Annotated in this window: 202 protein-coding genes, 3 pseudogenes, 1 riboswitch and 1 other annotated feature (1 of these 207 running past the window's edge); of the genes and pseudogenes, 69 read left to right on the plus strand and 136 right to left on the minus strand. The window is 53.5% G+C overall.

What is annotated here, in order from left to right; translation table 11 throughout:
* Positions 1-82: 82 nt before the first annotated feature.
* From P0X86_RS30860 to P0X86_RS30890, 7 genes and pseudogenes are all read right to left on the minus strand, one after another.
* Positions 83-1,435: a sensor histidine kinase gene (locus tag P0X86_RS30860; RefSeq protein ID WP_096775816.1), complete on the minus strand. Its 1,353-nt coding sequence runs from the start codon at positions 1,433-1,435 to the stop codon at positions 83-85.
* Positions 1,432-2,130 carry a response regulator transcription factor gene (locus tag P0X86_RS30865; RefSeq protein WP_277747253.1) on the minus strand — a complete coding sequence of 233 codons (699 nt, stop codon included), beginning with the start codon at positions 2,128-2,130 and terminating at the stop codon, positions 1,432-1,434. Before P0X86_RS30865 ends, P0X86_RS30860 begins: the two co-directional genes overlap by 4 nt.
* 34 nt (positions 2,131-2,164) lie before the next feature.
* A complete protein-coding gene (locus P0X86_RS30870; protein ID WP_009590348.1) occupies positions 2,165-2,803 on the minus strand; it encodes a ThuA domain-containing protein in 639 nt (212 codons plus the stop codon).
* Positions 2,804-2,911: 108 nt separating this feature from the next.
* Positions 2,912-3,727: a uroporphyrinogen-III synthase gene (locus P0X86_RS30875; RefSeq protein WP_096775814.1), complete on the minus strand. Its 816-nt coding sequence runs from the start codon at positions 3,725-3,727 to the stop codon at positions 2,912-2,914.
* 332 nt (positions 3,728-4,059) lie between these two features.
* A pseudogene (locus P0X86_RS30880) lies at positions 4,060-5,520 on the minus strand (catalase).
* Positions 5,521-5,706: 186 nt separating this feature from the next.
* The gene (locus P0X86_RS30885; protein ID WP_009590363.1) at positions 5,707-6,525 is read right to left on the minus strand and encodes a winged helix-turn-helix domain-containing protein; all 819 of its coding nucleotides are present in this window, start codon (positions 6,523-6,525) and stop codon (positions 5,707-5,709) included.
* Positions 6,501-6,896 (minus strand): Fur family transcriptional regulator, encoded by a 396-nt coding sequence (locus tag P0X86_RS30890; protein ID WP_009590342.1) that lies wholly within the window; start codon positions 6,894-6,896, stop codon positions 6,501-6,503. The genes P0X86_RS30885 and P0X86_RS30890 overlap by 25 nt, the downstream gene beginning before the upstream one ends.
* 198 nt (positions 6,897-7,094) lie before the next feature.
* Between P0X86_RS30890 and P0X86_RS30895 the strand changes: the two genes are divergently transcribed.
* The 4 genes from P0X86_RS30895 (at position 7,095) to P0X86_RS30910 (ending at position 11,236) form a co-directional block, all read left to right on the plus strand.
* Positions 7,095-8,105 (plus strand): D-alanyl-D-alanine carboxypeptidase family protein, encoded by a 1,011-nt coding sequence (locus P0X86_RS30895; RefSeq protein WP_015737808.1) that lies wholly within the window; start codon positions 7,095-7,097, stop codon positions 8,103-8,105.
* A gap of 119 nt (positions 8,106-8,224) precedes the next feature.
* Positions 8,225-8,920 (plus strand): response regulator transcription factor, encoded by a 696-nt coding sequence (locus P0X86_RS30900; protein ID WP_096775812.1) that lies wholly within the window; start codon positions 8,225-8,227, stop codon positions 8,918-8,920.
* The gene (locus P0X86_RS30905; protein WP_277747254.1) at positions 8,913-10,010 is read left to right on the plus strand and encodes a sensor histidine kinase; all 1,098 of its coding nucleotides are present in this window, start codon (positions 8,913-8,915) and stop codon (positions 10,008-10,010) included. Before P0X86_RS30900 ends, P0X86_RS30905 begins: the two co-directional genes overlap by 8 nt.
* Positions 10,011-10,123: 113 nt before the next feature.
* Entirely contained in the window at positions 10,124-11,236 is a 1,113-nt protein-coding gene (locus tag P0X86_RS30910; protein WP_213580699.1) for a diguanylate cyclase, read from the plus strand.
* On the opposite strand, the gene P0X86_RS30915 is transcribed toward P0X86_RS30910, so the two are convergent.
* The 4 genes from P0X86_RS30915 to P0X86_RS30930 form a co-directional block, all read right to left on the minus strand.
* On the minus strand, positions 11,233-12,183 hold the full coding sequence (locus tag P0X86_RS30915) for an aldo/keto reductase family protein (RefSeq protein ID WP_192570359.1): 951 nt from the start codon (positions 12,181-12,183) through the stop codon (positions 11,233-11,235). The genes P0X86_RS30910 and P0X86_RS30915 overlap by 4 nt on opposite strands.
* 79 nt (positions 12,184-12,262) lie before the next feature.
* Positions 12,263-13,372: a Ger(x)C family spore germination protein gene (locus tag P0X86_RS30920; RefSeq protein ID WP_192570358.1), complete on the minus strand. Its 1,110-nt coding sequence runs from the start codon at positions 13,370-13,372 to the stop codon at positions 12,263-12,265.
* Positions 13,369-14,478: a GerAB/ArcD/ProY family transporter gene (locus P0X86_RS30925; protein WP_277747255.1), complete on the minus strand. Its 1,110-nt coding sequence runs from the start codon at positions 14,476-14,478 to the stop codon at positions 13,369-13,371. Before P0X86_RS30925 ends, P0X86_RS30920 begins: the two co-directional genes overlap by 4 nt.
* A complete protein-coding gene (locus tag P0X86_RS30930) occupies positions 14,471-15,832 on the minus strand; it encodes a spore germination protein (protein ID WP_277747256.1) in 1,362 nt (453 codons plus the stop codon). Before P0X86_RS30930 ends, P0X86_RS30925 begins: the two co-directional genes overlap by 8 nt.
* Before the next feature lie 215 nt (positions 15,833-16,047).
* Between P0X86_RS30930 and P0X86_RS30935 the strand changes: the two genes are divergently transcribed.
* Positions 16,048-17,601 (plus strand): FAD-dependent oxidoreductase, encoded by a 1,554-nt coding sequence (locus P0X86_RS30935; protein WP_192570355.1) that lies wholly within the window; start codon positions 16,048-16,050, stop codon positions 17,599-17,601.
* A gap of 210 nt (positions 17,602-17,811) precedes the next feature.
* On the opposite strand, the gene P0X86_RS30940 is transcribed toward P0X86_RS30935, so the two are convergent.
* The 7 genes from P0X86_RS30940 to P0X86_RS30970 form a co-directional block, all read right to left on the minus strand.
* A complete protein-coding gene (locus P0X86_RS30940; protein ID WP_090909828.1) occupies positions 17,812-18,264 on the minus strand; it encodes a hypothetical protein in 453 nt (150 codons plus the stop codon).
* An 89-nt stretch (positions 18,265-18,353) separates the two neighbouring features.
* Positions 18,354-19,247, minus strand: a complete 894-nt coding sequence (locus P0X86_RS30945; protein ID WP_277747257.1) for a diacylglycerol/lipid kinase family protein — start codon at positions 19,245-19,247, stop codon at positions 18,354-18,356.
* Between the two features lie 134 nt (positions 19,248-19,381).
* Positions 19,382-21,256 carry an ABC transporter ATP-binding protein gene (locus P0X86_RS30950; protein ID WP_277747258.1) on the minus strand — a complete coding sequence of 625 codons (1,875 nt, stop codon included), beginning with the start codon at positions 21,254-21,256 and terminating at the stop codon, positions 19,382-19,384.
* Complete coding sequence (locus P0X86_RS30955) at positions 21,253-22,980, minus strand: ABC transporter ATP-binding protein (RefSeq protein ID WP_277747259.1); 1,728 nt, start codon at positions 22,978-22,980, stop codon at positions 21,253-21,255. Before P0X86_RS30955 ends, P0X86_RS30950 begins: the two co-directional genes overlap by 4 nt.
* Before the next feature lie 11 nt (positions 22,981-22,991).
* On the minus strand, positions 22,992-23,552 hold the full coding sequence (locus P0X86_RS30960; protein WP_213580705.1) for a MarR family winged helix-turn-helix transcriptional regulator: 561 nt from the start codon (positions 23,550-23,552) through the stop codon (positions 22,992-22,994).
* 122 nt (positions 23,553-23,674) lie between these two features.
* Entirely contained in the window at positions 23,675-24,787 is a 1,113-nt protein-coding gene (rsgA, locus tag P0X86_RS30965; RefSeq protein WP_277747260.1) for a ribosome small subunit-dependent GTPase A, read from the minus strand.
* 405 nt (positions 24,788-25,192) lie between these two features.
* The gene (locus tag P0X86_RS30970) at positions 25,193-27,481 is read right to left on the minus strand and encodes an ATP-dependent DNA helicase (RefSeq protein ID WP_277747261.1); all 2,289 of its coding nucleotides are present in this window, start codon (positions 27,479-27,481) and stop codon (positions 25,193-25,195) included.
* On the opposite strand from P0X86_RS30970, the gene P0X86_RS30975 reads away from it, so the two are divergent.
* Positions 27,480-27,620, plus strand: coding sequence for a hypothetical protein (locus P0X86_RS30975; RefSeq protein ID WP_192570350.1), 141 nt, complete (start codon positions 27,480-27,482; stop codon positions 27,618-27,620). The genes P0X86_RS30970 and P0X86_RS30975 overlap by 2 nt on opposite strands.
* A 17-nt stretch (positions 27,621-27,637) precedes the next feature.
* Here P0X86_RS30975 and pdaA read toward each other — a convergent pair whose 3' ends face one another.
* From pdaA to cidR, 4 genes are all read right to left on the minus strand, one after another.
* Entirely contained in the window at positions 27,638-28,432 is a 795-nt protein-coding gene (gene pdaA / locus P0X86_RS30980) for a delta-lactam-biosynthetic de-N-acetylase (RefSeq protein ID WP_096775799.1), read from the minus strand.
* A 146-nt stretch (positions 28,433-28,578) separates the two neighbouring features.
* A complete protein-coding gene (locus P0X86_RS30985; protein ID WP_277747262.1) occupies positions 28,579-29,622 on the minus strand; it encodes an oxidoreductase in 1,044 nt (347 codons plus the stop codon).
* A gap of 197 nt (positions 29,623-29,819) precedes the next feature.
* Positions 29,820-31,442: a catalase gene (locus P0X86_RS30990; RefSeq protein WP_481858206.1), complete on the minus strand. Its 1,623-nt coding sequence runs from the start codon at positions 31,440-31,442 to the stop codon at positions 29,820-29,822.
* A gap of 108 nt (positions 31,443-31,550) precedes the next feature.
* A complete protein-coding gene (cidR, locus tag P0X86_RS30995; protein ID WP_009590398.1) occupies positions 31,551-32,441 on the minus strand; it encodes a cidABC operon transcriptional activator CidR in 891 nt (296 codons plus the stop codon).
* A 128-nt stretch (positions 32,442-32,569) separates the two neighbouring features.
* Between cidR and P0X86_RS31000 the strand changes: the two genes are divergently transcribed.
* From P0X86_RS31000 to P0X86_RS31025, 6 genes are all read left to right on the plus strand, one after another.
* Positions 32,570-32,941, plus strand: coding sequence for a CidA/LrgA family protein (locus tag P0X86_RS31000; RefSeq protein ID WP_009590362.1), 372 nt, complete (start codon positions 32,570-32,572; stop codon positions 32,939-32,941).
* Entirely contained in the window at positions 32,938-33,627 is a 690-nt protein-coding gene (locus P0X86_RS31005; RefSeq protein ID WP_009590333.1) for a CidB/LrgB family autolysis modulator, read from the plus strand. The genes P0X86_RS31000 and P0X86_RS31005 overlap by 4 nt, the downstream gene beginning before the upstream one ends.
* Positions 33,628-33,895: 268 nt before the next feature.
* Positions 33,896-35,755, plus strand: a complete 1,860-nt coding sequence (locus P0X86_RS31010) for an LTA synthase family protein (RefSeq protein ID WP_277747263.1) — start codon at positions 33,896-33,898, stop codon at positions 35,753-35,755.
* A 686-nt stretch (positions 35,756-36,441) separates the two neighbouring features.
* On the plus strand, positions 36,442-37,794 hold the full coding sequence (locus tag P0X86_RS31015) for a hemolysin family protein (RefSeq protein ID WP_096775792.1): 1,353 nt from the start codon (positions 36,442-36,444) through the stop codon (positions 37,792-37,794).
* 151 nt (positions 37,795-37,945) lie between these two features.
* Positions 37,946-39,535 (plus strand): PTS sugar transporter, encoded by a 1,590-nt coding sequence (locus tag P0X86_RS31020; RefSeq protein WP_096775791.1) that lies wholly within the window; start codon positions 37,946-37,948, stop codon positions 39,533-39,535.
* Between the two features lie 346 nt (positions 39,536-39,881).
* Positions 39,882-40,439, plus strand: coding sequence for a hypothetical protein (locus P0X86_RS31025; protein WP_213580710.1), 558 nt, complete (start codon positions 39,882-39,884; stop codon positions 40,437-40,439).
* A 111-nt stretch (positions 40,440-40,550) separates the two neighbouring features.
* On the opposite strand, the gene P0X86_RS31030 is transcribed toward P0X86_RS31025, so the two are convergent.
* The 13 genes and pseudogenes from P0X86_RS31030 to P0X86_RS31090 all read right to left on the minus strand — a co-directional run bounded on the left by P0X86_RS31030 (position 40,551) and on the right by P0X86_RS31090 (position 58,738).
* Positions 40,551-41,591 (minus strand): hypothetical protein, encoded by a 1,041-nt coding sequence (locus P0X86_RS31030; RefSeq protein ID WP_213580711.1) that lies wholly within the window; start codon positions 41,589-41,591, stop codon positions 40,551-40,553.
* Positions 41,592-41,860: 269 nt separating this feature from the next.
* Positions 41,861-43,249 carry a class II fumarate hydratase gene (gene fumC / locus P0X86_RS31035; protein ID WP_192570340.1) on the minus strand — a complete coding sequence of 463 codons (1,389 nt, stop codon included), beginning with the start codon at positions 43,247-43,249 and terminating at the stop codon, positions 41,861-41,863.
* A gap of 308 nt (positions 43,250-43,557) precedes the next feature.
* Positions 43,558-44,583 (minus strand): DUF2332 domain-containing protein, encoded by a 1,026-nt coding sequence (locus P0X86_RS31040; RefSeq protein ID WP_277747264.1) that lies wholly within the window; start codon positions 44,581-44,583, stop codon positions 43,558-43,560.
* Between the two features lie 182 nt (positions 44,584-44,765).
* The gene (gene cydC / locus P0X86_RS31045; RefSeq protein ID WP_277747265.1) at positions 44,766-46,562 is read right to left on the minus strand and encodes a thiol reductant ABC exporter subunit CydC; all 1,797 of its coding nucleotides are present in this window, start codon (positions 46,560-46,562) and stop codon (positions 44,766-44,768) included.
* Entirely contained in the window at positions 46,559-48,439 is a 1,881-nt protein-coding gene (gene cydD / locus P0X86_RS31050; protein ID WP_277747266.1) for a thiol reductant ABC exporter subunit CydD, read from the minus strand. The genes cydC and cydD overlap by 4 nt, the downstream gene beginning before the upstream one ends.
* Positions 48,439-49,455, minus strand: coding sequence for a cytochrome d ubiquinol oxidase subunit II (gene cydB, locus P0X86_RS31055; RefSeq protein ID WP_277747267.1), 1,017 nt, complete (start codon positions 49,453-49,455; stop codon positions 48,439-48,441). Before cydB ends, cydD begins: the two co-directional genes overlap by 1 nt.
* Positions 49,442-50,845, minus strand: a complete 1,404-nt coding sequence (locus P0X86_RS31060) for a cytochrome ubiquinol oxidase subunit I (RefSeq protein ID WP_009590394.1) — start codon at positions 50,843-50,845, stop codon at positions 49,442-49,444. Before P0X86_RS31060 ends, cydB begins: the two co-directional genes overlap by 14 nt.
* A gap of 287 nt (positions 50,846-51,132) precedes the next feature.
* Complete coding sequence (gene ade, locus P0X86_RS31065; protein ID WP_277747268.1) at positions 51,133-52,935, minus strand: adenine deaminase; 1,803 nt, start codon at positions 52,933-52,935, stop codon at positions 51,133-51,135.
* A 350-nt stretch (positions 52,936-53,285) separates the two neighbouring features.
* Positions 53,286-53,387, minus strand: a riboswitch (purine riboswitch).
* 106 nt (positions 53,388-53,493) lie between these two features.
* Positions 53,494-54,071, minus strand: a pseudogene (locus tag P0X86_RS31070) (NAD(P)H-dependent oxidoreductase).
* Positions 54,072-54,131: 60 nt separating this feature from the next.
* Entirely contained in the window at positions 54,132-54,722 is a 591-nt protein-coding gene (locus P0X86_RS31075) for a TetR/AcrR family transcriptional regulator (RefSeq protein ID WP_277749107.1), read from the minus strand.
* A gap of 158 nt (positions 54,723-54,880) precedes the next feature.
* Positions 54,881-56,125 (minus strand): MFS transporter, encoded by a 1,245-nt coding sequence (locus P0X86_RS31080; RefSeq protein ID WP_277747269.1) that lies wholly within the window; start codon positions 56,123-56,125, stop codon positions 54,881-54,883.
* Between the two features lie 124 nt (positions 56,126-56,249).
* The gene (locus P0X86_RS31085; RefSeq protein ID WP_096775782.1) at positions 56,250-58,022 is read right to left on the minus strand and encodes a sensor histidine kinase; all 1,773 of its coding nucleotides are present in this window, start codon (positions 58,020-58,022) and stop codon (positions 56,250-56,252) included.
* Positions 58,019-58,738, minus strand: a complete 720-nt coding sequence (locus tag P0X86_RS31090) for a response regulator transcription factor (protein ID WP_277747270.1) — start codon at positions 58,736-58,738, stop codon at positions 58,019-58,021. Before P0X86_RS31090 ends, P0X86_RS31085 begins: the two co-directional genes overlap by 4 nt.
* Positions 58,739-58,879: 141 nt before the next feature.
* Here P0X86_RS31090 and P0X86_RS31095 point away from each other — a divergent pair, with 141 nt between their 5' ends.
* Complete coding sequence (locus P0X86_RS31095) at positions 58,880-60,109, plus strand: DUF418 domain-containing protein (RefSeq protein WP_192570331.1); 1,230 nt, start codon at positions 58,880-58,882, stop codon at positions 60,107-60,109.
* Positions 60,110-60,256: 147 nt separating this feature from the next.
* Positions 60,257-60,562: an antibiotic biosynthesis monooxygenase gene (locus P0X86_RS31100; RefSeq protein WP_036659302.1), complete on the plus strand. Its 306-nt coding sequence runs from the start codon at positions 60,257-60,259 to the stop codon at positions 60,560-60,562.
* A gap of 165 nt (positions 60,563-60,727) precedes the next feature.
* Here P0X86_RS31100 and P0X86_RS31105 read toward each other — a convergent pair whose 3' ends face one another.
* Positions 60,728-61,186, minus strand: a complete 459-nt coding sequence (locus tag P0X86_RS31105) for a hypothetical protein (RefSeq protein ID WP_015737850.1) — start codon at positions 61,184-61,186, stop codon at positions 60,728-60,730.
* 140 nt (positions 61,187-61,326) lie between these two features.
* Between P0X86_RS31105 and P0X86_RS31110 the strand changes: the two genes are divergently transcribed.
* Entirely contained in the window at positions 61,327-61,458 is a 132-nt protein-coding gene (locus tag P0X86_RS31110) for a DUF4023 domain-containing protein (RefSeq protein ID WP_009590359.1), read from the plus strand.
* Between the two features lie 97 nt (positions 61,459-61,555).
* Here the strand turns inward: P0X86_RS31110 and P0X86_RS31115 are convergent, their stop codons facing one another.
* The 5 genes from P0X86_RS31115 to P0X86_RS31135 form a co-directional block, all read right to left on the minus strand.
* Positions 61,556-61,897, minus strand: coding sequence for a DUF1801 domain-containing protein (locus tag P0X86_RS31115; RefSeq protein WP_119850991.1), 342 nt, complete (start codon positions 61,895-61,897; stop codon positions 61,556-61,558).
* Positions 61,898-61,984: 87 nt separating this feature from the next.
* Positions 61,985-62,383 carry a VOC family protein gene (locus P0X86_RS31120; RefSeq protein ID WP_277747271.1) on the minus strand — a complete coding sequence of 133 codons (399 nt, stop codon included), beginning with the start codon at positions 62,381-62,383 and terminating at the stop codon, positions 61,985-61,987.
* Between the two features lie 124 nt (positions 62,384-62,507).
* The gene (locus P0X86_RS31125; protein ID WP_277747272.1) at positions 62,508-63,770 is read right to left on the minus strand and encodes an RNA polymerase sigma factor; all 1,263 of its coding nucleotides are present in this window, start codon (positions 63,768-63,770) and stop codon (positions 62,508-62,510) included.
* Positions 63,770-64,201, minus strand: a complete 432-nt coding sequence (locus P0X86_RS31130) for a YciI family protein (protein WP_145039404.1) — start codon at positions 64,199-64,201, stop codon at positions 63,770-63,772. Before P0X86_RS31130 ends, P0X86_RS31125 begins: the two co-directional genes overlap by 1 nt.
* Before the next feature lie 262 nt (positions 64,202-64,463).
* Complete coding sequence (locus tag P0X86_RS31135; RefSeq protein WP_192570330.1) at positions 64,464-65,021, minus strand: CGNR zinc finger domain-containing protein; 558 nt, start codon at positions 65,019-65,021, stop codon at positions 64,464-64,466.
* Between the two features lie 191 nt (positions 65,022-65,212).
* On the opposite strand from P0X86_RS31135, the gene P0X86_RS31140 reads away from it, so the two are divergent.
* Both P0X86_RS31140 and P0X86_RS31145 read left to right on the plus strand, forming a co-directional pair.
* Entirely contained in the window at positions 65,213-66,382 is a 1,170-nt protein-coding gene (locus P0X86_RS31140) for an epoxide hydrolase family protein (RefSeq protein WP_277747273.1), read from the plus strand.
* A gap of 83 nt (positions 66,383-66,465) precedes the next feature.
* Positions 66,466-67,020 (plus strand): P-loop NTPase family protein, encoded by a 555-nt coding sequence (locus tag P0X86_RS31145; protein WP_277747274.1) that lies wholly within the window; start codon positions 66,466-66,468, stop codon positions 67,018-67,020.
* A gap of 17 nt (positions 67,021-67,037) precedes the next feature.
* Here P0X86_RS31145 and cysK read toward each other — a convergent pair whose 3' ends face one another.
* A complete protein-coding gene (cysK, locus tag P0X86_RS31150) occupies positions 67,038-67,952 on the minus strand; it encodes a cysteine synthase A (protein WP_277747275.1) in 915 nt (304 codons plus the stop codon).
* A 364-nt stretch (positions 67,953-68,316) separates the two neighbouring features.
* On the opposite strand from cysK, the gene P0X86_RS31155 reads away from it, so the two are divergent.
* The 7 genes from P0X86_RS31155 (at position 68,317) to P0X86_RS31185 (ending at position 76,940) form a co-directional block, all read left to right on the plus strand.
* The gene (locus P0X86_RS31155; RefSeq protein WP_277747276.1) at positions 68,317-69,177 is read left to right on the plus strand and encodes a lipoate--protein ligase family protein; all 861 of its coding nucleotides are present in this window, start codon (positions 68,317-68,319) and stop codon (positions 69,175-69,177) included.
* A 102-nt stretch (positions 69,178-69,279) separates the two neighbouring features.
* The gene (locus tag P0X86_RS31160; RefSeq protein WP_277747277.1) at positions 69,280-69,537 is read left to right on the plus strand and encodes an HNH endonuclease; all 258 of its coding nucleotides are present in this window, start codon (positions 69,280-69,282) and stop codon (positions 69,535-69,537) included.
* 123 nt (positions 69,538-69,660) lie between these two features.
* Entirely contained in the window at positions 69,661-71,286 is a 1,626-nt protein-coding gene (locus P0X86_RS31165) for a PhoX family protein (RefSeq protein ID WP_192572732.1), read from the plus strand.
* 24 nt (positions 71,287-71,310) lie between these two features.
* Positions 71,311-71,532 carry a twin-arginine translocase TatA/TatE family subunit gene (tatA, locus tag P0X86_RS31170; protein WP_096775768.1) on the plus strand — a complete coding sequence of 74 codons (222 nt, stop codon included), beginning with the start codon at positions 71,311-71,313 and terminating at the stop codon, positions 71,530-71,532.
* The gene (gene tatC, locus P0X86_RS31175; protein WP_277749108.1) at positions 71,489-72,262 is read left to right on the plus strand and encodes a twin-arginine translocase subunit TatC; all 774 of its coding nucleotides are present in this window, start codon (positions 71,489-71,491) and stop codon (positions 72,260-72,262) included. The genes tatA and tatC overlap by 44 nt, the downstream gene beginning before the upstream one ends.
* Before the next feature lie 363 nt (positions 72,263-72,625).
* On the plus strand, positions 72,626-74,203 hold the full coding sequence (locus tag P0X86_RS31180) for an amidase (RefSeq protein ID WP_277747278.1): 1,578 nt from the start codon (positions 72,626-72,628) through the stop codon (positions 74,201-74,203).
* 439 nt (positions 74,204-74,642) lie between these two features.
* The gene (locus P0X86_RS31185; protein ID WP_277747279.1) at positions 74,643-76,940 is read left to right on the plus strand and encodes a helix-turn-helix domain-containing protein; all 2,298 of its coding nucleotides are present in this window, start codon (positions 74,643-74,645) and stop codon (positions 76,938-76,940) included.
* A gap of 108 nt (positions 76,941-77,048) precedes the next feature.
* Here the strand turns inward: P0X86_RS31185 and P0X86_RS31190 are convergent.
* From P0X86_RS31190 to P0X86_RS31225, 8 genes and pseudogenes are all read right to left on the minus strand, one after another.
* Positions 77,049-78,096 (minus strand): annotated as a pseudogene (locus P0X86_RS31190) (glycoside hydrolase family 18 protein).
* 21 nt (positions 78,097-78,117) lie between these two features.
* A complete protein-coding gene (locus tag P0X86_RS31195; protein WP_192570322.1) occupies positions 78,118-80,736 on the minus strand; it encodes a transglutaminase domain-containing protein in 2,619 nt (872 codons plus the stop codon).
* Positions 80,737-80,743: 7 nt separating this feature from the next.
* Positions 80,744-81,769: a carbohydrate-binding family 9-like protein gene (locus P0X86_RS31200; RefSeq protein ID WP_277747280.1), complete on the minus strand. Its 1,026-nt coding sequence runs from the start codon at positions 81,767-81,769 to the stop codon at positions 80,744-80,746.
* Positions 81,770-81,834: 65 nt separating this feature from the next.
* Positions 81,835-83,121: an alpha-L-fucosidase gene (locus tag P0X86_RS31205; RefSeq protein ID WP_015737869.1), complete on the minus strand. Its 1,287-nt coding sequence runs from the start codon at positions 83,119-83,121 to the stop codon at positions 81,835-81,837.
* A gap of 63 nt (positions 83,122-83,184) precedes the next feature.
* Positions 83,185-84,570 (minus strand): alpha-L-fucosidase, encoded by a 1,386-nt coding sequence (locus P0X86_RS31210; RefSeq protein WP_096775762.1) that lies wholly within the window; start codon positions 84,568-84,570, stop codon positions 83,185-83,187.
* Positions 84,571-84,714: 144 nt separating this feature from the next.
* On the minus strand, positions 84,715-86,325 hold the full coding sequence (locus P0X86_RS31215) for an extracellular solute-binding protein (RefSeq protein WP_015737871.1): 1,611 nt from the start codon (positions 86,323-86,325) through the stop codon (positions 84,715-84,717).
* A gap of 43 nt (positions 86,326-86,368) precedes the next feature.
* A complete protein-coding gene (locus P0X86_RS31220) occupies positions 86,369-87,277 on the minus strand; it encodes a carbohydrate ABC transporter permease (protein ID WP_096775761.1) in 909 nt (302 codons plus the stop codon).
* A gap of 15 nt (positions 87,278-87,292) precedes the next feature.
* Positions 87,293-88,264, minus strand: a complete 972-nt coding sequence (locus tag P0X86_RS31225; protein ID WP_071218755.1) for an ABC transporter permease — start codon at positions 88,262-88,264, stop codon at positions 87,293-87,295.
* Between the two features lie 423 nt (positions 88,265-88,687).
* Between P0X86_RS31225 and P0X86_RS31230 the strand changes: the two genes are divergently transcribed.
* Complete coding sequence (locus tag P0X86_RS31230) at positions 88,688-89,722, plus strand: glycoside hydrolase family 18 protein (RefSeq protein WP_277747281.1); 1,035 nt, start codon at positions 88,688-88,690, stop codon at positions 89,720-89,722.
* Positions 89,723-90,117: 395 nt separating this feature from the next.
* On the opposite strand, the gene P0X86_RS31235 is transcribed toward P0X86_RS31230, so the two are convergent.
* Together P0X86_RS31235 and P0X86_RS31240 are read right to left on the minus strand one after the other, a co-directional pair.
* Positions 90,118-90,336 (minus strand): DUF378 domain-containing protein, encoded by a 219-nt coding sequence (locus tag P0X86_RS31235; protein ID WP_009593023.1) that lies wholly within the window; start codon positions 90,334-90,336, stop codon positions 90,118-90,120.
* 168 nt (positions 90,337-90,504) lie between these two features.
* Positions 90,505-91,401, minus strand: coding sequence for a LysR family transcriptional regulator (locus tag P0X86_RS31240; protein WP_192570319.1), 897 nt, complete (start codon positions 91,399-91,401; stop codon positions 90,505-90,507).
* A gap of 157 nt (positions 91,402-91,558) precedes the next feature.
* Here P0X86_RS31240 and P0X86_RS31245 point away from each other — a divergent pair, with 157 nt between their 5' ends.
* Positions 91,559-92,602, plus strand: a complete 1,044-nt coding sequence (locus P0X86_RS31245) for a YeiH family protein (protein WP_277747282.1) — start codon at positions 91,559-91,561, stop codon at positions 92,600-92,602.
* Between the two features lie 293 nt (positions 92,603-92,895).
* Positions 92,896-94,365, plus strand: coding sequence for an alpha-amylase (locus P0X86_RS31250; protein WP_277747283.1), 1,470 nt, complete (start codon positions 92,896-92,898; stop codon positions 94,363-94,365).
* Between the two features lie 134 nt (positions 94,366-94,499).
* Here the strand turns inward: P0X86_RS31250 and P0X86_RS31255 are convergent, their stop codons facing one another.
* Together P0X86_RS31255 and P0X86_RS31260 are read right to left on the minus strand one after the other, a co-directional pair.
* Entirely contained in the window at positions 94,500-95,399 is a 900-nt protein-coding gene (locus tag P0X86_RS31255; protein ID WP_192570316.1) for an ABC transporter permease subunit, read from the minus strand.
* 19 nt (positions 95,400-95,418) lie between these two features.
* Complete coding sequence (locus P0X86_RS31260; protein ID WP_009593013.1) at positions 95,419-96,327, minus strand: ABC transporter permease subunit; 909 nt, start codon at positions 96,325-96,327, stop codon at positions 95,419-95,421.
* 264 nt (positions 96,328-96,591) lie between these two features.
* Between P0X86_RS31260 and P0X86_RS31265 the strand changes: the two genes are divergently transcribed.
* The gene (locus tag P0X86_RS31265; RefSeq protein WP_277747285.1) at positions 96,592-97,068 is read left to right on the plus strand and encodes a glutathione peroxidase; all 477 of its coding nucleotides are present in this window, start codon (positions 96,592-96,594) and stop codon (positions 97,066-97,068) included.
* Between the two features lie 180 nt (positions 97,069-97,248).
* On the opposite strand, the gene P0X86_RS31270 is transcribed toward P0X86_RS31265, so the two are convergent.
* A complete protein-coding gene (locus P0X86_RS31270) occupies positions 97,249-99,225 on the minus strand; it encodes a glycoside hydrolase family 127 protein (protein WP_277747286.1) in 1,977 nt (658 codons plus the stop codon).
* Between the two features lie 139 nt (positions 99,226-99,364).
* Between P0X86_RS31270 and P0X86_RS31275 the strand changes: the two genes are divergently transcribed.
* Complete coding sequence (locus tag P0X86_RS31275) at positions 99,365-100,189, plus strand: helix-turn-helix transcriptional regulator (RefSeq protein ID WP_015737880.1); 825 nt, start codon at positions 99,365-99,367, stop codon at positions 100,187-100,189.
* A 185-nt stretch (positions 100,190-100,374) separates the two neighbouring features.
* Here the strand turns inward: P0X86_RS31275 and P0X86_RS31280 are convergent, their stop codons facing one another.
* The 4 genes from P0X86_RS31280 to P0X86_RS31295 form a co-directional block, all read right to left on the minus strand.
* Entirely contained in the window at positions 100,375-100,776 is a 402-nt protein-coding gene (locus P0X86_RS31280; RefSeq protein WP_009593028.1) for a VOC family protein, read from the minus strand.
* 29 nt (positions 100,777-100,805) lie between these two features.
* The gene (locus tag P0X86_RS31285) at positions 100,806-101,303 is read right to left on the minus strand and encodes an SRPBCC family protein (RefSeq protein ID WP_015737883.1); all 498 of its coding nucleotides are present in this window, start codon (positions 101,301-101,303) and stop codon (positions 100,806-100,808) included.
* Positions 101,304-101,401: 98 nt separating this feature from the next.
* Positions 101,402-101,746 carry an ArsR/SmtB family transcription factor gene (locus tag P0X86_RS31290; protein ID WP_015737884.1) on the minus strand — a complete coding sequence of 115 codons (345 nt, stop codon included), beginning with the start codon at positions 101,744-101,746 and terminating at the stop codon, positions 101,402-101,404.
* 147 nt (positions 101,747-101,893) lie between these two features.
* Entirely contained in the window at positions 101,894-102,634 is a 741-nt protein-coding gene (locus tag P0X86_RS31295) for an HAD family hydrolase (protein WP_192570312.1), read from the minus strand.
* Positions 102,635-102,853: 219 nt separating this feature from the next.
* Here P0X86_RS31295 and P0X86_RS31300 point away from each other — a divergent pair, with 219 nt between their 5' ends.
* Complete coding sequence (locus tag P0X86_RS31300; RefSeq protein ID WP_213580730.1) at positions 102,854-103,735, plus strand: class I SAM-dependent methyltransferase; 882 nt, start codon at positions 102,854-102,856, stop codon at positions 103,733-103,735.
* Between the two features lie 129 nt (positions 103,736-103,864).
* Here P0X86_RS31300 and P0X86_RS31305 read toward each other — a convergent pair whose 3' ends face one another.
* The 11 genes from P0X86_RS31305 to P0X86_RS31355 all read right to left on the minus strand — a co-directional run bounded on the left by P0X86_RS31305 (position 103,865) and on the right by P0X86_RS31355 (position 115,694).
* Positions 103,865-104,899, minus strand: coding sequence for a CdaR family transcriptional regulator (locus P0X86_RS31305; RefSeq protein WP_213580731.1), 1,035 nt, complete (start codon positions 104,897-104,899; stop codon positions 103,865-103,867).
* Positions 104,900-105,082: 183 nt separating this feature from the next.
* Entirely contained in the window at positions 105,083-106,231 is a 1,149-nt protein-coding gene (locus P0X86_RS31310; RefSeq protein WP_277747287.1) for a glycerate kinase family protein, read from the minus strand.
* A 29-nt stretch (positions 106,232-106,260) separates the two neighbouring features.
* Positions 106,261-106,431, minus strand: coding sequence for a hypothetical protein (locus P0X86_RS31315; protein ID WP_267132923.1), 171 nt, complete (start codon positions 106,429-106,431; stop codon positions 106,261-106,263).
* Between the two features lie 208 nt (positions 106,432-106,639).
* A complete protein-coding gene (locus P0X86_RS31320; RefSeq protein ID WP_277747288.1) occupies positions 106,640-108,178 on the minus strand; it encodes a solute symporter family protein in 1,539 nt (512 codons plus the stop codon).
* Between the two features lie 136 nt (positions 108,179-108,314).
* Positions 108,315-109,826: a solute symporter family protein gene (locus tag P0X86_RS31325; protein WP_009593011.1), complete on the minus strand. Its 1,512-nt coding sequence runs from the start codon at positions 109,824-109,826 to the stop codon at positions 108,315-108,317.
* A 6-nt stretch (positions 109,827-109,832) separates the two neighbouring features.
* Positions 109,833-110,132 carry a DUF485 domain-containing protein gene (locus P0X86_RS31330; RefSeq protein WP_009593006.1) on the minus strand — a complete coding sequence of 100 codons (300 nt, stop codon included), beginning with the start codon at positions 110,130-110,132 and terminating at the stop codon, positions 109,833-109,835.
* Positions 110,133-110,327: 195 nt separating this feature from the next.
* Positions 110,328-111,122: a LytR/AlgR family response regulator transcription factor gene (locus P0X86_RS31335; RefSeq protein WP_081746233.1), complete on the minus strand. Its 795-nt coding sequence runs from the start codon at positions 111,120-111,122 to the stop codon at positions 110,328-110,330.
* On the minus strand, positions 111,109-112,875 hold the full coding sequence (locus P0X86_RS31340; RefSeq protein WP_277747289.1) for a LytS/YhcK type 5TM receptor domain-containing protein: 1,767 nt from the start codon (positions 112,873-112,875) through the stop codon (positions 111,109-111,111). Before P0X86_RS31340 ends, P0X86_RS31335 begins: the two co-directional genes overlap by 14 nt.
* A gap of 412 nt (positions 112,876-113,287) precedes the next feature.
* Positions 113,288-113,734 (minus strand): threonine/serine exporter family protein, encoded by a 447-nt coding sequence (locus P0X86_RS31345; RefSeq protein WP_277747290.1) that lies wholly within the window; start codon positions 113,732-113,734, stop codon positions 113,288-113,290.
* 23 nt (positions 113,735-113,757) lie between these two features.
* Positions 113,758-114,513, minus strand: a complete 756-nt coding sequence (locus tag P0X86_RS31350) for a threonine/serine exporter family protein (RefSeq protein ID WP_277747291.1) — start codon at positions 114,511-114,513, stop codon at positions 113,758-113,760.
* Between the two features lie 197 nt (positions 114,514-114,710).
* Entirely contained in the window at positions 114,711-115,694 is a 984-nt protein-coding gene (locus tag P0X86_RS31355) for an aldo/keto reductase (protein ID WP_192570306.1), read from the minus strand.
* 221 nt (positions 115,695-115,915) lie between these two features.
* Here P0X86_RS31355 and P0X86_RS31360 point away from each other — a divergent pair, with 221 nt between their 5' ends.
* The 5 genes from P0X86_RS31360 (at position 115,916) to P0X86_RS31380 (ending at position 121,277) form a co-directional block, all read left to right on the plus strand.
* A complete protein-coding gene (locus tag P0X86_RS31360; protein WP_096775746.1) occupies positions 115,916-116,440 on the plus strand; it encodes a PadR family transcriptional regulator in 525 nt (174 codons plus the stop codon).
* A gap of 87 nt (positions 116,441-116,527) precedes the next feature.
* A complete protein-coding gene (locus tag P0X86_RS31365) occupies positions 116,528-117,253 on the plus strand; it encodes an ABC transporter ATP-binding protein (protein WP_277747292.1) in 726 nt (241 codons plus the stop codon).
* A 24-nt stretch (positions 117,254-117,277) separates the two neighbouring features.
* A complete protein-coding gene (locus tag P0X86_RS31370; RefSeq protein WP_277747293.1) occupies positions 117,278-118,048 on the plus strand; it encodes an ABC transporter permease in 771 nt (256 codons plus the stop codon).
* 330 nt (positions 118,049-118,378) lie between these two features.
* On the plus strand, positions 118,379-119,680 hold the full coding sequence (serS, locus tag P0X86_RS31375) for a serine--tRNA ligase (RefSeq protein ID WP_192570303.1): 1,302 nt from the start codon (positions 118,379-118,381) through the stop codon (positions 119,678-119,680).
* A gap of 559 nt (positions 119,681-120,239) precedes the next feature.
* A complete protein-coding gene (locus P0X86_RS31380) occupies positions 120,240-121,277 on the plus strand; it encodes an LLM class flavin-dependent oxidoreductase (protein ID WP_036659353.1) in 1,038 nt (345 codons plus the stop codon).
* Positions 121,278-121,349: 72 nt separating this feature from the next.
* On the opposite strand, the gene P0X86_RS31385 is transcribed toward P0X86_RS31380, so the two are convergent.
* The 15 genes from P0X86_RS31385 to uxaC all read right to left on the minus strand — a co-directional run bounded on the left by P0X86_RS31385 (position 121,350) and on the right by uxaC (position 140,491).
* Entirely contained in the window at positions 121,350-122,108 is a 759-nt protein-coding gene (locus P0X86_RS31385; RefSeq protein WP_192570302.1) for an SDR family NAD(P)-dependent oxidoreductase, read from the minus strand.
* Positions 122,109-122,214: 106 nt separating this feature from the next.
* Complete coding sequence (locus P0X86_RS31390) at positions 122,215-122,967, minus strand: SDR family NAD(P)-dependent oxidoreductase (protein ID WP_036659355.1); 753 nt, start codon at positions 122,965-122,967, stop codon at positions 122,215-122,217.
* Positions 122,968-122,984: 17 nt separating this feature from the next.
* Entirely contained in the window at positions 122,985-123,416 is a 432-nt protein-coding gene (locus P0X86_RS31395) for a MarR family winged helix-turn-helix transcriptional regulator (RefSeq protein WP_009592716.1), read from the minus strand.
* A 469-nt stretch (positions 123,417-123,885) separates the two neighbouring features.
* Positions 123,886-124,527, minus strand: a complete 642-nt coding sequence (locus P0X86_RS31400) for a nitrite reductase (protein ID WP_277747294.1) — start codon at positions 124,525-124,527, stop codon at positions 123,886-123,888.
* Positions 124,528-124,614: 87 nt separating this feature from the next.
* Complete coding sequence (locus P0X86_RS31405; protein ID WP_277747295.1) at positions 124,615-127,047, minus strand: heavy metal translocating P-type ATPase; 2,433 nt, start codon at positions 127,045-127,047, stop codon at positions 124,615-124,617.
* A 36-nt stretch (positions 127,048-127,083) separates the two neighbouring features.
* Positions 127,084-127,284: a cation transporter gene (locus tag P0X86_RS31410; RefSeq protein WP_009592700.1), complete on the minus strand. Its 201-nt coding sequence runs from the start codon at positions 127,282-127,284 to the stop codon at positions 127,084-127,086.
* A 285-nt stretch (positions 127,285-127,569) separates the two neighbouring features.
* Positions 127,570-127,893, minus strand: a complete 324-nt coding sequence (locus P0X86_RS31415) for a metal-sensitive transcriptional regulator (RefSeq protein ID WP_096775736.1) — start codon at positions 127,891-127,893, stop codon at positions 127,570-127,572.
* A 245-nt stretch (positions 127,894-128,138) separates the two neighbouring features.
* The gene (locus P0X86_RS31420; RefSeq protein WP_277747296.1) at positions 128,139-130,217 is read right to left on the minus strand and encodes an alpha-glucuronidase family glycosyl hydrolase; all 2,079 of its coding nucleotides are present in this window, start codon (positions 130,215-130,217) and stop codon (positions 128,139-128,141) included.
* 193 nt (positions 130,218-130,410) lie between these two features.
* Positions 130,411-131,427, minus strand: coding sequence for an endo-1,4-beta-xylanase (locus P0X86_RS31425; RefSeq protein WP_277747297.1), 1,017 nt, complete (start codon positions 131,425-131,427; stop codon positions 130,411-130,413).
* A gap of 162 nt (positions 131,428-131,589) precedes the next feature.
* Entirely contained in the window at positions 131,590-132,525 is a 936-nt protein-coding gene (locus P0X86_RS31430) for a carbohydrate ABC transporter permease (RefSeq protein ID WP_036659372.1), read from the minus strand.
* A 52-nt stretch (positions 132,526-132,577) separates the two neighbouring features.
* Complete coding sequence (locus P0X86_RS31435; protein ID WP_015737912.1) at positions 132,578-133,618, minus strand: ABC transporter permease; 1,041 nt, start codon at positions 133,616-133,618, stop codon at positions 132,578-132,580.
* Positions 133,619-133,709: 91 nt separating this feature from the next.
* On the minus strand, positions 133,710-135,395 hold the full coding sequence (locus P0X86_RS31440; protein WP_277747298.1) for an ABC transporter substrate-binding protein: 1,686 nt from the start codon (positions 135,393-135,395) through the stop codon (positions 133,710-133,712).
* A gap of 239 nt (positions 135,396-135,634) precedes the next feature.
* Positions 135,635-137,377, minus strand: a complete 1,743-nt coding sequence (locus P0X86_RS31445; protein ID WP_277747299.1) for a sensor histidine kinase — start codon at positions 137,375-137,377, stop codon at positions 135,635-135,637.
* Entirely contained in the window at positions 137,374-138,975 is a 1,602-nt protein-coding gene (locus tag P0X86_RS31450; RefSeq protein ID WP_277747300.1) for a response regulator transcription factor, read from the minus strand. Before P0X86_RS31450 ends, P0X86_RS31445 begins: the two co-directional genes overlap by 4 nt.
* Positions 138,976-139,087: 112 nt before the next feature.
* On the minus strand, positions 139,088-140,491 hold the full coding sequence (uxaC, locus tag P0X86_RS31455) for a glucuronate isomerase (RefSeq protein WP_277747301.1): 1,404 nt from the start codon (positions 140,489-140,491) through the stop codon (positions 139,088-139,090).
* 87 nt (positions 140,492-140,578) lie between these two features.
* On the opposite strand from uxaC, the gene P0X86_RS31460 reads away from it, so the two are divergent.
* From P0X86_RS31460 to P0X86_RS31470, 3 genes are all read left to right on the plus strand, one after another.
* Positions 140,579-141,256, plus strand: coding sequence for a GntR family transcriptional regulator (locus tag P0X86_RS31460; RefSeq protein ID WP_277747302.1), 678 nt, complete (start codon positions 140,579-140,581; stop codon positions 141,254-141,256).
* 115 nt (positions 141,257-141,371) lie between these two features.
* On the plus strand, positions 141,372-142,469 hold the full coding sequence (gene uxuA, locus P0X86_RS31465) for a mannonate dehydratase (RefSeq protein ID WP_015737917.1): 1,098 nt from the start codon (positions 141,372-141,374) through the stop codon (positions 142,467-142,469).
* The gene (locus P0X86_RS31470) at positions 142,466-143,401 is read left to right on the plus strand and encodes an SDR family oxidoreductase (protein ID WP_277747303.1); all 936 of its coding nucleotides are present in this window, start codon (positions 142,466-142,468) and stop codon (positions 143,399-143,401) included. Before uxuA ends, P0X86_RS31470 begins: the two co-directional genes overlap by 4 nt.
* Before the next feature lie 183 nt (positions 143,402-143,584).
* Here P0X86_RS31470 and P0X86_RS31475 read toward each other — a convergent pair whose 3' ends face one another.
* The 6 genes from P0X86_RS31475 to P0X86_RS31500 all read right to left on the minus strand — a co-directional run bounded on the left by P0X86_RS31475 (position 143,585) and on the right by P0X86_RS31500 (position 150,649).
* The gene (locus P0X86_RS31475) at positions 143,585-144,457 is read right to left on the minus strand and encodes an RNA polymerase sigma-70 factor (RefSeq protein ID WP_213580748.1); all 873 of its coding nucleotides are present in this window, start codon (positions 144,455-144,457) and stop codon (positions 143,585-143,587) included.
* Complete coding sequence (locus tag P0X86_RS31480; RefSeq protein ID WP_277747304.1) at positions 144,435-145,733, minus strand: phytoene desaturase family protein; 1,299 nt, start codon at positions 145,731-145,733, stop codon at positions 144,435-144,437. Before P0X86_RS31480 ends, P0X86_RS31475 begins: the two co-directional genes overlap by 23 nt.
* A 236-nt stretch (positions 145,734-145,969) precedes the next feature.
* Positions 145,970-147,286, minus strand: a complete 1,317-nt coding sequence (locus tag P0X86_RS31485) for a 6-phospho-beta-glucosidase (RefSeq protein WP_145039463.1) — start codon at positions 147,284-147,286, stop codon at positions 145,970-145,972.
* Positions 147,287-147,361: 75 nt separating this feature from the next.
* Complete coding sequence (locus tag P0X86_RS31490; protein WP_213580749.1) at positions 147,362-148,345, minus strand: N-acetylglucosamine kinase; 984 nt, start codon at positions 148,343-148,345, stop codon at positions 147,362-147,364.
* Between the two features lie 109 nt (positions 148,346-148,454).
* Complete coding sequence (locus P0X86_RS31495; protein WP_096775722.1) at positions 148,455-149,351, minus strand: AraC family transcriptional regulator; 897 nt, start codon at positions 149,349-149,351, stop codon at positions 148,455-148,457.
* Between the two features lie 221 nt (positions 149,352-149,572).
* Positions 149,573-150,649 (minus strand): branched-chain amino acid aminotransferase, encoded by a 1,077-nt coding sequence (locus P0X86_RS31500; RefSeq protein WP_015737922.1) that lies wholly within the window; start codon positions 150,647-150,649, stop codon positions 149,573-149,575.
* A 123-nt stretch (positions 150,650-150,772) separates the two neighbouring features.
* Between P0X86_RS31500 and P0X86_RS31505 the strand changes: the two genes are divergently transcribed.
* Positions 150,773-151,663 (plus strand): LysR family transcriptional regulator, encoded by an 891-nt coding sequence (locus P0X86_RS31505; protein ID WP_015737923.1) that lies wholly within the window; start codon positions 150,773-150,775, stop codon positions 151,661-151,663.
* 61 nt (positions 151,664-151,724) lie between these two features.
* Here P0X86_RS31505 and P0X86_RS31510 read toward each other — a convergent pair whose 3' ends face one another.
* The 9 genes from P0X86_RS31510 to rlmN form a co-directional block, all read right to left on the minus strand.
* The gene (locus P0X86_RS31510) at positions 151,725-152,543 is read right to left on the minus strand and encodes a GNAT family N-acetyltransferase (protein WP_277747305.1); all 819 of its coding nucleotides are present in this window, start codon (positions 152,541-152,543) and stop codon (positions 151,725-151,727) included.
* A 3-nt stretch (positions 152,544-152,546) separates the two neighbouring features.
* A complete protein-coding gene (locus P0X86_RS31515; protein ID WP_277747306.1) occupies positions 152,547-152,741 on the minus strand; it encodes a hypothetical protein in 195 nt (64 codons plus the stop codon).
* Between the two features lie 252 nt (positions 152,742-152,993).
* A complete protein-coding gene (locus tag P0X86_RS31520; RefSeq protein WP_277747307.1) occupies positions 152,994-153,530 on the minus strand; it encodes a GNAT family N-acetyltransferase in 537 nt (178 codons plus the stop codon).
* Between the two features lie 297 nt (positions 153,531-153,827).
* Positions 153,828-154,769 carry a macrolide 2'-phosphotransferase MphI gene (gene mphI / locus P0X86_RS31525; protein WP_277747308.1) on the minus strand — a complete coding sequence of 314 codons (942 nt, stop codon included), beginning with the start codon at positions 154,767-154,769 and terminating at the stop codon, positions 153,828-153,830.
* Positions 154,770-155,276: 507 nt separating this feature from the next.
* Positions 155,277-155,570: a DUF6509 family protein gene (locus P0X86_RS31530; protein ID WP_192570286.1), complete on the minus strand. Its 294-nt coding sequence runs from the start codon at positions 155,568-155,570 to the stop codon at positions 155,277-155,279.
* A gap of 242 nt (positions 155,571-155,812) precedes the next feature.
* Positions 155,813-156,652, minus strand: coding sequence for an IS3 family transposase (locus P0X86_RS31535; RefSeq protein WP_277746116.1), 840 nt, complete (start codon positions 156,650-156,652; stop codon positions 155,813-155,815).
* Positions 156,649-156,963, minus strand: coding sequence for a helix-turn-helix domain-containing protein (locus P0X86_RS31540; protein WP_277746115.1), 315 nt, complete (start codon positions 156,961-156,963; stop codon positions 156,649-156,651). The genes P0X86_RS31535 and P0X86_RS31540 overlap by 4 nt, the downstream gene beginning before the upstream one ends.
* A gap of 142 nt (positions 156,964-157,105) precedes the next feature.
* Positions 157,106-157,576, minus strand: coding sequence for a hypothetical protein (locus P0X86_RS31545; RefSeq protein ID WP_015737927.1), 471 nt, complete (start codon positions 157,574-157,576; stop codon positions 157,106-157,108).
* 149 nt (positions 157,577-157,725) lie between these two features.
* Positions 157,726-158,787 carry a dual-specificity RNA methyltransferase RlmN gene (gene rlmN / locus P0X86_RS31550; protein WP_015737928.1) on the minus strand — a complete coding sequence of 354 codons (1,062 nt, stop codon included), beginning with the start codon at positions 158,785-158,787 and terminating at the stop codon, positions 157,726-157,728.
* Positions 158,788-159,099: 312 nt separating this feature from the next.
* Here rlmN and P0X86_RS31555 point away from each other — a divergent pair, with 312 nt between their 5' ends.
* Both P0X86_RS31555 and P0X86_RS31560 read left to right on the plus strand, forming a co-directional pair.
* Complete coding sequence (locus P0X86_RS31555) at positions 159,100-160,581, plus strand: NAD(P)/FAD-dependent oxidoreductase (RefSeq protein WP_277747309.1); 1,482 nt, start codon at positions 159,100-159,102, stop codon at positions 160,579-160,581.
* Positions 160,582-160,640: 59 nt separating this feature from the next.
* Complete coding sequence (locus tag P0X86_RS31560) at positions 160,641-161,246, plus strand: TetR/AcrR family transcriptional regulator (protein ID WP_277747310.1); 606 nt, start codon at positions 160,641-160,643, stop codon at positions 161,244-161,246.
* A 90-nt stretch (positions 161,247-161,336) separates the two neighbouring features.
* Here P0X86_RS31560 and P0X86_RS31565 read toward each other — a convergent pair whose 3' ends face one another.
* The gene (locus P0X86_RS31565) at positions 161,337-162,296 is read right to left on the minus strand and encodes a metallophosphoesterase family protein (RefSeq protein ID WP_277747311.1); all 960 of its coding nucleotides are present in this window, start codon (positions 162,294-162,296) and stop codon (positions 161,337-161,339) included.
* Positions 162,297-162,488: 192 nt separating this feature from the next.
* Here P0X86_RS31565 and P0X86_RS31570 point away from each other — a divergent pair, with 192 nt between their 5' ends.
* Genes P0X86_RS31570 through P0X86_RS31580 form a run of 3 tightly spaced genes read left to right on the plus strand, consistent with a single transcriptional unit; the run spans position 162,489 to position 164,975 of the window.
* Positions 162,489-163,259: a DeoR/GlpR family DNA-binding transcription regulator gene (locus P0X86_RS31570; RefSeq protein WP_277747312.1), complete on the plus strand. Its 771-nt coding sequence runs from the start codon at positions 162,489-162,491 to the stop codon at positions 163,257-163,259.
* Between the two features lie 3 nt (positions 163,260-163,262).
* A complete protein-coding gene (locus tag P0X86_RS31575) occupies positions 163,263-164,114 on the plus strand; it encodes a DMT family transporter (protein WP_277747313.1) in 852 nt (283 codons plus the stop codon).
* Positions 164,115-164,171: 57 nt separating this feature from the next.
* Positions 164,172-164,975, plus strand: coding sequence for an alkaline phosphatase family protein (locus tag P0X86_RS31580; protein WP_213580756.1), 804 nt, complete (start codon positions 164,172-164,174; stop codon positions 164,973-164,975).
* Between the two features lie 21 nt (positions 164,976-164,996).
* Here the strand turns inward: P0X86_RS31580 and P0X86_RS31585 are convergent, their stop codons facing one another.
* Together P0X86_RS31585 and P0X86_RS31590 are read right to left on the minus strand one after the other, a co-directional pair.
* A complete protein-coding gene (locus P0X86_RS31585; protein ID WP_277747314.1) occupies positions 164,997-165,527 on the minus strand; it encodes a cysteine hydrolase family protein in 531 nt (176 codons plus the stop codon).
* Between the two features lie 205 nt (positions 165,528-165,732).
* Complete coding sequence (locus P0X86_RS31590; protein ID WP_213580758.1) at positions 165,733-166,212, minus strand: MarR family winged helix-turn-helix transcriptional regulator; 480 nt, start codon at positions 166,210-166,212, stop codon at positions 165,733-165,735.
* Between the two features lie 496 nt (positions 166,213-166,708).
* On the opposite strand from P0X86_RS31590, the gene P0X86_RS31595 reads away from it, so the two are divergent.
* From P0X86_RS31595 to P0X86_RS31615, 5 genes are all read left to right on the plus strand, one after another.
* Positions 166,709-167,803 carry a GntR family transcriptional regulator gene (locus tag P0X86_RS31595; RefSeq protein ID WP_277747315.1) on the plus strand — a complete coding sequence of 365 codons (1,095 nt, stop codon included), beginning with the start codon at positions 166,709-166,711 and terminating at the stop codon, positions 167,801-167,803.
* 35 nt (positions 167,804-167,838) lie between these two features.
* Positions 167,839-170,031 (plus strand): GH92 family glycosyl hydrolase, encoded by a 2,193-nt coding sequence (locus P0X86_RS31600; RefSeq protein WP_277747316.1) that lies wholly within the window; start codon positions 167,839-167,841, stop codon positions 170,029-170,031.
* A gap of 231 nt (positions 170,032-170,262) precedes the next feature.
* Positions 170,263-171,930 (plus strand): spore germination protein, encoded by a 1,668-nt coding sequence (locus P0X86_RS31605; protein WP_213580761.1) that lies wholly within the window; start codon positions 170,263-170,265, stop codon positions 171,928-171,930.
* Positions 171,931-171,960: 30 nt separating this feature from the next.
* Positions 171,961-173,079, plus strand: a complete 1,119-nt coding sequence (locus P0X86_RS31610) for a spore germination protein (protein WP_277747317.1) — start codon at positions 171,961-171,963, stop codon at positions 173,077-173,079.
* Complete coding sequence (locus P0X86_RS31615; protein WP_277747318.1) at positions 173,066-174,271, plus strand: Ger(x)C family spore germination protein; 1,206 nt, start codon at positions 173,066-173,068, stop codon at positions 174,269-174,271. Before P0X86_RS31610 ends, P0X86_RS31615 begins: the two co-directional genes overlap by 14 nt.
* 41 nt (positions 174,272-174,312) lie before the next feature.
* Here P0X86_RS31615 and P0X86_RS31620 read toward each other — a convergent pair whose 3' ends face one another.
* On the minus strand, positions 174,313-175,728 hold the full coding sequence (locus P0X86_RS31620; protein WP_015737942.1) for a hypothetical protein: 1,416 nt from the start codon (positions 175,726-175,728) through the stop codon (positions 174,313-174,315).
* A 166-nt stretch (positions 175,729-175,894) separates the two neighbouring features.
* On the opposite strand from P0X86_RS31620, the gene P0X86_RS31625 reads away from it, so the two are divergent.
* The 5 genes from P0X86_RS31625 (at position 175,895) to P0X86_RS31645 (ending at position 181,558) form a co-directional block, all read left to right on the plus strand.
* Positions 175,895-176,596: a response regulator transcription factor gene (locus tag P0X86_RS31625; protein WP_277747319.1), complete on the plus strand. Its 702-nt coding sequence runs from the start codon at positions 175,895-175,897 to the stop codon at positions 176,594-176,596.
* Positions 176,593-177,600 carry a sensor histidine kinase gene (locus P0X86_RS31630; RefSeq protein ID WP_277747320.1) on the plus strand — a complete coding sequence of 336 codons (1,008 nt, stop codon included), beginning with the start codon at positions 176,593-176,595 and terminating at the stop codon, positions 177,598-177,600. The genes P0X86_RS31625 and P0X86_RS31630 overlap by 4 nt, the downstream gene beginning before the upstream one ends.
* 193 nt (positions 177,601-177,793) lie before the next feature.
* Positions 177,794-178,564 carry an ABC transporter ATP-binding protein gene (locus P0X86_RS31635; protein WP_277747321.1) on the plus strand — a complete coding sequence of 257 codons (771 nt, stop codon included), beginning with the start codon at positions 177,794-177,796 and terminating at the stop codon, positions 178,562-178,564.
* A complete protein-coding gene (locus P0X86_RS31640; RefSeq protein ID WP_119850904.1) occupies positions 178,539-180,470 on the plus strand; it encodes an FtsX-like permease family protein in 1,932 nt (643 codons plus the stop codon). The genes P0X86_RS31635 and P0X86_RS31640 overlap by 26 nt, the downstream gene beginning before the upstream one ends.
* A 2-nt stretch (positions 180,471-180,472) precedes the next feature.
* Positions 180,473-181,558: a DUF418 domain-containing protein gene (locus P0X86_RS31645; RefSeq protein WP_277747322.1), complete on the plus strand. Its 1,086-nt coding sequence runs from the start codon at positions 180,473-180,475 to the stop codon at positions 181,556-181,558.
* Positions 181,559-181,691: 133 nt separating this feature from the next.
* On the opposite strand, the gene P0X86_RS31650 is transcribed toward P0X86_RS31645, so the two are convergent.
* Positions 181,692-183,047, minus strand: coding sequence for an aminotransferase-like domain-containing protein (locus P0X86_RS31650; protein ID WP_119850902.1), 1,356 nt, complete (start codon positions 183,045-183,047; stop codon positions 181,692-181,694).
* 130 nt (positions 183,048-183,177) lie between these two features.
* Between P0X86_RS31650 and P0X86_RS31655 the strand changes: the two genes are divergently transcribed.
* Both P0X86_RS31655 and P0X86_RS31660 read left to right on the plus strand, forming a co-directional pair.
* Entirely contained in the window at positions 183,178-184,434 is a 1,257-nt protein-coding gene (locus tag P0X86_RS31655) for an MFS transporter (protein ID WP_277747323.1), read from the plus strand.
* 13 nt (positions 184,435-184,447) lie between these two features.
* Positions 184,448-185,053 (plus strand): DJ-1/PfpI family protein, encoded by a 606-nt coding sequence (locus tag P0X86_RS31660; protein ID WP_119850900.1) that lies wholly within the window; start codon positions 184,448-184,450, stop codon positions 185,051-185,053.
* A 71-nt stretch (positions 185,054-185,124) separates the two neighbouring features.
* On the opposite strand, the gene P0X86_RS31665 is transcribed toward P0X86_RS31660, so the two are convergent.
* Both P0X86_RS31665 and P0X86_RS31670 read right to left on the minus strand, forming a co-directional pair.
* Positions 185,125-185,931 carry a phosphotransferase family protein gene (locus P0X86_RS31665; protein WP_277747324.1) on the minus strand — a complete coding sequence of 269 codons (807 nt, stop codon included), beginning with the start codon at positions 185,929-185,931 and terminating at the stop codon, positions 185,125-185,127.
* A 25-nt stretch (positions 185,932-185,956) separates the two neighbouring features.
* Positions 185,957-186,412, minus strand: a complete 456-nt coding sequence (locus P0X86_RS31670) for an SgcJ/EcaC family oxidoreductase (RefSeq protein WP_277747325.1) — start codon at positions 186,410-186,412, stop codon at positions 185,957-185,959.
* A gap of 229 nt (positions 186,413-186,641) precedes the next feature.
* On the opposite strand from P0X86_RS31670, the gene P0X86_RS31675 reads away from it, so the two are divergent.
* Positions 186,642-187,472: a MerR family transcriptional regulator gene (locus P0X86_RS31675; protein ID WP_277747326.1), complete on the plus strand. Its 831-nt coding sequence runs from the start codon at positions 186,642-186,644 to the stop codon at positions 187,470-187,472.
* A gap of 184 nt (positions 187,473-187,656) precedes the next feature.
* The gene (locus P0X86_RS31680; RefSeq protein WP_277747327.1) at positions 187,657-188,421 is read left to right on the plus strand and encodes an SDR family oxidoreductase; all 765 of its coding nucleotides are present in this window, start codon (positions 187,657-187,659) and stop codon (positions 188,419-188,421) included.
* Positions 188,422-188,539: 118 nt separating this feature from the next.
* Here P0X86_RS31680 and P0X86_RS31685 read toward each other — a convergent pair whose 3' ends face one another.
* Together P0X86_RS31685 and P0X86_RS31690 are read right to left on the minus strand one after the other, a co-directional pair.
* Positions 188,540-190,120 carry a sigma-70 family RNA polymerase sigma factor gene (locus P0X86_RS31685; RefSeq protein WP_481858223.1) on the minus strand — a complete coding sequence of 527 codons (1,581 nt, stop codon included), beginning with the start codon at positions 190,118-190,120 and terminating at the stop codon, positions 188,540-188,542.
* A 64-nt stretch (positions 190,121-190,184) separates the two neighbouring features.
* The gene (locus P0X86_RS31690; protein WP_277747329.1) at positions 190,185-191,156 is read right to left on the minus strand and encodes a hypothetical protein; all 972 of its coding nucleotides are present in this window, start codon (positions 191,154-191,156) and stop codon (positions 190,185-190,187) included.
* Positions 191,157-191,276: 120 nt separating this feature from the next.
* Positions 191,277-191,553 (plus strand) — a binding site (T-box leader).
* 51 nt (positions 191,554-191,604) lie between these two features.
* Here P0X86_RS31690 and trpS point away from each other — a divergent pair.
* The gene (gene trpS, locus P0X86_RS31695) at positions 191,605-192,588 is read left to right on the plus strand and encodes a tryptophan--tRNA ligase (RefSeq protein WP_119850894.1); all 984 of its coding nucleotides are present in this window, start codon (positions 191,605-191,607) and stop codon (positions 192,586-192,588) included.
* Positions 192,589-192,796: 208 nt separating this feature from the next.
* On the opposite strand, the gene P0X86_RS31700 is transcribed toward trpS, so the two are convergent.
* The 9 genes from P0X86_RS31700 to P0X86_RS31740 all read right to left on the minus strand — a co-directional run bounded on the left by P0X86_RS31700 (position 192,797) and on the right by P0X86_RS31740 (position 203,358).
* Positions 192,797-194,278 carry a cellulase family glycosylhydrolase gene (locus P0X86_RS31700; protein ID WP_277747330.1) on the minus strand — a complete coding sequence of 494 codons (1,482 nt, stop codon included), beginning with the start codon at positions 194,276-194,278 and terminating at the stop codon, positions 192,797-192,799.
* A gap of 13 nt (positions 194,279-194,291) precedes the next feature.
* Positions 194,292-195,116, minus strand: a complete 825-nt coding sequence (locus tag P0X86_RS31705; protein ID WP_277747331.1) for a MerR family DNA-binding transcriptional regulator — start codon at positions 195,114-195,116, stop codon at positions 194,292-194,294.
* A gap of 4 nt (positions 195,117-195,120) precedes the next feature.
* Positions 195,121-196,524: an MFS transporter gene (locus P0X86_RS31710; RefSeq protein ID WP_277747332.1), complete on the minus strand. Its 1,404-nt coding sequence runs from the start codon at positions 196,522-196,524 to the stop codon at positions 195,121-195,123.
* A 232-nt stretch (positions 196,525-196,756) separates the two neighbouring features.
* On the minus strand, positions 196,757-197,908 hold the full coding sequence (locus P0X86_RS31715; RefSeq protein WP_277747333.1) for an ABC transporter permease: 1,152 nt from the start codon (positions 197,906-197,908) through the stop codon (positions 196,757-196,759).
* Positions 197,908-199,026, minus strand: coding sequence for an ABC transporter permease (locus tag P0X86_RS31720; protein WP_277747334.1), 1,119 nt, complete (start codon positions 199,024-199,026; stop codon positions 197,908-197,910). Before P0X86_RS31720 ends, P0X86_RS31715 begins: the two co-directional genes overlap by 1 nt.
* Before the next feature lie 29 nt (positions 199,027-199,055).
* The gene (locus tag P0X86_RS31725; protein WP_277747335.1) at positions 199,056-199,991 is read right to left on the minus strand and encodes an ABC transporter ATP-binding protein; all 936 of its coding nucleotides are present in this window, start codon (positions 199,989-199,991) and stop codon (positions 199,056-199,058) included.
* 208 nt (positions 199,992-200,199) lie between these two features.
* Complete coding sequence (locus P0X86_RS31730; RefSeq protein WP_277747336.1) at positions 200,200-201,324, minus strand: sensor histidine kinase; 1,125 nt, start codon at positions 201,322-201,324, stop codon at positions 200,200-200,202.
* Positions 201,321-201,974, minus strand: coding sequence for a response regulator (locus P0X86_RS31735; protein WP_213580776.1), 654 nt, complete (start codon positions 201,972-201,974; stop codon positions 201,321-201,323). Before P0X86_RS31735 ends, P0X86_RS31730 begins: the two co-directional genes overlap by 4 nt.
* A 205-nt stretch (positions 201,975-202,179) precedes the next feature.
* On the minus strand, positions 202,180-203,358 hold the full coding sequence (locus P0X86_RS31740; RefSeq protein ID WP_213580777.1) for a YhgE/Pip domain-containing protein: 1,179 nt from the start codon (positions 203,356-203,358) through the stop codon (positions 202,180-202,182).
* A gap of 168 nt (positions 203,359-203,526) precedes the next feature.
* Between P0X86_RS31740 and P0X86_RS31745 the strand changes: the two genes are divergently transcribed.
* Positions 203,527-204,138, plus strand: coding sequence for a TetR/AcrR family transcriptional regulator (locus tag P0X86_RS31745; RefSeq protein ID WP_096775684.1), 612 nt, complete (start codon positions 203,527-203,529; stop codon positions 204,136-204,138).
* Between the two features lie 77 nt (positions 204,139-204,215).
* On the opposite strand, the gene P0X86_RS31750 is transcribed toward P0X86_RS31745, so the two are convergent.
* Entirely contained in the window at positions 204,216-205,265 is a 1,050-nt protein-coding gene (locus P0X86_RS31750; protein ID WP_096775683.1) for an NAD(P)/FAD-dependent oxidoreductase, read from the minus strand.
* 324 nt (positions 205,266-205,589) lie between these two features.
* Between P0X86_RS31750 and P0X86_RS31755 the strand changes: the two genes are divergently transcribed.
* The gene (locus tag P0X86_RS31755; RefSeq protein ID WP_277749109.1) at positions 205,590-206,465 is read left to right on the plus strand and encodes an ABC transporter ATP-binding protein; all 876 of its coding nucleotides are present in this window, start codon (positions 205,590-205,592) and stop codon (positions 206,463-206,465) included.
* A gap of 336 nt (positions 206,466-206,801) precedes the next feature.
* Here the strand turns inward: P0X86_RS31755 and P0X86_RS31760 are convergent, their stop codons facing one another.
* Complete coding sequence (locus tag P0X86_RS31760; RefSeq protein ID WP_096775681.1) at positions 206,802-208,352, minus strand: BCCT family transporter; 1,551 nt, start codon at positions 208,350-208,352, stop codon at positions 206,802-206,804.
* 125 nt (positions 208,353-208,477) lie between these two features.
* Positions 208,478-208,819 (minus strand): winged helix-turn-helix transcriptional regulator, encoded by a 342-nt coding sequence (locus P0X86_RS31765; RefSeq protein ID WP_096775680.1) that lies wholly within the window; start codon positions 208,817-208,819, stop codon positions 208,478-208,480.
* 168 nt (positions 208,820-208,987) lie between these two features.
* Here P0X86_RS31765 and P0X86_RS31770 point away from each other — a divergent pair, with 168 nt between their 5' ends.
* Complete coding sequence (locus P0X86_RS31770; protein ID WP_277747337.1) at positions 208,988-209,347, plus strand: YybH family protein; 360 nt, start codon at positions 208,988-208,990, stop codon at positions 209,345-209,347.
* Positions 209,348-209,432: 85 nt separating this feature from the next.
* Here P0X86_RS31770 and P0X86_RS31775 read toward each other — a convergent pair whose 3' ends face one another.
* From P0X86_RS31775 to P0X86_RS31795, 5 genes are all read right to left on the minus strand, one after another.
* Positions 209,433-210,410 carry a ring-cleaving dioxygenase gene (locus P0X86_RS31775; RefSeq protein WP_090909696.1) on the minus strand — a complete coding sequence of 326 codons (978 nt, stop codon included), beginning with the start codon at positions 210,408-210,410 and terminating at the stop codon, positions 209,433-209,435.
* 208 nt (positions 210,411-210,618) lie between these two features.
* A complete protein-coding gene (gene def, locus P0X86_RS31780; protein ID WP_096775678.1) occupies positions 210,619-211,137 on the minus strand; it encodes a peptide deformylase in 519 nt (172 codons plus the stop codon).
* Positions 211,138-211,141: 4 nt separating this feature from the next.
* Positions 211,142-211,384 carry a helix-turn-helix domain-containing protein gene (locus tag P0X86_RS31785; RefSeq protein WP_036659432.1) on the minus strand — a complete coding sequence of 81 codons (243 nt, stop codon included), beginning with the start codon at positions 211,382-211,384 and terminating at the stop codon, positions 211,142-211,144.
* Positions 211,385-211,536: 152 nt separating this feature from the next.
* Positions 211,537-212,481: a DMT family transporter gene (locus tag P0X86_RS31790; RefSeq protein WP_176502503.1), complete on the minus strand. Its 945-nt coding sequence runs from the start codon at positions 212,479-212,481 to the stop codon at positions 211,537-211,539.
* A gap of 276 nt (positions 212,482-212,757) precedes the next feature.
* A complete protein-coding gene (locus tag P0X86_RS31795; protein ID WP_277747338.1) occupies positions 212,758-214,269 on the minus strand; it encodes a copper amine oxidase N-terminal domain-containing protein in 1,512 nt (503 codons plus the stop codon).
* A 223-nt stretch (positions 214,270-214,492) separates the two neighbouring features.
* Here P0X86_RS31795 and P0X86_RS31800 point away from each other — a divergent pair, with 223 nt between their 5' ends.
* The 4 genes from P0X86_RS31800 (at position 214,493) to P0X86_RS31815 (ending at position 218,983) form a co-directional block, all read left to right on the plus strand.
* Complete coding sequence (locus P0X86_RS31800) at positions 214,493-215,182, plus strand: response regulator transcription factor (protein ID WP_277747339.1); 690 nt, start codon at positions 214,493-214,495, stop codon at positions 215,180-215,182.
* On the plus strand, positions 215,179-216,183 hold the full coding sequence (locus P0X86_RS31805; protein WP_277747340.1) for a sensor histidine kinase: 1,005 nt from the start codon (positions 215,179-215,181) through the stop codon (positions 216,181-216,183). The genes P0X86_RS31800 and P0X86_RS31805 overlap by 4 nt, the downstream gene beginning before the upstream one ends.
* 99 nt (positions 216,184-216,282) lie before the next feature.
* Positions 216,283-217,044: an ABC transporter ATP-binding protein gene (locus P0X86_RS31810; RefSeq protein ID WP_009591195.1), complete on the plus strand. Its 762-nt coding sequence runs from the start codon at positions 216,283-216,285 to the stop codon at positions 217,042-217,044.
* The gene (locus P0X86_RS31815; RefSeq protein ID WP_277747341.1) at positions 217,034-218,983 is read left to right on the plus strand and encodes an FtsX-like permease family protein; all 1,950 of its coding nucleotides are present in this window, start codon (positions 217,034-217,036) and stop codon (positions 218,981-218,983) included. Before P0X86_RS31810 ends, P0X86_RS31815 begins: the two co-directional genes overlap by 11 nt.
* A gap of 80 nt (positions 218,984-219,063) precedes the next feature.
* On the opposite strand, the gene P0X86_RS31820 is transcribed toward P0X86_RS31815, so the two are convergent.
* From P0X86_RS31820 to P0X86_RS31855, 8 genes are all read right to left on the minus strand, one after another.
* Positions 219,064-219,549 (minus strand): DinB family protein, encoded by a 486-nt coding sequence (locus P0X86_RS31820; RefSeq protein ID WP_277747342.1) that lies wholly within the window; start codon positions 219,547-219,549, stop codon positions 219,064-219,066.
* 138 nt (positions 219,550-219,687) lie between these two features.
* Positions 219,688-220,089: a hypothetical protein gene (locus tag P0X86_RS31825; protein WP_277747343.1), complete on the minus strand. Its 402-nt coding sequence runs from the start codon at positions 220,087-220,089 to the stop codon at positions 219,688-219,690.
* A gap of 120 nt (positions 220,090-220,209) precedes the next feature.
* Complete coding sequence (locus tag P0X86_RS31830) at positions 220,210-221,442, minus strand: MFS transporter (RefSeq protein WP_277747344.1); 1,233 nt, start codon at positions 221,440-221,442, stop codon at positions 220,210-220,212.
* Complete coding sequence (locus P0X86_RS31835; protein ID WP_192570246.1) at positions 221,435-221,863, minus strand: MarR family winged helix-turn-helix transcriptional regulator; 429 nt, start codon at positions 221,861-221,863, stop codon at positions 221,435-221,437. Before P0X86_RS31835 ends, P0X86_RS31830 begins: the two co-directional genes overlap by 8 nt.
* A gap of 306 nt (positions 221,864-222,169) precedes the next feature.
* Positions 222,170-223,504 carry a D-arabinono-1,4-lactone oxidase gene (locus tag P0X86_RS31840; protein ID WP_277747345.1) on the minus strand — a complete coding sequence of 445 codons (1,335 nt, stop codon included), beginning with the start codon at positions 223,502-223,504 and terminating at the stop codon, positions 222,170-222,172.
* The gene (locus P0X86_RS31845; RefSeq protein ID WP_277747346.1) at positions 223,501-224,688 is read right to left on the minus strand and encodes an amino acid deaminase/aldolase; all 1,188 of its coding nucleotides are present in this window, start codon (positions 224,686-224,688) and stop codon (positions 223,501-223,503) included. Before P0X86_RS31845 ends, P0X86_RS31840 begins: the two co-directional genes overlap by 4 nt.
* A 137-nt stretch (positions 224,689-224,825) precedes the next feature.
* Entirely contained in the window at positions 224,826-226,094 is a 1,269-nt protein-coding gene (locus P0X86_RS31850) for a BclA C-terminal domain-containing protein (protein WP_277747347.1), read from the minus strand.
* A 230-nt stretch (positions 226,095-226,324) separates the two neighbouring features.
* Entirely contained in the window at positions 226,325-227,098 is a 774-nt protein-coding gene (locus tag P0X86_RS31855; RefSeq protein WP_277747348.1) for an HAD-IIB family hydrolase, read from the minus strand.
* A gap of 102 nt (positions 227,099-227,200) precedes the next feature.
* Here P0X86_RS31855 and P0X86_RS31860 point away from each other — a divergent pair, with 102 nt between their 5' ends.
* The 3 genes from P0X86_RS31860 (at position 227,201) to P0X86_RS31870 (ending at position 229,169) form a co-directional block, all read left to right on the plus strand.
* The gene (locus tag P0X86_RS31860) at positions 227,201-227,899 is read left to right on the plus strand and encodes a Crp/Fnr family transcriptional regulator (RefSeq protein WP_277747349.1); all 699 of its coding nucleotides are present in this window, start codon (positions 227,201-227,203) and stop codon (positions 227,897-227,899) included.
* Between the two features lie 80 nt (positions 227,900-227,979).
* On the plus strand, positions 227,980-228,468 hold the full coding sequence (locus P0X86_RS31865) for an RNA polymerase sigma factor (RefSeq protein ID WP_096775667.1): 489 nt from the start codon (positions 227,980-227,982) through the stop codon (positions 228,466-228,468).
* Positions 228,465-229,169 (plus strand): zf-HC2 domain-containing protein, encoded by a 705-nt coding sequence (locus P0X86_RS31870; RefSeq protein WP_277747350.1) that lies wholly within the window; start codon positions 228,465-228,467, stop codon positions 229,167-229,169. The genes P0X86_RS31865 and P0X86_RS31870 overlap by 4 nt, the downstream gene beginning before the upstream one ends.
* 63 nt (positions 229,170-229,232) lie before the next feature.
* Here P0X86_RS31870 and P0X86_RS31875 read toward each other — a convergent pair whose 3' ends face one another.
* Both P0X86_RS31875 and P0X86_RS31880 read right to left on the minus strand, forming a co-directional pair.
* A complete protein-coding gene (locus P0X86_RS31875; RefSeq protein WP_249732906.1) occupies positions 229,233-229,664 on the minus strand; it encodes a hypothetical protein in 432 nt (143 codons plus the stop codon).
* Between the two features lie 101 nt (positions 229,665-229,765).
* Positions 229,766-230,686 carry the 3' portion of an LLM class flavin-dependent oxidoreductase gene (locus P0X86_RS31880; RefSeq protein ID WP_277747351.1) on the minus strand. It continues 141 nt past the right edge of the window, so only the last 921 of its 1,062 coding nucleotides appear in the window; the start codon falls outside the window, past its right edge; it ends in the stop codon at positions 229,766-229,768.

The following is a 230,686-nucleotide window of genomic DNA, read 5'->3' on the forward strand; positions in this document are numbered from 1 at the left end:
CACCTCGCAACCCATTCGGTCTATACCGTCAGTATAGCGCAGCATGGTTAGAATTCGATGAGAAAACGTGGGCTGCTGACGTTTATTTCGATTCTTGGAGCCGAATGGTGGCCGTTGTGCCCACGCCGGGCAGGCTTTCCAGCTCCAGCTCAGCAGAGATGGCCTCCGCGATATCCTTGGCCAAGGACAATCCAAGGCCGGCTCCCCCGCCCCGGCGGGTACGAGCTTCGTCCACCCGGTAGAAACGGTCGAAGACGTGCTCCAGCTCCTCTTTGGCAATGCCGATTCCGCGGTCGATGACCCGGATATATACCTCCGACGGCTTTCTGCCCAACTGGATGACGATATGTTCGTCACTGTATTTGCGTGCATTATCCAGCAGAATGAACAAGAGCTGCTTGAGCCTGCGGCTGTCCGTCCAGCCCAGAACCTCGCCGTCGGCTTCAACCTCGACCGTGCGGTTATAGGCATCGCGAAATGCGCGAGCGGAAGACTCCGATAATGCTGCGAGATCCACCTGCTCCATCTCGACCTGCCATTGGTCCTGGTTGCGGGCAAGCAGCAGCAGCTGCTCCGTCATCTCCTTCATCCGGATCGCTTCCGAATGGATCGCATCGACGGACTCCATGAACAGCTCCGGCCGATCCAGGCCTCGCCGCTTCAACAAACTGGCGTAACTCTCGATGATGGTGAGCGGTGTTTTTAACTCATGGGAAGCGTTGGACACGAATTGTTCCTGCCTCGCATGGTTGCTCTCCAGCAGCGTGATCATGTCATTGAAGGCAGCCCCCATCTCCACCAGCTCATCCTTGGATGTTTCCTTCAGCTCGATCCGACGGAACCGTCCGCTCTGCCGAATCTCCCGCATCGTACGGATTAAGGCCGTAATCGGCTGCACGATTAAACGCCCCAATATCCGCGTCGAAATGATGACCGGAACCAAAGCGATCGCGGTTACGGCCACCAGCACAATGCGCAGCACCTGCAGCGTCTCCATCGTAGCGGCAAGGCTGCGGGAAATTTGGATGTTGTATACCGCCCCGTCGCTCCAAATGACAGGCAGGGACACCAGCACATAACGCATTCCTTCATATCGGATCTGCTCGACCTGCTTATTGGCGTTATAAGGCAGCTTCAGCTCATCCATATCCTCGCCGGAGGAGGTCACGTAAGGAGACTTGGCCTTGCTGTCAGCCGGGACGAATTGAATCTTTCCGTCAGCCGGGACATAACTTCGCAGCAGATCGTCAATGGGAATGGTCGCGGCAGAATGCGCAATGCTTCTGACGATGCTTCCCGCCTCGGCTTCCGCCTGCTCCAGCTGGCTGTCCACCGTCATTTTGCTGAACACGTAATACACGGATAAATTCATGACAATCAGGATGGCGGCCATCAGCACCGACGAATAGAGATGGATTTTGCTGCTCAGCTTCATAGGGTTTCTTTCAGCACGTAGCCGACGCCGCGAACGGTGTGGATGAGCTCTTGCGTGCCGTCATGATCGATTTTCTTGCGGACGTAACGTATGTATACATCAACGACGTTGGTATCGCCGTAATAATCGTACCCCCACACGGCAGCAAGAATCTGCTCGCGGTTCAGCACCTGCCGCTTGTTCTTCAGCAAATAGACGAGCAAGTCAAATTCACGCGGCGTCAGATCGATCCTTCTGCTGTCGCGAATCACTTCCCGCGTGCCTTCATTCAATTTCAAATCCGCGGCCGTAAGCCACTCCCCAGCCGGTTCTTCTTCCGGATGAGGCTTTCCCTGAAGCCGTAATGCAGCACGAATCCGCGCCAGCAGCTCTTCGATCTGAAACGGCTTCGTAATATAATCATTGGCTCCAAGATCCAGCCCCGATACCTTATCTTCAACGGAGCTCTTCGCCGTAAGCAGCAGCACGGCCGTATGGGAATCATGGGCACGAATCCGCCGCAGCAGCTCAATGCCGCTCATACCCGGAAGCATGACATCCAGCAGAATGAGATCCACCTCCTGGCTGCGGTATGCCTCAAGCGCATCCAGCCCGTTATCCGCCTTGATGACCTGGTATCCTTCACTCTCCAGCTCGATTTCAAGCAAACGGGATATTTTCGCTTCATCCTCAACAATTAGTATCTTCCCGCTCACGCGCGTCCCTCCTGCCCGATCATTTCGAAATGCCTTAACCCGGAACGCGCGCCGCCCACTTGGCCGCTTGCGTAATCATTAAACGCAGCTGAGGCTGGAGAAAGGACGGTTCATGATGGCCCGGCATCAAGAAGACCACGCGTCCAATGCCATACGTATGGCACCAGGCGGCAGGCCACTGCTTGCCTTCGTACTCATAATGCAGCAGCACGGTTTTTTCCGTGAACGGACTGAATACGAACCGGTAAGGCTCCTCGTCCAGCACAAACGGCTCAACGCCCTCCGTAATATCGTGATCGGTCTCCCCCGGAACGAAATACAGCTTCTCCATCGGCGGGTGCCCGTCAAAACGGGCGCCAATCAGCTGCGCCAGCTCATAACGGTTTGCCAAGGTAACGCCATTATGAATCACGAGCAAGCCGCCGCCTCCGCTAACGTAGGACAGCAGGCCTGCGGTCTGCCGCGGCGAAACCCGCTCGTCCCACAAGTCGCTATAGGCGATGCACAGCTCGTAAGGGTAGAGATTGCTTTCATGAAGCATTTTATGGTTTTCCGTGCACTGCACGGTGAACATGTCGTTCAGCAGATGCGTGATCTGTTTGTCTATGCCTTGCAGCGGATGAAACTTCGGGTGCGTGTAGCTGCCGAGCAGCAATGCTTTTCTCTTATCCATCGGTCATCCTCCTATTTACTACTCAATATTTCACATGAACCTGAGGAACATGCATCGACGTGCTGGAATGGATCCAAATCCTTAGCTTCGTTACGTTATATCATGACATTATTCTTGATTTTGAGCAAAATAACGGCCAAGCGTCACCATCATGCTGCCCATTCGCTCTTCCTCGGGAACCACCATGCGTTCAATGCCTTCCTCGCGGAGTCCCTGAGCCGTCACCTTGCCGACAGCCGCCGCCACGACCGGTCCGCGGAACGCCTCCAGCACGGCTTCCAGCTTGCCATGGGCACGAGCATAATCCGCAAGAAAACGAAACTGTGGCGCACTTGTAAAAGCAACCGCATGAACCTTGCCGCCAACGATTTCGTCAACGAGCAGGGAAATATCCTCCTCCAGCGGCGGAATGTGCTTATAAGGCAGAATCTGCTGCACCTCCGCTCCCCGTTGCTGAAGCCAATCGACCAGCTTAGGCGCAGACTCGCCATGCAGCTGCAGAATGACGCGTTGACCCGACAAGTCATGCGGCGCAAGCGACCGGATCAGTCCGGACGTGCTGCCGTCATCGTCTCTGACGACCGGTGCCAAACCGCGTTTTTTCAGAGCATTCGCGGTCTTGTACCCTCTTGCCGCAATCGAGGTGTCTTGAAGCGTTTCATTCAATGTATCCAACAGGCCCATCTGCTCGGCCGTATCGTAAATGGCCTCCAGGCCGATTCCCGTCGTAAAGATCGCCCACGGCGCAGGCGCCTCGAGCCAAGCTTCGATGGAACGCCGGAGCACTTCATCATCCAAAAATACCGTCCCCTGCGCCGGGCGAAGCACCGCCGTGCCTCCCATCTTCTCCACCAGCTTGGCCATGTCCGCCGCTTTGCGCGGGCCTGCCAAGGCTACAACCCGATCTTTCATATGCTGTGCCATGATATATGCCTCACTCTCTTAAATTCTAGCTTATGCAACCTTCATGCCGTATAGCCTCTAGCAGCTGACTCCAGTATAAAGGCCATGATCCCATAGATAAAGCCACTAAGGTCTTATTCTTCCAAAAAGCCCCCTTTCCTGCCGCATGCAAAAAAGCAGCAAAGGAATAGGCGTTCCTCTGCTGCTCCACTTATATATTTCAGTGGATGAAAAAAAGAGGCACCCATTTATGCGGGTACCTCTTTTGGCCGGCGACCATGGATCGCCGTCTATATAAAGGCCTGCCATCCTGCACAGCGGAAACAGGATGGCGGGCTCTTATATGTTTGGTATTACTTCGGCTGACCGGCCGGGATGAATCCGCTCAGGTCTACGCCAAGCCCTGCGGCAAGTCTTGCGCCATATTCGGCGTCTGCACGGTAAAAATTGCATACGGCACGGAGCTGGATGTCGGATTTGACCTGGCTCAGGTCGTCAACCAGATTGCGGAGCAGATGATCCTTCTGCTACTCCGTAAACGAACGGTACAATTCGCCGGCTTGGGTGAAGTCATCCGTTTTCTCGATGCGCTGGCGAACGACATGACCGCTCAGCGGAGCTTCGCTCTCATTCACGGACGGATCTTCCACAGGGCCCGTTGTATAGCTGTTCGGTTCATAGTTCACCGGCGACGGATCTTGATTCACGTTCATCAAGCCGTCGCGTTGATGATTGCGCACAGGGGCATACGGGCAGTTGATCGGGATCTGCAAATAATTGGCGCCCAGACGATGACGCTGCGTATCCGGGTAAGAGAATAACCGGCCCTGCAGCAATTTATCCTCGGACGGCTCAATGCCGGGCACCAATGCGCTTGGGGAGAAAGCCGCCTGCTCCACCTCGGCGAAGAAATTCTGCGGGTTACGGTTCAGGGTCATCGTACCCACGGTTATGAACGGGAAGCGATCCTCCGGCCAAGTCTTGGTCGGATCCAGGGGATCAAAGGACAAATCATCCATTTCTTCCGGAGACATCAGCTGCACCTGCAGGCGCCATTTCGGGAAATTCCCGTTAGCGATGTGTTCGCGAAGATCACGGGTGGCATGATTGAAGTCCTTGCCCTGCACCGCTCCCACTTCGTCTGCATTCAGCGTGTTGATGCCTTGCACGGATTCCCATTTGTATTTAATGTAGGTCACTTTGCCTTCGCTGTTCACCCACTTGAACGCATGGACGCTGAATCCGTCCAACTCGCGATAGTTCGCCGGCGTGCCATGATCCGAGAACAGCCAGGTCATCATATGGGTGGATTCCGGAGACAGCGTCATGAAATCCCAATACCGGCCTGGCTCTTGAATGTTGCTTTCCGGCGAAGGCTTCAAGGAATGCACCATATCGGGAAATTTGATCGCATCCCGAATGAAGAAGACCGGGAGATGATTGCCTACAATGTCATAGTTCCCTTCCTCCGTATAGAACTTCACGGCGAATCCGCGCGGATCGCGTGCCGTTTCGGGCGACCCCGTTCCATGGATAACCGTGGAGAACCGGACGAACACGGGGGTTTCCTGACCGATTTCCTGCAGGAATGCCGCTTTGGTGTACGGCTTCATGTCATGCTCGACCACAAATACGCCGTGGGCACCTGCTCCGCGTGCATGAACGACGCGCTCCGGAATCCGTTCACGGTCGAAGTGGGCGATTTTTTCGATCAGATGATAATCCTCAAGCAGTGTCGGCCCGCGGCGGCCCGCCGTTTTGGAATTTTGGTTATCTCCTACGGGAGCACCTTGGTTGGTTGTCAATCTATCCATCTATGAACCCTCCATCATTTCTATAATTGATTTTAGACTGAATCTAAATTTATGAAGTGATTGTATCATCGGAGGTTCGCTCGGATCATGATTGTCGCGTGAGCGTTATGTGACCCTTCCATGAGCCTTATATGAAGTTCGGATGAATCATTGCGACAATCGCGAATGAACAAAAAAAGGAGGGGATTAATCCGCCAGGCGGTATCCCACTCCTCTAACCGTTGCGATATAGCGCGGGGCACCCGCGTTGTCGTTCAGCTTCTTGCGCAAGCTTTTGATGTGGACATCCACCACGTTGCTGCCGCCCATAAAATCGGTATCCCAAATTTTGCACATCAGGTCCTCACGCGTGCATACGGCCCCTTCGCTGTCCAGCAGCAGCATCAGCAGATGATACTCCGTCTTGGTCAAGTGAATCGGGGTGCTGCCCCGGTGGATGGTCATTTTATCCCGGTCGATCGATAAATCTTTATAGATCAGTCCCCGCATGACCTCTTCTCCACCCGACAAACCCGCTGCCGGGGAGAACAAGCGAATCGTCCGCTGCACCTGATACATCATCGTATCTTTGGAACGGGCCGGCCATACCATCAGCTCTTCATCCAACAGGCTTGATCCTGCATTGCTCATGAGCTCCTCGCCTACAAGATACAGGATCGGAATCGTGGTATGTTCCGGCAGCAGAAGCTCCTTCTCCTTGTTGAACGCCGCCATATTCCGGCAGCCCGTCATGTCGGCGATAATCAGTCCCGTGTTCAGGGCGGACTGCAGTCGCGGTTCCCATTTACGGAACATCATGACCTCGAAGCAGTTCTCCGTCAAGGTTATGAACATTTCGTTCACGCGCCCCGGAGAACGGCTGATCAATGCGGCCCGCAGCGTGGTGGGACAAGCATCTCCAATCGCCATCGGCGTCGTGGGACGCACATACAGATTGCCGGATTGGAAATCCGGAAAAGCATAGACTTTCCCGAGCTCCGTCATTTCTTCCGTTTGATTTGACATTCTGGACACACCCCCCCGAATACGACGTGAGCATGATGGATAACGTAGTTGGTTTCACCGGCTACCGTAGCAGCCCAATCCTCTGGCACCTCCGTCATGACCTCGTCCACTTTGCCGCAGACTTCACAAATAATATGCTGGTGCTCGTCGGTACGGGCATCGTATCGGCTCGCGCTCTCGCCCAGCTTCAATTCCCGGATCAGCTGTTTATCCGTCAAGTAACGCAGGGAATTATAAACGGTCCCGTACGCGAGATTATATCCTTTCTCCACCAGCCGGTTCATGATATCCGCAGCAGTCGGATGATCATGCGATTCCCGAAGGACATCGTACACCGCTTGGCGTTGCGTCGTCAGATTCAAAGATTTCAAGGTATTCACCCTTTTAATTTATTTTTAGATCAAGTATAAATCTTATTCGTTTCAAGGTCAACATCCCGCGCCAAAAACGCTGCTGGTAATCTTTAAGATTTCTTTAGATTCAATTAAAAATTACTTTAGTTTGTCTGGCTAGACTTAGAACATACATAAATGAGACGCATAACCAGTCAAAGGAGACGATAAAGCGCCATGGAATCCATAACCAAGCATCCCCGCAAGGCACCTCCAGCCCCTGAAACATCCCGGCAGCAAACCGGCACGCTTCGGCATCAACGTGCGAACCGCCGCAAGGGACGCGCGAAATTAAGCCTGTTGCTGCTGCTGTTCGGCGTCATTCTGATAGCCGTGTTCATAGCGAGGGTATTTATACCCCCTCCCATCAAAGCGAGCTCGGCCATCCTGATTCATGCGGATACGGGCCGCGTGCTCTATGCGATGCATGCCGATCTCCCCCTTCCTCCCGCAAGCATGTCCAAGATGATGACCGAGCTGCTGGTGCTGGATGCTGTTCGTTCCGGGCAGCATGCCTGGGACGAGAACGTACCGGTCAGCCGATATGCCGCAGAGGTACCCGGTTCGGCCATCGGCATGCATGAAGGCGAACGTTACACGCTGAAGCAGCTGTTCGAAGCACTCATCATCCATTCGGCCAATGATGCGGCCGTTGCTATTGCGGAGCACCTCGGCGGGTCGGAGGCCCGATTCGTGGAGACCATGAATGCCCGGGCGAAGGAAATCGGCCTCTCTGACCGCACCGTATTCGCCAACGCTTCCGGTTTGCCTGCGGCCGACCTGGTTCCTTTTGCCGAGGCGGCCTCCGAAGGGGACACCGTCATGACGGCCCGGGACTCGGCCATGCTCGCCAGATGGCTGGTGAACAAACACCCGGATCTGCTTGAGGTAACCAGCCAGCGGGATTTGCCCGTCCCGCAGAAGGAACTCTCCCTGCACACCACGAATCTCATGCTGCCCGGCGAGCCGCATGCTTACCAAGGCAATGACGGCTTTAAGACCGGGTATACGGCCTCGGCCGGTTATTGCTTCACGGGAACCGCGTCACGGGGCGGAAACCGGCTGATTTCCGTCGTGATGGGAACCGGGGACGCCGATCAGCGGTTTACGGAAACCCGGAAGCTGATGGATTACGGATTCGATCGCCAAGGCATCCTTTCGAATCTCGTATCCGGCCTTTTTAAATAGCTATTGTGCAAGTACTCCCTAGTTTTTGAAGGCAAAGCTGCACTTTATGCGGTTGATTTAGGGTACACTGTTCCTAAAGGAATCATAGTTTTCATGGGAGATGTACGGGAGGATATCGAATGAGAAGCGTATTAATCGTAGATGACGATAAAGAAATATCCGGGCTGATCTCCATTTATCTGGAGAATGAGGGATACCGCGTAATCCAAGCCCACGACGGGGAAGAAGCCCTGCAGGCCATGACCTCGAACAACGGAATGATAGATCTCGTGATTCTGGACGTCATGATGCCCAAGCTGAACGGGATCGACACCTGCCGCAGAATCCGGGAAACCTCGTCCATTCCCATTCTGATGCTGAGCGCGAAGAGCGAGGATATGGATAAAATACTGGGGCTCATGACAGGCGCGGATGATTATATGATTAAACCGTTCAATCCGCTGGAACTGACGACACGGGTCAAAACGCTGCTGCGGCGCTCCACCCAGTACAACGTGGACCTTCACCAGGGGGACAGCGACCGGATCCGGATCGACGGGCTCGACATTAACCGGACAACGCATGAAGTAACGGCCAATGGCCGTGCGATCTCCCTGACGGCCAGGGAATTCGAGATTTTGTACTTGCTTGCCCGTCAGCCGGGGAGAATCTTTAGCGCCGAGGATATCTTCCAGCAGGTCTGGAAGGAAAAATATTACGTCTCCAACAATACGGTCATGGTTCATATCAGCAACCTGAGGGACAAGCTCGAGAAGGAACTCGGTTATAAACTCATCCAAACGGTATGGGGCGTCGGGTACAAAATCCATGCGTAAGCTGCAGTGGAAGATTATCACGCTGTTCTTCGCCAGCGGTGCCTTGACCTTGTCCATATTGTTCATCGCACAGCAGATCATGCGATTGATCGGCCGGGAGTATTGGAAGGAGCCCTGGGTAGACACCCTTTTCAGAGTGGAACGCACGCTGTCGAGTTTCTTCGGCTTTCCGGTCGTCCCGACGATCATCGGCATCGTGCTGTTTATCTGCATGGTGCTTCTCTTAAGTCAAGGCACCATTCGCCAAATCAATCAATTGATGCAGGGGACGCAGCGTTTGGCGAGGGGCGAGTTGGACCAGGCGATCATCGTAAGCTCGAACGACGAGCTGGGCCAGATGGCCGTGCAAATCAATCAAATGGCCCAGCAGCTCAAGCTGTCGCTGGCAGAGGAGCTGATGGCGGTCCAGTCCAAAAACGAGCTTATCAGCAACGTATCGCATGATCTGCGCACCCCGCTCACCTCCATCATCGGGTACTTGCGGCTGGTCAACGAAGACCATTACAAGGATGAGGTCGAACTCCGCTATTACACCGATATCGCCTACGATAAATCGCTGCGTCTGGGCGGCCTCGTGAATGATTTGTTTGAGTACACCCGGATGGGGTATTCCCCGATTAACCGTGTGGACATCAATTTGGTTGAGCTGCTTGCCCAATTGTCCGTGGACTTTTCATTGACCGGGCAGCATGAAGGAGTACAGGTCGTGTTTACGCCTGCCGTGGAGAAAATCATGATCTCATCGGACGGGGATAAGCTGATGCGCACCTTCGAGAATCTGCTGTCCAATGCGGTAAGGCACGGACGGGAGGCCGGGCGTGTGGATTTAAAAGTATCGCAGGATCCCAAGTTTGCCATCGTGCAGGTGATCAACTACGGTCCTCCGATTCCCCAGCATGCCATCCCCCACTTGTTCGAGCGGTTTTACCGGGCAGATGAATCGCGGACCGATCAAACCGGCGGCTCGGGGCTTGGCCTGGCCATCGTAAAAACCATCGTCGATGCCCATCATGGCACGATCCAGGTGACCAGTACGACAGAGTTGACGATGTTCGAGGTTCGCCTACCCTTGCAGGTCCCAGAAAATTAACAGAAATTACGTTTATCATTCGACATACAATTCCATTTTCCGATAAAATAGGGGTGAATGTCTTCATCGCTCTGTCGTTCCTACCGCAGGGTACGTGAAAGGAATGATCCCCTATGACTAATATACTATTTACCAATTTTTGTATATTTGTAACGTTCTTATACTTATCCGGACTGCTGTCCCAAAAATATGTCGCAGGTGTCGTGGTGCCCTCCTTCACCGTCAAGATCAACGCCGGGCTGCTCTTTGGCATCTATGGGATCATTTTAATGTACTACTCGTTCCCCATCGACCCGCGGTTTTTTGCTGATTTGCGGCATCTGGCCATTATGGTGATCGCGACCTACCTGGGATGGCTTCCGTCCTTGATTGCCGGCATGCTGATTGCACTTGGACGGCTGATCCTGTTCGGCATGTCCGCTTCCTCGGCTATTGCAGGTGCGGGCATGCTGCTGATCAGCGTCGTCTGCGGGATCCTCTCCCGCACCCATTGGAATCGTCTGAGCAAAATGCTGCTAATGAGCCTATCCAGCATGTTGGTCATCTTGTTCATTATGTGGATGAACATCCCGAACCATCAAAAGGTGTTTACCGTCTTCACGCAACAGCTCGTCATATCGGTGCTGGCCACGGTGGTCATCTACATGCTGACCGAGTATATCAACACCTCGAATAAACTGTTCCTGCAGATGAAAAAGAACGCGGAAACGGATTACCTGACCAGCCTGCACAATTTGCGCCAGTTCGAGCAGCTGTTGTCGGAACGCTTCCTCGAAGCCCAGCATTTCAGCGAGCGGCTGGGTGTCCTGGTCGTGGACATCGATCATTTCAAACAAATAAACGACACCTACGGCCATGCGGCCGGAGATGTCGTTTTGCAGCAGCTCAGCAAAGTGCTGAGGGATCATTCCCGTTCTTTTGACGAGGTATCCCGCAACGGCGGGGAGGAATTCTCGGTACTGGTCCCGGAAGCCACCATCGACGAGACGGCCGCGATCGCGGAACGAATCCGAGCCGCGGTAGAGGACCACGTCTTCACCCTTGAAGACGGAGCCAAGATTCGAATCACCGTGTCCATCGGCGCTGCCGTGCATCCCGATACGATCCGGTCCAAAAATGCCAAGGAGCTGCTCCAGCAAGCGGACCGCGAGCTGTACCGCGCCAAGGAAAGCGGGCGCAACCGCGTATGCTCCGCACCCGAAATCAATGACCTGATCCTCTCCTAATTCCGATCCGCCTTCAGGATGTCCTCGATGACAGCCAGCGTATCCGAGGACAATTTCATACCGGAAGCCTTCACGTTCTCTTCCACCTGTTCCGGACGGCTGGCGCCCACCAGCGCGCTGGCTACGTTGTTCTGGCGCAGAATCCAGGCCAAGGCCAATTGGCCGACGGTCATGTCCAGCTCGCTTGCGACAAGGCCCAGCGCCTGCACCTTCTGTATGCGATCTTCGTTTATTTTGAGCCGGTCTGCTCCAATCTTCGACGCGCGGCTGTTCTCCGGCACGTCCTGCTTCGAGGCGTACTTGCCGGTCAGAAGCCCTTGAGCGAGCGGGGAGTATACGACTTGTCCAATCCCCTTCTTCTCGCCAAGCGGGATAATCTCCTCCTCGATCTTGCGCTCGAACATGTTATACAGCGGCTGATTCACCACGATGCGGTCCAGTAAATACCGGTCCGCAACAGCCAAGGCCGCTTCCATCTGGGCCGCCGTCCACATGCTGACGCCGACATAGAGCACCTTGCCTTGCCGGACAAGATCATCCAGCGCGCGAAGCGTCTCCTCAAGCGGCGTTTCCTCATGATATCGATGGCAGTAGTAGATGTCGATGTAATCGGTGCCCAGCCGCTTCAGGCTGGCATCGCACTGCTCTTTGATATGCTTGCGGGACAGTCCCTGATCATTCGGTCCGTCTCCCATCTTGCCGAACACCTTTGTGGCCAGCACATAGGATTCCCTCGGAAATGCCCTTAACGTCTCGCCCACGACGACTTCGGCCGCTCCTTGAGCATAAACGTTCGCCGTATCGAAAAAATTGACGCCGAGTCCATAGGCAGTCTGAATCGACTTGACCGCATTTTCCCGTTCCACGTATCCCCCGTAGGTCAGCCAGCTCCCGAGGCTGATATCGCTAACCTTCAGTCCGCTTCCGCCCAATCTTCTGAATTCCATATGTGAAACCTCCTTCATACAAGATAGATGCTTATCCTTATTGTAACATCTTCCTGTACGATAAACAGATATCCCCCGCCTAGCGTTTGTAGCCGGTAGACTTTATTTTCACCTTGACCGATACATTAAACTTGGCATTCGGATAAATGGCAGCCCATTCCTCCATCTCCGTCCGGTTGTTCCAATGCGTGCCGCCATACCGGAGGCCGAAACCCAGCGGATCCAGTCCTGTTTTTTGAATTTTCTCCAAAAAGCTTTTGACCGCTTGGGATAATTCCTTGTTGAATTGCGCTTCGATGTTGTCCAGATCCCTCGGATCCAGCTGCGCGGGATCCTCTTTCTCCTCCAATATCGCCGTGATCCTTATCTTATAATCAATCGTTCCTTCCCCTCGTTTATCCGTTACGATCTTGTATCTGGCCCGGGTTCTGTCCGTGTTCACTTCAAGCAATTTGCCGCCAATCTTCGTTCCGAAATTCGTGCTTAAATTCCGGAGGTCCAGCAGATTGTACAGCCTGGTTTCATCCGGGGTCAGGATGTACTTCACTTTGTTCTTGTCCATCAAGGCTACTTTATCGATATTCAGAACCTTGTCTTCGGTCGTTTCCACGACGGGCATAACCGGGTCCTCCCCCTCCTCCAACATTCGGCGGCTCAGATCGAAGGAATAGGTCTTCGAGATAAAAGGGGATTCGGTGCCTTCCTCGCTGAGCGCCAGAAATATGGCGTTCCCGGCGATCCGCTCCGTAGGAGGCTCCGCTTTCAATACGGCTTCTGCGGTAGGAACGGCAACAGCCGGATACATGAGCAGCTGCATGTCCCGTCTCCGAACGGTCCAATCCTGAATTTTGCTGATATCTGTTCGCGCGAAAGCCTCGCCGTACATCACACCCTTGCAATGTCCGAAGTCGAGCTCCTTATCCACCTTGGATTTGACCTCCCGGATCGCCTCCGCAATGCTTGTCGATTCCTCCGTAATGAGCAGGGATTTTTTGTCCCCGGTCTTCGGATCGCCCGAAGGAATGGCGATTTTGAAGCTGAAACGGTGCATTTCGGGATTTTTCTCCGAGACATCGATCCCTATGGATACTACGAATAGCCTGAGATCGATATCCCGAAATTCGCAGCCCGACAGAAACAAAAAAGAGCAGCACATGACACAGAGCAGCCCTCGTTTCAGGCCATTCATGCTCTCTTCCTCCTTTTCTTCCATACCGCATAGATTAACATGGCAAGCAGCAGGAACTCGCCCCCAAACCGGACGTCCAGGAATACGATCGCCATATCGTTCAATATGTATTGATTCACAATTAACGACGTTCCGAAGGTAATAAGGGAAAAGAGCACCAGGACCCACCATTCGACTTTTCGCTTTTTATCTATCGATTTGCCCTGAACCCCCGATAAACCGAAGCCCCCCAGGATCAATTCCTTGCCAACATGCCAGTGTATGATGGAATTCACGAGGGAAAGGCACATATATGCCACGTAGAAGACATAAATCATCCGTTCAACGATGAAATAACGGATCCGCAGTGCGTCTATCGTCGATAAGGCCGGATACACGTGTCCTCCGGCTCCTGCGGCTCCCAATATCCCGATGGGCGCGAACATCGAAACGAGAAGGGTCAGTATGCTGACTACCACGATCGCCCAAATATGGCGGACTCTGAATCGGTGAAAGATCCGGTTGAATACCACCATGTTCACGTATCCCGTAAAAATATAGGTTGCTGCCGCAACCGTCCCGTAATTAGGCAAATTCCAGGCATGGGTAATGATCTGCCTCACGGCATCCCAGCTGAAATACGGATTGCTGAAGACGCGCCATGACATATAGGCAATCAGAGGAACGGTGATGTACAAAATCATCTCCAACCCGTAAAGAATCGATTCGGAATCGAGCCTGGCGCTAAGCGCCACAACCACCAGAAATCCCATCAGAACGATATAGGGAGACACGTCCGGACTGATGTAACGGTTGGTAATATCCACGAAGCTGGTCAAGGTAATGACGCTGGAGAAATACCACGCAAGTCCGTATAACACAAGCAGGATGCCGGATATCCCTTTCGGCATCACCGATTGGAAAATCTCCGGCAGCCCTTGCCCCGGAAATTTCTGAATCAGTTTTACGAAGCCGAACATAATCAGGGTCCCGATCGGGATGGATACGAGGATCGACATCAGCGCTCCGTCAAAGCGATCCGTAATCAAGATGCGGGGGACATAATTAATCAGGTTGATGGTTGCGTTGAGCAGGAAGAGGTAATAAAAATATTTGTTTCTAACCACTTCGCTGGTCTCCTTTCTTGTTCCAATCCACGGCAAACATCTTCAAGTAAGGTTTGCCGAAGGACCGTAGGCTCGTGAGGTACATGATCATGGCCACCACACCCAACACGATGCCAACCAAGCCGAAGAAGGTGGCAAGCACGATGAAGAGATACTTCGTAACGCGGATGCCGGAGCTCATCATCGTGATCGGGATGACGAAATTCGTTATGGCAACCGCGGACACCAGAATGATCATGATGTTGCTGACCAGTCCGGCCTCCGTAGCGGCGGTTCCCAGAATGAGACCCCCGACCGTGGTCGCGGTCTGGCCAATCGCTTTGGGCAGCCGAACGCTGGCCTCCGTCAGAAATTCCATCGCGAGCAGCATAAAGATCACTTCGAAGAAGGACGGGTACGGCACCGTGGCCCGGCTTCCTGCAATGAGAAGCGTAACTTGCATCCTCAATATCTCCGGGTTATAGGAGGTGAATGCCACGTAAAAACTTGGCATCAGCACGGTTACAAACAAGGCGATATACCGAATGGCCTTGAGAAACCAGCCGATCGGGGGAAGCTGGATTTTATCGTCCATCGCGGTAAAGAAATCATTGAATATGGCCGGCAGCAGAAGGGCATACCCCGTTGAATCCATTAATACCGCAATCTTTCCTTGCGATATATTCAATACGGTCCGGTCAGGGCGCTCGGTCAGCATCAGCGTAGGATACAACCGAAATCTGGGGTGCATCGTGTGTCTCTCGATTTCGGATGCCGACTGCACAATATCCGCTTTGAGTTCGGACAATCGCTTTTTAAGCTCCTGCAGTACCGCTTCTTCTACTTTGAGCGCATCGTACATAATGATGATCCGGGTCTGCGATATTTTGCCGACGGTCATGAATTCCGTCTTCAAATCGGTGGTTTGGTATCGATGGCGAACCAGGTTCAGGTTCACCTCGATATTCTCCGTAAACGAATCGCCGGGTCCCTGAATGACGTTCTCCGTACTGGCAGGTTGGATGGAACCGGCATTAACCAAGACGGCGTCAAAAAGAAGCACGGTGTCCTGTATGAATATGGCAACGCAGCCCCTCAGTATATTGCGGAGCAATTCCTGTTCATCTTTCGGCTCCATGCTCGATGGAAAGGAGCGGATGAATTGCTCGTATAAGTCCAAGGAATTTAGCTCATAAAAGCGGTTAATCAAATTATCGTTGATCATGACAGGATCGCACATGCTCTTTAAATAGACCAGCAGCGCGTGTTCACCCTCGTTCTTCAGCTCGCGCTGCTCGATATCACCGATGCGGTTAAGCTGCTCCTTCAGGCAGTTCTTGGCTTGGTCCGCGTTCAAATACTGTTCGCTGGTCATGATACCATCCCCCATTTTCTTATATTTCCGTGAACTCCCGCTTGTCTCCCTAGGTTCTGCATAAATGTCCCAAAATATTTACAATCCTCCAGAAAACTTCAGGAAGCTTCTTTCCATCCAAATGGCATAGTTTCTAATCATTCCCATGTGGTGATAATGAAGACAAGAGAATGAGTTTATGGGTGATCCCCATAGTAACCAAGGAGGAATCGTGAATGAACCCATCCAATTCATCGCATCAGGAACTGCCGCAATTTCCGGAGTCGCTGTGGGTAGCTACAACTGAACTGCCTACCTTTCCCCGCTTGGCCGAAGATATCGAGACGGATGTGGCGGTAGTCGGGGCCGGCATAACCGGCATCACGACCGCTTATCTGCTGGCCAAGGCAGGTAAAGATGTCGTGCTGATCGAGGCAGGGCAAATCCTGAACGGGACCACCGGCCATACAACAGCCAAAGTCACGGCCCAGCACGGGCTGATTTATCATGAATTCCTGAATCATTTCGGGGATGAGAAGACAAGGCTCTATTACGAAGGGAATCGGGAAGCGATTGAATTCATTAGGGACATTGTTGGCGGCGACGAGGAGAAGTTTGGGCTAAAGCTGGAGGATGCCTATATTTACGCTCAAACGGAAGACAAATACCTCTCCAAGCTGGAGGACGAAATCAAAGCCTACGAGAAGCTCGGCATCCCGGGAGAATGGCAGGAAAGCCTTCCTCTGCCTATGCCCGTCCGTGGAGCGATCAAGATGCCGGGGCAATATCAGTTCCATCCCCTGCAATATCTTAAGCATCTGACGGAACAATTCCTGAAGCTCGGTGGACGAATCTATGAGAATACGACCATGGATGAAAAAGTCGAAACCGACGGACCGATCACGCTGCTCACCAAACGGGGCGGCCACCGGATTACTTGCAACCACGCCGTATCCGCGTCTCATTTTCCGTTCTATGACGGGAAAGGACTGTACTTCACGCGGCTGCATGTGGAACGTTCCTATGCGGTTGCCGTCAAACCCGAAACCGCTTATCCAGGCGGGATGTTCCTGAGCGTGGATCAGCCGACCCGTTCCCTGCGGTCGGCTACCTATAACGGCGAGGAGCTGGTTATCGTCGGCGGCGAGAACCATCCGACGGGACGCAGCATCTGTACCCATCAGCATTACGAAAACCTGGAGCTTTTTGCAGGAAATCTGTTGGGCGCTTCCGCCATTCCTTATCGCTGGTCGACCCAGGACCTGATCACGCTGGACAACATGCCTTATATCGGGCCGATCACGTCCAATCAGGACCGGATCTTTGTCGCGACAGGCTTCCGGAAATGGGGGATGACAACGGGAACATTGGCCGCGAAGATCATTTGCGATCAAATACTGGAGAAAGATAACCGTTATGCCGACGTCTTTAACCCGTCCCGCTTCAAGGCAGACCCGAGCATCAAAACATTCGTCGCGCAAAATGCCATGGTTGCGAAGGATTTCGTTGCCGGCAAGTTCGAAATGTCCCACGCCGATATTACTGAACTGAAGCCAGGCGAAGGCGCCGTCGTCCGCCATAACGGGCAGCGTGCCGGGGCCTATAAGGATGATCAAGGAAACCTCTATCTTGTGGATACCACCTGTACCCATCTCGGCTGCGAGGTGGAATGGAACGAGGGCGAACGTTCATGGGATTGCCCTTGCCACGGATCACGCTTCCGCCATAACGGCGAGGTGCTGGAAGGACCGGCTATTGAGCCGTTGAAGCAATTGGACCCGGAGAGCTAATAATCCCAGCCCACCGCGCCTTAAGAGGACCCTAAACCAAAAAGAAGTGAAGCCACCGGGCTTCACTTCTTTTTTATACATCACTTGCGAGATTAGCAGCACCTACGAGATTCGGACGGCAAATCTCTGCAGATTTATTCTTTCATTCAAAAAGGCACCCTGACGGGTGCCTGTGTCTTGATATGGCGAAGATGCTCTTTGCACGACAGCCTATGCGATTTCCGGCGCCAGCTCCTCGCGGTATGCCGCAAGCGACTGATCCACGATGACCTGTATGAAATCGGGATCGATATCCTGGATCCAAGGCATGGCGTTATTCCAAGCATTTTCCTCGATTTGAAGCGCGAGCTGCCTCTGATCCCATTCATCCACCGTTTGATCCATCCGGTCGCACAGCTCTGTCAGGGTCATGTCCATTGAATGGCCCAGCTCATGTGCGAATACCACCGCAAAATAGGCATGGAACGGCTCAAGCGTGCCAAACAGCTGCAAGCACTGCTGGCGTATGACTTCGGTATACATCGTCACGCTGTGCGAATGCATCACATATTTTCCGCCGATTAACCGGCCCCCTGGAAAATACGCCTCCATCTCCACGGTGACACTGCTGCCCGACCGACGTAGAAGCTCTTGCGTAATTCGGTTCAGTTCGGACTTATTCAATAATGATCATGGCTCCCTTTAAAGATATAAACATAAACATCATTATAAAAGAACCATATGAAATTGCAATATCAAATATGCCTGCCGGCTTACTCCGAGCCTGTCAAAAACCTTAAGCGGCGTGGCTTGACGGATACGGCCGCAGGCGTCTCCATATATATCTCCCCGTCCGTGTCGGCCTTCATGGGCCCATCCGTTATCAGCTTGATCGAAGCGGCCCTCACATACGAGATGCTCTCGTTGGCAGGCTTCCACTCCCCTTCGATTTTACGGCTTAGCAGCTCTTTTAACAGGGGGAGTCCGGCTTCGCGAATGATGAGCACATCCAGCAAACCGTCCGTCAACGAATCGAATGTAAAAGGCAGCGGGCGGGTTCCCAAGTATCGTCCATTCGATATGTAAATCATAATCGCTTCTCCTTCACTGGAATGGCCGTCATATTCCATCCTGTAGGAGAACGGCTCGGCCGATCGCACGGTTTGCAGCATGCTGATGAAATAACTGAGCCTGCCAAGCGCTCCTTTCAGATCCGGGTTGATGTTCTCGGAAGTGGCCGTTATGAGCCCGACGCCAAAAAAATTCGTAAACACCCTGTCATGCGCCATGCCGATATCCAATGCGCGGACTTGTCCCTTCATTAATGCTCGAGCTGCCGATGTCAGCTCGACCGGCAGATTCATGGAGCGGGCAAAGTCGTTGCAGGTCCCCACGGGCAGAATTCCGATAAGGGGCGGTTGTTCCAGAGTTGCAATGCCGTTCACGCACTCATTGACCGACCCGTCTCCTCCCATAACCAGGATGAGCTCATACGCCTCCCCCTGCTCCCTGCACACGGCTTCCCCTTCTCCCGGCGCCGAGGTCTGAAACAATACCAGCTCCTTGATGCCTTCCGCCAGTATCGGGATGACAGCCGCAAGCTGCTGCAGGGTCTCCTGCTGACCCGCACTGCGGTTATACACCAACAAAGCCCGATGATACATCATTCCCGCCTCCCTCTGATCCGTGCCTGATTGGCTTGCTTCTATTATTACCCTTTGTTATGAAGCGGTTAATCAACAAAAAAGAAGACCCGCTTCGCAATCGAAGGGGTCTTCTTGTCATAGCTTTCCTTGCCTCGTTATCCGGCTTCATGCTGATCACTGAATTGGCTGTTATACAGGTCGGCGTAGAAGCCGCCTTGGGACAACAGCTCTTCGTGGGTTCCCTGCTCGATGATGCTGCCCTTGTTCATGACCAGAATCAGGTCGGCATCCCGGATCGTGGACAACCGATGGGCAATGACAAAGCTGGTCCGGTCCTTCATCAGCTCATTCATCGCTTTCTGGATATAAAGCTCCGTCCGCGTATCCACGCTGCTGGTGGCCTCATCAAGGATGAGAATCGACGGGTTGGCGAGAATGGCCCGCGCAATCGTCAGAAGCTGTTTCTGCCCTTGCGATATATTGGAGGCTTCCTCGTTCAGAACGGTATCGTAGCCCTCCGGAAGCGTCCGGATGAAATGATCCGCATGAGCCGCTTCAGCCGCCCGGATGATCTCTTGTTCCGTGGCGCCTTCCCGTCCGTATCCGATATTATCCCGGATCGTCCCGTTAAAGAGCCAGGTATCCTGCAGCACCATTCCGAACAGGCTGCGCAGTTCACTGCGCCGAAGAGCCGTAATATCCGTGCCGTCTATCGTAATTTTGCCCTGATTCAGCTCATAGAACCGCATCAGCAGATTAATGAGCGTGGTCTTCCCTGCACCGGTCGGACCGACAATCGCGACCGTTTGGCCGTGCTTCACGTCCACATTCATATTTTCGATGAGAAGCTGGTCCGCTTTATAGCCGAAGCTCACGTTCTCGAAGGTCACGTCGCCAAGCGGCTGCTTAAGCTCGGCAGGAGCGGTATGCTCTGACACCTCTTCTTCCTCGTCCAGCACTTCGAACACGCGCTCTGCCGAGGCTACGGTGGATTGAATGACGTTTGCGATGTTCGCAAGCTGAGTAATCGGCTGCGTAAATTGGCGCGAATATTGAATGAAGGCCTGAATATCCCCGATCTCGATCGCCCGGCGGGTAACCAAAACACCGCCGACGACGCTGACGATCACATATCCGATATTGCCGACAAAACTCATGAGCGGCATGATGGTGCCCGATATAAACTGGGCTTTCCAACCGGCATCATAGAGTTTGTCGTTAACCTCGTCGAATTGCTCCATGGACTGCCGTTCACGGCCGAAAGCCTTCACTACTTTATGACCGGTGTACATTTCCTCCACATGTCCGTTCAGCTGACCCAGATGCTTCTGTTGGGCCACGAAATGCTTCTGCGAGCGCTTGGCAACCATGATGGTCACCACCACGCTGAGCGGGAGGGTCAGAATAACCACCAACGTCAGCAGCGGGCTGATCGTGAGCATCATGACGATGACGCCGACCAGCGTGACCACGGACGTAATCATCTGCGTTAAGCTTTGCTGAAGCGTGCTGCTGATATTGTCCATATCATTGGTCACCCGGCTCAGCGTTTCCCCATGCGTGCGGGCGTCGAAATATTTAAGCGGCAGGCGGCCGAGTTTGTTGTACACATCCTTGCGCAAATCATATACGGTTCGCTGAGCCACGCCGGCCATGACATACTGCTGGATGTACGCAAACAGCGAGCTTAAGAGATATAGTCCTGCTAGCCAGAGCATGATCGTCCGAATGGCGTCAAAATCGATCCCGGCACCTGGCACGCCTTGCATCTTAGCCATGAAGCCTTTGAACAGGATCGTGGTGGCATCCCCCAATATTTTCGGGCTCACGATGCTGAATATCGTACTGAGGATAGCTGCGATCAAGACGATCAGCAGCTTGCCGGTATGCGGCTTGAGATATCGCGTTAACCTGCGAAACGTGCCTTTGAAGTCCTTGGCTTTCTCCCCTGGCATCCCGGGCCCGTGCGGGCCGCCGCCAAAGGGACCGCCCGGTCCTCGAGGATGTCCTCCCCGTTTCTTCTCACTCATGCGATCTCCTCCTCTGACAGCTGCGAGGTGACGATTTCGCGGTACACATCGCTGGAAGCCATGAGCTCCTCATGCGTGCCGATGCCGGCAATGCGTCCCTCGTCCAGCACGATAATCCGGTCGGCGTCCATGACGGTGCTGACCCGCTGAGCAACGATCAAAACGGTGGCCTCCGTCGTTTCCTCGCGAAGCGCTGCGCGAAGATTGGCGTCCGTCTTGAAATCCAGCGCCGAGAAGCTGTCGTCAAACACATAAATCTCGGGTCTGCGAACCAGCGCCCTTGCAATCGAGAGCCGCTGCTTCTGGCCCCCGGATACGTTGCTGCCGCCCTGCGAAATCTCGGCATCGTACTCGCCTTCCATGGAGGAAATGAAATCGGCGGCCTGGGCAACCTTCGCTGCATGCCGGATCTCCTCGTCCGTGGCATCCTCTTTGCCGTAGCGGATATTCTCCGCAATGGTCCCGGTGAAGAGCAGCGCCTTCTGCGGCACGAATCCGATCCGGTTCCGCAGATCCTCCTGCATCATGTCGCGGATATCAGTTCCGTTGACGAGAATCCGGCCCGACGTCACGTCATAGAAACGCGGGATCAAGCTGATCAGCGTGGATTTGCCCGAGCCGGTTCCGCCGATGATCGCCGTGACTTCGCCCGGCCCGGCATGGAAAGAGATATCGGATATGGCGGGCTCCTCCGCGCCGGGATAATAGAAGGTCACATCCTGAAATTCGATCGATCCCTGCAACACGCCGGCATTGCGCGGCTGTTCTGGATCGTGGATCTCAGGCATCATGTTCAATACTTCATTGATCCGGACCGCCGATGCCTGGGCGCGCGGAATCATGACAAACATGACGGATAGCATGATCAGCGAGAACATGATCATCATCGCGTATTGGAGAAACGCCATGAGGTCGCCGACCTTCATATGCTCGGCATCTATGCGGTGGGCTCCGAACCAGACGATCGCCAGCGTGGCAAAGTTCATGACCAGCATCATGACGGGCATCATCGCCCCCATGATTTTATTGACTTTGATCGAAGTGGCCGTCAGGTCCTCGTTCGCGTCGTTAAAGCGGACCGTCTCATGGTCCATCCGGTTAAAGGAACGGATGACCCGGATTCCGGTCAGATTCTCCCGCAGCACCCGGCTCAGCGTATCGATCTTCACCTGAATCGCTTTGAAGAGCGGAATGCCTTTTTTGGCGATCAGGAAAATAGCAAGTGCCAGAACCGGCAGGACAATCAACAGCACCGTTGTCAGTCCGGGATCTCTCGACACGGCCATCACGATGCCCCCGATACACATCATCGGCGCAATCGCCATCATGCGAAGGATCATGATCGTAACCTGCTGCACCTGCGTAATGTCGTTCGTTGTACGGGTAATCAGCGAGGCCGCGCCGATCTTGTCGAACTCCTGCAGCGTAAAATTCTCGACATGGGAGAACACGCGCCCGCGAAGAATCTTCCCGAATCCGGTAGCCGATTTGGATGCGAGATAACTCGCGGCTATAGAGCAAATCATGCCCCCCGCCGCAACCAGCAGCATAAAGCCGCCCACGCGCCAAATATAAGGGACGTCTCCCTTCACGATGCCGATATCCACGATGTCCGCCATCAAGGTAGGCAAGTACAGATCAGACAAACACTGGAAAAATGTAAACAGCAGGACCAAAATGACCGCTGTCCGGTACGGTTTCATATAGTGAAACAGCTTTAACAAATCCCCCACCCCTACTCGTTGTCTGAAGTCGTTTCGTTCGATTTGCGTTTTTGTTCATGAAAATGATATACCTTCGTCAGCAGCTCCGTCAGTTTGACGCTGTCCTCTTCCCCGAGGAAATCCACCAGCTCGTTAAAGCTGTTCTTGACGTTCTGATAGGTTTGCTGGACAACGCGGTTCCCTTCCTCCGTCAGCTGCACGCGGACCGCTCGCCGATCCTGGGCATCCATCACCCGCTCCACCAGCCCCTTGCTCTCCAGTGCATTAATGAATTGCGTGATCGTCGGCGACGTAACATTCATCATGCTGCTGATCTCGGACACTTTCATGCCGGGACCATCGGGCTCGATATGATGTTTAAGTCCCATCAGAACGCGAATCTCACCGGGTGTATACCCTGAAATCAAGTGCTGATCCCACTCCTGCTTGTGGAACATGCGTATGCTGTACAAGAGCCTGCCGGCAACGCTGTCCTCCCGCCTGCCCCCCTTCATGCATGGTCCTTCCCGCGAATGTTGGTCCTCGTTGCCGTTCATTTCTTTATGTAAATCTGGATGTTGATCCTCTGCCATGGTCCACCTCTTTTCGGCAACAGCTCGAATAAATTGATAGATTGCCAATTTATTTGGTTACCTAACTATATACCCGAGAGATGACCGAAGTCAAATCGACTCCGGCCTTCCCTTAACATCCATTATTCATCATCGTACAGCAGCTGCTGATATGCCCCTTTGCGGCCTCGGTCGCCCTTGCGCGTCGACTTGCCCGAGCTCTTGTTCTGGCGGCGGTTGCTTACCCTCTCTTTGCGGGCGATATGGGCCAGCTCCCGCTCCGTCTTCTTGTAATTCGCATATCGCTTTGCATCCAGCGTTCCGTCCTGAAGCGCTTCCCGGACCGCACAGCCGGCCTCCGTTTCATGACGGCAATCATGGAACCGGCACTGCTGCGCCAGCGCGGAAATATCCGCGAAGGTCGCCTCGAAGCCTTCTTCCGAATCCCACAGCTGCAGCTCCCGCATGCCCGGCGTATCCACCATGATCGCGCCTCCCGGCAGCACGAAAAGCTCCCGGTGCGTCGTGGTGTGCCGTCCTCTTGCGTCCTCTTCGCGTATCCCTTGAACCCGCTGCATTTCCTGGCCGGACAGCCAGTTCAGCAGCGTCGATTTGCCGGCACCGGAGGTACCCGTTATGGCGACCGTTTTCCCTTGCACCAGATACTCTCCAAGCTGCTCCTTCCCTTGATCCATCAGGGAGCTTACCGCATGGACCGGCACGCCCGGAGCAACCGCCTCTACCTCCGCGACGTACGCTTCCGGCGATTCGCATAGGTCCGCCTTGGTGAGCAGCACGACCGGTGCGGCACCGCTCTCCCAGACCGCAATCAGATAGCGTTCAATCCGGCGAACATTAAAATCCTTGTTGAGCGCGTTAATGATAAACACGGTATCCATGTTGGCCGCAATGATCTGCTCATCCGGCACGCTTCCTGCCTCCCTGCGCGTGACGGCGGATTGGCGGGGCAGCAGATGATGAATGACGGCACGGGATTCGCCCTGCAGCGGCTCCACCATGACCCAATCTCCGACTGCGGGAAAGTCGCTTTTGCTGCCCGCTTCGTATTCATACTTGCCTGTGACAATGGCCGTATGTTCACCCTCTTGGGTGATAATGCGGTACTGCTTCGAGAATTGGGCCGTAATGCGGGCCGGAACCAGCGCCTTGTCCTGCTTCGGGATCTGAGCGGCCATCAAACGCCAATGTTCATTCCATCCATAGGCTTGCAACGTTGTCATGTCTTGTTTCGTCAAATTCGTGATATCCCCTTATCGTTGTTGGATTGGTTGTTAACAAATGATCAAACACAAAAAAACCGCAGATTTGTATCCGCGGCTGATCTGAGACTATGCAGGAAGAAGGCATCGATCCTCGGCGGCCAAACCGCCAAAGATCATACCGGAGCCTTGCATAGACACAAAAAACCCGCAGGATACCAAGCACGGTCTCCTGCGGGTTCTTAGGTACGGAGATGAAGACATGTTAAACCCAATGCCTTACACCCCGGTTACCATTAGAATTTCCCGTCCAAAGAGACCAACGTCAATGCGACACATCCACTATGCATCATAACCATTTGACATCAGCCTCCTTCAGCTTAATTAATATATCCGTATTATAGGGTTCGTATTTCCAGGTGTCAACATCCCATGAAAAAATTAGATGCGCCTGTAATGCCTCCACTCCTCGGGCAGCAGCATCCCGTACTGTCGATTCAGAAAGCGGTCATCGACGAGCGTCAGCGTCCCGCTGTCCTGCTCCGATCGGATTAAGCGCCCTCCGGCCTGCAGCACTTTGTTCATGCCGGGGTACACGTAGGCGTAATCGTATCCCCTCTTGCCGGTACGATCAAAATAATCCTTGATGATATCATTCTCGAAGGAAAGCTGCGGCAATCCTACGCCGATGACCACCACGCTCGAAAGCCGTTCTCCCTTCAAATCGATGCCTTCGGAGAAAATACCGCCCATCACGGCAAAGCCGATCAGCGGATCTTCCGCATCCGCCTGGAATGCATTCAGGAACGCCTCCCGCTCCTCCTCGCTCATTCCATGCCCCTGGAGCAAGGTACGGGCTTCCGGATTCATTCTGGCAAACGCCTCATGAATATCCTGCATGTAGGGATAGGACGGCAGGAAGATCAAGGTATTCACCGGTTTTTCCTGAACCAGGGCACTCAGCATCCGAACGATGGCCTCGCTATTGCGCTCCCGATCCTTGAAGCGCGTCGATAAAGGCAAAATCCGAACATCCAATTGCTCGGAAGAGAAGGGCGAGGGGATCGAGAGGCTGTAATCCTCTTCCTCGGCTCCGAGCATGTCGCGGTAATATCCGAGCGGCATGAGCGTTGCCGAGAAGAATACGCTGGAGCGGTAGTTTTTACCCGCCTGCTGGAGCAAATAAGAGGGGTCCAGGCAAAACAGCTTGAGAAACACCTCGCTCCCGCTCATCTCCGCATACGTGACAAAGCGGTCGTCATACAGCTTGGAGATGCGCAGATACCCCTGCACGGCAAAATAACATTCCAAAAGCGCATCGGCCTCATCCCCGCTCTTGCCGGTCATCAGTTCGGCCTCTGCCTGGAGCGAGAAATCCTCCAGCAGCTCGACCATCATCTCCGGCTGCTGGGACCCGACGATCCGCTCTTCCTCCTCGCTGACCTTGCGCAGCACCTTAAAGCGGTTATTCACCCGCTTCGCCGTGTTGTAAAGCCCGGGATTGCTCTCTTTGTACGCCCTTTGCAGCTCCAGGAACGCGGACTTATTCAGCTCGGCCGAGAACATCCCCCGCGCCCGGTCGACCAGGTTGTGCGCCTCGTCAATGAGCAGCACGCTGCGCTTCTTCACGTCCTCCGGCATCCGCTTGAAGGAGACGCGCGGGTCGAACACGTAGTTGTAATCGCAGATGACGGCATCGGCGGCGTACGCGGCATCCAGAGAGAATTCAAACGGGCACACCGTATGCTTGCGGGCATACGCTTCAACGACGGGCCTCGTGATCAACGTTTCATTCGAGAGCAAATCCAGTATGGCGTCATTAATCCGGTCATAGTAGCCCTCCGAGAACGCGCAGCCCATCTGGCTGCAGCCTTCCGCTTCGCTGAAACAGATCTTGTCCTTCGCCGTCAGCGTGACCGTATGCATGCAGAGCCCTTGACGCTCCATGCGCGCCATGGCTTCCTCCGCGGTGGTTCGGGTAATCGTCTTGGCCGTCAGGTAAAAAATCCGGGATAGCAGACCCTCGCCGATCGCTTTGACCGAAGGAAACAGCGTGGATATGGTTTTGCCGATGCCCGTAGGGGCTTTGGCAAACAATCTTCGTCCTTCCCCGATGCTTTTATACACGGCTCCGGCCAGCTTCCGCTGTCCCTCGCGGTAGGCGGGAAACGGAAACTTCAGTTCGCGGATGCTCCGGTCCCTCCGCTCGCCATGCTCCCGCAGCAGGTTGGCGTAAGGCGCGTAGGCCGCCACAACCTCGAGCACAAAGGATTCCAGCTGAGCGAAGTTCCATTCCTGCACGAACTGCTTCCGCTCTCCGCTCGGTACCTGGAAGTAGGTCAGTCTCACGGCCATCGTCGGAATCTCATGCAACCTCGCGTACATATAGGCATACATTTTGGCCTGAGCCCAATGAACCGGGTACGTGTGCTCCGTAATCTCGCCCAAATCGCCGGAGGTCGACTTGATCTCGTCGATCATGATCCGCTCGTCCTCTTGAATCAGGCCGTCGCAGCGACCTTCCACCACAAACAGCAGATCCTCGTAAGGAATCTCCGCTTCAAGCTGAACTTCCTTCTGATCGTTCTCGCCATAGTCGCGCTGTACCTGTTGATGTGCACGGGTCCCCTCGGTCAGGGACGTCGCCGTGCGAAAACCGGAGGTAATGCTGCCGCTGCGAAAGACATATTCCACCAGCGGCCTGACGGATATTTGGATAGTATGAGGCATGATGGTCTCCTTCGTTCATGTTCTATATGAAGGGTATTATACCAAACATTCGTTCCGGAAAGCGAAGCATCCGCGGGCATTCGATAACAAAAAAAGCGTGCAGACGGCCTCCTGGCAGGATGGCGTCTGCACGCTGTAAGCATATGCGGCATATGCTTACGGGGATTTCTTTTGCATCTGATCGAGGCTCTTGAACTCGTAGCCCCGGTTCCTTGCTTCGTCAATGATCCGTCCCAGCGCCTCCGTGTTGTCCTTGGAGATGGAGTGCAGCAGGATTACGGCGCCGGGGTGGAGCTGCGCGGTCACTTTATCGTAAGCATACTGCGCGCCGCGCTGGGACTTCACGTCCCAATCCATATACGCGAGCGACCAGAAGACATTGGTGTACCCCAGCTGCTTGCTGGTCGCCAGGGACCGCTCATCGAAGATGCCGCGGGGCGTGCGCAAATATTTCATGTCCGGCTGGCCGGTGATGCGCATAACCTCCTTCTTCACCCGTTCCAGCTCCTCGGTCAGCTTCTCTGCCGAGATCGTGGTCACGTCCGGGTGATTCCAGGAATGGTTGCCGATAATATGGCCTTCCGCCGTCATCCGTTTCAGCAGATCTTCCTGTGTCTTTACATAATGTCCGGTCACGAAAAAGGTGGCAGGCACCTTCTTCTCTTTAAGCGTATCCAGAATACGGGAGGTATACCCGTTCTCATACCCGTTATCAAACGTAAGATAAAGCTCCTTTTGCTCGGCATCGCCCATGAAGACCGCATCGTATTTTTGCAGAAGCTCCTTGAAGCCCTCCTCATTGATCGAGGGCAGCTGGCCGTTGACGCTTTTCTTAAATCCAAAGTGAAACGGACCGCTTCCGCCTGCCAAAGCAGCTCCGGAGATGGACAGCGTCACCGCCAGGCTCACAAGAAGCATAAGGGCCGGCCGAAGGATACCACGTTTCTTCATATCCGTTCTCTCTCCTTCATTGTTGTGATATGGATCGACTCCCCTGATGAAAGACGTACCAAGGGTGGCATCACCTAATATCCCACAAATCGGAGCAAACTATGTGTCAATCCAGGACAGTCCTGTTTTCGGATGCGGCCGCATGTTTACGTGATCTTGATCAACCGGCCCTTCTGATGGCTCTGCAGGGCATACTCGATCATCCGAATGACATTGCGGGCTTCTTCAGGCTGGACAGGCAGCGAACCGCCTTTAAGGATTGCTTCGGCCAATCCCTGGTAAAAAGCTTGATAGCGTCCCGGCAGCGTCTCAATCTCCCCTTGCACCGCCAGCCCGCTCAGCTCGGTAGCCAGCTCCCCGTATTGGTCCGGCTGGTCTTCGCCCCAGCCCGCATCCCCGGGATGCATGCCCTGCTTCAGCTGGCCTTCCTGCGGATCCGTTCCATATTTCAGGAAGCTTCCCTTATCGCCATGCAGCTCGAATTTCGGCCCTGCCTGCCGTACCAGCGAACCGGAATGCAGAATGACGCGAAACGTCTTATAACCCAGCACCAAATGAAAATAATCGTGGGCTTTGGACCCTTTGCGCTCCGTTCTCAAGTCCGCCCAGAGCGTCTCCGGCAGGCCGAACAGGAACAGCGCCTGATCGATCAAATGCGAACCTAAGTCATACAAGATCCCGGATCCGGCAATCCCTTGCTCCCTCCACCGCTCCGACTGAACTTCCGGACGGTAGCGGCTGAACTGCGACTGATAGATGGAAAGCTTGCCTAAGGCTCCCGTCTCCAGCAGATTGCGGACGGTCAGAAAATCATTGTCCCAGCGGCGGTTGTGGTACACCGTCAGCAGCACGCCCTTCTGCTTGGCCAGATCAATCAGCTCGTCCGCTTCGGCGGATGTTACGGTAAACGGCTTCTCGACGACCACATGCTTTCCGGCCTCGATGGCTAACCGGGTATATTCATAATGCGTTGCATTCGGACTCGTAATGATGACAACATCGATATCCGGAATGGACAAGAGCTCATCCACGCTGTCGACAACGGCCGTATCGGGCATATCCTGGTGGACCTTGTCCGGATCCGATGATACAACCGTGTGCACCTTGTAATCCGGCACGCTTCTAAGGATAGGTGCATGAAACACCGACCCGGACAGGCCGTAGCCGATGATCCCCGCTTGTATTGCCATAACGCAAGCCTCCTCTTCCCATGGTTCTATGTTGATTCGATATGTATCGCTTGGTTTCCTTGCAACATCTTAACATTCCGCAAATATTTTACAACCTTATAAGGGAAAGCCGCCTGCACGTCATTCTTGTGCAGGCGGCTTCGCTATTTCGGAGCTATCCTCGTTTGCGGGACGGCCTCTCTAAGGCCGGCAAAGGATTAATAAGGGTCTGCCTCGTGGCCCATACGGTTTGCATCCTCAACAGCCTGCTCCCGGACGGTCTCGTTCGAGCCCTTCCTTGCCTGCTCGAGTCCTTCCCGCACGCGGCGCCCATAGTCCTCGTCCGCATTCGTGAAATATTCCACCATCTTGTCTTGAATCCGGATATCGCATTGGATCAGCGCGCCCACGAGGTTGTTGATCAGGTCGTTTCGCTCCCAATCCTCAAACGCTCGGTACGTATCCCCGGCCTGCTTGAAATCCAGCGTGCGATCCAGCTTCTGCCGCACGAGGTTGGCATCGTAATGCGGCTGATGCGGCTTCGCCGTCTGCGATGCTTCCACCAGCCCATCCGTCATGGACGGCTCGTAATCCACATGCGGGCTTTGACCAGGCGCCTTATCCACGAAAAAGGACATCTGCCCGCCCCGCTGATTGGTAGCGACCCGTTTCTTCGGCGCATTGATCGGCAGCTGCAGGTAGTTCGTTCCTACGCGGTGCCGCTGGGTATCCGAGTAGGAGAAGGTACGCCCCTGCAGCAGCTTGTCGTCCGAGAAATCAAGCCCGTCAACCAGCACGCCCGTGCCGAAGGCCGCCTGCTCCACTTCATTGTAGTAGTTCTCCGGATTTTTGTTCAGCACCATTTTGCCTACCTTCAGGAACGGGAATTGATCCTCCGGCCACAGCTTCGTCGGATCCAGCGGATCGAATTCCAACTCGGGATGCTCGTCGTCGCTCATAATCTGCACGCACAGCTCCCACTCCGGGTAATCCCCGCGTTCAATGGCTTCGTACAGATCCTGCGTCGCATGGCTGTCATTCATGCCCTGAATCTTGTTCGCTTCTTCCTGCGTAAGATTCTTAATCCCCTGTTTGAGCGGCTCCCAATGATATTTGATGAGCACGCCGGTGCCTTCTGCATTGACCCATTTATATGTATTCACACCGGAGCCCTGCATTTGGCGGTAGTTGGCCGGGATGCCCCAAGGGGAATACACAAACGTGATCATATGCGTCGCTTCCGGGGAACGGGAGACGAAATCGAACATCCCTACGGGACCCGGAACGTTGGATACCGGATCCGGCTTGAACGCATGGACCATATCCGGGAATTTGAGCGGATCGCGGATAAAGAATATTTTCAGGTTGTTGCCGACCAGATCCCAGTTGCCTTCCTCGGTGTAGAATTTCACGGCGAACCCGCGCGGATCCCGAAGCGTTTCAGGCGAGCCGGAACCGTGGATCACGGTCGAGAAGCGGACAAATACCGGCGTGCGCTTGCCTTCAACCTGGAACAGCTTGGCCCGGGTATACTTCGAAACCGGCTCGTCGCCTACTTTTCCATAGGCTTCGAAATATCCATGCGCTCCGGCACCTCTGGCATGCACGACGCGCTCCGGAATGCGTTCGCGGTCAAAATGCGTGATTTTCTCCAAAAAATGATAGTTCTCCAGGGTCATCGGCCCCCGATTCCCGACCGTTCGCACATTCTGATTATCCGAAATCGGATGTCCCTGCCGGTTGGTCAGCGTATCCTCCCGCTCCGTCTCGCCCCAATTCTCGGCGTATCCTGCCCGTTCTTGGTTTATTCCATTATTAGTATCATGATCTTGGCCACTCACGAATGTCACTCCTCCTTGGTTATAAAGCTTGTAAATGGGTTCTCTTTACTATGGATATTATGTCCAAGGCGTGAAAATGTATGAAATGGCCTTCAATTTATAACAAACTTACTCATGCTCGCCCAGCAGGGAACGCGTAAAGCTGATCCATTCCCTGACGGCAAAGGACAGGTAGCGGTCTTTCCTCCAGATCATCCCGAGCTGCCACGGGATCGATGGATTGTCCAGCGGCAGTATCGTCACGCGCGAAGAATCGATCTCTTTGCATATCGTTTCGGGAAGCAGCGCGATCCCCAAATTGGCGGCAACCATGCCGCTGATGAGATCCCACTGCGAGCTTTCGTAGACCACCCGCGGCTCGAAGCCGGCGCTGACGCACTCGCGGATAATCCGGTCATGGAGCGTAAAGTCCTCGCGGAACAACACAAACGCCTCGTCAGCAAGCTCACTCAGGTGTACATGCTCCCTTCCGGCCAACCGATGGGACGGATGCAGAAGCAGATTCAGCTTCTCTTTCACGAAGGAATAGTAATGGAATACGTCTTCATTGACAGGCAGCACGGCGACGCCGATGTCCGTCTGGCCGCTCTCCACGTCCGCCTCCACCTTCTTAGCGCCGTCCTCGATCAGCTGAATCGTAATCTTCGGATATTCCCGGTGGAACTGCCCGATGACTTCGGGAAAAAAGCTTGAGCCCACCATGGGCGGAAGCCCGATGCGCAGATGGCCGCGCTTCAGGTTCATGAGATCTTCCAGCTCGGCCGATACCCGCTGGAAGGATTCCACCATCTGCTGGGCCTGCTGGTACATGATTTGGCCGGCGTCGGTCAGCTCAATCCGTTTGCCCTGACGATAGAACAAGGTGACGCCCCACTCGTCTTCCATGTTGCGAATCGTTTTGCTGATCGTCGGCTGCGTAATGTAAAGCTTCTCTGCGGCCTTGGTGAAGCTCTGGTTCCTCGCTACCTCAAGAAAATACTCCAGGTGCCGTATGTCCATTCCCGATGCTCCTTTCACTTTTTGGCTATGTATAGATAAATGGAATACTTATCATTCGATATATGCATTTTACCTATGAAAATTATCGTTGTAAAATTTCAATACCAATGAAAATAAGGAGGCCGGTCATGGTCAACATGTTGAAAGGAACGCTTCAAGTGGCCGGATTCATGCTTCTTTCCTTAGGGATGGATCAACTGGCCGCCTGGCTGAATATAGGAATTCCGGGCAGCATTCTCGGAATCGTTGTTGTGTTTATCCTTCTCGAAACCAAGATCCTCCGTCTGGAGTGGATCGAGCTCGGCGCCAATTGGCTTCTCGCCGAACTGCTGCTGTTCTTTATCCCCGCCGCGGTCGGGATCATGAAATATTTCCCGATGCTGGAAGCCGAAGGGCTCCAGATTCTGGCCGTCGTTTTGTTCAGCACCGTCATCGTGATGGTAAGCTCTGGGCTGACGGCCGGCTTCATCTCATCCAGAAAGGGGCGTAAAACGCCATGAACATCCTGCTGACCGTCATTCTCGGCCTACTGTTAACGATCGGGATTTACGGGGGGGCCAAAAGGCTGTATCGCCGCCTGCCGAAGGTTTATTTATCGCCGCTCCTGATCACGCCGGTGCTGATTGTTGTGATATTGACACAAACGGGCGTATCCTATGAATCATACAATGAAGGTGCGCAGTGGATCAGCAAGCTGCTCGGACCGGCGACGATCGCTTTTGCCGTGCCGCTGTACAAGAACTTCCAAACCTTGAAGAAACACGCGGCCGAGATTATGCTCAGCGTGCTGACGGGATCGGTGCTGGCCATGTTATCTTCCGCGTTTCTCGCAAAGTGGATGCACCTGAACAGCTCTCTGGCTACCAGCCTGGTGCCGCGCTCCATTACGACGCCTATCGCCATGAACGTATCCGAGGTGATCGGGGGCGTGCCGAACATGACCGCCGTCTTCGTCATTATGACCGGGATTCTCGGGTCCATGATCGGACCTGCCGTCATGCGGATCTTCCGAATCCGGGGCGATATCGCGAGAGGGGTTCTGTTTGGGACCAGCGCCCACGGAACCGGCACCTCCAAAGCATTCGAATTCAGTTCCCTCTCGGGAACCATATCCAGCATTTCGATGATCGTCGCCGCGCTCTTCACCCTCGGAACCGCACCGCTGATCATGTCCTTTCTTTATTAATATTTGCTAAAACTCTGACAAAACCGGCGACGACCGGTTTTTTCGTTGTCTTTTTGTGTTGTTATAGGAAACTTTGGGACTTACTTTAACTCTTTGACAACCTCCTCCGAAGAGGTCATAATAAATTCTGTTCATTAGTTTTGTTAAATAAATGGTATACGGAACGTAAATCTACAGTAAGAATAACGTCTATGTATCCTTAAAAAACGAATAGCCGCCGAAGTTTTGCGAACAGGTCTGTGGCGGCCCTGAAAGGTAGGCGATACAGGTGTTCTCCACCTCGCGGTTTCGGTTAACGATTACGAAGCCATTTATATTTTTCTCTGTTATTATGCTGCTCAAAAGCTACCTGGCCTGGACGGTCATTTTTGATGATGTCATGCCATGGAAACCGCTGATTACGGAAATTCCTTTTATCTGGCTTGTGTTCAGCTTGATCGAATGGTTTGCCTCCAAGCGAAAGCTGACGGCCTATATGAGCGTTAACCTGCTGCTGACCGCCATCTTCTTTGCAGCCATTATGTATTATAAATATTACGGTGTCATCGTTACCTATCACGCGTTAGAGCAGGTGAACCAGGTAACCGCGGTAAGCAACAGCGTATTCTCCTTGATGGACCCTTACTATCTGCTGATCTTCACGGATATCATTGTGATGTTTGTTCTGTTGTGGCGCAGCGACCGCGTTAAAAATTGGAAGACTCGGCATGCAAAAAAAGAAAAACGCAAGATCATCCCGATTGTTTTTGTTGTCTCTTTAATGCTGTGCCTGTTCCAGATCATGCCGAACCGCGCAAGCATGAACGAAATCGTGAAGGCCCAGGAAATGGGGATTCTGAACTACGAGGCCTATACGATTTTCCAACAGGAGAATAAAGAGCTCGTGGATGCCAAAACCATTACCCAGGATAAAGTCAACGCATTGAAAGGTCTGGAAGCGTCCGATAAAGAGGCTCTGCTTACAGGTGTCGCCAAAGGAAAGAATCTGATCATCATCCAGATGGAGTCCTTCCAGAAGTTCTTGGTCGACCTCAAGATTGACGGCAAGGAAATTACGCCTAACATTAACAAGCTGGCCCGCGAGAGCAATTACTTTCCGAACTTCTACCAGAACGTCGGTCAAGGCAATACCTCGGATGCCGAGTTTGTTGTGAATACTTCCTTCTACATCCCGCCGCGGGGTGCGGCTACGCAGCATTATGCGGACAGGGTTCTGCCAAGCCTGCCGAGACTGCTGCAAGGGGAAGGATATGATACCGCAACCTTCCACACCAACGTCGTGGAGTTCTGGAACCGCGGGGAGCTGTACAAGGCGCTCGGTTTCAACCGTTATTACGATAAAGCGTTCTTCGGGGAAGACGATAAGCTGTTCTTCGGCGCCTCGGATGACGCTCTGTACTCCAAAACGGCCGCCGAGCTGAAGAAAATGAACGATGCCGGTAAACCTTTCTATACCCAGGTCATTTCCATGTCGGCTCACCATCCGTTCACGATTCCTGAGGATAAATATCGGATGACCCTGCCGGAGCGATATGAAGGCACCTTTGTCGGCGACTACATCCGTTCCCAGAATTATGCCGATGACGCGCTCGGCAAATTCATCGAGCAGCTGAAGAAAGACGGCGTATGGGATAACAGCTTGATTGTTCTCTACGGCGATCATCTTGGACTGCCGATTTACTCCCTGGACCACAAGGATAAAGAACTGATGCACGAAATTTACGGCCGCGAATATACCTCCGGAGATATGATCAACATTCCGCTTATCATCCATGGCGAGGGAATTCAGCCTGAAGTGAAGGAGCAGGTCGGCGGACAAATCGACCTCTTGCCGACGGTGTCCAACCTGCTTGGCGTATCGATCGACAATCAGCTTCATTTCGGCCAGGATCTGCTGAACCACACCGATAATAATTTGCTGCCGGAGCGGTATTATCTGCCTTCGGGTACGTTCATCAACAATACGACCCTGTACATTCCGGGCATCGGCTTTGAGGACGGAACCAAGCATCCGCTTCCGAATTCGGACGTGAAGAAGACCCAGGCTACCAAGGAAGAATTCGAACGCTCGCTCCAGCTGCTTCATCTGTCCGACAGTTATATCAGACAGCTGCCATACCATAAATAGGCCCTTGCTGCATGGGACAACTCTCCGGAATTCTTGGAGAGTTGTCTTTTTTTGTATGCCTGGCGATCATCAAAAACCCTTGATATATAAGGATTTATATAGCCGAGTGCGACTGTTATTTGACATAGTGGCTTACTTTTTCTTATGATTAATAGCAATATACCTTGTTTTGAAGACCGCGTTCGTGGTGAAATTACGTACAACTACTCAAATCACTTCATATTCATACGCTGACAATTAAGCCATATATTTTTTAGAGCAAATCGATTACGAATTGTAGGAGTGACGATCCGACTTGGACCCCATACGAAGGATAAACAGAATTATATGTTCCACACTTGGCTTACTGCTGATTGCTTCCGTTTGTAATGTCCCCCTAGTGGACATCACCGATTCCGCTGCGGCGACGCAGGGGATGGAAGCGTCTGAAGGCACTCTTCCAGCGCCGACGCCGGTACCCAAAAGTCCGGAGCCCGTTCGGTTGATGCTGGAGTCGAAACGCCATGTGTCTCTGCTTTCCTTGCATAACGTTACATGCAACACGGATACCGATATGTTTTTGCTCCTCAAGCACATGCTGCTAGAACCTTTGAAGTTTCGATCGAATTATGTTGACAGCCATGCATAGTAAACGTTGGTTATTAAAAAACTAATTCAGATCAGATAACAAAAAGGATGTGTTTTGTTTGGACGACAATATAGGCTTGAATTTATTCCTAGTCGCTGTACTTATCGCAGCTACCGCTTTTTTCGTTATGACGGAATTTGCTATCATAAGACTTCGTCCCAGCCGGGTAGACCAATTGGTGATGGAAGGGCGCAAAGGCGCTCTTGCCGTTAAAAAGGTAACTTCGAATCTCGACGGATATCTGTCCGCGTGTCAGCTCGGGATTACCATCACGGCGCTCGGTCTCGGTTGGCTCGGGGAACCGACCATCGAGAAGATTCTGCACCCGGTGTTTGACAGCCTTGCCATTCCTGCGGCAATCGCATCGCTGATTTCATTCCTGCTTGCATTTATTATCATGACTTACATTCACGTCGTTATCGGTGAACTTGCACCGAAAACGATCGCTATCAATAAAGCTGAAGCCGTGTCGTTCCTCTGCGCGACGCCGATCATATGGTTCAACCGGATTATGTACCCGTTCATCTGGCTCTTGAACGGATCGGCCAATAAAATCGTTCGCCTGTTCGGCATGCATCCGGCAAGTGAACATGAAGAGGCTCACTCGGAAGAAGAACTCCGCATGATTCTCAGCGACAGCTATGAGAGCGGAAAGATTAACCAAGCCGAATACGGTTATGTAAGCCGAATTTTTGCTTTTGACGATATGCTTGCCAAAGAGATTATGGTACCTCGTACCGACATGATCTGTCTGTATGTTGACAAGCCGCTTGCCGCCAACCTGCAGATTATCAAGCGCGAGCAGTACACCCGGTTCCCGGTTGTCCGCGGAGACAAGGATCAGATCGTCGGCATGGTGAACACCAAACAGTTCTTCCTGGAGTTCGATGACAATTCCAATATCGACTTGACCAAGCTGATTCATCCGGCCATGACGGTATCCGAAGCGATCCCGATCAAGAAGCTGCTTCGAAAAATGCAGCAGGAAGGCACGCATATGGCCATCCTGATCGACGAATACGGCGGTACGTCCGGCATGATCACCATCGAGGATATTTTGGAGGAGATCGTCGGCGAAATCCGCGACGAATTCGACGAGGATGAAGAGCGCGAGCTGACCCAGCCTGAGCCGAACCGCATCATCGCAGACGGCAAGGTATCCATTAACCGGATCAACGACCTGCTTCATACGGACCTGAGCACCGATGACCTGGATACGATCGGCGGCTGGCTGTACGGTCATAACTCCGAACTCGCCAAAGGCGATACGTGGAGGTACAATGACCTGACGTTCACCGTCATCGAGAAGAAGACCCACCGCTATACGAAGCTGCAAATCGTCAAAGAAACGCCTGAAGAAGCGGCGGAGGAAGCCTCTGCCGTTGCAGCGGCCAGCGAAAGCAACGAATAGACAACTAGATGACTAAGCCGCCATGCAGCCCTTACCGGGTATGCATGGCGGCTTTTGATTTGGCAGGATCGCATTTTAACACTTTAACAAGTTATAACTCTGCTGTAATATAGAAATTATCTTATTTCTAACGTATTGGGGGCAGCAAGTCATGAATCGTCAAATCGCCATCATCGGAAGCAGCGGCGGCAATCTGTACAATCTCGGCGGCAAAGACCCGCGCAAACTGCTGGATGAGATATTGATGCAGCTCGATAGCGCCGGCCTGTCCTGCGGGGCCCTGCAGTTTATCGCCGCCCAGGTCTCCATGGACGCAGCCAAGGATACGACGCCCGCGGCTCTTTACAGCTGGAGCTCTTCCCAAGGAGAGCCCATCATTGTCGCTGAAGGCACCCTTCAGCAGGTCAATCAGGCGGCCGAGCGGTTGGACCGGGAGATTGCCGAGCAGATTGAACTCGGCGAAATTGACGGCATCATCGTCATGAGCGCCGACCCGGAGGGCAGCAACCGGCATGCCATTGAGGCCGCTGCCAAATTCCGCCTGCCGGTGACCGGTACGGGCGGAACCTCCATGGCCATCATCCAAACCAAAGGCGCGCATGTCATTGCGGCTTCGGGCACAACCGGAACCACCAACAGAACGCGCGCGGTCACCTTTGTCACTTCCCTCAGCAAGCATTGGCGGCTTACGTACCGGCCGGTCATCGGGAATGCGTCCGCAAATATCCATGCGGCGTCCGGCAGCTCATCTCCATGGCGAAGAATCAATATTCGGGGCATCATGATGGCGTCCCTCCCCGGTTTCATCGGCATGGCCCTGATCCTGGCGGTCAGCAAAATCCCGGGGTTATCTTCGTTGACCGAAGTGTTTGACCTGCTGATTAAGGCGCTGCCGGTCATCGTTGCGGTCATTGCGGCCAAACAGGTCTCCGAGTTGGACGAGGTGTCCATCGTGGCGGGCATCGTGGCAGGCGTTCTGTCCGTTGAAGGAGGCATTATCGGCGGCATCATCGGCGGGATCGGCGCAGGCATTATCGTCCATTACATATTCCGCCAATGCGTGGAGTGGCGTTTCCCCGCTACGACGGTCAACATTGTTGCCGGCGGCGTGTCGGGACTGATTGCCGGTTTGCTGGTCTACTTCCTCATTGCGCCGATTGCGCTGAGCGCAGGGCAAGGCATCCGCTTCCTGATCGAGACCCTTGTCTCCTGGAGCCCCGCCATGGCTGGATTGATTGCCGGCCTGCTGATCTGGCCCGCCATCATCGGCGGCGTCTATCATGCGGCCATCCTGCCGATTGTGCTGCTGGAGATGGAAACAACCAGCAACAGCTTCCTCGGCGCGGTCGATATGGTCGGCTTGGTGATGGTATCCGCAGGCATCACGCTAGCCAATATTATCGCTCCGCGGGATAAGGGAGAAGCCGCCGTCGCAGCCCCCGGATTCGCCATCAACATGGGGTTTGGCACCTTCGTTGAGGCCGCCTATCCGTTCATGTTTTCGAACAAGCTTGTATTTGCCGGAGCGATTGCCTCGGCTGGACTTGGCGGCATGCTCGTCGGTTTGTTCGGGGTCCGGGGGACGGCCTATGTGCCCTCCTTCATCGGGCCCATTACATCGAATAACACGATGGGCTTCCTGATCTCGATGGCGGCCAGCCTGCTCTGTTCGTTCCTGATCACCTTCTTCGTTAACAAGCTGTCCGGTTACCGGGATGCCCGGAATACCGTGAGCATGTAATGCGAGGCCGGTTCCACCTATGCATAGGTGCTTCTCCATGACATAAGAAGCCCCTCAATAAAAGGACGGATCAAGCGCATCAGCTTGGTCCGTCCTTTTATCATGCATGCTCTCTGCCTCCCCCATCGGCTTCCCCATAATGGCGCAATACCGGATCCTAGTGGTGCTGGATTCCTTGCTGACAGCTGCGGGCTAGCCTGAATCAAGGTTCCTAAAGAGCTTACATTCGCAGGCTTGTCCTTATTTTCTTACGAAAACGGGCTAACCAATGGATCGGAAAAAGAGTCTATATAGTAGATAGGCTCCCCATTCGGCTGCCTACACCCATTCGGTATGCAAGGAGGTTATGACGATCGAGAAATTCAGAAGGATATCGCTCTTCGCGCTGACCAGCGTCCTGTTAGCCGCTTCCCTCATCTGGCAGGGCGAGCAAGCAGCCGCTAACGAAGCGGAAGGCTATTACGTAAACGTCGGCGGCACCCATATAAAGGACGTCCATGTTCGCAAAGGCAAGGCGTACGTTCCGCTCAAATCCTTAGCCGATGCAATGGGATACGAAATCTCGTATACGATGCAGGAGGAGCTGGGCAACTTTCATCAATATGACCTGAAAGCGGCAAGCGGTCCCCCAGTATCGGTATGGGGAAACGACAGCTGGGGATATACGATCGTACGGCGGGCTACGCAAGAGATGAGCGTGAACGATATCGACATTTATAAACCGGCGAGGCTGTGTGCCGAAGAATCGGACCACTGCAAGCTGGACAAGAGCAAGTACGACGGTCCCCTGTTCATAAAGAGCACCCTCTACGTCCCTGTCCGCGACATGGCCAAGGCCTTGAACTTAAAGCTGACCATGACGAAGACGCCGAAAGGACGCAGCATCCAGCTGTCCCTGCATTAACGAAGGCTCCCTTCACATGTTGGATCATGATTCATCAGCAAGAAGCCAGGCGGAGTTATCCACTCCGCCTGGCTTCTGAATCTAGAATCAATTTATACTCCAGCAAAATCCTCATTCCAGCCCTTTGATCTCGATGTCATCCGCGGACGTAATGTCCGAAATGTCGAACACCCTGAAGCTGTAGGTACTGGTTTTCCCCTTCATATAATCGATATCCTGCTCCACCTTCTTCACGCTCTCCGGCGTCTTCAAATCCGCAGCGTAATAATCGATGGTAAGATCCGTCTCCCCCGGCACCGTCACCGAAGGCAGCCGCCGAATCAGCTCCAGCACCCGTTCCTTCTCCTGCGCCAGATTATCCGCCGTCAAATCCGCGAATACGATCAGTCTTATGTTCTGGCTGACATCGCCATCGGCGTTATTCGCCAGTTGGCTATAATCACGCTCTACCGTGTCGCTACCTGCGAAGACAAACGCCTCCCCAAACGCCTGGTCCGGATAAAGCTCATCCAGCAGAGGTTTCAGCCGGTCCCTCAGCTGCTGTCCCCAGAGCCGGTTCAGGTAGGTATCATTGGATATGACGGGAGGGCTGGCTTCATTGCTGCTCAGCGTAAATTCAAGCTCTGGCGCCTGCTCCGGGTGGGCCGTAAGATTATACGAGCCTATGGCCCAGGTATAATCCACATCCGTGACCTTAAAGGGTTCGTTGTACTTCTGTTCCAGATAGGACTCCGCCGCTTCCTGAACCTCGCGTTTCTCTGCAGCCGTCTTCATGAACGGGGCGGATCCCCAGGTGTACCCGGCGTAAATCGACCCTGCGAACAGGGCCAGTCCGATGATCGTCCGCACGACGATTTTCCAAGGGGAGGCGAGCTGACGCCGCCGCTTCTCGTCGAACATCGGTTTCCTGGGCGATCGGTAGCTGAAGTAGATGACCGGTATGATCAAACCTATAATATGAAGCCCAATAGCTAGCGGACCGATAATCAAGCCCAAGTATCCCAGTGTCATGAAAAAAATAAACAAAGCCGCTCCCTGCAGCGCCATGAGCAGCATTCCGCCTATGATCATGCCCGGCGTCCCGATATAAAACATCCCGAGCCCGGTGCATATCAGAGAGAGCAGCGTAGCCATCCATTGATGTTTCTTCAAGTTATCATCCGTCCTTCTTACGTTTGTTTGTGAAGTATTGTCAGATGCTGTCACCATATTATAACCGCTGCGAAGCCGGAGATAAACGATCGAAGCACTTTTGCATCAGACGAGCGGCGTTCCGTGATGTTTTTCTTGCGATGATCGAATGCGTTCAGCCCGGCGGGTAACTTCTTCTAATCAACCATAAAAGCCCACATCACCGTGGTGAAATGGGCTCTTGGTTCAACGGGAAACCTGCCTTGAAATAAAGCTCAAAAAAAACTCTCCTATTCCTTCGGGTGTATCATTTCTTCCGGACGGACGATCCGGTCAAAATCCTCTCCGCTAAGCAGACCGCTTGCCAGCGCCGCTTCACGAAGCGTTGTCCCTTCTTGATGCGCACGTTTCGCGATGGCGGCGGCATTCTCGTATCCGATATGCGGATTCAGCGCCGTCACCAGCATTAGCGACCGCTCCATGTTCGCGCGGATCACGTCAAGATTGGCTTCGATGCCGATGGCGCAATTCTGGTCGAACGAATCCATGGCATCCGACAGCAGACGCACGGACTGCAGGAAATTATAAATGATGACCGGCTTGAAGACGTTCAGCTCAAAATTGCCCTGGCTTGCCGCAAAACCGATCGTGGCATCGTTGCCCATCACTTGGCAGACCACCATCGTCAGCGCTTCGCTCTGGGTTGGATTTACTTTCCCCGGCATGATGGAGCTTCCCGGTTCGTTGGCAGGGATCGTGAGCTCGCCGATGCCGGAACGGGGACCGCTTGCCAGCCAGCGAACATCGTTGGCGATCTTCATCAGATCGGCAGCCAGTGCCTTCAGCGCCCCATGGGCAAATACGATCTCGTCATGGCTGGTCAGCGAATGGAACTTGTTGCTGGCGGACGCGTAGCTTTTTCCGATCTGCAGGCTGATTTCGGCCGCCGTCATTTCTCCGAATTTCGGATGCGCGTTAATGCCGGTACCCACGGCGGTGCCGCCAATAGCCAGCTCGCGCAGCGGTTCTACGGCCGAAGCCAGCATCAATTCGCACTTCTCCAGCATCCGGTGCCAGCCGCTGATTTCCTGTCCGAGCGTCAGCGGCGTTGCATCCTGAAGGTGCGTACGGCCGATTTTGATCAGGTCCTTATATTCATCGCTTTTCTTCTCGAACGTTTTCTTCAAGCGGCGGAGCGCAGGCATCACTTGATCTTCCATGGCCACGACCGCAGCCATGTGCATCGCCGTCGGAAACGTATCGTTGGAGCTTTGGGATTTGTTGACGTCATCGTTGGGATGAACGCGCAGCGTGCTGTCTTTTCGCTCGAGCAGCTGATTGGCCCGATTCGCAATGACTTCGTTCACGTTCATGTTGGACTGCGTGCCGCTGCCGGTCTGCCAAACCACCAGCGGAAAATGCTCATCCCACTTGCCGTCCACGATCTCGTCGGCCGCGGTTGTGATCGCATCCACCTTATCTGCATCCAGCTTGCCGAGCTTGCCGTTGACGATGGCCGCGCTCTTCTTCAATATCGCGAACGCCCGAATGATCTCCTTCGGCATCGTTTCGGTTCCTATCCGGAAATTCTCGGAACTGCGCTGTGTCTGCGCTGCCCATAACTTATCCGCAGGCACTTTAATCTCACCCAGGGTATCCTTCTCAATACGATAATCCATCCCAACTTCCTCCTTTGGTCTCCTTGAATGCTGCCATGCCCTGAACGAGAGCCCTTCCACCGTGGAAGAGCCCGATCCTCGGGTTCAATCGCATAGCATAAAGCGCTTTATATTCCATCTCTCCTATTATGACACAGACTTGCCCAATAAAAAAATATACGCGATGAAGGCTGCGGCTGTTGTTCTCTAAGTCTCAGCCCGGCTGCCTTCCGGGCTCGCGGTCGTTTACGGGCATATGACTTGTAACGAACGGCGGTCACCGTTCCGTTCGCCGTCCTTATTCAGGCTGAGTCAATCATCTCCCGGCCTTATAACAGCCACTCGAACCAGCGCGCATGCCCATCCGTGCGTGCCGCCGTAAACTTGCTCGGCACGCCCCCGAGGATATACTCGGCATGCAGATTCTCATCCTGCATATTGTTGTAGACGTGCACAATATCGCGCTTGCTTCCAATCTCGCTCAGATGCCGCAGCAATTTTTGCTTGGACGCCTCCGAAATCTGGTTGGCCACATGCGTATGAAACACGCAGATCACGGCCTCTTCCGGAATCTCCTTCACGATGTCAGGCAGCAGCTCCGTCCCATCCCCCTCCCGGAAACGTACGTCTGACTGCTGCTTCAACGCTTCCGCCGCATGCTCCAGCATGGACACCCGATCGTGATTGCCCGGCCAAATCAAAGCTCGCAGCCATAAGAAATGCTCCGGGTTCCGTACGTCATTCACATGCAGATCGATCCCCATCCGGTAAACAACCGGCGGACTGGAGGCCAGCAGGAACGGTTTGCGGTTTCCCCTGATCTCCGATGTAATGTGCACCTTCGATTCCGTAAGGCCGTAACTCGCCGTGTCTCCATAGGAATAACTGTATTGATCCCACAGCAGCTGCAATCCGGCACTCGTTCCAAGCTCCACTAGGGCAAGCGGCTTCCGGACCTTGTCATAAATGGAGCAGAACACCGGATACAGGTACGCGCAGCGACGGACCTCGTTCGTCTGTACCCGTTTGCGCTTCAGGATTCCGATAATGGCTGCTTCATGCTCCAGCACGAATGCCCGGAAATGGGGATAACAGGAGGCCATCTCCTTCGGGTGCTCCGCAAGGCCGGGGTAATACGCCCTCAGCTCCGGACCCTCGCCCTGAAGCAGCAAGTATTGAACCGCTCCGAACAGCATATTGGGCACGGGCTGGCCGGACGGAACCAACGCAGCGACTTGCAGCACCTCTTCATCATCGGCAATATGCCGGGCCAAATACTCATAAAACACGCTGGAACCCGGACATTCCCGCTCGGCAAAATGACGAAATACGTTCACCAACCGTTTCGAATCCACCCTATACCACACCCCTAACGTTGTAATGAACCCTTGATCCTGCTTAAGACTAATGTTACATCTTTCCAGAAGCCGCGTGGATTCCGATCTTTTATCGGACTCATAAGAAAAAAGAAGGCAACAAAAAGAAGAACCCGCCTCCTGAAAGGCCGGTTCTTCTGCTGGCAAATCGCCTCGGCTGTCTATACCGCCGGACGATCCAAACGGTACAAGTTCCGATACCGCGGATATCGCTCCATCAGCTCATCGTGGGTGCCCCGCATAACGATTCGACCGTTTTCCATGAAGAGAATCTCATCCATGCGCTCCACGCCGACCAGATGATGCGTCACCCAAATCAAGGTGCGGTCCTGCAGGCTGGCGAACATGGTGGACAGCAGTTCCCGCTCGGTTTTGGGATCCAGCCCGACCGTGGGCTCATCCAGAATGACAACGGGCGTCTTCTGCAGCAGGATTCGGGCCAAGGCCACGCGCTGGCGCTCTCCTCCGGAGAAACGCTGCCCGGCTTCCTGCATGCGGGTGCCAAGTCCTTCCGGAAGGGAGGCTACCAACGGTTCAAGCCGTGCCATGGCGGCGGCGTCCCGGATTTCAGCCTCCGTGGCGTCCGGGGAGCCAAGCCGAATATTGTTCGCAAGCGTTGTGTCGAACAAGTGCGGACTCTGGTTCAATACCGAAATGACGGAAGAAATCTCATCGCCGAAACGCGCTGACTCCACGCCGCCTAGGGTAAGGCTTCCTCCGGATGGCGCCAGCACGCCCTGGATCAGCTGCAGCAGGGTCGATTTGCCGGCACCGGAGCGCCCGATGACGGCTACCTTGGCGCCGGGAGCAATATCCAGCGACACATCGGTTAATGCAGACGCCTCCCTGTCCACGCCGGATGGTTCCAGCCCCGATGGGCCGTCTGCCCCCTGATCATAGCGGAAGCTGACGCCGTCCGCCTTCACATGAACGCCGCGGCTTATGACGGATTCCACCTCTGCCTTATCCAGCATCTGCGGCAGGTCCTGCCGCCCTTCGGAGGCATCCGCGCTTTCAATCGCCCGGAGCCTTGCAACCGATTGGCCGTACTGCGGAATCCGCTCAACGGCTTCGGATACCGGCAGAAATGCATCCATTAACGGGAACACAACCAGCACAAAAGCCGCGATCAGCGTAACGTCGATGGCACCGTCCGCATACTGTCGTCCCGACCAATACACCACCGAGACCACCGTCACGGCAACCACGCCTTGACCGATAAAGGCGCGCAAGCGCGACCAGCGCTTAAGCGAACGGTCGGTCCGGTCCACCTCGGCTTCATCCGCCTCGTAACCGGTCAGGAATTCCGTCTGCCGGCCGCTGACGTACCATTCATGAATGCCCAGGACCGCGTCGGTCAGCTTCCGGTAGAGGTGGCTGCGGGCCTGTTTCACTTCCCGATTCTTCCGTTTGGTGAGCAGCAGCGAGATCAGCGGCAGCACCAGAACCAGCACCGCTATATACAGTGCGAGCAGAAGGGCGAATGCCGGATCAAACAGACCGACGGCCAGAATGACCCCGGCATATAACACAAGCGCAACTATCGATGGGAAGACCGTTCGGATGTAAACGTCCTGCAAATACTCGATGTCATCGGAGAGCACCCCCAGCAGATCCCCGGTGCGATACCGGGAAGATAAACGGAGGGCTTGCGGTTCCAGAATGCGGTACAGCCGAAGCCTCATGCGGGACAGGATGCGAAGAATCGTATCATGCCCCACCAGGCGCTCCACGTAATGGATCACCGCCCGGCCGATGCCGAAGGTGCGAACCCCTACGGTCGGCACGTACACCATCAGGATGTTTTCCGGACGCAGGGCGGATTTGGAGATCAAATAACCGGATGTGAACATGAGCATCCCGGCAAACATAATGGTGAGCACGCCCAGCGTGACAATGAGCAGAAAACGCCAGAAATTTGCCGTTACATAGGGTCGAAACCACGATTCCTGCTTCATTGTACTCCCTCCATCTGCGATGTCATCAGTCCGTAATAGACGCCCTGTCGTGCCATAAGCTCCTCATGGATTCCCGTTTCCGCAACGCGCCCCTGGTGCAGGACGATGATATAATCCATATCCTGCATCCAGTGAAGCCTGTGCGTCGCCAGAAATACCCACTTGTCTTGAAAAAGGGACAGCATCGTCTCCTTCAGCTCATACTCCGTCTCAATATCCAGATGCGCCGTCGGCTCATCCAGCAGCAGAACCTGCCGGCCGCCAAGCAGCGCCCTGGCCAAAGCCACGCGTTGTGCCTGGCCGCCGCTTAAAGCGCGTCCGCCGCCGCCGATCATCTCCGCAAGGCCGCCCGGCAAGCTTTTTACCAGCTCCGACAGACCGGCCGCCTTTACCGCCGCTTCCACTTGAGCTCTGGACGCCTCCGGCGCATAAAAGCGCACGTTCTCCTCCAAGGTTGCCCCGAACAAATACGGCTGCTGCGGCATATAGGTGACCTCCGACCGCCACTCGCGTCGGTTCGATTCTTCCAGCATCATGCCGTTCAGCGCCATCGCTCCGGATGTTGGCGCCATGAAGCCGCCTAACAGCTCGATCAGCGTGGATTTGCCGGCTCCGCTCTCCCCGACGATGCCGATCTTGCGTCGTCCCGGTATTCGGAAGGTGACCTCCTCCAATGAAGCGGGCCCTTGTTCTTCGTGTCTGAGGCCGATACCGGAGAGCTCCAGTACGCTGTCCTTTTCCCAACGGAATGATGACTGCGGCCTGCGGCTGGGACCCGAGAAATTATTTTGAATTTTAAATGTTAGGCCCGTTGAGGTTCGTTCCATCGTTTCTGCCGCCGGGGTTTCAAGCGCTCTCGTTGGCTCGAATGGACCCGCGCCGTTAGCCGAACCCTCCTCAGCAACAGGACTTGAGCTACCGCCCGAATGCCCCTTCCGGGCTTCTCGGATGATGGATTGCATCGCTTCCCCTGCCTGCTTGCCGTCCAGCGTGGCGTGGAAGTCCGCTCCAACCATGCGCACCGGCAGGAAATACTCCGGTGCCAGGATCAGGATGAGCAGCGCGGGCAGCAGCTCCAGGCTGCCGTTAATGAGGCGCAGGCCCAGGTTTACCGCAACCGACGCCACGGACAGCATCGTAAAGAAATCCAGCGCAAAAGAGGACAGAAACGCCACGCGCAGCGTCCGCATGGTAGCTGCACGATACCCCTCGCTGACCTGCTGTATGCTCGCGCCGTGCTTGCGGCTCTGTCCCAGAAACTTCAGGGTGGTCAGCCCTCTCAGCGAATCCACGAAATGATTGGATAGCATCCGGTAGGAATCCAGCTGCCGTTCGGTCTGCTTTCTCGCGGCAAGGCCCACGAGGATGAGAAACACGATCAGGATCGGCATGGTCACCAGCAGAATGATGCCCGAGATCCGGTCCGTCATGAATACGTACAGCCATACCAGCGCCGGGGTAATGCCCGCCCCCATCATGCGAGGTATGGTCAGCTCCGCATATTTGCGGAACTTGCCGATGCCCTCCAGCACAAGCGTAACCACATTGCCTGTTCCTTCCGACCGGACAAAGGACGGCCCGTTCCGAAACAGCTCCTCCAGCAGCTGCTTTCTCAGGCTCGTGCCCGTCTCCTCGGCAAAGCGCTGCGCGATTCCTTGCTGCACGACCGAGATCCCGTGGCGCGCCAGAAAGGCAAGCAGGAACAAGGCAATGGTCTCCCCCTGCTCCTGCAGCGTTGATCCCGCAAACAGGGCGGATACGGCTTCCGCCAGCCATTTGGCTTGCAGAAGGATGGCCATGCTCTGTGCCAGGGTACATACGGCGACAAGGAAGAATACCGTCTTGGCGCCTTTGTATCCCAGCAGATCTTTTCCCATCAGTACTCCAGATGCTCCTTCTCATGTACCCGTTTGTGGAAAACGAAGTAACTCCAAATTTGATAGCCCAAAACAAACGGCAGCAGCGATACGGCCACAATCGTCATAATCTTGAGGGAATACGGTCCGGAGGCCGCATTATAAATGGTCAGGTCAAATGCAGCGTTGATGGAGCTGACCATCACGCGCGGGAACAAGCCCACGAACACGGACGTTACCAAGAGTGCGATGACCGCGCCGGTCATCCCGAAAGCCCAGCCGTCCCGCTTGACGTTCATGAAATATCCGCCCAGCAGGAATGCAAGCAGGGCCAGCACCAGCAGCACGGTTAACGCCACGCCGCGCTTCTCGAAGATATCGGTCATGAAATACGTCATCACCCCGAATGCCACGAACAGGGCCGTGACAGGAATCAGAAGTCTCCGGGCCATGCGGCGCGCCCGTTCCTGGAGATCCCCCAGCGTGCGCAGCGTCGTGAACATCAAGCCATGGAGCAGGCAGAGCATCACCATCGTCAACCCGCCGACCACGGTATAGAGATTCACGACATCGAAGAATCCGGCATGCAGCTGCATCTCTTCGTTAATCGGGAGCCCCTGGATCAGGCAGGCAAACACAACGCCGAGCAGGAATGGCGGAAGCACGCTTCCGGTGAAGATCGCTCCGTCCCACACCCTTTTCCAGCGGACATCGCCCACCTTGCCGCGGAATTCAAATGCCACGCCGCGCCCGATCAAGGCCAGCAGAAGAAAGACAAGCGGAATGTAGAACCCGCTGAACAGCGTGGCATACCAGTTCGGGAAGGCCGCGAACATCGCGCCGCCCGCCGTCAGCAGCCAAACCTCGTTGGCGTCCCAGAACGGGCCGATCGAGTTGATCAGCACCCGGCGCTGGGTATCGTTTTTGGCCAGCAGCTGCGTGGACATCCCGACTCCGAAATCGAAGCCCTCCAGGAAGAAGAACCCGATAAACAATACGGCGACGAGCACAAACCACAGTTCGTTAAGAGACAGCATTGTAGTCCTCCTTATTAAACGGATCGCTTGCGTGGTGATCGTCTTCCTCCGCCGCATACGGTCCTTTCTTAATGACTTTGATGAACAGATAGGCCATCACGGCTGCCAGCACCGCATAAATGGCGGTAAACATGATGAGCGAGAACAGGATCGAGCCTGCGCTTACGTTCGGCGAAACGCTGTTCTCCGTGGTGATCAGCCCGAATACCGTCCAAGGCTGGCGTCCGATCTCCGTCATGATCCATCCCGATGTGTTGGCGATGAACGGCAGGGAAATGCCGAACAGCATCAGTCTGAGGAACCATTTGCCGGCCTTCTCGACTTTTTTGCGCAGCATCAGCCACGCGCCGTACAATCCCAGCAGAATCATGACGCTGCCGGCAGCCACCATAATCCGGAAGCTCCAGAAGGTGGTGCGGACCGGCGGAATATAGTCTCCAGGACCGTATTCCTGCTCGTATTGGGCTTGCAGCTCCTTCATTCCGATGACTTCGCCGGAAAATTTGCTGTAGGACAAAAAGCTGAGCAAATACGGGATTTTGAACTCCATCGTATTCTCCTGCTTATCCGGATCGATGGCGGCGATGACCGTCCAAGGCGCGGGATCGTCGCTCGTTTCCCACAAGCTCTCGGCGGCGGCCATCTTCATCGGCTGCGTATCCACCAGATACTGCGCTTGCTGGTGGCCGAATACCGCAACCAGAATGGAGGTGATGAGACCCACCACGATGGCGATGTGGAATGATTTTTTGAAGAAATCCAAATCCTGCTTCTTCAGCAGCTTATACGCGCTTACCCCCGCTACCAGGAAAGCCCCGGTTGCCAGCGCACCGAAGATCGTGTGCGGGAATTCTACCAGCAGCTGACCGTTCGTGATCAGCGCGAAGAAATCATTCATCTCCGCCCGTCCATTGTTGATCTCAAAACCGACCGGACGCTGCATGAAAGAGTTCGCTGCCAGGATCCAGAAGGCGGACATCAGGGTGCCGAAGGACACCAGCCAGATGCTGAGCAGATGGACCTTCTTGGATAACCGGTCCCACCCGAATATCCACAGCCCGATAAACGTCGATTCAAGGAAAAACGCCAGCAGGGCTTCGATCGCAAGCGGTGCGCCGAACACGTCCCCGACAAAGCGCGAGTAATCCGACCAGTTCATCCCGAACTGGAATTCCTGCAGAATCCCTGTCACAACCCCGACCGCAAAGTTGATCAGGAACAGCTTTCCCCAGAACTTGGCCATTTTCTTGTAGACTTCCTGGCCCTTGACAACATACATCGTCTCCATGATGGCGATCAGAAACGCCAATCCGATGGATAACGGTACGAAAATAAAGTGAAAAATGGTTGTCGATGCGAATTGGATTCGCGCCAGCATAACCGGATCCATAAAAGATACCCCTTCCTTTAGCTCACGTGATCACTTCAAATTTGATTCTTTTTGTATTGTCGCAGACCGCGTCCTAAAGGATTGTGATAAACATCACAATATAATGGCCGAAATAGGTGAAAAAGTTATCAATTTGTGACGAAAATCACTAAGTAGGCAATGGATTATGTGAGGATTATCCATGGGAGCGTGGCTTGCGGCATCCACTCACAGGCTAAGCCCAGTATTTACGCACCAAAAAAGCAGGTTAGCCATGTAGGCCAACCTGCTTTAATGTATGTGCCACCTTATTGTACCGGACCGATCTCCGTCTCGATGAGCTTGAATTCCGTCACGTCCGCAATCCCGCGATTGGTAATGCGGATCTCCGGAATGACCGGAAGCGCAATGAGCGAGAACGTCATGAACGGCGCATGGATGGAGCAGCCGAGCTGTTTCCACGCTTCCTCCAGGGCAGCGACTTCCTCGGCTACGACCTCGACCGGACGGTCCGCCAGCAAGCCCGCAATCGGCATCGCCACCTTCGCCAGCACCTGGCCGTTCTGCACCACGATCATGCCGCCTCCGCACGCTGCCAGCTCGTTCGCCGCAAGCGCCATATCCTCGTCGTTCGTGCCCATCACGAGCAGGTTGTGGCTATCGTGCGCCACCGTGGAAGCAACCGCGCCGGACTGTAGTCCGAAGCCGCTCGCAAAGCCGAGCGAGATCTGCCCGGTTGCGCCGTGGCGCTCGATGCATGCCAGCTGAACCACGTCTTGGCCCAGGTCCGGCTGGATGACGCCCTGCTCCACGGCGAGCACCGCGGTCATTTTGGCGGTACGGGCACTGTTCTCGATGACGCGCACCACGTTCACTTCCGTACGCGCCGCATCGAACTTGCAGCGCAGCAAAAAGTCGGCGGCGGTAAGCGAACGCTGCAGCCGAACCGATTGAAAGGCCTTTTCCGGATACGAATACGCCGGGAACGCCTTCACGAGACGGCCGTTCTCCGCGACCACTTCGCCGTCCGTGATCACCACCGAAGGCACCATGCTCTTCAGATCGTCAATGAGCAAAATATCAGCCGTTTTGCCCGGTGAAATGCTGCCGAGCTCCATATCCATGCCGAAATATCGAGCCACGTTGATCGTGCCCATCTGGATCGCAGTAACCGGGTCCACGCCCTCCTCCATGGCGCGGCGGACCACATGGTTCATATGGCCGAGCCGCAGCAGCGTCTGCGGATACACATCATCCGTGACCAAGGAGATATTGTCGGTACGTACCTTGTCCTCCGTTACCACCTTAATCACTTCCTTCACATCCTGCCAAGCCGAACCTTCGCGGATCATCAGATGCATACCGAGGCGAACCTTTTCCAAAGCCTGCTCTCTCGTTACCGTCTCATGATCGGAGCTGACGCCGGTTGCCAGATAGGCTTGTAGCATCCGGTCGTCCTCGGCCGGAAAATGCCCCGTCACCGTCTTGCCCGCACGCAGCGTGGCTTCGATCTCTCCGCTCATGGTCGGATCGCCGTATACGACGCCCGGGAAGTTCATCACTTCGCCAAGCCCCGCGACGCCGGGCCAGGTCAGCCCTTCCTCGATATCGGCTACGCCCAGCTGCGCCCCGGCATCCTCCAGATCGAACGTCGCCGGTACGCAGGAAGGAATGGTGGTGAACACCTTCATCGGCAGCTGCTGCCCTTCCTCGTGCATCCAGCGCACGCCCTCCATGCCGAACACGTTGGCGATCTCATGGGGATCCATATAAACCCCGGTCGTTCCCGTAACGATGGCCGCTTTGGCAAACTCCGTTACGGTCAGCATCGTGCTCTCCACATGCATATGGCCGTCCAGCAGACCCGGCGAGATGAAGCGCCCATTCGCTTCGATCACCTGCGTCCCCTCTCCGATCGTATGATCGGCGCTGCCGATATAAGCGATGCGCCCGCACGCCATCGCCACGTCTATCCGTTCCTGAAGCTCGCCCGTAAACACATTGACCAGCGTGCCGTTTTTGATGACCAGATCGGCTGGCTCTTGTCCTAAAGCAACCTTCCCCAGCTGCCGGCTGACCTCGTATCGTTTCTGTCTCTGGATTGAACTCATGATGATTGCACGCTCCCCTTTTTTTAGATATCAGAAAGTATAAACTCGGAAGCTTGTGACTTCCTAATCTCGCAATAAATACTTCTTCTTACTGCGGTCGTCGGTAGACGTTTTTCTTATAATGAATCGGTAAAAGCACAAAATCGATCTTGCGTAACACGCCAAACAACCCGGACAGCGTATCTGCCCGGGTTGCCTGCAACTATATCCATTGAGGAAGAGAAGTCCGCGCGGCAGCCATGCATTGCTAATAGTCTGCACATCACCCCATCCGTTAAAACGTGCTTAGATCCCATTTCAGGCGATCTTGCAGCCCGGCTTCGATGTTTATGCAAAGCCGGGCTTGGGGAGCGGATTCTCAACCTTCATGTAGTCAAGTCATTTACGGTAACCTGGTAGAAACGCCTGGGCCCTATTCCCCGGCATATACATCAAGATTTGATTTTGAACCATGACCCATTCAATTCTTTGGTCGTTTCATTTGTTGTATGAATTATAATCCTCCTGCCCGAGAAGTCAAGCCATTGGAAGGAACTGCACATCGCCCCTACTACCCGATCACGCCAATTTCCGTCCCATTCTCTGCACGCGCTCGAGCCATTGTCTTCTTGCCGTCTCGGGCATTTTGCGGAGCTGGGTAATGTTCGTGGCACGGACGGTGCCCACGCCGCAGAACTTCAGAATGGAATGCTTCATCATCTGATGTCCCGGCTGTCCGAGATAGAACCGGTAGTAAACGTACGGCGAATCCATCGTGACGATCAGACGGGCCGTCTTCCCTTTGAGCAGCTGCTCCGGCAAAGGCGAGTTCCGGCGGTACTTAAAGGCGAATCCCGGCAGAAAAACCCTGTCGATGAACCCTTTGAGCAGCGCAGGCATGCCGCCCCACCAATTCGGATACACAAACACCAGATGGTCCGCCCAGGCAATCAGCTCCTGTGCTTCTTGCAGATCGGGTTCGAGCGGTTGCTTGCCCTTATAGCCGCCGGACAGGTTCAGGTCAAACTCCATCTCCGCAAGCACCAGCTTCCGCACCTCCGCTCCGGATTCGCCCGCCCCCTTGCATAGGCCTCCGCCAGGTGACGGCCATAGCTGTTTTCAATGGGATTGCCTTGGATGATTAAAACCTTTTTCATATGCATCCTCCCTCTAATTATTTGGTTAACAATCACTAACCTGATGGCAAAAAGAAAAGGTCACGCCTGACCTTTTCCCAAACCGGTTAATGCCAATAAATGCGCCGTTACTTCAGGTGCCAGCGGAGACAGCGGTTCTTCCAGCTCCCCCTGCATCGTGGATATCGCAAGCTGACTGAATGCACCGATGATCAGAACAGCCGTTAACCGTGTATTCTGCGGCGGAATATCCCGCTGCAGCACCGCTTGCTCGAGCAGCTCCTCCAAAGCATCAAGCGGTTGGCGTCCCCTGCTCTTGACTACCTCGGTAAACAGCTCGTGATGCTGAGACAATAGCAGCAAGCCGTATTTATCCTCGTCATACGATTCCAGTACGCGGGTTACGAGAGCCGATAGCCTCTCATAGAACGGGCCGGGCCGGGTAGCATATTCATCCACCAAGCGCGTATAACTGCCGCAATATTCGTCGAACGCCTCCGCGGCAACGGCATCCTTATTCGTAAAATGCTTATAAATCGCCGCATCCGTCACGCCTGCCGCCGCGCCGATCTCCTTCACCGATACGCCGTCCACGCCCTTCTCGGCAAAGAGCTTCATGGCTGCCTGCAAAATTTCCTTCTTCTTGCTGTCGAAATGAGGTTTCTTTTTCATGCTCATATCATAAGTGAACACTAACCAAATTGCAATAAGAGGCACAAAAAAAGGCCCCCCCCCAAGACTTAGGGCGCCTCTCTTCGTACGTACTCTTTACGTTTCGTATATATCGCTAAAGACGCATGCCAGTCTTGGGCTCGGCCCTCCTGTCCAAGCTAAACCCCCGCTTTGATGGGAGCGGCCTTTACCTTGTTGCTGTACAGCAGCATGAGCGGAATGCTGATGACAAATGCGCCGGCCACAAGCAGGAACGGTATTCTCGGATCGATGCCGTACGCCCAGCCGCCAATGATGCCGGAAGGCGAAATGACGATGAGGATGAGCACCTGGAGCAGCGCGAATATTTTGGCGCGGTTCTCGTCGTCGATGGCATTGGCCACCGCCGTCTCCAGATACGGATACGTCATCATCGTGCCGAATGCGGCAATGACGGTGCTCAGGCTCAGCACCAGCAGATCTCCTTGCGGTGCAAACACCAGCATGACATTGGACAATACCGAGATGACAAAGCCCCATACCATCGTCCGGTGCACGTGCCGCTCCCCGATCCGGGGCATGATCCACCGCATGAATATCAGCATAATGACGGAGGAGAACGCCGGAAAAACGGAGATCAGGCCGCTGCCCAAATGCAAATATTCCACCATGAAGATGGAGACGTAGGTTGTCTTCACCGTCATCTGAAAATTAAACAGGATATAAACGCCGAAGATCATCAGCAGCAGCGGATTTCCCAGCATGCTCTTCATCACTTGGACATAGTCGGACATCCCTTCACGCAGGCCCATCGCCTTCGTTTCCTTCATTTTGCGGTACCCGATCTCCGTCTCCCTCGTCGCATAATGGCGCCCGATGAACTGGATCGTCATCAGGAGGCAGGCAAGGACGAACATGATGCGCACCCCGGGCACAAGCGAGAAATGATACACCAGAAGACCGCCGAGCGGCGCAAACAATCCGCCGACGACGCTAATCAGCTGCAGCAGCGTAAAGACATAGGTACGCTCCTTCGGCGCCGTATCCTCCACCAGCAAACAGTAAAAGGCGGTATGCGGCACCTTCTGAAAGCCGTTGATGACGGCGGCGATCACAAAAAACCAGAAGTTCTGGGAGACTGCCCAGAGCAGCGTGGCCACGCTCCAGCTCAGCACGTCGAAGTAAAGGAGCGCTTTTTTTCGGCCCAAACGGTCCGTTAAATACCCGCTGAGAAACGAGGACAACACCTGCACAAGCAGACCGATCGAGGTAATCCAGCCGATCCCCGTCTCGGTTACCCCCAGTTGGTACATGTAGATGGAGGTGTACGTCGTGAACATGCTGTAAGGGATTAGAAACAGAGGCTCGTAAACGAGACAGCCCCGCGCATTGCCGGTCAATTGCCGAAACGAAGTTGAACCCATAATATCCTCCGGACATGAAATATAATCGTTGCCTAGCCATTATAGCGCACCCGGGGCGGGAGCAGGATAGGAAAGTTGCAGGATTTTTGAAGCGATTCCGAATATGCGGATCCAAGCAGCAGGGCTACTCCTTCCCGCGCGTACTTGCCCCCTCGCCTTCTTGTGCGGTGGCCTCAGGCAAAAATACGGTAATGGTGGTTCCCCTGCCCAATTCCGACCAGACGCTTACCCGCCCCCTATGCGCTTCGACGATCGCCTTCGCGATGCTCATCCCGAGTCCCGAGCCGTCCATGCTCTCTTCGGTATTCGTTCCCCGGTAGTAACGCTCGAACAGGTTGCAACGGGTTTCTTCGTCCATCCCCACGCCTTGATCCGCAACCACGATCGCCGCGCCGCCGGGACGACTCTCCACCCGGACCTCGACGTTAACCCCATCCGGATTATGCTTCACGGCATTCGTGATCAGGTTATCCATCAACCGCTGCAGCCACTTGGCATTGCCGTCGACGGGCAGCGCCTCTTCGCCGCCGATATAGTTGAAATTCGCATCCAGCGTGGCATCATTGACGTATTTCAGCACGCAGCGGCGCACCAGCTCATTCAGGTCAAGCCGGGTCCGCTCCTGAGGGCGGATTTCGCTTCTCAGACGGAAGACGAGCGAGAAATCGTTGATCAGCTCCAGCATGTAGTCGCCTTTTTCCCGAATTACGGTTCCCATCTCCCGCAATTCCTCCTGGCTCCAATCCTGCGGTGCATTCTCAAGCATATAGCCGTACCCTTGAATGGAAGACAAAGGTGTACGCAAATCATGCGATATCCCGGACATCCATTCTTCCCGATTTCGATCCAGCCGCTCCCGTTCCCGTTCGGTTTCGGCCAGCTGCTCCGCCATCCTATAAAAGGAATGGATCACTTCCTTGTACAGCCTGTAACGCGTGCGGAGCTTCCCGTTCTTGCGGAAGACCCGCTTCCGGTCCTTCGGCGTCAGCACTTCCTCGTACGCTCCCCTGCCCATCCGCTCGAACCATCCGGTAAACAGCAGCAGCGGACGGCTGTACCGGTATCCATGCCATATCGCCACCCCAAGCGACAGCACAAGCACGCAGATCATCGTCCACAGCGCCACGCGGATCAGCTCGTTCATCATTGGCCGCTTCTGCTGCGACCCGTCCTGAGGCGTGTGATATACCCAGGTGTTGCCGCTGTCCGCATCGCGGTAAACTGCGATATGCGTGGAATACGTGCCCGGCTGCTCCTGCATGGTGATGATCTCTAGCGGGTGGTAGCTCGCCTTATTATCGGAACCCGTCCCAATCGCTTGGACAACGCGCCCGTCCCGATCAATCACATGCAAATAACCGCCTAGATCGGCCAATTCGCGTCCCAGCTCGGCTTCATCCTCCGGTCTCACCTTCCCGCCGTCCTGAAAACGGGCAACCCATTCCCGAAGATGGTCCGAGCTCTTATCGATGCGTCCGATCAGATACAGCAGCGGCTCTTCATAAGTCAGATCCATCTGCCAATCCATGGTGTACTCGCCAAAGCGCCGCTCTTCTTTGATCTGAAGCAAGGTGCTTACCGAGTACGCTGACGGAACATCCGAATCCGTGTTAGTGGAGTATATCGCATTGCCCGCCATATCCACTACCTGCAGCCACATGCCCTCCTCCTGAAGCAAGAGCTCCCAATGATCGGCCAGCAGAACCTCCCCATTCTCCGTCACCGTCTCCGTCACGATGCCTTCCAGCACGCCTGCAGGAAAGTTGCGTTTGATCTCTTCGTCACCGATATGTTTGATCAGGAAGAATAAGAGCACGATCAGAAAGCAAAACATAAACGCCGAGAATGCAATTAATTGGTATGTAAAATGGAAGGCAAGCCTTCTGCGCAGCCTCATCGCGCTTTCTCCTTGATCAGCTTGTAGCCAAGCCCCCGGACCGTCAGCAGATACTGCGGGTTGCTCGGATCCTCCTCGATGCGCTCGCGGATGCGGCGGATATGCACCATGACGGTGTTGTCCTCGCCCATGCCGTCGATGCCCCACACCGCTTCGTACAGCTGCGACTTGGAGAATACGACCCCGGGATGCTTGCAAAAATACAGCAGCAGCTGAAAGACCTGCGCCGGACAAGGCACCGGCTCTCCCAGCACCGTCAGTTCGCCTGCGGCTTCGTCGACCTTGAACCGGCCGAAATCCCATGCGCGCTGAATCGCCTGCTGCTCTGCCGCAGCCGCCGGTCCAAAGCCGCCCCGGCGCAGACGCGCCTTGATCCTTGCAGCGATCTCCAGCGGATTAAAGGGCTTGGTGACATAATCGTCCCCGCCCATCGCAAAACCGGTCAGCACATCCAGATCCGACGCCTTGGCCGTCAGGAACAGGATGTGCGGACTGCCATAGGAACGGATCTGCGGACAGAGGTCAAATCCCGTGCCGTCCGGCAGCATGACATCCAGCAGCACGATATCCGCTCCGTGCGCAGCGATTTCGCTGAGCGCTTCCTTGCAGCTGGAAGCCGTGTATATTCGGTTAAAGCCTTCCTTGCGCAGCACCATCTGCAGCATTTTCACAATGGAAGGTTCGTCGTCTACGATTAGAATTCGCGTTTGATCCATTTTATCCTCACCCGACATTTATGCTAGCACAGCAACCTTAACAGGAGTTAAACAAATGCTGGAAGTGTTAAGAAAAAGTTAGGATGCCGTTTCCGAGTTATTTCGTTTGGAGCTTTATACTGGGTGTCAGAGGTGATTGACATGAATTCAAATAAACGTTCGACCGCCGTGGATGCGATTCGCGGCTTGAGCTTGCTCGGCATCCTGATGGCCAATATGCTTATTTTCCAGTACGGCATGTTCGGTAAAGACGAGCTGCATTTCTTCCAGCCTTCCACGCTGGACCTGATCAGCCATGACATGCTCAAGGTGTTCGTAGAGGGCAGCTTCATGCCTATCTTTACGTTCCTGTTCGGCTACAGCATGATCAAGATGCGGGAAAGCCTGATCGGCAAGGGGTTTAAATACGGACGCAGCTTCTTCCGCAGGTCGGTTCTTCTGATCGTACTCGGCCTGCTGCATTCCATATTCATCTGGGAAGGCGATATTCTGCTGTTCTATGGGGGGATCGGCCTCTTCCTGGTGCTGTTCGTGAAACGGAAGGCCAAAACGATTTTGATCTGGGGCATTCTCTTGCTCGCGCTGATGGCCGTCTTGGGGTACGGCTCCATGGAGCCTGCGGCAGGCGAAGCGGAGCGCATGGAGAACTATGTGAAGCAGTCCATCGAAGTCTACGGCAGCGGCACGTATAGCGAGATCCTAAACTTCCGGTCAACCGAGGAAATGCCCATCGACCTCCCGGACTGGCTGATGCTGCTGGTGATCCTGATTGCCCCTCTCATGAGCGCGCCGATGTTCCTGTTTGGCATGGTCGCCGCGAAACGCGGGCGCTTCCTCCATCCGTCCATGGAGATCAAGCTGTATTTAAGGTGGTCGCTGCTCATTCCGGTCGGGCTTGGACTGAAAACCGCAGGCGTTATGCTCGAATCCACGAACAACTGGAGCGGCGTCCTGATGATGCTCGGCGGCCCCCTGCTCGCGCTGGGGTATCTCCACCTGTTCGCGTCCTTATACGCCTTCTCGTCCAAACAATCGGTGGTGATCCGGGCGTTCGAAGCGGTGGGGCGAATGTCGTTAACGAACTATCTGACGCAAAGCGTTGTATGCGTATTGATATTTTACGGTTTCGGATTGGGCATGTTCGGCAAACTCGGCGTGCTGCAAGGAGCGCTGCTGGCGATCCTCATCTATGCCGTACTGGCAACGGCCAGCCTGCTCTGGTTGAAACGGTTCCGCAGCGGACCGGTTGAACGGCTGCTCCGTATAGGCACCTACTGGTCGTGGAGCGGAAGGGCAAAACCTAAAGCGGCAGCCCCGGCTTCCGCCGTACCTGCGGCAAAGCTCCCGGCTGAAGGTCCCCCCGCGACCTGAGTTTTCCTTCTCTTCGGGCATGAAGCCAGGGTTATCCCGGTCCCCTAAGATGAAATCGGTTCTTTCGTTCATGTATAATGGACGTACAAGAAAGAACAAGACATGTCGGGAATTATTCCGCTCATAAACCAAAGGAGGATCACGTATATGCTGGTTGTTACAAACTCGATCAAGGTCAAACCGGGCTTCGGACAAGAAATCGCGCAGCGGTTCGCTGAAGCGAAGGGCGTTCAGGAGATTGAAGGATTCGTGCGGATGGAAGTATGGCATGAAGCCAAGGAAGGCGCAGAGGCCGAGGAACTGAAGATCTCTACGGTATGGGAAGACGAGGAGGCGTTCAAGCGCTGGACTTCCAGCGAATCGTTCCGGCAATCCCACGGTCAGGGCCGCAACGAGAATATTTTGGGTGCATCCTTGAACAAATACGAGCTGCTGATCAGTCACAAGAAGTAAGCGAGACGTTGGATCCGGCAGCCGGATTCAGGCTGTCTTTAGACCCCTGCGAACAAGATGCAGCCCGGGCATTGGCCCGGCTGGATCTTTTTTTTGCGTATAATTGACCGTTTGGCATCCATTCCGCAAGCCGACGGATTCGCGGCAAAGCTCCCCACGGGGAAGTTATTCGTTAAACGTTAATCCCGGCAGCAATTCGGGGTTATGGGAGCGTCCCAGCTCCACCATGTACGCGTTCAGTTCGGGCAGCTCCGGGCCTGCCAATATATACGACTCCCCATCCACCTCAAACTCGCTCGCCACGCGAATCTGCTGCTCGCCCTGCACGACATCCATAAAGAACAGAAATCCCGGTTCCTCGTTACCCGCCATCCGTTTGGCTTGAAGGGTATCCACCCGCTTCATGATCGGCTCAATGTCCTGTTCCTGGTCGAGCACCATCCGCGTGCCATCCCCATACACGACTTGAATGGCTTTTACCTTCGCTGCGTCCAGCTTCATCAGTTTCTTGACCGAATACAGCCGTTGGTCCGCTGATCCGGTATCCTCGTTAATTCCGCTGCAGCCGGCGATACCCAGAACAACGAGCATTCCCACCATGATCAACACGAGTTTACTGGACATCCTTCATCCCCCCAATACGAAAATCTCACAATCCCTACCCGTTCCAGAGTCTTCAAATTCTTCAAATAGGATCACAACGAAATGGTTATATTAAGCACGATCAGGCAAGCAACATTCTATATGAAAGGAGTCTATATCCTATGGAAAGCACGCATGATTTTGTGGAAAAAATGAACGAGAACGCGGAGAAGGCCCGTCGCAACAAAGAGAATCACGGCAAAGGAACGCCAAGCGACAAGCTGCCAACCAAACAGCACGGCACCAAGAAATAGAATGACGTTTACCGCGATCCTCCTAGGATCGCGGCTTTAGATGCCGAGGCGCTCCCGCGGTATTGTTACCCGTGTCGCACCTCTTGCTACATATGGATTACAGACCTTCGGATGCCTGCTTCAGCAAGGAAGCCAGCGCTGCGTAGTCGACCTGCTGCCCGGCCGATATTTTGATGGTCTTCCGCTCTGGCGGCCCCTCGAACAGCGTCTCGGGCCATTCCAGCCCTTCCGCATTGAAAATCGTAAAGCTCACGGCGCTCTTCGCGACGCTGATTACCGCCGCGTATTTTCCGTTTTTCAGAAAATGCGGCTTTTTATATTGAAGCCGTTCCGCGACGTCCGGGATCGTATTGTGCACGAGCTCCCGAAGCCTCTCGCTGACTTCGACCTTCCAGGTATCGCTGATGGCTGCCATGTAATCCGTTACCTCTTGATTCATCTTATTGGCTCCTTCTGTATCGTAGTATGGTATTTTTCAAATGTGTATGGATTCAATTTCGGATTGATGCTTCCGGCAGCTCTAGGCTCAGGCCTGATGAACCATCTGCCAAGTCATGCCGTACCGGTCCACCACTTCGCCGTAATAGGCTCCCCAAGGCTGCAGGGCAAAAGGATACTTCTCGGTCCCCCCGTCGCTGAGATGGCGATAAGCAGCGCGGGCGTCTTCCTCGTGATCGAACGTGATGGCCAGTCCCATGCTCGTGCTCTTGCCGGTTTCTTGAAAAGCGTCGGAGAGAATCAGCTGATTGCCGCCGGCCAGCGTTAACGACATATGCATGACTTTTTCCTGATGGGCTTCGGGTATTCCCGGCATGTCTTTGAATGTAGTCAATAAACCGATCTCTCCGCCTATCGCCTGCATATAGAATTCGGCCTGGCCTCTTGCATCCTCGGAAATAATAAAAGGTACCATTTGTGCTTGCATGTTCATCTTCCTCTCGGTTCGATTTTTTTTGTTTTATATCTTAATGACGAACGGGATTTGACGTAATCGACACGACTTTCACATTTTTTTCGGATTTTTTTATATAATGCTGCCAAAGCGTATCTCAAGGGGCCGCTCGCAGGCATTCTGCCGCACGATCAAGGAGCAGCGCCCGCTCCCTCTGATTATCCGTCAGCGATGCGGCCAGCTTGAACTCCGCGCCGGCCTCGTCCAGGCGACCCAGCTTAAAGAGCAAGTCACCCCTCACGCTCGGTAGAAGGTGATATCCTTTCAAGGCCGGCTCGCTTCGCAAAACGTCCACGATCTCAAGCCCGATCTCCGGACCGAAAGCCATGGAGAGGGCCACGGCCCGGTTCAATTCCACGATCGGCGAGGGAGACACCTGCGCCAATGCCTCATACAGCGCGGAGATCCGAATCCAATCGGTCTCTGCGGCACTGGGCGCTCCGGCATGACATGCCGAGATGGCTGCCTGAATAGCGTAAGGCCCGGTCATTCCCCCCAACCGTTCGATTCGCTCAAGAGCGGCAAAACCGCGCCGGATCAATAAATAATCCCATAATGCCCGATTCTGGTCCATGAGTAGCACAGGCTCGCCCTGCGCATTGACCCGTGACTTGAACCGGGAGGACTGAAATTCCATCAACGCGACCAATCCGTGCACCTCGGCCTCGGTCGGCGCAATCTCCGCCAGCACCCGTCCGATACGAAGCGCTTCCTGGCACAGCAGCGGACGAATCCACTGGCTGCCCGATGAGGCGGCGTATCCCTCATTAAACATGAGGTAGATGACCTCGAGGACTGATGCTAATCGCGGCTTCAGTTCGGTTCCTTGGGGAATCTCGAATGCAACCCGGGTCGCGGACAGCGTCCGTTTGGCACGAACGATTCGCTGCGCGATCGTCGGTTCCGGCACAAGATAAGCGCGGGCGATCTCCGCAGTCGTCAACCCGCCGAGCAGACGCAGCGTCAGGGCTACGCGGGCCTCGGGGGACAGAACCGGATGGCAGGTCATAAAGATCAGCCGCAGAAGATCGTCGTTCACTTCTCCCGCCTCCGGCACCTCCATTTCCGAATCCATCCGGGAATCCATTTCGCGTCCCAACAGCTCATACTTCCGATCGCGCACCTTATTCCGGCGCAGCAGGTCCAGCGCTTTGCGCTTTGCCGCGGTCATAAGCCATCCGCCGGGGTTATCCGGTATTCCGTCATTCGGCCACCGTTCCAGCGCTGCAATGAGCGCATCCTGAGCCAGATCCTCGGCGAGGCCGATATCACGGACCATCCGGGTCAGATAGGCAATGATTTTGGAAGATTCGATTCTCCAGATGGCCTCGATCGTACGATGGGTATCGGCCGCCGACATTACGGATTCTGCCTTTGGATGTGTTCGCGCATTTCAAATTGTTTGGCCTGCGCTTCCGGGTCCTGCGTCAGCTCTGTCGGTTCGAATACCTGACGGAGCTCGATCTGCCCCGCGCCGAAGCCGTGAGGATCGGGCATGCGTTTGGCCCACTCGATCGCCTCTTCTCTCGTTTTCACTTCGATCAAGGTGTACCCCGCGATCAGTTCCTTCGCTTCCGTAAAGGGACCATCGGTGATTTTCGGCTTGCCTCCCGGCTCCGGATAAGAAATCCGGATGGCGCCCGAGCTTGGATGGAGCCCATCCGCAGCAAGCAGCACGCCCGCCCTCGCCAGCTCCATGTTGTACCTCATCATGGCATCCAATTGCTCTGCGCTTGGCAGCACGCCTGCCTCGGAATCCTCGGTTGCTTTCACGATCATCATAAATCTCATGTTTCTTCCCCTCCTGGTTATCGTTGCTTTCGCTTACATTTTTCGTCCTATGTTTAACCAACGAATAGAGTTTCCCCTAATCGACAAACGCTTCACATTTTTCAATAAAAAAAATAATAAGTAACAACCATTTCGTTATAGGACCGTGTATTCCTGTTGAAAACGTTCGGCTCCACGAAAAAAAGACCGATCAAGACAAACGCTTGATTGGTCGATGGAGTGGCGATGATCCTTATCCAAGCCCGTTCCTATGGCAGGCAGTTCATCCCATGGACTTCGCCCGCTCCCGATACGTCTTATTTTTTGCCCGATTGCCGCAGGCCTTCATTGAGCACCACTTGCCCGTTCCCGGCCTGGAGCGGTCAACGAATACCCACTGGCAATCCGCGGCTGTGCACACTCTCAATCTGTTCCACACGTTGTTCTCACGAAGCCTGAATACCAGAATCAGCAGCCGGGCCAAGCCCCCTCTTCCTTGTGCATCCACTGGCTCAATGGCGTCAGAGGCTTCACTGAAGCTATAGGCGAACCGGAATCGGCCGGCTGCACGGTTTAACGCTTGGAAGCCCGCTTCCTTGTGGTCATGTATATTATTCGGAATGGCTGCCCTTAAGCCGCCCCGCAGATCGCGGGCCAAAGCCAGATCCTCTTCGGATACGGTGTCCTGTTTCAGAATAAAACCGTTTTTTAACAGCCATGTACGCAGATCGTCCGCGGTAGAAAGCAGCTCCAAACCCGGGTCCCCCTCATACCGCATCCGTTTATCATGGGTGTTGATAAAATCGGCGATGATTTCGAGCTGCTCAAATTCATTTCCCACAACAAACAAACCTCCTATTGATATCCCTATAACAAACCAGTAAAGTGTATTTATCGGTTAGCTAACCATTTATAATATTTTAATGGTCATCACATTAAAAGAAAGCACCCCTGCTCCATTTTTATCTATTCTGCTGCAAGTCTGCTGGTATCAGTATACCAGACTCCCATTTTTCCTAAGAGGTGAAGCGAATGAATATCCAACCGTTTTCTTTTCAAATCGAGTCCGTTGCCATCGACGATTTATATCGGCGCCTGGACATGACCCGGTGGCCTGACGAAATCCCCGGCGGAAATTGGAATTATGGCATCCCCCTTGATTTCATGAAGGACATGGTCGCCTACTGGAGGCATGAATTCGATTGGGGAGCCTTCCGGCGCTCCATTCAGACTTATCCGAATTATATCGCCCAAATCGATGGAATCGATATTCACTTTATACATATCAAGGGCAGCGGCGAACACTCCGTACCGCTCCTCATTGCTCATGGTTGGCCGAGCTCCTTCTATGAAATGCTGGAACTTATCCCATATCTTATGAATCCTGGGCAATTCGGCGGTCATGCGGAAATTTCCTTTGACGTTGTCATACCGTCTATCCCGGGCCATGGGTTCTCCGGCATTCCTCTACGTCCGGGCTTTGAGGACCGTCAGGCCGGGGAACTGCTCATGAAACTAATGACAGGGCTTGGTTATGAACGATTCGGCGCACATGGCTACGATATCGGTGCCAGCATCCTCGGACTAATGTGTCTTGACCATCCCGACCGGTTCATCGGCTATCATACCACCTCGCCTGGGAACCCAAGTCCCTATGCGGATTCGTCTTCCACGCTGTCCGACGAGGAGACCGCTTTCCTCGAATATCAGAAGCAATGGGAACGCAAGGAGGGCGCTTACGCCCATATCCTGGGCACACGTCCGCAGACCGCGGCCTATGGTTTGCATGATTCGCCCGTAGCGCTGGCCGCGTTCATTCTGGAAAAATGGCACTACTGGACCTCTCCCGAGGATGATAACGTCTTGCAGCATTTCAGCAAGGAGCAGCTCATGGCCAACGTCTCCATTTACTGGCTGACCCAGAGCATCAATGCCTCGAACCGTTATTATTATGAAGGCAAGCATACGAGGTGGCCGGGGCCCGAAGAGTTTTCGCCTGTACCGCACGGAGTCACCTTAACCGCTCAGCGGAATGAGCGTCCGCCCCGGACATTCGTGGAGCGGATATTTCCGAATGTGATCCACTGGAAGGACCTGAATGCGGGCGGGCATTTCATTGCCGCGGAACAACCCTCCTGGATTGCCGAGCAAATCACGGCCTTCTTCAAGCAGATTTGCGATTCGCCGCAGGAGGCACTATAATTTTACGACTAACGAAACAAGGACATCCCCGCTCCGGTACCGAAATGATTAACTACCATTTCTCATGAATGCGGTGATCTCTTATGGACACTAAGATCCCGAACCGGATCCATATTATCGGCTCCGTCGGCAGCGGCAAGACAACGCTTGCCCGGAAGCTGTCCGCCCAGTTTAATCTCCCTTATTACGAGCTCGACAATGTCGTATGGGAGCGGGCCCAGCCGGACGATATCAGGAGGAGTGAGGCGGATCGGGACGCGCTATTGCTAAGCATCGTGAACACGAATGGCTGGATCATCGAGGGCGCTCATCTGAAATGGGTCAGCCCCAGCTTCCGCCATGCGGATCTCATCGTTTTTCTGAACCCGTCCTACTCCACAATAACCTACCGGATCACCACAAGGTTCATCAAGCAACGACTGCGACTTGAACAAGCGCACTATACCCCTACTTGGGACATGCTCAAAAAAATGTTCGATTGGAGCGCCTCCTATCAGCGGGAGGGCCGATATCGGATCCAGGACACGCTTGCGGATTATCCCGGCAAAGTGGTCGTCGTGAGGAGCCATGAACAACTCATGCAGGAGCTTAAGCAGCGGATGCCCTCCATAGAACACCAAGAAAGGACCTCCGGTTAACCGGAGGTCCTTCCCGCTTAGAAAATATCCATGCTGAGATACCGCTCTCCCGTATCCGGGGCAATGCAGACAACCCGCTTCCCTTCCCCCAGCTGCTTCGCTACGCGAAGGGCCGCGAATACCGATGCGCCGGAGGATGGGCCTACCAGTATTCCTTCCTTGCGGGCCAAATTCCGAGCGGTCTGCAATGCATCCTCGTCGGCGATCTGGATAATCTCGTCATATACGCTTGTATTCAGGATCTTTGGTACGAAGCCCGGGCTTGTGCCCACGAGCTTGTGCGGTCCCGGCTGTCCGCCGGAGAGCACGGGCGAGCCCTGCGGCTCGACCACCGCGATATGGAGGTTCGGCAAAGACTTCCTCAGCTCTTCCCCGGTTCCGGTTACGGTGCCGCCCGTTCCCGCCGTCGCCACGAAGGCGTCCAGCCGCCCTTCCATCTGTTCCATTATTTCCGGTGCTGTCGTCACCCTGTGAATGTCCGGGTTGGCCGCATTCTCGAACTGCTGCGGAATGAAGCTATTCGGAATCTGCTCCCTAAGCTCGAGCGCCTTGGCAATCGAGCCCGGCATGCGTTCGCTGCTCGGTGTCAGCACGACCTCCGCACCGTAGGCCTTCAAGATATTAATCCGTTCCTTGGACATGTTGTCCGGCATAATCAAGATGGCCCGATAGCCCTTGGCGGCTGCAATCATCGCCAAGCCGATGCCGGTATTCCCGCTCGTCGGCTCGATAATGGTGCCGCCCGGTTGGAGCAGGCCCTGCTCCTCCGCGGTATGAATCAGATTGTAGGCCGCGCGGTCCTTCACGCTGCCGGAAGGATTGAATCTCTCAAGCTTTACATAGACGTCGGCCGATCCTTCCGGCACTAGCCGCCGAAGTTTCACCATTGGCGTCTGGCCGATCATATCAACCACACTATTATAGATCTCCATGATGTTGATCTTCTCCTTTTATATATGAAGTGAAGTCATTCTCCAATCAAACCATATGACTCACAAAGACAATAAGCTTACTCGGATTATAACAAAAACGTTGATCGACGTACATTCACAGATGACAGACCGCGGTTAGATGAAGTTTTTCTTGCGATATCAGGAAGATCATGCTTCGAAGTTTATACTCTCTGATATCTAAACAAAAACGTTGATCGACGTACATTCGCAGAGGACAGACCGCGGTTAGATGAAGTTTTTCTTGCGATATCAGGAAGATCATGAATTTATGGTATGCTGTTCATGGAACAAGATTCGATCGGGCTTTACTTTACCCTATCCCTATTAAGGAGGCGCAACAAGCGTGAACATTCCGCCGCTGATACTACCAGAAGATCAACCCGCCCTGCTGCTTGACCGGACCGATAATTTAGCGCATCAGGACGTGCTGTATCATTTTGCGCTGGACGAGCTTTTATGCAGGCTGACCGGAGAGGGCGGGCCTGCCATCTGCCATCTGTGGCGGCATCCGCGAGCCTTTGTCATGGGCGTGCGCGACAGCCGCCTGCCCGAGGCGCTGCAAGGGGAGGCCCACCTTCGTTACCTCGGCTATGACACCGCCGTCCGCCATTCGGGCGGTGCCGCGGTACCCTTGGACGCGGGCGTGGTGAACCTCTCCCTCATCCTTCCGTTTTCCTCCGCCGGACCGGCGCCTGATTTCCATCAGGACTTTGAAATTATGGTGGAGCTGATCCGGGAAGCCCTCCGCGGCACGGGCCGAAACGTCGATACCGGCGAAATCGCCGGCGCCTTCTGCCCCGGTACGTTTGATCTCAGCATCGGCGGCCTCAAATTTTGCGGCATTGCCCAGCGGCGGCAGCGGAAAGCCTTCATTATCCAGGCTTTTATCATTGCCGAAGGTTCGGGCAGCGAACGCGCCCGGCTGGTTCGTTCCTTCTATGATATCGCAGCTGAGGGAGCCGATCCCAAGCATTATCCTCTAGTAGAAGCTGACAGCACCGCGAGCCTCGAGGAACTGACCAACATCGGCATCGGCTTCGACGCGGTGCGTCAATTCACCGCAGCCGTTAAAGGGGTCATTCGAGGATGGCAGGCAGGCAAGGATTTGGCCGAAGCGGCTTCCAGGTTTACGATGCCTGGGGCCGAGGATATCCGCATTATGGCTGATCAGATGCGTCAGCGGTATAAACGTACCTCCATTTGAGGCAAACCAATAAAGCGGATTTAGCTTCGATCCCGCAACCATGAAGGAGGTGCTCCTCTGGACGATACAGAGAATCGGTGCGCTTGCTGCGGCAGGACCGGAGTGGAAACCACCGTTCACCATCTGACTCCCCGGGAGTATGGCGGCGCTCGCCTTCCCACCGCCCTGTTGTGCATTCCATGCCACAAGCAAATCCATCATCTCTATACCAATAAACAGCTCGTCGATCAAGGCTTAACGACCTTGGCGGCACTGCAACAGGATCCGGCCATGCAATCCTTCATCCGCTGGATCCGCAAGACTCCTCCCGGCACCATCCCCAAATCCCGCAAGTCCAAAAATGTTCGGGGGCGGCGATAGCCCCCTAGATTACTTTATTTTTACATTTCCACCATTCACCGATGATATTCCCATAACATTTCCCCTATAAACTTGTCCTGATGGCAATTTATACATTAGGGGTGGATAAGCTTGAATAAAACGATGGACCGCAAAACGTTTCTGTCTTATCTGGGTACGGGCGCAACCGCATTGGCAGCCGCTTCCGCAGGCTTAGGCGTATTGGAAGGAAAGGCCTCCGCCATGTCCGGAACCGCAAATCATCTGTTCGGATTCAAAACGAATCGGGTCAGCGGCTACTTCGAGCCAATCGAACCAACCAAAGCAGACCAGCTCGTCCTGCCTAAAAATTTTAAATATGATGTCATTGCGGCATTCGACGACGTAATCAATCCGGCTGGCGAAAAATTCGGCTCCGGCTGCGATTACAACGCATTTTTCCCGCTCAAGGGCTCCAATGTCCGCGGCCTCCTGGTCAACAATCATGAGTATTCCACCATCTTCTCGATCGGACCTGTGAAGGACGGGAAAATGACGGCGGATCAAATCCATAAAAACCTGTATTACCAAGGCATGTCGGTCATTGAGGTATACCGCGACGAGAAGGGCGTATGGAAAATGGACACCACCTCCACCCATGCCCGCCGCATCAACGGCTTCAGCAAATTCGACATCACCGGCCCGGCCAAGGGGATCCCTGCCCTGAAGGGCGCCACGACGGCGACCGGCACGTTTGCCAACTGCTCCGGCGGCGTAACGCTGTGGAACACGGTTTTGTCCTGCGAAGAGAATTTCGAAGACACGGCGGCAGTCTCGAACCTGCCGGATACGCACTACGGCTGGGTCGTCGAGGTGGACCCGTTCGATAAATCCTTCTTGAAAAAGCATACCGCCCTCGGCAGATTCAATCATGAAAACACCGCCATGGGCCTTGCCGCAGACGGCCGGGTCGTTGTCTATATGGGCGACGACAAAAAGGATGCCTGCGTCTATAAATTCATCAGCAAGCACAAATACGATAAGAGCAAAGGGCGCGCCAACTCTGCGCTTCTTGAAGACGGAACCCTGTACGTTGCCAACCTCAAATCGGGTAAGTGGCAGCCGGTCACCCTTGAAGCCGTAGCCAAGGCCACTGCAGAAGATAAAGAGCTCCAGGCCAAATTCAAGTCCCAAGGGGACGTTGTGACTTACTGCCAGGAAGCTGCGCGTCTTGTCGGCGGAACGCCGACGGACCGTCCGGAAGACATCGAAATCTCGCCGTTCGATAACACCGTGTTTGTCTGCCATACGAACAACGACAATCACGGCAACATCCATGGTCATATCACGCGTATCTTTGAAGCAGGCAACGATCTGGCCGCCATGGAGTTCGACTTTGAGATCTTTGCTGCCGGCGGACGCCAATCCGGATTCAGCTCGCCGGACAACCTAGCGTTCGACTCGAACGGCGACCTGTGGGTCGTGACGGACATCTCCAGCAGCAGCCAGAACAAAGGCGTTCATAAATCCTTTATGAACAACGGACTGTTCGTGATCCCAACAAGCGGGCCGGAACAAGGAGTAGCGCTGCAATTCGCTTCCGGGCCGGTAGAGTCCGAGCTGACAGGCCCTTTCTTCACTCCTGACGAGCAGACGCTCTTCCTGTCCGTTCAACACCCGGGCGAAAATACGGAAGACCTCAGCAACCCAACCAGTACATGGCCTCACCGCTCCGGCGAAAAGATGGCGCGCTGCGCGGTCGTGGCGATTAGCGGCTTCAAACTGGAATAATACCAATCGAAAGGAGCGAGGATCATGCCGTTTGGCAACATTGGAATCGGTGGTTTAATTCTTATTTTGATTATCGCACTCATCATATTCGGTCCCTCCAAGCTTCCCGAGCTCGGTCGCGCTTTCGGGCGAACCTTAAGCGAATTTAAGGGCGCAACCCGCGGCTTGATGAACGGAGACGACGAGAATGGGAAAAAAGACGATGCTCCGCAGACTGCTGCAGCGGTCAATAAGCAGCACAGCTAATCCGAACGACCAAAGCGCGATCGAGCACCTGGAGGAAATGCGGAAGCGCCTGATCCGCACGCTGATTGCGTTTCTGGTCTCGATGGTGGCCGCCTTCATCTACGTCGAGAAGATCTATCACTGGCTGGTACGCGGGATGGACGAGCAGCTCGTTCTGCTCGGTCCCTCCGAAGTGATGTGGGTGTATATGATCATTGCGGGCGTGGTGGCCGTCACCGTCACGCTTCCCATTGCCGCTTACCAAATATGGCGGTTCGTGCAGCCGGCGCTGCCGGACGGAACCCACCGCTCCGCCATGCTGCTCATTCCCGTCATCAGCGTGTTATTCATTACCGGCATCTGCTTCGGATACTTCGTGCTGTTCCCGATGGTGCTGCAGTTCATGCAGCGCATGGCCGAAGGGGCCTTCCAAACGATGTATACCGCGCAAAAATACTTTACGTTCATGATTCATATGACCGTACCGTTCGGATTTCTGTTCGAAATGCCCGCCATCGTCGTTTTTCTGACGAAGCTCGGCATCGTGAATCCGCACCGGCTGGCTAAGATGCGCAAATCAGCCTACTTCCTGCTCTGCATCGTGGCCGTGACCATTACGCCGCCGGATATCATGTCCGATCTGATCGTGATCGTCCCGCTGTTCCTGCTGTACGAAATCAGCGTTTCGATCTCCAGATTCATCTATCGCAAGCAGCTGCAGCTCGCTCAAGCGGAGGGCAGCGCAACCTAATTCCACGTCCGTTTCCCCCGAAGTTGGACGGAACCTTCAAGAACCCGTGACCAGACAGCCTAAGCAAGCAGGTTGTCGTGAACACGGGTTCTATTTTGTGTAAGATTATCTTACATTATTTTTTATCTAAATCTCATAAAATGATTGACACTTTCAAAAAAAACCATTAACTTTACTAATTAACAAAGAATCCAACACCAATTTGTCATTAAAATGTTATGAATCAGGAGGTGAAATGTTCTAAATCACTTAGGAATTGTCATATTTATGTTATTAATACTTACATTATTGCAGTTCAGTTCCTTGATAGTCTCTAAGATCGCATGGGAGATGCGAAAAAACGACGAATGGGGGAAATGATGAATGATGAAAAAACAAACCAAGATATTCAAACGCGTGTTGTCCATGGCACTCCTGCTTGGGTTGGCCATGAACAGCATAACCGCTGCGGCAGCTGAACGGTTTCCCTATGAGGAAATTACATTGAAGGAGCTTGAGAAGGGTTACGCGGAAGGAACGTTCAAAACCGAAGAGGTTGTGAAGGCCTACCTCGACCGGATCGGCATCTATGAATCCAATTACAATGCGTTCACCATGATGAATGCGGGCGCGCTTCAGGAAGCCCGCGAGGTTGACCGGCGCCGGGCGGCCGGCGAGAAGCTCGGCCCCCTTGCAGGTGTGCCGATTGTCATCAAGGAAGCCGTCGACGTCGCCGGCTTCCCGTCCACCTTCGGCTGGGCCCCGCTCAGCAAAGAGCTCGGCGGAATCGAGCTGATTCCGGAGAAGGACGCCCCCATCGTTGCCCGCTTGAAGGCGGCCGGCGCCATTATACTGGGCAAGACCAATATCCCGGCATTCAGTTCCGACGGTACGCGCGCCAGCTCCAGCTGGGCCGGCGACACCTATAACGCCATCGACCGGAAGCTGGTCCCGGGCGCCAGCAGCTCCGGCACGGCGATGTCCATATCGGGCAACTTTGCCGTGCTCGGCATTGCCGAAGAAACCGGCGGATCGATCCAGAATCCGGCGGCGGCCCAAGCGCTGGTCGGCATCAAACCAACCTTCGGATTGGTGCCGAATGCCGGGGTCGTGCCTCTCGCCGGAAGCACCAGAGACGTTGTCGGCCCGCATGCCCGCACGGTTCACGACGCCGCCGTCATGCTGGACGTCATCGCAGGCTACACGGCCGAGGATGCCAAGACCGTTGCATCGATCGGCAACATTCCCAAGAAAGGCTACACCTCCAAGCTGAATCCGTTGGCCCTCAAGAACAAACGCATCGGTCTCTATGGCCCGGGGTGGCTTAGCGAAGAGCTGACGGCGGAGACCCAGAAACTATATGACCGGGCCGTGAAGGAACTGGAGAGCCAGGGAGCCATCGTGGTTACCGATCCGTTCGCCGATACGGAATTCGCCGAATTCGCCAAATCGGCAGGCTCCATCGGCATTGAATCGATCGTGTACGATATGGAGCAGTATCTGAAGCGCCTGGGTCCGAATGCCGCCATTCAGTCGGTGGATGAACTGATCGAGAAGACGGGCGAGACCCCATCGGCGCTCGCCAGGTACCCGGAAGCCTTGAAAAATCCCGGCTCCGTCCCTGATCTCTCAAAATTCACGGAAATCCGAACGAAGTATCTCCATATTTTTAACGACGTGCTGGATCAACACAAGCTGGATGCACTCGTCTTCCCTCAGATGTATAAGGAAACGCCGCTGCTTCACAGCGAGGACAAAATCGCCGACACTACCGTTCCCGAGATCAACATCGCGGGCGTTCCTCTCGTCACGGTGCCGGCCGGATATTATAAGAGCGGTTCTCCGTTCTCCATCGCCTTTGTCGGCAAAATGTGGAGCGAAGCCGACTTGCTCGGCATGGCCTACGACTACGAGCAGGCAACGAAGCATCGCGTCGCTCCAACGCTTGTCGCCAAGCCTTAATACCTGCCTGATCAGCCTAGCCCAAATCAACCGGAGCCGCAGCGGCTCCGGTTTTTTCAAGCAACGTATGCAATGATAAGACATCCGCTTCCATAGAAGCCCGGCGAACGGCCTATAAGCACCCATTACCTTCGTTATTTACATCGCGATTTTGAAATTTTGCATGTTTCCAATTAATTTTAATCATGATCCATTGATTTATTAGTCAAGTTCTCCTAGTATTTTCATTAGGAACATCCGGCGGCTAATCGTGAAAGCTACAGCCTTGCCTTTATTTATGATAGCGCTATCAGACAATAGAAAAGATCAAACGTCTATCGACGTACCTTCGCAGATGATAGACTTATGCCCAGAGGAGATTTTCTTGCGATTATCGAATGGTTCAGCTCTGCTGTAAACTTATCATTCCATAATCTTAAAATACCGGGAGGTTGCAGATATGAAATGGAATCACTTCAAGTCCAAGCTTCTGCTTAAATACACACTGTCCTACATATCCATTTTCCTGATACCTCTTGTTATATTAACCATCATCATTTACCACAATGCCGTGGATACGCTCCGTTCCGAGATCGAGCAGACCAACGTCAATCAGCTGACCCAGGCCAAAACCGTCATCGACGAGCGCATGAAGGAACTGCAGGACATCGCGTTTCGAATTGCCTACGACGAGCAGCTGACCCGCTATTGGACCCACCATCCGTACTACAGCCGGGAATCCATCGGGGCCTTGGTCAAATACAAAGCGACCAGTTCCATCATCGATGAACTGTTCCTCTTCTTCCGGGGAGATAACAGCATTTACTCGTCCCAAGGCTTTGAGAACCTGAACGTTTTTACCGACCGCTACAAATTCAACAGCTGGAACGAAACGGAGATGGTCCGGGATTTAAACTCCGTCCAGATCCCGACCATGCGTCCGGCGGAACAAGTCGTGCAAGGGACCAAAACCCAGAATTCCATGCTGGCATACCTTGTGCCGATCGCACCCAACAATACGCCGGCTCACGGCACCGTCATGTATTTCATCCACGAATCGAATCTGACGGGATTGATCGACTCCATCCTCAGCGATTATCATGGGATGACTTATATTTTCGATAATTACGGACAAGTGCTGGCCGCCAATTACAAAGGAGAGACCATTACCGAGCAGGAGGTCAACGCGCTGTTCTCGCTTGAGCCGGGAACGCACAGCCTTTCGTTGAACCAAGAGCCCCATTCGGTTGTATCCGTCAAATCCGACGCGGGCTGGACTTATGTCACCGCGATGCCAAGCAACCAATTTTTCGGCCGCATCGTGCATATTCGCACTTTTATCGTTCTGGTATTCTCCTTCGTGGTGATGATGGGCACCATTCTGGCGATCTTGCTGGCCCGCAGGCAATACCATCCGATTTCGGATTTGATGGAGTTCATTCGCTTGAAGAATGATCCCGAACCATCCACCCCCAGCAACGAGCTGGAATGGATCAAAAAGACGCTGCATGATTACAGCCAGCGCGTCGACCTTCAAGAGCCCTATGCCCGAAATCATATACTGCTCATGCTGCTGAAGCACGGCCATACCGGGGAATTCCCCGCCGAGTATACGGAGAAGCTGGGCATCCGCTTCAGCCGATCCCACTATTTTGTCGTGACCATGGGCTGGGAGTCGCATGCCCTTCCCATCGGCGACAATCCGGAACGGCGGCCTGTCATGCAGCTGATGAACGATGTGGAGCTGACCGCTTTTTCCGCCTATGCTTATGGCGTGGAGCTGCCGCAGCCCGATCAGCTGGCCCTCATCGTCGGATTCGATGCGGAAACCGGCCATGAAGCGAGCCTTAACGCTCGCATGGAGCCCATTGCCCTGGCACTGCAATCGATCGCGGCCGAGCACACGGGCGTCTCTCCAGCAATCGGGGTAGGCAACCGCTACAGCTATCCGGAACAGCTGAATCAGTCCTTCATCGAGGCAACGACCGCGCTGGAAGCATCCATGCTGCATGGACAGGGGAGCAGCACCTTCTTTAACGCTCTTTCGGGCTCCGGTGCGCAGGATTCCTCCTTCTGGGTCCCTAAGGATGTGCTGCTGAAACTGGTACAAAGCTTGAAGCAGGGCAGCTACGACGTGGCGGTTCAGATGGTATCCACCGCATTGAATAACCTGAAGGCGGAAATGCCGTCCGTACCGCTCCTGCGCTGCATATGCTTTGATATCCTGAACACGATGCTGAAGACGGCTTCAGAGCTGGGCATCCATCATGTGGTTAATCAGCTGCCGCGCGTTACTTCCTATGACTCGCTGGAGGATTTGGAGAAGAAGCTGGCAGGCCTTGCCGCCGAAATCTGCGCCCATGTCGAGGCGAAGAGCGAGACGGAAGAAAGCTCCCTGATGGACGAAATCGTCGCCTACATCGATGCCAATTTCACGGATTATGACCTGAGTCTCGGCACGATTTCGTCCAAGTTCTCCATCTCCTCGTCGTATTTCAGCCGCTCCTTCAAAGAGAAGATCGGCATGAACTTTACGCAGTACATCTGGCAGAAGCGGATGGACGAGGTCATCCGGCAGCTGCTCCACACTTCCGACCCGTTAAAGGATATCATTACGCGGGTCGGTTACCTGGATACACCGAACTTCATCCGGAAATTCAAGAAAGAGACGGGTTACACGCCGGGCCAATACCGCAAAATGCACAGTCCCAACGCCGCCGATTCCACGGACGATGACGACGAGGAGTGCATCGGGTAACGGTTTCGCCGGATAAATGAAAACCTCCCTTCGGGCCCTAGGGTCCAAGGGAGGTTTTCGTATGTTTTAAGGCGCTATCAGCCAGCCGTCCCGCCGCGCCGGCATCTTCTATTTCCCGGCCGGGATGCTCTGAAGTCCTTGATGCATGGCCGTCAGCAGGCGACGGGTCGGGTCGCATCCGTATTCCCAGAACATGATCCCGGCCAAGCCTTGCTCCTTCACGTATTGGCATTTGCAGCGAATCGATTCCTCATCGTCATAAGAAATCAGGCTGGAGCCGTTAAACAGATACGGCGCACAAGCCTCCTCATCCCAATAACGGATGTAGCCGTTCTTGTTGATGTACTCGGCAGCCAGCTCCGCGAAAGCCGGACCATAACCGCCCGTGCTGCCGGCCATTTGGTGAAGGCCGTTGTTCCGGTCCGGCACTTCATTCCATACGCGCGAATAAAATGCGGCACCGATGACGATCTTCTCCTTCGGGACGCCGGCTTGGACGAACAGGCTCACGGAAGCATCCGTGCTGATTCGGAACAGATCGCCGGTGGGCGTGTACAGATTCGTATGATGTCCGGTCAGGATCTGAAACCCGCCGCGCATGTCATAGGTCATCAACTGGACAAAATCCAGATACTTCTGCACCTCCGCCATCTCCGTGCCGTCTACATAGTACTGATCGGCCCCCGCAGCTATCGTAAGCAGGTAGTGACGCCCGTCTTGCGAGCCCTTGGCATCAAGAGCCTCCCGGATCGTCTTGAGCAGAAGGGTAAAATTCCGTTTATCGTCCGGACTTGACGCTATGCCGGCCTCCCCGTAGCAAGGATATTCCCAGTCCAGATCGATCCCGTCAAAAGGGTATTCCTCCAGCACCCGTATGGCGGATGCGGCCATGCGGCCCCTTCCCCCCTTCAGTTGAGGCGGCTTCCGAGAAACCGCCCGCACTCCAGCCGCCAACGGACAGCAGCACCGTAAGACCGGGGTGATCCCGTTTGATGTTCCGGACAACCTCGCCATTCTTCAGATGCTCGGTCGTGATCTCATCGTTCTTGACATGGCCGAAGGCCACGTTCAGATGCGTCAATTTCGTCAAATCCTCATGCGTCATGTCGGGAAGAGCCGAATCGACGGCGTATCCCGCCGCAATGTACTTCGTCATTACACTTCACTCCGATCCATTCTAGGGTTGTGATATCGCGGCTGCAATTTGCAGCGCTTCTTTCCCGGTGCCGATCTTGTATCCCGAAGCCGCATAACGGATCTGGTCCTGGCCGTCCAGGACGAACAAATGAGGGTAACCGGCTTCATGCGCGGCAGGATCCGGGATGAAGCCCGATAAGGAAGCATAACCGGAATCCCGCACGAATACCGTGCGCGCCGGCAGCTTGGGATAGCCGGCCGGATCAAAGGAAGCCGTCCATTCCGCATCTCCGATTGCCAGCACAATCGGCAATCCCAGCTTGTCGAGCGGCTCAGCCAGCTCGCTCAGCTCGCGAAGCAGATGCTTGGTCGGCTCCCGCTCCGGTTCGATCCAGGCAGCGATGGCTCCCTCTGATCCCAACAGCCCCTTCAGAACGGCCCCGGCTCCATCCAGCCGGGTCAAAACGCCGCCCGTCTCGAGCTTGCCCAGCACGGGAATGTCGACCGCCGTTTCCCGATACGTCAGCGCTACCGCTACGGTATCATCCGCTCGCACGGTAAAGTACGTGAAGCGCACGCTTACCGTTCCGTCCTTCAGCCGGACGCCCGAAGTCAAGCGGTAAGAACCCGGCTCCACCTCATACGGACCATCGTAAACATCGGTCATGCCATAAGGGTATACCAGCGTCTTGTACACGCCATCTTCCAAGCGGGCGAAGGTAAAATTCTCGGCATAGGATGCGGCTGGCACGTCCTTCGAAACCTCCGTATCCCTGAGGAGCTGCAGCATCCCCCAGCTCGATCCCTCCTGGTTCCGATGGGAAGCCAGACGGAATACGGCATCTTCCCAACCGCCATCACCTAGGTACTGCGGCTTCTGCTCGCTCGGATGCAGCCGGGCAGGAATTCCCAGACTGCGGCATACCGCCACGAACAGGATATCCAGCGACTGCTGGTCTCCCTTCATCAGGCTGTACGTGCCGGCCGGATTCCCCTTGCCCTTCAAGTTGGGAAGATCTTCATGATACGCATAGCCTTGATCCAAATGACCGGCAAGCTTCGATGGATTTTCCCTAAACGCTTCTGCCTCCACGGCCGTAAAGGCATGGTTGAATACGCGTCGATACGGAACCAGCATTTCATAAGAGACCCGCGGGCACAGGATGTACTTCACGAAAGTATCCTCATCCCACGATCCGCGCCGGGAGACCGCGCCCATCAGATGATCATCCAGCGTTTGCCGGAAGGTATCAATCAAATCCTTTTCGTTCAGCGACTCCAGCAGCCGCAGCGGCCACTCGCCATATTCGCCCGATCGCTCCTCCAGGAAAGCGGCGATTTCGCGGCTGTTACCCCTGGCCTTTTGCAGAACGTCCCACACCCGTTCGGGTGGAAGCCCTAGCGTCTTGGCCACCGCGAATGCCTTTTCCTCGCTCAGGAATGTCCCCTCGTAGTCGGTCCGGATCTTTGACCCTTCCTCCAGACGGCGATTATGAGCCCGGATCATCTCTTCCGGCAGCGCCGACGCGGCATCTCCTTCTCCTTCGGGCGGAGGAACCATATCGAAATCCACGATTCCTGCCGGCTGTTCGGATGAAGCAAGCACAAGCTCAATACGTTCGTTATCGTGGGCCTTATATAAGATTTCGCTCCACTTGCCTTCGCTGACCGCTCGAATCAAGAGATCGCCATAACCCGTCTTAAAGGAGGCCACTCCCCGTTCATCCGTCCTGATCTCGGCAATGGGATAAAATTCGGCCATATTGTACAGCTCAAACCGGACGCTTGCACCGGATACGGGCTCTCCCCGCTCGTTCCTCACGATCACGTCAAGGGTGCGAGCCGGCGCATAGTTCTCCAGCAAATTGATTTCCGTAAATCCCTTCTCATTCAGGGTAATATCCTCCGGCCCCGGGTAATCGGCAAAAATTCGCGTATTGATCAGCATGGCCCTGCGCGCCGGCGGACTGAACCACCCTTGGTTCAACCGGGCTTCCGGTTCGCATGCCCCGATGTAATACCACTGGCCGTCCGCCCATGCTTCCACCCAGGCATGATTGCTGTCGCAATGGGCCCAGCGCGGCGTATACACCTGACGCGCGGGAATGCCGATGCTTCGCAGCGCGGCCACCGCCAGCGTAGACTCCTCGCCGCAGCGTCCGCGCGCATTCCGGATCATCGTCAGCGGCGAAATCGTCCGCAGATCGCTGCCGATGTAGGTGGCCTTCTCATGACACCAGTAGTTGGTCTCCAGAATGGCGTCTGCCATCGATAACCGCGCGGTCCGTTCGGCCAGCTCGTTGTAAAGGATACCGCGGAAATCCTCAATATTTTCCGTATTGACCCGATATGGAAGCACAAAATGCAGGAACAGATGATCCGGCACACGCTCGCCCCAAGGCACGCGCTTACGGATGTCCAAGGCTTGGCGCACATGGCTTAAGAACAATGCACCATCGTAGTCGGCCAAGTCGTTCACCGGCATGTAAGCAAACAAATATTTCAAGGCCCAAGTCTCTTCTTCCGTCAGTTCCTGCTCAAATACGTGAAACAGCTGATCCTTGCGGGCCTCCGCAAAAACGATTTTCTCCTGAAACTTCTGCTCGATCCGCTCCAGCGTTTGCGAATCCAGCGAGAACACCATGGTTTGGCTGGTCATCCTCCGCTCACTCCCTCCATAGCTTTCCGTCTTCCCGAATGCAGATCAGAGCCGTGCCGTCGGAAGAAGGCGCGCTCATCTGGAACAGGCTGCGGGTCGTTTCAATCACGGGTTGGATGCTCCACGAATCCTCGCCCATGAGCTCTTTCATTTCCCGCGCAAATTCACCGTGGGCTTCATAGTGATTACGCTGCCGGTAATAGAGCCTGCGCAGCTCCCATTTGATCCGCTCGTCTTCCGGAAGCGTGAACGCTTGATGCCCCTCCTCGCCGTCGGCGAATACGACATAACCCCACAGCTCCGGGTAATGCATATTGATGATGCCCATGGGCGACCATACCCAGTTGTCCTCCGGGAAAGGCTTGCCCGTCTCCGGATTCATCACCTTGCGATACTCCCCGTCTTGCACTTCGGTCTGCCATTCGACGCGCGAGAAGTTGACGCGCCAGAACTCGCCCGGCAACGGCGGGCGGCCGTCTTCGGCGCATTCCTTCAGACTGGACCAAGGAATCGCGACCTCCACGCTCCATTTCCGGTTATCGGCGCCAGGCCGATTCAACTCCCCATCGATAAACACCGCTGTCTTGAGACCGATGATATCCCAGCCGTTAACCGGCGGCCCGCCATCCCGGTACGGTTTCACCAGCAGCAGGTCCCATACCGTATTCAGTGCATTGATCTCGAATTCGTAATATTGATGGCTGTCCCCGTCCGGATCAATGAATATTTCAAAGTCATTATCATAGAAAATAACCGAATCGCGTTCCGTCAAGGTCGCCCAAATCTGATCCTCGATCAGCTCGGCGGCAAAATAAAAATAGTCGTCATCCCACAGCATTTTAACCCGGGTCCGTTTGGCCGGCTTCGGGCGAAGATCCCCTTCGATATCAACGAAATCGTCGGTCCATTCCGCCGCATCCCAGAATGCCTTATCCACACGGCCGTCCAGCACGAGCGGCTGTCCCGCACGCCTGCATATGTAATGCTTGGGAGCATACTCAATCCTCGGCTCCGGCACTCCACTTCTGTTCATGTCATTCTCCCCGCTTCGTGAGGGAGGCTAAGCGCCTATCAAGCGTTTATCTCCCCGTGATATGGTTAGTTATGGGTGACGACGGCTCCCGAGCCGCCGTACATCTCCAGCTCTTCATCAAACTCCAGCTTAAGGACCGTCACCTGCTCATGCGTATCTTCCGGCGTCATTTTGATCCACGTCGTCCCCGGAATGTTGAACCAAGGCACGCCTCCATGGATTTCATGTTCAAGCTCTTTGCCCGAATGCAGCACGGTAATTTTCTTGATCGGATTGCACAGTCCCTTGATGCACACATTCTCCTTCGGGTCGTCATAGACAAATAAATACAATGTCTTTCGATCCTCGGAGATCGTGCTTCCTCCCAGATAATAGCGGGTCATAATGCCTTCGCCCGTTCCGAATACGGCCTCCTCATGAGTTCGGATCCAAGCTCCCAGCCCAAGCAGAATGTCCTCCTGCCTTGGATCGATGGTGCCGTCCTCGCGGGGACCGATATCCAAGAGCATATTGCCGCCCATGGAGATGCAGTCGCAGAACATCCGAATGATCTGGTTTAATGATTTGTATTTATGGTCTGTCGGCACGTAGCCCCATGAGGTGTTGATCGTGGTGCAGAATTCCCACGGTCCCTCCGGTCTCGTGATCGGAATGCCCTGTTCCGGCGTTTTATAATCGCCGTGGCCCTGAAGCCGCGAGTTGATGATGATATCCGGATTGAAGGATTGCAGATAATGCTTGAACTCCGGCAGATTCCACTGCTCGGCGCTGCGTTCCCAATCGCCGTCGAACCACAGCAGATCCACCTTCCCGTAATTCGTCAGGATTTCCCGCAGTTGATTGTTGTTGAACTCCAGGAATTTCTGCCACTTCTCCTGATCCTGAACGCCGTCCACGGGACTGGTGTGCGGGTTGACGCCGCTGAGATCCTCCGGCACCCTGCCTCCTTCGAACACGCTCGGATAATCCGGATGCGACCAGTCGATCAGGGAGAAATACATGCCCAGGTGAATCCCCTTCTCCCTGATCGCTTCCGCATACTCCCGCACGATGTCCCGATTGGCCGGAGTCCGCTTGACCACGTTGAGATCGCTGTACTGCGTATCCCACAGGGCGACGCCGTCATGGTGCTTCGTTGTCAGCACGGCATAACGGGCGCCGGATTTCTCGATCAAGTCCGCCCATTTCTCCGCATTGAATTTCGATGCCGTAAAACCGTCCAGCTGCTTCATGTACTCGTCGTACGTGATCCTCCCGTTATAGAAGGACCAGGATTCCGAGACCCCGTCCACGGCATAGATGCCGTAGTGAATGAAGATCCCCAGCTTGGCTTCTTCGAACCATTTCTGCATATCTGTCCACACCTCTTCTTGAAGTCGTTATACGTGAGAGAAATCGTTTATGCAGTCCGCCTCTTACCGAAACCGCAATACATGCGCGATCGGCGCCGTTCCCTGACGCTCCTGATCCGGAAGACGGACCGCGACACCATCGTCCGTGCGGCGATAATCCAGTGCCTCCTGACCCCCGACCAGATCAACGCGGCCGAACGCCGTCTGAATCGGAATGAACAGCTCCTCAGGGACGGCTTCTTGCTCATTACGATACAGATAAATGGCATAGGTCGTATCGTCTTTTTGGGTAAACTGGACCGCGCCGGAGGAATACGGCTCGCAGACACGCGTTCCATAGATGGCCTCTCCGTAGACCTTCAGCCACGCGCCCATGCCCTTCATTCTTGAAATGGCCGTCTCGGACAGTCTTCCGTCCGGCTGCGGGCCTATGTTCAGCGCGAGATTGCCGCCTTTGGCCACGATCTCGACCAGCAGATGGATGAGCTGACGAACCGATTTGTAACGATCTTCGTAACGGAAAGAGAAGGAGGTTCCCATCGTGATGCAGCTTTCCCAAGGCACGTGAAGAGCACGTTCAGGGAGGGTCTGCTCCGGCGTGATCAGATTCTCGTAAGGCCCGCCGACCGTCCGGTCCGCCGAGAGGAGCCAAGGCTGGATTTTGCGCGCTTTCTCCACCGCTTCGCCCAATCGGATATTCTGGTCCCGGTAATCGTTCACCCAGCCTGCATCGAGCCACAGCACATCAATGCGGCCGTAACGGGTCATCAGTTCCATGATCTGCTCATGGGTAAACTGAACGAACTGTTCCCACAGCCACGGATATTTCTTCGGATCGTAGCTGGGTCCGCGAGACGTAAAGCTCCCCGCTTCCATTCCCGGCGCCCAGTAGTACGGCGTATGCCAATCGGCCTTGGAGAAATAGGCGGAAATGCCGAGCCCCTTGGCACGGAAGGCATCAAACAGCTCCTTCGTAATATCGGCGTATTTATGCGTATGGAACGGACAGTCCGGCCCCGTGACGCGGTAGTCGGTCGTATGCGTATCCCACATGCAGAACCCGTCATGATGCTTGGTCGTAAAATTCAAATATTTGAAGCCGTTCTCCGCTGCCAGGTCAGCCCACAGATCAGGCTGAAACCGAAGCGGGTTGAACGTCTTGTTCAGATCGAAATACTGCCGCTTAAGCTCCTCCGCATCGATATCCCAATCAATGCCGTCGCGCGACCAGTCCGCGTCCTTATCGCTCAGCGCCCATGATTCGACCAGGCCCAGCTGGGAATACGGCCCCCAATGCATCATCAGGCCCAGCTTCTGGTCCTTGAACCATTCCAGGCGCTCCAGGAGCAGCGGATCCTCCGGCTTGACCCACTTGTCCTCGCTGCTGAAATTATGTACGCCCTGCTCCACTACCGCTTGCTCTTCCTCTACCAGCTTGTTCTCCGACATGGTGTACCTCCATATTTCATCTGTGATAACGGTACTAGGAAGACCGTTTGTATAGCCTTGCCTGCCCTTTAAAAACAATAGCCAACCCCCGGTCAAGAATCGACCGGGATACGTTGGCCCTTTGTTGTTCAACTATGCATCTGATTATTGCTCGGCATTCCAGCGGTCGTATGCGCCTTGATACAGCTCGACGAGACGGTCGCTGCCCATTTTCTTGACTTGTGCAACATATTTATCCCAGTTTTCAAGCGGCTCTTGGCCTGTCACGAATTTGGCTTCCATCTGTTTCACGTACGTTTCCAAATCGGACAACAGTGCGGTAGCTTCGCTCTGCTCTTCATTCGTCAAGTAGACGTTAGGGAACGGCGATTTACCGATCGGCACAAGCTTTTCTTGGTTCTGCTGGTCGATCCACTCATCGAATTCGGTGCGAAGACCTTTCGCAACATCCGGATCATTGACGCCAGGCGTCAGAATGCCGTAGTTCGGCGTGATTTTGCCGCGATACTCCTCACGGTCGCCGCCGCCCGGCACTGGGAGCCATTCTTTCACGCGGTTAGCTTCATCCTTGAATTTCCACAGGGTGCCTTCCGGTCCTTGGTTAAACAGCGTAGCGCCTTCATAGCTGTACAGGTAATCGATCCAGCGCATGGTCGCTTCCGGAGCCGGGTTGCTGCTCGAAATGGCGAATGTGCCTCTTGCCGACATGCCAGGATGCATGCCGTATACCGGAGAGTCGGCGATTTCACTCTTCACCGGCGTCATGAGCGGATGCTCGCTGCTAGGCTCGCCGCCGAGCGTGAAGTACGCATGGTAGTCGTTAAACAGAGCCAGCTGATTGTTTTCTCCCTTGGCTTTTTTCTGATCGCCTGTTTGCGAGAAGGTCTCATGATCCAGCAGTTCTTCCTTCCACAGACGGTTCATGAACGTCAGATAGCCTTTGTAGCCTTCTTCCTGATAAGGGTAGTGTACTTTCCCATCCTTGTCGGAATAGATGCCTTCGTTGTACATGCCCCAGAAGCCGAAGAAGTACATACGCAGGTCATCCAGCTTGACGGAAGTCAGCGGAATCTCGTCTTTCTTTCCGTTTCCGTTAGGATCTTCTTCCTTGACGCGTTTCAAGAATGTATATAATTCCTCAGTAGTCTTAGGTTCGGACACGTTTAGCGCTTTTAGGAACTTGCCGTTGTACCACATCGGGCCTCTGTACCATACGGCAGCCTTGTCGACGAACGGCAGGGCGTAAATATGTCCGTCCGGGGTTGTGAAAGATTTGCGGACATCCGGGTTCTCGTCAAAAATCTTTTTGATGTTCGGTGCATAACCCTCGTCAATGTACTTCTCCAGCGGAATGAGGATGCCCTGGCTGCCGTAAGTTACCTGCTCAGCCGGCTTCAGATCCGCCGCATAGAACATATCGGGCAAATCGCCGCTCGCAAACACCAGATTTTTCTTTGTTTCAAAGCTGTCAATCGGAGAAAGCTGATATTCCAGCTTGATGCCTGACAATTTCTCCATCTCTTGTAGTACGGGCATCGTATTCCAATCGGCTACACCGGCATCCTGTGACATGACCGTCAGCGTGATCGGCTCATCCACAATCGGGAAACCTTCTTTCTTTACCCCTTCCGTGCTGGCTGTCCCGGACGGTGCTGTAGCAGCGCCATCTCCTTTAGGTGAACCACAGGCTGCAAGCATGGTTGCTGAGAGGGTGAGGCAGAGTAAAATAGATGATGCCTTGCGAAGCTTTTTCATGACAACAACTCCCCTTTTTTGGTGTGGATTGTATGGTTTAAGATCAGCCCTTAACGGAACCAATCATAACACCCTGCACAAAATAACGTTGAAGAAACGGGTAAACAGCAATAACCGGAAGTGTCGCAACGATAATGACCGCATATTTGACCAGTGCGGCAATTTCCGCTTTGGAATTCATCGCTGCAGCGGATGAGGCGTCAATCGCCCCGCCGCCCTGAGCCGCCATCTCCTGAAGCACCAGGATTTGACGCAGGAAGAGCTGCAGCGGATACTTCGCCGCATCGTTCAGATAAATCATGGCGCTGAAGTAACTATTCCAATGTCCGACGCCGTAGAAAAGCGCCATGACGGCAATAATCGGCATCGAGAGCGGCAATACGATTTTGACGAATAACCGGAAGTTCGTACAGCCGTCGATATGGGCCGCTTCCTGAAGCTCCTTCGGAATGGTCGATTGGAAGAACGTCCGGGACACAATGATGTTCCATATGGACGCAGCTCCCGGCAGTATAAGAGCCCACATGCTGTTGACCATGCCAAGATCTTTCACGAGCAGGTAACTCGGAATCAGTCCCCCGCCGAAAAACATCGTAACCAGGAACACCGCCATAAAGAATCCTCTACCCACAAAATCTGAGCGACTGAGCGCATAGGCTGCAGGCAGCGTGACAATCAAATTCACGATCGTACCTATCACTGTATAAATAATCGTGTTCTTATAGCCAATCCAAATGTTGGCATTCTCAAACACCCTGGCATATCCATCAAAAGTTATCCCTTTCGGAATCAGCCACATTTCACCTGAGCTTACGTACTTCGGATCACTGATAGAAGCGCTGACAATGTACAGCAGCGGGTACAGTACGATGATCAGTGCAATCGTCAAATAGATGTAGTTGCATAGCAGGAATAATTTATCCCCCTTGCTTTCCCTTACCGTGGATGGCATATGTTATTCCCCCTTCTACCACAGGCTGTTTTCACTGGTGCGGCGTGCAATTTGGTTCACCGCGATCAGCAGTATCGCATTAATTACCGAGTTGAACAATCCGACGGCCGTGGAGAAGCTGTACTGGGCATCGACCAGACCGGACCGGTAGACGAAGGTCGAGATGACATCGGATGAACTCATGTTCAGCGGGTTTTGCAGCAGCAGGATTTTCTCGAATCCAACCCCTAAAATGCTGCCCATATTCAGAATCAACAGGATCGTGATCGTAGGTACGATCGCCGGAATATTGATGTGCAGAATGCGCTTGAATCGGCTGGCACCATCCACGACGGCTGCCTCGTGCAGCTGCGGATCGACGCCCGACAATGCGGCCAGATAGATGATGGTGCCCCAGCCCGCACTCTGCCACACGCCGGACAGCACGTACACGGTCTTAAACCAGGCAGGGTCCGTCAAGAATTGCGGCGGCTGGAAACCGAGCATTTCCACAAAATTAACGATCATGCCCGACGAAGGGGACAAGAAGGTAATGATCATGCCGGACATAACGACAACCGATATAAAATGCGGCGCATACGTGACGGTCTGTACCGTACGCTTGAAGAATGAATCCTTCACTTCATTGAAGGCCAATGCCAGGATGATGGGAAGCGGAAAGCCGATCGCCAGCTCATACAAGCTGATGCTCAAGGTATTCCAGAGCAAGTCCCAGAAGTAATAAGAGTTAAAGAAGCGTTCGAAATGGTCGAATCCGACCCACGGGCTTCCCGTTATTCCCAACGTCGGGATGAAGTTTTTGAAGGCAATTTGGATCCCGTACATCGGGCCATAATGGAAAATGACAAAATACAGAAATGCCGGAGCGATAAACAAATACAGCTCCCAGTTTCGAATCATCCTCCTCCATAATGTATTTTTCTTACGATTCGGCATCGTGTTCACCGATAAGCTTTGCGTCAGGGCGGATTGACCATCTTGCTGCATAGGTTGCCCCCTCCTTTTCTAATGAAAATCCGGCCATTTTTTTCGGAAAAGCACCCCTGTTCAATGTAAAAGAAAGAGCCTTCCTGACCACACATCCTTAGCATGCGGCTTTGCCCGCTTCAGAATTGTTAACGCTTACATCCCAAGTGTATGGATCGCGGCATCATCCGTAAATATGTCATTTTCAATTGTCCGGTTATAACAGCGCCATCCATTGGTATGACGGGCTTTTCACGTCCTTCCCAGTCTTGTATTGTCATTTTTCGGGCAGGAAAACATGTGGTTTTTGACCCCTTACCCTACGGTAAATTGTCATCCTCGCTAACGGGATGATCCTTGACAGATGTCATATCTGACCGTAAGTTGGAAAAATAAACCGTAAAAGCAAAACTGACATATTCTAAAAGAAACGAGGTATTATGCATGCAGCCATCATCCTGGATTTTAGCCGGCTACGCAGGACGCAAAGTCTTATCCGAGATCACGGCCGAAGATGCCCGGCGGCTCACTCACTTGAACATCGCTTTTGCCCATATCCAAGAAGACAAGATTACGTATACCGACACGAACACCATTCACGAGATCCAACGCTTGAAAGCCGTCAATCCCGAATTAACCATACTGTTGTCCGTTGGCGGCTGGGGCTCCGACGGATTCTCGAGAGCGGCAGCCACGTCGGAAGGTAGACAAAGCGTGTGCGAATCGGCGATCAAGCTGCTGCAAGAGTTTCCCTTCGACGGCATTGACCTGGACTGGGAGTATCCATGCTACTCGATCGCCGGAACGGCGGCATCGCCAAACGACAAGGAAAACTTTACGCTGCTGCTGAAGGAGCTCCGGGAAACGCTGGATCAGTACGCGCGGGGCGAGACACACTACCTGTTGACCATCGCGGCCGGAGCCGATCAATATTATATCGACGGCACCGAAATCAATGACATCCACCCCTATCTCGACTTCATTCAGCTGATGACGTACGACATGCGCGGTGGATTCCAGACGCTGACGGGCCACCACACCAACCTGTACACCTCCACCGGCGATCTGTTCCGAATCAGCGTCGACGCATCGGTCCGTCTGTTTACCCTAGCTGGTGTGCCGCGCGAAAAAATCGTGATCGGGGCCGCATTCTACTCCAGGAAGTGGAACGATGTGCCGGACGTGAACAACGGATACCTCCAGGTCGCTCCTTCCCCCGGAGGTTACGGCCCGACCTATACCCAGCTCGCTGCCGAGTATTTTAGCAATCCTTCCTATAAGAGGTACTGGGACGACGAAGCCAAAGCCCCTTATTTATTCGACGGCAGCTGCTTCATCACATACGATGACGCCGAATCCCTGACCCATAAATGCAAATACATACAGGAGCAGGGGCTGGCCGGCATCATGTTCTGGGAATACAGCTGCGATGCGACGCACAGCCTGGTGGATGCCTTGTACAAAGCATTGCGCTCTTAGCGGGGCTGAGCTAGCACGAGCTGCAGCAGATTCACTCCCTTCATCATGTCTTAGAAAAGCTGATGATAGACGAGCTACACGTTATTTTATATAACATGCAGTTGACTTCATCTTCTTGCGCTGCAATGACTTGGCTTCATTCTATGGGTTCCTTCCGGATCCCGTAAATATGTCGTTTTTATCTATAACTATAGAGCACGAAAACCCTTATTCATACTGGGAAATTCATACTGCATATGTTGAATTTGCACCTCACATAAGCATGCCGCCACACGGACAGTTTCAAAGTTTTGGACATTAAAAAAAGCCGGTCCCCAATAGGGACCGGCTTTTTGGCTTATGCAAACCCGGGCATTTCTTGTCATTTGCGTTATGTTTATGTCACTAAATATAACCTACTTAGCTGTTGAACGGTCGTCATTCGTAACGTCACCGAAGAAGCGGATCGAGTACAGTGCACACAGTCCGACAATCGTATAGATGATGCGGGAGCCTACAGAGCTCTGCCCACCAAACAATGCAGCGACCAGGTCGTATTGAAACAGACCCACGAGCAGCCAGTTGATGCCTCCGATAATCAATAACAGCAATGCGATGGTATTAAATGTTCTCATCGTTTAACCCTCCTTACGCCCTTTTTTTCATGTCATTTCTTATATGGTTTATACAATAGATTCTGGTAACTATTTTTAACCAACAATTGCATTTATAATCATGACCGGACAAAAAAACATCCCTAAGCGGGATGTCCTTGATACTCGATTCGAAATCGCCTTCTTCCCCTACACTTCCTTAGGAAATCCACGCTGTTGACGCAGAAGCTCCAGAAAGATCTCAACGGCCTTGGTGTGATAAGGCGTCTTCTGCGTAATCCATGAGAACTGGCGCGCCACCGGCTTGCCATCCGGTACCAGCATATGCAGCGTTCCGAGTCGAATCTCCTTGCGCACCGCCCACCTCGACAACAGCGTAACGCCAAGGCCTGCCTCCACGGATTCCTTGATCAACTGGGTGCTTCCGAACTCCACGATATGCTTAGGATGAACATGATACCGGGAGAACATCCGCTCCGTTGCCTCGCGGGTGCCCGAACCGGCTTCCCTGACAATCCAGGTCTCATCCGCCAGCTCGGACAGCGGCACCTCCTGCAGATGGTCGTACCGCCCGTCACGGGGGACCATCACCACCATTTCATCCTCCGCGAAAGCCTCGATATGCAGCTTCTCATCCTGATAGTCGCCCTCGACGATCCCGATATCCGCCTCATGTCGCAATATCATCTCCGCCACCTCCTTGGTGTTCCCGATCGTAATCGACGGGCGGATCAAGGGATAACGCTCCCTCATATAAGCGATCAAATGCGGCAGCATGTACTCCCCGAAGGTATAGCTGGAGCCGATGGACAGATGGCCGCTTGCCCGATGCATCAAATCGTCCACAAGGGCGTTCATGCGGGTGTACAGGCCCAAAATGTCCTTCGCATGATGGTATACGATCTCTCCCGCTTTCGTAAGCCGGACGTATTTATTGGTTCTCTCCAGCAGCTTGGTGCCAACGGAACGCTCCAGCGCCTGGATATACTGGCTTACCGCCGGCTGTGTCATAAGCAGTTCCTCGGCCGCGCGGGTAAAATTCCCCTTGTCTACGACGGCTACGAATACTTCCAGTGCTTGATCCACGCTTTTAGCCCCCTTCGCTCCAGATCCATATTTGGTTATTCGTTATACTACCATAATAAATTACTTATGATGATCATCATAATGATTTATTTTTCTTATTCTAAGCAATGGGATACGATGGGTTCAGACCAACCGAACGAATCGGAGGTTATGTCTTATGGCTGAACCCGCATATTCCAAATCTCAAGAGCACGTCCATCGTCTGGTTCGATGGACGCAGCATTCGCTGCCCGCCACTGCTGGCGGCGTAGCCTTTACCTTTGTCATCGCCCTTATCGGTTACGGATTAGCCAGCGTGCCGGGCCTTGGCTATCTTGGCCAGCTTGCCTGGGCAATTCTGATCGCCGCTGTATACCGGCAGCTCCGCGGTTACCCGGAGAGACTGCGCATCGGGATCCAATTCACGGCCAAGCGTCTGCTGCGCCTAGCGATCATTCTATACGGCTTAAAGCTGAATATCGGCGTCGTATTCCAGCAAGGCTTGGGTTTAATGCTGAGAGATATCATCAGCGTCGTGTTTGCGATCGGGCTTACACTGCTGATTGCCAAATGGCTGAAGGCCGATATGTCCCTGTCCCTTCTGCTCGGGATCGGAACAGGCGTATGCGGCGCGGCGGCCATCGCCGCCGTGTCCCCGATCGTGAAAGCCAAGGAAAAGGATACCGCGCTTGGAGCAGGGCTTATTGCCTTTCTCGGAACCATCGTCGCGATCGGTTATACCCTCGTCCAGCCGCTGCTTCCCTTATCGGATACCCAATACGGCATCTGGTCGGGCGTAAGTCTTCATGAGATCGCCCATGTGGCACTCGCAGCCGCTCCGGCAGGCGAAGATGCTCTTGCCATCAGCCTGCTTGCCAAGCTTGGCCGCGTATTTCTGCTCGTGCCGCTCAGCATCGTGCTAATGGTCTGGATGAAGCGGACCGGACGTTTGCAGAGCCAAACGCGGATGGAGTTTCCCTGGTTCCTGCTTGGCTTCATCGCAGCGAGCTTGCTGGGAAGCTGGGAATTTACCGGACAACCGATCATTCCCCTGCCGATCAAGGATACGATATCCCAGGCAGCCTCCTTCATCCTTGCCATGGCGATGGTGGGACTTGGCCTGAATGTCCACTTGAAGGACATACGCGGCGCCTGGCGGCCGCTGCTGGCCATGGCCATCACCACCGTGCTTCTGATCCTGCTGACTTATGCCATGGCATAAGCAATCAGGTGACGGCCCAGTGCACGAAACGAAAAGCCATTCCCTGCTCGCAGGGGATGGCTTTTCGGCGGTGAATGCCTCCAATCCCTTTCCATCCTCCGGGCTTTGGATTCAGACCGACTCCGGTTTTTGCAGCATGGCCAGCCCCGTCTTTTTCTTTCCATTTTAGGGTAAAACTAAAAGAGCGGGGTCTGCCCGATCCGGGGGGACGGTTTAGCTCCCCCGCTTTCTTGGGTATTTGAGCTTAGTATGCAGTCATCATGCAGAGCGATCAGGATAGAGGAGATGGAAGTATGCAGCGAAATCATACGATTATGCAATTCTTCGAATGGCATGTGGCAGCCGACGGCTCCCACTGGAAGCGGCTCAAGAACGCAGCGCCGGAGCTGAGCAAGGCAGGGATCGACGCGGTTTGGATTCCTCCGGTGACAAAGGCATCGTCCGCCGAGGACAATGGTTACGGCGTTTACGACCTGTATGATCTGGGAGAATTCGATCAGAAGGGAACGGTTCGCACGAAGTACGGAACCAAGCAGGAATTGACCGATGCCATCGCGGCCTGCCAGAAGAACGGGATCGCGGTTTATGTGGATCTGGTGATGAACCATAAGGCGGGCGCCGATGAGACCGAACGTTTCCGGGTGGTACAGGTCGACGAGATGGATCGGACCAAGGATATTTCGAAGCCGTTCGAGATCGAGGGATGGACCAAATTCACGTTCCCGGGCCGGGGGGACCAATACTCTGCCTTCCAATGGAACTTCACTCATTTCAACGGGACCGATTACGACGAAATCAACAAACGTTCCGGCATTTACCGCATCGTCGGCGAGAATAAATCGTGGAGCGACAAGGTGGACAATGAATTCGGCAATTACGACTACCTGATGTTTGCCAACATTGATTACAGCCATCCGGATGTGCGCAAGGAAATGATTGCATGGGGAAAATGGCTGGTGGATACGCTGCAATGCAGCGGATTCCGGCTGGATGCGATCAAGCACATCAATCATGACTTCATCAAAGAATTTGCGGCAGCCATGAAAAAAAAGCGCGGCGATGATTTTTACATCGTGGGGGAGTTCTGGAACCCCGAGCTTCAGGACTGCCGGAATTTCCTGGATACGGTGGATTATAAAATCGATCTGTTCGACGTGTCTCTTCACTATAAACTCCAAGCGGCTTCGAAAGCCGGCCGCTCCTTCGATCTGCGGACGATTTTCGACGATACGCTCGTGCAATCGCATCCGATGAATGCCGTCACGTTTGTGGACAATCACGACTCGCAGCCGCAGGAATCGCTGGAATCCTGGGTCGAGGATTGGTTCAAGCAGAGCGCTTATGCGTTGATCCTGCTGCGGAAGGACGGTTATCCTTCGGTCTTCTACGGCGATTATTACGGAATCGGCGGCGAGAACCCCATTCCCGGCAAACGGGAAGCGATTGATCCGCTGTTGTATGCCCGGGCGAATCGGGCGTACGGCGAGCAGGATGATTATTTTGACCACCCGAATACGATAGGCTGGGTCCGCCGCGGCATTCCGGAAATCGAATGTTCCGGCTGCGCGGTGGTCATCGCCAACGGCGAAGCCGGGGATAAGCGAATGTTTGTCGGCGAGCATCGCGCCGGAGAGGTATGGGTGGATCTGACCCGCACCCGGAAGGATCGCGTAACGATCGGCGAGGACGGCTTCGGCCTGTTCCCGGTGAACGGCGGCAGCGTGTCCGTCTGGGCTCACCCGGATATCCCCGTAGAAGCGTGACAAACCGCATTCAGCATGGACATAAAAAAGACCGGAAGAAATCGGCTTCGGCAGAAGCTTGCCTCCTTATGGGAAGCACCTGCATAAGCTTTCATTCTTCCGGTTTTTTTGCGTTAACAGCCAGAGCCCCTCAATCAGCCCTTAACCTGAAAACGGCGGCGCAAACCCTCGCCTAACAGGTTGAACGTGATGATCAGCAGCATCATGGCAAACGCCGGATAGACCACGAATTGGAACTTCCCAAGCCAGATGTCTGCCCGATGCTTGGACAGAATGGTCGCCCAGTTATAACCCGTCTCCACGAATTCCATGACGTAATAATTAACTTCCTTCCATTCATGACCAAGGAAGATGTTCACGATCGCAAGCTGGCCGAGCAGGAGCATGACCTTTCCCATATCCAAACAGAAGTTGACGATCACTTCGGGGAACATGACCGGGATATAGTAATTCTTCGTCAGCGTCCTCGTGCGAAGACCTAACGCGGTTCCGGCCTCCATATAAGGCTCGCTTGCCATCTTGTGGGCCTGCTGCTGAATCGTGATGGCCACCCGCCCGGCCTCGACGCTAGCCAGAATCAGAATGGCCCAGCCCATCCGCTGCTGGGAGAAGAGAAAGAACGGAAGCGCAAGCAGCAGCGCGGATGCGAAGACCGGCGGCAGATAGGAGCATAACTGGTTCCAAAAGGTGATGAACCGGTGGGTGAACCCCTTTTTCTTGCGGGCAATCAATCCCAGGGGCACCCCGATCGCATATCGGACAGCCGTAATCGCGAGCACCAGCAGGATCGTATCCTTGGCGGTCACAACCAGCTTGCTCAGGTTATCGACCCCTCGCTTGTCCGATCCAAGCCAATTCTTCGAGGAAGGCTTATAAGGCGGCAGGGTCAGCTTCTGCTTCCCGTCCTTCATGACCCATCTGGAGGGTTCCTTCTTCAAATCCTTATCAATGAAGGGCATGTAAGGCCCCGCCAGCATAACGAAAACAAAGAAAGCAAGCAAAATACTGCCTATCCATAAAGGGAAGTTCTTCAAGACGACTCACCTCGTATCTTTATCGTGGATCAAAGTACTTGCGTGCCGAATGACTGATCCATTGGACGATCATGAACAGCACCATAAAGGAAAATGCGATATAAATAATGACACCCGGTTCATAATTGCCGCCGGTGCCGCTGAACGTATTGAAATCCAGTGCCAGAAACAATCTCCACGCCGCCCCTGGATAGTTGCGGTAATATTCCACCACGAGCAGGTTGGATAAGATGAAGACAAGCAGGCCCGGAAGATGGGTCAGGATGGTCGCGATGCCGTTGCGCAGCATATGTTTGTAGACAACCTTCCGGTCGCTCAGACCTTTGGCTTTAGCCAGCAGTATGTACATCTTGCCTTCCTGTGCGAGCAGCGAGGCCGACGTGATTCGGGCAATGAAGAAAATCGGGTAAATCGAGACAAGCAGCGAAGGCAGCACGAAGGCCTCCCAACCATCAACCGCAAAATAACGGATAGCCGGAACATGCTTAATAAGCACCCACTGGGCGATCAGCATCAGGAAAAAATCCGGAATGGACTGGAACAGCCATGTCGTCCAGTGCCCCAGCGCGCTAAATTTGGTCTTGGACAATTTGTAGTCCAGGACTCCCTTCAGAATGCCGAACACGAATCCTATGAATAAAGCGGATACAATAACGAGCAGGCTTTTGCCGACGGCTCCGAAAGCGGCCGCTTCCGAAGACTGGCCGTTATATCGCGATTCCCCCAGCGTACCGTTCTGAATCGCCGCTGCAAAATAATCCCGGATATGCGTTACATATTCACCCAGATCAAAGGAATAATTTGTCACCCATAAATTGCTGTCCAGCGACAGATTCAGATCCCTTGGAACCAGGACGATGAGGACGATGAACATAAAAGCCAGCAGGCTGGTCACCGTCGTTTTGAGCATTTGCGTTTTTAATCTCATACCGTCCTCCCACACATGATTTCAGTAGTACCCCTCTTGGTTCATTCGATTAAGCACTTATTCTACTACTATCATACATCTCCTAAATAAGTCCAGATGAAAATACAAAATTTTACTTTTGATATTTCCGCATCAGGTATTGAAATTCATATATCCATGTACCCGCTCGCATAAACCCTGGATGTCGCCCTATCAAATTGCAATCCGCCGTAAAAGGATATACTCTGAACTTAATACATCTCATTGGAGGAGGTTTCTACGGCGATGTCGATCTATGAATATGAAGTAAAAACGATACGCGGCGAATCCCAAACGCTGGAATCTTATAAAGGCGACGTCATGCTGATCGTCAATACGGCGACCAAATGCGGCTTTGCCCCTCAATTCGACGGTCTGGAGAAGCTGCACCAAACCTACCGCGACCAAGGATTGGCCGTTCTCGGCTTCCCCAGCAGCCAATTCATGAATCAAGAGCTGGGGGAGGATGCCGCGATCGAAGAGGCCTGCAAGCTTAATCACGGCGTCACCTTCCCGCTGTTTTCCAAGATCGATGTGAACGGCACGAACGCTCATCCGCTTTACAAATATCTGACCAGCGAAGCCCCCGGCGCACTGGGCATCAAGGCGATCAAATGGAACTTCACCAAATTTCTGGTGGACCGCAGCGGCAAGGTGATCAAGCGCTTTGCACCGACGGACACTCCGGAGAAGATGGAAGAGGATATCAAGAAGCTGTTGTAAACCGATGCAGGACAGGATCCATCCTCCGTTTGCTTGTCACCTAAAAAAGGGCTTGCCCGAGGTCCATCGACCTTGGGCAAGCCCTTTATGTTATGATGCTTGGCATCGTCATGGTTATGGTACGCAGCATTTTCCGGCTGTGTTTCCAATCTCTATCCGGATAGGCCGTCTGTACGATCTTTATACCGTGCGCGGCAGCTCGCGCACCCAGACGGCCATTTCATTCTCGCCGCGGTTGCCCCATAAATAATAGGGAATAGCCTTTAATGATGCGGGAAGCATCTTTTTCGGAGAAGAACGATACAGCTGCTCATCGCCCCAATCGTCAGACTCTTCAAGCCACCCGGCTCCTTCAATGACAACCGCTCCGCCGAGAAGATTCGGATCAAATCGCGAACGAAGCTTCGGATCGCCCGCAAGCGATAGCGAGGATACAGGCACTCCATGATCGACGCTTTCCAGGCAGTATACGAGCGGCCCGCGCTGAATCGCGGCCTTGCCGGCATTCCCCCGTATATTCGGATTGGCTCTGACCTGATGGATCTCCATGGAGAATGCCAACTCCACGGTGTCTCCCGGCGCCCATACTCTCTTCACGCAGGCATAACCGTCTTGAGTAATATCCTCTACGTTCATTTCTTGCCCGTTCACGCGCAAGCCGGCTTTGCCGCGCGACCATTCCGGAATGCGAAGCGCCACCGTCCACTCGACAGCCTGCTCAGGCTGAAGCGTAAACGTAACGTCCCCGTCCCAAGGCAGCGCGCTGTTCTGCATTACCTTCACAGGCACGTCCCCGAACCGCACCTCCGCTTCGCCGCCGATGTACAGATGGGCATACAGCGTATCGTCATTCATCGTATACACGTATTCGCCCAGCGATGACAGAAGCCTTGCCACGTTCGGCGGGCAGCAGGCGCAGGCGAACCATCCCGGCCGAACCGGCTTCACATGAGCCTTGCCCGGATTATGGCGGCAGGCCGCAGGCCATACCTCAAGCGGGTTTACATAGAAGAAATGCCGCCCGTCCCGAGCCATGCTGCCAATGACCGTGTTAAACAGCGCGCGCTCCATCACGTCCGCATACTCGGATTTAGGTGCCAGCTGGAGCATACGTTGGGCAAAAAAGATCAAGCCGATGGATGCACAGGTCTCGGAATACACGGTATCATTCGGCAGATCGTAATCCGTCGTAAACGCCTCGCCGTGATGAGTGGAGCCGATCCCTCCGGTAATGTACATCTGTTTATGGACCATGTTCCGCCACAAGGCATCGCAAGCCTCAAGCAGAGCCGGGTCCTTCGTTCTGGCGGCCAGATCCGCCATCGCCGTGTACATATATACGGCCCGGACCGAGTGCCCGACGGCCTCCGTCTGCTCCCTAACAGGCAGATGGCTCTGATGATAAGCCAAATGCGGGGCGTGCAGCACCGAGCGATAGAAGGATTTCTTCCCGCGCTGTTCCCACTCCTGAAGGAAGAAGTGGGGTTCCGTCCCGCGCTCATCGATGAAATATTGGCTCAGGCTCAAATATCTCGGCTCTTGAGTCACCTCATACAATTTCACCAGGGCCAGCTCAATCTCCTGGTGGCCGTCAAACCCATGGATTTTCCCATCCTCGGGTCCAAAAACGCTATCGATATGATCCGCCAAGCGGCATACCACATCCAGTAGTTTCCGCTTTCCCGTCGCCCTGTAGTGAGCAACTCCGGCTTCGATCATATGACCGGCGCAGTACAGCTCATGGCAGTCCGTCAAATTGTTCCAGCGTTTCTCCGGCTCCTTCACCGTAAAATACGTATTCAGATAGCCATCCGGCTGCTGGGCGTCGGCAACCAGATCAATCAGTTCATCCACCTGTTCTTCCAGCTTCGGATCCCGATGAGTGGCCAGCGAATAAGCCGCAGCCTCAAGCCATTTGGCGACATCGCTGTCCTGAAACACCATGCCCCCGTATTCACCCTCGTCCCTGCCGGCAGCGATGCGAAAATTGGATACGCCATGGCTCGGCTCAATGCCCGGAATTCGATCATGGAGGGCCTCGTATTGGTAGGGAATCACCACTTCCCTTACCAGTTCTATGTAACTCGACCAGAAGGGGTCGGTCAGTTTCACTTGCTTAAGAGGCACGGCAGCTGAACGCGTAGTAAGAGTCATCATCTCGGATATACACTCCTTTTGGGGTTCGAATAGGATAAAGCCTCGACACTTCCCATTCTACGATCTATGATAGGATGAAAACGATAACAGAATCGACCTAATTTCTTATACGATTTCACACTTCCTTGGAGGTGTTACCATGTCGGAACAAAGCGTGCTTTCCTTCACCTCTCTGCCGCTGCCCTACTTCCTTGAATCCGGTAAAACGCACTACATGCCGGGCGAATCGCATCCGAACCGGAGAAACCTTGGCGTCTTCGACCTCATCCTCGTTCAACGCGGTTGCTTGTTTCTGGGCGAGGAGAACCTGCAGTGGGCACTACGTGCCGGGGATATGGCCGTATTGATGCCGGACGCGCACCACTACGCTGTGCAAGAGTGCCGGGAGGAAACCTCCTTTTATTGGCTGCATTTTCAATCGGCGGCAACGAGCACAACCGATCATGCGTCGATCTCACACAATATCAAGCTGCCCAGGCAAGGCCATATCCCTTATCCGGAGCAAGCCTATCAGCTGTTCGATTCCTTGCACCTTCAGGCTACGGAGCCGAGATCTACGGCGTTTTGGCGCGAACAGACCCTGTTTATCGAGCTGCTGGAGCTGCTGGATCCGTCGCGGTCCGATCAGGAGCAATCGCGGGTGCGCAAAGTCGCGGAGCAGGTGGAATCCTATATCAAAATGCATTACCGCGAGCCCATCAGCAACGCACGTTTATCGTCTGACCTGCATTTCCACTACAATTACCTGACGCGCTGCATGAAGGCCTCGCACGGCTTGACGCCAACGGAATACCTGCTGCAGTACCGCCTGGACCAGGCGAAGCGGCTGCTACTGACTACCCAGTGGTCCATGGCCCGGATCGCGGAGCATGTGGGATTTCAATACCCGCCCTATTTCTCCCGCCGCTTCTCCGCCCGTTTCGGCCTGTCGCCGCTGCAATTCCGAAAGCAGTACACGGAATAAGCAGCATAAGCAGCGGCATGGGATTTGCGGCTGCGCATTGCTATATTCTTCCGTTGGGCATGCGGTGAGGGACAGCACGGCTCTTGATCGAGAGCATCAAGCTGCGCAATGCCTTCCTTGCAGCGCAGCGCAAAAAGGGACAGGCCCCTTCCGGGCCCGTCCCTAGATTAATCAACTGCTCAAGGCTACGCTTCGCTTGGCAGATTAAGCTGCCAGGATACGCCGAACTTGTCCGCGATCCAGCCGAACTTTTGGCTGAATCCATAGTTATCCAGCGGCATCATCGCACCTCCGCCATCGATCAAAGCACCGTATACCTTCTCGATCTCGGCTTCGGACTCGCAAGTCAGATAGATGGAGAAGGAAGGCGTGAACGTAAACTCATGCTTCACGTTGCTGTCGATGCACATGAACGTTTGTCCCTTCAACGAAAAGGCCGCATGCATGACGCTTCCCTCGGCTCCCGGCTGATTGGGTCCATAACGGGTAATGCTGATGATTTCGGAATCCTCAATAATGGAAATGTAATGGTTCATAGCTTCTTCCGCGTTGCCCTGAAACATTAAAAACGGGGTCACACTCTTCATCGATAACACACGCTCCCTTATTCATCGGTTTAAGATGGGTAGTTTATCGTTCCTGTCTCTAACAGCTGCTTCAGCCCCTCAAACATATAACCCCAGCCATGCTCGGTTTGGTCATGGTATTCGGTCAGCGCTTTTTCAATATCCTCTGCGGTCCAGTCTTCCTCATGAGGGACAACGATCTCCTGGGAGAACGTCATTTCGCATCCCGCGTCTACGGCTTTGAACTCCACCGTAATGCGGTCCACGGTGTCGCTGAACTGGGGCATCTTGAAGGTGAGCACCAGCTTGCGCGGCCGGTCTATGACCAGATACTCTCCAATGGCCCGGTACTCCTTGCCTTCCCTCACGTCAACAATCTCCCAGCTTCCGCCCACGCGCGGATCGTTGCGGGCGATTTTGTTCGTTGTTTCCATCGTAAACAACCATTTCCTCATCATGTCGGGATTTAACCAGGCATCAAATACTCTTTCCGGCGCTGCCTCAAATTGGCGTTTCATGATCAGCGTGGTAGTGGAGGCGTTATCCAATGTTAATCATCCTTCTCTTATCAAAAGTGGTAATGCGTCTATTTCCCTACGTTACTCATCGTTGTCCAGGATGTTCAGCGGTATTCCTAAGGATTCTTCTAGTGCTCCTCCCTCTTCGCTTTGTTCAGCTCGCGTTCAAGTGCATCAAATTGCCGATTCCAGAATCGTTCGTAGAATTGCAGCCATTCCATCGCTCTTGACATGACGTTCGGATTCAGACGACAGGTATGCGTCCGTCCATGGATGGAACGTTCGAGCAGGCCGGAGCGCTCCAGTACCTTGATATGCTTGGAGGCTGCCGCAAGCGACATGTCAAACGGTTCAGCCAGCTCAGATACCGTCCGTTCCTGCGATGCGATCATGCGCACCATCTCTCTTCGGGTCGGGTCAGCCAGAGCATGGAAGATGTGATCCAGTTGTTCTTCATTATTTTGTTCAACCATATGGTTAACTATAATGGGCGAATTACATAAAGTCAACCATTCGGTTGAATATAGAACAAAAAAAGCCAAGCCCTTCGTTTAAAGAGCCTGACCATAGCCTTTCGAACAATGCGGCAGCAGCGCGGATCAGGGGGACCGCCCATTTTGTTATCCGATAATCTCTTCCAGCAGCCGCTCGAGCTCTTCGTAACTCGCAACGGTATGCTGCGGTCGATGCTCCGATTCCGGCCCGACGCTCCGGTGATTGAACCAAATTACATGCCAGCCCGCAGCCAGGGCTCCGACCACGTCATTGCGCCATGAGTCCCCGACGTAATAAGAGTTCTCCGGCTTCGTCCCGGTCTGCCTGTTCACATGGTGGAAGATCCGCGGATCGGGCTTGTCCCAGCCGACGGCACCGGATACGAATAGCCGATCCTCCGGTATCAGGCCGCCCAGCTTCATCGCCGCGATTTTGTTCATCTGGTGTTCGGTCGGTCCATTGGTAATCAGGCCTACGACATGCCCGGCATCCGCCAGTTTCATCAGAAGCTCCCGGGCGCCCTCAAACATCGTGATGTTATACTGCAGGTCCAGATACGTCTGCTGTACCGCTTCGGCCTCCTCAAGAGTCAGTCGCACGCCGAATTCGGCCAACGCTAACTGAAACCGGCGTCTGCGCATATCCTCGACCGCATCCCCGTAAGCTGCCGTTCCGGCTCCTCCCAGCTCGACGGACAGCTTGTCGCTGTAATAGCGCATCCGATGGTAGGCGGCTTCATAAGGAAACGCCTCATCGGGATTGGCAATCTCCTGCACGGCCTCGCGAAAAGGCGCCAGATGGTCATACAATGTATCGTCCACATCGAAGAAGATCCCCTTCGTTGCTGTTGGTGTCTTCATGTTCATCCCTCTTCCTCATTCGATTCCTCTATTGTACCCGCATCGGCACTACCCGGGTCAAGCCCGTCTGTTAATAAGTTCCTTTCCTATGATATGATGGCATTACAGCGGCAGAAAACGGCGATTGGAGCCTTCGTCCATAATTGCGCAAGCCAAGAAAGCACCTTTTGTTATGCCTTATGCCTAATGCCTGATTCATGTACCCGGATAAGGAGATGAGTAACGATGACCAAGGATATGACCGAAGTGTGGAGCAAGGATTTTGTTCCCGAGGGAAACCGTGCCAGCAACGTGGATCGTTTTACCGGCTTTGAGGATACCTACGACCAGCATCGCCCCGAAGCCCCCCAGGAGGTTGTCGCCCTGCTGACAGGCTATTTGGAACGCAAGCCCTCTGTCGTCGTCGACTTGGGATGCGGAACGGGGCTTTCCTCCTTTGCATGGAAAGACGCGGCGGATCAAGTCATCGGGGTTGAGCCGAATGATGATATGCGCGGCAAAGCCGTCGCCAAATTGCAAACGCTGGAACAGGAAGCACGCAGCAGCGGCACGGATATCGCCGACATCAAGTTCGTCTCCGGCTATTCCAACCAATTGGCGCTGAAGGATCAGTCCGCCGACATCATCACCTGTTCCCAATCCTTTCACTGGATGGACCCGGCCAGCACATTGAAGGAGGTTTCCCGCGTTCTGCGTGACGAAGGGATATTCGCGGTATATGATTGCGATTGGCCGCCGAGCCTGACCTGGAAGGTGGAGCAAGCCTACCATGGGCTGATTGAACGGGCAGAGGCCATCATCGACGACCATGTGGAGCCTCAGGAGCAGGCCTATAAAGGAAATAAGAACGAGCATCTGAAGCATATCCGGGAAAGCGGACTGTTCCGGTTCTCCAAAGAGATCGTGTTCCACCATATGGAGCCGTTCACCGCCGACCGGTATACCGGCCTTGCCGTCAGCCAAGGCGGCATCCAGACCGTATTCAAGCTGAAACCAAACGAATTGAACGACAACATCGCGCAGTTCCATGCGCTGGTCGAGGAGCATTTCCAGGGGCGGACGCTTCCCGTGATGCTCAGCTACCGCATGCGGCTTGGCATTAAATAAACAGAAGGGGCAGCCCAAGGTCTCTCGACGCTTGGAACTGCCCTTTTGAACGTGAAGAACGAAGAATGCGGGGTGGTAATCATCCACAAAAGATTATGGAGATAAAAGCCGCCCATGCTTGAGCGGCCATCACCTTCTCCACATCAACCCGCACAGCAATTCAAACAGATCCAGCACATGGCGCGGATTTTTGCCAGTCAGCTGCTTGATCCGGTTTAAGCGGTAGTTCAAGGTGTTCCGGTGAATGTTGAGTCTTTTGACCGTGCTGTTATGATCACCGTTCTCGGCAATGTAGACCTGAAGCGTCTCTATCAGATCCAGCTTGTCTCCGCCCTGCTCCAGCAACGGATACAGCGAGGCATGAGCATCATCCGAAGTATGGGACAGTCCGATCAGAAACCTTAAATCCTTATAAAAATTCACCTTGCGATGGGGATCGATGTTCATTCCCAGCTCCAGAGCGGATACCGCCTGCTCCAGCGAGGTAGAAGCGAGCTCCTCCTGCTCCCCGATCCCCATGCGAAGGACTTCGTCCAGGTCGATCAGCCTGTCCAGAAGACTCCCGAATCTTAAGACATCCGTCACGAAAAATACGGTTTTGTCATTCTCCAAGTTCCAGCTTTGGGGGTACGCTTGCTGCAAATGGCGGAACGCCTTCTCGCCCATCGAGCTCTGCACTAACAGCACCCGGCATTTGCGCGTCAGGTCAAGCCCATAGGCCTCAGCACGCTCCATAAAAGGCTCATCATAAGGAACCTTGCGATAGGATAGCTCATGATAGAACTTCTCCCGGTTTTGACGTTGGTTTAACATCGCCTTGTTCTGACGCTCCTGCTCGATCAATAACACAACGGTCACCTGGAGCAAATTGCTGAGCGGTCTCACCTCATCCGGATGACCTGTAATACCAACAACGCCGATCACCTCATCATCCACCACAATGGGTTCGTTCACACCGGGCTTCATGCCCCCGCCGGCTTCATAAACCTCATAGATCCGTCCGGTTTGTATGGCTTTCTGTGCACCTGTGTGCAGCGTGCCGATCCGCGCGGGGTCCCCGCTGCCCATAATGATTCCGTTCTCATCCATCACGTTAATGTTGTAAGGAATGACGCGCATCATTTCTCTTGCGATATTTTCCGCCAAAGGTCGTGATAGTTTCATGCATGATGCCCCCCTAACATGCCTGTCATGTGTTACCAATATGATGACATTGTAGACTCCATAGGAAAAAAATCTTTTCCTAGTGTGCATATCCGGCTGCCGATCCATATCCCGCCCGCAGAGAAAAAAAGAAGCCGCCCCCGGCAGGTCAGCTCCCTTGCATCCTCTTTAAGAAGGGTATGATTACTTGTTCAAAGAAGCCATGAGACGGACGATATTCTCGGATGTTCTCTCCACGTTCTGCACGCCGTTCGCCAGCGCCTCCGACAGCGTGGCAGCACCCGGCATGATGCCGAAAATCGCGTCCATCCCTTGATCATACAGCACATCGATCCCGTCACCAACCCGGCCGGCCAGAGCAACGACAGGCTTGCCATGCTTCTTTGCCACTCTCGCGACACCGAGCGGAGTTTTGCCATACTGCGTCTGGAAGTCCATCCCGCCTTCGCCGGTCCATACCATATCCGCCTGGCGCACTTTCTCTTCAAGTCCCGTATAGTCAACGACCATATCGATCCCTTTCTTCAGCGTCCCGTTCAGGAAGACCATCAGCCCGCCGCCAAGACCACCGGCCGCGCCGGCGCCTGGATAGTCTATGATATCCTTGCCCAGCTGCTGCTTCATTACCCCGGCGTAATGCCGGAGATTTCTGTCCAGCTGCTCGATCATCTCCGGCGTAGCGCCCTTCTGCGGTCCGAATACATGAGAGGCTCCCGTTTCGCCGCAGAGCGGGTTGGTCACGTCGCAGGCCACTTCGACCTCGACATCCTGAAGCCGCGGATCAAAGCCGCTTAAGTCCAAGCGCGCAAGACGACCCAGCTCCCCTCCGCCAAAAGCAAGCTCCTTCCCTTCCGCATCCAGCAGCTTGCCGCCGAGCGCCTGAACCACCCCGGCACCGCCGTCATTCGTCGCGCTGCCGCCGATCCCGATCAGCAGCCGGCTTACGCCGTGGTCAAGGCAAGCCTTGATCAGCTCGCCCGTCCCGTAGGTGGTGGTCACCAGCGGATTCCGCTGTGCGATCGGGACCAGATGAATTCCGCTGGCGCCGGCCATTTCCAGTACCCCGGTGCTGCCATCGCCTGAAATGCCGTAGGATGCCTCCACCTGATCGCCCAACGGACCCGTCACGGTGACGGTATGGACCGTACCGCCCGTAGCATCCACAAGGGATTGCATCGTACCTTCACCGCCGTCAGCCATGGGCACATGGATACACGTCACATTCGGGTTTCCCTTCTTGATGCCGCGTTCCATCGCTTCGCAGACTTCCTTTGCGGTCATGCTCTCTTTAAATGAATCGGGCGCGAGTACAATAACATAATCCTGCTTCATGGTTATCCCCTGCCTATCCTTAATATATTTCACTCCACAGTACGATCTCTTAAAAGATCAATGGTAGCTCCGCCCAGCAGGCCTCCAATGACAGCGCCTCCAAACAAGGCATAGACCGGGTTCACCTTTCTAAAAATCAAGACAATGGCGATAATCAGTCCGGCAACGGCTCCGCCCCAATGTATAACTGTCCCATCCATGTTGTGAATGCCTCCTTAAGCAATAAAGCTTGTGAACAATGATGTAATCATGCCTTATGAAACTATGATTGCGCTTACAGGATACAGTATAACCGGAATGTCGCGTTCAATCCTATTGACGCCATAACGGTATTTATTGTGCACATGCACAATGAACGGTACAGGGAAACGATTGTGGCCCAAACTAAAATTCATATGTAATTAGCAGTTATCCCAATTCGCGGGAACGGTTTTCACCCGGCGCGACATGGGCAACGGCCTGCATATGCTCGAAATGGCCGCTCGAACCCCGTTTACGCGATAGCAGGGTGCCGACGATGCCGCCGGCGAACCCGATCGGAATGGAGACGATGCCCGGATGCTTAAGCGGGAAGATCGCTTCCGCCCGAATCCAGCCTGCCACTGGGTCCATTACATTGGGCCCGACAGCCATGAGCAGCAAAGAAGACGAGAGGCCGGCCGTAATGCTCGATATGGCGCCTTGCGTATTAAATTTCCGCCAAAATAGCGTGAACAGCAGCACCGGCAGGTTAGCCGAGGCGGCAACCGCGAAAGCAAACGACACGAGGAACGCCACGTTCAGCGTCTGTGCCCCGAGCGCAAGCACGATCGAAGCCGCGCCAACGACGATGGCCGAAAGCTTGGCCACCCTCATCTGCTGCGCCTCGGTCGCCCGTCCGCTGCGGAAGATGCTGCTGTAGACGTCATGGGCAAACGCCGAGGAGGCCGTGAGCACAAGCCCGGAGATCACGGCCAGTATCGTTGCGAAGCCAACGGCGGATACAAAGGCCATTAAGAATTCGCCGCCCAGCTCGCTTGCGAGCAGCGGGGCCGCCAGCTCCACCCGATCGGACAATATGGACCAATCTACGAAGGCAGCCGCTCCAAAGCCAAGAAAAATCGTCATGGCGTAAAAGACGCCGATTGTAAACGTCGCCGTTCTGACCGAAGCACGGACCGTACGCGGGTCCCTAACCGTGTAAAAGCGCGCAATAATATGCGGCAGTCCCGCTGTCCCTAACACCAGCGCCATATTAAACGACAGCATGTCCAGCGGGTGGTCAAACATGTTGCCCGCCATCAGAAAACGCTCCTGTAATGGGGTCGCCCTCTTCATGGATTCGAATAAACCGAGCAGATCCCAATCGAACCTTGCCAGCACGATGAGGCTCACGATAAAGGTGCTGCTCACCAACAAAATGGATTTGACGATCTGCACCCAGGAAGTCGCGAGCATGCCGCCAAACGTGACGTAGACGGTCATTAAGCCGCCGACCAGCACGATGGCGAGCGACGTCTCCAGCCCGAACAGCAAATGGACGAGCCACCCGGCGCCGACGAGCTGGGCGATCATATAGAAGACGGTGATCATCATGTTATTGACGGCGATGCATCCGCGCAGCCGTTTCTCGCCGAACCGGACCGCCACCGCATCCGCCATCGTATACCTGCCCAGGTTATGAAGGGGCTCGGCTATGATGTACTGCACGATCACATAGGAGGCAAGGAAGCCGATCGAATAGAAAAAGCCGTCGAAGCCGTACACCGCAATGGAGCCCGCGATGCCAAGGAAGGACGCCGCGCTCATATAGTCGCCGGAAATGGCTAGGCCGTTCTGCAGCCCGCTGAGACGGTTGCCTGCGGCATAGAAATCGTTCGTGCTCGTTGTCCGCCTGGCGGCATAATACGTAATCATTAACGTGCCGACCACAATCGCCAGAAAAAAAACGATGCCGGATATGTTCACTTGCCTGCCTCCTTCCGCCATGGCCCCAAAATGTTATTGCTTTTTATTTTACGATAGAATGGCAAAAAAAGGGCGACTCCCTTCGCTGTTAACCAGCGGAGTTCACCCTTTTTTTCATAAGAAACCGTTGTTGGGTTTACGCGCCCGTATTCGCTTTGACCAGCACTTCGGCATACTTCGCCTCATCCTTGGAAGAGGAGAGCAGCGTGCCGACATAGGCTGCCAGGAAACCAAGCGGAATGGAGACGATGCCCGGGTTGCTCATCGGGAAGATCGGATCGCCTACCAAAATCGCTTTGCCGGCCGGATCCCATATATTCGGGCTAAGGGCCACGAGAATCACCGTGCTGATCAAACCCGTCAGCATCCCTGTGACCGCGCCCGTCGTATTAAATCTCTTCCAGAACACGGTGAACAGAATGACCGGCAAATTCGCGCTGGCTGCAACGGCGAAGGCCAACGAGACCAGAAACGCCACGTTCATCTTCTGCGCGAACAACGCTAGCAGGATCGAGACGACGGATACGCCGATCGAAGCGTACCGTGCCATCTTCAGCTGCTCCTTCTCGGACGATTCGCCGCGGCGCACGATTTGGCCGTAGAAATCATGGGCGAAGGCCGATGCGGCGGACAGCACAAGCCCCGTCACCACCGCGAGGATCGTCGCGAAAGCAACCGCCGAGATGAGCGCGAACAGGAAGTCGCCGCCGATCGCTTTGGCCAAGAGCGGCGCTGCCATGTTGCCCGCTTTATCGACCTCGGTAATATCGGCCGCGCCTACGAAGGCGGCTGCCCCGAATCCGAGAAAGATCGTCATCACATAGAAGATGCCGATAATCCAGGTGGCGTACACCACGGAGCTGCGCGCCGTCTTCGCGTCCTTAACGGTAAAGAAGCGGGTCAAAATATGCGGCAGACCTGCCGTGCCGAGTACCAGGGCAAGGTTGAGGGACAGCGTCTCGAGCGGGATTTTGTATTTATTCCCCGGGTTCAGGAAGGCCTCCTGCAGCGGGGTGGCCGTCTTCATATGGTGGAACATCTGGGTCAGGCTGAAATCGAATTTGGCGAATACGATCAGCGAGATGATGAACGTGCCGGCCATGAGCAGCACGGCTTTCGAGATTTGAACCCAGCTTGTCGCATGCATGCCCCCGAAAACAACGTAGATGGTCATGAGCACGCCCACAATCAATACGGACGTGACATAGTCCAAGCCTAACAACAGCTTAATCAGCGCGCCCGCTCCAACCAGCTGCGCAATCATGTAGAAGATGGAGATGGAAATCGTGTTCAATGCTGCCACGCCCCGCACCTTCTTGTCGGAGAAACGGGCGGCAATCATGTCCGCCACCGTATACTTGCCGAGGTTCCGCAGCGGCTCGGCGACAAGGTACAGCACCACCAGGTAAGCCACGAGGAAGCCGATGCTGTAGAAGAAGCCGTCAAAGCCGACTAACGCGATCGAGCCTGCGATCCCGAGGAAGGAGGCTGCAGACATATAGTCGCCGGCAATGGCTGTCCCGTTCTGCCAGCCCTTGAGTCCTCCGCCTGCCGTATAGAAATCGCTCGTGTTGGTCGTTTTCTTGGCAGCGTAATACGTAATGATCAGCGTAAGCAGTACAATTCCGCAAAACAACGCAATAGCCATAGTCGATTACGCCCCCATATCCTTTTTGATATCGTCTACCATTCGGTCAAACTGGGCCGCCTTGCGGGAGTAGAGAATGCACAGAACCCATGTCATGACGAATTGGGCGAAGGCAAATACCCATGCCCACGTGATCGGGCCGATCGCCGGGTGATTCAACACGTCGGTGTACGAAGTAAGGATCGGCAGCGCAAAATAAAACAGAAGAAAAAAGACGGTCATCGGAATAATGAACCGTTTCTTGCGGGAGAGCAGCGTTTTGAATTTTTCGGAATGCCATACTTCGGTATAGCTTTTTTCTTCCATTGCCTTTCCCTCCATTAACGATCAGGATCTATTGCGTCTTTCATCAATGAAAGCGCTTTAGAATGATTATATACGGGAGGATTGCCATCGACCACAGCTCCTGCGCGAAACGTCCGACAGGGTGCGCGAAAGGGCGGATATGCCGCCCGAACCGGGAGGCAACCGCCATACTCGAGCGTCTTTCTTTGTCCTTTTTCAAGCCTCCCTGAGCAACCGGAACAAATCCCGTGCAGCCTCCCGGGACAAGGGAATCATCGACCGCTGCTCATCCTTCAGCACGATGTTGTAAGCCCCGTTCTGCCAAGGGGAGAGCTCCGCGATCCAGTTCACGTTAACCAGATAACTGCGATGAGGGCGAAAGAAGGAGTAACCCGCAAGCTTCTCCTCCAGCTCCTGCAGGGTGCTTTTGCTCGTAATCCGCTGGCCTTCCGCCGTCCATACGCGAATGACACGTTCCTCGCGCACCGCGTACAGGATCGCCTCGGGATCAACCAGCACATGTTTATCCCCGTCGTCGAACAGAAGTTTGCCGCGCATGCTGCGGGCGGCAGCCTCCGTGGATGGATAGGGAGCAGCCTGAATAGCATCGTGAGCCTCCTGTTTCGGGAAGGCATTCCCTTCCTGAATCCTGCTTCGAATTCGCTGCAGGGTTTCTTTCAACCGCATATGGCTGTAAGGCTTCAGCAGGTAATCGATCGCGTTCAGGCCAAACGCTTCAACGGCATACTCGTCGTAGGCCGTCGTAAACACAATCAAGGGCGAGATCGGGGAGGCCTTCAGCATGCGCGCCGCCTGCAACCCTTCCAGCTCCGGCATATGAACGTCGAGAAAGACGACATCCGGCTGCCGCAAGGGGACAAGCTCCAGCAGCTCACGTCCGTTCGCGGCATGCGGAAGCAGCTCGATATCGGGCTCCTGTTCCAGCAAATAAGCCAGCTCCTCCCTTGCCAATCGTTCGTCTTCCGCTATCATCGTTTTAATTCGCTTCACGGTACCGGCTCCCTTCCGACAAGCTGCAGGGGATGCTGAAGGATATGCTGCAGCCGCCCTCTGCCAGATTCTCCACGATAAGTCTGGCCTCTTTGCCAAACATGCTGATTAAACGCTGATTGATATTGTAAATGCCGTTTCCCGTACCCTCGCTGCCGATGATCGGTTGATCGCCTAAGCTGTCCAGCACTTCCGGCGAAATGCCGATCCCGTTGTCCCGCAGTTGAACAACCGCCATATCACCGGCCCGGCTTAGGCTCAGCCGAATGATGCCTCCGCTCGCTTTGTCGCGCAGGCCGTGCTTAATGCTGTTCTCCACCAGCATTTGCAGCGTTGCCGGCGGAATCATAAGCTCGCCAAGCGCGGGATCGAGCTGGCACTCAAACGAGAACTGATCCTCGAACCGGATCTGTATAATGTCCAGATAGGCATTCAACAGCTCCATCTCCTCGCGAATGGTCGTTCTGCGGGACGCCATGACCTTGACGTTCAGGCGCATGAACGCCCCCAGCTGCATCGTGGCATGTCGTGCCAGCAGCGGATCGGTGCGAATCAACGAATGAATCGCGTTGAGGGTATTGAATAGAAAGTGCGGATTGATCTGCGCCTGCAGCAGCTTGAGTTCCGCCTCTTTCATTAAATGGCTCATCTTCTCGTGTGCGGTGGCCCCGAGCTGATAGGAAATCAGCTGTCCCAGCCCCTGGGCCATCACCAGCTCGACGCGCCGGATATCCTCCGGCCGCTTGAAGTAGAATTGAATGACGCCCACGACCTGGCCCGCCTCTATGATCGGGACAAGGATGGCGGCGCCGAGCGCCGGATGCCGGGGCTGAATCTCTTCCGCATTCTCGATGATCCGAAGCTCGCCGGTCGCGATGACGCTCTTGGTCAAGTCCGATTGGATCTCTTCTCCGGGATCAAGGATACGGCTTGCTGTGCCGGCATGGGCCAGGAACCGCTCCGTATCGGTAATGGCGACGGCCGCTGTTTTCAGCTCTCGCAGCAGCAAGGCCGCCACAGCCTGAGCCGTACGGTACGTCAGTCCCTGCTTCAGATGCGGGAGCGCCGATTCGGCGATATGGAATGCCTTCTCCGTCTCATACGCGGCTGCACGTTCCTCCTCGGTGAGCGCGACCCGCAGCATCGTCGTAAAGATTGCAATGGAGATGCTGTTCGTCAGCACCATCGGCAGGCCGATCAGGTTGACCAGTTCCACTGCACGATCCGGCTCATCCGCACAGATCAAAATCATCCCCATGAGCAGGATCGGAGCGAACATGCCGACGAATAACGCTTTCGCCGGCGAGATGACCCGCTCCTGCGAGAAGAATCGGGCCACGCCTCCCGCCAGCGCTCCCGTTAACGGCACGGCGATTGCGCCTGCCAGCCCTGTGGCACCGCCGATATACAGGAGGTGGGCTCCTGCCAGAAGCCCGCCCCCGATGCCAACGCGGGGACCGCCAATCAGTCCGCCGATCACCACCCCGACCAGGGCGGAGTGGGCCAGGGCCTGCTCTCCGGTCAGCCGCATCAGCCAGAAGGAGGAACTGGACTCGCCGTTCTCCACGACAACGCCCGCATAGGTCCCGAGGATGCCGAAGAGCCCGAACAGGCCGGAATAGATGAACATCCGCATGCCGGACATCTCTTTGCGGTCCAGCAATTGGCGGAACAGCGGAATTCTCGTCAGTATAAAAGTCAGGATGAGCAGCATGCCCATCCGTTCGAACAAATGCAGCGTCAGCTCCTGCATGGACATCCCTCTTTTTTTTGATGGACTTCGAATCGAATCGAATCTTCATCTGACGTTCGGTAACGCTGTAGATACGGGAAGAACACCTTTGAATACGGTTTCATTTTTGCAAGAAAGATTATATAGCATGTCGAGGATTTGGACAATAAAAAGGCATAACATGAAACTAATGTAAAAAAATGCATGAAGGAGGGGAGGATATTCACGCCTTGGCGAGCGCGTAAAAAACCGTATCCCGCAAAATGCGTACATACGGCTGGTTCATCAATTCAATTACACACGCATAGGTGTCCCTCCCCCGGATGATAACGAGTCGGAGCATGGGCATTTTCCCGCCGGATCGAAGCGCATGCTTCGCATATAAACCGGGTTCGTTTCGGGTTGCCAGGGTTCGGGTTTCAGGGTTACTGGTTTATCGGGTTATCAACCATTTCCTTATGACCTGATTGGTCACCTCCGACAGCAGCAACCCCAGCGCGATGGCGCCTGAAATCATGAACGCTTGGGCCCCCAGCTGGACGGCCTGATCGAATTGATTCTGGGCCACATGGCGAAGGGCATTATAGGCGACACCGCCCGGTACGAGCGGAATAATCCCCGACACGCTGAACACGATGATGGGAGTCTTGTATTTTTTGGCGAAAAAATGACTGATCATCGTCACGCAAAAAGCAGCGACTACGGTGGCCGTCACCGGCTCAACCCTCATATCCTGAAGCATGATGTAGAGCAGCCAGCCCACCATGCCGGCAAACCCGCACTGCAGCAATGCTTTCTTGGGTACGTTAAAGATGATCCCGAAGGCCGCCGAAGCAACGAAACTCGTAATAAGCTGCTGTATATAAAAGGTTGCCACCATTATCCCTCCACCCTTCCCATCTCTTAGAATGACAAAGTAAACGCAATGCCCGCGCCGATGGCAAAGGACGTAACAAAAGCCTCCGCCCCTTTGGACAAGCCGGATATCAGATGCCCCGCCATCAGATCGCGGATGGCATTCGTGATCAGCAAGCCCGGTACCAGCGGCATCACGGAACTGATGATGATCGTATCCAGCTGATGGCCGAATCCGAATCTGACCATCCAAACGGAGGTTATGCCGATGACGAGCGCACCCGAAAATTCGGCGAAGAACCGGACGGGAATGACCCGATGCATGAATACGAAGCAGGAGAAGCCCAGACCGCCCGCAACGGCCGCCGGTACGAAATCCGGCCAGATGCCGCGAAACATGATGAGAAAGCACCCGCTTGCGATCGCTGACAGTAGAATCAGCACCCATGTGGGATAAATGGCCTGCTCATACTCGATTCGCTCCAGGGCCCGGTAAGCCTCTTCCATCGTCAGCTCGCCGAGGCTGACGCTCCGGGACACGCTGTTGACCTGATCGATCTTATGGAGATTGGTTGTCCGATCCGAAATACGAATAAGCCGCGTAATATGCTGCGGCTCCTCCACCGAGAAGATAATGCCCGTCGGGGTCATATAGCTGTGGCTGTTCTCAACGCCGAAAGCCGCGGCGATCCGCATCATCGTATCCTCGACCCGATAGGTCTCCGCGCCGCTCTGCAGCATGATTTTGCCTGCTAACAAGCAGACCTTGATAATGTCATGCTCCCGCTTCAACAAATCATTCAAATCGACAATCCTCCCGCTGAACACATTCCGATTCAGAATCTTTGCCTATATTATAGTATCATTTCCATGATAAAGCATAGGATATGCTTTAAAGCAGCGCTGCAGCAGCTTCCGTTCGTTTGATTCCATCTCATCGCCCTAAACAAGAAGCCTCCCGATGACCGGGAGGCTTCTCTCCTATTATTCTCGAAATCGGCTTAATAGGCGCCGCGGATGTGCGTGGCTACCTGCTCCTGATAGAAAAGCGCAAGGCGTTCTTTCTCTTCCATGCTGAACGAAGGCACATCCAGCGTGCCCAGGTTGTCTTCGATCTGGCGGACGTTGCGGAAGCCGGGAATCACGGCAGTGACCTCCGGGCAATCCAGAATCCAGCGCATGGATGCACGAGCCATGTCGCCTCGGCCCTCGGCAATCCAGGCGAGCTCTCTGGCGAGCTCGACACCTTTTTCAAATCGGAGGCCGGCAAAAGTCTCGCCTACGTTAAACTGCTCGCCGTTCGCGTTGAAATTCCGGTGATCCCCCTCGCTGAAGGTAGTGCTCTCCGTAAATTTTCCGGTTAGCAAACCGCTGGCGAGCGGCAAGCGCACCAATATGCCGACGCCCGACGCTTTGGCCTTCGGGAGCAGCTGGGCCAGCGGTTTTTGGCGGAACAGATTGAAAATCACCTGCAGGGACCTCACCCCCGGTACCCCAAGACAGAACAATCCTTCCTCCACCGTTTCCACGCTGACGCCGTAATGTCGGATTTTCCCCTCGGCCTGCAGCTTGTCCAGCACTTCAAACACCCGTCCGTCCTTCAACACCTCGAAGGGAGGGCAGTGAACCTGATAAAGATCAATCCGCTCCCGCTGCAGCCGCTTCAGACTGCCCTCGCAATAACGGCGGATCGACGCCTCGGAATAGGTCTGAAGATCATGAATATCACCGGCGCGGCAAAACTTGGTGGCCACATGCACGGTATCTTCTTTCCCTTTGGTTGCGCGCGCGAGCAAATCCTCGGCATGCCCGTCTCCATAGACGTCGGCCGTATCGAAGAAGTTTACGCCCTCGCCGATGGCGCGGTCCAATCCCTTCAAGGCTTCCTGATCATCGGTCTGCCCCCATGAGCCTCCGATCGCCCATGTGCCGAAGCTGACCTCGCTAATGTGAAGCTCCGTATTTCCCAATTGTCTGTAATTCATCGACGTTATAGCCTCCTCATCCAACTGCCATACTAGTTCACACTACTAGACTAAACGTTAAATCGCTTTCATTCAATCCATATGTCATATATCTATTTCATCGGGGATCGTTGACAAATGATTCCATCGTCTTTATAATTACAACCATCGAATAACCAACGTTGGATATTCAGTAATGGAATTCATCATTCTTCACACACATCCTAAGGAAGTGATCCTACATGACCAACCTCATCCTGCTTTCATTTCTTCGCCAGCGTCCGATGCACGGATATGAAATCCAGCAGCTCATTCAGGCCAGCCGTATGGACCTGTGGACGAATATCCTGTCCGGTTCGATCTATTACGCGCTGAACAAGATGGAAAGCGACGGGTTGATTGCAGCCACTGCCGAAGAGCGAACCGGCGCGAGACTCCGCAAAATTTACAGCATCACGGATGAAGGCGAGAAGCTATTCCAGCAGATGATTCGCGAGACGTTGACGCTTCCTCCCCACACCGTCAAATCCGACTTTTCGCTCGGTTTGGTCTGGATCGAGGACATTCCTAAGGAGGAAGCGGTGGAATTGCTGGAGCAGAATCTCAAGCAAGTGGAGGAATCGTTGGCCCAGTGGCGTTCGGGTAAGGAAATCAAGGGCCAGTACGGCTTATCCAAGATCGCCCTTGCCACCTTCGATAATGCGATTTCGATCCTGGAACAGGATATCGCCTTTCTCCACAAGATCATCGCAATCGTTCAAGAATAAGCCTCAGCTTCTGCTGCGGCTTTCATTTCCGGCAAATATCCAACATTGGATATATAACATTGGACAAATAAGGAGCGTGCAACGAAAATGACGTTAACTACACTCATTCAAGCGAAGGGATTAAGAAAAACCTATGGGCAGCGGACGGTCGTACGGGATGTGACTCTGAACATACGGGAAGGCGAAGTGCTGGCGATCATCGGGCCGAACGGCGCGGGGAAATCAACGACGCTGGATCTGGTGCTGGGTCTGCGCCGCCCCGATGCCGGTAAGGTCACCTACTGGACATCCGATCCTTCGCCGCACATCGGGCTTCAGCTGCAGTCCACACCCTTCTTTCCCGGATTTACCGCCATGGAGAATCTGCGCATGTTCGCGGCTTTCTACGGCAAACGTCTCAGCGGCGCGGAGCTGATCCGGCACCTGGACCGATGCGGACTTGCGGAGGCTGCCAGGACCGATGCGCTCAGACTCTCCGGGGGGCAGCAGAAACGGCTCGCCATTGCCATGACGCTGGTCCACGACCCCAAGCTGCTGTTCCTCGACGAGCCCACCGCAGCGCTGGACCCGCGGGCCCGCCGGGATATCCGGGAGCTGATCCGTTCATTGGCGGATACCGGTACCTCCATTGTATTCACCTCGCATGACATGGAGGAGGTCCATAAACTCGCCACCCGGCTGGTGCTTATCTGCGGTGGAAAGGTGCAGGCCTTCGGCACGCCGGATGAACTGCTCAGCCGTTACGGCACGGACAGCCTGGAACAGCTGTATATCCAATTGACCGAGGAACTCGAAAATGGAGAATGCAAGTAAAAAGAAACCTTAGGAGGAATCGATATGCGTATGATTATGGCAACGATGCTGCGGAGCATGTTCCGCGATACCCACACCCTGGTTTGGAACATCGTTTTTCCAATCGCCATGCTGGTCGGATTGGGTCTTTACTTCCATGATGCGGCCTACTCCCACCGACTTCTCGCAGGCGTGCTGACAACCAACATCCTGTTCGGGGCTACTATGGTCACCGCTTTTAACGTCATGGCCCAGCGCAACCGGGGCATCTACAAGCTGCTGCGGTCGACGCCCTTTCGAACCGTCTCATTCATTGCCGCAATGACAGGGGCACGAACCGTGCTGGCACTGCTCGTCAGCGCCTGCGTGATTCTCATGAGCCTGCTTCTGCTTGGGGTGCAGCTGAGCCTCACGGGACTGGCGCTGATGCTGCTCGTACTGCTGATCGGCACCGTCTGTTTTACCGCGCTGGGTTTTCTGGCTGCCAATCTGTCCAGGGACGAAGGCAATGTCAACATGATCTCGAACTTGATGAGCTTTCCGATGCTGCTGACCAGCGAAGCCTTCTACTCCTTGGAACATGCCCCATCATGGGTCGTCACCCTGGGGCAGCTGCAGCCGTTTCACCATCTGGTCGATGCCATGGCGATCGCAGTCCATCCGCAGGGAGATTTCGTCGGCATATGGATGCCGCTCCTCATCCTGACCGGCTTTACGATCCTCATTCTCGGAGCGGCGGCGTGGACCTTCCGCTGGGACGCAGAGCAGCCTGTCAGCTGGAGGCAGGGATCCGCGAAGAAAGCGGCGTCGACGTGACGTCGTACAAAAATCCGGTTAACCCCTTGTATAAAAGACATCTCATGCGGTATACTGAACAACAATATCAGTATCAGGCCGATGAAGAGCTTCCAACTCTGAGGCGTTCTCGTCAAGGGGATTCGATCTATACCCGATCAACCGTCCCCCTAAGTTAACCGGACCCGCCCGTTACCGCGGAATCAAAGTGGATTGAACGCAGGCCGACATGTTCCTTGGTCAGGTTACGGTTCAATCAATTTGGGTGGCACCGCGAGCGCATAAGCGTCCCTCGTCCCATATGGACTAGGACGCTTTTTTATTTTTTTAGGGCAAAGGAGCGCGGTGATTATGTTAGATATGAAATGGATCCGGGAGAGCGCGGATCATCAGGAAGAATTGCAGCAGGTGGCTGACCGGAAAGGCATCGCCCTTTCGGTTGCCGAGCTTGTCCGGCTGGATGACCAGCGGCGTACGCTGCTGTTGGCCGTGGAAGCATTGCGTCAGCAGCGTAATGCCATCTCGCAGGAGATCAGTGCCCTGGTGCGGCAAGGCAAACCGGATGAAGCGGAACGGCAAAAACAGCAGGTCAAAACCATCAACGAGGAACTAGACCAGCAGGAAACGTTATACCGGGAGGTTAACGAAGCTTATAGCGAGCTGCTTATACTCGTACCGAATATCGTGTCGCCGGACACGCCTGTGGGAGCCTCGGATGAGGACAACGTGGAGATCAGACGAGTAGGCGAGCTCCCCGTGTTTGATTATCAATTCAGGGACCATGTCACGCTCGGGGAACTGCACCGCATGGTCGACATTCCCCGCGGCGTCAAAACCGCTGGCACGCGCAGCTACTACCTGACAGGCATCGGCGCAATGCTCCATCGGGCCGTTCAGCAGCTGGCGGTGGATATGCTGGTCGCCAAGGGTTTCACCCTTATGGACGTACCGTTAACCGTAAGGACGGAGGCTATGCAGAATACCGCCTTCTTCCCGCTCGGTCAGGATCAGGCCTTTCAAATTACGGAGCAAGATAAATGGCTCGTCGGTACCTCGGAGGTGCCGTTGGTATCGTTCTACAGCGGGGAAATCGTCGATGTAGCGGAGCCGATTCGCCTGGCAGCAGCATCGCTTTGCTTCCGGAGCGAGGTTGGCTCGGGCGGCCGGGACGTCCACGGCCTCTATCGGGTGCACCAGTTCGCGAAGGTGGAACAGGTCGTTCTCTGCGAAGCCAGCACGGAGGCCTCGGAGCTGCTTCTGCAAGAGATTACGGCCAATGCCGAGGAGCTGCTGCAGAAGCTCGAATTGCCTTACCGGGTCGTTGCCGTCTGTACCGGGGACATGTCGCAGAAAACATACAAACAATACGACATCGAGACATGGATGCCAAGCCGCGGAGCTTATGGGGAGACCCACTCGTCGTCGAATCTGCTCGACTTCCAGGCGCGCCGCTCGAACATCCGCTACCGGGACGCGGAAGGCAAGCTGCGCTACTGTCACACCCTGAACAATACGGCCGTGGCTTCGCCGCGAATTCTCATCCCGCTGCTGGAGAACCACCAGCAGCCCGACGGTTCGATCCTCATTCCGAAGGCGCTCAGGCCTTACATGAACGGGATGGAGCGGATTGAGCTACCCAACGGAGCGGAATAAGGACACCATCAGCTTATTATCTAACGTTCAACAACGCAGCCATTTGATGGCTGCGTTGTTTGGTTTTTTTAAACTCATATTATGTGAGAAGCTGTGCATCGAAACTCCTTCATTAAAAATGCATGAATAGGGTTTAGCGATACTTAGACCAGCTTAAAAAGCATATACTATATGGATGAGCTGCATGCCGATTTCCAATCTAAAAGCTTTCGGCAAAGCTAGACCATTCGATCATCGCAAGAAAAATTTCCGCTAAACGCGGTCTGGCTTCTCTGGGATTCTTCGATGTACATTTTTCTTTAGATGATCGAATCTACAAGCTTTCAGCTAAGCCGGACCATTCGATCATCGCAAGAAAAATTTCCGCTAAACGCGGTCTGGCTTATGTGAAAGACATCGATGTACATTTTTCTTATGGATTAAGTAGGTATATAATGTTCGTTATATAGAGATACCATTTTTCGATAGATGGATTTCATGTCCGGCGTCCGTTCGACCGGGTGCCCGTCTCTATATAGAATACTTACCGTGCCGTGCACGAATAAGGAGGTCATACCGTATGACAGAAGCAAATCTTGACCATACAGCGTCCAAAACGCTTCGCGATATTCCGATTTCCATCCTCGATCTGGCTCCGATTACAGCGGGCAGCACAGCTGCACAGTCGCTGCGGAATACGCTTGATCTGGCTCAGCATGCCGAGAAGTGGGGCTATAACCGCTACTGGCTTGCCGAACATCACAACATGCCGGGGATCGCCAGCTCGGCCACTTCGGTGGTCATAGGCCATGTGGCCGGAGGCACCAGCAAGATCCGCGTCGGATCCGGCGGCATTATGCTGCCGAACCATGCTCCGCTTGTCATTGCCGAGCAGTTCGGCACCCTCGAATCCTTGTATCCCGGCCGGATCGATCTAGGTCTTGGCCGTGCGCCGGGTTCGGATCAGCTAACCTCCCGGGCGCTCCGCCGCGGCCCGGGCAGCGACGGCCAGGACTTCCCGGACCGCCTCGGCGAGCTGCGGAATTACTTCCAGCCTACCTCCGGCTCGTCCATGCGCATCCGGGCGATTCCGGGGGAAGGCCTGCATGTTCCGATCTGGCTGCTCGGCTCCAGCGGTTTCAGTGCGCAGCTTGCGGGTCAGCTGGGGCTTCCGTTCTCTTTTGCGAGCCACTTTGCTCCGGACTATCTAATGGCTGCGCTCGATCTGTACCGGACCAGCTTCCGCCCTTCATCCGAGCTAAGCAAGCCGTATGCCATGATCGGCGTGAACGTGATCTGCGCCGACACGGATGAGGAAGCGCAGCGCCTGGCTACCTCGCCCTACCAGCAGTTCCTGAACATCATCCGGGGCCGCACCGGCCAGCTGAGTCCGCCGGTGGACAGCATGGATGATCTGTGGAACCTGCAGGAGCAGGCCATCGTGAAGCGCCAGCTCAGTTTTTCCGCCATCGGCAGTCCTGCAACCGTCCGCGCGCAGCTGGAGCAGTTCCAGCAGTCGACGGACGCGGACGAAATCATTGTCGCGGCCGCGATCTATGATCATCAAGCGCGCCTCCGTTCTTATGAGCTGCTGGCGGAAGTCGTCGGCATTAAATAAACGTCATGCCAAAAAAGACCAGTCAAGCCCGAAACTCCGGTGCCTGACTGGTCTTTTTTTTCAATCCGGATATTACAGCGTCAGCCCGCCATCAATCGTAACCAGCGAGCCCGTCATGTAGCTGGAGCCCGGGGAAGCCAGGAAGGCAACCACGTTTGCGATTTCGTCCGCTTCAGCCGGACGGCCCATCCGCATGTTGCCCACTTCCTCAGGCACGTAGCCGCCTTCCATGAAGGACTTGGCCACCGCTGCGGTCAGCGGCGTCTGAACGCCGCCCGGGCAGATGGCGTTCACGCGAATGCCCTGCTTCACGTATTCCAAGGCAGCCGCCTTGGTCAAGCCCACAACCGCATGCTTGCTTGCCGAATATGCGGCGGCACTGTGTTCGCTGCGGATGCCCGCCGTGGAAGCCGTGTTCACGATATGTCCGCTGCCCTGTTCCTTCATGACCTTCAAAACATACTTCATGCCAAGGAAAGCGCCCTTCACATTCACGGACATTTGACGGTCAAATTCGTTCTCGTCGATATCGTCCAGCATGGAGAACTTCTGCACGATACCTGCATTATTGAAGAAGAAATCGATTCGGCCGTAAGCTTCAACCGCCTTGTTCACATAGTTCTGTACATCCTCGGTTTTTGTCACATCCGCCTGCACGAAGATTCCCTCTCCGCCCTGCTCCTTAATCAATCGCAGCGTCTCTTCGCCGGCTTCCTTGTTGAAATCCACGAGCACAACCGCGGCACCGCTCTCTGCCAATTTCAGGCTGGCGGCTCTGCCGATCCCGCTGGCCGCGCCGGTAATGACAGCAATCTGTTGGTTATCGGACATGAAACAACACTCCCCTTGATGAAAATAAATATAGCGTCTGACTGAGCTTGTGTCCTTATGATTCAAAACATCGACAGCTTATGAACAAGCTGAATGAATGTCCGGCTTACTTCGCGAAATACCCGCCGTCGATCGGCAGCTCGACGCCCGTAATATAAGAGGACTCGTCGGATGCCAGGAACAACACGCCGCGCGCGATATCTTCCGCTTTGCCGAGTCGTGGCAACGGCGTCTGGGATTGGAACCACTGCATCATTTTTTCGTCCTTGAAGAGATCCACGGTCATTGGCGTTTCGATGTAGCCCGGGTGAACCGAGTTGCAGCGGATGTTATGCTTCGCAAAGTCAACGGCCGTGGCTTTGGTCAGCATGCGTACCGCGCCTTTGCTTGCCGTGTAAGGACCGGCGCCGCTTCCGCCCGTCAGGCCGGCAATGGAGGAGATGTTGACGATGGAGCCGCCGCCGGCTTCGATCATGTGCGGAATGACATATTTTTGGCCGAGGAATATGCTCGTGACGTTGATCGACATCGTCTTCTCCCAGCCTTCGACCGTCAAATCCATGAACGGCGTTGCATTGGAGACACCGGCATTATTGACCAGAATATCGATTTTGCCGAATTTTTGAACCGTCTCGTCCACGACGCGGACCCAATCTTCTTCGGAAGCAACGTTATGCTTGATTCCCAGTGCTTCGCCGCCGAGCGCTTCAATCTCAGCGACGACGTCTTTGATTTTGTCCTCCTGAAGGTCCGTAATCGCAACCTTGGCCCCCTCTTGCGCAAACAAAAGAGCGTCAGCTTTACCCATGCCTCCAGCCGCACCCGTAATAATCGCTACTTTATTGTCTAATCTTCCCATATAAATACCTCCTAATGTTAGTCGTTGGATTGGCTGTCCATATGGGACTGCCCGATCTTAAGCTGCAAATGCTCGATCATCTTCTCGTACGAAGCGATCAAGACATCCATCTCCTGATCCGAGAAATCCGACCATAAGCCTTCATTCAATTCACGGTACTTCGCAATCATCCGGGCTTCCACCTCGCGTCCCTGCTCCGTGATCCTAAGATAGACTTGACGCCTGTCCTCGCTCGACGCTACCCGTTCAATATAACCCTTGCTCACCAGCTTGTTGCTCAAGTTGGTGACAGCCGACAGCGTAACATTCAGGGCATTGGCAAAATACGAGCTGGTCTGCTGCCCCTCATACGCCAAGGTCTGAAGCACGTAATACTGGGGGCCGGTCAAATCATTGTCCAGAATCTTGGCATAGTTCGCCACAAGCGTCATCATCTGACGGGCTACCATGTTAGATAAATGCTCCCGCTTATCCAGTTTCATCACCTCGATGCTTAACGAAGTCCCACACTTATATATTACGAATTTAAATAGTTAAAAGCTTTTAACAATTAAAATTGTATACCCTTTCACATTGCTCGTCAACCACGATAAAATGCCCGATTTGGTGGTTATTCCCACATTTACGCCCGATGGAAACCCGTCTATATTAAAAATGATTCGAATTGGCCAAGCTGGGCAAAGATGCTGCTGCACTACAAATCTGCCAAATAGAAAAAGAGCACCCGCAGGTGCTCTTGAAAGTATATCCATCGTTGCTTCGGCGTAACCCTCTAAACTACACATGTTACCTTGAAGAATAAAGAAGAGGTCTTGGTGGCGCCCAACTGGACTCCGACGGATGGGAAGAGCTCCAGTATCCAGCCTCCACCGACAAAAAAAGCACCACCCTGAGGTGATGCCTTTCATTGTCCTTCGTTCATCCTGCCGTATCCATCCGCGCATCCAGCGTGGATTGGCGGAGATGATCCAGTGTCATGCGCTCAACGAAACGCGAGAACTTCTCTTTTTTCTTGCCGTGCTCCTGGTAGATGGCGATCAGCTTCAGAATGATCGGGGCCAGCTGCTCCGGCGTTAAATCCACATGCAGTTGCTTCGCCAGCGAAGCCTTCAAGCCTCTCGGCTCCCCGCCTACATAGATATCGTAGGTATTTCGCATCTTAATAACGGCAATATCCTTCAGCAGCGGCTCGCTGGTGCCGAGCGCGCAGCCTGCGTACCCGATCTTTAGCGGATTGGGTACGGGATGGTCGGCGATAGCTTCATCCAGCATCTTGGCAACATCCAGTCCCGAATCCTCCGCCCCCCGGCAAAAGTTGCAGGTAATCAGGCTCTTGGAGACGAAGCCGGCGGGATGTACCTCCAGTCCGGCGGCTTCCAGCTTCGCCTTGGCTTCCTCCACCCGCTCTTCATCCATCTCCACGTACAGCTGCTTGAAGGTTGTCATCTCGATGCGGGCATCATCGCCTACGATGGACCCCAATACGGCCAGCTGATCCGGGCGGAACAGCGTTCCGCCCACTTCAAAGCCGGGGGTCACAGCAAATTTTTGCATGGCCAAATATCTACACTCCCATCAAGTCACCCTAATATCGTTTTCTTGCTTGGTTACCAACATACTCTATATAAAAGGCCTGCCTGCCTCCCGTTATACCTTCATCCGCTGCAGACGAAGGGCATTCAGCACGACCGATACGGAGCTAAGTGCCATGGCAGCCCCGGCCACCCAAGGCGCCAGAAGCCCGATGGCGGCAATCGGAATGCCGAGCGAGTTATAACCCAAGGCCCAGAACAGGTTCTGACGGATGTTGCTCATCGTCTTGCGGCTCATGTAGATGGCGTCCGGAATGCTGTTCAGGTCGCCCTTCATCAGCGTAACGTCGGCGGCTTCCATGGCCACATCCGTACCTGTGCCGATGGCCATGCCGATATCGGCAACCGCAAGGGCCGGGGCATCGTTAATGCCGTCGCCGACCATGGCAACCTTCTTGCCCTGCTGCTGGAGTTTCTTCACTTCATCCGCTTTGCCCTCCGGCAGTACCTCGGCAAGCACATGGTCAATGCCAACCTGCTTGGCGATGGCCTGAGCCGTGCGTTCGTTGTCGCCGGTAATCATGATCACTTCGATACCCATTTGCTTCAGCCGTGCTACAGCAGCCTTAGACGTCTCCTTGATGGTATCCGCTACGGCCACAAGACCGGCATATCGGCCGTCTACCGCGGTAAGCATAGCGGTCTTACCCTCGGTTTCCAGCTCCGACATTCTGGCCAGGACCGCATCGATCGGCACGTTATGCAGTGCCATCAGCTTGCGAGTACCGACCAGAACTTCGTGTCCTTCCACGCTGGCCTGGATGCCGTAGCCCGGAATCGCCTCAAAATGCTCGGCAGTCGGAAGCTTCGTCCCTTTCGCCTCAATCCCGGCCACGATCGCTTCGGCAAGCGGATGCTCGGAGCTCTTCTCGGCAGCTCCGACCAAACGCAGGAACAGCTCCTGATCGATGTTATCGACTTCCACATCGGTCAGTTCAGGCTTGCCTTTCGTGACCGTTCCTGTTTTGTCCAGAATAATCGCGTCGATTTTGTGCGTGGACTCCAGATGCTCCCCGCCCTTGAACAGAACGCCCAGCTCTGCGGCACGGCCCGAACCCGCCATGATCGAGGTCGGCGTAGCCAGACCCAGCGCACACGGACATGCAATAACCAGGATCGCAATGGCAATTTCTAACGATTGCGCGAAATTACCGGGCGTCACCCAGAAGTACCATACGAGGAAAGCAACAATCGCAATCCCGACCACGATCGGAACGAAAATGCCGGAGATGACATCGGCCACCCGCTGAATCGGGGCCTTGGAGCCCTGCGCTTCCTCAACCACCTTGATAATTTGGGCTAGAGCTGTCTCTTTGCCCACCTTCGTCGCTTCAAGCGTCAAGCGTCCGTTCTTGTTAATCGTGGCGCCGATGACGGCATCGCCCGCTTTTTTCTCAACCGGAATGCTCTCACCGGTCAGCATCGACTCGTCTACCGCCGACGTGCCCTCCACGACTTTACCGTCCACCGGAATTTTCTCACCCGGCTTTACCAGTACTAAATCACCCACCAGGACCTGTTCCACCGGGATGGTCATCTCCTGACCGTCACGAACGACCAGCGCCGTTTTGGCTTGAAGACCCATCAGGGTTTTAATGGCCTCCGAGGTGCGGCCTTTGGCCAGGGATTCGAACAGTTTCCCCATAATGACCAGCGTGATCAGCACCGCACTCGTTTCATAGTACATTTCAGGCCCATGGTGTGCATTTGCTCCGGCAGCGGCCCAATCGATCGTTAAATACAGGCTGTAGAAATAGGCTGCCGAGGTACCGAGTGCGACCAGAACGTCCATATTGGCGCTTTTGTTGCGGAGAGCCTTATAAGCTCCCACATAGAATTGTTTCCCGATAAAAAACTGTACCGGCGTTGCCAGGATCAGCTGGAACCAAGGGTTCATGAACAGATCGGGCATCCAGATCCAGGAGGTGAAGGAGAAATGGCTTACCATGGCCCAGAGCAGCGGCTGCGACAGAATCGCTGACAGGAGCAGCTTCCGCTTTTGCTTGGTGATGGCCTCCTTGCGGTGACCTTCCTGATCAAGCGTCTCCTGTTTGGAAACCGCCTGATACCCGAGCTTCTCCACGCGCTGTTGAATATCGCTAAGGCTGACCTCGGCGGGATTGAATTCCACCCGGGCCGTCTCCAGTGCAAAATTGACATTGGCCTGATTAACACCTGGCATCCGGCTAACCACTTTTTCGATTTTCGTAGCACAGGCCGCGCAGTACATGCCAATCAGCTGAAGGTCCACCGTTTCCTTTGCTGTTCCGTAACCCAGCTTTTCGATTTTCTCTTCCATCTGCTGGACGGTAACCACACTCGGATCAAATGTAACCGACGCTTTTTCCAGCGCAAAATTCACATTCGCTTCCTGGACGCCCTCCATTTTGCTAAGACCCTTCTCAATCCGATTCGCACAGGCGGCACATGTCATACCCGTTAACTGCAGCGACGTTTTCTTCTGTTCCATTGTTGCTTCTGCTCCCATCTTCTCCTCACCCCTCTTCATCCTCGTGCCGTTTGGTTAAACTACGTTATATCCTTGTTCCTCGATAATTTCTTTGATTTGATCCAAATTGACTTTGCCTGCGTCATATTTCACGGAGACCGTGCCTGCCTTCAAATCCACATGTCCCTCGATGTTCTCATTCTTTAAAGCTCCTTCGATGGAATTCACGCAATGCATGCAGGACATGCCTTCTACTTTTATTGTTACCTGTTCCATAATCAATCTCTCCTTTAGGTATTGGATTTATTAGGGCTCTGTTACAGCCAAGCCCGAATGAGTTATCAAACTCGTTGTTCTCATTTCTTGATGTTAGTATACCCCCCTACCCTATAATAAGTCAATGGGTTTTCTCATTTTTTTTGAAAAACATGGCCGCGTTATGATTAAACCGCATAACCGTGCGGTATTTATCAACTTAAACAAACAATTGCTGCCACCTTCCAAAGGTGGCAGCTCCATGGATATTCTTCGTAATCGGATAGCCCCAGCAGGGAACTTTCGTTACTTCATCAGCTTGTTCATGGTGGTTAACAGCTCGGTAATGACCTCATCGTCGCCTTCCTGGAGGCGCTCCACCACGCAGCTCTTCATATGATGCTCCAGCAGCAATTTGCTGACGCCGTTCAAGGCCGACTGGATCGAGGAGATCTGGTTTAACACATCGTCACAGTACGTATCCTTCTCAATTAAGCCCTTCACGCCGCGAATCTGCCCTTCAATCCGGTTCAACCGGCTGATGAGATTGCTTTTCGTTTTGTCCGAATGGTGGCTCTTCCGTTCACCGGTTACTGCGCATGCATCATGTGCATGGTTCTCGGTTGTCATACCCATTCCCCCCTTGATCACGTTACTTCTTCTTATTCTAACCTTAGTATATCATATAGCCCCCCACCCTATAAAGCCCAGCTTATGGTAATGAGATTGCGGATCATTTTGCCGTGGAGGCATGTCATCTATAGTATATGCTTGTACCCGCGATAATTTTCGGCCATGAAAAAGGGTGCCTCATCAGGCCAGCAGCCTGATGGGGCACCCCCTATATTTTCGCATACGGAAAAACCTGAGCTCCCTTAATAAATCGTCCGCCCCTGCGCATCCGGCACCCCGGATTTGCGGTAAAAATACGTATTGATCACATCCCGCCAGTGCTTGGCATGCTCGGCCTGGTCAGCTAACCGTTCGGTGACTTGGGTTAAACGCTCCAGATCGACCTTGCCTTCGAGCGATGTCCAGGCTTTCAGGAGCCCGGCCGCAGCTTCCGCACCTTCGAAGTGCGTGTCATAGATATGCTGAATCACTGTTTTACCGGATTTCAGCGCATGCGAGTACGGCACATGATGGAAGAACAGCAGCAGTTCGTCAGGACAATCCTCCAGCGAATCATATCGGGCCGCATTCGGCTCGAAATACTGTGCGGTGTACCCCGTGCCCGTCGCCACCGTGCGGTCCACCCCAACACCATCCCGATCCGCGAAATGGTAGGTGCCCCACCTTGAATATTCATAACCGTCCACATCCGGTCCGTAATGCGTATGCGGCGTAATCATCCAGCCCACCCCGAGCGGCGACGTGTAGCTTTCATAAATCGGCCACGATTGCATCAGCATGCCGCACACCACGGCAACCACCGTCTCATCATTGCCAAAGGTCAGCCTCGTCCATTCCTCCGCGATCCCTTCGGCGGACATATCCGGATTCCAAACCAGCCGGCCGAATCCATACAGATTCGCCTGCGCCAAGGTGTGTCCCGTCCAATTCTCATCATTCCCGATGTTGGAAACGGCGGCGATCCCGCTGTATCTCATGCCGTGCAGCGAACCGTCCACGATCTTCTTAACCTCGGACCCCGTTCCGTTCGCGTAGGTATCGAAATCCAGCACCTCTTTCCACTGCGGCACCAAATAGCATACGTGGCGCTGCTGTCCGGTATATTCCTGGGCGATCTGAAACTCCAGCACCTGATTGGTCTCTTTCATGCTGCCGAACAGCGGGGATACCGGCTCCCGTACTTGGAAGTCCATCGGACCGTTCTTGATCTGCAGCAGCACATTGTCCTTAAACCGTCCGTCCAGCGGGGTAAAATGATCATAGGCCGCCCGCGCGCGGTCCGTGCTGCGGTCCCGCCAATCCTGCATGCAGTTGTAGACGAAGCAGCGCCAGATGACAAGCCCGCCATGCGGTTCCAGCGCTTCGGCCAGCATATTGGCGCCATCGGCGTGGTCTCTGCCATAGGCGAACGGGCCCGGACGGTGCTCCGAATCCGCCTTGACCACAAAGCCGCCGAAGTCCGGTATATGATCGTAGATCTCACTCGCCGTATCCTTCCACCACTGCCGAACCTCTTGATCTAGCGGGTCCGACGTGGGTACGCCGCCGATATGCAGCGGAGCGGCGAAGTTTATGCTCAGGTACAGTGTGATGCCATATTCCCGGAAGATATCCGCGATCTTTGCAATCGTCGGCAAATATTCCGCGGTAATGAACTTCGTCTCGATTTCATGCACATTGACGTTATTAATGGAGATGGCATTCAGGCCCACGGAAGCTAACAGACGGGCGTAGTCTCTTACGCGATCCAGATTTTCGGTGAACCGTCCGTTTTCGTAAAAAATCGAGTTGCCCGAGTACCCCCGTTCAACCGAGCCGTCGGCATTATCCCATTGATTTATCATCCGCACTCCGTTCACAGGCTGCTCGGTTATGTTCAGACCGGTCAACGGCTGGTGGGATGCCAGCAATCTCAATAAATGGAACACCCCGTATAACACGCCTTTCCCGGATCCGCCGGTCAGGATCAGCTTCTCCTGCTGCCCATGGCCTGTATGCTCCAGCCGAAAACCCTCTGCGCCCAGCCGGGCTTTCCCCGCGCCCATCGAATCTTCCCCAATCTGTTCCGTGCCCTCTTCGGCGTCTGCCGCATGAATACGCACCTCGAAATAGGATGAAGCCTTGGCCTCGGATGTGATGGACGGTACGATGCCGAGCATGGATCGACATGCATTCCTCAGTTCCTGGATCGCAGCGTTTGCCACCCGCGACTGCTGCAAATCCGCAACCACGGTGCCTAACAGTCGGCTGTACGCGGAAGCAAGCTCCTCGTCCTTAATGGGCGCATACTGCAGCCACGCTTGATATAAAGCGCTGTTCAACGTAATTTCCCCCTTCTTGGGCCAAGGTTAACGTTTCTCCCCAGCATCTCACTGTTTTCGAATCCTGCTTCCTTAAGGACTAACATGCAGACGCCGGTCACAAGGACCGGCTAGATGACAAGCTGATGGCGCTTCAGCCGCCTATATTATTGCTGTCGTTATCTAAAATGATGGGTTCAACCCCCTAAAATCCTTACACTTTGACCATACGCTCCACCAAGCGATGAAACGCCGGTTTCGGCTGATGCCGCTCATCGAACAGGAAAGGCCAATTCTTCCGCCCCCGTACCGGGAAATTGTCCAGCCAGGTGTAATCGTCGGCAGCGCCCCAGAAGGTCACGGACGTAATATAATCCCGGTATTCCTTCAATATGCCGAACATCGCCTCATACCGCTTCGCTTGAGCCTCCAGCAGCTCCTCCGGCGCCTCGGTCAGATCCTTCCGCTTGTCGTCGAACCGGAACATCGACACATCGAGCTCCGTGAGTTGAAGCTGCAGGCCGAGCGACGCGTACTTCTCGATCGCCGCCCGGATATCGTCAAGATCCGGATCGTACAGATTCCAGTGGGCCTGCAAGCCAACGCCGTGAACAGGAGTTCCTTGATCCAGCAAAGACTTGACCAGCGTGTAGATTTTGTCCCGTTTATTCGGGTGGGACTCATTGTAATCGTTATAGAACAAGAGGGCCGACGGATCGGCTTCATGCGCATACTCGAATGCCTTGGAGATAAAGTCGGGGCCCGCAATGTCCAGCCATCTGGACGGACGAAGAAGTTCGGCGCCTTCATCGGCGATTACCTCATTCACGACGTCCCAGGCGTAAATATCGTCCTTGTACCGCTTCACGACCGTGTCGGTATGCGACTTTAGCCGTTCATACAGCGTGTCTTTATCCACCAGGCCCCCGTTCTTGTCCTCGAACAGCCAGTCGGTCGTTTGGTTATGCCATACCAGCGTATGGCCGCGCATCTTCATGCCATGCTTGCGGGCGAAAGCGGCAAGCCGGTCCGCGTCCTCGAACGTGTACGTATCCTCCGCCGGGTGCACGCTGACAAACTTCATTTCATTTTCCGCCGTAATGCTGTTGAAATGGTACGCTAGCAATTCCTCCTGCGTTTCGATCGTCCTCGGGTTCACGGCCGCTCCGATGAGAAAGTCATCCGCGAACATTTCCTTAAGCCTGGGTTCACTTCGCTGCGTATTGGACATATCCAATCCCTCCTTAGAATTAAAGATAATAGCAAAATTGATCGTTGATGATCGTGATGCGGCGGCATCCGTTGGTCGACGGACATCCAGACATGCCGCGGACCACGCACCGTGTGCACCATGGAGCAGTGGGCACGGCGCATCTTTAGCGGTTCCCGCAGCTTAACCTTTCACCCCGCCAAGGGTCATCCCTTGCACGAAGTATTTTTGCAGGAACGGGTACACCAGAATGATCGGCACGCTGGCCACAATGGTCATCGTCGCCCGAATGGAGGTCGGGGTAACCTGATTCGCGCCGCTTTCCGAGCTTGCAAACTGGCTTGCATAATCGTTGCCCGAATTCAGCGAGGAGTTCGAATTCTGGAGTATCTTCATCAGCTCGTATTGCAGGGTGCTAAGCTCGCCGTACGAGGAGTTGTACAAGAACACGTCGAACCAGGAGTTCCACTGGGATACTGCCGTAAACAGCGATACCGTGGCCAGCACGGGCACGCACAGCGGAAGCACGATTTTCAGGAAGGTCGTGAATTCGCCGGCGCCGTCGATCCGGGCCGATTCCAGGATCCCCTCAGGCAATCCCTCGATGAAGGAGCGGATGACGATGACGTTGAATACGCCGATCAGGCCCGGAATGATGTACACCGAGAAGGTGCCCAGCATGCCCAATTCGCGAATCAGCAGGAAATTCGGAATCAAACCGCCGCTGAAATACATGGTCAAAATGAAGGCGATCGACACGAATTTGCGCAGCACGTATTCCGGACGGCTGATCGTGTAGGCCACCATGGCACAGCAGAAGACGGAAGTGATCGTTCCGATCAGCGTACGCAGAACCGAGATGAAGGTAGCGTGGAATATCGTGGCTTCGTTAAATACATATTTATAATTCTCCCACGTGAAATCCCGCGGCCATAAATAAATGCCGCCTTTCACCGAATCCGTCGCATTGTTGAAGGAAACCGCGAGCGTATTGATGAACGGGTACAGCGTGACAATCATGAGACAGATCATGAACACTATGTTAAAGGTATCGAATAACCGGTCCGCGGGAGACTTGAACCGGGCATGGGCTCGCGGTGCATCTGAAATCTTCGCCATATGAATCCTCCTGTACGTTTTCTGATAGAGAACGGTTCTCGCAAACTTTCGCTTAGAACAATCGGTCTTCGCCCAGTCTCTTCGCGATATGGTTAGCCGTGAACAAGAGTATGAAGCTGACGACCGTCTTGAACATGCCGGCTGCAATCGAGAGCGAGAAGTTGCCCATCTGAATACCGTATTTCAGCACGAAAATATCCAGGTTCTCGGAATAATCCACGTTCATGCCGTTGCCAAGCAAGTATTGCGGTTCAAAACCGGATTCGAGCAGGTTGCCGATATTCATGATCAGCAGGATGATGAATACCGGCTTCAGACCCGGCAAGGTGATGTTCCAGATCCGTTGAAAGCGCCCGGCGCCATCGATTTCCGCCGCCTCGTACTGCGAGGGATCGATCATCGTCATGGCCGCCAAATATATAATGGTGTTCCAGCCGACATTCTTCCATACTTCCGAAACACCGAGTATTCCCCAGAAATATTCCCCTTCCCCAAGCCATAGGATCGGTTCCTTAATAATCCCGAACCACATGAGGAGTTCATTGATAATCCCGCCGTCTGCGGACAAGGCCGTCGAAATAATGCTCGCAGCCACAACCCAAGAGATGAAATGGGGCAAATAACTGATCGTCTGCACGACCCGTTTGAACATCAAATTACGCAGTTCATTAAGCAGAATCGCTAACACAATCGCCGTCACGAACCCTAAGACGAGGTTGATGAAACTCATGGCGAGCGTGTTGCGCATGACCCGGAGGAAGTGTTCGTCCTGAAACAGGAAGGTAAAATGCTGCAGGCCTACCCATTCCTGATCGAATATCTTCTTCGCCGGTTTAAAATCCTGAAACGCGATGGTCCAGCCCCACAGCGGCATGTACTTAAAGACAAACAACCATATCAAAAAAGGAATCGACATGAAGACCAGCGCCTTCTGCTGCAGCAGCTTCCGGAAGAAGCTTTTTTCGCCTGATGGCCGTTCATGATTCAAACCAGTATCGTTTTTTCGTTGTTTATTGAAGAAACCTTTCGATACCGCCGGCGTTTCACGTAGCGCCGTGGTCTCTGCAGGTCCAATCGGGTTCGCCTTATCCACGGTTTCTTCTCCTTCCTATCCAGCCCTGGAAGAGGAGGGACGGATCTGGGCCATTTCGGCGGTCCGCCCTTGTTCGCCTCTCCTTCATCTATTATTGTCCTTGGGCATTTGCGATTTTCTTGGCTACTTCCTCGGTGATCAGATCCTCGTATCCCTTCACGTCCAGCTTGCCGAACTCGCCCACGTATTCGTTCCAGATGCCGTCAAACTCTGCAGGGCTGGCAAGAACCAGTTTCGGGAAGTATTTACGCTGCAAATCGCTTTTCTTCTGCGTGAAGATTTGGGCCGGCGAGCCCTGATCGATCGGAATGCTCCAAGCCGGGTACCAAGGACGGTCGTCCGGTGCCGCAAACAATTGCGAGAAGGAATCGATGTCGTATGCTTCAAGCAATTTCTTGTCCGGTTCGGAGTAGGACATTTTGGCAACCTCAGGCTGGCGTCCCGCACCCACGGAATTACCGTCAGGAAGCGTAGATCCGTTGCCGTAACGAGGCCAGTTGTATTCAAAGTACTTGAAACCGAACGATTCGCGGAAGGCTTCCGTATTGGTCTGTGCAATCTGCTCTTCCGTACGGTAGAAGCGGCCGTTCTCATCGACGGAATACGTCTCGTCCTTGATGCCCCAGTTCGACAGAATCTGGTTCTCGTCCGTCAGCAGGTTGTTGAAATACTTCACAATGCGCTCCGGATCCTTCGCGCTGACGGAGATCCCGACGCCGCGGTTGTTCACAAAGGATGGCGGATCCAGATACTGATCCTTGGTATTCTCATCGTATACGATCGGCAGCGCCATATATTCGAGATCGTCGTTACCCGATTTACTGGCTGTTTCGCGCAGATTGTTCATCGCTTGGCCTACCTGCCATCGATAATCGAAGAAGCCAAGCACCTTACCGGAAGTCAGTTTGGCAAGGTATTGATCATAGTTGTCCACGAAAGAGGATTTATCGAACAGGCCTTCCGCATTCAGCTTGTTCAGCTCCTGCAGGTACCGCTTCGTAATGTCGTCGTCCGCGTAATCATTCGCTACGTGAGTCTCCATGTCGATGATGATGCCGCCGTCGTTCGGATAGCCGGCCAAGTGCATCGGGGCATTGGTCAGGGCAAAAAATTTATCCTGCGTCGTCAGTGCCAGATATCCGGTCAAGCCTTCCTCCGGATGTTTCTTCACGTAGTCGCGAATCAGGGCCAGGTACTCGTCGAAGGTCTTGATTTTCGGATAACCCGCTTCCTTCAGGACGCGGCGTTGAATCCAGAATGCTCCTTGCTCGATATTCGGAGCCGACGTGTAATCTCCAACAACCGCACTCAGCGGCAGGAAGTAGATGTTGCCGTCCTCGGCTTTCATCAGGTTGTAATAAGGCTCGTACACCCGCTTGATGTTAGGGCCGTACTTATCGATCAGGTCATTGAGCGGAATGAAGGCGCCCGCCCCGACCAGCTTATCGATTGAGCTCCCCGGCACAATCACATCGGGATAGTCGTTACTGGCAATGAAGGTTCCCACCTTGGTGTTCTCGTCTCCTACCAAATGCTCCATTTTAAAATTCACGCCGGTTTGGTCTTCGAAAATTTTACCGATGGTGGTTTCGTTCGTATTTTTGTCTTTACCGGCTGCCGCGTTGAAATAGGTGAAGGTGACCTTCTCTTCTTTCTTCTCGCCTTCGCCGCCGGCTGCCGGTGTATTATCCGCTGCCTCTTTACTGCCGCCGCATGCTGCCAGAAGCGATACCATCATAACCACGGTCAGACAGCTCAGCCAAAATTTCTTGTTCATGCTCTTGACCTACCCCTTTCGGTCTCGTTAGTTTGTAAGCACTTTCATTATAAGAGAGCTCTGGGACGATTTTCACCCGTCAATCTTTAGGTGATACTTTGAAAACTATAGAACCGTATCCTTAGCCGTGATAATTGGCAGCTCCGCAGCCAGGATTCTCCCCTGCACTTCCGACGACTAACGAACAAATCCTGCTAGGGTCACTCCGATTCGGAATGCCACAGCAGGATTTGCCGTCCTTATATTTCAATGGGAATGGACAGTTTGACCCGTGTGCCCTGTCCAGGCGAGCTGTCAATTTCAAACCGGAACCGGCTGCTGTAGTACAGCTTTAACCTGTAAATCACATTCTGAATGCCGATCCGCTCTCCCATCTCGTCCTCGGTCTCGAGATAACGGTAGATGCGTTCCACCTTCTCCGCGGGCATGCCTGCCCCGTTATCCTGAATGGTACAGATCAGGGATTGGCCCTCGCGCACAACCCGAACTTCAATGCGCCCCCCGTGCTTGAGCGGCTCGATGCCGTGAATGCTGGCATTCTCCACAAACGTGACGATGGCCATTTTCGGTATTTGCAGGTGACCCTCTTCGGCTGGAGCATGAACCGAATAATCGATTTTGTCGCCAAATCGGTATTTCTGGATTTCAAGGAAACAATGGATGAACTCCACTTCCTCCTTGAGCGTCACCATGTCTTTTTTCCAAACGAGCGAATTGCGGAAGATCTTCGCCATATTATGAATGATCCTTGCCGTCTCATCCTCATCCTTCATCAGGCTGCGCATGCGGATCGTCTCCAGGGCATTAAAGAGGAAGTGCGGATTAATCTGGCTCTGCAGCGCATTCAATTGCGCGTGCCGCCGCTGCAGCTCCAAATTCTTCTTCTGGATATCCGCTACGTACACGTCATTGATCAGACTCTTGAGCTGCAAGGTCATCCGGTTGAATTCACCCGTCAGCTGACCGATCTCGTCACGTGCCTCAGCCTCTTGGATGGTGTCGTAATTCTGGTTCTTCACCTTCTTCATATGTTTGAGAATCCGTACAAGTCGTACGTTAAGGGAACGGCTGATCCAAACAATCACCAGGCTCGGAAGCAGAAAATTCAGGCAGGTCAGCACAATGACGAACCGCAAGGACTGATGCACGTCGCGCAGCACCACATCCTCCGGCGTCACCGCCATGATCGTCCAGGTGTTCAGATTGTTGGTCGTGAACGTATCGGTATGAAACTCCAGAAACCTGTCGCCATGCGCGATGCTGCTGTACGGTACAGCGCCCTGCGTGACATCGACCTTCGGATCCGTGGTGTATTCGATATTTCCAGCGCCGCTCAGCAGGTACACTTTGCCCTGCACATTCAGATTGCTCATAATCTGCCGGATCGAAGGCATCCGCATATCGATCTTGAGATACTTGGTGTGGTCATCCTGGGAGCTGAAATAATTCATGCTCCGGATGATGCTGAAGCTGTCCAATTGGCCGTTCTTGCCCGTACGCATCACGATCGGCTGGGTTACGTTCTTGCCCGCAATCGCCTTGTACCAAGCCTCTTCCTTCACCTGGCCATCGATATAATTGATGCCGCCGGAATACAGCAGGGTCGGATTGTCGACATACACCGCAATTTCGCTGACCGAATTGTATACGGCGCTGCCCGAATTCAATATGCGGCGGAGATAAGTATCATACGCCTCGATATAATCGGCTGGATGATCGTACACCGTTTCCACGATCTCGTTCAATTGAACGTCCGTATAGAAGACTGAGGAGATCTCCAAGGCGTCCTCGACTTCACGACGGAACTCGTTCTTCATCTGTTCAAGCGCTACGGTAATATCCTGGATCCGCTGCTCCCTTACGCTGCCGGACGTCACATTGTAGAAGATGAGGTTGGTAATCAGGATCGGCAAAAAGACGGCCAGGAAATAAAGCAGCAGCATCTTGTCCCGCAGACGGACATTATTCAGGCTCGGCTTCATGCATTCGTCCCTTCGGACGCTGCCTCCTTCATCAAGCGGTTCCGGTACTCGCTTGGCGTCATCCGCTCAATCTTCTCAAATTGCGTCACGAAATAGTCCGGATTGCCGAAGCCGACCCGCTCCGCCACCTCATAGATGCGCAGATCCGTCTGGCGCAGCAAACGCTTGGCTTCGTTCACGCGCAGCTGGAGCAAAAAATCATTAAAATACATGCCGTACGCTTTTTTGAACAGCTGACCCAGATAAACCGGGTTCATGTAAAACTTCCCGGCGATGCCCTTCAGACTGATATTCTCATGATAATGGGCCTCGATATAAGCCCGGATCTTCTGGATTCCGCCTTTGTGCTGTTCCTTGCGCAGCTGTCCGATATAGTTCGCGCTCTCAATCGCAAAATCCGTGAACAGCCGCTTCAGCCCCTGAAGCGACAAGTTGCGGTCATGCCACTCGGTCATCGGCTCGAGACTGGACAGCCGGCTTTGATCCCCGTCCATGCTGCTGAGCACACGGACCACGCCCAGCACGCATTGGTTGATCGCCGTCTTTACCGCTTCGGGAGCATACAGCTTCTCCTGGAAGGATTCGAACAGCGAACGAATCGTCTCCTCCAGCTTCTCGAAATGCAGCTCCTCGATCTGCTCCAGCAGCTGCTGGTAAAGACGCTCCTCCAGTCCGATGTATTGCAGATCATGCACCGCGGCTTCTTCATGGATCACGATGCCGCTCTCATCGTAGATGTACTTGTATAGGAGGGATTGCTTGGCCGTTTCGTAGGCATCCTGGACGAGGGACAGACGTGAAACCGGCCGGCCAAAATAGACGAAGATTCTTTCATGCTTCGAATCGGCGAGCGATTGCTGAAGGCGCCTGGCAAATCCCCGCTGACACCCCTGGAACGATTGCAGGATGCTTCCCGGAACGATGATGCCGATCCGGTTGCGGTGCTCATGCAGATAGAAGGGCTGTTCTCCATTCGAGATCGCAAGAAGCGCCGATTCCACCCTGTCCTTGAAGTCGCCTCCGTCATTGTCGTTAGCCGAAGCCGGCGGATGGTCGTTCCGTTCGACAAAAACATAGAACAGACGGTCTTCCGGCCGGAGTTCAAGACTCCGCTCCCATTCCTGCAGCAGACTCTCATCCGCCTCCCCTATAATGAGCGATTCCATCAAGGCGCCCGACAACAGCTTCTCTTCCCGCGAGCGTGCCTCGCGGTCCGACTCCAGCCTTTCGCTGAGCCGGACCAGCGCCTGACTGAATTCCGTCTCGTCAATCGGTTTCAGAATGAAATCATGCACCCCGTAACGGACAGCCTGCTGGGCATAGTTGAAGTCATCGTATCCGCTTACAATAATGAAATACGGCTTCACGATATCGTCCGTGACGACGCGTCGGATCAGCTCGAGTCCATCCAGCACCGGCATGCGGATATCGGTGATGACCACATCCGGCCGAAGCCGTTCAATCAGTTCCAGCGCGTCTTCCCCGTTATCCGCCTCATCCACAATGTGAAAGCCGCAGGCTTCCCAATCAATCAGCTTCAGAAGCCCTTTGCGCGTAAACACCTCGTCATCCACCAATATCGCCCGGTTCCCTTGCACGGTATGTCCCCCTCGCCTTTTCGCGCACATCTGCCTGTAACAGATCTTCTATCGGTTCATCAGCAAACGCTTTCATATAGTAAATCTATTGTTCATGCTCTGCACGCAATTGTCAATGAATTTGAAAATAACGCTCGGCATTGTGGTAGCAAATATCCTGGATGATGGCACCGATATATTCATAATCCGCGGGCAGTTCCCCTTCCTTGATCCAATCTCCGAACAGGCGGCACAGCACTCTCCGAAAATATTCATGCCGCGGGAACGACATAAAGCTCCTGGAATCGGTCAGCATGCCCACAAAGGTGCTGATCAACCCCATGGAAGACAGCGCGGTGAGCTGCTTCAGCATCCCTTCCTTCTGGTCGTGGAACCACCAAGCGGAACCGAGCTGAAGCTTGCCCTCGACACCGGCCGACTGGAAATTCCCGATCGTGGTAGCGATCATTTCGTAATGCGAGGAATACAGGCTGTACACAATGGTTTTCGGCAGCTGATCATTCCTGTCGAGACTGCTCAGGAATCCGTTCAGGCTTTCCGCCAGATGGAAATCGAGAATCGAGTCATACCCGCTGTCCTTGCCGATCTTCGCGAACATGCGCGCATTATTGTTCCGAATCGCCCCAATGTGCAGCTGCATGGTCCAGCCCTTGGCATGATACATTTCCCCCAGCTTGAGCAGGGTATGGGTGCGGTATTTCCGTTCCTCGAGCGGGGTTAAGCTGCCTCCGTCGATGGCTTTGCCGTAAATGTCCGCAACTTCTTTAACGTCTGCCTGTTCATAAGGAAAAGCGCCAAAGCCGTGATCCGACAGGCGGCAGCCATGGTCATGGAAATATTGGATCCGCTCCTGCAGGGCATCCAGCAATCCCTGATAGGTGTCCACGGTTATACCGGCCGTTGTTCCCAGCGTCCGTGCATAGGAGGGAAAGTCCGCGTTCGCGATATCCAGTGCCCGGTCCGGCCGAAATGCAGGGGCCACGACGGTGGACAATTCCCCCTGATCCCGAATGGCCCGGTGAAACTCCAGCGAATCGATGGGATCATCCGTCGTGCAGGCCACGTTGACCTTGAATTTTTCCAAAATTCCGCCTGCCCGCAAGGCCGGAGCCTTCAGCTGCTCATTGCAAGCGTCCCAGATCTCCTTGGCATTCTCCGCGGTTAACCGCTCTTGAATCCCGAAATAGCGGGTCAGCTCCAGATGGGTCCAGTGATAGAGCGGATTGCCGACCAATCGCGGAACGCATGCCGCCCAGGCCATGAACTTCGCTTCAGGACTGGCGCTGCCTGTAATCAGCTCTTCGTCGACGCCAAGCCAGCGCATCGCCCTCCATTTGTAATGGTCCCCCTCCAGCCATAGCTCCGTCAGGTTATCGAACTGCCGGTTGATGGCAATATCCTTCGGGTTCAGATGGTTGTGGTAATCGAATATCGGCATCCCTTCCGCATAATCATAATAAAGTTTCTTCGCGCTGTTGCTGTTCAGCAGCAGATTCTCCGTGTCCAAACGGCTCATGTGGTTCCCCTCCGATTCTTATTTCGATTTTCAGTTCCATACTACCATACAAGTATGGTAGTATGGAATACATTAGGAGGTGATGCAGTGGTAGAATCTTTGCGATTACAGCCAGGATCGGCCGGACATATCGTGTACTCCCGGCTGAAGCAGCAGATTGTCAGTCTCGAGCTGCCCCCGGGAACGGCTCTGTCCGAGAAGGAGGTTTCCCTTTCCTTCGAAGTCAGCCGGACGCCGGTGCGGGAAAGCTTCGTCCGCCTGGCCCAGGAAGACCTTGTGGTCGTGCTTCCCCAGCGCGGCACGCGCGTCTCGCTCATCGATTCGGAGCTGGTCGAGGAAGCGCGCTTCATGCGCGAGCAGTTGGAGAAGGCCGTCGTCCGGCTTGCCTGCGAAAGCTTCCCCGGGGAGAAATTCGCCGAGCTGGAGCGAAATCTGTCCGAGCAGCGCGAGAGCATCGAGAAGCATGACGGCAAGCACATGTTTGAGCTGGATGAGGCCTTCCACCGTATTCTGTTTGAAGGCTGCCGCAAGGTCGGCACATGGAACGTGCTGCAGCAGATGAACGCTCATCTGAACCGGAGCCGAATGTTATGGCTGTCTGCCGATCCGAATTGGACCAACCTGTACGAGCAGCATCGGGAGATCGCGGACGCGATTTCGCGTCATGACGCCGATCATGCCGAACGTGAAATGCAGCAGCATCTGAGCCTGATTATCTCCAATCTGACCGTGCTGAAAGAGAAGCATCCCGATTATTTCAAATAAGCCGTTACCCGCGAAAGACCCTTATTCGTCACGGCTTCATCTTGGCGTTACACTCGTAACTGCAAAATTCCCAGCAGTGCGTTAACTCCTTAAACTTGTAAAGGACGGTGAAGAAATGCGCATGGTATTCAGATGGTTCGGCGAGGGCAACGATACGGTCTCGCTGGATCAGATTAGACAAATCCCCGGCGTGGAGGGCATCGTATGGGCACTTCACGATATTCCTGTCGGCGAGGAATGGCCGATGGAGCGAATTGAGGAAATTGCGGACCAGGCCAAAGCGTACGGGCTTCATATTGACGTCGTGGAAAGCGTGAATGTGCACGAGGACATCAAACTCGGCCTTCCCTCCCGGGATCAATACATAGCCAACTACATCCGGACGATTGAGAAATTGGGCCAGGTCGGCGTCAAAGTCATCTGCTACAATTTCATGCCGGTGTTCGATTGGGCTAGAACCGATCTTCATAAACAGACCCCCGATGGTTCGACGGCCCTCTTCTTCGAGAAGGCCAAAATCCACGGCATCGATCCGATGGAGCTGGTTCAGACGATCAACCGGAACAGCGCGCTTACCATGCCGGGCTGGGAGCCGGAGCGTTTGGCGCATCTGACCTCCCTGTTCGAAGCGTACCGCGGCGTTACCGAGGAGGACTTGTGGAGCAACCTCGAATATTTCTTGAGCGCCGTCATCCCGGCTGCCGAGAAGAACGGCATCCGAATGGCCATTCACCCAGATGATCCGCCTTGGCCGATCTTCGGCCTGCCGCGGGTCATCACCAGCCAGGAAAATCTCCGGAGATTCCTGCAGCTGTACGATAGCCCAGCGAACAGCCTGACCCTGTGCAGCGGCTCGCTTGGCGCCAATCCGGACAATGACATCGTCTCCATGATCCATGAGTTTCACGACCGGATTCCGTTTGCGCATATCCGGAACGTACGCGTCTACGAGAACGGCGATTTCATCGAAACGTCCCATCGTACCGAGGACGGCACCGTCGATATTTCCGGCATTGTGCAGGCCTATCATGACAACGGTTTCACCGGATACGTAAGGCCCGATCACGGGCGGCATATCTGGGGCGAGCAGTGCCGTCCGGGTTACGGCCTGTATGACCGCGCCTTGGGCATTATGTATCTCTGGGGGCTGTGGGACGCTTACAGCCGGGAGCGCGCGGGAAGTCCAGCCGAGCTGAAGGAGGCCGTACAATGAGTGAGGTAAATATCCATGCAGCAGGTACATCCGAAGCCGAATCAAGCGGAGCTTCTGTTGAATCCGCACCGCAAGCGACGCCATCCCTTCCCATTCATCCGTCATTAAACGGGAAGACGGTTGTCATTACGGGCGGCTCCGGCGTATTGTGCCGGGCGATGGCTCTTGAGCTGGGGCGGCAAGGTGCCAAGGTAGCCGTCTTGAACCGTACGGCCGAGAAAGGGCAGCAGGTGGCCGATGAAATTACGGCTGCCGGCGGTACGGCGATTGCCGTTCCCTGCGATGTAACGGATGTGGAAAGCGTCCGGCAAGCGGAAAAAGCTGTGCGCGAGTCTTTCGGACCCTGCGATATCCTGATTAACGGAGCCGGCGGCAACCGGAAAGACGCGAATACAACCAACGAGATTTTCCGTCCGGAGGATGTGGGGCAGCCCGATGTGACAACCTTCTTCGGGTTAAGCGTGCCGGGCTTCCGCAGCGTGTTCGATTTGAACTTCATCGGCACGCTGATACCGACGCAAGTCTTCGCGGAAGGGATGCTGGGGCGTCCCGGGGCCGTCGTGCTGAATGTCTCGTCCATGAGCGCGCCCAGCCCGATGACCAAGGTGCCGGCTTACAGCGCAGCCAAAGCGGCCATCAACAACTTCACGCAGTGGCTGTCCGTTCATCTTGCGGAATCGGGCATTCGCGTGAACGCGATTGCGCCGGGCTTCTTCCTGACCGAGCAAAACCGCAATTTGCTGACTCATAGCGACGGTACATTAACCGAGCGCTCTCATAAAATCATCTCCCATACCCCCATGAGGCGTTTCGGCGTGCCGGAGGATCTGCTGGGCACCCTGCTCTGGCTCGTGGACGATCAGACCTCCGGCTTCGTCACGGGAACGGTAATTCCCGTGGACGGCGGCTTCATGGCATATTCAGGCGTATAACGGAGTACTATGCTGCAGAGCAGCAGCCTGTCAGTCATAAGCTTGACTGGCTGGACCATGATGCGTAAGCAGATGAAATGCTGGAGTGACTCCGCGAGGCGTATCTCCTGAGAATTCCTCAGCCTTATACAGCAGCAGGGCCGACTAAGATCCTATGATCTTAAATCAGCCCTGCTTTTTGTATCACGGCAACTGTATATGTCTGAGTTTATCCGGATTTGCCACGGTATACATCGTCTCGATTCGATTGTTTTTAAAAGCAAAAGAATAAATAAATTGGACACCGTGATCCAACCGGATCCGTATTCCCGGCAGACCATTGACGGTAAGATAAGAGTACACATATTGTCCTTCATACATTTTAAGCAGGTTCAGATGCAATTGGATCACTTTATGGACTCCAACCACAGGTATTTGCGCCGCTCTGACTTTACCGCCGCCGTCCGAGTAGAGCACGACATTTTCGCTTAACAGCTCCAGCAGCTTATTCGTGTTTCCCTGTAAGAGGGAATCCACAAAATCCTTGATCTGCGCCTCCGCCACCGAGATCGATGGTCTCTGATCAGGATCAAAATGAATGCTGCCCTTAGCACGGCGGAAGATTTGACGGCAATTTGCACTGCTTTTTCCCAGGATTTCAGCAATTTCGTCATAGGAATAATGGAAAATCTCGCGGAGAAGAAAAACGGCTCTTTCCACCGCGTTAAGCTGCTGAAGCAGCAGCAGGTATGCTGTAGAAATGGACTCTTGCTGCTCTACGATAAGAGAAGGGTCCGTCTCTGACGCCATATTCTCGATCAGGGGTTCCGGCAGCCAGGGACCGACGTACAGTTCGCGCTTTTTGGCAGAAGAGCGCAGCAAATCCAAGCAGCGATTCGTTACGATTTTGTACAGAAACGCTCTCTCATTGCGAATGTCCTCCGGATGGGGCAATTGGTTATAGCTGATGAAGGCCTCCTGCACGATATCTTCCGCATCCATCACACTTCCCAGCATCCGGTAAGCTAACGAGAAAAGAGCGGATCGATAGCTTTTATACAATGACTCTGTGCTCATTCGGGGTCCTTTCCTCACTTTCAAGCGAGAGTATATGCTGTACGGCCCGCTTGGCGCTTGCAGTTGCAGCATCAACCAAGAGTTCGCCATGCGCTGCCCATTCTCCCGCTACATACAACCCGATGATTTCAGGGACGGCTGGACCCGGGTTCTCCTGGCGTTTCAGATGCATAAAATCATGGCAAACCGTGATGTTAGGAAGGTATTGTTCCTCAACGAGCTCGTTGCGCCAACCCGGCTGCACCAAGTCTAAGGTTTCTTCTAACTCCTGCAGATCCCTTCTTGCATCCTTCTCCTTGCCCTGATACTTAAGCAAGGTTATGACTTGCGCGCCGTCTTCGCTCAGGTAAGCCGCTCGGGATTGATTCGAGAGAAATACGGTTTGATCGAGGCCGTACACAAACTGCTGCTTCGGCTCCGGAAGACGACGCAGGGCTACATCCAAGCAAGCCGCTGTCACTTCGACCGCCTGCTCCTTCCACGTATGCAGAGCGGTTTCTTCTGCATGGGGCACCAGTTCGTGGGCGACAGTTGGAGGCGTGGCAAGAATAATATGATTGGCTTCTATTTTCATGCCATCGCCGCAAAGGACGTGCCGTACCTTTCCCTCGTGATGATCAACCGAAATGACTTTATTCTTCGTTACGATTTGAACTCCCTGCTCCAGAGCCTTTTGTTTTAATTCATCGACCATGGCCCCCCAGCCCCGATCCAGATACAATACCCCCTTCAGCGCGTGCTTAAGCTGCTGCAGTACGGGACCGGCCGCCTGCAGGTCAGGGGCTACCACATAACTCGCCGTACGCAATAGCGAATAGAATAAATTTCGTACCATGGGATCCTGCACGTTGCCTTCAATCCATTCGCGCACACTCATCTTGTCGTACACCTGCGTATCCAGTTTACCTAATTTCGCAAGCCAAGCACCGAGCTCCATCTTGCCCCTCCAGGATAATAGAGGGGTGGTGAATAGAGATTTCACGCCCATGGGTAACGGACTTAGTTTCCCTTTCCAAATCCCGTACCCGTCAACCGAAGGTCGACCCCCCGGCAATTGGAGCCCTAATTCGCGAAAGGTTAAAAGGGCATCTCCATGATATAAGGCATGCCCGCCCAGATTGAAGTAGGCTCCCTTCTTCTTATGGGTCATGGCCCGCCCCCCCAAACGTTCCTGCTTTTCAACGAGTATCGTTTGCTTTCCGGCTCTCGCCGCATAGATTGCTGCTGTTAAACCCGCTACGCCTCCACCTACAACGGCAACGTCATATTGTAGCATCCGTCATCATCCCTTTTTCGTTTTATACGGGTATGACGGGCGAGGGCATCGAGATGTGACAAGAATGAAGGTCCAAACCGAAAAGTAATGTCATTCATGATTTCAGGACTCCTATAATATATCAGGAAGCCACAAGCTTCGAAGTTATACTTTCTGATGATTTCAATAAAACCCCTCTTCAATACGAAGAGGGGTTTTGCATAGCTCTATAACCGCACGTTTGATTTCATTCCGCCTTAGACCACGGCCTCCGGCTTAAAAAAAGCCGGCAAGTACTTTTTGTTCGCCTCCAGCATTTCATCGAGCAGCTGCTTCGCTACGGTCACGGACGGCACCAGCGGATGATGCACCAGCGCCTGCAGCGCAATCCCGCGATCGCCGGTAATGGCAGCTTCGATCGTCAATTGTTCGTACACTTTCACCGCATGCATCAGTCCCTTCACATGGGAAGGAACCTTTTGCGGCGCCAACGGTATTGGCCCTTGGCCCGTAACCACGCAGTTGATCTCGATGCTGGCATCCGCAGGCAGGAAGTCGTAGATATTGCCGTTTGCGACATTCAATGTCTGGATATCATGGCGGTCATTATAAATGGACGTCATCAGGTTGACGGCCGCTTCGGAATAATATGCGCCGCCGCGCTGCTCCAGCTGTTTCGGCTTCACGGCCAAATTCTCGTCCTTGTAGAGCTCGAACAGCTCCTCCTCTACCCGGCTGACCACGTCTGCCCGGGTTCCGTCCTTCTCCAGCGAGGCCTTCATGTCCGCGAACATCGTATCGGTCATGTAGAAATATTTAAGATAATAGGTCGGAATCGCGCCAAGCGAACGGATAAAATCCGCGTCCCAGCCGAATGTCGGCACGTTCTTCGCCGTATACGATTTCCCGCCGTCCAGCAGCTCCGGCATTTTCTCTTCGCCGTTGACGATCGCCGACGTCACCCAGTGAAGATGATTGATCCCGACAAACTCGGCCAGAACGTCCCTCTCCGACACGCCGTACTCCGCCGCCAGGAACTTCTGAAAGTTAATAGGGGAGTTGCACAGACCGACGGATTTGACCTTGCTGTGCTTCGCAACCGCCTCGGTGACGATGCCTGCCGGATTCGTGAAGTTCAGCATCCACGCATTCGGTGCCAACTCTTCGATATCGCGGCAAATGTCCAGAATCACCGGTACCGTTCGCAGCGCCTTCAGCATGCCTCCCGGACCCGTCGTCTCCTGGCCGATGACGCCGTGTTTAATCGGAATATGCTCATCCTGCTTGCGTGCCGCCAGCAAGCCGACGCGCATCTGGGTCGTCACGAAATCGGCACCCGCAATCGCCTGCCTCCGATCCAGCGTCAGGTGAACCTCGATCGGCAGACCCGACTCCTTGACCATGCGTTTGGCCAAATTGCCCACGATCTCCAGCTTATGCTTACCTTCTTCAATATCAACAAACCATAGTTCGCGAATCGGCATTTGCTCATAATTGCGAATGAAACCTTCTACAATTTCCGGGGTATAGGAGGAACCTCCCCCGATGACCGCTATCTTCAATCCTGCTGCCACGTTAATCGCCTCCAAGGTATGATATCAATCCGTTTCGATCCGGATCTATTGCGCTCTATTACCACAATCTGCTGATCAGACTGTGGTTGCCTGCTCAAACGTAAATGCTTTCAGTTTGGCCTCCGTCTCAACATCAACGGCATGACCGTCGGCATCCATCGCGCACAGCAGCGCGCCGGAAACCGGATCGGATGTTAGCCTTACGCAGGATGCATGGGGTGCCCGGACCGCAACGATCCGTTCGATTGCATCCGTCAGGATCGAGCTGTTCGGCCTGTTCAGCACGCTGCCGATATAGACGATGTCGAAGGCTTCGTCCGCCATGTCCAGCCGCCGGATCAGCGTGCATACCGCATTGGCCAGCTCCTCGCCTTCGTTCTCGAGAATCCAGGTAGCCACCTCGTCGCCCGCTTCAGCCGCCTGAAACAGCGTCTTCACCAGACTTGGCGGAACCTTCGTCCTGCCGTAGAGGACATCCTCGTACATCGGTTCGACGGACGTATATCCCATCTGCTCCAGAACGAGCGACGTCAACAAGGTTGCCGGTCCCCGCTCATCCCAGGCTCGAATAACCGCCCGGAAGGCCAGGGTTGCAAACCCTGATCCGCCTGCATATCCATCTCCGTACAAGAAACCGAAGCCGCCATACTGCAGCTCTTCCCCCGCACGGTTACGGGCGGCGCTGTTGAAGCCCGTACCGCAGATCAATGCGGCGCCATACGGACGGCTCGTTCCCGCCCTCATCCCGATGATGGTATCGCATGCGATAGCATGTCTCGGATATCCGAGCGCCCCGATCATCGGGCGCAGGATCTCGTAATCGGCTTCCCGATCGGCTCCGGCCAGGCCGAAATAGGCATAACTGATATCTTCCTTGGCAGCTCCAGCCTCTTGAAGCGCCCGGTTGCAGGCCTCCTCAATGTTATGGGCCGCATGCTCACGGTGAATTTGGTGATTGCCGTTGCCGGACGCTCCCTTGCCAAGGATGTTCCCTTGTTCATCGCAGATGACGGCGTGTGTTTTGCTGCCGCCGGCATCCACACCCAGATACAAACTCATGGACTTCACTCCTACCCGCCTAACGGCGGCGTCATGTGGTGGTATATGTTTAAGATACCGCTTCCACAGGTTGCCATCTACTGTTATACGATCAAGGAGTGATACTATCTTACTGTTTCTTGGAACTCGTGGCGGAGGGGATCATGGGACTGCCTGCATAAGCGCGCTCCCGGATCTCGCTTGGCGAAGACCCGACATGCTGCTTGAACAGACGATTGAAATTGGACAGATTCCGGAACCCGCAGGTTTCCGCGATCTCGATAATCTTCTGGTCCGTCGTCTCCAGCAGGTGCACCGCATGGGTCAAGCGCAGCTGGATCAGATAATGATGCGGTGAGGTTCCGACCGCCTGCTGGAACAGGGCGCTGAACCGGGAAGGGCTCAGATGCGTTAAATCCGACAGCTCCTGCAGCGTCCAGCCGTAGTCCAGATGAAGCTCCATCGTGCGCAGGACTTCTTTTAACGCGTGCATCCCCCTGCCCTTGATCGGCCTGTGCTCCTGAGCCGGAGACGACAGATGACGGTTCGCCAAGCTCAGGAAACGAATGAGATCCGAACGGATCAGGCTCATATAAGAGGTCCCCCGGGCTTCATACTCCTCCATCATGCGCCGAAGCAGCCGGGCCAGTTCATCGTGCACCGGAGATTGCCTGTCTACGTTTCCGAGCGAGCGGAAGGGAGCCATCAGGTCCGGATCGAACTTGAGATCGATGGACAGCAGGGAAGGCTCGAACATAATGACGTCCATGACCAGGTTCTCGGTCTCATACGCGCGGTGCAAATCATTGCTGTTGATGAATATGATATCCCCCTGCCGAAACGGGAGCTTCATCCCGTTGATCAGAATAAAACCGGTTCCGCCTTGAATATAGTTAAGCTCCAACGCATGATGCCAATGCAGGCGCTGGGCTCCGGCGAATATGCCGTGCGTGGTCGACGCGGTAAACGGAAAGGCAGCGTTCGTAAAATCTATGGCGTCCGGAACGACGCTTTGCGGACGATTCACTTCAATTGCACCTCCATGCCTCGTAAATAACGTGTCAACGATGTACTCACATCGTAACATGAGCGCCTCTCTTAAGAAAAACATGGAGCGACGTTTACGCTCAGATGATTAAACCGCAAGCTGCGGCGAGATAGAAGGTAAACCACGGAAACCTTATTCTTGCCCGTGAAAAAAAAAGGACCCGCCCCCAAGTATGCCTGGGGCGGATCCTTACAGGTGCATTAAGATAATGGAAGTTCAACCGTCCAGCCGAACGGATCCTCAACGGTTCCGAGCTGGATGCCCGTGATGGCATCATAAACGCGTTTGGAAAGCTCGCCGGTCGCTCCCTCGCCAATCACCAATTGCTCCTCCTGCCATTCCAGTGAACCGATCGGCGATATCACCGCTGCCGTGCCGGTGCCGAAAGCCTCGGTCAACAAGCCGCTGCGGTGAGCCTCCACGATTTCATCGATGGAAAGGGCCCGCTCCTCCACGGGGATGTTCCAATGCTGCAGCAGCTGGATGACGGAGTTCCGGGTAACCCCATCCAGGATGCTTCCGTTCAGCGCAGGCGTTATCACCTTATCGCCGATCTTGAAGAACACGTTCATGCTGCCGACTTCCTCGATATATTTGCGGTGCACGCCATCGAGCCACAGCACCTGCGAATATCCCTTGAGGGTGGCTTCATCCTGCGCTTTCAAACCTGCCGCATAGTTGCCGGCCGTCTTGGCATTGCCCACGCCCCCGGCAACGGCACGCACGTATTTCGGCTCCACGTAGATGCTGACCGGATTGATGCCTTCCGCATAATACGAACCGACCACCGACAGGATGATCATGAACTTGTATTGCAGCGACGGCGCTACGCCGAGCACGGGCTCGGTTGCGATGACAAACGGACGGATATAGAGCGATGTGCCCGGCTCGGAAGGAATCCAGTCGCGATCCACGAGCACGAGCTGCTTGAGCGCTTCCATCACAAGCCCTTCGTCCAATGTCGGAATGCTCAGGCGCTGGTTGGACAGGTTCAGCCGCTGAATATTTTTGTTCGGGCGGAACATGAGGATCCGCTGATCTTCCGTCAGGTAAGCCTTCAGGCCTTCGAATACGGTCTGGCCGTAGTGAAATACTTTGGCGGCAGGATCAAGCTCGATCGGCTGGTACGGGACGACGCGCGGGTCGTGCCAGCCTTTGCCGGCATCGTAGTCCAGAATAAACATATGATCCGTAAATACCGTGCCGAAAGCCTGTTTATGATGGCTCGGCTTCTCCTTCGGGGTGGTTGTTAATTCCACGGATATCGCGTAAGTCATGTGCACACATCTCCTTATTTTGCAAACGTTATTAGTTGAATCATATCAATCGATGCCCTATATTAAAAATATCTGATTTATAGGGATACCATACCTTTAAGGTATGGAGAGGAGGTATGAAAAATGGACATTCGGCAGCTGCGTTATTTCCTGACGATCGCCCAGGAAGGACAGATCACGCGTGCGGCTAAACAGCTTAACATGGAGCAGCCTCCATTAAGCCGTCAGCTGAAGCTGATGGAGGAAGAACTCGGCGTCCTGCTGTTTGAACGCAGCGGCAAGCAGCTTCAGCTCACCCATGCAGGCGAGCTGCTGCAGAGCAGGGCCGCCTCCCTGCTGAACCAGTTCAATGAAACGCTGACCGAGGTGAAAGAGATCCACGCGGGAGTCCGCGGCATGCTCTCCATCGGTGCCGTCGTCTCCTGCATTTCGCTCCTGCCTCAGCGCATCCATATCTTCCGGCAGCAATATCCCGAGGTCACCTTCAAGATTCGGGAAGGCGACCACTCCCTGCTGGCCGATCAGCTCGACAAGCGTAATATCGAGCTCGCAGTGACCCGGCTTCCGTTCGAATCCAGCTTCGGGCCCGAGCGTTATGCCGTTCAGCCCCTGCCCTCCGACCCGTTCGTCGCGGTCATTCCAAGCAGCTGGGAGAGCATTGCCTCCCATTCGGAAATCTCGATGCGCGAGCTGGCGGAATATCCGTTCCTGTCCTTAAAAACCGATCAGACGATCGGGATGCATGAGCGGGTCATTCAAGAATTCAAACGCGGCGAGCTTGAGCCGCGCGTCATATGCGAATGCTCCAGCGTTGCCATTATCGTCGCTTTGGTAGCCGAAGGCATTGGCGCCACCATTTTGCCCGAGTCGGTCATGTCCTCCTTCGCGATTCCCGACATCCGGACGCTGTCCATTACAAGCGCTGATTTCCAATCGGACGTGGGCATTGTTTGGCTCAGGGATCATGTCCTGTCCAATCGGGCCCGGCATTTTTTAGCTACCTTTATAGAATAACACTTGTTGAGGCCCCTCGTCTTCCCCAGCTTTGTCCAAGCCTTGCCGCATCGGGTCTTCGTTATCCATTGTGGACAAACTTGAGGTCGCTAATCGTCCCGCATCGGGTAAACCCGATATGTTGATACAGCCGGTTGGAGTCCGGGTTGGCCTGGTCGGCGTACAGCATGGGAACCAATCCTTCCTGCAGCAGGATAGATCCAAGGTCTGCAACCAATGCGCTGGCATACCCTTTTTTTCGTTCCTCCTTGGGTGTGTACACCGCATTGATGCGGCCGTGCCTTGGCGACCGGTGCGCAATGTTGGCCATCGACACCGTGTGGCCGCCGGCCATCCATACATATAACCCGCCCTGCTGAATGAGTCGTTGGGCGGTCTCGACCTGGCTTGCCGCATTCGCTCGGACCCCATAAGCATCCTCCGAGAATCCGACCAGAAACCGGGCCACCTGCTGCGTATCTTCCTTAGCGGCCCGTCTGAACCTCCCCTCGACGCCTAAAGGGCTCTTGACGGCGGGGGCATGGTAAGACTCCATCGTCATCTGATGACGATAGGCCCCATGGCGCTCCTCTGCGTAGCAGCTGGCGAACTGCTCGGCCACGCCCGGTTCTCCCGTTACGCCCGGCAGGGCTGCTTCCCCCAGCTCGCTGACCAATTCTCGAAGCAGAAGCTGCCGCCGAACCATGGCAACGTCCCGGGATATCCATAACCAGGCGTTCCCGCGGGGCGACTGCGCATAGATCATGCGTCCGTCCAACGATTTCAGGCCTATGCGCTGCGGCGACCCCGCAATGAGATGGATCAGGTTGTACGATACCTCATCCCGAATAAATTCTTCCCGGCACAGCGCCTCGTCCTGTGGCATCAGCTTCGTTAACATGATTCATCCCTCTCTCTTCCCATGATCTTTCCCTGCCGACCCAAGTGGTGGACCGATCGGCACGGCCCCGCCGCCTTTTGGCGTCTCCGGCATCCCAGAGAACACAAAAAAGCCCCGTCCCCTGTAGGGACGGAGCCTTGTCTCCGCGTTACCACCCTGATTCGTGCCGGCTAGCCGGGCACGCACTCTTGTCATCATCCATCAATGATGCCCCATGGTAACGGCTGGGTAAACCCGGATACGCCTCAACATAAATCGGCGGATCTGCTCCGAGGTGATGGCCAATTCATCGCCGCTGACTGCTTCGCACCGCCCAGCAGTTCTCTGATTCAGCATCCTTTGCGATCTTGGCGTCCTCATCCAAGCATTTTTCGAAAAATTTAACTCAGTTTATCCCGGCATCATCCGGCTGTCAAGCCCTATTCCAACTAGGATGCTTAAGTCCCCGTCTTATTTGTTATTAAAACGGAAGACCAGCATATCCCCCTTCTCCGGATGGACGCCATCATGCTCCGTATACCGTCCGCCCGTGTACGTGTTTAACGTTTTGCGCCAAAAAATCTGGGTGCTCATATTGCGCTCGGTCGGATTCGTCTGAAGCTCCCATGCGCCTTGGAACTGATCGAACACAAGCTCAGCCGCTCGTTGGGCTACACCTTGTCTTCGAAAAGTCCGAAGCACAAAAAAATCATTCAAGTAGTACTGGATATTCGGCGATGAAATGTAGGGCGTGGTCGCCACCAGGGCCAACCCTGCTGCAATGCCATCTACGGATATCAGATAAGGAAAAAGAACCGACGGCTGCTCCCACCACACATCGAGCTGTTTGCTCTGCTCGCTTAAGGTCGGCACATCCTCTTTTTCAAATACACCGAACCGGTTAGGACGGACCCCCCATATCTCAGCAATGTCATGCAAGTACAGCGGATATATGTTATGCAGAATAAATGACTGTTCCTTCGGGCATAAACGTACCTCAATATTCACGGTCAATCCCTCCTTAATGAATGATGTATGTAAGTTTAGTATGTCTAGGATAACATATTTACTCTTCCAAGAGGTTTACAGGTATGTAAATTGCGTTACGAAATGGAGTAAAATACGTTAAACCTACTCCTTATTTCACCACGATTTCATTATATGTCCTACGGCTCATCCAAAATTATGTTGAATTCTGTTATTTATATCATGCAAAGAGCCAACCGAATGTATGCGTCGGTTGGCTCCTTAATTTCTGCGGAATCAGGGTGGATCGGATCGGGCACCTCGCCCATCCCCGTCCTGTTAATTCGAACCAGCTTGCTCCGTCAAGCCCAGCGCATTCCGCGCCATCGTCATATATTCTTCCTGACCCGTAAGGAGCGCGAACTGGGCGATCAGCACGGGATAAGCCGCATGCTGCTCGACAATATGGTCGAACATGCGCGGCCATACCTTTCCTCCCGCTTGTTCATACCGATCCAACAGGACACGAAGATTAGGCTCGCCGAATATGGCGTAATACAGCACGAAATCTTTGGCGGGACTGGCTACCTCCGACTCCGTCCAATCCAGCAGCCCGGTAACCCGCACGCGCTCATCAATCAGGATATGCGGCGGATGAAGATCTCCGTGGATCAGCGCGGAATGCGTTGGCCAGTAGGAGTCGTCTCCCAGCCACTTCTGCCACCTCTCCCAGAGCGTTTCGGAAACGCCTAGGCGGTCCTTGATGTCGTCCATGTTTCGGGCAGTATCCTCGCGAACTTCTTGGGGGCTTTTTACCCGCAGGCCTGCGGCTCGGGCTGCATCGTGGTCGATTCCGTGCAGGGCGACCAGTGCCTCAGCCAGGGAGTGAACGAACGGCTCACCCGGATTCTCGGCATCCATATTAAATGCATATCCTTCCATGCTGACGGAAGCGGCAGGCTGCCCGCCGAGCAGCGGGTAGGCGATGAGCTCCGGCGTATATATGCGCCAATCCGGCACGTCGACCGGCAGATGGGATTGGATCAGCTTCAGGACCCGCGCCTCATTATCCGCCCTGTCCAGCACATCCGTTCTTCTCGGCTTACGCAGGATCCACCTTGCCCCGGTCTTGGCCTCCTCCGCAAATCCAACGAGAAAGTCCATCCCGGATTCATTCATCTCAATGCCTTCGGGACTCAAATTCACCCCGTGCTTACCGGCTATCTCCAGCATCTCTTGGATCACTTGCGTATAATCGTCATTAGGCTTTGCTATTGTCATAAGGAATTCATCCCTTCCATATTTCATTGATATCGTAATAGGCCGTTATCACAACAAAAAAGCACAGGCAACGAGCTGCCTGTGCTGGGTAACCGAAACGGGACCTTACCGTCCACCGTTCCTGGAAATGCCTACTCGAATACACGTTCAAATACGGGAAGGTGAAGACACCTCTTATCCCGCACATGAAAAAACATGCACTCCTATAGACATATCATAAAAATGGGTTGCGTAAAAATGACGGACCCATCCCGATTACCCTGCAACTGTGCAGGTCTCTTTAGCGCTATTTCATTAGCCGCGAAAAGATCTCAATCGGGAATAATCCAACATACGTAACCCTCCGTTCATCCTAAGTTGTGTATAACTTTACCAAAACCACGAAATCTTTGCAAGAACTTCTTGAGCAGTTTGCTGCCTTTTTAAGGCGACGCATAACACGCAAGTTCACACGGGATGAGCAATGAAGCCCTCAATGACGCTTTTCTAACCGCATCATCATGCCTCTTAGGCTTCTTCCTGCAAATGCTCCCTGCAAAAAGCCGTGAGTTCTTCCTCTTCCTCGGGCTCCATATCAAAATCCAAATACTGATCCGTTGTGCGCTCATAGAAATCGTATTTGACGATACGCGAAGCATCCTCATCATCCAGGTAGATCACTCGCAGGTAGACGCCATGCTCCGAATAGAGCTCGTCATCCTCCGGCACGTCCAAATCGCATACAAACTCAAAGCGTTTGCCGGTCAGGATTCCAAACGGGTCCTTCACCTGTTCGACGCTGTATTCTTTGATCGTTAACATATTCCCACCCTTTCTATCACTCTGCTTATTATACACAAGAGAGCGCCTATCCCTACACTCTTTCTAATTGCTCAAAGGCTGCCTTTGCCGGAAAATCAGGGCCGTTCCCCAATTTACGATTCTATCAGCGCATACCTTTAACGAGCCGCACCGAACTCACTTACGGTAAAAAAGAAGACCACCCAAGAAGAGCACGTATTAGGAATGGTCAAGACCCCATTTAGTGGACATTGAAAAAACACCTAGGCTGTAAACTGGCGTCGGTACTCTACCGGCGTCAGTTTATTTAATTTGCGCTGTGGTCGTCTTCGATTATAAAATCGTATGTATTTCTCAATTCGGCTTTGTGCCTCCGCTAGATTTCGGATATCATAAGGATAGAGCCCTTCCGTTTTGAGATGCGAGAAGAAGCTCTCCATGGAGGCGTTGTCTAGGCAATTGCCCCGGCGAGACATGCTGATTTGGGCGCTAACCTTTGGCAGCATGTCGTGATAGGCATGAGACGTGTACTGGAACCCTTGGTCGCTGTGAACGACCAATCCGGTCACGTCTTTTTGCTTAGCAAACGCTTTGGCGAACGTCTGCAGAACCAATTCATTGTCGTTACGCTCGCTGAGCTGGTAGGCCACAATCTCGTTGTTGAATAAGTCTTTTACCGCCGAGAGATACAGCCAACGCTCACCCACCCGGTATTGGGTTATATCCGTTACCCATTTTTGGTTTGGTCTCTCCGCCGTAAAGTTACGCTTAAGCAGATTCTCCGCCACACGCTCCGCGGCCTTGTATACCATGTTGAATTGGCGCTTCTTGCGAATGCTAGCTTGGAGCCCAAGTTCTTGCATGAGACGTAGCACCTTTTTGTGATTCATCCACACACCGTGATCCTGCCACAGGAACAGTTGGATTTGTCGGTAACCATACTTTCCTTCGTAGCGTTTGTATACTCTGCGGATCAGCCGTTTGTCTTCGGCATCCCGGTCGTTCTCTTTACGCTTTAAATAGGCGTAATAGCCACTTCTAGAAACACCAATGAACTGGCACAGTTCAGCTACTTGCCCTGATTTTGCTGCTTGTTCGATCATGGCGAAGCTTTCTTTCTTACCTCCTTCATCCAGATTTCCAAGCACTTTTTTAGCATTTCATTCTCCCTTTTTAGCTTTTGGACATAGCGATCTTGATCCAAATATTCTTCTCGTCTTCCTCGCTGATCCAATAATCCAAACTCACCTAATTCCCGATACTTTCGCATCCACTTTTTTACACGATCTTTATCTTGAATCTCAAAGTGCTCGGTAATTCGCCTATATGTCCACTTTTCCTCAACATGAAGGCGAATCGCCTCTTTTTTCACTTCATCTGAATATGATTTATACTTTTGACCTTTCTTTGCCATAAAAAATGCACCCCTTAGAATTTATCGGAATAACCAAGGGGGTTTTCCAATGTCTATTCTAAGGGGGGCACTTCAGAAGACAAAATGACCCTCGCAGGGGTCATTTTGCTGATTCGGGTTATAAAAATATCCCTGAAGCCGATCACTTGCCGTCCTCTTGACCGGTCCGTTCCTTCCCCTTCGCGGTTGCGGCGAACGATCGGGTCATCGTCTTGATCAGCTCCGCTTTGCGGTAACGCAAGGCGGACCAATCCTCGTCGATGGCGATCTGCCGAACGGGCTCATAGCCTTCGTCGGCAAGGATGCCCGTAACGCTCTCCCGGCTGCAATCGGAGTTCTTATACGTCTTGGACGTTTTCTTGGGGTAACACAGCCAGAGCAGGCCGTTATCCGCCACGGAGCCGGCTGCAATCTCGGCCAGCCGCCGTAATTCTTCATTGCTTGTCCCAAAGGCCTGCACGAAGTCGTAAGGTGCTTGCACAGGCTCCGTATGAACATCTCCCTGCAGGGAACTGATGACCTCTTGATAGGCCTGCGGTGCGTTAAGCATCAGAACCGGCTGGCCGAGGTCCTTGTACTGCAGCTTTTTGATGATTGGATGAATCTCCGGCATTTCTGCTCATTCCTCTCGCGATGGATTCGTATAGGCCACCTACCTGCCCAATTTAAGAAGAGCATACCCATACGAATGGATACGCCCTTACTTCTCGGCAACCCATGGTGCGTTGGTAATGCCTCCAAGAGATCCCCGTTGTCTGCTTGTTACTGAGCCTTCTTGATCTGCTTGCTGCGCAGCTGTCCGCAGGCTGCGTCGATATCCGTGCCATGCTCCAGCCGCACGCTGCAGCTGATGCCCTGTTTCTTTAAGGTATCGTAAAATGCGGTGATCGATTCCTTGGTGCTGCGCTGGTACTGGCTGTGCTCATCCACCGGGTTGTACGGAATGAGGTTCACGTTCGCCAGATTGCGGCGCTCGCCCACGAGCTCGGCCAGCTCGAGCGCATGCTCCCGCTGATCGTTCACATCCTTCAGCAGAATGTACTCCAGCGTGATGCGGCGATTCGTTTTTTCCAAATAGTAATCAATCGCTGCCATCAGCTTCTCGATCGGAATCGCTTTGTTGATCTTCATGATGCGGGTCCGGATCTCGTCGTTCGGCGCATGCAGGGAAATGGCGAGGTTCACGCCCAGATCGCTGTCCGCGAACTCGACGATTTTGTTAGCCAGCCCGCTGGTCGATACCGTAATATGACGCGGGCCAATCGCAAGCCCTTTATGATCCTTGATCACGCGGATGAAATCCGACATGTTCTCATAATTGTCAAAAGGCTCCCCGATCCCCATTACGACGAGATGGCTGACCCGTTCGCTGCTGCCTCTCCGATCCAAGTGAAGCTGAACCTGCATGACCTGCTCCACGATTTCCGCTGCGGACAAATCCCGGCTCTTCTTCAGCAACCCGCTGGCACAGAAGCTGCAGCCGATATTGCACCCGACCTGTGTGGTCACGCACACCGACAATCCGAATTTATGCCGCATCAATACGGTCTCGATCAGGTTGCCGTCCACCAGCTTGAACAGAAACTTAACCGTGCCGTCCAGGGACTCCTGCTTGGTATGCTCCTCCAAGGTCAGGATCGTATAATGTTCCTCGAGCAGCTGCAGACATTCCGGATGCACATCCGTCATATCGGAAAAAGACGTTACCCGCTTCCGATACAGCCATTCCCACACCTGCGTTGCCCGAAATTTCTTATGTCCACGCTCGCCTAGCCAAGCCGTCAACTGATCTAATGTTAATCCATAAATGGATGGTTTGTTCATTGATTGGTCCTCTTTCTATTCATAGTCCACTCCTTATTGTCCCAAAATTCCGAGGGGAACACAAGGGGAGTTATAGGCAATTCACGCTTCTTTGACACAAAACGGGATTGACATATCCAGGAAATCCCTTTATCTTATTATTGACTGACTGAATCAATCATAATTTAGGGAGACGGAAAGAATTACAACTTCTCGTTTATGCTTAGGGAGCTCACTCCCAGTCAGTCCGTCACCTTCGTCCAAATCAGAAAACCAGATTGTTTTTTTGTTTAAGATTGACTGATTAAATCAATCTACATTGGAGGTAATCAAATGGATTCCAAAGGAAAAGCGCTGATTCTTGGTGGAGGCATAGCCGGACTATTCGCCGCCAACGTGTTATCGAGGCATTATGAGGAGGTGGTCATCGCCGATCGGGATGAATTTCCCGCAGGTCCGGAGAATCGAGCCGGTACGCCGCAGGCTTATCATCCCCACCGTTTTCTTGAACGCGGTAAAATGATCGTTGAACGATGGTTCCCCGGCATAACCGAGGAACTGCTTCAGCAGGGTGCTCACCCCCGAGCGCAAAAGTCCGTTAAAATGACCAACCGTTTCGGCACGCTGGAACTGCCCGATGAGCCTAATGCGGGATGCAGCCGATCCCTGCTGGAGTGGACCCTTCGCAGCAGAGTGGCTACACTGCCAAACGTTACTCTCTTACCGAAACTGACGGCGCAACAATTGTTGTTTGACGCCGGCAAGAAGGCCGTTACCGGCGTTGTGTTCCGGGACAGGAACGTCAAGGAGCCGGCGCTCCTTCATATGAATGCGGATATCGTCGTGGATGCAAGCGGTCGCGGGTCCAAGCTGGCTGATTGGCTGCAGGACCTCGGTTATGCGATACCGGAGGCTGAACGGCTGCACATCTCTCTCGGCTACAGCACGCGGCATTATAAGGTGCCTGAGGAAATCCATGCGGCGTGGAGCACCATCGTGAACGAAGGAGACCCCGCTCTCGGCATCGGCACGGCCGTCTTCAATCCGATCGAGAATCAGCTTGCGGAGATCGTGCTGTATCGAGCGGGAGGGGCATCTTATCCGACAACCGAAAGCGATCTGTACAATCAGGAAGCCGAGGATCTATTCGGACCCGCCATCGGAAACTTGCTTGAGCAGCTGGAGCCTGTTTCGAGTCCGCGAGGCTACCGGATCGAAGAGTGCGTGAGACAGCATTTCGAGGAGATGGAGGACTGGCCCTCCGGTCTTCTAGTGCTTGGCGATGCCTTCTGCAGCTTCGATCCGATATTCGGCCAAGGCATGACGGTGGCGGCTATCCAAGCAGACACGCTGGACCGCTGCTTGCAGTCTAAGCAGGAAGGAGTCCTGCTTGAACAGGGATTCGAGCGTTCGGCACTTCAGGAGATTCAATCCGCCATAGAACCTGCATGGTGGCTTAGTGCAGCGGCCGATCTAAGATGGGCAGGCGTGAAATACGAAGGCCGACTGTCCGCCCAAGGGTTTTCTTTTGCCCAGAGGCTGTTCGACATATGCCAGGAACTGGCTTACAGCCACCACGACATGGCCGTATTTGAGCAGTACATGATGGTCACCGGCCTGTTCGCTTCGCCTAATGATCTGTTTAATGCTAAAAGCATCACCGCCATCGTGAATGCGGATCGTTCCGGACAGGGCAACGCTTGGCTCCATCAAGCGCTGGAAGAGGCCGGCGTGCCGCTGGAGGAGCTATTGGAGCAGATCATCCCCGCTTTCAATACGGAATTCCTGCCTTTAACCATGGGATTGCCCGAATAATCCAAATGCGTTATTGTGGATATCAGCAAGAGAATACCATGGTGAGGGATTGACAAGAAATGGCCCCGTTAAATGAAGAACAACTGCATCAAATACGCGACGAACGAAAAGAACAAATCATGCGAGCAGCCATCAAAGTATTCTCAAAAAGAGGTATTTTCGGAACCAAAATGAGCATGATCGCCGGCGAAGCCGGGGTCAGTCACGGCCTGCTTTATCATTACTTCAAATCCAAAGACGAGTTGTTCATTACGCTCGTACAATGGTCAATGGATGAGGCACGGCACGCGCTCTCCGACATCTATGACGTGCCCGGTACCCCTCTTGAGAGAATTACATTGCTGACCTCCATGATTCTTCAAGAGGACGATAATTCGCACTTCATGCTGATTCAGCAAGCACGCACCTCGGATGGCGTGCCGGAAGAGGCCAAACGGATTATCGAGAGCTATTCCATCCATGCCTTCGTGGATCAGCTCATGCCGCTGTTCGAAGCCGGACAGCAGGCAGGAGAGATCGCGGCTGGCGATCTGAGAGAACTGGCGGCCTGTTATTTATCCGTGCTGTCGGGATTAATGACGCTGAAGTCCCAGGAGGATCCGAGCTATGCGCCTCCTAGAGCGGAGCTGCTGCTGCGCATGCTTACGAACGGACAGGGAAAATAACGCAAACAGACACACCTCTCATGAAATGGCCGGGTTCATAACCGCCATGTTCATAAGAGGTGTGTTTGTTACTGCCGTGCGTGTCGTGTATCAGTCAGACGCCCCGGGTTCATGCTTCTCCTGCTCCCGGATCTGCGAGCCGTCGCTCAGCGTGATCCAGGTGTCGAACTGCCGCTGTCCTTCATGCAGGCGAATGACCCTTGCCCCCCGGAGCATGCCTTCGCGGCCATATGTGCCATACCCGGTCGCTCTGCCGTAGCAGAGGCGGATGCCGTGCAGTTCGCCCCAATAATCATTGATGTGATCATGTCCTGCGAACGTGCCCATCACATCCCCTTGCTCGAGCATCGCCGCGAACAGCCCGGTATTCACCTCCGGGCAACACACCCTCTCAAACTTGCTGCCATAACACGTCCTACGCTCCCACACCTCTCGATACTCCGGCAGCGGGATATGGAAAAAAGCCAATGACGGCAGCGGGCTCCCCTGATGCTTGGCGCTGTATGCCCGGGACGCCATTTCATACCACCGGATCTGGTCGCGCCGGATCCAATCGTACCCCGGAACTGCAGGGTGTTCGGATTCTCTCCCTGAGTCGAAGAAGTACAAAACGGCCGCCGTCTCTTCCCCGTTGCTGCCGTATAAAGGCAGCGTATAATTCCCTACGCCATGAATATCCGGCGAGCCGTGCTCTGCGCAATTATAAGCGTGCTGCATGGCGACATCCATCAGCTCTTCGCGCGTGACCTCGCCCTCCGTATCGTGGTTCCCGAATACGAAGGCCCAGCGGATTCCGCGGGACTCCACCGCAGACACGGCATCCTTGAAGGCCTGCGCCGGATCCTGGCACTTTCTATAACCGGTGTCGGCTTCGCCGGAATAAATAAGATCGCCCGTAAACACCACCAGATCGGGCTGCTCCAGGTCGAGCACCGTCTCCATGCAGCGCCTGCTCATCAGATCCTCCGGCTCCCCATTCTTCCAATGAATATCTGTAAACTGCACGATCTTGAAGGTATGATCGTCTCCGAATCGAAGAATCGGCTTCATCGCACATTGCCTCCTTTTACTTGGACATGTGGTTTTCATGTTGGTTGTTGTGGTTTTATGTGTATATTAGAGGAGAAAACGCCCCAAAGTCAATGATTTTTGTTGACATTGTCAATTATCCATCCTAATATAAGATCAAATCCACAACTTCGGTCATCATCAGTCATATATCACATGGAGGCGAATGCATTTATGTCCGTAACCTATGAGGAGCGCAGAGGGAAGATTTTGAATCAATTGGAGCTTGAAGGCAAGGTGAAGGTCCACGCCTTAGCAGAGCAGTTGGAGGTATCCGCCGAAACGATCCGGAGGGATTTGGACCGGTTAGAAAAAGAAGGCCAACTGCGCAAGGTTTACGGCGGCGCCGTCAAATCGCGATCCGGACATATCGAGCCGTCCTTCACCAGCCGTTCCCAGACATGCGCGGAAGAAAAAGCCGCGATCGGCAAACTCGCCGCCTCCCTTGTCAAGGATGGCGAAACCGTTCTGCTCGATAACGGGACGACCACGATTGAGGTCATGCGCTATCTTAAAGACCGGCCTGATGTCACGGTCATCACCCATTCGCTGCCTATATTGAACCTCGCAATAGAGATGTTTCAGGGGAGGATTATTTTTATCGGCGGAGATATGGACCGGACCAAGCAAGCGTCAACCGGACCTCTTACCGAAATGCTGCTGGAGCAGTTCAAGGTGAATAAAGCGTTTATCTCGGTTGGCGGGATCTCGTTAACCGATGGCATTACCGATTATGATCTGGACGAAGCTTATATCTCACGAAAAATGCTTGCGCGTGCGGAGGAAGGCATCGTTCTCGCGGACCATACGAAGCTTGGGGTAACCACGTTCTCGAAGCTCGCCAAGCTGGATGATATCTCCATGGTCATCACGGATCAAGGATGCTCACGGGAATGGATGGATAATCTGTCCGCCCGCGGCATCGAAGTGCTCATAGGACAATAGCCGATGGAGCTGCTGTCACTGTTGCTGGTGCTGTCTTCCGGACTGACCCATGCCCTCTGGAATCTGTTTACGAAGCGAAGCATTCATAAATCGGTATTTCTGTGGTGCATCCACTCCGTCACGTTGGTCTTTCTGATGCCTTATTTTATCGTGGAGATGTCGGGGCTGCGACTGGAACTGCCCGTTTACGGTCTTATGCTGCTGTCCATGACCATTCAAGGCTGCTATATCACGCTGCTCTCCAAAGCCTATACCTATGGCGACATGTCTCAAGTGTATCCTTTCATGCGGGGGCTTGGCGCCATGTTGACTTCGCTGTGCAGCCTCGTGCTGTTTCATGAACAATTAAGCACGGCAGGCTATATGGGGCTGAGTCTTATCATTTTTTCGCTGTTCGCTTTATCGGGTTTGAGGCTCAGGGGCCAATCCAGCGTAAACCCCAAAGCCTTGCTATATGCTTGTCTGGTCGGGCTTTGCATTTCCGGATATACCCTGACCGACAAAGCCATTCTGGATGCAGGGGTCTCCCCCGTCTCGCTGATCCAGTTATCCAACATCAGTTACTTCGTCGCCCTGGTCGTTCCCGTGGCGCTGTCCAGGCAGCTGACACGGGAATGGTCGGTGAACTGGCGCACGATTCTGCTGGGCTCCATCCTGGCACCGGGTTCGTACTTGCTGTTCCTGTTTGCCATGCGGCTCACCCCGCTTGCGCACATTGCCCCGGTCCGTGAAATCAGCACGGTGTTCGGCACCGTTCTGGGCATCATCGTGCTGCGCGAACAGCAAGGCTGGCGGCGAATCGTCATGTCGGCGCTTATCACGATAGGCATCATCACGATTGCCCTATGGGGGTAGGAATCGGCTGCATGAATTCACGAAGATCAAAATGTTCATACCGAGGAGGATCTATCGATGGCTAACCGTGTCGTTATTCTTGGAATTGATGGAGCAGGCGGGTTCATTCAAAACGCGGACGCTCCGCATATTCACGCTCTGCTGAAGGCAGGAGCATACTCTTACGATGCTCAGACCGTATATCCGAGCATTAGTGCCGAATGTTGGGGCTCGCTTTTATACGGCGTAAAACCGGATCGACATGGTCTTGATAATGACCGGGCGATCCACGGCAGGATTCCGGAGGACTTCCCCTATGCCTCGCTGTTCAAGCTGGCTCGCCGGCAATGGCCGGATGCCCCCTTGTCTGCATTCAGCTGCTGGGCACCGATCAACACGGGAATCATTGAGAATACGATTAACGTTCATATGGAATCCAAACCGGACCCCGAGCTGGCGGAGGCCATCGTCGATTATATTCATCAACAGCCCGATTTCAAGCTGATGTTCATTCAGCTGGATCACCCCGACGGCGCCGGCCACAAGCACGGATTCGGTACGGATCTGCAGCTGGAGCAAATTGCCGTAACCGATCAGTACGTAGGCATGATAGTCAAAGCACTCAAAGATCAGCAGCTGCTGGAAGACACCTGGATCCTTACGGTCACGGATCACGGCGGAGGAGGCGCACATCCTAACGATCACGGAAGTGATCACCCCATGGATATGACCATTACTTGGGGAATTACGGGCCCAGGCGTAAAGCCCGGCCTTATCGAAGCACCGATCGGCATCATGGACACGACCGTCGTCATCGGTCACGTCCTGGGACTGCCCGCTCAGCCTTGCTGGGAGGGAAAAGTGCCCGAAGGCATACTCTAACTCCAAATAAAAAGCCGGCGTTTACGCGCCGGCTTCTTCTGTACAAAGGGCTTCTTCCGTTGTCTTGATGTCCGCAAACCATCTTAGCGTTGCATTCACGTGATCGATGATCTGCTGCGCCGTTAACGCCGAATTGTTCCAGGTGCTGTGGGCATCGGACACCAGCGTGACATCATAGCCCAAACTGGATGCTCTCCGGCAGGTGGTATCCACGCATAATTCGCTTTGCATGCCCGCAAGGATTACATGCTCGATGCCCTGCCTCTTCAATTCATCCTCAAGCGTCGTATGGTAGAAGGAATCCGGTCTTGTCTTCTGAATGACGGTATCCGACATCGCAGGCGTGATCTCAGGATTAATCTTCCACGCCTCCGAACCTGCCTTCAACCCTTCGTCATTATGCTGGATGTAAATAACAGGAATGCCGCCGCTTCTGGCTTTTGCGATCAGCTGCTTGAGATTGTGGAGCAATCGATCTCCTTCGTACACCGGATCATTTACTTGAAACATCTCATTCTGCACATCAATGACCAACAGCGCGCTCTTCTTCAACTATAACAACCTCCCGTACAGATCATAATCATCCCTTTCCATTATAGAACGTTTGTTCCCGACTTGTATATCAAAATTTGTGTCTCATTCTTAAGGAGGGAGTTCCCTTCCACGCAAAAAAAGGAATCCGCTCTTAAGGGGACTCCTTATCATGGCTGATCGCCCATCCGGGTATCGCTATAAGAGCAGTGATGGTTCCTCTCCGCTACTCTTCTTCGACGCGAATCCGAGGGTTTGCCGACTTCTTCTTTAAGTTATACTGATGGAGCTTTCTCATGGTCTTGTAAAGCTGCTGTAATTCTTGGTCATCCAAAACATCAAACATGGAGGTTTGAAAATCCGACAGCAGCGGGATAATTTCTTCCAGCAAGGCTTGTCCCTTCTCGGTTAGCGAGATGTACTTCACCTTCCAATCCTGCTTGCGGACAATGAGGCCCAGCTTCTCCAGCCGTTTCACCATGTGGGAAACGCCGCCGCCGCTGATGGACAGATATTCGGCCAGCTCCTGCTGAGATAGAGGTTGGTGGGCCATGACCTGGATCAGCACGTCGAATTGGGCAACGGTAATGCAGAAAGGCTGCAAAAACTCATTCGAGATGTGATTGCCGATCTGCTGAAACCGGGTGATCCGAATCCATGACAGCATGGCTAAACGGTTCTCCTGATGAAATCCCAATTGCTTCATTGATTCCATTGACCTCCTCTATCGTAATCACAGTCAATTTATCACTCAAATGATATGCTGTCAAATCATGTACATAAAGCTGATACTAGCCAGCATCAAGGCTGCCAAGATGCAATATGCCAAGGGTCAGCATGATTACTAGAATAATAAATGTGCCGGAGCAGGTCCAACCCGCTGAATACATACAGCTTTATATTTGATATATCAAATATTCTTGATTTTTGATCAAAGGACATATCATTTAATCGATATTTCAGTGCTCATCTTCTCTATTTAGCTTGCTCGGCGGACGTTTCATTCCGAAGTATAACCAGGGAGACTATCCTTATAATAACAACCATACTTTAATAACCCCGTCTGACACATATCGGGAATTTCCAATCCAGCCTTTCCGTATGCTCAACCATAACAACCGTATCATCTTATTCAAATGCATCTTTAAACTTTGACATTCCCTCTGAAAAATGATATATCAAATTTAGCGAGGTGATCTCATATGGAACAAATTCCACTATATCAACATATCGTCAACGCTCTAACAGCCAAGATTGAATCCGGGGAGCTTCAGGCTGGAGACCAGCTTCCGACCGAAGCCGAGATTTCCAAGGAATATAAGGTCAGCCGGATTACATCGAAGAGAGCGCTGAACGAGCTGGAGAATGCCAAGCTGATTTACCGGATCCAGGGCAAGGGGAGCTTCGTAAGCGACGCTAAGGTTGATCACCGACCATTGAGCAAGACCGGCAAAGAGATTCTGCTGATTCTCCCGTTCGCCCATAATCCGGGACTCGGCGATTACGAGAAAGGCATCAATGAATATCTCGCAACGACCGACTATAGCTTGAACATTCAGTCCAACACGATTGTCGGGCAGCGCAAGCTGTTGGAGTCTGCGCTTCAAAGCGCCCATTCCGGATTGATCCTCTACCCGATCAGCAGCATCTCGGACCTTGGCATTCTGTATCAATATCACCTGGCAAAGTACCCGCTTGTGACGATGGACAAGTGCATTGAAGGCATCCCCTTCCTGTCGGTCGTCTCCGATAACTTTGGCGGCGGATATCAAGCCTCCAAACATCTGATCGAGAACAATCACAAAAAAATCGCCTTTATCTCCTCCTTGAAGGTAGAGAATTCCTCTTCCATCCGGGAGCGTTATTTCGGTTACTTGAAGGCTCTGTATGATTACAGCCTGATCGATTACAGCGTCAATGACTTGACCGACCGTTACTTAACCCATGACCACGACAACGGCAGAGAATACTATATTCAGTTTATTCAGTCCGTCGTGAACCAAGGAATTACGGGGATTGTGGCAGAGAATGACCTCATTGCGATCGAGATCATTCAAATCGCCAAGGAGTTGGGCTTGTCCGTTCCGGACGATTTCTCCGTGGTCGGTTTTGACGACATTCATCTCGCGAGCTTTGTTGAACCCAAGCTGACCACCATATCGCAGGATTTTGGACAGATGGGATATCAGGCTGCACGGAACCTCATATCCCTCATAGAGCACCCTCTGGAACACCCTCTTGAGAATGTGGTGATTCCCGTTCGGCTCATGGAACGCCAGACCGTGAAGAAGTTATAATCCGCCTATTCCTCAATAACAAAGGAGACTTTTACATGCTGAACTATGTCGATACCAGACAGGGCACCAACAACCAATATACCTTTTCCAACGGGAATGCACTCCCTTACACGGGTGTGCCGTTCGGTATGAACCACTATGTCGTGCAGACCAAAAACGAAGGAAGCTGGTTCTTCAACCCCAATGACCGCATCTTCCAAGGCATCCGCTTGACGCACCAGCCGAGTCCGTGGATGGGCGACTTCGCCCACTTCCTGATGACTCCGATCGCAGACGACAAAATCAGGGGCTCCGTCTTCACCTGCCAAAGCTCCTATCGTCCGGAGGAAGCGATATTCAAGCCTCATTATCTCAAAGTGAAGCAGCAGCGCTACAACATCACCACGGAGATGGTACCGAGCTGCTATGGCGCGTCGCTGCGCATCAAATACAATTCCGGGCAGCAGGCTGGCCTTGTGCTAAACGTCCAAAGCCAAAGCGAGTTCCGGGTGGATGCTGCCCAGCGCAAAATGACCGGTTATGTCAGCAACTTCGCAGACTGTCACGATAAAGGATTCCGCATGTACGTGGCCATGAGCTTCAGCAAGGACATGGATCTCTCTGCGACCGGTTACTACGACGCCGAAGGCCAGTTCTTCCCGGAGGTCGCTTTCGTCAATGCGGACCAGCATGTCGTCATTCGCTTCAAGGACTGTGAAAAGGGCACCCTGGATGTTAAGCTGGCGACCTCTTTCATCAGCCAGGAGCAAGCGGAGCTTAATCTGACTCGCGAGCTCGACACAACCTTGGACGAACAGAAAGAATTGGCGGCGGAAGCCTGGAATCATTACCTGAACAAAATCCGGGTCACTCACCCGAACGAGGAATATATGCGCACTTTTTATACCTGCCTTTACCGCATGTTCTTGTTCCCGCAAAAATTCTATGAGCTCGATGCCGATATGAAGCCGGTTCATTACGACACAACGGCCCGATCCGTCAAGAAGGGCGTGCTCTATACCAATAACGGCTTCTGGGATACTTACAAAACCGTATATCCGCTCTATTCCATCATCGCACCGAAGGAATATGAGGAAATGCTGGAAGGTTTCCTGAATTCTTACCGCGAGACCGGCTTCCTGCCAAAATGGCTGTCCCCGGATGAGCGCGGACTGATGCCGGGCACGCTTATTGACGCGGTCATCGCGGATGCGGCGGCAAAGGGACTCGCCCAGCATCTGCTGCCGGAACTGCTGGAGGCCATGCTGACCGCAGCCACCACGCAGAGCGGACAGAATTGTTATGGACGTCAAGGAACGCTGGACTACATCAAGTACGGTTACGTTCCGAGCAGCTATCATGAGAGCGTAAACCACACGCTGGATTACGCATACAGCGACTATTGCATCAGCCGCGTGGCCGATGTGTTGGGCCGGTCGGACATAGCCGCTCAGTACAGACAAAGCGCGCTCAACTATCAGAATATTTTTGATGCGGAGACCGGCTTCATGCGGGCCAAGGATCAGAACGGCCAGTTCCGTCCGAATTTCAACGACACGAGCTGGGGACTCGATTATGCCGAGGGAAGCGCTTGGCAAACCAGCTTTGCCGTATTCCAGGATTTCCAAGGCTTGATCGAAGCGTATGGTTCGAAAGAACGCTTTTTCGACAAAATTACCGAATTGTGCAACAAAGCGCCAGACTTCGACGTCCGGGGCTACGGCTTTGAAATTCATGAGATGAGCGAGATGGCCGCCATCGATTATGGCCAGCTGGCGATTTCCAACCAGCCGAGCTTCCATATTCCTTATCTGTTCAACTATGTAGGGCAGCCCGCATCATCCCAGGTGATCCTCAAACAGCTGATGTCGAACCTGTTCAACAGCGGCTTTGACGGCTTCCCGGGCGACGAGGATAACGGCAGCATGTCCGGCTGGTATGTGTTCAGCTCCATGGGCTTCTATCCGGTATGTCCAGGCAGCAATGAATATGTGCTCGGCATCCCGCTGTTCGACAGCGTGAGCATTGAGCTGCCAAACGGCAAACAGATGTCGATACATACCGACAACAACAATCCGCAGTCCAATTTCGTGGCGAACGTGCAATTGGAAGGACAGGATTACACTAAACTGTACATTACGCATGAGGATATTCTGGCAGGAAAATCCCTCGATTTCCGTCTTGGATTGGCTCCAAGCTACCGTCATTACAGTGCGGAGGAACTGCCGTTCTCGATATCGAAGAAGTAAGAGCTTCAGCTTAACTCGCATCATAAGGGCATCCCATCAGGTCAGCGGCCTGGGGGATGCCTTTTTTTGCGTATCCAGTTTTCCAGCGCCCATTCGTCATCATTGGAAGGCAGACCCGTGGGTCCCCTTCTCTAATATTGAAAATACAGGAATTTTCAAGATCGCCTCTGGTAACAATACACATGATTCGCATTATGACCCAATTGCTAAGAAACTGCGGGGTGATTATCGGTGTGGTCCGTCATTGCGTCTTATATTCCGAAGTGGACGATATTTTTCCAAGCCTTTCTGCTCTTTTTTGTCCCCGTCGTGATGCTGATGTTCTCCAAATGGTTTCACAAGTCAATCAACTCAAGCTTTTCCCTAAAGCCTAACATCCCCTCTTCACCCGTGAGGGAGGATAGCGTTTCGCCAGACGCTTCCCTAACGGGACTTTACGACACGGATATCACGTCGGTTCGCCAAGCGATCGGTGACAATGCGGACGTGGAAATCAGAGAATTTACGATACGGGGCACGCGAACGCGGGCGGTCGTCGTATATGTGGACGGATTGCTGGATAGCGACCTCATCGACACCCATCTTATAAGACCCCTGATGCTGGAGGGGGTTCCGGAAACGGAGCACGACAACTTTAATGATTCGAGCGATGCCATCAAAGCCTACATCAGCAGCCAGATGCTGCCGGTATGTGAGATTAAGCATGTTCGTCAATTATTGGACCTTGTACAAGCCGTTCTTGCAGGCACGCCCTGTTTATTGGTGGATGGAATGCAAGGAGCCTTTTTGGTGGGGTCGGCGAAGGGAAAAAGCCGAAACGTAGAAGAGCCTCTATCGGAAGCCCTTCTTCGAGGTCCCCGTATCGGATTTACCGAAAGATTGTCAGACAATACAGGCCTGCTTAGGCTTCATGGAAAAAATGAAAGTCTTCAGCTCACCCGATTCGAGGTCGGAAACCGGGTAAAAAAAGATCTGGTCGTCGCCTACATGAAGGACATCGCCGACCCCAATCTGGTGGATGAAGTCGTTACGCGCATCCGGAAAATCGAAATCGACGACCCGCTGGAATCGGGATACATCGAGCAATTGATTGAAGAAAACGTCATGAGTCCTTTTCAGCAAATCCAAAATACCGAGAGACCGGACAGGGTCATCGGCGCTTTGCTGGAGGGGCGGGTAGCCATCCTTCTTGACGGCACGCCCTACGCGTTAATCATGCCGGTCACGTTCAGCATGCTGCTCCAATCGCCTGAAGACTATTACGAGAGATGGATCTCGGGCTCCTTTGTCCGCTTATTGCGCTTTCTCTCCGCCCTTCTGGCGCTGCTGGCACCCGCACTGTACATTTCGTTTATTTCGTTTAATCCCGGGCTGATACCCACCAAGCTGGCGTTGACTATTATCGGGACGAGGCAGGGCGTGCCCTTTCCCTCGATCATCGAAGCGCTCATCATGGAGATCGCCATTGAAATTTTGCGGGAGGCCGGGATCCGGCTTCCGAAACCCATTGGACCTGCGATGGGCATCGTGGGCGGTCTGATTATTGGCGATGCTGCCGTAAATGCCGGAATTGTCAGTCCGTTTCTCGTTATTGTCGTAGCTGTAACCGCGATCTCCTCCTTCACGATCCCGGTCTACAGTGCCGGCATTACACTGCGCGTCCTCCGGTTTACCGCGATGTTCTTTGCGGCAGTGCTCGGTTTGTTCGGCGTCGTGATGTTCTTCCTTTTGCTGTGCAGTCATCTGGTCAGATTGAAGAGCTTTGGCGTGCCTTACGCAAGCCCCATGGTGCCTTACGGTATCAACGACTTGAAGGATTTCCTCATCCGCTTCCCCTTGAAGGTGATGAAGAAACGCCCCCGACTGTTAAAACCGCAGGATCCCGATCGTCGAAACTAATCATTCCAAGCACGAAACGAGGTGAGGACCATGAGCAGCTCCAGTTTACAGACCAAAGACCAAATTACCACTTCCCAGGCCGCCGTCATGATCATTAACTACATGCTGGGCGCCGGTATTCTCACGCTCCCGAGAACGACGGTAGAGGCTGCCAAAACCCCGGATGTATGGATATCCATTCTAATCTCCGGCATGATCATCATGCTGGCCGGATTCATCGTCGTGATGCTATGCCGCAGATTTCAGGGAAAAACCTATTTTCAATTCGTGCCCGAAATCACTGGTAAATGGGTGGCCTTCCTGTTGAGCTTGCTGGTCATTGCTTATCTCATTACCATTTCTGCTTTTGAAATCCGGGTGATGGCGGAAGTTACGGGGCTATACCTGCTTGAGGGCACACCCGTATGGATCATCGTGATGACGTTTATGTGGATCGGTCTGTATTTGACCACAGGAGGGATCAACTGCATCGCCAGAATGTACGAGATCATTTTGCCCATTACGCTGTTGTTCTTCATTATTGCAATTCTGCTGAGCAGCAGCATATTCGACGTCAAAAATTTAAGGCCGGTGCTTGGCTCGGGCATCATGCCCGTGCTGAAAGGGATTAAACCCTCGCTGTTATCGTTCACCGGTTACGAGATCATGTTTGTTGCCATGGCGTTCATGAAGTCGCCCAAGAAAGGCACCAAGGCTATGCTCGTCGGTATTACGGTTCCCATGGTGATCTATTTGATCACCGTCATCATGGTCATTGGCGGGCTCTCCATTCACGGCGTACAGAAGAGAACCTGGCCCACGCTGGACTTAATGCGGAGTTTCGAGATGCAGGGCTTGATATTCGAGCGCTTTGAATCCCTGCTGCTTGTCATCTGGATCATGCAAATATTCTCGACCTTTACGGTCGCGCATTACGCAGCCTCGCTAGGGCTCTCCCAGCTGCTGAAGAAGAATATACGCCCCATCCTCTTCATCATGCTTCCGGTGATCTTCCTGATCGCCATGGTGCCGAAGGATGTGTCGGAGACATTCAAGCTGGGAGATACCGTAGGTTATATGTCGATATATTTATTCGGAGGACTGCCGCTCATCCTATTATTGATCAGTAAGGCCCGCAAGAAAGGGGGAAGCCGAAATGAACAGATATAAACGATGCGTGTCGATAGTAACGGCCAGCGTCCTGCTGCTGCTGACAACCGGATGCTGGAGCAGCAACGAGATCGAGGATGTCAGCGTCTATGTAGGTTTAGGACTGGATGCAGCGAATGAATCCCGATTCGAACGGGAGATCAACCAACAAGGGGCGACCTACCCCAAAAGGAAAGTGCTGACGGCGACGGTTCAGATCGTGCCCCCGATTACGAGCAAGAGCGAGAAACAAGGCGGATCCAGCTCGTCTTCACCCAGCAAAGCCTATCTGAATGAACAATTAACGGGAGATTCCCTTATTCAGATCTTCCGCCAGTTTGCTCTGCGAAGAGACCGTCCGTTGATCGGCCATCATCTCAAGGTCATCGTCGTCTCAAGCGAACTCGCCAAACGGTACAGCCTGGAGCAGATTCTTGATTTTATTCTCCGGGATAATGATATCCGCCCCAGCTGCCTGGTAGTGGTGAGCCACCGGAGTGCACTTGAAGCGTTGAGCTCCACCGAACCCGGGGAGATCCCAGCTTTCTACTTGATGGGTCTTGTCGATAACCGCTATCGTTCCAACAAAATCCTTCCCCCGATGTCACTCATAAAGCTGGATAGCACCATGCAGTCGGGAGAGAGCTTCCTGCTGCAAAATGTCGTCACCGCCCAAAGCGAGCATAAATTCTCGGGTGCCGCCGTATTCAAAGGCAATACCAAGAAATTTATCGGGGAACTGAGCCAATATGATCTTGAAGGCTTATCCTGGATCAAGGAGGACGTGAAGGGAGGGGCGCTGAAAACCTACGCGCATAAAACCGGACATACCGTTATTTATGTGCCCAAGAATTCCCACAGCACCATTATCCCCAAGGTTCAGGGAGACGAAATATCATTTCATATCAAGGTCCGTTCGGAAGGCAGATTAATCGAGGATTGGAGCTTTCCGGAGATTCCCACAACCGAGCAATATATGAGAGAGTTGGAACGACTGTTTGAAGAAGAAGCCCGTAAACAGATCGAACAGGTTTTGGATAAAATGCAGCATGTCTATCATGTAGACGTTGGGGGCTTTGCCGATCAGATCCGAATCAAATATCCAAAATTGTGGAAAAAAGTAGAGAAGGATTGGGATGAAACCTTTAGCCATATCCCCATTACGTATGAAGTCGACATGAAGATCACGGACTTCGGTTCCTCAACGGATTAAAGAGCGCTGACGCAATACCGTCAGCGCTCTTTTGCCTTGGCTTACACCAAAAACATCGCAACGACCGTCGTCACGGCAAGGCCTAGCAGCACCGGCTTCAGATTCCGTCTTGCCAGCTCGAACGGGCTGACCCCGCAGATGGCTGCGGCCGGAATCAGTGCCCATGGAATGAGCGTCCCGCCGCCTACCCAGATGGCGGCAACCTGGCCGAGCGCGGTCAGGGTAGCCGCACCTGAGCCGATGGCCGTGGCAAACAACTGCGCGATCGAGCCGGCGAGCGATATGCCGGAGAAGCCCGAACCGTCCAGACCCGTAATGGCACCGGTGATCGTCAACGTCACCGAACCCACGGCGCCGTTCAGCGGTACAGCATTCGCAAGGGCAACCCCCAGGTCGTTCACGATCCCATGGGATGCTTCCGGAAGCACTTTGCCGAACAGATCGCTGAACGCAGCATCCCCCAGATAGAAGAAAGCCGCAATGGGAATGACGGGACCGAACACCTTAAATCCGAACATGAAGCCTTCGATCAAATACGAGGTGACCTTCTCCAAACCGCGGTTGCGATGAGCGACCAGCGCAATGACGCCGAGGATCAGGACGGCTGTTCCGCCTACCAGGGCCGTCGCATCTCCGCCTTGCAGCTTCAAGATGAACATGGCCGCGACGTCTGCCGCGAACAGGAGCAGGATCGCGATGGCCAGCCATTTTTTCATGCCGGGAGAAACGGCTGCAACGGTATCATCCTCGTCGGTTCGCGTGGTCAGCGCGTCTCCCGTGCTTTTGATGGAGACCAATCCATCCCTCCAGCTGCCATTGCGCTGATCTCTCTTCATCATCCAAAATGCCGCCACGGTCGTCACCAGCCCCATCACGATCACGAGCGGCACACTCGCGGCCATGACGCTGGCTACAGGCAATCCGGCTGCATCGGCAGTCAATTTAGGCGCGCCTTGAATGATATAATCCCCCGATAGCGCGATGCCGTGCCCGAACAGATTCATCGCCACGGCTGCTCCCAGGGCAGGCAAGCCGACCCGGATGGCAACGGGAAGCAGGACCGCCCCGATTAACGCTACCGCCGGTGACGGCCAGAAGAAAAAGGAGGTCACCATCATGATGATGCCGATGCCCCAGTAAGCCATAGCCGGAGTACGGAGAAAACGGGTTAGCGGGGCCACCATCGTCTCGTTGATCCCCGTCTTGATCAAGACCCGGCTCATCGCCACGATAATGGAAATAATCATGATCGTGCCCATCAGCTCTTTGGTCGCGTAGATAAATGAATTAAATACGCCGGAGACCGAGCCGCTCAGCGTCTCCGTTGCCAGAATGCCGAGCGCGAATATTCCGGTAATGCAAACCAGCGTCGTATCGCGCCGCCGGATCAACAGCGTCATGATCAATACGATAAACGCCAGGTAAACCCAGTGAATCGCGGTTAGATGAATTCCCATATGAAGCCACGCCCTTTCCCAGGCAGCAGGTTTTGTGTGACTACATCATATGCATGGGCCTGGGCAAGGGTTCATGACCCGTACTTATCATACGCTTACGGATCTCCGAAGAAGGGTGTGGTATAGTGAATGCAAGCCCCTGCTTTGCGTTAAAGGAGTTGATGACATGTATACCATTCTGATTGTGGAAGACGATGAACGAATCGCGGATAAACTAAGGTCAGCGATCTCCAAATATGATTTCAACGTACGGATTATCGAAGATTTCAACCGCGTGATGGACATTTTTGCGGAGACGAAGCCGGATCTGGTTCTGCTGGACGTCAATCTGCCGAAATACGACGGATTCTACTGGTGCCGGCAAATCCGCACCCAATCCCACTGCCCGATCATCTTCATCTCGGCACGCGACAGCGGCATGGACCAGATCATGGCGCTCGAAAACGGGGCCGATGATTATATTACGAAGCCGTTTGACATGGAGCTTGCCCTGGCCAAAGTCCGCAGCCACCTGCGCCGCGCGGTCGGCGCCTATGCCTCCGGCCAGGAGGAGGAGCCTACCGTTGAAAGCGCCGGTCTCCTCCTGTATCCCGAGCGACTCCTCGTGACCTATGGAGACCGGTCGGCCGAGTTGACTCAGAAGGAAGCTGCCCTGCTGACGATGCTCATGGAAAAAGACGGCCGCGTGGTCAGCCGCGAACGGCTCCTGGACCTCATGTGGGAAGATCAGCACTTCATTGACGACAATACGTTGAATGTTTATATTACGAGGGTTCGCCGCAAGCTTCGTGAACTCGGAGCCGGGGATCTCATCGAAACCGTCCGGGGAGCAGGCTACCGGTTCATGGCAGGCAAGGAGACCCTATGAAACTTTTTTTGAGGGAGCACCTCCCGCTCATGCTGTTTTTTGCCGTTCAAATGCTGCTTGTCCCCCTGCTGTACTGGCTTACCGGTGAAGGCAGACCCTTTACTGTCGTACTATACGGGGTACTGTTGAGCAGCGTCGTGCTGCTGGTCTATCTGGTGTACCGGTATCTCTCTCATCGCACGATGTATCAAGAGCTTTCCAGCCAGGAACTTTCGGAGGAGTTCTCCAATCCTCCTCTGGGCGATGCGCCGCTGCCGGAAGCGATCCACGAGCGGATCAGCCATTATGAACGCTTATACCGGGAACAGCTGCATCGGCATCAAAGCGGAACCGACCAGCATCTGGCCTTCGTCAACCGCTGGGTTCATCAGATGAAGACCCCGCTGTCGGTGATTCAATTAACGCTCGATGAAGTCGAAGAAGCACCCGCCGAACATATACGGGAAGAGCTTGAACGAATACGCAAAGGCCTCGAAATGGTGCTGTATACTGCACGCCTGGACCGGTTCGAGCAGGACTTCGCGGTAGAAGCCGTCGGACTCCGTGCCGCGGTCAGCGAATCCGTCGTGGAGAATCGAAAGCTATTCATTCGCAAAGGGATTACCCCGGTGTTTCGCATCGATGATCGGATCTCCGTCTACACGGATGCCAAATGGTTTCGATTTATGCTGGGTCAAATTCTGACGAACGCCGTGAACTACTCCGGCAGCCCCGGCAAGAAGATTCAATTCACTGCAGAAGAAGCAGGGAAACACATCAAACTTCGTATCCGCGATGAGGGGATCGGCATTGCACCGGAGGACATCAACCGGGTATTCCATCCCTACTTCACCGGCGAGCGCGGCCGGCAATATCATGAATCCACCGGCATGGGCCTGTATCTAGTCCGTGAAATCGCCCATAAGCTTGACCATTCCGTCGAACTGGAATCCACGCTCGGTGAGGGAACCACCGTTACCTTGACGCTGCGCAGAGCCGAAAACCAAGACACATCCGGACCTTAGGTGTGTCTTCTTTGTATTGGGGGAATGACTAGACCACCAACTCCACGCCGATAACCCCAGGATACGAACGGAATATGCGAACATAACCTTATGGCAGATGTAAGCTTCATTTCACCTAAATCCATAGCAGAGTCAGGTCAGTATACGATAGAGTTAGGCTACACTGAGATTATAGAAAGGAGCCTATGGATTTATGGATATTCTTGAAGTAAAGGCTTTAAACAAAGTATATGCGGGCAAAGTGGCGACACAAGCTCTTACCGATATTCATCTCACCATCAAAGAAGGAGAATTCGTCGGCATCATGGGGCCATCCGGCAGCGGTAAAACCACCCTGCTGAACATGGTATCCACCATCGATCGCCCAAGCTCGGGCGAGGTCAAGATCGGGGGTAAAAATCCTTACGCCATGAAAAAAAGCGAGCTTGCCCATTTCCGCCGCAGACAGCTCGGCTTTGTATTCCAGGATTTCAATCTGCTCGATACGCTCACGGTCGCCGAGAATATCGTGCTCCCGCTTACGCTGGACCGCCGTCCGCTTAAGGACATGGAGTCGCTACTGCAGCAAACCGCTTCACGGCTTGGCATCCGCGAAATTCTGAATAAACGCGTGTATGAGATTTCAGGAGGTCAACGACAGCGCACCGCGATTGCCAGGGCTATCATCAGCGCGCCCCTGTTACTGCTTGCGGATGAGCCTACGGGAGCGCTCGATTCCAACTCCTCTCGAATCGTGATGGAGTCGCTCGCCGAGATTAATGAGCGGGATCGTACCACTTTAATGCTGGTTACGCATGATCCTCTGGCCGCAAGCTATTGCAACCGCATCGTTTTTATTAAAGACGGCAAACTTGCCGCAGAGATACACCGCGGAGAGAACCGGCAGGCCTTTTTCCAAAAAATCATCGATACGCTATCGTTCTGGGGAGGGAATACGAGTGAGCTTTCCTCAATTCGCGTTTAATAACGTCCGGCGGAATGCTCGCCAATACTTCGCTTACCTGCTGAGCAGCTCATTCATGGTCATGATTTTCTTTACGTATGCGGTATTCATCTACCATCCCGCCATCGAGAATTCGCCCATGGGCGCGATGACGCGTACGGGAATGACGATTGCCACGGTCATCGTCTATGTGTTTGCCTTCTTGTTCGTACTGTATTCGATCAGCGTCTTTCTGAAGTCGCGGAACCGGGAGTTCGGCATTCTGACGATCCTGGGGGCCGAAGCCAAACAGATCAACTGGCTGATTTTCCTGGAGAATATTCTGATTGGCGCTATTGCCATCGTATCGGGCATCGCCAGCGGAATGCTGTTATCCAAGGTGTTCCTGCTCATCAGCACCAAGGTAATCGATATGGACGAGCTGCCGTTCTATTGGCCGGTCAAAGCGATGCTGCTGACCGCCGGTGCGTTCGCTGCGCTGTTTCTCGTCATTTCGCTCTTCACCTTGTTGTTTATCCGGAAGAATCAAGTTCTGGAGCTTCTCAAAGGCACCAGCAAACCGAAAACCGAACCGAAAGCCAATCTGTTCCTGGCCCTCTTAGGCGTGGTGCTGCTTACCATCGGCTTTACCGTCCTTCGTGTCAAAGAGTTAGACCCTGCGGGATTGATCATTGCTGCGATAACCGGAATTATGGGCACGTATTTCTTTTACTCCCAGCTATCCGTGTGGATTGTCCGCATGCTGCAGCGAAATCGCGGGACTACCTGGAAAGGAACAAACCTGCTGTGGATTTCCGAAATGAGTTACAAGATTAAGGATAATGCCCGCATGCTGTTTCTGGTCACGGTTGTGGTTGCACTGGCTTCCATGAGCACCGGTTTCGTACTGGCCATGCAGCAATCGATCAAATCGGTGTATTTGGATAATCCGTACGCGCTTAGCTACACCTACTTTAGCAATGCCGACGAGACTAAGGTGCAGGAAGAATTGGACCTGATTGAAAATCGTCTGCAGACAGAAGGGCTGGAGTATAAACGGGCGGAGGTCGAAACCATCTACTATCGCTTGTCAGCGAATGGGGAGGACTCCTTACACATCATGCCGCAGTCCCAATACGACCGTTTGGCTGCCATGATGAATACCAAGCCGGCCGGGACATTCGGCGAGAATGAAGCCTTATTGGCGGAAACCCCGACTGCAGCGAGGAAGAGTAAAGGGAAGCTAACGGAAGCAGATATCGAATTATCCGGTCAACCCTACTCTTTCATCCTGGAGAACCGCACAGACCGGATTGCGGCTTTGGTATATAGCGGCAGATTGCTGGTCGTTACGGACACCATGTTTGAAGAGCTAAGGGGCGGGAACAACGCAAATGAAATCAGTGTGAATCATACGTATCCGTTTATTTTTCTCGATTCCCAAGGACTCCCCCAGAAGGATGATCCTGAAACCAAGCTCGGGCTTGAGCTGTCGGAATGGAACAGAAGTGCAATCAGTGAAGGTTATATAGAATCCAGGGCGGAGAACTATTATGTCAATAAACAAGGATTTTCGTTATTCAGCTTTATCGGGGTGTTTGTCGCCTTGATCTTCTCGATCTCATCCGCAAGCTTCCTGTATTTCAAGCTGCATACGGAGCTTTCAGCCGACCAGGCGATGTACCGTTCCCTGTCCAAGATCGGACTCAGCGCCCGAGAGATGAACATCTCTGCAACGATTCAGATTGCCGTGCTGTTCTTTATCCCCATTCTGGTTGCAGCCCTGCAGTCCTTAGTCGTGCTCGGCCCGGTTCTTGGATACCTGGATGCTCCATTTGTAAGCGGTCCTGTATTGGTGGCATCATCGGCATTCTTGGCTGCCCAAATGATATATTTCCTAATCGCCAGAGCCCGTTATATTAAATCCGTGAACGGGATGATGGTGTAAATATGCATACAGGGAAAATCGACGCCGTGGCTCAGCAGCCTATCTTAGGAAAGGGGCGCTTGCACTTTTTAGACCAATTCAGGGGGTTTGCCCTGCTTGGCCTCCCGTTTGTTAACGTATTGGCGCTCTGGCTCATCGCTACGCCGGAAACCGCAGCGGATTTTTGGCTGCAGCGAGGGCTTAACTTACTTGTGGAAGCCCGATTCTATACCATCTTCACGTTCCTGTTCGGACTTGGATTCTACATGTTTCTATCCCGAAGCGCTACAACGGGTGGAAAGCCAAGGCTTCGGCTGTATATTCGCCGGTTAGCGATTCTGGTGCTGATCGGCTTCATCCATCAGCAGTATCAATCGGGCGAGGCATTATTCTATTATGCGGTTGTTGGCCTGCTTGCGGTTCCTCTTTATTGGGCTCCGAGAAGAATTAAACTTCTTATCGGATTGGCGGGATTTGTTATAGCGGCCGTTATGGGCGTCAAACTCCTTACCATCCCTTTCCTGATCATATTAGGCCTAGCTGCAGGCCAATATCGATTACTTGATGCGATCAACAAGGGATTAAGATTACGCTCGTTGCGCATGATTTGGATACTGTCTCTGTTAGGAACGATTTTGGCCATCAGCGCCATGTGGTGGGTAGCGCCTTCCGAGCCCATGCCATCGTTTCTGTTCGAGGTAGCAGGCGAGACGCCGTCACCAACCATGGAAGCCGCCTTTACACTGGCACATATCGGGGTGGCGACAGGCCCTCTCGTATCCGTATTTTATCTAAGCTCTCTCTTAATGCTTGGGCGTACCCGCGTAGGTGCGAAGATGTTATATCCGTTACAGGCATACGGGCGCATGGCGCTTACCAACTACATTGGGCAAACCGTCTTTCTGGTAGGTATTCAGCGCCTAATACTGAACACCACACCGACGACTTATGTCGTGTCCACGCTCGTTTCCCTGGGGATTGTGATCTTCCAGATCATAGCCAGCCATCTGTGGATGCGTTGGTTCCAATACGGACCTCTGGAATGGTTGTGGCGATGCGGTACCTATTGGACCCTCGTGCCGATTCGCAAAAAAACAGGAGACCTATAGGTCCCCTGTTTTTTGGGGTTTGTTTTTGCCGGATGACGGAATCGATGATCATGCTTAATTTCGGAAGCAGCCACGCTGCAGGTTTTCCAAGTGTTCTCCTCACGCTGCTGCCCAGCTTGATCCGCCATTCCTTCTACCTCATCCGCCGCTCTAAACGCCGTATTTCCTCCTCGATCACGATCATTCCCGCCTCGATCCGGGGTTTCTCCACCCCGATGATACATAACCGAATCCGGTCATTGCGCTGATTCTCCGGCAGCAGATGTTGATCCACGTTCGTAACCGAGATACTTCTCTGCAGCAAGCGATCCTGAAGTGCGGATGCCTTTACATACTGGGGCAACCGAATGGTGATGAACACGCCCGAGGAGGGGCACGTATAGTGAATGCCGCTGCCGAAGACACGGGCACATACCTCGATGGCATAGTGCATCTTCTCCCGGTAATGCTCCCGGATGCGGGCTGCATGGCGCTTGTACATGCCGCTCTTAATATAAAGTTCAAGCGCGCCTTGGGAGAGGATCGGCGACGATATGTCTGCGGCGTTTTTATGCCTAATAAACGGATCCAACAGCCGATCCGGAAGAAGGACGGCGCCCATTCGAATGCCTGGCAGGATCGTCTTCGAGAAGCTTTTGACATAGATGACATGGTCCGACTGATCCAGTGCGTACAACGGGTCGACCTTCGAATCTTCCTCCAGGTCCGCCAGATAATCATCCTCCACGATATAGACATCATACTGCCGGGCGAGATCCGCGATACGCCTCTTCTGCTCCAGCGAATACGAGGTGCCTAACGGGTTGAGGAATCGTGGCACCGTGTAGAACAGCTTGATCTGTCCGCTGCAAAAATAAGACTCCAGCACCTCCAGGTCGATACCATGCTCATCCCGATGGATGCCGATCACCGGACAGCCTGCAACGCGCGCCGCCGCCAAGAAACCGAAATACGTCGGCTGCTCCACCAGGACCGCCCGTCCCTCCTCACCCGGGAAAGGCATGCGCGTCAGGATCGAGAAGGCCTGCTGAGCCCCGGTCACCACAGCGATCTGATCAGGTTTAGCAAACATTTGCTGCGCATGGAAGTACCTGCTCAGCTCGTTCCTTAACGAGGAAATTCCTTTCGGATCGGTGTAACCGAACAGCTCCTCCTTGTATAAGGAAATCGCCTTACGCAGGCAGTGCTCCATCTCCTGAAACGGCAAAAAATCGCCCCGGGGCGTCGTTGAGGCGAAATCAATCGGCTCGGTTTCCGTCCGCTCAGAGGCTGGGCCCCTCCCCTCCACGAGATAGTAACCGCTCTTGGGTACCGGGTAGATGACATCATCGCGCTCCAAGGTCTGATACGCACGAACGACCGTATTGGGACTGCAGGAGAACATTTGGGCCAAGGCTCTGACCGATGGCAGCTTATGACCTGATCGGATATGCCCCCTCTCCACTTCACGGATCATATGGGCAACAATTTGTTCGTGCTTCGTGTCCATCCCGCTTCTCCCCCTGTATTGATACAGTTGCTCTAAATTGTCCTGTTCATTTCCGATTCCATGATTAAAATTAGCTTATTGCATGACATAGCGGAAGTAAAGACTTGGGAGAGGGGCTGACGGGGTTGCGATGAAAAGAGACCGGGGTTATGCATGGGTCATTCTCATATTTCTATGGATGCTGGGGTTTGCGGCGGCCATCAGCCGGTTTGTCATGTCTTATTACCAGCACGAAATGGCAAGGGATTTAAGCGTCGACCTCACCTTTATCAGCTTCACCTGGTCCGTTAACATTGCCGTTGCCGCCGTCTGTTCTCCGCTCGGCGGATGGTTGACCGATCGCTACGGTCCCAAAAAAATGATGCTCCTGAACGCCCTGTTTGGCGTGATGTCCATGCTGACCGTGCTTACGTTTCGTCATCCGGCAGGATTCTTCCTGGGGCTCGGGCTGCTCTCCGGCCTCTCGGGCATGGCTGCAAGTACAGGTTATGTCGTGGTCACAAGCTGGTTCAGCCGCCATAAAGCGAAGGCACTCATGATCATGACCAGCGCGAGCTCGCTCGGCCTGGCCGTATTGACGCCTCTATTTGTCAGCAACCGAGACTGGCTCGATTGGACAACGGCATTCACTTTCACCTTATGGATCACGCTTGTATCCATACCGCTCACCTTGCTTATCATGAAAGAACGAAAGCGCGAAGAGCACGAAGCCGACCCCTCCGCTGCTGAATCGCCCCCAACTGCTGGGAGGCCACGGATCCTCCCGATCGCCAAGGAGATGGTAACCAGCCGAACCGTGCTTCTGGTGGTCTTCGCTTTGTTCACATGCGGTTTCAGCATGGGAACGGTTGAAATGCACCTGATGGCCATCCATCGCCATCATCAGATCAGTTCGGTAATGTTCACGTCCTCACTGAGTATTCTCGGTTTGCTTGAGCTGACGGGCGGACTGCTGTTTGCCTTCCTCCTGGACCGGATGTCGAGGAGTTTGGCCTTGTCCTTCCTGTACGTATTTCGAATCGTGGCCTTTACGGTGCTGTATCTGCACTTCAGCGCTTCTCCGATCCTCTTCTCGGTCATCTTCGGAGCCAGCTATTTAGGCGCCATTCCGGGCGGCATTCTGGTAGCCGGCGAGGCCATGGGCCATCGCTCCGTTGGATTGCAGGCCGGAACGCTGCTTATTTTCCATCAGGCTGGCGCCGTTCTCGGCTCCTTCTCCGGCGGATTCCTGTATGACCTTACGAACAGCTACCAAGCGCTGATCGGGATCAACTTGATATTCAGCGCTCTGTCGGCCACGGGCTATTACCAGATTCATCGTGCGTCGAATCGAAGGCGTTCCGTTCCAGGTCAGCCGGGCGGCGCCAGCTTAAAAAAATCACTATAGGCAGGTGTTTTTGATGAAAATGGCTTTCATTCTATTCCATGGCATGACGGCGCTGGACCTGATCGGCTTCACCGAAGTCATGACCCGGCTTGCCCGCATCCGTCCCGAATCGGATATATCCTGGGATTATTGCGCGTTGAGCACGCAAATCACCGATGATCGCGGATTGGCGTATGTCGTATCCCGGGTCAAACCGGATCTTTCGGAATACGATCTGCTCTTCGTGCCTGGCGGCTTTACCACGAGGGAGCTAAGATACGACCCCGATGTGCTGACTTGGCTGCAGACCGCCCGGGAAGCCAACCATCTCGTATCCGTCTGCACCGGATCGCTGCTTTTGGGCGCGGCCGGCTTGCTGGAGGGCAAGCGGGCTACCACCAACGCTTCGGCTTACGAGCTATTGACACCCTACTGCAAGGAAGTTGTTCAAGCACGCATTGTACAGGACGGCCGTCTCTTTACGGGCAGCGGAGTGTCTTCGTCTATTGATCTCGGCCTATATGTGCTCGAAAGGCTAACCGATGCAGCAACGGCGGAACGGGTGCAGACGGATATGAGCTACCCCTATTACCGGACGGGAACCTCATCCGCGGTATATGATGCGAAGACAGGCATGTGAATCCGGAGTGCGGTGACCGGGGAACTTACCCTATATGGAAGCCGCTCTCCCCCGCAGGAATCACGATTTCATTACGCATAAGCACGGAGCCGGTCATCAATCAGCCTGAGCAGCCAATCTCTTTCTCCGGGAACATCCTCTCTCAGCCTGGCCGCTGCAACGGGCAGCATCCACCGGTCGATATCCTCCAGCTTCGCACGGGATAATCGGCAGTACTCGTTCAGGTATACTTTATTCCACAGCATGCGGGCCATCCGAAGCGGAAGCACCAGGATGCCCGGCTGATCGACCGGGTTAAACGGCGATTGGAACATGAGCGATGTCCTGGCGACGTCGCATAGCGGGTTACCTACATGAGCGTTGTTCCAGTCGATCGCCCGGCATCCGTTCTCCGCGACGATCACATTGTCCGGGTGAAAGTCGCCATGGCAGATGGAATCGCCTTCCGGAAATGAATCCAGCACCTTGCATATGGCCTGCGCTTTTTCTTGCAGGATGCCGCTTGCATCGAGAATCGCGTGTTCCAGCTTTTCCTTTTGCGGCGGCAGCAGGCTGGTCGTGCAGCTGTGCGTCGCATGCTGGAGCTGCGCCATATCCCGGGCGCACTTCGTTAGCTGAAGCGGTGCCGATTGAACCTGCCGCAGCATCGACGGTCCCGTAATTCGTTCATACACCAGCCCCGTACGTCCTTCAATATCCACCATGTCAAAGACCGAAGGGGCGGGGACCCCCGCTTCCGCAACGATGCGGCCCATCTCCGCCTCATACGTCACCCATTCCGGGCGATACCCTTGATAATACAGCTTTAGTGCCTGAGTCTCTCCCCATTCATAGACCTCTGCACTCCTGCCTTTTCCAATCAGCGCACCCTTCTTCAAAAGCTCATCCTCCACATTTTTTATGTCAGCTGGATTTTGAATTCGAACGCATCATCATCCGCTGAATCCAGCCTGGCTTCTGAATCCGGCAGTTATGAAACGCCGATATCTTCCATTCCCCGTTCACTTTGACCAGCACGTTGGTATTAATGGAATAGCGGCCGGTGGGCGGCTTCTTATGGAATCTGAGCTGCACCGCTCCCGTAGCCTGAGCTATCGCAAGCTCCGGGGTCAGGAAACGCAGCTGCGTCGGGGTCGGTCCCGCTACCAGTTTGGAGTCGCGGAGCACCCCGTCCCACAGCTTCTGATGAACCTCATCGATCTCTTGGCGGCCCTTCAAGTGCTGTCCGCTAAACGTCACGTAATCCGCATCATCGGTAAAGCATTCCGCATAAGCCCGGCCATTCCCTTCTCCCCACGCCTTGGACAGCGAATCGAATAATCTCAGGATCGCCTGACGATCCTCGTGCGTTCCGTTCATCAGCTTATCTCCTTTCTTGCTATTAAGGGGATATCACTAAACCTTCTTTGAACACATTGTACGATAATCCGGCCGAACAAAATTCCCGCCCCAGAATGAAAACAGACTCGGTCTTGGGACCGAGTTGTTCCTTCAGATCCGGCGAGCTGCGTTCTTTACGCAGGCAGGAGAGCGGGATATGATATCGTTATCCATGAGAGACCGAATCATAAAGGAGGTAGCAAACGGTATGATGAAGATCAGCGTTTTCGCCAAGGTCAGCGGCGTTTCCATCAAAACATTGCGCTATTATGATGAGCTGGGCCTATTAAGGCCCGCCCATGTTGATGAGCAAAGCGGATACCGTTACTATTCCGAGGAGCAGCTGCTAACCGTTAAGCGGATTGCCTCCTACAAGGAACAGGGGTTTACCTTGGAACAGCTCAAGGCTTTTTTTGACGAGGATATAGGAACCGATGTCGTAAAGAACAAACTTGCGGATAAAATGACGGAGCTTCGACATGCGATGCAGACCCTCCAGCTGCAGCTGGATGAGGTGAACAGCAGAATGTCGCGCTTGGAGCCATCGGAAGCCGGTGATCCGGCAGGCTTCATCCGTATTCGGGAAGTCCCATCCCAGCTCGCCGCATCGATTCGCGACCAAGTCCCCCGCAGCCAGCTATGTCTCTTGCTTGATGAGATTATGAAATATGCGACCTCTTATGGAGAAGAGGAAGCTAGCCAGTTAACCATCCTTTGGCATGATCACGGCAGCGAGAATGCCGACATCGCCGACATCGAAGTCGCAATCCCCATAACCAGGGACATACCTGTTAATGGCCGTGTTCGTGTGGACTACCTGCCGATGCTTCAATCTGCCGCATCTCTTGTACATCGTTGTGATCCGTACGGTTATAGCTGTCCTGTTGCACCCGAGCTTAAAGCATGGATTTCGTCCCAAGGCCTCGTTCAATCGGACCGGGAGCCGATCCTCGAAATCTATCTCACCTCGGATAAAGATATCTATGGCAAGAAGCGCCCCGCAGAATTGCTTATTCCCTTACAAGGCAACGCGTTGTAACCCATCCTTATCCTGATAGGCTGCCGGAGCGCGCCTCAGCCCTGCCTCCATCCATACTTGCAGCAGCGGTAATCTGACATGACTTTTGTTCATGAAAAAAGCTCTAGAACCATCCCCCTCTTGACTCTCCCCCTAACCGGAGAGTGTACAGTAGCTTTAAATCAAACAAGAGGAGTGGAGTTTCATGAAACGATTAGACAACAAAGTTGCATTGGTTACAGGCGGAAGCCGAGGAATCGGCAAAGGAATCGCGCTTCGGTTGGCGGAAGAAGGGGCATTGGTCGTTGTTCATTACGGAAACCGCCGGGATGCTGCGGATGAGGTTGTCCAGACCATACAGGTTCAAGGCGGGCGAGCTATCGCCTTAGGTGCAGGGTTGGAATCGGTAGATGGAGCCAAGGGGCTTATTTGTTCGCTGAGGGAGGAGCTGCTGCGTGTAACGGGGGACCAGCATTTCGATATTCTGGTGAATAACGCAGGTATCGGAACCTCAAAGACCTTTGAAGAAACGACCGAGGAGAGCTTCGACGAGCTGCTTGCCGTTAATGTAAAAGCACCGTTCTTCCTGGTCCAACAGGCTCTGCCGCTCCTGCGTGACGGCGGGCGCATCGTCAACATCTCCTCCGGTGTGACGCGTATCGCCTATCCGCATATCATGGCTTACAACATCACCAAGGGAGCCATCAATACGTTCACCTTGCACCTCGCCAAGCTGCTGGGTCCACGCGGGATCACGGTGAATGCGGTTCTTCCGGGCATCGTGGATACGGACGTGAATGCTGCATGGCTGCATACGCCGGAAGGGCAGCAGCATGCCGCAGAGATGTCCGCGCTTGGCCGAATCGGTCTGCCGTCGGATATTGCGGATGTCGTCGCGTTTCTGTCATCAAGCGACGGGCGCTGGGTCACGGGGCAGATGGTCGATGCAACCGGCGGCTCTCATCTGTAACTATGAAAAGAGCTATCCTTGCTTGGCATTAACGCCAGAAAGGATAGCTCTTTTGCTATATTTTACTGTTAATCGGATTCGCCACTCTGCTCAATATCGCTCTTTTCCTATGTCTTCATTAATCGGATTCGCCCATCCGCACAACCAAATTTCGCTCCGGGTCCCAGCGCCATGACGGATTCTTCCCTCGAACCTGCAAACCTCCTACCCATTTATCGATCGTTCCGGTGCAGGCATAGTCGGTCTTACCGGCTAGTACCTCATGCCCCAAACTCGTCACTTGCAGCACCCGATCTTGGAAATGGGGTACAGCCCGTTTGAAGTCCGGAAACGACGCTGTACCGTCTATAGCCAGCAGACTCACCGGTCCCTCCGTCATCTTCTTCAAATAGTGCCAGAACTCCAGATCTCCCATTCCGAGTACATGGAGTTGGTTACCTACCTCTCGGAACAACTCATGCGGCTTATGGATTCCGCCTGCAACAGCCTCCAACGTCGTCTGCTCGATGATCCCGAGTCCATGGCTCACAGAGGGCAGCCGTGCCAGATGAGCCTCAAACGCAGCCCTCGCAAAAGGCAGTGCCGAGGAATCCACCTCCAGCATGCGCTGATGTTTCTCCGGCCGATCCGAGGTATAGGCTTCCCACAACATGCTGCCCAGCATAAGCATTTCTTCTCCAATCGCATGCCATGTGCCGGATAAAGTCTCGAGCTGCTCCGTGCTAAGCTGCCCCAGCCCGCGAAAAAGCTCAATGCCCGGGTAGGCGCCAATGCACAGCAGACTCAGCTTCGTATTTCCCAGTGACTGTTCCTTAAACCAATGCAGTAAATAGGCCAGCATGGTCTGGTCAAACAGATCATGCTCAAACCAGAGCACAACTTCGTCATATTGCTGAAAATCCTGAAGCTTCCTCTCCTGCAACTCGCAGGTCCCGATATATTCCTTCTGCGGAATCCCCAGCGTTTGCTCCAGGTACTGAGCTCTTGTTCTTCGATGATCCGGCTCGTCCATCTTCGTGAAGACCGGACCAAACGAATAAAGCTCCCTCCACACCAGGATGTCCCCTTGAATATTCCCTTGCTTCAGCTTATCCCCTACCGAATCCCCGTTAACGATATGCAGCATGCGTTTTCCTCCCTTATACAGATCGGTGAACACCGATACAAAGTCGGCTACGTGCAGCGTGGTCTTCAGCTTCCGTCGGGCATCATAAAGTCGCTTCTTCAAAGCCGGCAAGGAAATGTCCAAGTATTGCGAGATCTCCCGCAGGCTGTAGCCTTGAAAGTAATAAAGCTGTACGGCTATCCGCATGCCGGATGGCAGGTCGGCGACCGTGGCATGCAGCTGGCATACCATCTCTCTCTTTTCCACAACCGACTCCAAGCTACGCTGTTCTCCAGCAGGCAGCTCCACCTCATGCAGCGGAAACGTCTGCAATTGCTTGCGGCGCAAGTCCCTGTAACACTGCCGCTCTACGATCACTTTGAACCATCCGGGGAAACGCCGGGGATCCTGCAGCTTATGCAGATTCGCAAAGGCCTCCGTAAAGGCCTCCTGTACGGCGTCCTCCGCCAAATGGGAATCCCGCAGCTTATCGTAGGCCACGGCCAGTGCCATGCCGGTAAAATGCCGGACCAAGCTTTCCTGAGCTTCGGCACTGCCCCTCCGGGCTTCCTCAATCCACTGGATCACGCTCACTTCACCTCCCTCTCGGTGTCTCTATCCCTTAAGTGCCGATCTAAATGAAAAAGGTTACCTCTCTTCAGGAAATGATCCTCTGCACCGGATGGATGATATATCGAAAATTCTCCATGGCCTTCGCCGGAGCCTCCGACACACGGTTCCAATGATGATAGAAACTGAACGGGAATTTGAACAGATGGCCGAAGTCCCAGTCGATGACATCCCCGTCGATACCCGCCCAGTACTCCGGCTGATGCGGCAGCCAAGCCGATCTTGGAGCCTCCACGAGTGGCAGCCGATCCACCGGAGACACGATTCGGATCGGCTCTGCAGGATCCAGCTGGCGGCTGGCACGGAGCACCTTCACGATTTTGAGCAGACTCGGCAAGCCTCTGTGGAAATAATCATGATGGCCAAGATCGTACAAGATGTTTAAGGCATGCGAGTACGTCAGCATATGCCCCATCAAGTCATGATGGGCTTCCGCGCGGTAGATCACCGAATAAGAGGCCAGCTCGTTCAAAATGAAGGCCGACAGCTGATCGCTGTCCGTTATCTCCGATATCCCGTCAAGTTCATCCAGGGTCAACCGTTTGACCTCGGCTGCAGAATATCCGATCCAGGACCTTCCCGGAATCGTCTTCGCGAAAGAGCTGATTAACTCCGCAATATCGGCTGCTTCATGGCGTAGACCGCCTCCAAGCTCGTGGAGTGCAGCCAGGCTTATTGCGGCATAGATCACATTGTGCCCGACCCAGTGCAGCCCATCAATCGTATCGTCAAGGGCCGCAAGAATCCTTGATTCGGCACTTCCCACACTCACGCTTTCCCCTGTCGCCGTTCCCGTCTGCAAATACTTGGCGATCATCCTCTGGTTCTCCGCCGCAACGGCCTCCTCGACCTTCCCGGGCAAATGGTTTGCCTTTATAAAAAAGTAACCCGCGATCGCGGCTGCTCCGTAATGGGCCTGCCAGATATCCCCGGTTTGCCTTCTGCACTGCGACAGCATGGATAATCCGTCCCCAAGAATCGCTCTGTCCTTATCGCTCATCCTGACCCCCCGATTCCTTCTTGACATTCACCTAACACCTGTGTGATGATACTCATCAAATCATCTTGTTCTCTATTCTCATCGAACAGAGCTGCACAGATGAATTTAAGAACAACATACCACACGGCTATGAGAAGAAATAGTAGCTTATCTCTTGAGTCCAAGCGAACCGGCGAATGGTGCGAGGCCCGGTACTCCGGAATAAGTGAATGGATCTTCTCGCTTCAACCCGAACCTCCGAGCTGTGCCGGAGCAGTAGGCCTTGACGGCTCTCCACCGTTACTTTGGGAGATATGGCAGGAATCATGGTGCATTGCCCCATTTCCTCGTCATTGCTAAAGAGCGACTGTACAGTCGAATTTGGGTGGTACCGCGGAAGTTACACTTCGTCCCATAGAGGGATGAGGTGTTTTTGTGTTGTTCGCAAACAATCAGGAGGTGTTTTTTTATGCAACGGTTGTTGTCAGGCATCAAGCCGAGCGGAGATTTGAATATTGGCGGATATGGAGGTGCCCTCCGTCAGTATGTGAAGCTGCAGCATGAGTATGAGTCCTATTTCTTCGTGCCGGATCTGCATGCGATCACGGTCTATCAGGATCCTGTGGAGCTGCACCAGCGGACGCGCGACATTGCCGCGCTGTACATTGCGTCGGGCATTAACCCCGATAAAGCGACGATCTTTCTGCAATCGCAGGTCCCCGCGCATGTAGAGCTCGGGTGGTTGCTGGAGACGCAGGCGCATTTTGGTGAATTAAAGCGCATGACCCAATTCAAGGAGAAATCGGACGGAAAAGATACCGTGAGCTCCGCGTTGTTTACGTATCCGGTCCTCATGGCTGCGGATGTGCTGCTCTACCAGGCAACGCACGTGCCTGTCGGTGACGACCAGAAGCAGCATCTGGAACTGACCCGCGATGTGGCCGAGCGCTTCAACAACCGGTATGGCCGCACGTTTACGGTGCCTGAGCCGATCATTCAGGATATTGGCTCCCGCGTCATGGGGCTTGACGATCCGTCCAAGAAGATGAGCAAAAGCAACCCGAATAAGAACAGCTGCGTCCACATGATGGATACGCCGGAGGATATCCGCAAGAAGTTCTCCAGGGCCGTTACCGACTCCGATGGCCAAGTCCGGCATGACTGGGAGCAGAAGCCGGCGGTCAGCAATCTGATCGAAATATATTCCGTATTCTCCGAGGAAGCTATCTCCGTCATCGAGAAACGGTATGAAGGCCAAGGATACGGCACGTTCAAGAAGGAATTAGCCGAAGTGGTCATCGAGAAACTTCAACCGATCCAGGAGCGGTTCCACCAAATCGTGAATTCCTCCGAGCTTGACCGCATTTTGATGGACGGAGCGAAGCGGGCTTCCGAAACCGCTGGCCCAACACTGCTTGCCGCCAAGAAAGCGATGGGATTGGTCACGTTCTGAAAGAACCGAGAGGGCGTCCCCTTGATTCCTGTTTCCTTATCGGAAATCAGAACAAGGGACGCCCTGCTTATTTTTGTTGGCTTGCCTTTGACGTTGGACACAAGCTTCTACGCTCTTTAGTCTGTCCCACCTCGCTTTCACCCTATGGTTCTTCTTATTCCCGACTTATTTATTGGAATGCCTGCCATGACTTGTGGCCCTCTTGAGATTACCTCCCTATCGTAATCGTAATCTTATTCCCTTGATCAGGAACGGTGATCGCCAAGTGGCCGCTCTTCGAATCCGGGAAAGGGCGCAGCTCGATTTGATAGGCGTCCGTACCGGCAACCGCCACGTCGTTCGTGGATATCGACTCCAGATGGGGATGGTAAATCAATGTCTCTCCAACGGATGAAACGAATTCTATACTTAAACTGCCGTTATCATGATCATAACGGTATGCTGTAAGCACGCCGGCTGTCGCTTGCGGATACGCGCGATTCAACGCCTTGGCATATGGGGCTTCCTTGAAGCCGTCGCACCAGCACCAGTATGTATTGCTCCAAAGATAGCGCTCGAATATCGCAATGATCTGCCTGGAGAGCTGAAAGGTTGCCGGATGCTGGGAGAAGGCCCCCCATTCCCCGACCAGGAGGGGCACGTTCAATCGTTCCTGCACCTTGCGATGGGTAGCAAAAATCAGCTGGACGCGATCCTGATTGTAAATGTCATAATGCTCCGTATCGACCACCAAATCATAGCCGTGCGGTGCGAACACCTGATGGTGTAAGGTTTGACCGGCTGAATCCTGCACAAGCTGCAAGCCGGACTCGATCCCCATGTTCGAAAAATAGCTCGTTTCCAGCATCAAAAATCCGTCCGGGGAAACGGAGCGAATGGCTGCCGCTGTCTTGTCGAAAAAGGGCGCAAGAACCTCCCGTTCGAAGATTTGCGATGCTTCTCTGGCGCTGTCAACGAGTATGCGATACGTATCCATCTCTGCCATCCCGGCAAGAACCTCCAGCCTCTTTTCCTCGTCAAACCAGAGTCCGGCAAGCTGCTCCATGTTCGGGTCGGCTATTCCCATCACATGCCCCGCATATGCGCCAATGATGGTGCCGAGCACCTCCTGTCCGCTTGTTCCGGGGTACGGCTCGTTCATCATGTCATAACCGATGATATTCGGGCAATCAGCCATAAATTGTGCCGCATGCTTCCACATCGCTGCATAGTGATCCTGCAGGCCGATCCCGTCGGAAGCGGGCGTATTCCGCCAGAAGTGATCCAGAGCACGGTTCACAGCCGGACTTTCCAGGTAGGCGTCACTCCAAATATGACCGGTAACATGAGGAAGATCATCGGAGAGTGTCGCCCATGCGGGAGCCCCGTCGCCGTATAGCAAGCTGTACAAATCCTGATGCATATCCAGAAAAACATAGAGATCATGCTGCTCAGCCCATACAACTTGCTGCTTGATTCTGTTCAGATACGCATCGTCGTAGACCCCAGGCTCCGGCTCGACGCCATCCCATATTAAACCTAGACGGACCACGTTAAAGCCTTGATCGCGAAACCACGCGAACAGAGAGGCATCACAAGGCTCAACATATCCTTTTGCCTTATCCTTGCATACGAGATTGATGCCGTTCAGGATCACTTGAGCGCCGTCTTCATTGAAGAATCGTTGTCCGTCGATCATTAATTTTTTCATGTTCTGCTTCCTCCTACCGTTCTTCTACCGGAATGTAAATTTCAATGTAATGATTGTCGTACTGGTTATAAAGATTGACTTCAAGAGAATGATCCGCGATCTTTAGTCCGCGATTGTTAATGAAAGCTTTCATCTGATCATAGTGATCATCCATCTTGGCATAGTCGTCCCTGCCGATAATCACGCATTTTCTGGCACAGTAGCGAGGCTCTAGTCTCTGAAAGACGGAAGAGTCATCCTCCATCGGGAAGGTGGACAGAATGCCATTGTACAGGTAATTGTGATAACGGCCTGCGTTAAGGTTATCTTGGGACACAATCGATATGGTATGGCAGAATGCAAGCCATTCCTTGGCATTGATTCTGCGTATCTGCTGCTGCGCTTTGCTCCCGAGTCCCTGATCACCGCTCTCCATGATTGAATCGGTAAGGAGCACCCAGCACGGGTGGCTTAGTACAAGCTCAATGACCTCCGTGTTATCGAACCGTTGCAGCTGGACATCCAACACTTCCAGCTTGTGAGACAAATGTTTCAAATAAGTCCGCTGGCGATCGATGTCTTGCCGCTTGTCGGAGAGCAGCCTGCGCATAGCGTTTAGGCTGTTGTCCCGAAGCAGCGCTTGGATTCGCTCGATCGACACATCCATTGCCCGCAGCATTCGAATCGTGATAAGTGAATCGAACTGCTCAAGATCATAATAGCGGTACTTGTTCGCGTCCCGATTGCGGGAATGAAGGAGTCCGATCTTATCGTAATAACGCAAGGTATCGATCGGGATATCCAGAATTTTGGACACTTCGCCAATCGTAAAATTCAAATTTAACGCCGATTCCTTCACATCTTCACCCCCCTCTTCTAGCGTTATTGCTGAACGCGGAGATGTCATCCTCTTTTTTCTTATCAAAAGGGTACAACGCCAGCGGAATTAATCCGAGGAGAAAAGCGGCCAGCGGAATCAAGCCGGTTGCTACCCGAATGCCGAGCATGGCGGACTCGGACTGTTCCGCCGCAAGACCGTCATATCCGTATGCTCCGATCACATTAATGAAGATAACCGTTTGCAGGCTGGAGAAGGCGACCGTGAATAACGAGAACAATCCGTTAAACAGCCCGGTTTTCCGTACGCCGGTCGTGCGTTCATTCTCGTCGATGAGCAGCGCCCCGACCGGAGATATTGCCGTTCGAAGATAGTTCACAGCAAAAACGATCAGAACGTAGGATGCCGCCGCGGTCCATATGCCGTCAGCAAGAAAGATCCCGCCGTATCCGAGCACCACAAAGATGGTCCCCAGGTATACACTCTTCTTCGTTCCATATTTTTTGACGATAGATCCCATGACCGGCAAGAACAGGAGCGCAATCACATGCGTACTCACATCGATGACGGTAGCTTCGATGCCCGTTGATTGCACAACGCTGTCCATGTAGTAGAGAAACGGCGTAAAGTAGAAAAACACGGGGCCAGTGACAATGGAAAATATAACGAAGGTTAAGAAAGGCCTGGATTTGATGATCTGCCAGGCTTCTTTGTAAACCTCTTTTGTATCGATATGCTGCTTATCCAGTGATTCGTACATTAACGCATCTTCTCTCAGTCCCCTCAGGGCCCAGGTGAAGAATATCGCTTCCGCCACGATTACGGCAGAGAAGATCGGGATGATAACCTCCTGCTTTCCGTCCCCGACGAGCAGCAGCGTCGGAATCAAGGTGATTAGAAATGACATCGCCTGGGATAAATAGTTCTGGATCACACCAACATCGATGCGTTCCTCCTTGGTTGGAGCCGCGATCAGCATAAACGATTGATAGGCTATACTGTAAGCGGTTGCGGCCGTGTCGTAAATAAACAACAACGCAGTATACAGCAGAAAGATCAACCACTGATCCCATGCCGGATTCGACAGCATCATGAGGAAGGAGGCAACGATCATGAACGGCACCGTCACTCTCATGATATAGACGTATTTTCCACGCTGCGCGCGATGCCTCATTCGGTCGATCCATACGCCAAGCACCGGGTCGTTGATCGCGTTCCAGATGTTATAGATAATATACACCCAAGCGACATACTTCGGACTGAGGCCGATGATATCCGTGTAATACTTCAAGAACACATTGTGGATGAGCACTCCCCCGACTGACAGGATCGGACCAGGAAGAGCCAGACGCCATTTCTCCCCTAGAGTCAATCCGGTAGCAGTGAAGCGAAAGGCTTGCCGCAAGGCACTTCGCGCTTTACCTAACATTAACCATCCCCCGATCGTTCAACGTTTCAACCAGATCCTGTATCTTGAACTCATTGTAAACCATGGAGTAACTCCAGATGAAATAGCTTTGTTCATTTTTTCCAATAGATTTTTCGCCGGAAGAACGGGTTCAGATGAATGAAAAAAAGGAGCCTTGCTGTTCAAGCAAGCCCCTGATCGCTTATAGCCGGCCATCCTATGTGCAGAGTACAAGGAGACCCTGCCATTAAATTTAAATATAGCTCTGCGTATCTCTATTTCTTGCGAACTTGTAGGTTGCAATCAGCGATAAGGCCAAGGCAAAAGCCAGCAGAATCGCCACGTTCAGAATCACGTCGTTCAGGCCGCTTCCTTGCTGAAGCTTGCCGAACGTATCGAGCAGCCAATACTGCGGCAGGAAATCGGCGATTCGCTGAATCGCTTCGGGCATCACGGAGAGCGGGAATACACACCCCGCCAGCAGCGATGTCGGCATGATCACCATCGTCTGGATTCCGTTAGCCATCATGGTGCTGTCCGAGAACGCGACAATGACCTGCGATAAACTAACCGCGACCAGAGCGAACAGCGACAGAATCAGAAACATCTGCCATAATGGAATGCCTGGCTCGATATGAAAGAACCGGGTCATGACGAACAAGGTGGCCGCAATCTGGATTATCATCAGAACGACATTCACGATGGCATTCGAGAAGACGTAACTGCGGGCCTTAATAGGCGACGATAAGAGTCTATAGTACGTACGGTTCTCGCGATCCCGGATCGTCAATGCCGATAGATTCACGGCGGAGAATAACATGAACACAACCAAGTAACCGATCGTCCGGTTGGTCATATCATGATTGGCCGATTGATCCGCAACCGTACTCGTGGACAATTGAAACGTAGAACTGCGGTAACCGCTGTATAATTCGTTAAACGCGGCGGCGTCGCCGCCCGCTATAACCCCCATGGATGAAATATTCTGGACGTACGCGTTCAAATACGATTGGACATACCCCGTAACCTGAGCGCCCTTAATCGATTCGATCCGGACCGGCTCGGGTGTCCCCTGAATTACGCCTTTCGCAAATCCCTCGGGGAAGATCAGCACCGCATCCAGCTCACCCGACACAACCAAGTCATCCGCTTCCGATTCCCTAATGACCGATGCCTCGGTATGCTCCAATTGAGCAACAAAATCGATCGTATCTTGCGTGACCTTCTGTTCGATATCGTGGTTCACGATGCCAAGGGTAACGGAGGTATCTCCGGAGCCCTTGTAGATTAAGGTGGATAGCAGAATGCCGACAATGGGAAGCGCAATAACGAACAGCAGATTTTTATAATCCTTCAACGAGGTCAATATCGTCTTTCGAATGAGCCAGAGCATATCCTTCAACATTACAGCCCCTCCCTTCTTCGCATCGAAATCATGGCTACGGCCAGCAGCAGGATGGAAAAACCGATATTCAGCATCATTGCATGCATGGCTGCCGACCCACTGCCTGAATAGATGAGCTGCAGCAGAGCTTCATTGGACCAATGCAAGGGAGAATACGTTGCAACCTCCCTCATGAATCCCGTTGTGCTTGCAACCGGCGTATATCCGCCGCCAAAGAAGGCAGCCAGTTGAATTATGACCATGATGACAGCTCCGGCTGCATTGCCTTTCAGCACATAACTGATGCCGAGCCCGAGGCTGAGCGCAAACAGGATCTCGGTGAACAACACCAGGAATACCATGATGGGGTTCTCCCCCCAATAGGCATTGAACATATATTTGCTGATCAGCACAACGATGATGACAAATACGGCATTGATTGCGAGCGTGCCCGTTATTTTTCCGGCAAAAATCTCGGCTTTCGTCACCGGTGAGGCCAACAGGCGCTGTGCGGTGTTTCGCTTTCGCTCACTATCGATGAGTCCGCCTGCCGTCAAGGCGCTGTACAGGATGATCATCGTGGTGACCGCAATCGAAAAATAATCAAGCGAACCCGGCTGCCTCGCTCCCTGTATGGAAGACTCCAGCACATAGCTCCCTCCATCATCAACAAGCGGCTTGCTCTCATATTCCGGATCGATCTTTGCGGCTTCGGCTGACAGCCGGTACCGGTCGGTGAACGCGGACAGCATCCCCTGCACAATCCCGTTCTCCAGGCTGCTGCGGCTGTTTCCCTCATATCGGATGCCTTGGCCGTCCATTTCCACGTAACCGGTGTAGCGGTTGTTTCTCACTTCCTGACCTCCATCCATGCCTTCCTCGACTTGCTCAAAGACCATGCCCGATGAGCGCTCCGCCTCCTGCATGAAAACCTGCCATTGCTCCGTAAGCGCGGGTTCTGCTCCATTGTTATGGTATAGCACCCGAATGTCTCCAATCGTGGTACTGCCGTTAAAAGCATTCGAAAGCGCCGTCCCTAGGATCAGAATGAGCAGCACCGGAGTTGCCAGCATGAATACCAGCATCTGTGGCTCCCGGACGATCTTCATCTCCTTCAGCGCGATTCTCAGTACGTTCATGTACTTCCACCTCCCTCTTCCTAGGTCCGCTAATCCCGAAGGCTCCGGCCCGTCAACGTCAGGAACACCGTTTCCAAACTCGGCTCGGACGCTTGAACGGAACGAATTTCAATGCCTTGCGCCATGAATTGCTGTATGATTTTATTCAGGTTATTGACTCCTGCGTCGGAGCTGATGTGCACGATATTCTCCTTCACTTCAACCGATTTGACGCCCGCGACCTCCTTCAACTTGTTCGCTTCAAGATGGGCGGTCGTTTGCACTTCGATCCCGATATCCTTCTGGTCCGTAATAATGGCCTTCAGCTGTGCCTTCGTGCCCTCCGCTATGATCTTGCCGTGGTCAATAATGGCAATCCGGGTGCAGAGCTCCTCCACTTCCTCCATATAATGGCTCGTATACAGGATCGTGCTGCCCATCTCGTTCAGCTTCCTGACCGAGTTTAGGATATAGTTCCTCGATTGGGGATCGATGCCGACGGTCGGCTCATCCATGATGATCAGCTTCGGTCTGTGGGCAATCGCGCAAGCGATATTCAGTCGTCTCTTCATGCCGCCGGAGAAGCTTTTCGGGTACGTCTTATGTTTGTCGCTAAGTCCGACGAAGGTAAGCGCCTCTTCGGTCCTGCTCCTAAGCTCCGATCCTCTCAGTCCATACAATCCGGCAAAAAAATGAACATTCTCATATGCGGTCAGATCCTCATAAATCGCAACCTCCTGCGGAACCATGCCGATCTGCTGCTTCGCGAACTTTCGATGCTTCGTCAGATTCTTGCCCAGGACATGAACCTCTCCCTTGGTCATGGGCATGAGCGACGATATGATATTGATGGTTGTGCTCTTGCCTGCTCCGTTCGCGCCCAGGAAGCCGAAAATCTCGCCTTCCCGTATGTTCAACGACAGCTGGTCTACCGCTATGAAATCCCCAAACTTCTTCGTGAGCCCTTTGATCTCCAGCACGTTCATACGTTTTTCGCCTCCATATTCCATCCACGCATCAGCCGGTGGACTTGATCTGCATTTATCGTACGAAAAAAGGATGCCCTTGCGATAGTGCACAAGTTCATCCTTACCCATGAGAATATTCATGTTATTGATGATCCAAATCTTCACCCTTGTGGGGAATGTCTTGTTTGACCCGATATCCCTAACCCGCCAAATGCGCTTACCAGCTTTAGCTATAAGGAATTAGAGTGGTCACCGAGAAACCGCTCGAGCCATCCACGATCACGGTTCCATTCACGACCGCGGCGCGTTCCTCCATGCCTATGATCCCAAGGCCCTTGATTACCTTCTGCATGCCCTTGCCGTTGTCGCTGACCTTGGCCTTGATCATGGTGCCCAGAACTTCGATATGTAACGAGACTGCCGTTGCATTCGCATACTTCATCGTATTGGTTAACGCTTCCTGGGTGTTATCCTGAATGATTTTCCACTGAAGCGGCGTAATCACATCCATATTGCCCTCATGCGTTAGTACGGTCTTGATCGAGTGCTGGGCGGAGAACTCCTCCAGAAACAAACGCATTCGGTTGATGCCGAGCTGCTCCGTCGGAGGCTTTACGTTCTTTAGAACCAGCCTGATGCTCTCAATGCCTTCTTTGGAGATGGATATGGCATTCTGCAGCAGCTCGGCGGATTTGTCCGGATTCGATGTCATCAAGCGCTTGGCCGCTTCCATCTGAATCAACGCTCCCGTCATGGAGTGCCCGATCTTGTCATGAATTTCCTGGGACAGCCGATTTCGCTCTTCCAGCTTGAACATATATTCAAACTGCCGGATGTACTCATTATTTTCGCTCAGCCGCTGGGTCAACCGATCCAGTTCGCGATGCATCTGCTCGTTCTGCTCCTGGTAGGATGCGGCCCGGTTAACAAAGGTTCTGAGCATCGTAAGATAAATATAGGATAATACGGATGTATAAACATAGGGCATGACGAGCCACTGAGGCACGATAAACGCTGGAACCAGCAAGGGGATCAGGATCATCCAGCTCCTGCGAACGTAAAGCGACAACAGCTCGTACAGATTCACGGGAAGCAGCATGAACAACAGCGGATGGATGTAGAGTGAGGAAGCCGCGACGACAAGAACAGCAAGCTGCATGAGGTACAATTGTATATTCCGGTTCTTGAAAATATAGACGGATACATTAACGGACAGGTAGAGAAGAACGGCTAATATATACCACGGGGTTATCCCATGGCCAGATGCATAAGACTGGCCGATAACATACAGGAACAGTATGGCTTTTAACCCGATGATCCACGATTCGGCATAATTTCGGCGTTCGCTCACTTATTCACTTCCCCCGTCAGATAAAAAATCGCAATTTGGGTCCGATGCTCAAGACCCGTCTTGCTGAGAATCGAAGTAATATGATTGGCAATCGTGCCTTCGGAAATAAACAGCTTCTTCGAGATTTCCTTGTTGGCGAGTCCTTTGGCGATGAGGGCCATAATATCCAGTTCCCTTTCGGTGAAAAGGCTTCGGTCGAACTTGTCTGCCTTGTCTGTCTTATCAGGATTTCCGGGAGACAGCCCGGATTTGATTTTATCCAGTACGACGTCCTGCAGCACATGATGGCCGTGGTATACAGTTTTGATCGCATCGCGAATCCGTTCCGGGTCGTTATTCTTTAGCAGATAACCCTTGGCGCCATTCAGGATCGCATCGGTAATGTATTCATCGTCGTCGAACGTCGTTAAGATCAGCGTCTTGGTCTTGGTACGCTCCGTGAGCTGTTTCGTGGCCTCAACGCCATTCAGGTTCGGCATCCGGACATCCATCAGCGCCACATCCACTTCATGCGCTTCGCAATAGGCGACCGCTTCTTGTCCGTCTTCAACGGTTGCCACCACGTCGAACTCATCAAACGTCGCCAGAATGATCTTCATGCCTTCCCTGATAAATGAGTTATCGTCCGCAATGATCACTTTAATCTTCAATTTACGCTCACGCTCCCTTATTCAGGATTATACAGGCTGCCATCCTGAAGAACGATAGTATTTTATTCACTTGAATAAAGGGAGCAACGTCCTGATGCTGCGACTTTGGCCATGATCCCTTCCACATGAACCGGTCGGCTTGAGCAAACTATAAAAAAGCAGTGCAGGGATAAACCCCGCACTGCTTAGGCGCCAACCTATTCTCTTAAGAAGCGGCCATCGATTTTCTTGGGTCTGAACGACTCCCTTTCTTGAATGTCGAGGCCAGCAGCAGAACAAGAAAACCTCCGGCTATGAACCACATTACCGCAGAATGCGAAGAAGATGGCGCGTACCCGTCAAAATACATCACATCCCGGAGAGCGGAAGCGGCAAATCGCAGCGGCGTCCAGGAGTACAGCCAATCCTGCGTCGCCTGCGGCAGAAACTCCGGCGCCATATTGAGAAGCGGCATCGAGAAGAACATCAGGAGCACCAAGATGCCCATGGCCGGTAGCCCGATCCAGTTCAGCAAGGTCGACTGAAGAAGGAAAAATGCCGACCCGGCCAGCCACAGCATCAGCCATACGCTGCCTCCGTTCGCAAGCTCCATGCCATACCAGGAGGAAGCCATCCAAACCAGAAAACCGGAGACCAGACCCGCCAGCAGCAAACCGGCAGCGCCTTGCAGCACAATCGCGATTCCCCTGCTGCTGCCGTCATTCACTGCTTTCTGCAGCGCCTGGAACAGGAACACGCTAAGGATCAGGCAGCCGATCCATAGAATCTGTATCAGCATTCCCGGCGCATTGCCGCTTGCGTGGTTCGCACCTACAGGATGAACGACTTCCTCATGAACCTCGAACGGGATGAGCAGAGCCTGCGCGGTTGTGACCGGCAGCATATCCGTCTGCGAGCCGATCATGGTCAACGCCTGCTTGGAGAGCTCCGCTCCCGCCATTTTCATCGCTTGCCCCAGCATCTGTCTCACCGCAGTGGATGCCTGCGTGCTCATCCCCTCATTCGCCAGCACCTGCACCACAGCGGGCTTCGGAGCAGGCGACTGCAGCGACAAGATGCCGGCGCTTAAGTCCTCAGGCAGCACAAGGGCGCCGTAATACTTCTGGCTGTCGAGCCCTTCCCGCGCTTCCGCTTCCGAATTCACGATCTCCCAATGAATGGGCAGCTGCGAGTTTGCCTGCAGCATTCCTTTCATCATGTCACCGACAGCGAGGGTTTCGCCGCTTGGCAACTCAACCGGCTGATCCAAGGCGACAAGCGCAACGGGAAGCGACTTCGGCTTCGCTCCCGCGATCGACCCCATCATGGCTACGCCGAAGATGGCCAGCACCAGAAGGACAGCCAATGCGCCGATCCACAGCATTTTTTGTCTTAAGAACCCCATATCCACCACTCCTCGTTAATGAACAGACTGTTGATTAATGATCACAGCGTTAATTATAATGAAGGGAGTGATTTGTTCAATCATCAGCTTTCAGCGGAGTGTTCATTACTCATCAGTGTACGAGCCTTCTGTTGATTAAGTCTTCACATTCGTACTGGGGGGAATTCCTTGACAAAAAAGACGGATCGCCGGCAAATCCGGACCAATCAGCTGTTGCGGCAAACCCTGTTTGAACTTATGGAGGAGAAACGGATAGATGCCATTACCGTGACCGATATCGCCAATCGCGCCAATATCAACCGTGGTACCTTCTACCTGCATTATCGGGATGTGCCGGATATGCTGGATAAGATCAAAGAAGAGGTGCTTCAAAAGATTGAGAACATCGTGGTTCATATCGATCCCAGGGATTCCAGGGACTATGCGGAAAAGGGAGAGCCTTATCCGGCGTCAGAACAAATATTCGAGGAGCTCGTCCGGCATGCCGACTTCTTCAAGGCTATTGTCGGCCCGAATGGGGACATTTCCTTCGTTCGGCAATTCAGGGAGTTCATGAAGGAGCATATGTTTGCCAAGCATGCGTTCAGAATGCCCACAGGCGGGAATCAGATCATTCCGAGCGATTACCTGATCGCGTATATGATCTCCGCCAATATCGGCTTGGTCATACACTGGATCGAGTCCGGGATGAACAAGTCCGCAAGAGAGATGGGCATCATGATGACGCAGCTGATCAACTACGGCCCGTTGATCACTTCAGGGATTACCCAAAAACAATAAGGGCACGCAAAAAAGAGAAGCGGGGATTCCCTCGCTTCTCTTCTATCGTTACATGCATGTACACGCATGCTCGTGTTCTAATTGATCAATTGCTTCACTAATTCGCGATTGCGCTCCTTGAATACCTCGTTATGCGAAGAGACCATCGCGTACTTCCTGGCATCCGGCTCAATGAACTGCTTCGCGCTGTTCACCGCGTTCGCGGCATCCTGGAAGGCGCCCGCAATCAGGTGCAGCTTCCCGTCAAAATGCAGGATGTCGCCGGCAGCATACAGTCCCGGTATGGAAGAATTACAGCTTGCGTTGCCCGCGATATAGTAGTCATCCACCCGGTGAATATCAAGGTTGCTGTTCTCCAGCAGCGACATATCCCGTTCATAGCCATGGTTAATGATGACCTCGTCTACCGCTAAATAGGAAACTTCCCCTGTGGCATTATTGGTCAATTCTACCCGCTCAATCACCTCATGATTATCCGAAGCAATGAGCTTCGTGATCGATGTATTAAGATGGCAGGTCGCCTTACTGTTCATCAGCTGCTCGACCTGGGCTTCATGGCCTGACAATTCGTCCTTGCGATAGGCCAGGTAGACCTTTTTCGCCACAGGCTCCAGCTCGTTCGCCCAATCTACGGCTGAATTCCCTCCGCCGGACACAATGACGGTTTTGCCCTTGAAATGCTGCAAGGACTTCACGGTGTAGTTCAGGTTCGACACTTCGAACCGCTCGGCGCCTTCAATCTCCAGCTTCTGCGGATTCAAGATGCCTCCGCCGACCGCCACGATGACCGTCTTGGACAGATGCACGCCGGAATTCGCGGTATGTAATTCGAACAGTCCTTCCTCATTGCGGGCGATCGATTCAACCTTCTCGTTTAACAGCACTTCGGGATTGAACGTCAGGCCTTGCTGAACCATTTGCTCGATCAGCTTCGCGCCCGGAATCGGCGTCAATCCGCCGACGTCCCATATCATTTTCTCCGGATACACGTGAACCTTTCCGCCAAGCATGGGCTGATATTCTATTATCTTGGTTTTCATGCCACGCAGTCCACTATAAAAAGCGGAATACAATCCCGCTGGTCCTCCGCCAATAACCGTTACATCAAATATCTCATTCCCACTCATGCGTTTCACTCCCGGTCTATAAATTAAAAGGCTGTTTGTGATCACCTTGTAACGTAAATGATTATCATTATCAATTAGTATACGTTGCCTTTGCCCTTTTTACAATCAAACATTTAGAAAAAATTCATTTTGTCACAATTTCGCCTAGATGTAGGCCTGTAATATTCCACTGAACTATATATGGGTATTTTTCGGCTGAAACATGAATATTATTTGAAATTTCCATTAAGATATTTATTGACAACGGTGCGCCCTCACATTATATTTATGGATGAAATTGAGAATCATTATCGTTTGATAGCTAACTACTCTGGAGGTGAAATGATGATTCGCCTAAGTACAGATCGAATAAGCGTCGGTTATGGCGAGAATCTGATATTGAATCGTCTTAACGTAGATATTCCCGATAAAAGAATCACGACCATCATTGGGCCTAATGGCTGCGGCAAATCCACTCTTTTGAAGGCTGTTACCCGCATCATTCCTTATCAATCCGGTGCAGCCATTCTGGACGGGGAAGAAATCGCAAGGATGAACACCAAGCTTCTGGCGAAGAAGCTGGCCATTCTGCCCCAGACTCCGGAAGGTCCGGGCGGATTGACGGTGGGCGAACTCGTATCCTACGGGCGCTATCCCCATCAGCGCGGTTTTGGCCGCTTGACCAAGCAGGATATGGACGTCATCGACTGGGCACTCGAGGTTACCGGCACCCAGGATTATAAATACCGTTCGGTGGATGCCCTGTCCGGCGGACAGCGCCAGCGGGTATGGATTGCGATGGCACTCGCGCAGGAGACCGAAATGATCTTCCTCGACGAGCCGACCACGTACCTGGACATGGCGCATCAGCTGGAGATTCTGGAACTGCTCGAGAGGCTCAATATCGAACAAGAGCGGACCATCGTCATGGTTCTGCACGATTTGAACCAGGCTGCCCGATTCGCGGATTACATTATCGCAATGAAGGATGGAGATATCATTCAGGCCGGCGATCCGGAATCCGTCATTTCGCACGAAGTATTAAAGAAAGTATTCCATATCGACGCAGAGATCGGCCGCGATCCGCGCACGGCGAAGCCGATCTGCATCACTTACAATTTATTAAAAGGGGAAAAAGAGGACATACTCAAAACGGCGGAGCATAACGACAACTACGAAGAAGCTGCTCACCCCGTTTATCGTACTGCTGTTCATTCCTAGCGCTTGCGGCAATCCCGGAACCATTACATATGAGTCCGAGAACGGCCCCGCTTGAGGTACCCGCCAATTCGCCGCGCGTGAGATTGTGTTATCCTCCAACGCGGGCGATCTGCTTGCACTCGGGTCAACATGGATTTACGGATACTTTATGCCGAACTTCCAAAGCTCTCATTGCACGCCCGCGGGTGTGATGGGGGCTTTTTCGATTCTGTGTTATATGGGTTTGGTTATGGCTGCTGTCATATCCGGGCTCATTTTCATAAAAATAAAGAGGACACCGCATGAGTGCCCTCTTGAATCCAATTCTTCTGAACTTTGCTGTACCTCGCGCTTGTCTCACTTCTTCCCACGGTTTGCTGCCTCTTCGAGACGGCGAAACCGTTTCAGATCGGCTTTGCGAATCGGAAGCGGCTCTCGGCTCAGCAGCTTCACTACCGCAACGATCATCAGAAGCAGCAGTACGGTGAACGGCAATGCCGCAATCAGCGAAGCGGTCTGTAAGGCTTCAAGGCCACCTGCATACAGCAGGACGCCGGCAATGGCTGCCATCAGCGTGCCCCACACGATTTTTGCCGTTTGGGGAGGGTTCAAGCTGCCATAAGTGGTCATACTGGCTAATATATACGTTGCCGAATCCGCGGACGTTACCAGGAACGTCAGTATAAGTATAATCGCCAGCACGTTCATGACGGAAGCGAAAGGCAATTGGTTGAACAATTGGAACAGCGCCGACGTGACATCCGCGTTAACGGCTGCCGCTATCCCGGTGTTCTCGTGCAGGTCAAACCAGATGGCCGTTCCGCCGAACACGGCGATCCAGAGACAGGCAATGACCGGCGGTACAACCATCACGCCCACAATGAATTCGCGAACCGTTCTCCCCTTGGATACCCTCGCCACGAAGGCTCCCACATACGGCGACCAAGCAATGGCCCACGCCCAGTAGAATATCGTCCATTCCCGTACCCATGTGCCTTCCGCATAAGGTTGGAGCCTTAAACTGTACGAAACGAAATTCGTAATGTAGTCGCCAAGCGCTAATGTGAACGTCTCCAAGATGAATACGGAGGGTCCGCAGATAAACACAAACAATAAAAAGGCTAGCGCCATCCCGAGGTTCAGGTTGCTTAAGTATTTAATCCCCTTGTCCAATCCCGTCGTCGACGAGATCATGTAAGCGACAAAAATAATCCCCAGCATCAATAACTGCAGCCCTACGCCATTGTTAATTCCCATAATGGTATTCAACCCGCCGCTCATTTGCAGAACGCCAAGTCCGATCGAAGTAGCGATACCCATGACCGTTGCAATGACCGCCAGGATATCAATCACATTCTTGACGCTGCGCTTTGAACCGGTAACAGGCTCCAGCGCGGTAGACACCAGCCCATCCTTCTGCTTACGGAACTGTAGAAACGCAATCACAAGCCCGACTAGGGCAAACACGGACCATTGACTTATCCCCCAGTGAAAAAAGGAATAGCCCATAGCCACGCGTGCCGCTTCGACGCCTTGTGCTTCGACGCCTCCGAAGGGCGTCTTAAAAAAATGGCTCATGGGTTCGGCCACGCCCCAAAACACCAGCCCGACACCAAATCCTGCGGAGAACAGCATGCCGATCCAGGTGAAGAACGGGTACTCGGGCTTCTCCTTATCTCCGCCAAGGCGAATGGTGCCGTATTTGCTGGCCGCAACCCAGATCAGAAATATGATAATCGCAAAGATCGAGAGCATATAGAACCAGCCGAACGTATTCGTCGTAAATCTGTACAGATACCCTGCCACTTCACCGAAAGCCCCGGGCTTGACGGCCCCCAGAATAGCCAACACGGCAATAATGACAGCTGATACCGAAAACACGATATTCTTCAGTAAACTTCCTTTCACAAGCCCCACCTCAGCAAATAAGTCATCGTTTTCCCATACAGTATTTGTATTTAAACCAGAATTGATGTACTTAATCGCTGAATGCGTGCTGCATCGGATACTCATCCGATCAAAGCTATCGTTTGTTATTTCCCCTTAGAATCTTGTTGAGATCCGATATACTGCTGGCCCAGAATGACCATCTGCTCCAACACCGCTTCAAACTGTCGGCCAAACATCGTTATCGAATACTCCACCTTGGGAGGCAGCTCATGAAACACCGTCCGCTTCACAATGCCGTTCTCCTCCAACTCCCGTAATTGCAAGGTCAGCACGTGACGTGATACTTCAGGTATTCTCCGGTGTAGCTCACCGAAACGGCGGGTTTCCTGAAACAGCTCATATAGTATTCGAGGCTTCCACTTTCCGCTAATCATGTGCAGGCCGACTTCAGCCGGACACCCAAAACTCTCATCCTGATAGGGCATATTGCTATTCCTCAACTCCCTTGGTCATGAATAGATGACTAGGTCACCATATTCTGCGTACTTACCATGGCTTTCTTTTTCAGATAGGCTATTGATTATCATCTTACAGAAAGAGGAGATACAATGAAACCATCAAATCCTTCAAAACCAGTCCGGAGGCCGGAAGATATGAATGCAGCTTTTGCAGACGCGTATAATAGCGGGGATATCGATCAACTGCTGGCACTGTATGAACCGAACGGCGTTCATGTCCACCGAAACGGAAGCCTGGAAATCGGAACCCATTCCTTCCGCCATACGTTGGAGGAACTGCTGCGGCTCAAAGGCACCATCGTCTCCACCAATGTATACTGTATCCCGTTTGAAAATATCGCTATGCTGCGCGCTCGGTTCACCCTGCAAACGACCGACCCGGATGGCCAACCGCTGGTGCTGCAAGGACATACCTCCGAGATCGTGAGACAACAGCCCGATGGAAGCTGGCTGTACATCGTGGACCATCCATTCGGTTCGGATACTTGGGAATGACCGTAAGATCCGTTATTTCGGTGGCACAAAAAAAGCAATCCGCCCTTGTCATGAACAAGCGGATTGCTTCTTGAGATTCATTGCATCATTCCTTCACGAATTCCTTGGTGCTGCGCACCGTATCGATCGGGCGAACCATGCTCTCGATCTGCTCGCGCTTCGGCTCCAGGAATGGAGGCAGGGACAATTTTTCGCCCAGCGTTTCATACGGCTCATCCCCCATGAAGCCCGGACCGTCGGTGGCAAACTCGAACAGAATTTGCGGCGCGACGCGTGCGTACAGGGACTGGAAGAAATAGCGGTCGACAAAGCCCGACGTATGGAATTGGAAGTCGTCCAGACGCTTGATCCAGTGCTCCAGCACCGAACGGTCCTCTACCCGGAAGGCCGCGTGGTGAACGGTACCGAAGCCCTGCTGGGCCCGTGGGAGCACGGCGTTGTACTCGACAACCACCTGCGCGCCGTTGCCGCCTTCACCAACCTCAAACAGATGAAGCGAGCCTTCCTTGCCGATTTCCTTAAACTGAAGCACCTTCTCCATCACTTCTTTGAAATGATCGAAATTGGACACCCGCACAAAGACCGGGCCAAGTCCTGTAATCGCATGCTCCAAGGGAATCGGCCCCTTCTGCCAAGGCGTTCCCGAAGCCACGCCTTCATTGTTCTCGTCGGAGATGAGTTGATATTGCTGATCGTCGAAATCAACAAAAGCGAGTGTTTTTTTGCCGAATAACTCTTGAATGCCTTGATGCTTCACGTCCATCCGATCAAATCGCTTGACCCAATATTCCAGCGCCGCATCGTTAGGAACACGGAACGAGGTTTTGTAGATCTCGTCCGTACCGTGTCTGCCCTTCGGAATACCCGGGAAGTCGAAGAAGGTCATATCCGTGCCTGCACTGCCCTTGTCATCCGCAAAGAACAGATGGTATGTCTGAATATCGTCCTGGTTAACCGTCTTCTTCACGAGCCGCATGCCCAGCACATAGGTGAAGAACTCGTAGTTCTTCTCGGCACTGCTCGTAATGGCTGTTACGTGGTGAATTCCTTTTAATCCGTTCATAGTTAAACGCCTCCGTCTCTTATATTGTAAAGTGTGTGTCGAATCTGATTCATTTATTATTTCGATTTAAAACATCTTTAATTTAAGATAACAATATCACGGCTTTCCTATTCCGTCAAGCATCAACATTCTCAGCCATAACCAATAAAAAAACAGCCGGACATCAGATCCGGCTGTTCTATTCATTTCGCCCTTGGTCTCTTTGGACCTATGAGCCTGTATTGGATAAACCAATGACGGGCAGCAGCTCGATGCGTCGATGCGTCTCCTCATGATACAACCATCCATCCCGAACATGGTCCACAAACAAAATGCCGTTCAGGTGATCAATCTCATGCTGCATGCATCTGGCCAGGTAATCCTCGCCTTTCAGGATTACCGTCTCGCCTTGCCGGTTCAATGTCTTCACCGTCACTTTGTCGGCTCTCTTCACGTATCCGTAGTAGCCCGGATAGGAGAGGCACGCTTCAGGGCCCATTTGTTCCCCGTTCATCTCCACGATTTCAGGATTAATCAGTTCGATCAGCCCTTCTCCGCAGTCCATGACAATAAGCCTTCGCAAAATGCCGATTTGCGGTGCTGCAAGGCCGGCGCGCCCATCGCTGTCGTACAGCGTCTCGACCATATCATCCAGTATCTTTAATACTCTGGCATTCACGGAATCGACCGGCCGGGCCACCTTGCGCAGGATGGGATCGCCGAATGGCACAATAGGTTTTACCGTCATTCACTTAAGCCCCCTTAGTTTTGGAAGGAGGTGTATGCACCCATAAGTCACTTGGAGTACACTCTAAGGTTGTGCAAAGGGCATCTAACGTCTCTGCCTTCATCTGCCTGGGCTGGTTCGTCAGCAATGCGCTAATGGAAGCAGCCGACAGGCTGTAATCCGCCTTCTCTTTCATCAGCCGCGCCAAAGCCGCTCCCGACCATATCCCTCTCTCTGCCATCACGTTACGTAACATCCATTCGAGCAAAGGGTCACCCTCCCGTTCATCAAAATATTAGCTTACACCTAATTTTATTAGGTATTGCCTAATATCTCAAGCCCATTTCTTTGGGGTTTGACAACAGTGGTGCTCTAGAGGTCCTGATGATCCTTCGCTTACACTTATTCGGAAGAGATATTTTAAGCAGGCTTGGATTCGTTCCGGGCCAGCTGTTTCTTAGCGTTCCCGGCTCTGCCTGCGAGGCTGGTCCCGATCACGCCGACAATGACGAGCGCTGCTCCGATGACATGATAGTAAGCCAGCTTTTCATTCAAGAAGGCGACGCCTCCAAAAATCGTGACCACGGTAGCCAGATTGTTAAAGATGCCCATCCGGGACGCCTCGATCTGGGACAAAGCATAGTTGGACAGGAGCGATGTTCCCAGGGAGGACAAGACGCCGAGATAAAGAACCGCCCACACGAAGGATGAGTGCATAAACGGGTCAAAATAATGGACGAGCGTCCCTTGCGCCGCATGCTGAGCGACCGACATCAGGTTAAACAGCACGAATCCGATCATCGACATGATGAAGGTGATATCCAGTACCGACTGCTTCTGCGTCATCCTGCGGGCCATCACGCTGTAAACGGCATTGGATAGCGCAGAGAGCAGAATCAGCACAATTCCGAGCGTGCTCGATTGCTCGAAGGACACGCCTTTCAACACAAAGATAGAGATGATTCCCGTTACCGACAACACCGTAAACAGCTTTTGTGCCCAGCTGGAGCGCTCCTTCAAGAACAGCGACGCCAAGATCAGCGTAAAGATCGGTACGGTAGCGTGGATAATTCCGGCCTCGGCCGAACTGGTATAGACTAACCCGAAGGTTTGCAGCGTAAAGAACAGGAACGGATAGAATATGGCCAGCGGCACGATGGTCAGAAGCCGTTTCAGATCCATCGGGACCTTTCTGCGGGCGATGAGGAGCCCCAGCGATGCGGCTAAGAACGAAATGGTAAACCGATGCGCCAGCGTATCCAGCGGGTTAGCATGGACCAGCGCCAGCTTTACGAACATAAACGAAAAACCAATGATGGCCGTATATCCCAAAGCGGCGGCATAGGCACGGCTTGTATGCGGTATATTCATGATTGTGTATCTCCTTCATCTTCTCTTTTTTATGTCTAACCTAGAGGGCCGGTGCATTTGTTACTTATCTTACGGCAGGAAAGACTTCGTTACGATTTGAAATAACGCTAACTGTACCGGTACAGTTAGCGCGATGAAGGAGGGTAACAACAAAAAGGCTGTTTCCCGTCATCCGGGGATGACGGGAAACAGCCCCGTTATATATACTTCAACTTGCATTCTTTCATAACAGGCACCGGCGTTGCCGACCCGTTATCGATATAAAAACCGTTAATCGCGTTCGACCGAAATCCAGCCATCGCCCTCGAGATGAAGCGTTGCGCCGAGCGCTTCGGCCATAAACCGGAGCGGAACGTAGGTAGATCCGTTGCTATGAACGAATGGCGCTTCCGGCAGCGTCACGCTTTTACCGCCAACGCTGGCTTTTTTGGAGCCTACGGTCACCACGATTTCTTCTCCCGTCAAATCATTGATGACTATAATTTTATTCGAGCCTTTGGTCCACTTCACTTCGGCATCCAGCTGATCTGCCAGGTAACGGAGCGGAACGAAGCTCTGATGGTTCTTCTTGATGGCGCCGTATCCAAAATCCTCGTTCGAGATATTCAAATACATCGACTTTTGGGTGATCTTCAGATCATCCTTCAACACGTTGTAGATGAGGGAATCCTTCTCGAAGTTCCGCAGCACTTGACCCGGCGTCACGGATTCATTCAGGACGTCCAGCACGCCTTTGGACGTGTCGACCTTATCGGCTTTCACTGCGCCGCCGATATTCCAGACCTCACCTTCGGAATACACCTTGAAGGACTTTAATGGCAGGTCCTCGGATGCCGGAAGCGCGACGGTCAGCTCCAGCGCATTCTTGCGCGTATTCAGCTGCTCGTCGAAGTAATAGTCCAGTTTGAGGATCGTATCCTTGCCGAAGACGGTTTCGGATCCCGGAAGCTCCTCCAATAACTGCTCCTTCTGTTCATCGTAGTTCTCCGTAAATTCGGTCAGTGCGCCATGCACCATCTCGTAGAGCGACGCGACGACCTCTTCCTTGGATTCCTGCGGCAGGAGTTCAACGTCTTCGCCGTATGCCTCGCCGATGCTGGTTATCATCGGATAAATGGCGTCATAACCATCACCGATTACCTGCTTCAAGCCGGCTTCGTCTTTAAGCAGGCTTTCGGCGAAAGGCTTAACCATGTTCAAAATCTCTTCGCCCGTAAGCTCCATCTGAAGATGCGTCAGGTTCAAGCTCTCTCCGTTCACCTTCTCCTGGACCGGCTTCACCGAAACTTTGGACGGGTTCGGGAAATGCTTCAGCACAAGTCCTGCCGCCTTCTTCACGACATCTTGAATCGCCTGCTCATACTGGCTGGTGTCCGGCATTCCCGGAACGGTTGTATCCATCGACAGATAGATCGGCTGCTTGGCGCCGTCCAATTGAATCGCCATTCCCTTGGCATCCATGGACAGATGAAGCGGAATCTTCTTGTCCGAATAATGAACGCTGCCTTGAATGGACACCGTATTGCTATCCTCCACGATGGCATGGTCGATATTCAAGGATAAGGAATTAATAAGATCAATCGCTTCTTTATCTTCAGACGATAGGGCCTTGTCCGCAGGCACCACCTCGAATCGAATACTTGCGCTGGATTCGCTGGATTTCACATCAAGACTGGTCAGCATCGCCTTGTTGATATCCAGTCCCCCGACGGCCTGACATCCTGTCATAACGACCAACACGGCTGCAATGAGTAAGGTCAACCATTTGAACTTCTTATACATTTTGATATTCGTCCCCTCCCAGGTCATAGGCTCATTTCTATTATGGGAAGGTAGGAAATGTTTGTAAATAGGTATTTAAGCCTCGTCATGTATGCACATGGGAAGGCGCCTCAAGATAGCATATATCGACTTTTTGCTATACACTGGGGAATGAAAATCATGACGGAACAGCGCACATTCATGAAGTGCGGTTTGAACAACCTTTTAAAGCGTGGTGAATCTCTTGTTTAAAATTATGCTGATCGAAGACGACGTGACCCTGTTCCATGAAGTGCAGGAGCGTCTCTCGCAATGGTCGTATGACGTTTATGGCGTCCGCGATTTCAGCGCCGTACTCCAGGAGTTCACGGCGATTCAGCCCGACCTGGTCATTATCGATATCCAGCTGCCGAAATTTGACGGGTTCCATTGGTGCCGAATGATTCGTTCCCACTCCAACGTCCCGATTATATTCCTGTCCTCCCGGGATCATCCCACCGATATGGTGATGTCGATGCAGCTGGGCGCCGACGATTTCATTCAGAAGCCGTTCCACTTCGATGTCCTGATTGCCAAAATCCAGGCCACCCTGCGCCGGGTATACAATTACAACACCGAGCGGACCGAGCTGAGAACCTGGCGCGGAGCCACCGTCGAATTCGGCAAAAATACGATAAGCAGCCCTCAGGGCACCGCTGAACTGACAAAGAATGAAATGTTCATTCTGAAGATCCTCATGGAGCGGAAGAACCAGATCGTCAGCCGGGAGGACCTGATCAAGAGCCTTTGGGAAAACGAGCATTTTGTCAGCGATAATACGTTAACGGTCAACGTGAATCGTCTTCGCAAGAAGCTGGAACCCTTGGGACTTGACCCTTACATCGAAACCAAGGTGGGACAAGGTTACATCGCCACGGAAGAGGCCCACGCATGATGATGGCCTATATCCGGGAACGGCTAAGCTGGATTCTGTTATTCGTGTTCTTGCAGGTGATGCTTCTGTTTATAGCCGCGGTGGACGCCCAAATCCCGTTCCTGCCCATCCTCTATATCGTGTTTCTGTCGACGCTGTTCTTCCTGGTGTTTCTGTTCGTCAGATACAACCGGGAAACCAAGTTCTACAAAAGTCTCCAGGCATGGGACGACACCTACGACTTAGCCGCCATCAGCGAGCCGGAGCACCCCTTTGAGGCGATTGCCATGGACATGCTCTCCCTGCAGACCGAGCGTTTCAAGAAGGAATCCTCCATGCGCCTGATGGAGATGCAAGGGGAGAAGGACGAGCTGTTATCCTGGATTCATGAAGTGAAGACGCCGCTCACCACGATGCAATTGATGATCGAACGCATGGAAGACGAAACGTTGAAAGCGCAGCTCCAGTATGAATGGCTCCGCATTCACCTGCTGCTTGACCAGCAGCTGCACCAGAAGCGCATCCCTTTTATTCAGAACGATCTTCTGATCGAGGTGTCCGCCCTCGAGCCGATCATCTTTCAGGAGATCCGCGGGCTCAAAACCTGGTGCATGCAAAAGGGCATCGGCTTTGACGTTTCCCTGCAGGCAGCGGAAGTGCTGAGCGACGCCAAATGGCTGGGCTTTATCATCCGCCAGCTGTTGACCAACGCGGTCAAATACAGCTCCGCTTCGGACATTAGCATCGAGAGCGATGTCGTGGCCGACCATGTCAGACTCATCATTCGGGATGCCGGACGCGGCATTGATCCGAAGGACATGCCCCGGATTTTCGATAAAGGCTTCACGTCCACCACCTCGCATCAGGATAGTGCCGCAACCGGCATGGGGCTCTATCTGACGAAAAAAGTAGCCGAGGCCTTGATGATCCGGATCCAGGTAGAATCAAAGCCGGGCATCGGCACAACCTTTACCTTGATCTTTCCGAAACGGAATGATTTCGTAAGCATTACCGGCATGTGACAACAATGTCACATGCTTTTGCTCTTTGTTCGGCGAATCGAAGGAAAAGGGCCCTCGACTCCTTTATGATAAGGACAGATAACAAAGGAGTGAGTGAAATTGGCAATTCTTGAAGCAAACCAAATTCATAAAAGCTACGGCAACAAATTCAATAAACAGGAAGTGCTGAAGGGCATCGACATCCGCGTGGACAAAGGCGAGTTCGTCAGCATCATGGGCGCTTCGGGCTCCGGGAAAACCACGCTGTTGAACGTGCTCTCCTCGATCGACAAAGTGAGCCTCGGCAGCATCAAAATCGAGGGCAAAGAGTTTACGGGCCTCAAGGAGAAGGAGCTGGCCGAGTTCCGCAAGCATCACCTCGGGTTTATTTTCCAAGAGTATAACCTGCTGGATACGCTGACCGTCAAAGAAAACGTCCTGCTGCCGCTCTCCATTAAGAAGGTATCCAAAAAAGAAGCCGATCAGAAATTCCAAAGAATCGCGACCGAGCTTGGCATCTACGAACTCAAGGATAAATATCCGAACCAAATCTCCGGGGGACAGAAGCAGCGGACCTCCGCGGCCCGCGCGTTCATCCACGATCCGAGCATTATTTTTGCCGATGAGCCGACGGGAGCGCTGGACTCGAAGTCCGCATCCGATCTGTTGAACAAGCTGAGCGAATTAAATCAGAAGATCGACTCCACGATCATCATGGTTACCCATGACCCCGTAGCGGCCAGCTATTGCACCCGGGTAGTCTTCATTAAGGACGGACAGATCTACACCCAGCTGAACAAGGGTGAGCAATCCCGGCAGGCCTTCTTCAACGACATCATCAAGACTCAAGGCGTGCTAGGCGGTGTTCAGAATGAACATTAATTATCTGATCTACCGGAATTTGAAGAAGAATATCAAGAACTATTATCTGTATGTATTTGCGCTGATCTTCAGCGTGGGTCTGTACTTCGCGTTTGTCACGCTGCAATATGATCCCGCAATGGATGAAGCGAAAGGCTCCATTAAGGGAGCGGCTGCGCTTGGAGCCGCCTCCGTGCTGCTCGTGGCCATCGTGGCGATCTTCCTGCTGTATGCCAACACGATTTTCATCAAACGGCGCAGCAAGGAAATCGGACTGTTTCAGCTCATCGGACTGACCAAGGGCAAGATCTTCCGGATCCTCAGTGCGGAGAACCTGATTCTGTACTTCGGCTCCATGGTCATCGGCATCTTTGCCGGCTTCGCGGCTTCGCGCTTAATTCTGATGATCCTGTTCAAGGTGACCGGCGTAGACACCGAAGCAGCCCTCTCCTTCTCGACCGAGGCGCTCATCCAGACCGTGATTGTGTTTGCCGTCATCTATGTGCTGATCATGATCATGAATTATACGTTCATCAAAAGGCAGAGCATTCTATCCCTCTTCCGCGCGGTATCGACGACCGAGAACCAAATCAAGAAAATGTCCTTCGCCGAAATGCTGTTCGGCCTGCTCGGGATCGGACTCATACTTCTTGGCTACTATGTGTCGACCAAGCTGTTCAGCGGAGATTTCACCACCATGAACGAGCTGTTCATGGCCATGATCCTGATCCTGGGGGCGGTGATCATCGGGACTTATCTGTTCTATAAAGGGTCGGTCAGCTTTATATTCAACGCGATCCGGAAGAGCAAGGGCGGTTACTTGTCCCTGAATAATGTGCTGTCCCTGTCCTCCATCATGTTCCGCATGAAATCGAACGCGCTGCTGTTAACGATCATCACGACCGTGTCCGCACTCGCGATCGGACTGCTGTCTCTTAGTTATATTTCGTACTATTCCGCCGAGAAATCGGCCGAGCAGAGCGTGCCCAATCATTTTGCGGTAGCGGATCAGAAGGATCTTTCCGCATTTGTCCAGGCACTTACAGATGAAGATATCGAATTTAAGAAGACCGAACGGGACGTAATCCAGGTGAATGCGGACCTATCCGATATTATCGGGGCCAGCCTGGAGGTATCTGGGCAAGTGGACTCCAGTTCCATGATCATCCCGGTAATCAGTGATGCCAGCGTGAAGGGCAAGGATGTTTCCCCCGGTGAGACGCTGTTCACGGGATACAGTGACGCGATCCAGCAATTCATGGCGATTCAGACCACAGGGGAAATTGAGCTCATAAGCCCTAAACAAAGCTTTAAGCAGAAGCTGATCGGTTTGGACAAGGAAGCCTACGTATCCTATTATTATGCAAGCGGCGGGCTGCCGACGGCGATTGTGGACCAGACCGTATTCGATCAGCTGGTTCAGGATCTGGATCCGAAGATCCAGAAGAAAACCAATGTCTATCACGGCATCGATATCGTGGATCCGATCGCCATGGATCAGGCGAATCAAATTTTTAAAGATCTCGGCATTAGCGAGCGAACAGGGAACCTCTCTCAGGCGGAAATGATCTTCAATCAGAAGAGCAATATGGGCTTGATGATGTTTATTGTGGGATTCCTGGGACTCACCTTCCTGATTACTTCAGGATGTATCCTGTACTTTAAGCAGATGGACGAAGGCGAAGAGGAGAAGCCGAATTACACGATCCTTCGAAAACTGGGATTCACTCAAGGGAACCTGCTTGCGGGGATTCAGATCAAGCAGCTGTTCAACTTCGGCATACCGCTGGTCGTCGGCTTGTCCCACAGTTACTTTGCCGTGAAATCCGGCTGGTTCTTCTTCGGAACCGAGCTGTGGCTGCCGATGGTTATGGTAATGCTCCTGTATACGGCGCTGTACTCCATATTCGGTTTGTTGTCGGTCATGTTCTATAAACGGGTAATTAAAGAAGCGTTGTAAACGAGGTGCATGGTTGGGCCCAGGGATGATTCGGGTACCATCCATGCATTTTTTCGTGCGCAGGCGTGAAAAAAACGCGGTTACCATTCCAACGGGCTGCAGTTCTTCTGCAGCTTCCGGATATACACGATTTGACCGATATGATAAGCATTGTGCGTGGCCGCATTACTCACCAATTCCCACCACTTGGCCGGTACTGGGAATCCGTTCACTTCCTGCTCAAGCTTGGCCGCCGACAACAGCTCCTGCCATTGAAGCAAAACCTCAAGCAGCCGGTCCCTTAACTCGGCAAAAGTCGCGTTATCCGGAATCATGAAGCTATTATGGTTGTCTCCAATCGAAGGTATGGCATCGACTTGCGATTCGCGGTACCGCGTCTGCCACGTTTCGTTCCAATACAGCAGATGCTGTATGATCTCCGCAATGCTGTGGCTGCCATTGGCCGGCGTCCAGAACGCTTCATCCTCCGTCAAATCATCCACGGATTGCTGGAACGGGACGTGCCAGCTGGGATCGTTCGCGTTCGCTAACAGCTGATTCAATAGAACATCATTTGCATGCGCCATGGGTCATTCACTCCTTCATGCGCCCGGTAATGGGCAGCATCACAAATCATGACTAATTTTACTATAGGATGAAGCCCTGTGATTCGCAAAAAATGATTAAAATCATTCTTTCTCGGCTCGCCACGTCTGGAATAACTACTACCTCACATGGAACAAATCCAAATAATACTGCGCCGTTGGCGTATCGTTCTTGAAACGCAGCTCGATCTTCTCCCCGCTTCCCTTGCATAGGCCCACCGTAATCTCAAAATAGCTTGCCCCGTGCACCGCATCAACCGGACTGGCCTGTTGGTTATCCTCTTTCATCGTCGTCCGCTCGTTAATCGATAGAATCCGTTCGCAGCCAAAGACAGGATACGTCTCCTTATATATGTCTTGAAGGGACGACCGGATAACCGGATATAGCTGCTGCAGCATGGCCTTCTCAAGCTGCTGCTCTCTAGGCTTGTCCTGTGGCCCTGCATAAGCTGTGCTGCTTCCCGGGCTTGATAGAATCAATCCGCCTGAGAGCAGCAGGCAGATGAAGAATCGTGGCTTCATACGCGTTCACCTTTTTCGTTTTTTCTATTTAGAGTCTCCTTTTCGATCCTATTTAATCCGATTGCAGCCTCGTACCTGCCTATACAAAAAAAGACTGCCCAAAGGCAGTCTTTCATGGGTTTAAATCGTTGATGAATGCACGACCGCATGTCCGTCGTTCCCGTCGTTTTCCTTTTTCCCAACCAGGATATGATAGAGGACGATTCCCGCGGCTAGCAGGACCGCCATCGCGATATACATGCCCCGGAAACCGACAAGCGGCGTCAGGAAGCCGAGTATAAAGGGGCCAAACCCGATGCCCACGTCCACGAAAATATAAAAGGTCGATGTCGCAAGCCCGATCCGGTGCGCCGGCGAACGCTTAATGGCCAGGGCCTGAGCACTGGACTGCGTCGTGCCGTAGCCCAGACCGACGAATACGGCCGAGAGCAGCAAGGTCAGGCCCTGATGGGCTTGGCTGAGCAGAACCATCCCGATCGCAAACGATAGAATGGCCGGGTACATCACCACATTGGCCCCTCTCTGGTCAAACCAGCGACCCGTGAACGGTCTCGACAGAATGACCACAATCGCATAGACAATAAAGAAATAACTCGCCACTTGGGCCAGACTGATCTGCCCGGCAAAAATCATCAGGTACGTTAAAATGCTGGAATACCCGAACCCCATGACAAAGCTGACCAGCGAAATCGGCACCGCCTTCGGCTCAATAAAGTTGGATAGCTTCAACCCTTGCAGATCCTTCTTCTGCTCCGCGGTCAGTTTCAGTTTAGGTATGTTCATAAAGAAAGCCGACAGCAGCGAAAGCACCCCTAGCGCGGCGCACAGCGTAAAGTTAGCCATCATCGAAGCATGCTCGTTAATCATCAGACCGATAAAAGGGCCAATTGCCGAAGCGATAATAATGCTCACGCCATAGTACCCTGTACCCTCGCCTCTTCTCGAATTCGGAATCAGGCTGGCCGCAATCGTGCCTGTTGCCGTTGAGGCAAGGGCGAAGGCGATACCGTGAAAGAAACGAACAACGAGCAGCACGCTCAAGCTGTTTACGACGAAGTACAAACCGATGAGAACGCTGAAGGCGATCAGACCGGTAAACAGCAGTTTTTTGCGGCCGACCCGCTCGATGATGCTGCCTCCGACCAACCGTCCAATCAATGCGCCGACGACAAAAATGCTGGAAGCCAGGCCAGCCATTCCCGTCGATGCGTGAAACTCATTCTTTGCATATGAGGACATGATCACCACTAATAAGTAAAAACATAAAAAGAGCAGGAAATTGACGCCGAACACAATCAAAAAGTCCTTGCTCCACAATCGTTCTCGCGAGTCTGCTTGCTCCAAGTTAATCACCTTTTCTAATAATGTTGTCCCTGACCGTCTCCATCACGCGGATGACGGCCCTTTGATCCTCTTCAGAAACGCCTTCCATAATCTCCTGTTCATATTGGTCAAATATCTTGCGAATTTGCAGGAAGACGTCAGCTCCGGCCTTGGATAGCTGAATGCGCTTCTCCCGTTTATCCCGCACCGGGATTTGCTCCACATAGTCCAGCTTGATCAGCGCGTTGACGGTTCGGGTGACGGTGGGCTTCTCCACGTACAGCATTCTGGACAGCTCCACCAAAGTCATCGACTGATAAAAATCCAGATAGTACATGATGGACCACTGGGCATAATACAGGTTGTAGTCTTCGAGCTTACGATTAAGCTCATTGACGAAAGGGCGATACAACGTAAAGTATTTATGAAAAAAGTGTCTGTGGGCGTCCATTCGAGACCTCCGTTCAAATTAGTTACCTTGGGTAACTATTTATTGATTATAAAGAAGATCCTTCTGCTTGTCCATCCGGAATGATTTCCAAATCCAAGTTCGAACTGATGCGGACGGCATACCGACGCTTATTCTCCCTGTTTAGGAATGGCTCTATTCACGTTTCTGCCGCTTATTACAAGTAGCGGTGGACAAAAAAAATCGCCCTGGGGCGATGGAAGGTGGTGCTGCCATCTCAAGGGCGATTCGAACCAGGTATGCGATCTATGCGGCAATTTCAATTGGGTATCAAATCTGTTGTGAATTCTATCCAATATCACTGAACGAATCGGAAATCGGCCCGGATACATCAAGCAGTCTGCCCGTATAATCGCTCAGCAGGATACCGTCCTGGTCCAGCTCTTGCCGAACCGCGCGGAATGCTTCCCACATGGGATACAACTCCTTCAATTGAGCAGCTTCGAGATGATGCATTTTTCCCCAATGCGGCCTGCCGCCGTACCGCAGGAAGATGTGCTCCATCGCACTGAAGTAATCTTCATGCGGCATGCCTTTGTACATATGGATCGCAATATAGGCGGAATCCCGGTCGTAGGCGGGGCTTAACCAAATATCATCGCCCTTGGCATAACGGCATTCTACGGGGAAATGCACATGGTACTTGTTTCGCGACATTTCTTCACGCATCTCTGCAATGACCGCATTCATCGACTCCGCGGGAATGTTATACTCCATTTCGTTGAAACGAACGAGCCGCCGGGTCGCGAATAACCGGTGGCTGTAATTCACTTTGCGACCCAGCGGAACCTGCGACGCCGAGAGACGGCTCACATGCGGGCTTGCTTTGGGCAGCTTGCGGCACAGCTCCGAGATCAGACCAAAGAAGGTGTTCTCCACCAACACGTCGCTGATATAATCCTTGATCCGATGCTCCCTCACCTCTTGGTCCGTCTTGTTCATCAGCTTGATCTGGCACGGCTCTGCGTAAGGGAACCAATAAAACTCGAAATGACGGTTCTCCTCCGCCAATCGCGCCTGCTGTTTCAAGCATTCGCCGAGCGGTATTCTCCGGCTTTCATATTCGATTTTGTAAGCCGGCTCAAGCCTCAACGTCACTTGCACGATAATGCCGAGCGCACCTAAGGATACCTGCAGCGCCTTGAACCAATCGGGGTGCGACTCCCCGCTGCACTCCAGCACCTCGCCCGTACCGGTGACCACCGTCATTCCGACAACCTGCGTGGATATATTCCCGAAGGCCCGGCCCGTACCATGCGTCCCTGTACTAATGGCGCCGGCAATGGACTGAACATCAATATCCCCCAGGTTCTCCTGTGCCAGCCCCTGCCGAAACAACAGCTCGCCCAACAGCTTCAGCTTCGTCCCTGCCCACACGGTGGCGGTTCGGGCTTCGGCGTCGACATGGACCAGGCCCTGCATCCTGTCCAAGGAGATCAGGCAGTCCTCGGATGCCGCAATGGGGGTAAAAGAGTGCCCTGAACCGACCACTCGCAGCCGCCTGCCCTCCTGCCGGCACATCCGGACCGCTTTTTCGACTTCCGCTATGGAGGCAGGATACAACACCGTTCTTGGATTGGCTCGTACCGATCCCGACCAATTCGACCACTGGACCTGCTTCATAGAAAACACTCCCCCATTCCGCGATAGGTTGCATATTCGCCTACGATACGGCCTTGCGAGACCGCATACAGCACCTTGAACCGTTCGCACAGCTCGCCGGCCTTCGCATGGCGGAAGAACACCGGGTCTCCCAGGCCAAGCTCCACATGGGCAGGCAGACGCAGCGGCGTCTGCACTTCCCCGGCCCCTTCAAGCGGGAACAGCTTCAATCCCGAAGGCAAGTAAGGCTTCGCCAGCTTATCCTTGTCTGCCGTACCCGATGCCGTGTAGCCTCCTCCCATGCAGGTCACGATCCCTGCCTTCGGGATGCGAACCACCTCTACGGCATAGGCCGCGGCCGGCTTATAACGGAACGAGGCATAATGATCGAACAGACCCGGCGCATAGAAGCCTGAGCCGGCCGTAATTTCGGTTACCCAAGCTTCCTCCCGGGAGCTGTCCAAACTTCCGGTTCCCCCTGCATTCACGAAGCGGAGCCGAAGGTCCATGGCGGCAAGCCGCTCCACGGCTTCTTTCCTCCGCTTGGCCGCTTCAACGATGGAGCGGCTTTTCAGCCACCGGACCATGGTATTCTTCATATGCTTACCGTTTGCGTTATCCCCAACGCCTGCTACCTGCGCCTCGTACCCCATGATGCCGTCCAGGTGGAGCCATGGAGAGCGGATAATCTGCTCCACTATCGGGTACATGCCCTCCCACGAATGGACGGGCGATCGCCATACACCGAAGCGCAGACCTGGATATTGGACCGACATATCCACATCGATGCATAGTGGAATCACGGTCCGCTGTTGTTTGGCGAACTGTTTGATGTGCTCGACATGCTCCACGCTGTCCACCATGAAGGTAATGCTGCGACCTTCGCCGACCAGATTCACGATGGAGCGAATGGCCTCCGGCTGCCACTGCGGATATCCCAGCAGCAGATCGTCAAAGCCCTGTTCCGCCAGAAATACGGCCTCCGCTGCCGTATAACACATAATTCCTTGAAAGATCGGGTTCGAATGAAGGATACGGTTCAACACGTCCACGGAGCGGATGGACTTGCTGGCCAGCCGCACTTTCTTACCCCCAGCCGCTTGTGCAATTGCTTCGGCATTGTCGTCCAGCATGTCCAGATCCACCAAAGCGAACGGCTTCGGAATCTCCGCGAAAATCTCTTTATAATACTCGTATGTCGACACCCCTACATCAACACCTTCCCGTTTCCCTCACGCCTATGCCACATGATATTCTCGAAGGTGCCGGATTATCCTTCTGACATACAACCATCCACTCAAATAAAAATAGAGCCCAGCCTACAGTTGGCTGGACCCGATTTTTAATCGGCTAATTTGATGATCGTTAAGGAAGCGCCGTTGCCTTGTGCAAGGGTAGCAGCACCTATAACACCATACAATTGAAGATTAAGCGCATCGCCTGCAATCAATTGTTCTATAAATTGGGCGTGAAAATGCGACTTTGACTTAATTGGAACTTCGTCACTCTGCATAATTGGGATACCATTTCGAGTAATCCTTGAGCCCATAAGCAAATCTGACGTTAAATTAATCGTGTAAGAAATATAGTAAGTCCCTGTTTCATGAACCGTAAAAGACGATGAAGCTCCACTTATTGCGATTCCTGCCACTCTCGGATTGTCTGGCAGCGCAACAGGGGTTCCGCCAAGAATCACTGCCATAACGCTCCCCGACGTATTCCCTGCATATGCATAAGTTCCTGTAGAACTCCCTCCCGCAGGTCCAACAGGCCCCGCTGGACCTGTGGGACCTTGGGGTCCCGGAACTCCTTGTATCCCTTGCGGACCTTGCGGTCCTACCGGGCCGAGGTCGCCCTTATCGCCCTGGATTCCCTGAGGTCCAGGATCGCCTTGATCCCCCTTTTCACCCTGCGGACCTGCCGGGCCTTGTTCGCCTTGATCCCCCTTATCGCCTTTCGGACCCGGGGCTCCCGCGGGGCCTGGATCGCCCTTAGGCCCGGCTGGGCCAGCTGGGCCTTGGGAGCCCGAAGATCCTGAAGACCCGGACGGACCTTGGGGCCCTTGAGGCCCCTGTGGACCCTGCGGGCCCATTTCGCCAGGGTCGCCTTTTGGACCCTGCGGGCCTGCCGGACCCGGCTGCCCCTGCTCCTGAGTTCGCCCGCCACTGCCATACGCAATGCTAACCAGCTGCTTTTGTTGGTTCCACTGCACCTTAGCCCCAAACACTTCCGCCAAAAAACGAAGCGGAACCATCACCCTGTTATCCAACAGTCTGGCAGGCTGGTCCAGCTTCACTTTTGTGACGATAGTGTCGTTTCTCACCGTAGCCACATCACTGCCCAGAACCAGCTCGGCAGAGACATCGCCTCGAACGGCTGTGATCTTCTTGGCAGAAGCATCCCACCGAATGGACAGGCCCAATATTTCGGTTACATGCTTAATGGGCACCAGCACTTTGCCTTTAACCATAACCGGGGCAACATCCACAGGCTTGGTTATCCCGTTGACTTGCATCGTGATGCCTGCCGCTTGCGTGACGGGTGCGATCGCTAAACTCAAGGTGAGCAACATTGCTGCCGCAAAATACAGCCGTTTTTTCTTCAACACCATTACCTCCTTATCGATCATGGAATAATTAATTTATCGGTCGAACCTACTCGCGAGTTAATATAAATAATTACACGAGAATCATGGATTTCCTGTGTACGATCGCGGAATATTAAACATTTTTTGTTAATTCCGGCCTAAACAAAAAAGGATGAGGAATGCCCCCACCCTAAGTAAATTTATTTTCCATATCCTGTTTGGAGGGCATTTGGTCATCTGCTTGGATAACGGACCTACACACTCACCGCGGCATATAACCGCCCGAGCGTCGTCAGACGTTCCGCAATCGCGAACTCGATCTGCTCATCCAACGGCAATTGTTCCGAGGCATATGGTGCGAGCTGCGGATGCTCGCCGATCATCACCGCGTGCAGCGCATGCCGGAACATCGAGATATCGTTGGCATCGTTGCCGAAGGCAATATACTCTCTCTCCTTTACACCCAACTGCTGGAGCCCGCTCCATTTATGGATCCCCTTCGGGCTGATATCCAGCACCGCTTCCCCTCCGTGCACGTGAACGACCACATCCAGTTGTCTCAGCCGCTCCTCCAGCTCCGCCGTATGATCCGAGGTTAGCATCAATATTTTTACAATGGATTCGAGTTCCTGCAGCGCCACATTTCTGGCCAGCTTGTGCGGGTCCAGGTGAAGCAGAATCGGATGATCCGCAGGACCCGTATAGGCATAGTCCCACTCCCCATCGATCAGGTAGCTCGCGTTATACGTTGTTAACAGCTGAAGGAGAACCGGTAGCACCTCGCTGTCAAAACCGACCGTGGAGATCCGCTCTCCCCCTGCCGCCACCATCGAGCCGTTCCCCCCGATCATCGGGTAGTGATGAACACGCTCATGAAGGACGGGAAGCAAATCGCGAATCGGCCGGGCGGAAGCAAAAACAACCTCATGCCCCTGTGCTACCAGCTCCTCCAATGCCTTCAACAACGCGTCCGAAACCGGCTGACCTTGAAAACAGATCGTTCCGTCCAGATCGAATACGAATTTCATGCCAAATTTCCTCCTGTATCTTCTCATTGCTCTTATCATAGCAGTTGGTCGTATAATGAGAAGGACATTTGTCCAGATGAGAAAGGAGCGCAAAAGAAACCCATGAAACGACTTCATGATGCAACATTGCTGAAAGCCAAGATGGAGCAGTTTCAATTCGGAAACATGCTGGATTTGGGCAAGTCGGCGCCATTTACCTTACAGCAATACGAGCCCGGCGAGATTATTCTGCATGAGGGTTGTGCCATGCAGTCCCTGTTGTTCCTCGTGCAAGGGAAAATCAAGGTGACCTCCAGCATCGAAACCGGCAAATCGCTGCTTCTACGTTTTGGCCATCCCTTTTCCATCATCGGGGATATTGAATTGATTCGAGACGTTCCTGTCCAATCCCAGATTGAAGCCGTTAACGAATGCCTGTTCATCGGGCTGTCGTTTGATTATATTAGGCTGCATGAAATGACGAATGCCCGCTTTACCGCCACCTTGCTGGATCACTTGAGCTACAAACTCCAGACCTGCACGACCGCTTCCCGCGTCAATCTGTTGGCATCCGTGGAGAACCGGTTTGCCAGCTATCTGATGTCCACCATGTCGCCTGGGTCGGATCCTTCCTTTGGAATGGAGCTGAAAACCGACCATATCGGGGAAATTGCCAGCTTGCTTGGCACCACGCACCGACATTTGAATCGGGTGATGTTTGCCTTCGCCCAAAGGGGGATCCTGGAACGAAACGGACAGACCATCCGCATTCTGGACTGGAACGCGATGGAGACGGCCTCGAACGGCATCCGTTATGAGTAGATCACTAGGCTGAAACTTTTTTCGCGGATTCTTGTAACGAATCGGCCATGGCCCGGTCATATAGGCAAGGAGGTGAACAGGTGACGGATTTGCACCAGATCTACCATCAACACTTTCAAGACGTGTATCGGTTTCTGCTGTCGCTCAGCAGAGACGAGCATGTTGCGGAAGAACTCACGCAGGAGACGTTTTTCAAAGCGCTGAAGCATATCGATTCGTTTCAAGGCACATGCAAGCTGAGCGTGTGGCTATGCCAAATCGCTAAACATACATACTTCTCCTATCTTGATAAACAAAAGCGGTATGAGCCGGCCCCGCAGATCGACCACGGCAGCGGTCAGGATATCGCATGGCAAACCGTGGAAAGGGCTGAGGCTTTTCGCATCCATCAAATCCTGCACCGGATGGACGAGCCGTATAAAGAGGTGTTTACGCTGCGAGTGTTCGGGGAATTGTCTTTTGGCGAAATCAGCCGGCTGTTTGGAAAAACCGAGAGCTGGGCAAGAGTCACCTTCTTTCGAGCCAAGCAAAAAATCCAAAGCCTGTACAAGGAGGGGAATCAATCGTGAGCCGAATATCGTGCGAGATTATTCAGGATTTGCTGCCTTTGTACCATGATGATGTGTGCAGCGCAGACACCAAAACCTTGGTAGAAGAGCATCTGGCGGATTGCCCGGCTTGCCGGGAGGTGCTGAGCCATATGAGCTCCCCAATATCGCTGCCCACCCAAACGATGGAGCAAAACAAGGATGAAGGAGCCGGATTGAGGCAAGTTGCGGCCCAGTGGTCGCGCACCAAATGGATCTCGTTTACCAAAGGTCTATTGATCAGCTGCTTAGCAGTCGGTCTCTTGTTCCTGGCATATGCGGGCCTGTTCGAATGGAACATTACAAGCGTGCCGACCCGCGTGATGCAGGTATCCGATATCAGCCAGCTGAAGGATGGGCGCATTGCTTATCACGTGAAGATGACCGACGGCTATAATGTTAACCAAGCCAGCTACGATACGGATGAGGAAGGAAACTTCTATGTGACACCCAAGCGTCCCATCATCAAATCTAAAAAATTCGCGGATATGGGACTGTCCAATATGTACTATTCGAACGATATTGAAGAACGAAATGCCTACGAGAAGAGCTTTGGCGACGGCGTTCAGATCAAGGCCCTCTATTTGGGGACGCCGGATGACCGGGTTCTGATCTGGGAACAAGGCATGGAGCTGCCGCCGGCAAGCGAGTCCGTCGAGATGCAGTTCAGGAGCGACGAGTAAGTATATTTTTAGTCAAAAGACCATGGGATGCCCTAATGGCTTCCCATGGTCTTTTCTTGAACCTTAAACCGAGCCGGCCGGATGATTACGCAGAACCTTCCGCTCGATCCCGCCATAAATCAAGCCGATTACCCCAAACAGAATGACCGCGGTGCTGACATGTAGTTCATATTCCTGTATGAATCGATCATCATAGCTTTCGTAGAACAGCACTGTCCCGGCGGCAGCCCACATCACGGCATACAGCAGGGCGTACAGGATGAGTGAAGTTCTGCCCCATCGAATCATGCCCATGAGCCACGATAAAGGGAGCACGATTACCGGGTATAGAAGCGAGGATATGAGAATCGGTATGATCATCAGAACAAAACCCGCATTACGAAGGCCGAAATATTCCGTCGTCGTGATCTTGTATCCTTCGATATACTCCAAGCCTACGACAGCACCGGTAAACAGAAACATAAAGACGAACCACAACACAAAATATCTGGCCACCCGCAAGATGTACACCGCCCCGCCTGTTTATGTCATAGACGAACTCGTGCCGGAAAAAGTTACATGCGTCTTCATTTCATATCGTCAAAAAGTAATTCTGCTTACTCCGCAGGCTCGCCAGCCGCTTCCCAGCGGTCGATTTCCTTCCGGACCCGAGGGGCGACTTCGGTTCCCAGCAGTTCGATGGCTCTCATGACTTCGTCGTGAGGCATCGTTCCCACAGGCACATGCAGCATAAAGCGGGTGATGCCCACATGCTTGCGCAGGTGAATGATCTTCTCGGCGACCGTCTCAGGGTCCCCTACATACAGCGCACCTTCGAAGCTGCGGGCCGCATCGAATCTTGCCCGGTCATAGTACCCCCAGCCCCGCTCCCGTCCCAGCACGTTCATGCTGGCTTGGGTCGAAGGGAAGAACTTGTCCGCGGCCAGCTCGGTTTCTTCCGCAATGAATCCGTGGGAATGCGAGCCGATCGGCAGCTTCGACACATCATGCCCGGCATGAGCTGCCGCTTCTTTATACAGCTTGACCAGCGGCGCAAACTGCAGGGGACTGCCGCCGATAATCGCCAGCACCAGCGGGAGGCCGAGCAGGCCTGCCCGCACGACCGATTCCGAATTGCCTCCGCTTCCGATCCACACCGGCAGCGGGTTCTGAACCGGACGAGGATAGACGCCTAAGTTATGGATCGCCGGACGATGCTCGCCCTGCCAGGTGACTTTTTCCGACTCGCGGATTTTGAGCAGCAGCTCCAGCTTCTCCTCGAACAACTCGTCATAATGACTCAGATCATAGCCGAATAACGGGAACGATTCGATGAACGAACCCCTGCCGGCCATAATCTCCGCGCGTCCGTTCGAAATCGCGTCCAAGGTAGCAAAATCCTGAAAGACCCGTACCGGGTCAGCGGAAGACAGCACCGTCACCGCGCTGGTCAGCCGAATCCACTTCGTCTGCGACGCAGCCGCGGCAAGAACGACCGCAGGCGAAGACGCCGCATAATCCTTGCGGTGATGCTCCCC

Origin of the sequence: Paenibacillus sp. BR1-192 (assembly GCF_029542445.1) — a bacterium.
Lineage (GTDB): Bacteria > Bacillota > Bacilli > Paenibacillales > Paenibacillaceae > Paenibacillus_AQ > Paenibacillus_AQ lautus_A.

Bases quoted from the DNA above. Each gene is read 5' to 3' on its own strand.
- P0X86_RS30860 (WP_096775816.1), bottom strand. From the start codon at position 1,435: ATGAAGCTGAGCAGCAAAATCCATCTCTATTCGTCGGTGCTGATGGCC.
- P0X86_RS30870 (WP_009590348.1), bottom strand. From the start codon at position 2,803: ATGGATAAGAGAAAAGCATTGCTGCTCGGCAGCTACACGCACCCGAAG.
- P0X86_RS30875 (WP_096775814.1), bottom strand. From the start codon at position 3,727: ATGGCACAGCATATGAAAGATCGGGTTGTAGCCTTGGCAGGCCCGCGC.
- P0X86_RS30885 (WP_009590363.1), bottom strand. From the start codon at position 6,525: ATGTCAAATCAAACGGAAGAAATGACGGAGCTCGGGAAAGTCTATGCT.
- P0X86_RS30895 (WP_015737808.1), top strand. From the start codon at position 7,095: ATGGAATCCATAACCAAGCATCCCCGCAAGGCACCTCCAGCCCCTGAA.
- P0X86_RS30900 (WP_096775812.1), top strand. From the start codon at position 8,225: ATGAGAAGCGTATTAATCGTAGATGACGATAAAGAAATATCCGGGCTG.
- P0X86_RS30905 (WP_277747254.1), top strand. From the start codon at position 8,913: ATGCGTAAGCTGCAGTGGAAGATTATCACGCTGTTCTTCGCCAGCGGT.
- P0X86_RS30910 (WP_213580699.1), top strand. From the start codon at position 10,124: ATGACTAATATACTATTTACCAATTTTTGTATATTTGTAACGTTCTTA.
- P0X86_RS30915 (WP_192570359.1), bottom strand. From the start codon at position 12,183: ATGGAATTCAGAAGATTGGGCGGAAGCGGACTGAAGGTTAGCGATATC.
- P0X86_RS30920 (WP_192570358.1), bottom strand. From the start codon at position 13,372: ATGAATGGCCTGAAACGAGGGCTGCTCTGTGTCATGTGCTGCTCTTTT.
- P0X86_RS30930 (WP_277747256.1), bottom strand. From the start codon at position 15,832: ATGACCAGCGAACAGTATTTGAACGCGGACCAAGCCAAGAACTGCCTG.
- P0X86_RS30935 (WP_192570355.1), top strand. From the start codon at position 16,048: ATGAACCCATCCAATTCATCGCATCAGGAACTGCCGCAATTTCCGGAG.
- P0X86_RS30945 (WP_277747257.1), bottom strand. From the start codon at position 19,247: ATGATGTATCATCGGGCTTTGTTGGTGTATAACCGCAGTGCGGGTCAG.
- P0X86_RS30950 (WP_277747258.1), bottom strand. From the start codon at position 21,256: ATGAGTGAGAAGAAACGGGGAGGACATCCTCGAGGACCGGGCGGTCCC.
- P0X86_RS30960 (WP_213580705.1), bottom strand. From the start codon at position 23,552: ATGGCAGAGGATCAACATCCAGATTTACATAAAGAAATGAACGGCAAC.
- P0X86_RS30975 (WP_192570350.1), top strand. From the start codon at position 27,480: ATGATGGTCTCCTTCGTTCATGTTCTATATGAAGGGTATTATACCAAA.
- P0X86_RS30970 (WP_277747261.1), bottom strand. From the start codon at position 27,481: ATGCCTCATACTATCCAAATATCCGTCAGGCCGCTGGTGGAATATGTC.
- pdaA (WP_096775799.1), bottom strand. From the start codon at position 28,432: ATGAAGAAACGTGGTATCCTTCGGCCGGCCCTTATGCTTCTTGTGAGC.
- P0X86_RS30985 (WP_277747262.1), bottom strand. From the start codon at position 29,622: ATGGCAATACAAGCGGGGATCATCGGCTACGGCCTGTCCGGGTCGGTG.
- cidR (WP_009590398.1), bottom strand. From the start codon at position 32,441: ATGGACATACGGCACCTGGAGTATTTTCTTGAGGTAGCGAGGAACCAG.
- P0X86_RS31000 (WP_009590362.1), top strand. From the start codon at position 32,570: ATGGTCAACATGTTGAAAGGAACGCTTCAAGTGGCCGGATTCATGCTT.
- P0X86_RS31005 (WP_009590333.1), top strand. From the start codon at position 32,938: ATGAACATCCTGCTGACCGTCATTCTCGGCCTACTGTTAACGATCGGG.
- P0X86_RS31020 (WP_096775791.1), top strand. From the start codon at position 37,946: ATGAATCGTCAAATCGCCATCATCGGAAGCAGCGGCGGCAATCTGTAC.
- P0X86_RS31025 (WP_213580710.1), top strand. From the start codon at position 39,882: ATGACGATCGAGAAATTCAGAAGGATATCGCTCTTCGCGCTGACCAGC.
- fumC (WP_192570340.1), bottom strand. From the start codon at position 43,249: ATGGATTATCGTATTGAGAAGGATACCCTGGGTGAGATTAAAGTGCCT.
- cydC (WP_277747265.1), bottom strand. From the start codon at position 46,562: ATGAAGCAGGAATCGTGGTTTCGACCCTATGTAACGGCAAATTTCTGG.
- cydD (WP_277747266.1), bottom strand. From the start codon at position 48,439: ATGGGAAAAGATCTGCTGGGATACAAAGGCGCCAAGACGGTATTCTTC.
- cydB (WP_277747267.1), bottom strand. From the start codon at position 49,455: ATGCTGTCTCTTAACGAACTGTGGTTTGTGCTCGTCGCCGTATTGTTT.
- P0X86_RS31060 (WP_009590394.1), bottom strand. From the start codon at position 50,845: ATGGATCCGGTTATGCTGGCGCGAATCCAATTCGCATCGACAACCATT.
- ade (WP_277747268.1), bottom strand. From the start codon at position 52,935: ATGAGTTCAATCCAGAGACAGAAACGATACGAGGTCAGCCGGCAGCTG.
- P0X86_RS31075 (WP_277749107.1), bottom strand. From the start codon at position 54,722: ATGAAAAAGAAACCTCATTTCGACAGCAAGAAGAAGGAAATTTTGCAG.
- P0X86_RS31080 (WP_277747269.1), bottom strand. From the start codon at position 56,125: ATGGGTTCAACTTCGTTTCGGCAATTGACCGGCAATGCGCGGGGCTGT.
- P0X86_RS31085 (WP_096775782.1), bottom strand. From the start codon at position 58,022: ATGAGGCTGCGCAGAAGGCTTGCCTTCCATTTTACATACCAATTAATT.
- P0X86_RS31090 (WP_277747270.1), bottom strand. From the start codon at position 58,738: ATGGATCAAACGCGAATTCTAATCGTAGACGACGAACCTTCCATTGTG.
- P0X86_RS31095 (WP_192570331.1), top strand. From the start codon at position 58,880: ATGAATTCAAATAAACGTTCGACCGCCGTGGATGCGATTCGCGGCTTG.
- P0X86_RS31100 (WP_036659302.1), top strand. From the start codon at position 60,257: ATGCTGGTTGTTACAAACTCGATCAAGGTCAAACCGGGCTTCGGACAA.
- P0X86_RS31105 (WP_015737850.1), bottom strand. From the start codon at position 61,186: ATGTCCAGTAAACTCGTGTTGATCATGGTGGGAATGCTCGTTGTTCTG.
- P0X86_RS31110 (WP_009590359.1), top strand. From the start codon at position 61,327: ATGGAAAGCACGCATGATTTTGTGGAAAAAATGAACGAGAACGCGGAG.
- P0X86_RS31115 (WP_119850991.1), bottom strand. From the start codon at position 61,897: ATGAATCAAGAGGTAACGGATTACATGGCAGCCATCAGCGATACCTGG.
- P0X86_RS31120 (WP_277747271.1), bottom strand. From the start codon at position 62,383: ATGCAAGCACAAATGGTACCTTTTATTATTTCCGAGGATGCAAGAGGC.
- P0X86_RS31125 (WP_277747272.1), bottom strand. From the start codon at position 63,770: ATGTCGGCGGCCGATACCCATCGTACGATCGAGGCCATCTGGAGAATC.
- P0X86_RS31130 (WP_145039404.1), bottom strand. From the start codon at position 64,201: ATGAGATTTATGATGATCGTGAAAGCAACCGAGGATTCCGAGGCAGGC.
- P0X86_RS31140 (WP_277747273.1), top strand. From the start codon at position 65,213: ATGAATATCCAACCGTTTTCTTTTCAAATCGAGTCCGTTGCCATCGAC.
- P0X86_RS31145 (WP_277747274.1), top strand. From the start codon at position 66,466: ATGGACACTAAGATCCCGAACCGGATCCATATTATCGGCTCCGTCGGC.
- cysK (WP_277747275.1), bottom strand. From the start codon at position 67,952: ATGGAGATCTATAATAGTGTGGTTGATATGATCGGCCAGACGCCAATG.
- P0X86_RS31165 (WP_192572732.1), top strand. From the start codon at position 69,661: ATGGACCGCAAAACGTTTCTGTCTTATCTGGGTACGGGCGCAACCGCA.
- tatA (WP_096775768.1), top strand. From the start codon at position 71,311: ATGCCGTTTGGCAACATTGGAATCGGTGGTTTAATTCTTATTTTGATT.
- tatC (WP_277749108.1), top strand. From the start codon at position 71,489: ATGCTCCGCAGACTGCTGCAGCGGTCAATAAGCAGCACAGCTAATCCG.
- P0X86_RS31180 (WP_277747278.1), top strand. From the start codon at position 72,626: ATGATGAAAAAACAAACCAAGATATTCAAACGCGTGTTGTCCATGGCA.
- P0X86_RS31185 (WP_277747279.1), top strand. From the start codon at position 74,643: ATGAAATGGAATCACTTCAAGTCCAAGCTTCTGCTTAAATACACACTG.
- P0X86_RS31195 (WP_192570322.1), bottom strand. From the start codon at position 80,736: ATGACCAGCCAAACCATGGTGTTCTCGCTGGATTCGCAAACGCTGGAG.
- P0X86_RS31200 (WP_277747280.1), bottom strand. From the start codon at position 81,769: ATGAACAGAAGTGGAGTGCCGGAGCCGAGGATTGAGTATGCTCCCAAG.
- P0X86_RS31205 (WP_015737869.1), bottom strand. From the start codon at position 83,121: ATGCAGAAATGGTTCGAAGAAGCCAAGCTGGGGATCTTCATTCACTAC.
- P0X86_RS31210 (WP_096775762.1), bottom strand. From the start codon at position 84,570: ATGTCGGAGAACAAGCTGGTAGAGGAAGAGCAAGCGGTAGTGGAGCAG.
- P0X86_RS31215 (WP_015737871.1), bottom strand. From the start codon at position 86,325: ATGAAAAAGCTTCGCAAGGCATCATCTATTTTACTCTGCCTCACCCTC.
- P0X86_RS31220 (WP_096775761.1), bottom strand. From the start codon at position 87,277: ATGCCATCCACGGTAAGGGAAAGCAAGGGGGATAAATTATTCCTGCTA.
- P0X86_RS31225 (WP_071218755.1), bottom strand. From the start codon at position 88,264: ATGCAGCAAGATGGTCAATCCGCCCTGACGCAAAGCTTATCGGTGAAC.
- P0X86_RS31230 (WP_277747281.1), top strand. From the start codon at position 88,688: ATGCAGCCATCATCCTGGATTTTAGCCGGCTACGCAGGACGCAAAGTC.
- P0X86_RS31235 (WP_009593023.1), bottom strand. From the start codon at position 90,336: ATGAGAACATTTAATACCATCGCATTGCTGTTATTGATTATCGGAGGC.
- P0X86_RS31245 (WP_277747282.1), top strand. From the start codon at position 91,559: ATGGCTGAACCCGCATATTCCAAATCTCAAGAGCACGTCCATCGTCTG.
- P0X86_RS31250 (WP_277747283.1), top strand. From the start codon at position 92,896: ATGCAGCGAAATCATACGATTATGCAATTCTTCGAATGGCATGTGGCA.
- P0X86_RS31260 (WP_009593013.1), bottom strand. From the start codon at position 96,327: ATGAGATTAAAAACGCAAATGCTCAAAACGACGGTGACCAGCCTGCTG.
- P0X86_RS31265 (WP_277747285.1), top strand. From the start codon at position 96,592: ATGTCGATCTATGAATATGAAGTAAAAACGATACGCGGCGAATCCCAA.
- P0X86_RS31270 (WP_277747286.1), bottom strand. From the start codon at position 99,225: ATGATGACTCTTACTACGCGTTCAGCTGCCGTGCCTCTTAAGCAAGTG.
- P0X86_RS31275 (WP_015737880.1), top strand. From the start codon at position 99,365: ATGTCGGAACAAAGCGTGCTTTCCTTCACCTCTCTGCCGCTGCCCTAC.
- P0X86_RS31280 (WP_009593028.1), bottom strand. From the start codon at position 100,776: ATGAAGAGTGTGACCCCGTTTTTAATGTTTCAGGGCAACGCGGAAGAA.
- P0X86_RS31290 (WP_015737884.1), bottom strand. From the start codon at position 101,746: ATGGTTGAACAAAATAATGAAGAACAACTGGATCACATCTTCCATGCT.
- P0X86_RS31295 (WP_192570312.1), bottom strand. From the start codon at position 102,634: ATGAACATGAAGACACCAACAGCAACGAAGGGGATCTTCTTCGATGTG.
- P0X86_RS31300 (WP_213580730.1), top strand. From the start codon at position 102,854: ATGACCAAGGATATGACCGAAGTGTGGAGCAAGGATTTTGTTCCCGAG.
- P0X86_RS31305 (WP_213580731.1), bottom strand. From the start codon at position 104,899: ATGAAACTATCACGACCTTTGGCGGAAAATATCGCAAGAGAAATGATG.
- P0X86_RS31310 (WP_277747287.1), bottom strand. From the start codon at position 106,231: ATGAAGCAGGATTATGTTATTGTACTCGCGCCCGATTCATTTAAAGAG.
- P0X86_RS31315 (WP_267132923.1), bottom strand. From the start codon at position 106,431: ATGGATGGGACAGTTATACATTGGGGCGGAGCCGTTGCCGGACTGATT.
- P0X86_RS31325 (WP_009593011.1), bottom strand. From the start codon at position 109,826: ATGGCTATTGCGTTGTTTTGCGGAATTGTACTGCTTACGCTGATCATT.
- P0X86_RS31330 (WP_009593006.1), bottom strand. From the start codon at position 110,132: ATGGAAGAAAAAAGCTATACCGAAGTATGGCATTCCGAAAAATTCAAA.
- P0X86_RS31340 (WP_277747289.1), bottom strand. From the start codon at position 112,875: ATGCAGGAGCTGACGCTGCATTTGTTCGAACGGATGGGCATGCTGCTC.
- P0X86_RS31345 (WP_277747290.1), bottom strand. From the start codon at position 113,734: ATGGTGGCAACCTTTTATATACAGCAGCTTATTACGAGTTTCGTTGCT.
- P0X86_RS31355 (WP_192570306.1), bottom strand. From the start codon at position 115,694: ATGAATTACAGACAATTGGGAAATACGGAGCTTCACATTAGCGAGGTC.
- P0X86_RS31360 (WP_096775746.1), top strand. From the start codon at position 115,916: ATGACCAACCTCATCCTGCTTTCATTTCTTCGCCAGCGTCCGATGCAC.
- P0X86_RS31365 (WP_277747292.1), top strand. From the start codon at position 116,528: ATGACGTTAACTACACTCATTCAAGCGAAGGGATTAAGAAAAACCTAT.
- P0X86_RS31370 (WP_277747293.1), top strand. From the start codon at position 117,278: ATGCGTATGATTATGGCAACGATGCTGCGGAGCATGTTCCGCGATACC.
- serS (WP_192570303.1), top strand. From the start codon at position 118,379: ATGTTAGATATGAAATGGATCCGGGAGAGCGCGGATCATCAGGAAGAA.
- P0X86_RS31380 (WP_036659353.1), top strand. From the start codon at position 120,240: ATGACAGAAGCAAATCTTGACCATACAGCGTCCAAAACGCTTCGCGAT.
- P0X86_RS31385 (WP_192570302.1), bottom strand. From the start codon at position 122,108: ATGTCCGATAACCAACAGATTGCTGTCATTACCGGCGCGGCCAGCGGG.
- P0X86_RS31390 (WP_036659355.1), bottom strand. From the start codon at position 122,967: ATGGGAAGATTAGACAATAAAGTAGCGATTATTACGGGTGCGGCTGGA.
- P0X86_RS31395 (WP_009592716.1), bottom strand. From the start codon at position 123,416: ATGGTAGCCCGTCAGATGATGACGCTTGTGGCGAACTATGCCAAGATT.
- P0X86_RS31405 (WP_277747295.1), bottom strand. From the start codon at position 127,047: ATGGGAGCAGAAGCAACAATGGAACAGAAGAAAACGTCGCTGCAGTTA.
- P0X86_RS31410 (WP_009592700.1), bottom strand. From the start codon at position 127,284: ATGGAACAGGTAACAATAAAAGTAGAAGGCATGTCCTGCATGCATTGC.
- P0X86_RS31415 (WP_096775736.1), bottom strand. From the start codon at position 127,893: ATGACAACCGAGAACCATGCACATGATGCATGCGCAGTAACCGGTGAA.
- P0X86_RS31425 (WP_277747297.1), bottom strand. From the start codon at position 131,427: ATGTCCAATACGCAGCGAAGTGAACCCAGGCTTAAGGAAATGTTCGCG.
- P0X86_RS31430 (WP_036659372.1), bottom strand. From the start codon at position 132,525: ATGGCGAAGATTTCAGATGCACCGCGAGCCCATGCCCGGTTCAAGTCT.
- P0X86_RS31440 (WP_277747298.1), bottom strand. From the start codon at position 135,395: ATGAACAAGAAATTTTGGCTGAGCTGTCTGACCGTGGTTATGATGGTA.
- P0X86_RS31445 (WP_277747299.1), bottom strand. From the start codon at position 137,377: ATGAAGCCGAGCCTGAATAATGTCCGTCTGCGGGACAAGATGCTGCTG.
- uxaC (WP_277747301.1), bottom strand. From the start codon at position 140,491: ATGAGCCGTTTGGACACGGAGAATCTGCTGCTGAACAGCAACAGCGCG.
- uxuA (WP_015737917.1), top strand. From the start codon at position 141,372: ATGCGCATGGTATTCAGATGGTTCGGCGAGGGCAACGATACGGTCTCG.
- P0X86_RS31470 (WP_277747303.1), top strand. From the start codon at position 142,466: ATGAGTGAGGTAAATATCCATGCAGCAGGTACATCCGAAGCCGAATCA.
- P0X86_RS31475 (WP_213580748.1), bottom strand. From the start codon at position 144,457: ATGAGCACAGAGTCATTGTATAAAAGCTATCGATCCGCTCTTTTCTCG.
- P0X86_RS31480 (WP_277747304.1), bottom strand. From the start codon at position 145,733: ATGCTACAATATGACGTTGCCGTTGTAGGTGGAGGCGTAGCGGGTTTA.
- P0X86_RS31490 (WP_213580749.1), bottom strand. From the start codon at position 148,345: ATGAGTTTGTATCTGGGTGTGGATGCCGGCGGCAGCAAAACACACGCC.
- P0X86_RS31500 (WP_015737922.1), bottom strand. From the start codon at position 150,649: ATGACTTACGCGATATCCGTGGAATTAACAACCACCCCGAAGGAGAAG.
- P0X86_RS31505 (WP_015737923.1), top strand. From the start codon at position 150,773: ATGGACATTCGGCAGCTGCGTTATTTCCTGACGATCGCCCAGGAAGGA.
- P0X86_RS31510 (WP_277747305.1), bottom strand. From the start codon at position 152,543: ATGTTAACGAAGCTGATGCCACAGGACGAGGCGCTGTGCCGGGAAGAA.
- P0X86_RS31515 (WP_277747306.1), bottom strand. From the start codon at position 152,741: ATGATGACAAGAGTGCGTGCCCGGCTAGCCGGCACGAATCAGGGTGGT.
- mphI (WP_277747308.1), bottom strand. From the start codon at position 154,769: ATGACAATAGCAAAGCCTAATGACGATTATACGCAAGTGATCCAAGAG.
- P0X86_RS31530 (WP_192570286.1), bottom strand. From the start codon at position 155,570: ATGTTAACGATCAAAGAATACAGCGTCGAACAGGTGAAGGACCCGTTT.
- P0X86_RS31535 (WP_277746116.1), bottom strand. From the start codon at position 156,652: ATGATCGAACAAGCAGCAAAATCAGGGCAAGTAGCTGAACTGTGCCAG.
- P0X86_RS31540 (WP_277746115.1), bottom strand. From the start codon at position 156,963: ATGGCAAAGAAAGGTCAAAAGTATAAATCATATTCAGATGAAGTGAAA.
- P0X86_RS31545 (WP_015737927.1), bottom strand. From the start codon at position 157,576: ATGCCGGAGATTCATCCAATCATCAAAAAGCTGCAGTACAAGGACCTC.
- rlmN (WP_015737928.1), bottom strand. From the start codon at position 158,787: ATGAACAAACCATCCATTTATGGATTAACATTAGATCAGTTGACGGCT.
- P0X86_RS31555 (WP_277747309.1), top strand. From the start codon at position 159,100: ATGGATTCCAAAGGAAAAGCGCTGATTCTTGGTGGAGGCATAGCCGGA.
- P0X86_RS31560 (WP_277747310.1), top strand. From the start codon at position 160,641: ATGGCCCCGTTAAATGAAGAACAACTGCATCAAATACGCGACGAACGA.
- P0X86_RS31565 (WP_277747311.1), bottom strand. From the start codon at position 162,296: ATGAAGCCGATTCTTCGATTCGGAGACGATCATACCTTCAAGATCGTG.
- P0X86_RS31570 (WP_277747312.1), top strand. From the start codon at position 162,489: ATGTCCGTAACCTATGAGGAGCGCAGAGGGAAGATTTTGAATCAATTG.
- P0X86_RS31575 (WP_277747313.1), top strand. From the start codon at position 163,263: ATGGAGCTGCTGTCACTGTTGCTGGTGCTGTCTTCCGGACTGACCCAT.
- P0X86_RS31580 (WP_213580756.1), top strand. From the start codon at position 164,172: ATGGCTAACCGTGTCGTTATTCTTGGAATTGATGGAGCAGGCGGGTTC.
- P0X86_RS31590 (WP_213580758.1), bottom strand. From the start codon at position 166,212: ATGAAGCAATTGGGATTTCATCAGGAGAACCGTTTAGCCATGCTGTCA.
- P0X86_RS31595 (WP_277747315.1), top strand. From the start codon at position 166,709: ATGGAACAAATTCCACTATATCAACATATCGTCAACGCTCTAACAGCC.
- P0X86_RS31600 (WP_277747316.1), top strand. From the start codon at position 167,839: ATGCTGAACTATGTCGATACCAGACAGGGCACCAACAACCAATATACC.
- P0X86_RS31610 (WP_277747317.1), top strand. From the start codon at position 171,961: ATGAGCAGCTCCAGTTTACAGACCAAAGACCAAATTACCACTTCCCAG.
- P0X86_RS31615 (WP_277747318.1), top strand. From the start codon at position 173,066: ATGAACAGATATAAACGATGCGTGTCGATAGTAACGGCCAGCGTCCTG.
- P0X86_RS31620 (WP_015737942.1), bottom strand. From the start codon at position 175,728: ATGGGAATTCATCTAACCGCGATTCACTGGGTTTACCTGGCGTTTATC.
- P0X86_RS31625 (WP_277747319.1), top strand. From the start codon at position 175,895: ATGTATACCATTCTGATTGTGGAAGACGATGAACGAATCGCGGATAAA.
- P0X86_RS31630 (WP_277747320.1), top strand. From the start codon at position 176,593: ATGAAACTTTTTTTGAGGGAGCACCTCCCGCTCATGCTGTTTTTTGCC.
- P0X86_RS31635 (WP_277747321.1), top strand. From the start codon at position 177,794: ATGGATATTCTTGAAGTAAAGGCTTTAAACAAAGTATATGCGGGCAAA.
- P0X86_RS31645 (WP_277747322.1), top strand. From the start codon at position 180,473: ATGCATACAGGGAAAATCGACGCCGTGGCTCAGCAGCCTATCTTAGGA.
- P0X86_RS31650 (WP_119850902.1), bottom strand. From the start codon at position 183,047: ATGGACACGAAGCACGAACAAATTGTTGCCCATATGATCCGTGAAGTG.
- P0X86_RS31655 (WP_277747323.1), top strand. From the start codon at position 183,178: ATGAAAAGAGACCGGGGTTATGCATGGGTCATTCTCATATTTCTATGG.
- P0X86_RS31660 (WP_119850900.1), top strand. From the start codon at position 184,448: ATGAAAATGGCTTTCATTCTATTCCATGGCATGACGGCGCTGGACCTG.
- P0X86_RS31670 (WP_277747325.1), bottom strand. From the start codon at position 186,412: ATGAACGGAACGCACGAGGATCGTCAGGCGATCCTGAGATTATTCGAT.
- P0X86_RS31675 (WP_277747326.1), top strand. From the start codon at position 186,642: ATGATGAAGATCAGCGTTTTCGCCAAGGTCAGCGGCGTTTCCATCAAA.
- P0X86_RS31680 (WP_277747327.1), top strand. From the start codon at position 187,657: ATGAAACGATTAGACAACAAAGTTGCATTGGTTACAGGCGGAAGCCGA.
- P0X86_RS31690 (WP_277747329.1), bottom strand. From the start codon at position 191,156: ATGAGCGATAAGGACAGAGCGATTCTTGGGGACGGATTATCCATGCTG.
- trpS (WP_119850894.1), top strand. From the start codon at position 191,605: ATGCAACGGTTGTTGTCAGGCATCAAGCCGAGCGGAGATTTGAATATT.
- P0X86_RS31700 (WP_277747330.1), bottom strand. From the start codon at position 194,278: ATGAAAAAATTAATGATCGACGGACAACGATTCTTCAATGAAGACGGC.
- P0X86_RS31710 (WP_277747332.1), bottom strand. From the start codon at position 196,524: ATGTTAGGTAAAGCGCGAAGTGCCTTGCGGCAAGCCTTTCGCTTCACT.
- P0X86_RS31715 (WP_277747333.1), bottom strand. From the start codon at position 197,908: ATGTTGAAGGATATGCTCTGGCTCATTCGAAAGACGATATTGACCTCG.
- P0X86_RS31720 (WP_277747334.1), bottom strand. From the start codon at position 199,026: ATGAACGTACTGAGAATCGCGCTGAAGGAGATGAAGATCGTCCGGGAG.
- P0X86_RS31725 (WP_277747335.1), bottom strand. From the start codon at position 199,991: ATGAACGTGCTGGAGATCAAAGGGCTCACGAAGAAGTTTGGGGATTTC.
- P0X86_RS31740 (WP_213580777.1), bottom strand. From the start codon at position 203,358: ATGGGGTTCTTAAGACAAAAAATGCTGTGGATCGGCGCATTGGCTGTC.
- P0X86_RS31750 (WP_096775683.1), bottom strand. From the start codon at position 205,265: ATGAGTGGGAATGAGATATTTGATGTAACGGTTATTGGCGGAGGACCA.
- P0X86_RS31755 (WP_277749109.1), top strand. From the start codon at position 205,590: ATGATTCGCCTAAGTACAGATCGAATAAGCGTCGGTTATGGCGAGAAT.
- P0X86_RS31765 (WP_096775680.1), bottom strand. From the start codon at position 208,819: ATGCCCTATCAGGATGAGAGTTTTGGGTGTCCGGCTGAAGTCGGCCTG.
- P0X86_RS31770 (WP_277747337.1), top strand. From the start codon at position 208,988: ATGAATGCAGCTTTTGCAGACGCGTATAATAGCGGGGATATCGATCAA.
- P0X86_RS31775 (WP_090909696.1), bottom strand. From the start codon at position 210,410: ATGAACGGATTAAAAGGAATTCACCACGTAACAGCCATTACGAGCAGT.
- def (WP_096775678.1), bottom strand. From the start codon at position 211,137: ATGACGGTAAAACCTATTGTGCCATTCGGCGATCCCATCCTGCGCAAG.
- P0X86_RS31795 (WP_277747338.1), bottom strand. From the start codon at position 214,269: ATGTATAAGAAGTTCAAATGGTTGACCTTACTCATTGCAGCCGTGTTG.
- P0X86_RS31805 (WP_277747340.1), top strand. From the start codon at position 215,179: ATGATGATGGCCTATATCCGGGAACGGCTAAGCTGGATTCTGTTATTC.
- P0X86_RS31815 (WP_277747341.1), top strand. From the start codon at position 217,034: ATGAACATTAATTATCTGATCTACCGGAATTTGAAGAAGAATATCAAG.
- P0X86_RS31820 (WP_277747342.1), bottom strand. From the start codon at position 219,549: ATGGCGCATGCAAATGATGTTCTATTGAATCAGCTGTTAGCGAACGCG.
- P0X86_RS31825 (WP_277747343.1), bottom strand. From the start codon at position 220,089: ATGAAGCCACGATTCTTCATCTGCCTGCTGCTCTCAGGCGGATTGATT.
- P0X86_RS31835 (WP_192570246.1), bottom strand. From the start codon at position 221,863: ATGGACGCCCACAGACACTTTTTTCATAAATACTTTACGTTGTATCGC.
- P0X86_RS31840 (WP_277747345.1), bottom strand. From the start codon at position 223,504: ATGAAGCAGGTCCAGTGGTCGAATTGGTCGGGATCGGTACGAGCCAAT.
- P0X86_RS31850 (WP_277747347.1), bottom strand. From the start codon at position 226,094: ATGGTGTTGAAGAAAAAACGGCTGTATTTTGCGGCAGCAATGTTGCTC.
- P0X86_RS31855 (WP_277747348.1), bottom strand. From the start codon at position 227,098: ATGAAATTCGTATTCGATCTGGACGGAACGATCTGTTTTCAAGGTCAG.
- P0X86_RS31860 (WP_277747349.1), top strand. From the start codon at position 227,201: ATGAAACGACTTCATGATGCAACATTGCTGAAAGCCAAGATGGAGCAG.